Genomic DNA, 215384 nt, shown 5'->3' on the forward strand with positions numbered 1-215384 from the left:
AAAAAGCCACCTTCGGGTGGCTTTTTTGTTCCTGGCTGTCGCCGGGGTTATGCTGATGGCCTGCCAAGGAGACCTGAGATGGCCTACGATTTTGATCTGTTCGTGATTGGTGCCGGTTCCGGCGGTGTGCGTGCGGCGCGCTTTGCCGCGGGCTTCGGTGCAAAGGTGGCGGTTGCCGAAAGCCGTTACCTGGGGGGGACCTGCGTAAACGTTGGCTGCGTGCCGAAAAAACTGCTGGTCTACGGCGCTCATTTCGCCGATGACTTTGAGCAGGCCAGTGGTTTTGGCTGGTCACTGGAAGATGCACAGTTCGATTGGGGGCAATTGATCGCCAACAAGAACCGTGAAATCGAGCGGCTCAATGGTATCTATCGCAACCTGCTGCTGAACAGCGGCGTGACCCTGCTTGAGGGGCATGCGCGGCTGACCGGGGCCCATGAAGTGGAGGTCGACGGGCAGCGTTACAGCGCCGAGCACATTCTGATCGCTACTGGTGGCTGGCCGCAGATTCCGGACATCCCGGGTAAAGAGTTGGCTATCAGCTCCAATGAAGCTTTCTACCTGAAGGACCTGCCCAAGCGCGTGCTGGTGGTAGGTGGCGGTTACATCGCGGTAGAGTTTGCCGGTATTTTCCAAGGGCTCGGTGCCAAAACTTCGCTGCTCTACCGAGGGGACCTGTTCCTGCGCGGCTTCGACGGTGCCGTGCGTGAGCACCTGAAGGAGGAACTGGAAAAGCGCGGCATGGACCTGCAGTTCAATACTGAAATTCGCAGTATCGAGAAACAGGCGGACGGAAGCCTCAAGGCCACCCTCAACGATGGCCGTGAACTGATCGCCGATTGCGTGTTTTACGCCACTGGGCGTCGTCCGATGCTGGATAACCTGGGCCTGGAAAACACCGGTGTCGAACTTGATTCGCGCGGCTTCATCCGCGTCGACGAACTGTTTCAGACCACTGATCCATCGATTCTGGCGATTGGTGATGTGATCGGGCGTGTGCAATTAACCCCGGTGGCGCTGGCCGAGGGTATGGCCGTGGTGCGGCGCCTGTTCAAGCCTGAGCAGTACCGTAAGGTTGACTACCAGAACATACCGACAGCGGTGTTCAGCCAGCCGCCGATTGGCACTGTTGGCCTGAGCGAAGAGCAGGCGCTGGAGCAGGGCTATGAGGTGAGTATTTTTGAAAGCCGATTCCGGCCAATGAAACTGACCCTCACCGAGTGTCAGGAACGTACCTTGATGAAGCTGGTAGTCGATGCCAAGACGGACCGCGTCCTTGGCTGCCATATGGTTGGCCCGGATGCTGGCGAGATCATCCAGGGGCTGGGTATTGCACTGAAGGCGGGTGCGACCAAACAGCAATTCGACGAAACCATCGGTGTGCATCCAACGGCTGCCGAAGAGTTTGTGACCATGCGCACGCCTGTTCGCTAACAGTCGCCCGTTGCAGGCACCTGTGTTGGAACGGCCTTTGTAGCAGGCTTGCCTGCGAGGGCGTCGGTGGGGTGCCTGTGAGTTCGCGGCCGCTGCATCGCGGGCAAGACCCGCTCCTACAGGCTGTTTAGCTTTTGTTGGCGCTGGCTTGCTTGCGATGGCGTCGGCGGGGTGGCAGTGAGTTCGCGGCGTCTGCATCGCGGGCAAGCCCGGCTCCTACAGGCTGTTTAGCTTTTGTTGGAGCTGGCTTGCCTGCGATGGCGTCGGCGGGGTGGCAGTAAGTGCGCGGCGGCTGCATCGCGGGCAAGCCCTGCTCCTACAGGCTGTTTAGCTTTTGTTGGAGCTGGCTTGCCTGCGAGGGCGTCGGCGGGGTGCCTGTGAGTTCGCGGCCGCTGCATCGCGGGCAAGACCCGCTCCTACAGGCTGTTTAGCTTTTGTTGGCGCTGGCTTGCTTGCGATGGCGTCGGCGGGGTGGCAGTGAGTGCGCGGCGTCTGTATCGCGGGCAAGACCCGCTCCTACAGGCTGTTTAGCTTTTGTTGGAGCTGGCTTGCTTGCGATAGCGTCGGTGGGGTGCCTGTGAGTTCGCGGCGGCTGCATCGCGGGCAAGCCCCGCTCCTACAGGCTGTTTAGCCTTTGTTGGAGCTGGCTTGCCTGCGATACAAACAGAAATCTTCTATTAATCACTTCGGCTTATAGCCAAAACCAATCGGCGGCATCAGCTTTGCCAATGAGCGATTTTTTCGATAAGTGACTAGGATTCTCTCCATCAGATTTCTCAACCCCTGAAGGAGCGTCACTCATGCCTATCATCAATAGCCAGGTCAAACCGTTCAACGCTACCGCTTACCACAACGGCAAGTTCGTCGAGGTGTCGGAAGCTGACCTGAAGGGCAAATGGTCTGTAGTATTTTTCTACCCGGCCGACTTCACCTTCGTCTGCCCAACCGAGCTGGGCGACCTGGCCGACAACTACGCCGAATTCCAGAAGCTGGGCGTAGAGATCTATGGCGTGTCCACCGACACCCACTTCACCCACAAAGCGTGGCACGACACCTCGGACACCATCGGCAAGATCCAGTACCCGCTGATCGGTGACCCAACCCACGTCATCTCCCGCAACTTCGACGTGCTGATCGAAGAAGCCGGTCTGGCTGACCGCGGTACTTTCGTGATCAACCCGCAAGGCCAGATCAAAATCGTCGAGCTGAATGACGGCGGTGTCGGTCGTGATGCCAGTGAGCTGCTGCGCAAGGTCAAGGCCGCCCAGTACGTTGCCGCCCACCCAGGTGAAGTCTGCCCGGCCAAGTGGAAAGAAGGCGAAGCCACCCTGGCGCCATCGCTGGACCTGGTCGGCAAGATCTAAGACCTTGAACCAGCCGAGGGCGGTCTACCGCACCTGACGTTGTCACCGCCCCGCAAAACGCCCGGGCGCTTTCGCCCGGGCGTTGTTTTTTCTACTGTTTAAAAAGGAATCGCCCGTATGTTGGACGCCACGCTTAAAACTCAGTTGAAGTCCTACCTGGAGCGGGTCACTCAGCCGATCGAGATCGTTGCTTCCCTCGACGACGGCGCGAAGTCCCGTGAATTGCACGACCTGCTGCGCGAAATCGCCAGCCTGTCGAACCTGATTACCCTGCGTGAGGATGGCAGTGACGCCCGTCGCCCGTCGTTCTCGCTCAATCGCCCTGGCGCCGATATCAGCCTGCGTTTCGCGGGTATCCCCTTGGGGCACGAATTCACCTCGTTGGTGCTGGCGCTGCTGCAGGTCGGCGGTCATCCGTCCAAGGCCGGCGCCGAAGTGATCGAGCAGATTGGTGCGCTCAAGGGTGAGTTCAACTTTGAAACCTACTTCTCGTTGTCCTGCCAGAACTGCCCGGATGTGGTCCAGGCGCTTAACCTGATGGCGGTACTCAATCCGAGCGTGCGCCACGTCGCGATCGACGGCGCGCTGTTCCAGGATGAAGTCGAGTCACGCAAGGTCATGGCCGTGCCAAGTGTGTACCTCAATGGTGAGGTCTTCGGTCAGGGCCGCATGGGGCTGGAGGAGATCCTCGGCAAACTCGACACCAGCGCCGGTGAGCGTCAGGCCGAGAAGATCAATGCCAAGGACGCGTTCGACGTGCTGGTGGTCGGTGGTGGCCCGGCCGGTGCTGCAGCGGCCATTTACGCGGCGCGCAAGGGTATTCGTACCGGTGTTGCTGCTGAGCGTTTTGGCGGTCAGGTACTGGATACCATGGCAATCGAGAACTTTATCTCGGTGCAGGAAACCGAAGGGCCGAAACTGGCTACGGCGCTGGAGGAGCACGTCAAGCAGTACGACGTCGACATCATGAACCTGCAGCGTGCCGACGCGCTGATTCCAGGAACCGATGGTGGCCTGCACGAGGTGCGCCTGGCCAGTGGTGCGTCGCTCAAGGCCAAGACCGTCATTCTTGCTACCGGTGCGCGCTGGCGTGAAATGAACGTCCCGGGGGAGAAGGAGTACCGCAGCCGCGGTGTCGCCTATTGCCCGCACTGCGATGGCCCGCTGTTCAAAGGCAAGCGCGTGGCGGTGATCGGTGGTGGCAACTCCGGTGTGGAAGCGGCTATCGACCTGGCGGGTATCGTTGCTCAGGTCACCCTGATCGAGTTTGACAGCCAACTGCGTGCCGATGCGGTACTGCAACGCAAGCTGCACAGCTTGCCCAACGTCAAGGTCATTACCAGCGCCTTGACGACTGAAGTCCTGGGCGATGGGCAGAAGGTCAGCGGCTTGCGCTATAAGGACCGCACGACTGAAGTGGTGCATGATCTGGCGCTGGAAGGGATCTTTGTACAGATCGGCTTGCTGCCCAATACCGATTGGCTCAAGGGCACCGTTGAACTGTCCGCGCGTGGCGAGATTGTGGTCGATGCCCGCGGTCAGACCAACCTGCCAGGTGTTTTTGCCGCCGGTGACGTGACCACTGTGCCGTACAAGCAGATTGTCATTGCGGTCGGTGAGGGCGCCAAAGCATCACTGGCAGCCTTTGATCACCTGATTCGTACCTCGGCGCCAGCCTGAGGCCTAGCCTGACCATTACCGAAAGCGCTTCTACCCCAGGAGGGTGGAAGCGCTTTCGGCTGTCTGTGCCCCTGTGACGCAAGCGCCCGGGGCATCGCTTAGAATTCAGTAGGCTGAATGATCTCGACCCAGTAATCGTCCGGGTCCTTGATGAAGGCCAGATGCTTCATGCGGCCATCGCTCAGGCGCTTCTGGAAGGTGACACCCAGTGCTTCAAAGCGTTCGCAGGCCGCGCGGATGTCCGGTACCGAAATGCAGATATGGCCAAAGCCGCGCGGATCGGTGTTGCCATTGTGATAGGCGAACGCAGGATCATTCTCGGTGCCGTGGTTGTGCGTCAATTCAAGGATGCCAGGAATCGACTTCATCCACGTGTTACGTGCTGCTGGATCGCTGGGGATCTGCGCCTTGTCGACCAGGGCGAGGAAGTACAGGCTGAATTCAGCTTCCGGGAAATCGCGCTTTTCCACCAGGCTGAAGCCCAGTACACGGGTGTAGAAGTCCAGGGATTTGGCGACATCCTTGACCCGCAACATGGTGTGGTTGAACACGAAGTTTTGGGTCGCAGCGTCCGGTTGTGCAGTGACGCCAGGAAGTGTGTCGAGATGTTGCAAGCTCATGGGCTCTCCGCAGAAAAGGCTGGCACGGTGGTGCCAGCGAAACGGTCAGACGGCCATGATACGGAAGTGAAGCGATTGCGCAAACGGTTTGCGCCCTGCAGACGGGGTCGGCAGGGCGCAATCAAATAAGTAGCCCGCCGGAGCGGGCAAATGGGGCGCTAGTCCTTTAGCAGCTTTCATCCTGGAAGAGATGATGTGAAAAATATGTGAAGTAAAAGGGCGTTTTTCAGTGGCGTACCCAGCTCTCGACCGTCTGCGCGCCGTACTGTTGTTTCCAGGCTTTCAGGCCACGGTGATTGCCCCCTTTGGTTTCGATCAACTCGCCGGTGTGGGGGTTTTCGTAGACTTTTACCACACGCGGACGACGTTGCCGGACAGTGGCGGGCGATGTCTTTTCGGCTGCTTTGGGATCGAGTATTTCGATCACATCGCGCAGGCTCTTGCCATAGCTGTTCATCAGGCCGACAAGTTTCTGCTCGAACTCTATTTCACGTTTTAGGCCGGCATCCTTTTTCAAGGCCTCCAGTTGAGCAAGCTGTTCCTGGAGCGCTCTTTCGGCAGCACGAAACTCAGCAAGTCGGGACACAATCATTACTCCTCTTTATCTGCAATGGCGTTGTATGCACGGCCATCATTAGCGTATTGAAAAGCACAGCGGTCGCAGGGGCATGGCGTCATAGTAATAATCAGTGTAGTCAATAAATAACGCGCCGCGGTTAGGCTTTTATAATGACGGTGTGCAGAACTATTGAACTACAGCGCTTTCCGCTATTTGAGGATTAGTCGAGCGGCCGAGGTGTCTAGACCAAGGTCCAATGGCCCGTTCTAGAGCGGTCTGGCGATAATTTAAGGTCGCCGCAGGTGGTATGTCGGTGCATGTGGCCGGTGCCAGGAAGGGCGCCGGTTGGTTCTTTGCCTTTATTCGGATTGTCGTAACTCATGTTCCCCCCCTCTCCATTTGTCCAAGGGCGCCATCTGGCGGGCCTAGTGGCCCTGTTTGCCGGTTTTTCGGCCCAGGCCGCCGGTTTTCTTGACGACACCAGTGCCAAAGTCGAGGCACGTAATGTCTATTTCAATCGCGACTTTCGCGATGGTCACACCAGCTCGCAACAGGGGGGCTCAAAACGTGAAGAGTGGGCTCAGGGCTTTATCCTGAATGTGCAATCCGGTTATACCGAAGGGCCTGTCGGGTTTGGCGTTGATGCACTGGGCATGTTCGGTTTCAAGCTCGACTCCAGCCCCGGCGACAGTAACAGTGGACTGTTGCCTTCCAGTGGCCACAACCCCCGGCATTCTGCGGACCAGTATGCAAAGTTGGGCGTAGCGGGGAAAGTGCGCTACTCGAACACCGTGCTCAAGTACGGTGCGATGATGCCCGATGTGCCGTTGCTCAAGTACAACGATGGCCGTTTGTTGCCAACCATGTTCCACGGCACCCAGTTGACCTCTGAAGAGGTCAAGGACCTCAAGTTCATGGCGGCGCGCCTGGATCGCTACACCGCACGGGACTCGACCGATGCACAAGAGATTCGCGTGCATTGCAAGAACAAGCGCTACGCTTGCGATACCAAGGCCGATCACTTTGACATGGCTGGGGTCGACTACCGTTTCAATGAGCGGCTCACGGGTCAGTACCAGGTTGCGACCCTGGACGACATCTACCGTCAGCACTTCCTGGGCGTGCTCGCCAGCCAGCCCCTGAGCGTGGGCAGTCTGTCGGCAGACCTGCGGCTTATCAAGAGTGACGACATCGGGGCAGCCAAGGCTGGCAGTATCGATCACCGTGCGTTCAGCGGCATGCTGGGCTACGGCCTCGGTGGGCACAAGTTCAGTGCTGGCTGGCAGCGCATGTATGGCGAAAACGCCATGCCGTACCTCGATGGCAGTAATCCGTACCTGGTCAACTATTCTCAGGTCAACGACTTTGCCGCCGCACAGGAGCGTTCCTGGCAACTGCGCTACGACTATGACTTCAAGGCACTGGGTGTTCCGGGGCTGACCTTCTTCACCCGCTACATCAACGGCGACAGTATCAAGGTGCCGGGCAGCCAGGCCGAAGGCAAGGAATGGGAGCGCGATACCGAGTTCAAGTACCAGGTACAGAGCGGCACGTTCAAGGATGTCAGTGTGCGCCTGCGTAACGCTACCTACCGCAGCAACTACGAAAAATTTGCCCGCGACATGGACGAAACCCGGGTGATTGTCAGCTACAACTTCTCGTTGCTGTAAACGGCTTTGCCAGGAATACGCGGCCGTTCGACAATGGCCGTGTATTCCTGGGAGCCACAGTGATGAAACACCTGCTGTTGATCGGCATCGGCCCGGGCAATCCCCGACAGATCACGCTGGAAGCCATTGATGCACTGAACCGCGCCGACGTCTTTTTCCTGCTGGACAAGGGGACGGGCAAGGATGACTTGCTGCGTTCGCGCATGGAGCTGCTTGAGCAGCATGTGCATCGGCCTTACCGGGTGGTTGTGGTTGATGACCCGCTGCGTGACGCCGGGGCACCGGATTATGTCGAGGCCGTACAGGGCTGGCACCGCCTGCGCGCGTGTTTGTATGCGCGACTGCTGGCAGATGAACTGCAGCAGGGGGAATGCGGCGCTTTCCTGCTATGGGGCGACCCTGGGCTGTATGACAGTACATTGCGCATTCTCGATCTGATCGAAGCGCGGCACTTTTCCCTTGAGGTCATTCCCGGTATCAGCAGTGTCCAGGCGCTGGCCGCGCGTCATTGCATCCCCTTGAACCGCATTGGCGAGCCCTTGCAGATACTGCCCGGTCGGCGTTTGGCTGATGTGTCGCCAATTGAAAACGTGGTGGTGATGCTCGACGCCCAGTCGGTCTTTGCCAGGCTGGACGATCCGCAGTTGCACATCTATTGGGGCGCTTATCTGGGAACGGATGATGAAATCCTGATCCAGGGGCCGTTGCTGGAGGTGAAGGCACAGATCCTTTCCCGGCGCGAGCAGGCCAGGGCCAGCAAAGGCTGGATCATGGACACCTATTTGCTGCGACGGCTGTACTAAAACAGGCCACGCAATTCTGTTTAGCGACGCGTCTGGCGCAGAGTTCAGACGCATCCTACATCCTTCTGAAAACACCCCTGCTAGCGTCAAATCCCTTCGTATGTGGGGTGCTCATGCTTGCACGAGCGCCTCGCCCATCACCGTCGCGATAGGGACAAGGGATGTTCTCAGCCGCCAATCACGCGCACTTCAGCCTGACGATCGATGACCTTCAGCACGACCTTCAGGTGCTGTCATTCACCGGCACGGAAGCCATCAGCACACCCTTTGCCTTTGACGTGGCCTTGGTCAGCGAACGCGCAGACCTTGAGCTTGAAACCTTGCTGCACAAGCAGGCTTTCCTGGCGTTCAACGCGCAGGGCGCCGGCATTCATGGGCAGGTTTACCGCGTTTCGCAGGGCGATACGGGCAAGCGCCTGACCCGCTACAACCTGAGGCTGGTGCCGCAACTAGCCTACCTTGGGTTGCGCCGCAACCACCGGATTTTCCAGCAGCGCACGCTGGCGCAGATCATCGCCCAGGTGCTTGAGGAACACGGCATCCTCAGCGATGCCTACCAACTGCACCTGGAAAAGACCAGCGCCCCACGGGAGTACTGCGTGCAGTACGGCGAGTCCGACCTGCACTTTCTGCAGCGCCTGTGTTTCGAGGAGGGCGTCAGTTATACCTTCCGGCACAGCCGCACCGGGCACACGGTGGTGTTCAGTGACCACCAGACCTTTTTCCCCAAACTCGGCCAGCCCACCCCCTACCAACAGGACAGTGGCCTGGTGGCCGACGAGCCGGTAATCAGCCGTTTCAACCTGCGCGTGGAAGCGCGCACCCGGCGCACGTTCTGGCGCGACTACGACTTCGAGAAATCCAGCTTCGTGCTCGAGGCCGAGCGTCAGGCTGATACGGCCTACCCGGAGCCGAACCTGGAGGACTACACCTACCCCGGTGGTTTTCTGCAGGGCGAGGAGGGCAAGCGACTCAGCCAGCGCGCCCTGGAACGCCACCGGGCCGAGCATCGGGTAGCGGAGGGCCGAAGCGACCAGCCGAGGCTGGTGACGGGCCATCTGCTGGAGCTGTCCGACCACCCGTGCCAGGCCTTGAACGACCTGTGGCTGCTGACCGAGATTCAGCATCAAGGCAAGCAGCCGCAAGTGCTGGAGGAGAGCATGACTGTCGACTGCACAGCGGATGACGGCTTCTCGCAGGGCTATCGCAACCACTTTAGCGCCACCCCCTGGGACGTGTTCTACCGTCCGCAGCAGGCGTACCACAAGCCCCGTGTGCTGGGCAGCCAGACGGCCCGGGTTACCGGCCCGAAAGGCGAAGAGGTCTATTGCGACACCTATGGCCGGGTCAAGGTGCAGTTCCACTGGGACCGCGAGGGGCAGCACAACGACCAGAGCAGTTGCTGGCTGCGGGTCGCCTCGGGCTGGGCCGGCAATGGCCACGGCAGCGTCAGCATTCCGCGGGTGGGCATGGAGGTATTGGTGGTCTTTCTGGAGGGCGATCCGGACCGTCCGCTGGTCAGCGGTTGCCTACCCAATAGCCTCAACCCGGTGCCCCATGCCTTGCCGGCGAACAAGACCCGCAGCGTGTTTCGCAGCCGCAGCACACCGGGTGGTGGTGGCTACAACGAACTGCATGTGGAGGACCGCAAAGGTCACGAACTGATCTACCTGCGCGCCCAGCGAGACCTGGAGCAGAAGGTCGAGCGTGACAGCCGGCTGGAGGTGGGCGGTGAGTACTCGGCCCGGGTCGCGGGCAACAGCACCACGGTACTGGAAGCAGAAGAGCATTTCACGGTACTGGCGGATCGCAAGGTTCAGCTCAAGGCCAGTGAGTACCTGGACGTGGGGGCCAGCAGCCACACCCGGATCGGGCAGACGCTGGTGGTGGAGGCGGGGCAACAGATACACCTGAGCTCCGGGTTGAAGGTAGTGCTTGAGGCCGGGGCCAGCCTCACCTTGAGGGCGGGAGGCCACCACCTCGTCATCAGCGCCGGAGGGATATTCAGCAGTACGGAAATTCAACTGGGCGGTGCACCCATGACCGGCACGGCTGCAGCCTCGGTGCCGGTAAGACTGCCGATTTACCAACCGCATGCAGTGCTGGGAGCCTTGTCACCACCCGAAGTCTGTAGTTGCGGCGGCAAGGGTGAGTGCCCAGTTCATCAATCAGGGAAGCCAGCATGATCACATCCATTACTTCGCCGTTCGAGGCACCTGTTGCGTCGGGAACCCTGTGCGTCATCCTCGACGCCTGTTTCGACATGAACCTGCCGACCACCCTCAAGCATGCCTATGGCTACACCCCCGCCTGCTGCGTGCCATTGTTCGAGGGCACGCCCTACGCCGGGCTGCAAGCCGCTGGCCCCTATGTGCTGCGTTGCCCGGCCCATGGCGAACTCGCCGACTACGCCCGTGGCCTGCTGGAGCGGGCCGATGCCGGTTATGTGGCGTACCTGGCGGACGACGCCACCCTTGCGCAGGCCGTGGAGCATTGGCGCAGCCTGCTGACGATGCGCACCGACACCTCCCTGCGGATGCTGCGTTTTTTCGATCCACGCTGGCTCGAACCGTTGCTAACCAGTTTCGACGAGCGTGAGCGGGCGCATTTCATCGGCCCCTGCACTGACCTGGCCTGGCGCAACGAACTTGGCTGGCGTCACTGCGCCAACCCTTACCCCGAGTGGGACGGCGAACTGCGTGCGCCGGGTTGGCTGTACCTGAGCCAGGCGCATCAGGCAGGTCTGGAACAGCGACAACTTGAGGTACTGGCGCAACGCCTGGCTCAGGATTATCAGCGGGCGTTACCCATGCCTGAACCGGTCGAGTTTGTGCTTCGACAACTGCTGGGCGCCCGGCAGGCGGGGTATTCGCACTGGCTTGATATGGAGCGCTGGTTACGGATAGCGCTGGTCAAGGGCGACCACTTCTGGCGTAACACGCCACACGCTGAATATCTGGTGCGTGATGACCTTGCCAGTGCGGACAAGCTCAGCGCGCTTGAACGCCTCTAACTGTAATAACGTACAAGGACGACAAACAGATGCTGGTTAACACCTACACCGTCAAAGCCGGCGACACGCTAGTGCTCATCGCCCAGCAGAATGGGTCTAGCGTGCCAGAGGTACTGGCGCTCAACCCCATCATCAAGGATCCCGATGTGATCAAGGTGGGCTGGCAACTGAACCTGCCTGCTACGCCGTCACAGATACCGTTGCCGCCCCTCAGCTTTGCCAATGACCAGACCTGCCTTTCCATTGAAGGCAGTATCGAATGCAAGGAAGAGCTGGTTGATGTGGTCCATGTGACAGGCTCGCCGCACCTGTGCGTGTTGACCGCCCCGCAGGCCAAGGCCCTGAAACAGGAAGTCGTCTTCGTTCGCGAACTGATGGACGAACTGCACGAAACGCTGGCAGCCGCCCAGCCTGTCAGCCACTGCGCCCGCATCGAAGTGCCTTATGCCGCGTGCAGTTGCACCCGTTGCGTCAAGGAGGACTGGATGCTCAAGGCCGAAGCCGCAGGCGTGCTCACCCGTGAGGCGCCGGTCGAACCTGCTGAGCCGAGCACACCAACGCCGACGACCGAGGAAGATCTGTCCGGGCAACTCCATACCCTGCAGGAAGCCCGCGACTGGTACCAACGCTATGAGCCCAGCCTGTTCTCGGGCAGCCGCAGCGAAAGCAACTGGGAACAACTGCAGCAGCAGAAAGTGCAGGATATCGACGCGAAAATCACCGAACTGCGCACAAAATTGGCGGCCCAGCGCAAGGGCGAAGCCGAAGCCAGCAGCACCCGCTCCACGGCGGCCATGCCCGACCTCAAACACGGTAAAGGCCGTGAGCGCAGAGCAGAACAAGGGCATCAACAGCGCACCGGCATCCATGTGGTGGAAGTGATCCTGTTCAGCGACCCGAGCCGTCGCTACTACATTCGAACAGTGTTTCATGAGCGCATCGACTGGAAAGTGCGCATCAGCACGCAGACTCTTGCCAGTAAACCCTTCAACAAGCAGTTGGCCGGTGAGCTGATCAAGGACATTCAGTCGGCGATCAGCACCAGCCGTAAATCAGGGCCACTGGGTAGCCTGGAGGCCAAGCTGGCCTCGTGGAGCAGTGACAAGGACAACCTGCTCAATACCCTGCACCAGGAAGTCTCCTGGACCTCCAACGCCACCGACGCGACCCGCTACGCCGTCTCGGCCGACGCCCAGGCCCTGCGCTTCGCCGCCAGCGCCAGTGCCGGTATCAATAGCTGGAACCCGGCGCAGGGGTTGATCGACGTCGGGGTCAAGGGCACGGCCGAATTTTCCCTGGCCGACGCCGCGGTGTCCTTCAACAGCTACTTCCCCAGCCAGGGCGGCTACCTGGCCAGCATCACCTACCGCAACGGCGAGGGTAAGACCGTGCGCCACCCCCTGGGCGTGTTCCGCCTGAGTGGCCGGCTGGAGCTGAGTTGCTTCGTGGGCACCCAATTACAGGGGGAAGCGGCAACAAAGACACAGTACAAACCCCGCGAACAGCCCGCGGGCGCAACGGCCTTGCTCGGCACGCCAACCCTGGACGTCGGTAAAAGTGGCTATATCGGGGTCAAAGGCACCGCGTTCGCCGGCGCCCAAACCGGTGGTGCCCTCACCGGCAACTTTCAATGGATCGAACCCAACCTGCAAGGCACAGGCAACATCGAGCCCGGGCAGGCGAATGCCAACAGCAACTGGGTGGATTTGGCGCAGATCAAGGCGGAGGGGAACGTTGCGTTGGGGGCTGGGGGCAGTGGTGAGTTTGGTATTGAAATTGCGAAGAACCGACTGGCTATACGCTGCAGTGGTTCGCTGGTACTGGGGCCAGGGGCCGGCGGCGGCTTCACTACCGTAGTCGACGTGGAGCTGGTCGGGAAGCTGGCGCTACTGTTTTGCAAGGCATTGGCTGAGGTGGATTACCGGTATCTGTTGGATGTGACGGAAGATGCTTTCGACTACCTGTCCGCTGGACTGTTCAAGGTGGCAACGACTCCAGTATCAAAAGCGGTTGATGCCTTTAGAGTCGAGCGCGATGAAATGCTTTTTTGGTGGAGTGAGAGGCAAGGTATCAAAGCAGAGGCTTACGCTTTGGCAGACCATCTGATGCAGTATCGGGCAGTGTCGTTGAAGGCGCAGCCTATTCCATTGAACTTGTTACCGCCGGAAACTATGGGGCCGATGGTTCACTTGCTGACCGAAAGCTATGTTGAGAGCTTCGAGGACACACAAGAGAAGGCATTGGTCATGCTGCTTTCGGCGCTGAGAAGCTGGCGGCAGTTTATTGAGGTGTTGGAGCACTGCGACCCTCAAGCCCGAAAGGTCAACGCGATGGAAAGTCTGGCGCGAATCAATGCATTACTTGATTGGCGCCAGCAGGATGAATTCAACAATTTCATCGATGCTTTGGCGGTAAATCTGGGGGCTCAGAAAGATGAAAAAACAGTGGCTTGGACTCCCGGACCACACAGCTACAAAATGGAAGTTCTGCTAGCTGCACAGCGTAGTGGCAGGTTTACAGGGTTGGCTTAATCTTCGACCCAACAAGGGCGAGTTGTATCGCCCTTGTTGATCATAAGGCTTGATCGGCGTTGACGGCACAGCGAAAACCAGTTCCTGGAAAGTAGCCTCTTCTGACAGGATCATAAGGGAAGCGTCGTACAGTGCTGGCGGTCAGCAATGGGCTTTCGCCTACATCGCTGCCTCTACGAACTTTTTGGATTCCAACATCAGGTCCTTTGGGGTCTTCCAGGGGCGAGTTTCGGTAATAGTCCTCATCGAACCAGTCATTGACCCAGTCAGTAGCGTTTCCTGACATGTTGTAGAGCCCGAGCGGGTTGGGTACATAACTGTCCACGGCAAACGTATGGCGCTCGCGTGGTTCTGGGAAGTTACGCCCATAGTCCAAGCCGCCATTGTCAGTAGGAAAAAACACGTACTGACCGCGACTGCGTGCAGCGTATTCCCACTGAGCTTCGGTGGGTAAATCTACCGGGTAACCACTCAGCTTGCCCAGCCAATTGCAGTAACTCTTAGCTTCCCCCCAGCTTTTAGGCGGCGCTGGGTTATCGGGTTTGTACAGGAACTGTATATCCTCACGCTTGCGGTTTTCCGCGTCATACAGCGGTTTGCCTTGAGCAATAAAAAACAGATCGAAGTCTTTTATCGTGGTCTGAAATTTTGAAAGGTAGTAGCTGCTTAGCTTTACCAGATGAACAAAATCATCATCCCCATCCATGCTGATGTTGCACAACCGATCGGGCTCAACCCCGCACGGCCACTCACACATGTTACTGGGGTCGTAGTTACACTTCCAGCCGAAATCCCCCATCTGAAACTCACCGCCTTCGACAAACACCATATTGTCCAGCGACTGCACCACGGTGTTGAGCAGTTGGGCGCGTACGTCGGTGGACAGCTTCGGGTAGGTCTGGTCGATGGTCGTCGCGATCTGCGCGACTTTTTCCGCGGAGAGCTTTTCGCTCTTGGGCAATGGCAGGGATTGGGCCTGACAGCCGGTCAGTAGCAGCAGTGCGCAGGCGGGCAGAAGTACGCGAACAGCGGGCAGGTAGAACATGGCAGCATCCCTGTGGGCCAAGCGTCAGAAAAACGTGGACGCTAGCAGATCCTGCTACTGGTTGGATGTAGGACCTTTCCCAAACTGCATTACCAGCGAATGTGCATGCATGGATAGCGAAGGTAACTATAGGCGCATGGTTTTAGAGAGGCTGATGGGACTGTACGGAGCAGCGAAAACCAGTTCCTGGAAAGTAGCCTCTTCTGACAGGATCATAAGGGAAGCGACGCACCGTGCTGGCGTTCAGCAATGGACTTTCCCCTACATCGCTGCCTCTAAGGATTTTTTGGATTCCAACATCAGGTCCTTTGGGGTCTTCCAGGGGCGAATTTCGGTAATAGTCTTCATCGAACCAGTCATTGACCCAGTCAGTAGCGTTTCCTGACATGTTGTAGAGACCGAGCGGGTTGGGTACATAACTGTCCACGGCAAACGTATGACGCTCGCGCGGTTCTGGAAAGTTACGCCCATAGTCCAAGCCGCCATTGTCAGTAGGAAAAAACACGTACTGGCCGCGACTGCGTGCAGCGTATTCCCATTGCGCTTCGGTGGGTAAATCTACCGGATATCCACTGAGCTTTGCGAGCCAACCACAATAGTCTTTGGCCTCCTGCCAGCGTTGAGTGGGTGCAGGCAAGTCGGGCTTGTACAGGAACTGTATGTCCTCACGCTTACGATCTTCCGCGTCATACAGCGGTTTGCCTTGGGCAATAAAAAACAGATCGAAATCGCGTATCGTGGTCTGAAATTTTGAAAGGTAGTAGCTGCTCAGCTTTACCGGATGAACAAAATCATCATCCCCATCCATGCTGATGTTGCACAACCGCTCTGGCTCAACGCCACACGGCCATTCACACATATTGCTCTGGTCGTAGTCACACTTCCAGCCAAAATCCCCCATCTGAAACTCACCGCCTTCAACAAACACCATATTGTCCAGCGACTGCACCACGGTGTTGAGCAGTTGGGTGCGTATGTCGGTAGATAGCTTCGGGTAGGTCTGGTTGATGGTCGTCGCGATCTGCGCGACTTTTTCCGCGGAGAGCTTTTCGCTCTTGGGCAATGGCAGGGATTGGGCCTGGCAACCGGTCAGTAGCAGCAGTGCGCAGGCGGGCAGAAGTACGCGAACAGCGGGCAGGTAGAACATGGCAGCATCCCTGTGGGCCAAGCGTCAGAAAAACGTGGACGCTAGCAGATCCTGCTACTGGTTGGATGTAGGACCTTTCCCAAACTCAATGACCAGCGAATGCGCATACATGAGGTAGGCGCTGTAGGGCTGCTTTGGTGCAGAGTTTTAGAGTGGCTGATCGGACTGTATGGAACAGCGGAAGCCGAACCCTGGAAAGTATCCACTTTTGACTGGCTCATCAGCCCAGCGCCGAACCGTACTTGCAGAAAGTAGCGGCCCTTCGGCATAGGTTGAGCCTCTGTGTACACGCAGTGTTCCCGTTTCTGGGCCGGTTGGGTTTTCTACGGGGGAGTGATGGTAGTAATCCGCACCATACCAGTCATTAACCCAGTCAACGGCGTTACCAGAAAGGTTATGAATTCCCAGGGGGTTGGGTACAAAACGGTCTACAGCAAAGGTGCGCGTTTCATTGGGGTGAGGAAAATTTCGCCCATAGTCCAAACCACCGTTATCGGTAGCAAAAAAAACATACTGACCACGGTTGCGAGCAGCATATTCCCACTGTGCTTCGCTGGGTAAATCGACTGGGTAACCACTCAGCTTGCCCAGCCAATTGCAGTAATCCTTGGCTTCATCCCAGCTTTTGGGCGGTGCAGGATTATTGGGTGTGTACAGGAACTGTATGTCCTCACGCTTACGATCTTCTGCGTCATACAGCGGTTTGCCTTGAGCAATAAAAAACAGATCGAAGTCTTTTATCGTGGTCTGAAATTTTGAAAGGTAGTAGCTGCTCAGCTTTACCGGATGAACAAAATCATCATCCCCATCCATGCTGATGTTGCACAACCGCTCTGGCTCAACCCCACACGGCCATTCACACATATTGCTGGGGTCATAGTCACACTTCCAGCCAAAATCCCCCATCTCAAACTCGCCGCCTTCGACAAACACCATATTGTCCAGTGACTGCACCACGGTGTTGAGCAGTTGGGTACGTACATCGGTGGACAGCTTCGGGTAGGTCTGGTCGATGGTCGTCGCGATCTGCGCGACTTTTTCCGCGGAGAGTTTTTCGCTCTTGGGCAAGGGCAGGGATTGGGCCTGACAGCCGGTCAGTAACAGCAGGACTGCAACTGGAAACAGCATTTGAGTCGTTGGCAGGCAGAACACTGAAGCATCCTCAAGGGCCTCAAGGCCAGAGGTTTGGACGCTAGCAGATTGGACCGACGACTTGTTGTAGGACCTTTCCGAAAAGGCGATCACTGTGAGGGCGCAGTGATCGCCTCGGGGCCTGTCGCTGCGCGACGGTTATGAGGCCTGTGTCGGGAAGCGGTTTTTCGCTTCGATCCACTGGGCCATGTACTGGGTGCTTTTGTGCTGGTGATGACGAAGCATGGCGCCGGTGAAGTTGTTCAGGCGTTGTTGTGGCAGGTCGGCCAGGGTTTGTTCGATCCGTTCGACCAGCGCGGTCGCGTGAATGCGCCGGTTGAAGCGTGTCGCGATGAGCGGCGTGCATGCCTGTTGTGCCGCGTTCCAGCGGGCTTCGTCCTGGTACAGCTGCACGGCCGCTTCGGCCAGCGCTTCGGCGGTGACTTCAACAGCGCCAGGCCAAGGCAGGGCACCGTGCATGGCTTCGGCCCCTATCGGGGTGGTGACGCTTGGGGTGCCGCAGAGCATGGCATCGGTCAGTTTGCCCTTGATCCCGGCGCCGAAGCGCAGAGGCGCCAGGCACAGGCGTGCGGCGCTCATGACCTCCAGGGCATCTTCGGCCCAGTTCAGTACATGAAAGCCTTGCGCCGGGTTGTGCAATGCGGTGGCTTTGGGCGGGGTGTAGGCGCCGTAGACATGCAGTTGGGCCTGCGGCAGTTGCCGACGGATCATCGGCCACAGGCTGTGCTTCATCCAGAGCACGGCGTCCCAGTTTGGGGCGTGGCGGAAGTTGCCGATGCTGAGAAAGTGCGCGCGTTCGGCAAAACCTCGCGCAGAGGTTGCCGGCTGGTCAAGCATCAGCGGGCACCAGTGCAGCAGCGCGGGTGGAACACCGAAATGCGCGGTCAACAGGTCGATTTCTGCATCCGAGATCATCAGGCTCAGGTCGCTGCGGTAGATCGCGGCCACTTCACGTTGGGTCAGGTCGGCGTTGGCCATGTGGCGGTAAAGGGTTGCGCTCGGGGTGGCAAACAGCGCGCTGAAGTCGTTGCTGTCCAGGCCCTCGATCAAGCGGCGGCGCAACAGCTGTTGACGGGCATCGCGCAGGCTTTGAAGGTCAGAGGTTTCCAGCACGCGCAGCGCCGCAGGGCAGTGTTTCTCGACGCGCCAGCCGAACTGCTCCTCCATCATGAAGCGGTCGAACAGCACGACATCGGGTGCCAGTTCCGCAACAAAATGGTCGAAACTGCTGCAATTGAGCACGATGGCCTGCTCGGCAATGCCCAGTGCGGCAAGGTCCGCCTTGTGCTCGCCAACGGTGGCCGGGCTGCTGAAGGTGATCTGCCAGCCGCGTTCAAGAAAACTCTCGAGGATCTGCATCATGTGCCCGCCAGCGGCTGACGAGCGCGGTTCCGGCCAGACATAACCAATAACGAGAACCTTGAGCGGTGATGCGGGCATGAGCGATCGGCCTTCAGCGAAAAGTGCGTATTTAACCACAGTGCAGCCTGCCGACGTGGGCACGCAGCGATTGTCGGTAATCTGTCTGAAAGGCACGCTTTCTATGCTGCTCAAGGGTTCTAGCGGTTAGACTCCAGCCCTGGCGAGTGCGTTGCGTTACAGCACGATTGCAAAAATGGAACTATTACTCGAGAGAACGCCAGACTCTCTTGTCCTGATACACCGTTACGGGGGCTTTTTAAGGATGATTCAGCCAACCGCAATCGACCAACGGAGTTTTCGCAAGCTCCTGGGTCGTAATATCAGCTTGCCGTTGGGTGTTGGATTGCTCAGCGCGGTGGTGTTTGTTGCCGTCATCAGCTACTTGCTGTCAGTGATTCAGTGGGTGGGGCATACCGATCGGGTGATCAACAGTGCCAATGAGTCGATCAAGCTGTCCATCGACATGGAAACCGGGCTGCGGGGGTTCCTGATTGCCGGTGATGAGCATTTTCTCGACCCTTACAGCGTGGCCAGGCCCCGCATAGACGCCGACCTGAGCGCTTTGCAGGTGCTGGTCGCGGACAACCCTCTGCAGTCCGAACGGGTTGGGCGGATGAAGGCCTTGCAGCTCGAGTGGAATCGTTTCGCCGAGAACATGATCAACCTGCGTCGCAGCGGAGGTGCTTATGTCGAGGCGATGCGGGCGGGTCACGGCAAGCGCCTGACCGACCAGATCCGCCAGGAGTATGAGGCCTTCGTGTCCACCGAGCAGCAACTGCGCCAAGCGCGCAGCGATCGCGTGCAGAGCACGACGGTGGCCTCGATTTCGCTGTACCTGGGCTTCGTTGTGTTGCTCAGTGGCATGCTGGCCTATTTTGGTCGGCGCGATCTGTTGGGGTTGTCCAGCAGTTACAACAGTAACCTCGAAGCTCAACAACGCAGTGCTTTGAGCCTGCAGCAAGAGGCCTGGCTGCGCACGGGCCAGACCCGCCTGGCCGAACAACTGCTGGGGCAGTTGAGCTTGCCGTTGCTGGGACGCAACGCCTTGCAGTTTTTTGCCGAGTATCTGGGAACGGTGGTTGCGGCGCTGTATGTTCGTGATGCACAGGGCCACTTGCGTCGCGTGGCGTCCTATGGCCTGCCCCGAGAGCAAGAACAGCAGGAGCAACTGATCGGCAGCAATGAGGGCATGGTGGCCCAGGCGGTGCTGCAGGAGCGCGTGTTGCGTCTGGACAACCTGCCGGGTGACTACCTGCGGGTCAGCTCCGGGCTGGGTGAAGGTTCGCCACACAGCGTTCTGGTAGCCCCGACCCGCAATGATGGGCAGATCAATGGTGTCGTCGAACTGGGCTTCCTGCGTCCGCTGGAGCCGCGTGATGTCGAGTTGCTGGAGCGGGTGGCCAATAACCTGGGCATTTCGATCGAGAGCGCCCGATATCGACAGCGCTTGCAGGAAGTGCTGGCTGAAACCCAGTTGCTCAATGAGGAGCTGCAGGTTCAGCAGGAAGAACTGAAATCCGCCAACGAGGAACTGGAAGAACAGTCACGTGTGCTCAAGGAGTCACAGGCGTATTTGGAGGCCCAGCAGGCAGAGTTGGAGCAAACCAATGAGCAACTGGCGGAGCGCACCGAAGCGCTTGCCCTTCAGCGCGACACGCTGGACCGCAAGAACGCTGAGCTGAACGAGGCTCAGATCGAGCTGGAGCAACGTGCCGAAGCGCTGCAGCGTTCAAGCCAGTACAAATCCGAGTTTCTTGCCAACATGTCCCATGAGCTGCGCACGCCATTGAACAGTTCGCTGATTCTGGCCCGGTTGCTGGCTGAGAACGAACAGGGAAACCTCAGCGAAGAACAGGTGAAGTTTGCCGAGTCGATCTATTCGGCCGGTAATGATCTGCTCAATTTGATCAATGACATCCTCGACATTGCCAAGGTCGAGGCCGGCAAACTTGAGGTGCGCCCGGAGACCACTCAGGTCGAGGGCCTGACCGAGCGCTTGCGCCAGTTGTTCGAACCGCTGGCTGAGCACAAGGGCTTGGGCTTCAGTATCAACGTCGACGCCACGGCCCCAAAAGCCCTTTACACCGACCACCAACGTCTGGAGCAGATCCTCAAGAATTTGCTGTCCAATGCGGTGAAGTTCACCGAACATGGCGAGGTCAACCTGAGCATTGCTCGACAGGCGGGCGAGGGGATTGTTTTTCGTGTCCGCGACAGTGGTATCGGTATTGCGGCCCATCAGCAGCAGACCATCTTTGAGGCCTTTCACCAGGCCGATGGCACCACCAACCGGCGCTACGGCGGTACGGGCCTCGGCTTGTCGATTTCCCGCGACCTGGCCCAGTTGCTGGGTGGCCAGATCAGCGTCGAAAGCCGTTTGGGGGAGGGCAGTGAGTTCGCCCTGATCCTTCCGGAGCGCTACGAGCCGATTGTCGAGCAAACCGTTTCGCCGGTTATCATTCGTTCATCCGTTGTGCCGGTTCAGGCTGATTGTGCGCCGCCAGAGACAGTGCCGCGCGCGCCAGGTTTTGCTGATGACCGCCAGCTAGCGCCGTTCAGCAAACGTTGCATTCTGGTGATTGAAGACGAGCCGGACTTCGCTCGCATCCTCTTCGACCTGGCCCATGAGCTGGGCTACAGCTGCCTGGTGGCGCACGCGGCCGATGAAGGGTTCGACCTGGCCGTCAATTATGTGCCCGATGCCATATTGCTGGACATGCGCCTGCCGGATCACTCTGGGTTGACGGTGTTGCAACGGCTCAAGGAGCAGGCGCTCACCCGGCATATCCCGGTTCATGTGATCTCGGTGGAGGACCGCGTCGAGGCGGCGCTGCACATGGGGGCGATTGGTTATGCGGTAAAACCGGCCAGTCGAGAACAGCTCAAGGCGGTGTTTGGCCGGCTGGAGGCCACGCTGAGCCAGAAGCTCAAGCACATCCTGCTGGTCGAAGATGACGACCTGCAACGTGACAGCATTGCCCGACTGATCGGCGATGAGGATATCGAAATCACGGCGGTCGGCATGGCCCAGGACGCCCTCGAATTGCTGCGCGAGCAGGTCTACGATTGCATGATCATCGACCTCAAGTTGCCTGACATGCAGGGCAATGAGCTGCTGCAGCGCATGGCCGAGGACAGTATCCGGGCCTTCCCGCCGGTGATCGTCTATACCGGGCGCAACCTGAGCCGTGATGAAGAGGCCAACCTGCTCAAGTACTCGCGCTCGATCATCATCAAGGGCGCGCGCTCTCCAGAGCGCCTGCTCGACGAAGTGACGCTGTTTCTGCACAAGGTCGAATCGCAGCTGTCCCACGAGCGCCAGCGCATGCTTAAGACCGCGCGTAGCCGCGACCGGGTGTTCGAGGGGCGCACGGTGCTTCTGGTTGACGACGACGTCCGCAATATCTTCGCCTTGACCAGTGCATTGGAGCAGAAGGGGGCCATTGTCGAGGTCGGCCGTAATGGCCGCGAGGCCATCGACAGGCTAGAGCAGAACGAGGCTATCGATCTGGTCTTGATGGACGTGATGATGCCGGAAATGGATGGCTATGAGGCAACCCGATTGATTCGCAAAGACCCCCGCTGGCGCAAGTTGCCGATCATCGCCGTGACGGCCAAGGCGATGAAGGATGATCAGCAACGCTGCCTGCAGGCCGGTGCCAACGATTACCTGGCCAAGCCGATAGAGCTGGAGCGGCTGTTCTCGCTGATTCGCGTGTGGTTGCCGCATCTGGAGCGCATTTGACCAGTGAGTGCAGTGCCGATATCGAGATTCAACGGCTGATCGAGGCGATTTACCTCACCTACAGCTATGACTTTCGCAACTACTCTGGCGCCTCTATCACGCGTCGGATACAGCACGCGTTGCGTCAGCTCGGCTGTGCGACCGTAGCGGCCTTGCAGGCGCGCGTATTGCAGGACCCCGCGGCCTTCATGGCGTTACTGCAATACTTGACCATTCCGGTCAGCGAGATGTTCCGTGATCCCGAGCACGTCCTTGCATTGCGCCGGGAGGTGGTGCCGTTGTTGCGTACCTGGCCGTCGATCAAGCTCTGGATCGCCGGTTGCAGTACGGGTGAGGAGGTGTATTCCATGGCCATCCTGTTGCGTGAGGAGGGGCTGCTGGAGCGCTCGATCATCTACGCAACCGACATCAACCCGTATTCACTGGAGCGGGCCAGGCAGGGTATCTACTCGATGCAGGCGATGGAGCGTTATGCGCGCAACTATGAAAAGGCAGGAGGCCTGCAGAGGCTCAGTGATTACTACACGGCGGCCTACGGCAGCGCGATACTCGACAGTAGCCTGCGTGAGAAGGTGACCTTCGCCGATCATAGCCTGGCGACTGACAGTGTATTTTCCGAGACCCACTTGATCTCGTGCCGGAATGTGTTGATCTACTTCAACAAGCGGTTGCAGGACCGGGCCCTGGGTTTGTTCCACGAGTCATTGTGCCACCGTGGTTTTCTGGTCTTGGGCAGCAAGGAAACCCTGAGCTTTTCGGGCTATAGCGAGCGCTTCGAGGCGTTGGTCAAAGCCGAGCGAATCTACCGCAAGTCCTGAACCGTGTGGTGGCAAGGGGTATCGACGTACAGGAGTGCAGGCAAGGGGCTGACCTTTGCGGTACGCTTACAGGTGGCACGCCGCGTGCAGGAAATTGACCGGCAGCAGGCAACCTCTGCCTGACGCTGGGGTCGGATAGCGATTGAATTGAAAAACAAGGCGTTGATATGAGTGAAGATGCACAAGATGTCGTGCTGATCGTCGAGGATGAGCCGGCGATCCGCAGGGTGCTGCACGATTATCTGGCCAGGGAAGGTTACCGGGTACTGGTGGCCGAAGATGGTGCGCAGGCGTTTGAAATGCTTGCCAGCAAACCGCACCTGGACCTGATGGTCACGGATTTTCGTCTGCCGGGCGGGATCTCGGGGGTCGATATTGCCGAGCCCGCGGTGAAGTTGCGGCCCGAGCTGAAAGTGATCTTCATCAGTGGCTACCCCGAAGAAATTCTGGAGTCCGGCAGTGCCATTGCGCGCAAGGCGCCGATCCTGACCAAGCCCTTCGACCTCGATACGCTGGGCGAGCGCATTCAACAGTTGCTCGCCTGAGTGCTTCAGGCAGCGCACACCTGAGCGCTATCGTGCAGCGTCCGCTCGATGGCGCCCAACAGCAGGTTCTGCATCAACGTCAGGCGCTGGGCTTCGGGCAATTCACTCGACTGCAGCCAGCCCGGCAAACTGTTGAGCAGTGTCGCGATGGCATGGCCGGCCGCCTGTCGTGCCGCCTTCGACAGCGCCGCCGTCGGTGCGATCAGGCGCAGCAACTGGCATTCGTAGTCATCGCGCAGGTGCTTGATCCGGGCCTGTTGCTCGTCGGTCAGGCAGCACAGGTCACGCTCGGCCAGACGAAACTGCAGCGGACGTTCGCGGTGCAACTGCCAGTGCGCATCGATGACGCTCGTCAGCCAATCCTCGCGGCTGCCACGGCTGCGCCGTGGCGGTTGCAGCGTGGCCAGCAACTCCTCGAAGAGCTCTTCGATCAGGTCGAACAGCAGGTGCTGCTTGCTCGGGAAGTGGTGGTACAGCGAGCCTGCGGTCAGGCCCAGGTGGCTGGCCAGTTCGCGCATGCTGACCTGGCCGAAGCCCTTGACTGCAAGGAGTTCGAGCGCCTTGTCGCGCCGCTCTTCATAGTAGCCACCGCGTTCGGCACAGGTCATTGGCATGGTGATAGCCTCAGTAGGTGTAGAAACCGCGACCGCTCTTACGGCCCAGGTAGCCAGCGGCGACCATTTCCTTGAGCAGTGCGGCCGGGCGGTATTTGCTGTCGTTGAAACCGTCGTAGAAGGCTTCGAGGATCGCCAGCAAGGTGTCCAGGCCAATCAGGTCAGCCAGGGCCAGCGGGCCGATCGGCTGGTTGCAGCCCAGGCGCATGCCGGTGTCGATGTCTTCCGGGCTGGCAAGACCTTCCTGCAGCACCATGATCGCTTCGTTGATCATCGGAACCAGAATCCGGTTGACCACAAAGCCCGGACGGTTGCCGGCGCTGATGGCGGTCTTGCCCAGCGCTTCGGTCAGGGCCAGCGCTGCTGCGTGAGTCGCGTCGCTGGTCTGCAGGCCACGGATCACCTCCACCAGGGCCATCATGGGCACCGGGTTGAAGAAGTGCACCCCAATGAAGCGCTCTGGCAGGCTGATGGTCGCGCCCAGTTGGGTGATCGATAGCGACGAGGTGTTGGTCGCGATGATGCAGGTATCGCTGACACTGGCTGCGACCTGGCCGAGAATGCGCTGCTTGAGCTCAAGGTTCTCGGTAGCCGCTTCGATGACCAGTTGCGCGTTCTTGAGCTGGGCGTAGTCGGTGCTGGTGCTGATTCTTTGCAGCGCCGCCTCGGCCTGTGCGGCATCCAGCGTTTGCTTGTTGACCTGACGCTCGAGGTTCTTGCGCAGGGTGGCTACGCCACGCTCAAGGGCAGCGTCGGAAATGTCGATCAGGGTGACCTGGAAGCCGGCCACGGCACAGACCTGAGCAATACCGTTGCCCATGGTCCCGGCGCCGATCACGGCGATGTTGTTGATTGTCACGGTATAAAACTCCTTTGGGCTCAAGTGCGTTCGAACAGTACGGCGATACCTTGGCCGCCGCCGATGCACATGGTCGCCAGGGCATAACGGCCCTGGATGCGGTGCAATTCATGAATGGCCTTGGTCGCGATGATCGCGCCGGTCGCACCCACTGGATGGCCGAGCGAGATACCGGAGCCGTTGGGGTTGACCTTCTCAGGGTCCAAGCCCAGTTCGCGGGCAACGGCGCAAGCCTGGGCGGCGAAGGCTTCGTTGGACTCGATCACATCCAGGTCAGCGACGGTCAGACCGGCCTTTTCCAGCACCTTGCGGCTGGCCGGAATCGGCCCCAGGCCCATGAGTTCCGGCTCAACCCCGGCATGGGCATAGCCCACCAGGCGGGCGAGCGGCTTGAGCCCTTGGCGGCGTACCGTATCGCCAGTGGCCAGCACCAAGGCCCCGGCACCGTCGTTCAGGCCGCTGGCGTTACCGGCGGTGACCGTACCGTCCTTCTTGAATACGGTTTTCATGCCGGCCAGTTGCTCAAGGCTGACCTCGCCGCGCACGTGTTCATCGATGCTGAACTGCTGTGGCCCTTTGCGCCCAGGGACTTCGACCGTAACGATTTGCCCGGCGAAGCGGCCCTCGGCAATGGCGCGGGCTGCGCGGCGCTGGCTGGTCAGGGCCAGTTCGTCCTGCATCTGGCGGCTGATGCCCAGTTTGGCCGCGACGTTTTCGGCGGTGATGCCCATATGGAAGTGTTCAAAGGGGTCATGCAGGACGCCGACCATATAGTCGATACCCTGCAGGTCGCCCATGCGCGCGCCCCAACGGGCCTGTGGCAGCAGGTAAGGGCCACGGCTCATGGATTCGGCACCGGTGGCCAGTGCGACTTCGGCATCGCCCAGCATCAGGCTCTGGGCGGCGGAGACGATTGCCTGCAGGCCCGAACCGCACAGGCGGTTGACGTTGAAGGCCGGGGTTTCCTTGGGAATGCCGGCATTCATCGCCGCGACGCGGCCCAGGTAGGCGTCGCGCGCTTCGGTTGGAATCACGGTGCCCATGACCACATGGCCGATCTGGGCCGGGTCGATGCCGGCGCGTTCGATGCTGGCGCGGCAGACTTGAGTGGCCAGATCCGCCAGCGGCAGGTCCTTCAGCGAGCCGCCAAATGTACCAATGGCCGAGCGTACGGCGCTGACTACATAGATTTCGTGGTTGTTCATCGTCGACTCCAGAGTGCGAAAGCGTGGCGTGGCAGTGTTCGGCTCTGCGAGAATGCCGGGCACCAGCTTCAGGATGCAGTCGAGTCTAGGCAAAGGGACGCTGTCGTCCTATGCCATAACTGTCCAGACGAGCTGGCATTTTTTGCCATACCAGTGCGTGTTACAGCGGAACCAGCCATGCGGGAAAACGATTCGGTCGCGGTGTATTTTGTTCATGTCATGCTTCATGGCTTGCGTGATCAGCCTGCGCGCGCGGCTGCGCTGCTGGAGCAGGCCGGTATCGCTGTTGAGCTGCTTGACGAGCCGGGCGCCCGGGTGCCGGCGAAGGCCTTCGCCCGGCTCTGGCTTATCCTGATTCACGAACTGGATGACGAGTTCTTCCACCTCGACAGCCACGGCATGCCATTGGGCAGTTTTGCCTTGATCTGCCGTGGCCTGATCCAGGAGCCCAACCTGGAAAAAGCCTTGCGCCAGTGTTTGAGTTACTTTGCGCTGTTCCTGCGTGACCTCAAGGGTGTATTGACCCTCAAGGGGCAGCGCGCGGTGATCCGCCTGGAGTCGACGATGGCCGATGCACAAACCCGGGTCTATGCAGAAGAAACCTTCCTGGTGCTGGTGATCAGCCTGTTGTGCTGGCTGAGTGGACGGCGCATCGGCATCGACCGCACGGAGCTGGCCGACTCCCGGGCACCGCTGGATGATGACGCGCTGCTGTGGGGGCCGAACCTGCAGTTGGGGGCGGGGCATACCGAAATCGAGTTTGCTGCCGATTACCTGCGCCTACCGGTGGTTCAGGACCTGGGGGCACTGAAGACCTTCCTGCACAGTGCGCCGCAGTGGCTGGTGATTCGCTACCGTAATCAGAACGGCCTGGCAGCAAGGGTTTATCGGCACTTGCGTGCACGGCAGTACGGGCAATGGCCGACATTGTTGGCCATGGCCGAGGGGGAAGGCTTGAGCCCCAGCAGTTTTCGTCGGCAGTTGGAGCGTGAGGGCTGTTCGTTCCAGCAGATCAAGGATGAAGTGCGCCGGGCGATGGCGTTCGAGTGCCTGCGTGGCAGTGAACTGAGTATCGCGGAAATTGCCGAGCAGACGGGTTTTCAGGAGCCCAGCGCCTTTCACCGGGCCTTCAAGAAATGGACCGGCGAGAGCCCGGGAAGCTATCGGTTGCGGTTGGCCACGACGCGCTGAGCGCAGCAGGGCCAACCGCAAGCACTCAACGCAGGTCGCCGACCATCGGCGCTAGCGTATCCAGCACCGCACTGGCCAGCGCTTTGGAGCGCTGCCCAGACCAGCCGGTAATGGCATTGGGTGCGTCGTCGTGGTCTTTGAACGGCATTTCGAGGGTCAGTGCCAGGCAGCCATAGGCCTGCGCAACGCTGTTACAGGCCAGGGTCAGGTTCGCCTGCCCAGGTTTGTCGCGCGGGTAGCCATGCACTTGCTGGAAGTCCGCGGTCAGGCGGCACAAGCGCTCACGGAACGCGCTTTCCAGTTGCTCGATACGGGGTGTGTAGCCTGGTGTACCTTCGCTGCCTGCGGTGAAGACGTGGGGGATTTCTTCATCGCCGTGAATGTCGAGGAACAGGTCGACACCCTGCAGTTTCATTTGTTGCTGTGCAAAGAACACTTCCGGACTGTGTTCGACACTGGCGTCCTGCCAGGCGCGGTTGAGGTCCTTGCCCTGAGCATTGGTGCGCAGGTTCCCGTGGAAGGCACCATCGGGGTTCATGTTCGGGATCAGGTACAGGTCGGCCACCTTCAGCAGCGCCTGAACCGTTGGATCGTTGGCCTGCAGGCGATCAATCACGCCCTCCATGAACCACTCTGCCATGTGCTCGCCGGGATGCTGCTGGGCGATGATCCACAGCTTGCGTTTGCCTGCTGCGCCGTTGCCTGCGCGCAGTAGCGGGATGTCGCGCCCTTCGACGCTGCGCCCTGTGGCCAGCAGTTCCACGCCAGGCAGGCTGACCGCCCGTTCAATCAGTTGGTTGTGGCGGGCGCGGGAGTAGGGTTCAAAGTAGGCAAACCAGGCCTGCTGTTCGCCGGCCTCAAGCTGGAAGTGCAGCGCCTGGCCGTCGAACTGGGTCGGTATCCGAAACCAGTGTTGCTGATCATAAGAGGCAACCGCCTGATAGCCGTCCCATGCCTGGTTATAGGAGGATTGCCCAGCGTTCTCCAGGGTGAAGCGGTGTGTGTGCCCTGGGGTCAGCCCGCTGGCCTTGAAGTGAAACCACTGGAAATGATCGCTGCGGGTATCGGGACGGATCGCCAGGCGCACCTGAGAGGGCTCGCTGGCATCGCGAACCACGATGTTACCGGAATCGAAATCGCAAGTGATGTGCAGGGGGGACAGCGTCACGCTCATTACCAGGCTCCTTCAGCGTTGTTGTGCCCTTTACTCTACACCCCTGCGTCAGGCGCAGAAACCGAGTGTCAGCAGCGTACCGAGCAGTACGGCAATGGCGACCGAGCAACCACCCAGGGACAGTGCCGGACGAGCCTGACGGTAGCCGTGGCCATCGCCCAGTACCTGCGCGGGTGCGAGCAGGCTGCGCCAGCGCAGCTCAGTGGCATGGAACGCGGTCAGGTGGGCGGGTGCGCTGTCCAGCCAGCGGCGAAAGTCGATACGTTCGCTGGCGGTAATCTGCGGGTTTTGCAGGCGCACATACCAGTACCCGGCCTCACGGGCTAGCGGGTCAGTGGCGGGTTGCACGCTTTGCAGCACCTGGTTCATGTACCGCTCCACCGTGCTTGGAGGGATGGCCAGGTGTTCGGCGATCATGGCAAACGACCATTGATCGAGGCGACTGAGCAGGAACACCTGTTGAGCGCGGCGCGGGAGTTTTTTCAGGCGCTGCAGCAGTGCCTGATCACCAGGGGCGGCGAGGGCAGGGGATTCAAGGGGCAGCAACAGAGGGGTCATGGTACGGGCTCCTTGCAAGAAAACGGGTGGGGCGTGGTGCTTGAATGCGGCCATTCGGACGGGACAAGCGCAAAAAAAAGACCCGGCAAAAAGCCGGGTCAAAAACCGTGATTAGCCTGATGAGGAGATAACCTGAGAGTCCGACCTATGAGCTTTCAGTTTATCCAACCAGTCTCGCGACCAGTTGCTGACAATAATAATCGTTATCATTTACAGGTCAAGTGAATTTTCTGTTATGGCAGAAAATAGGTTTCTCGGTGTGTCTGTTTTCCCGCGTGATTGTAAGGGCGCGCCGGATTTGGCACTGCTTAGCGCGCTAATTGGCACAACTGGATACCTAAGAGCGGCACTAATCTAGCGCTGTGTTTAGCATTAGCAGCAGACTACTCGGTCAGTCCAACTACCCAAACAGGAGGCTCGGGACGGCGCTCACTATCTGGGAAGCCCAAAGACTGCGGCCAATCGCGAAGGCTCTGGCGATAAACCAGCAGCTCGGAGAATTGCCCTGGCGTGAGCGTGGTAGGCAGTTGCATGTCCTGCTCGTCGCGGTGACGGTCTCGCAGCCACTGGCAAGACGTAATCACACCATCACGCCATACGCGCTCCCGCTCTGCCAGTTGCTCTAAGGTCAGCGGTGGTGGATCAATCAGGATCGGAAGACCTGCTTCGTCGTGCGACCGGACCTTGTTCGGATCTGGATTGCCGATCACGGTGTTAAACCGTTCATCATCAATCGGAACGGCGTCTACAGGCATTTCATCATTCAGACCAGCTACATAACAGCAGCCGGAGGTTTGGCTGTAAAAGCGCATAGTTAGAATCCTATTGAAAACCAAATCTGGGGTGCGGCATCTGTTGTCGAACTCACGCCGTTGGCTCGTAACTGCAGTGCAGTCTTCGAGTAGCTAACGATCTGCGGCACGTTATCGCGGGTAGTTGAGGACGCTGCGTTGATGCCAATTGATTGCACGCAAAGACAGGCGTTCGGAAACTCAAGCGGCCAGTTCACCCAGATAGATGAGTCAGCGTTGATATTGCCGGTGACTCCCCATTGAAGGATGAATCCCCCCCACCACCGCGGAGATGCGATGTATCCGTTTGCAGTCAGGCTGTAGGAGCAGCCCAGCTTCAAGAGCTTGGCCGTAATCATCGATTCGTTATCTACCCCGTCCAGCAGTAACGCTAGCGTGGCGATCTTCGCTATACCCGCGCGGTTTTCGGTCGCCTGTTGCACCGTAATTTCAGCCCAGTCACTCCATGGGCCAGTTCCCGTGAAAGCCCCGGTTAAGGACCGGCAGAATTTGCGGTTAGAGTTGGTCGTATATTCTTGCAAACAGCCCCAGGCCCCGGCACCAACCACCAGATTTCCGGCCTCTTGAGCTGGATAGTTCAAGCTTGCCAGTGCATCCGCACCGGCTTTACAGACATAGCTACCTTGGTGTGTATTGGAATCGCCTAGTGTATTGAGATTCGTACCGCCCAATAGCTTATTGATAGTCAACCCGTTGAGGATGCCATAGCCAGCCAAGGTCGTGGCTTTGCTCGCCTTGCCTGCCAACGCATTCGTCATGGTTGCGGCGAAGTTTGGATCATCTCCCAAGGCCGCCGCCAACTCGTTCAGCGTATCCAGTGCAGCCGGTGAAGAGTCAACCAAGGCTGCAACAGCGGCCTGAACAAAATTTGTTGTCTCAATTTTGGTAAACGCATCAGTGATACCGAAGCCTGCAACTGTTGTTGGCTTGCCATTGAGCTTTAACCAGGTACTGGCACTTGCCTGTATCGCCTGAATGGCCTTCAGTACCTGAGAGTCATCGGCGGCATCCAGGGGCAGGCCCGCCCCTTCAACCAGGTGAACCAACTCCCGTTGCACCGCATTCAACCACGCGGCCTTGAGCAGCGTAGCCGGGACACCCGCGCTGGGATTGCCCTCAGTGAACTCACCAAGGGCGTTTGCCGACGCGGTACTTGCATCGATCTTTTGCATCAGTTGTCTCCATAACCGAACAGCAGAATGGATTCGGCGGGCTTCATTTGACTGAGCCTGCACTCAAGGGACTTGTTGCCCCAGGACGCCAAGGGATCGCCCGCGCCCGTGATACCGGCAACGGCCTGGCTGATCGTCACGGCGGGTGCGTTGACGCGCCATGTGAATGCCCAGTCGCCACCGTTGATTGGGTCGCCAGCCCGCGCAATACCTGCGCAAGCTGGACGAAAAGTGTCGATGGTTATGTCGTAACCAAGGGACTTGGCCAGGGCGATAAAAAAGGACCGGCTTTGACCACCCCGGCCTTGCAGCTTGCTGACAACCGCCTGCACGCGCTGGCGAACAGATTGAGGGACGCCAACAAGGCACGGATCTGGCAAAGCAAGCACGCGCTCCCAGTCCGACAACCCCATGCCAGAGTCGGCGAAGATCGCGCTGTAGCTCGCCTCCGCTTGAGCATCGGTAAGCTTGAGAGCGTTCGCCTCGGCTTCAACGGATGCAGATAAGCGAGGCGCTTTGCCGTCATAGGACACAGGCGGCAGCAGTAGCCGAAGCTGATCGGCGAGCGCGGTCATTCCAGCAGGCCCAAAGTGATGGTGCCTGGGCGAATCCAGCCGACCAGAAGCGGATCGTCAGACGCTTGGACATTGGCGACTGGCGTAGTAACAGAGCGATCAATGACGCCTGCCAAGTTGTTGATCATTGCCTCTATATGCGAGCGCTTGAGTGTTTCGCGAGGCTTCATGGCGCCTAGCAGTGAGTTGTAACCCGTCTGAGCGGCCACCTGCACATCCGCCAGCGTGTAACCCTCGGCCAGTTCAACCAGCGCTGTAGAGTCAACGGTTCGAATGGTCGGGGCATACACCCACACATCGGCTATGACTGAACACAAGCCCAGTACGTGGTCCTTGCAGTTAGCAATGACCTCGACCGAAGGGTTACCGGTGCTGGCTGTGATGATAAGGTCGACGGTGCCTCCACCCCGACGACCAGGTACCACCAGGGCATCGGCCACACCATCCACTTCTTTGGCCCAGCGTTTGAAGTCGTAACTGGTGCCGCCCGCAGGTGGCGACTGGATGATGTCGAGCAATCTGGCGAGCAGCGACTCTGGCGTCTCCTGATCTTCGCCCCCGGTGGTTGTCCCGACGAAGCTCGCGCTGGCGTCCATCCCCAGCGGTGGGCTGGTAAGCATCAGGTCGCCGGTCAATCCGTTGAGTGACGCTCCTAATGTTTGCGCCCTGACTTGAACGGTGACAGTGCCGTCGGTGCCAATTTTCGCGCTAGCCAGGCTGTCGAACTTTTCGCCAGTGGTGACGTGGGTCAGTGTTGAGCCTTGCAATAGCTCAACACCCGCAGCGCCTCTTAAGCCAGCAATACCAGTGGCAGCGACAGACTGCTTTTGCAGAACGCCACGGATCGCGGCGGCATGCACCAGCTCTTCTTCGTCGGCGGTATCCGGGAAGATCTGCCGATAAAGCCAAGCCAGCTTCAGATAGAGGCCCTCGATGGCGGCAGCGACCGCCGCTGACCGGATGTAGTGGTCGCTGTCAGGGCCGATGTCGGCTTCGTCGTTGAGCGCCTTAATGTCCCGCAGAATGCCGGCCAGAATGCTATCGAGGTTCGGGGCGGAAAAAGCCATGTCAGATCACCCTTACAGGTTGGCGAAACACCTGTGGATTGCCGGTGGCATCGATGATGTCGATTTGCAGCTCAAGCCAGCCGTTATGGGGCTGATGTGCGGTGATGGTTATCGTCTTGGCGCGGCGATCTTCAAGCAGAGGCTTGAGGGCCTGTTCGGCGTACTGCTTGGCGAGAATACCCACCCGAGGGCGGTCCTTTTCGCGCCGCAGTTCATGCAGCCGAGAGCCCAGAGCGGGATCTTTCCACCAGGTGCCGAGGGGGGTCATAAGGCGCACGTAGACGGCGTTTGCCAGCGTATTAATACGCTGGCCCGTCAAGTCGCCTGTGGTTGGGTTTATGCCTGCGTCCATGGGGATGCATGGTGCAGGGAGACTCGCAGGGGGGGTATTTCAGGACGGTTTAAGCCGTCGTATTCTCTTCGAGGACGAGAAACTTGTTGAGGTCGGCTTTGGGGCAGTTGAAAGCAATATCCGATAGATCCCCGATGCTTAAGACTTTATGGTCGTCTCCAGAGGTCCCGTTGTAGACGAAAATCCGAAATTCCTTCTGATGACTGAAACATTTCTTTTTCCGGAATATCGCTTCGTCCTCATCGAATGATCCGTTGAAGGTCTCAGGATCAAAATACTCAACCAGGCCACGTCCATAGCTGTTTCCCGCGTGCTCCTCTATCTGGAGTGCTTTATCCAATCGGGCCATGAATGGTCCAGCATCGACGATAGAGCAGTAGTCGCCCAAATCTCCCTTTTCGACGTCCAGCATCATGCTGGACCTAAGCTCGTCGAACGTCTCAAATTTAGCCTCGTCGTCGCCATGAATAGCGGACATGCAGTAGACGTGGTAGTCGTTATGTCTGTCCAGACCTATCAAAATAGGGCCTGCAAAATCCTGAATGATGTGATCTTCGCCGGTTGTTGGATCTTGGATTGTCAGCTTTACCTGATCCGGCTGATACCAACCTGACGTCCCCTCATGCTTGTCCCCAATATTGCACGCCTCATCCTCTTCATACGCCTTAAAAAACTTCAGGCGATTCATGAACAAATCGCCACGCAAAAAAGAGTCACGATGCGCTTCTGTTTTGAAAAAACGGACGAGAGCGAAAATTTTTGTCGCCATGGCTTGCCTATCTGAAGTCGTTTGAGAGGACATCGGTAACCCCAGAGGAATATCAGAAACTCACTGCGATGGCGATGGCTTTGGGCCACCTCCATGGTCGTGCTGGTTATACAGGTTACGGTCTTCTTGCATGGTACGCGCATGGTCGGCGATCTCGCCCTCGGCCTTGATGCTGCCGTCGAGATGCTGGTCGCCGGTCATTTCGACTTTGGGTGTTTCAAAGCGCACCTTGTTTTTGACCTTGAACACCAAGTCATCCGTCACGACCTCGATCATCCGGCCGCGCTTCATGTGCACGTAGTCACCTTCATCGGTGTAGAGCGACACCTCGCCGTCCTGGAGCGTCAGCCGATAGCGCCCATCCTCGCTGGCGACGACGACAGCATGCTTGCTGTTGCCACCCACTGGAATGACCAGGTACTCGGCCCCTGGCTGTGGTGCAGAGCTAAATCCGTAGTGCTGGAACAGCTCGCCCGCTACCGCCTCGCCCGACAAGCCCTGCATCTGGACGCCGATCAGCTTTCCATGGGTATTGCGCGCCGCTACAGCGCGGAACGGCAAGCGAAAGCTGCTCATCACCCGCGCCACCTGATCGCGCACCAATCGCGCCATACTGCTCATCAAAGCCCCTTAATCATTTGGACAAACGCTGCGTCGGGATTGGACTTGCCCTTGTGCTTCTTCAGCTTGTTGCCGTCCAGCACCCACATCTTGTCTTCGCGCAGGCGCAGCTCTGTGATCGCCCCCTCTCCACGTGACAGACGCAACGTGCGCGACATGAGGAAGTAGATGGCGTCTAGGCCATGCGGTTCACTGCGCACGATGACGCGCTGGCCGGGACTCCAGACCTTACCATTGTCAGCCCGGTGGCCTTTGACGACGACGCGTATCTCAAAACCTTCCAGTCGGCTATCCGCCAATAACTTGCGAGCGCGGGTGGTTGCCATGTCCTGGTTCTCGCTCGCGCTGTCGATCACGACCTTCGGCCGGAAGATCCCGCGACGGGCCAGGGTATCGTCCTGGATGACCGAACGCAGGTGCGAGCGCTTGGTGTCGAGGCCATCGTTATCGTACTGGCCGTGTTGACCAAGGACGGTAATCTGGCTGTAGCGGTTGGCAATGGACCGACGCACGCTCAGGCGCTGCACGTTGTTACCCACCCCGTCCTCGCGCAGCACCAGTGCGCCTACTGGCGGAGTGGTGTAGTCCGGCCCACCGATGATCAAGCGGCCGTCCGGCTCTACCCACGGCCACAAGCCGTTCGCCTCGGCTACCTGAAGTAACGCCTCCCAAGCGGTCTGCCCAGGCTCGATCTGGATACGACGCCGGGCTTTCGCCTGGTTGGCGCGAATCTCCACCTTGTACGCACCTAGTGGCTTAACCACCTGCTCAAGGATCTCCGCTAGCGATGCCTCTCGCATGGACACGAAAGGTGCTGAGCAGTCGACCAGAGGCGCGGCCCGATCCCGTCCATTGATGCGCATCGAAATGCCCTGGCGCGAAACATCATGCTCAAACTCGTCGACTTGCCCCGTCAGCACCAGGTCCCCATCCAGCGTCAGTGAACAGGGCGCACCTTCCTTCACCACCTCCGGCAGCCGGATGGAGTTTCTGGCGTGCAACTCCAGCTCGAAAGCGTCGGCGGGAGTCAGCAGGTCGGACTCAACCGACCAGCCGTCCCAAGTATCATGGGCCAACCCGCCGATGGCGAGCCGGATAGTGGGAACAGGGTCATTCAGCATATGCACGCAATACCTTTCCGGCCGGGATGTTGTGGGGCGTTTTCAGGTCTGGATTGAGCCGAATCAATTCGAGGGCACGGCTATGGTCGCCATACCAGCGATGGGCCAACAGACGGAGGCTTGCCGGGGACTCAACCACACGCTCGATCATCGGAGGGCTTTGCAAGATGACTTGACGGGCGCGAGCCTGGATCAGCGCGGCTGTATTGCGCAGGCCTTCGATCACCGGGCGGGACGCCTCTACACCATACAGGCGGCGATGCAAGAGGATCGACCCTTGCACCAACGAGCGCACTAGGTTGACCAGGCCTTCCAGTTCAATTGGGCTCAGGGTCGGATTTTTGCTTTCGTCCTCGATCACGATGGCCACCGCTTGAGCATGGGCAACTGCAAGTTCGGTGATGACCAGGACAACCAAGGCAAACCCGCTGGCCTCGACTGGATCGTCTGGCATGCGGTCGGGCAGTAGGCCGGCATCAGGGGCAACCCCTTGGCGAGCACTGATCAAAAAGGCGTTGGCCGCCCCTGCAGGATCAACGGTCAAACCATCGCCACCTGGCATGGCGGCTGGAATGCCAGAGCGGGACAACAACGCCGTCGACGAGCTGGGCGTGCTGTCCTGAATGGAACTGCGGATCTGCGTCGGCGTGCGGAACAGGTCAACCAAAGGGTCGTAAGCCGCCGATGTGTGTTGAGCCATGGAGACAACGCCGGACACCACACCGAGGATCTGCGAACGCAGCTGCTGCACCCGAAGGAAAATTCCCGGCAGACCCAAGGCCTTTTCGATCAGTCCCACCCAACCGCCACCGATCCACGACTGAATCTCAGCGACCAGAGAGTCGATGCGCCCGAGCAGCTCAAAGATGCCATCCTGCCAGCGGTATTCATCTTCCAGCTCCACTACACCGATGTCGACGAACTCAAACTGCCTGGCAAAGAAAGGCAGATCGGGAGTGTCCTCGACAAATAACAGGCTTACTTGGGCAGCGTCTGGACTGTCGGCGACGTGCTTCACCTCAACATTGTGCGAAACGACGTTCAGGCTGCCGTAGATGGGGTGGATCAGTTCGCCAGGGCCACGCTGACCGAGCGCCGACAGAAGGTTCTGTAGCTCAATCTCGTAGTTAACGCCGTAGATGATGATCTGCATCGGGAAGCGGCGAGCGCCCCGACCCAGATCGACCACACTATCACCGTCCTTGAAAGGCACTCCGTGTTCGGCTAACGCTCGTTGCCATTGCAGACTTTCGTCGGTGACCTGGAACTGAACACCACGGAAGGAGGCGTCCAGCAGGGTTTCTGACCAGCTCATCGGCCGCGCCTCATTTGGATGTCGGTGCGGCGCTCGACCTCAGCCTGAATCATGTTTGAGTCCATGCGTAGTTCGATAACCAACGGCTGATCAAGCAACCGCTGTAGGCGAGCTACTGCCGCCGGGGTATCGGCACCTGCGCTGACTGCTCGATTGGCAATACCGGCTGCCCACTGATTGGCACCGTCGACAGGCAAGCCCGCTGCTGTCAGACCAGTCTGCTGATGCGCCAGACGCTGGGCTTGCGACGACAGCCAGTCCGACGACTGATCGGGGTTCTGTCCAGCCAGCGAAATGCGATTACGGTAGAAAGCAGACTGATAGGTGCGCTCGTCTTCGTTCAATAGCTTGCTCCGCAGAACAGAATCCAGACGACCCTCATCTGTCGACGTCGCACTGGCGCCACCGATCTGCGTGGCTGTAGCTGCCAGAGTAGCTGGAGCTACCCAGGGAGGGATAATGCCACCAGACTTACCCTTAGGCAGATCAGGCATGCCACCGCCGAGGGACACGCCACTAGGCCAGTTCGTGACGAACACGGAAGTTACTCCGGCAGCTTCTTCCAGCACCTTACCGACGGCGATGTTTTTTAATGTATCGGGGCCGCCGATGAACTTATTCAGTAAGGCGCCTGTACCAGCTTTGGCACCGCGCCCGGCGTAATAGCCGCCAACGCCAAGAGCCGCCCCGCCCATCAGCATTTCTTCGCCGGACAGGTTCAGGTCATCGAGCAGGTAACTACCCATGTCAGCAAAGCCCTTGTTCAATGGCTTCGCCATACGGTCGATGGCTTCGCCCAGGGTGGCTTTCATACGAGAGCCGACGGCGGTCGAACTGCTCATGTTGTCAGCCAAATCTTTTTCAATAACACCCTTGGCGTTATTGATATCCCCCGTGCTCTTTGCAAAGTTCTCTAATCGATCACCGGTCAAAAACGCTTTAACACCTTTTTGCGTGTCTTGGTCCATCTTGCCAAATACCACGTCCATGAAACGCGCGCGGTCTTTGTCATTTTTAAGTGACTTGTATTTCCTCTGTAAATCAAGAAATACGTCTTGGGTATTTCTTAAAGACTTATCCTTGTTGAAGAATTCGACACCAGTATTTTTCGTCACACTCTCCCGGTATGTACCATTGTTGAATGCGCGCAACGTCGATTGTGCCAGCGTACCCAAGCGGTCAGGTTCCAACTCAATGAGAGACAAAGTTTCAACAAACGCAAGAGATTGAGCCATGGACATGCCCGCAGACTTCGCGTCTTGGCCAACTTTAGGGAAAATGCTAGACAGGTTCTCAAGTTCGGCATTGCCTAAGCGACCAGCCACGATCATTTTTTGCAGAATATCCACAGCAGCACCGGGCTTGGACAGATCAATATCGAAAGCGCTGGAGCCTGTTACCAAGGCTTTAGCAAGTATTCCAGAATCAGCACCCGTAACAGCGGTCGCTTGGGCAATTGCCTCAGAACTAACTTTGGCCTTGTCGTAAGAGAGGCCGCTAGCAATTAAAGTGTCAAAACCTGTTTGAACTTGTTCCCGCTCAATGCCATAAGTCTTTGCAAGTCGCCATTGCTCGCCACGCCACTCATCTCGTTGCTCGCCAGTCATACCGGCAGTCTGCTGTGTACGGATTAACTGGCGATCTAAGCGGGCGCTAGCGGTCACCCCGGTTACCACGCCAACCCCAACACCCAGCCCGGCTAGTTGCCCTTGCATGCTGCCCCCCAATCCTTTGAGGCGGTCGAACTCCTGACGTACACCGGCAGCAATGGTTTTCAGAGTACGAAGGTTGCGCCCACCGTTCTGTGCCAGGCGCCGGAAGGAAGCTTCCGTGCGATCTACGCTCTGACGGAGCGGCTGCACACCCTGGCGGTCGGTATTCATGAGCTCGGACTTAGCATCCCGCGCAGCCTTACGAGCAGCGGTGGCCATCTCTTTTAGTTCAGCAGAAGTCTTGCTGACCTCGATGCGCGTACCGGAACCAGCCTGGGCCGTTTCACGCATGGCGCTGCGGATCACCTTGTAGCTGTTGGCACCGACCTGGCCGACCTTGGTAATGGCCGATGACGCTTTCCAGCTTTCATCGGCTAGGGACTTGGCACCCTCCTTACCGGCCTTACGTAGGTCGCGGTTGATCTGTTCGATCTCACGTCGACTGTTGCCCGCATGGGCTTGAAAACGAAGCGCAACGCGCAGATCGGACATGGAGCACTCCCGAAGATGGTCTTACAGGGACAGGAAAGGCCCGCTGGCGGGCCTTTCATCTGGGTTTTGGCAGAGGCTTGCGCTGGCGTTTACTGACGTAGCGAACGCCTTTGGTCTTGCCGACAATCAGGTCCACACGCGCATCGATCTCGGCCCTGGTCATTTGTCGAAGCTCTGCTATTCGGTAGCCGTGCCGGATAAAGGCGTGTTCGATCCGACGCCAGTCGGCGTTGCCGCGCTCGGCGGCGTGAGCTTTTTTTCGAGTTCGGCGTCGGCGTCGGCGATGACGGCCAGGTCGATCTCGGTCAGTCCCTCACGCAACAGCTCGGTGGTCAGGTGCTCGACCGGAATGTCGCCCAAGGACAGCAACTGACGGCGATAGACTTCGATGGTGGTCAACTGGAACGGGCCGTTGGGATGCTGTTCCTGGGCGGCGATCAAGTCACCCGCGACAGCAACACGCAGGGTGAAGCGCTTGTGCCGTGTCCCTGAAAAGTACACACCGATGCCCAACTCGCGGCTGATGGTCAGACCATCCCACTGTTTGTTCACTTGCTCGCTCATGGCATTACTCCAAGTAGAAGTTCAGGGCGGCGATGGTCAGGTCGCGGGTGGCTTCACCTTCCACCTGGTACTTGCTGCCCATCTCCATCAGGGAGCAACCGGTCCAGGTCTGTCGCTTGCTGCCCCCGTCCTGTGGGTAGATGGTCAGCTTGGCGTCCATCAAGGTGCGCCAGTCCGGCTCCCCGGTTTTCGGGATGGGTACCGAGATTTTCAGTTCGTGCTCTTCAATGCCCTTTGCCGTGCCCGAGGGGCGGCCAGTGCGGTTCATGGTCTTGACCACTTTGCGACCGGTCTTGAGGCTCGGCTCGACGCTCGTCACCTCATAGTCGGTGCCGTTGATCTCAAGGACGATCTGCCCTACGTAGTTATCAGACATTCAGTTCACCTCTTACAGAAGCAGGTCGATGCGGCCGGCGAACACGTGCAGGCCGTTGACGACATCGGTTGGGATAGCGGCGTTGAGACGGTTCACTTCCTGGAGCGAGCGCTCCACGATTAGGCCATCGGCATTGGCCGCGACCTCTTCGACGATTTCCAGTTCTTCCAGCTTGTTCAGCACATCGAGCAGCTCGCCACGCACCGCTTCCGGAGTTCTTTTAGAAAGCTTGCTGCGCGGAAAGCGCAGGCGGATACGCTCACGGCACGCCTGACGTACGTAATACAGGGTGCGAATGGTGGTCAGGTCGAGCAGTGACACGTCAGTCGCACCAGCCGCCGACTTGGTGTAAGTCGTGACTGCCCGGACGATCTGGATTACATCGCCGGCACCAACCTCAAGAGGGGTAATGCCGTTCGCCAGACAGGTTTCCTGCTCGGTGCGCCCGAGGCGCTGTGCGACAGGCGGAACCTTGATACCGCTCAGTACCAGCGTGTTCAGTGGGCGAGCTGGGTCTTCTTCAGAGGCAATCACGGCAGCGTATGCCGCCGCCACCTGGCGGGCGGTCGACGGGGTGCCCGGCAGCAGAGCGAGGGTAATACCCCCGGCGTTCAGGGATGCCGCTAGGGCGGTGGCCGCCGACAGGGTGCTGGTCACCGCACCCACACCGATGATGGACTGCTGTTCAATTGAACTGGTCCAGGTCGCAATATGAGTGCGGACAGCGGTCAGCGAGTCCTGACTAAACCAGGCGGGCACCAGGATGGTATAGCCGCCCTGAGCGGTCGAGGCGAGAGCGTCAGCGATGTCCGGCTCAGTCTGATCGGTGACAGCGACACCCACACACGAAATAGCCACGTAGCGATAAGCAGCGATGGCAGCCGCGACCATTTCCGCCGCCACATCACCGAATGCCAGCCTGGCTTCGTCAGCACTGAACACCTGTGCGGGGGCGTTCGCCAAGGCGGTTGCTGCTTCACCGAGCGGAACGATCAAGCAGATATGCTGCGCATTGGTCGGCAGTGTCCGCACGGCCAGGCTGGTGTTGAACTCGAAATAGGCGCCAGGCTTGCGAATGCTCGCCGGGATTGTGTCAAAAGGAATGGTCATGCTTTGGCCTCATCATTTTTAGCGGCCTTTTTGGCACCGCTCTTTTCTTCAGCACGGTTCAACTCACCAGCGGCAATCCGGCGTCGGTAGTAAGCGTGCTCTTCCACCTCCACCGGGCTGGCCGGGGCGGGATCAATGAAAGACTTGCCATCCTTGGTTGTAGTGCCCGGTAGCAGTGGCACGGGGTGTTGCGTAGCGATCACGCGCATTACAGGTTCCTCAGTTCGATTGAGTCGGTGGCGGTGGTGCTTGGGTTGCCTGCCGGTACGTGGTAAGCCAAGTCGATGCCTTCCAGCAGTGGCAGCTCACCTTCCGGCACCTCCCAATCCAGCTCGATGGCGAACGATTGCCCCAGCACGCTGAGGTGGCTGTCTTGAAACTTGCCGTTGACCAGGTTGGCAAACTCCGTCGGCTTCACCTGGGCGCCGTCGGGCTTGGGCTGCCAGTTGGTCAGCAACCGCATGCAGCTTTCCCAGATCCAGTAACTGCCGGGATCGCTGGCAACCGAGCCGGAACCGCGCCGCGTTTCACGCTCACCACGCACGGATGTACTGGAGATCACCAGGCGGAACACCACCGAGGCGACATAGCGGCGATGCGACTTGGGCTTGAACACCACCTTGGGAGTGGTGATCAGTACACTGGGGGTGAGCTTCAACAGGTCGACCAGCAGGTCGTCGTCACTGAGCTCACCGCCGTAGCTGTCAATATGCATCCTGCGCAGCTGCCCCTTCAGCTCGCCGAGACGGGCCTGAATGGCGTCCTCCAGTTCGCCCAGCATCAGAGCCCCCGCATGGTGTCGCGACTGAACAGGCGCACCTGGTGACTGATCTGCAAGCCGGATTGACCAGATTCCGCGGCCCCACGTTTCTCATCTTCAGCGGCCAGGCTTTCCAGTCGTTTGAGGATGTCGCGATAGCGCAGGCGTACAGCCGAATCGGCGCTGGCCTTCTCGCCGTACAAGTGGAAGCGGGTCAGCTCCGGCAGGTCGTCAGCCACCCAGTCCGGGGCGTCCTGCCCCACCTGGCGATAGCGAAGGTAGAACTGGATCTCGCTGCGAGCGCGGGTGGCTGCATCGGCGATGCGTGCCAAGCCCGCAACTGCGGACGCCACTTCCTCGGCATCCCAGCTATCCAAAGACTCACCCTTGGCAGCGGCCTCCAGCAGCTCGCCATCGATAGGCCGATTGGTCTTGGGGACCGCAAGGTCCGCCATCTCTTTGGCACCGAAACGGGTGATCAGGGCAATCGCACTCGGCAGCGAGAGGTTCATTCACCACCTTCCTTTTTCTCGCCGCCACGCTTGGCCACCGGCTTGCCTAGCTTCACAGCCCCTGCGTCAGCAGTTGCCGAAGCATCTGCCGGAAGCGGCGCCGGATTCGGCGGCGTTTCAGGACTGCTGGAATTGTCGAGCGTCTGCTTTCCATCGTTGGGCACCTCCGAGGCGACCTGAAGCTGTTGGCGGATGACCTCGACCAGGGCGTCTTCCTTGATGCAGATGACTCCCTCTGCCGCTGGGTCGGCTGGTTCCAGCAAGCGCACGGCGTCGAGCACCAGGACTGGCACACCTTTCTGATGCTCCAGCACCCTTATCACATCCGCCGAAGCGGTATTCAGGCCCGCTCGGGCTTGCTCCAGGGAGTACTCCAGTTGGGCAATGGTGGCGGCCAGCTCCTGGATCACTTCCGCGCTGTCGTCGTCAACCGCGAGTGCATCCTCCTGCGCCCCCTCCACCACCAGCAGTTGCGGATCGGCGCGCAGGACCTCCAGTTGCGCTTCGGTCAGATCGCCATCCGGGTGGTAGGTCCCAGCCACGCGGTGGACCAAGCCGGCGCGACGGAATCCGTCGCGCTTGGCTTTGATGATCGTCCCCATGGCCGTTAACCCAACCAGCTTGGCGACAGCACTTCAGCAGTGCCCGCCCATTCGTTACCACCGTTGGCGTCTTTCACGACCAGTTTGCGCGCAGCACCTTCCAGGCTGGACGGCACGACCAGCAGGCCGGGACTAACACCGAGTGGGCGACCACCATCAGCCTGGAACGCCTTCATGGCGGCACGAGCAGCGGCATAGTTCTCGGCGTTGAGCGGAGCCTTGGAGCAGAAGGCGAACTGCCAGAAACCGAAACCGACGTTGACCCGTGCGTCGACGCCATAGCGGTATTCGTCTTTCATGAACACCGCTTCGTCGTCGACCTTGGTCATGGCCTTCAGGTCGTAGTTGCGGCGGTTCTGGAAGATGATTGGCTTGACTGCCCGGCTCACATCGAGCAGATACCACGCCGGACCAGCGCCCGCCTGGTAGTTGCTGACAGAGACGGCTTCGCCGGTTCCGTCGGTGTTCGGGTAGACTGGGTGGTCGGTGTCGAAGAAGTTCTGGCCGTCGTAACAGGTCGTGGTCAGCCCGGCTTTCAGCAGCCCGAAAACCAACTCGTCAGGGTGCGCTTTGGCAGCACGCCCCATTTCTTCGAACAGTGGCTTGTAGACGCCGACCTCGTCGTCTTCGATGGCATCACGGGGAATGGAGACCGAGGATTCGAATTTCTTGTTGGTGATGGTGTAGGCATGGCTTGCCATGTCCTTCAGTACGCGCTCACCCAGCCACTCGCGGAAGGTGGGGAACTGACCGAGCCAACCATAGGTATTGCTGGAACCGGTCGATGGTACTGGCGTGGCGATGCGCTGCCAGTCGGTCGGGGTGTCAGTGAACGCTCGCTGGTACTCGCTGCGGTAGGCAGTGAACAGCGCGGCGAGCGCTTGCGGGGTGATCATCATAGATGTGTTTCCTTTATGCGCTTACGCGCGGGCCTTGATGAAGTCGGATTCGCTGATACCCATCATCTGGGCAACCTTCTTTTCTTCGGCGTTCAGCGCGGTGGAAGTGCCGTCCGGCTTGTGCGCGCCTAGGCCGGACGGTTCAGCAACAGCCGGCGCGGCCTTCACGAATTCGCGGAAGCGGTCCAGGCCGGCCAGCTCGGAACAGGCGGCGCGGTGATAGTCGGCGGTGGCTGGGGTGATCTTGCCGGCCTTCAGGGCCGCGTCGATTTCGGAATCGACCACGGCCTTGTGCTCGTCGGCCTTGCGGGTAGCCAGCGCCTGCTCAGCGTTGGTCGCACGGGATACGGCCTGATCGTAGTCCTGACGCGGGACGAACTTGTCCAGGGATGGCTGTTCGCTGTTGCGCGCCGTTGCGGCAGCCTTCAGTTGGGTGGCGGCAGCGATGGCCTGGTCATCGGTTGCGGATGCGTCCAGACCGAGCACCACTGCGAGTGCTTGTGGGATAGCCAATTGATGAGTCTCCGGTTGTTCATGGTTGAGGGCGGTAAGAACCAGGTTCGGTTTGTTGGTCAGGCCAACGCTGACCATGCGGAGGATTCGCCGGTCGGTGTCGTCGTAGTCGAAGACAGGGGAAACGAAGCGGTACTCACGGGCGACAACCTGCTCGCCAGCGCGAGGTGTCCACGCGACATGGCCCCACAGGGCCTCAGAGCGAATTTCAAGCCGGTCAATCCAGGCGGCCGCAGGCGCAGGTTTGCCTTTCGGCGCTGCCACCTCGCTGGCGTGCTCCCAGTCGATCACCATGTCGATGGCACGACCGGTGAAAGCGGCCAGCACCAGTTGCTGGGCCAGCTCGTCAAACAACCAGGTGCGGCCGTCGCGACCGGTGATGGTCGGGCCAGCGGGAATCAGTTCGATCCAGTCAGGCGCCTGGCCCTCGGTCGAGGGCAGCGCGGAAAGGTCGGTGTTCAGGGCGAGAAGTGTTTTCATGCCGCCAGTTTGGGCAGCACGTCAGGGGAAGTGTTTTTAAGCTCGACGCAAGGAATCGGTCGATGGCAGGGGGCAAGCCGGGAGGTGGGAATGCTACCCGGAATCGAGAGCGGGCCGGGTGAATTTTCCGTCTTTTCCGCCCAAGCTTAGAAATCTGCGGGCAACCGAACGGCGCTTATGGGGCTGGAACAAAATCTAACGTATGTCTAACGCTATTCTGGCTCGACTTTCGTCCGGATGTACCGGCTACCCACCTTCAACGCGCTTAAAACGGCGCAGAGAAAGCGGCCGGTTTTACCCCTTCAGGTAGGCCGCCACGATCACCAGCACCTCTGTTTCGTCTTCACCGGACAATCCCAGGTAAGGACGAGCTGGCATCTGGACCGAACGGGCACCGTGCGACACCCACTGGGAGAAGTTCGACTGCCTCTTCTTCACGAAGCGGTTGCCGACGACCCCACCTTTTTCTTTGAAGTAGACCTGCTGTGATCGAGCGGCGTGCTCGATCTTGCCGCCGAACTGGTGGATGGCGCCGTACGGTCGGTCGGTGCCGAACTCAAGTTCCTCATTGCTGACCTGGTGGCGCAATGTATCGAGCAGCGCACCGGACTCCCTGAGGGTCTTGTTGCCTTTCTTCCTGGCGAGAGTACGCGGTGACAGCGGTGCCCAAGGCGAGCCATCGGGCCCGATCTGGCGGCGCGCCCGGTTGTCGACCGTCTGATAAAGGTACTCAGCCACATCATTGAGGGGAGTCCGTAGCGACCCCAGCCGCTCGATCAACAGTTCCAGCTCTCGACCGACCACTGACGTGTCGATCACCACATCCAGCATTGCGCCGGCCATGCGTGCCTCCTATTATTAAAGCCTGCCTATTGGTCGAGCCGTCCCCGCCGGGACCTCCAAGCCTACGATCAGGGCGTGAACCCGTGCGGCGGCGCGGGTTTTTTATTGCCCGCTTTCCGGGCGGCGGTACAGGCGCACACCGAGGCGCAGTTGCTCCAGGTACTCCGGATTCTCGGCGTCCGGGGCGAAGGTGGTGATGCCATCCCAGCCATCCGACCCCACTTCGAACACGGCCAACGCCGGCACGGACTCCCCGTCGACCTGGAACCGACTGATATAGCGGCGGCGCACAACAGCCTTGCTCTGGGCGTACTGCCATTCCAGCCTTACCCACACCTCGTCTGGCTCCTTCAGTGCATCGGCCAGCAACAGCAGCTCGCGGGCATGCCCACGTTTGCCCACCTTTAAAGCGCCGGTTTTGGCACTGGTGAACAAATCTCGGCCGATCACCACACCATCACCCACCTTGTCGCGGAAGACGACCGGGCTTGTCTCAGTGGCTCCGAACTCACCCAGGAAACGGCCGATGTACTCTTCATCTGTCAGGCCAGAGGGAAGCAGCCGGCCGGCATCAGCTGGGCGTGGTGCGGGCAGTGGACCAGGCGGGCGGCGGTTCGGCAGCCCAGCGCCCTGGACGGAGTTGATACGTGCGCCCGACTCCGGCAGCGGATCGTGAGCGCGCAGGGGCGGCACTGCCGATGTGAGCCGGGACTGACCAGGTGCGTATTCAAAGCCGGGATCGATCCCCACCGGCACCCGCACGGTACGCGGTCCGTTGGGGCTGTTCACTCCGATGGTCCGGTCTTCGTACTCGACTGCCGGCGCAGGGCCAACCTTCAGGCCCTGCCGTTCGACATCCCGGTCACTGACCATGAACTTCTTGCACTTGCAGCCCCACCCGTTCTGCGGGGTATGCGTCGACCACCAGGGATCGTCCAGCGGCAGTACCGTTCCGTCCCAGGCCAGGTGCTGCGGCCGTGGGTGAGCGCTGTCACCATGGCGATACAGGCCGTAGGGCCGAGCCTTGCGCAGCTCGGGATCGGCCATCTGCGCTTCCCGGCCAGCGTTGTAGGACTGCCGCAGGTTGGTTTCGAAGATGGTCCTGGTTCGCCAACCACGGCTGCCGTTGTACTCCCAACCGTGCTGGCTGACGATCCTGTCGAAGTCGGTCCTGAACTGCTCCAGCGTGCGGCCGGTAGCAATGGCCTTTTCGACTGCGCCGCGCATGTCGGCCAGCAACTCCCGCTTGGTCGTACCGGCGACGACGAAGGCCCAGTCATGTTCGGCCGCGTAGATATCCGTCCAGGCGCGGCTAGGCAGGTTGGTCTTGCCCTTGAAGTAGTCGATCTGTTCCTGAAAAGGAAGTGAGCCGTAGGACACAGCCATTGTTTAATCCGTAAGGTATGTTGCGTTAGAATTGCTGAGTGACAAGGGGGTGGGTGAACATGTGGCGGCCCCAAAATACCTTTCGACCGATCTAGTTTTGACCCAGTCTTGACTGTAGGCCTAGTGGAGCCTGGCTCCCGTTACGGTAAAGAGCCGCTGCGCCGTTAGTTACACTTCGCTAGCGGCACTATCCCATCCCCTGGTCACAAGCCTCTCAGCACGTCGTACCGGCCGGCCATGCTTGCCGCTACCATCCCATCAGCCATGGCATTGGCCAGCTGATCGACACTCATGTCCGGATATGCGTCAAGCAACCGATCTCGGAACTCTTCAAGGCTGGACACTGACTCCAGCAGTTCCTTAATGGCATCAACCATGTCGTCCACAGGCGCAGCGCTGGACGCGGCTAGCGTCTGGACCTGGTTATCCACGATGTCTGCCACCACTATCGGGGCTGCTGCCTGTTCTCGGTTGGCCGCAGTCTTCACGCTTGGGGCCGGCTCTGCAGGCTTGCCGAGGATCTCGGCACCTTCTGCCGGCTCAGGTAGCCCGAACCTGTCGCGGATCACTGACTGCTCTACACGCATTCCTAAGGGCACGAACGCCGTCACCGCCTTGATCAGCAGTTCAAGGTTTTCAGGCTTCGGGACGTCAATGATCAGGCGGGGGCAGCCTCGACCTGGTGCAAAATTCAGGTCGCAGAAAGGCCGCACGAACATGCGATTCAGCGTGTTGGACTCGGCCTTGGCATCCGCCTCCAACAGGTCCAGCCGCACTTCGTTGTGCACCTTGGCCTGGGCCATGCTGGCACCGTCGTCGGCGCTCATGGTTTGCCCGACGATGGCTTTGGACATTTGCTTGTCCCACCACTCGGCTAACCCTTTGAAGAACTCGCCAGCGCCGGCCACATTGGCAGCCTGAGTGAAGTCGATACGCATCGAGTCGGGGATGACCGCTGCGGCATCGCTCCCGAGGTTCGCCACTGCCGACATCAATATGCCGATGTCTTCCTTGCTAGCGTTCGGACCATAGCGACCCACGCGCATCGGTATGCCGTAGATGTCAGCGAAGCCCATCCAGTCTTTCCACGTCCAGGCTTTGCACATGTAGCCGACCGCCGCGAGGCGCGCTAGGCCACCGCGAATCGGCAGCCCGGTGCGCAATCGCGGCCGATGGACAATGAACTTGTAGGGTGCCAATGCCAGGCCATTCACTACGTCTGCCTCATCGAGTAAGCGCAGCTCCTGCCCGGTTTCGCGGTCAAACATGAAGAAGCGCGGGTCGCGCCACTCGAAGCGCAACGGCACCCACTCCTTGCCGCTGCGGTCCCAGATGATCTCTGCGACCGAATAGCCTTTGCCCAGGGCATCCGTGAGGTCCATTTGCATCTCTGCAAACTCGGGCGAATCCACCACCTCGCGCAGAACATCGGCACGACGAACGTCCTCGGCATCATCACTGACCGCTTCCACACGGATGTTCAGGCCGGCCAGGGCGAGTTTGCGAGTACCCAGCACCGAGGCGTAGTGCAGATCCTTCTCTTCCATTTCCTCGGCAAGAGTCAGGTAGTCGCGGGCGTCGCCTTCGGCGGCAGCCTGGAGCAAGGCAGCCAGCCGGCCGGGTGTCAGGCCACCCGCCACCGACGGGTGCCAAACCTGGCGCACGCCGGCCATGCGCGGTGCGGCCACATCCTCGGTGAGCTGGTCGTATTCAATAGGGTTGCCGTACCGGTCAACTATGGGAGAACGAGCCATTACCAGATGCCTTTTCCAGAACGCCAGCCTGCACCAAGCTTGACCTGGCGGTCGTGCTGGGCCGTTGGCTGGACGCGGTGATATTCAAAGATTTCAACGTCTTGGCGACTGGCAAAGTCCGCCAGAGCAAGGGCGACCCCGGCGTCACCGTGGCGCTTGTCGCCACTCTTTTCAGAGGTTCGCTTTTCAGGGATGCGGGCCACGCCTTTCACGACCCGGAAAGCCCGGACATCGCCGGTCACGTCCTTGTCCGCTGGGATGTCATACAGTGTGTCGTCTTCCAACGCAGCCTTGAGGGGGGGCATGTTGTCCCGATACCACCCCTCGGTGAGCATGACTTGCTCAATGCGGTTGTAGCCAAACTCGACGGCAGCGGCTTCGGCGATCTGCTGGCCGTTGCCCCTGGCGTCGTGCGCGCCCTTGAGGAAGTTCGGCAGGCGCCGAACGATGTAGAACAGGATGAACTCCTGTTGCTTGAACGGCACGTTGCGCAGCTCAAGCACGAACGGCGCACGCTTGCGCAGATCCTGCTCCTTCAGCAGGGGCCAGATAACCGAGAGGTCGCCCGAGCGGGCAAAGTCCATCCCATAGAACGACTGAAGGCCCGACGGGATGTCGGCCAGCAAAGGCCGTAACTCGCTGTCGCACCACTCCTGCGTCTCGGCCAGGCGGACATGCTCAGCAGTCGTTTCGTAGCCTTGCGGGCATTTGTACCGAACGACCGGCACGTCCCGGCTGGTGCGGCCTTCGATCAGCGCCAGGGAGAAATAGGCGCCACCGCCCTGGCTCGGGATGCAATCCAACTCTTCGTTGGCAGCATCGCCGTAGAAGTCGTACACGTCCTGGACCCAGGCGTCACGCTCGGACTCGACAAAGGGAATACCCTTACGCATGCACACGCGGTCATAAAGCCCGTCCTCCACAGCCTCACGGAAGGTGCAGCGGAACAGTGTGCCCTTGCGCTTGCCTGCACGGATCTCTTCAATCAGCTCGTTAAAGGGGTTCTCCGTGCCATCGTGCGTGCTGATGACATGCACCTCACCGCCCCAAATCAGCAGCGCGAGTGCGGCTTTCAGCAGCTCGGCCAGATCCTGGTGGAAAGCGGCTTCGTCGATGACCACCACGCCCTGGCGACCACGAAGGTTGCTCGGGCGGCTGGTCAGCGCAACGATCCGGTGCCCACTGGGGAACACGATGGTGAAGGTCTTTATGTGCTTGTCCGGGTCTTCGTCCGGCCAGATCCCTTCCTCAATTTCCCCGGCCGCGTAGTTGAATGCGCGCGCCCACATCGCACAGGCCTGGATGTATTCGACCGTCATGTCCTGGTTGTAGCCCAGGTAATACACCGTCTGACCGCCGGCCTTTTTCTCCGACGCAGCAACCAGCACGTTATCAGCCGCTTCCGCCCAGGTCAGGCCGATACGCCGGGACTTTTCCGCAACCTTCAGCGGTGCGCGGATGCCAATCCACTCTTTCTGATAGTCGAGCAGCACGGAGGGAACATCGACGACCTCGCCAACGCTGATGATGTCCGCGAGCGGAGAACGCTGGTGTGGCGCGGCATTACGTTGCAGCGCGGTCATGAGGCAACCCCCAGAATCTCACGCCGGATCTCGGCCACGGTCTCGGCGTTGAGGCCACCTTTCTTGGCGATCTTCTCGATTTGGTTGGCTGCGGCTTCCGCCTTGGCCCGAACTTCAGCTTTCCATTTCGCCTGCACGACAGACGCCCGACCCAGCTCGGCCACGGCCTTGGCAACCTTCGGCAGATCCATTTTCTTGTCGTCGCCTGTAGCCATCAGCAGTTTGAACAGATGCTCCTGGACTAGCCGCATCAGCGCCTCGTTGACCGCGCCTTCATCATCGGGCGCGGCCTGGACGACAGCCTTGGCCTGTTCGCTGGACATCTTCAACGCGGCCAGCTTGTCCTCGAACTCGCTGCCGTAGCGGTGCAGTGCGCTCTTGCCGATGGAGTAGCCGCGCGACTCCAGCTCTGCGGAAAGCACCTCGTATCCGCTGAAGTTGGATTCGACCAGGTACTGATCCAGCCAGGCTTTGACCTCGGGCGGCAGGGCCGCGACTTTGCTACGTGGCGGCATAGGTCAGGACCAATATTTTTCGGGGCGCGCGATGCCGGGGTTGCACGGAATGGTGTATTCCGCGATGTCCACCCCGTAATGCGTCAGGCCGCAGATCCAGACACCGCTAGGTTGCTTGACGAGCGTCACCAGTGAACGGTCAGCCAGGTAGTCCAGTTCGCGGCGCAGCTCCATCGCGGTCGCGTCCTGATAAATGCCCTGGATCGTCGAAAGCACGACGGCTTCGTGTGGGTCGACGGGGCGGCTGGTGTTGAGGGTCAGCAGGATGTACCAGCGCAGGGATTCGCGCCGGGCTTTGGCTGGGTCGATCATTGACGCGCTCCTTTGAGCTGTACGTTTTCAAGCTTGAGAGCCAGAGCATCAAGCTTGGCCTCAATCACTGTCTGATTGCGCACGAAATCTTCTCGGCGCACGTAGTGGAGCGGCATTTCTCCGCGCAGACGCTCCAGGCCGATTTCGACCTGACGCAGTCGGTCCGAGTCCTTGGCAAGCTCTTCGAAACGGCTGTCCATCACTTCGAAGCGCTGGTCCAAGCGACGCTCAATAGCTGCCACAACCAGTTTGAGCAGGCCTAGGAGGGCGCCCAGCAGGCCTACACCTGCGGTGATCAACTGCCAGAGCGGCAGTTCGATTGTGGTCATCGGCCACCCATTCGTTCGACGTGTTCCTTGCACGGCACGCAGAGCACCACACCAGGCAGTGCCAGTCGGCGTGCTTCAGGAATCGCTTCACCGCAGTGTTCGCAATGGGTTGCCGACATCCCGCCATGGTTTCCCTGGGCGGCCAACTGTGCAGCGAGCGCCTGCTCACGGAAGACCTCTTCCACTTCGGAGGCCATGTCATTTACTTCCATTTTTCGTATTCCATTCGATCAGTTTGTTGAGCTGGGCACGGCATGAAGCGAAACGCTCGGCATTGCGAACGTGATTGCTCAGCAGGTCGGCGCGGGTGATGCCGACGATTAGGTCGTCAGCGGCTCCGGCTCCAGCACCGGACTCATCAGCTCGGCCGGTGGCTGCGCCGGAGGAAGGCACTGCGACTGTGGCGGTAGTGCCAAAGAGGGCGCTGTTCCACACGCGGACAAAACCAGCAGTGAAAGCAGCAGGGGGAAGCGGCTCAAGTTGCGCGTCCAGGGCGCGGCGATAAAGGGTTGTGACACGTTGGACCTCTCCGGATAGTTTGTCAGTGACAGCGCGCAGCTCATCCTTCTTGGCGCCTAGGTCAGCGGCCAGTTGATTGCCGCGCGCTTGTTCAGCGAGCAAATCGTCTGCTGCCTTCTTCAGCCCGATGGCGGCAGATTCTGCGAGGTATCGCAGCTCTGCCTCATGGGCCCGGCCCTGCGTAGCCAACGCCTCATCACCCTTCGCTTTCGCGGCGGCGAAACCCGAGTCGTAGCCGGCGCTGTGATTGATGACGAGAACGGCGATGGCTACACCAACAGCCACCAGCCAGGCGGCGACGGGCTTCAGGGCGCTCATGAGCAGACCCCCAACCCCCAGCCAGCGGCGATGTAATCGGCCTCCCATCGCTTCAGAATCAGGCGGGGATACCCCCTGTTTTCATTGAATGCTGCAGCCGAGCGACCAGCGTTGAACCGCTCGATAGATCCGAACCAGGCCAGCGGATCGGCGCCCTTTGCCGAAGCCAGCTTGCGGTCACGGATCAGCCAACCGAGCCCGCCGTTGTAGGAGGACAGAACCATTGCGGTCTGTTCGCAAATGTTGCGTGCCTTGATGCGGTCAGCCAACCAGCGGTCGTAGCTGACCAAGGCCATGAGCGACCAGGTGGGGTTGTATGGCTCAATCTTCCCCAGCGTTTTTGGGAACGACTGAGCGAGCCAGGTCGCTGTCGAGGGCATCACCTGACCCAAACCTTGCGCTCCCACAGGAGACTTGGCATTGAACTTCCAGCGCGACTCCTGGTGGACCTGCGCGGCGAACGTCGCCACCGGACCATCCAGGCCCCATTCGGCCTGAACGATGCGCGTCAGCTCGCGGCGGTATTGCTCGGCGACAGCCGGGACCGCAGCCTGCGCCCGTTGTGAGCCGGCCAAAATCGCGACCATCGGGATGGCGAAAAGCAGTATCAGTGGGGTGAGATAAGAGTTGTTCTTCATACTCAGAGCCCCAGCGTCAGTCCGAGAACGCAGGCCAGGACAATGATTGCCCGGCGCAACCCTGCCCATGGTTGATGTGCAGCCCGGATCTGATCGGGGCGGGCATAGGGGAACAGCGCCCGGTCGATCCAATAGCCGAGCACGGCACCGCCCGTAACCAGGGCAGCCTTGTACAGCACAACGGCGATCTTAGTCGGGGCGATCAGGTAGAGCCCGACCAACAAGACGACAGTGATCAGCGTCCAGAACGTCAGACGCGGCATCTTGGGCCGATGATTGCGCAGGCGAGTGCGAAAGTTGTTCATTGGCGAACTTCCTTGATTGTATTCAGAGTGGCACGTATGTGGGCAAGAGAGCGGGCAGCAACTACGGGATTGCCCCGCACATTGGCCGTGGCCCGCTCTTTCCGGGAGGGAGTTGATTTAGAGGAGCAATCGCGTGCGACTTGGCGCTGGTGCGCGGCGAGCCGCGAAATGACATGTACACGCCATTCCTTCGGGCATTCATCGATCAGTTTTTTACGTGCCACGGAGCAGCGCTCGTCGATGACGCGCTGAGCGTATTCCACTGATTTAGGCTCGTATTCAAACATGTACGAATTCGCCAGAAGTTTTGGACCTGGCTAGATTCGCGCGCTACTGGGCGGGGGGGTATTTCTTTAATACGCAAGAAATACCCCGCTCAAGGCGGGGCTGTTAGGGGGTGTTTAGTGCAGTCGCGGGGGTAAGTCTTCGTACCCGAACAGGTCGGGTTCTGCTCGTCGGTGCAACTCGCGTTGGCGCGCAATGATGTCATAAACAGTCTGGCTAGCAAGGTCGAACTTGCGAGCAAGTTCGTCAGGCCGCGTGTTGTTTTCCCGCCACTCGCGGAATATCTCCGCATCACGCAACGCCTTGCGCAGTGTATCGCCGCGCGGGATGTAGACAACTGAGCCCCCCATGGTTTCGCAGATCGCGAACACAACGGCACGGGCAAGCTGGGGAACTTGGTCCAGGTGATTTGGCAGCATCTCGCGCAACTTGATTTCGGCGAGTGTGGACATTTCAATAAGTGTCCCCTCCCAGCGCTTGAGCACAATCGGGTCATTCATGTGCGCAAGCACTTTGCCTGGTTCTAACTTATCAATCTCGCCGCTATCAAACAGCTCTCCATTATTCATGTTGCCTCCCGTGTCGTTTCGCATCATATGCAAGAGCAGCGACGACGCCGCGCAACTGCTCGGGATTAAGCCATTCCACTTTCTCCACCTTGTATAACCGCTTGGCGATCCCATCGCCGTATGCCCAGGGCCGACCAGCATCCGCCAACTGAGCTTCGATCTTGCTCACCAGCTTCGCTCGATCCGCAGCCGGCTTTGGCTTAGCTCGCCCGCGCTTTGGCTGCCAGCCCAGGCGCTCAAGTTCGCGCAGCACGTTGGCCGTTTGCAGGGGACTCAGATCCTTGGCAGACGTCTTTCCGGCGATCCGCACCAGCATGGCCCGATAGCTGTCGTCGTCCATGCCGAGATCCTTCTTGGCAATGTGGATCTTGCTCAACTGCTGGTTGCGTCTGTCTTTCATAACGCCCCCAGCGCCAATGGTTGCGACGACGCGCTGGTCATACCGTGATTAAGGCGTACGTCCGATGCTGCAAGCACACCATGCATCGCATCAGTAATCGCTCTAACTCCCGTGCGGGCCGTCGCATTGCGGTCGCGGGGAACTTGCTTCACCAGATCCGGGTAGTGGTGGGCGAGGTACAGCTCGACTGCTGGCGACAGCTTGGCGTTGGCGAACGTCATCACCTGGTCATACACGGCAGAAACCCACGCCTCGCAGAAGATGTCACCGCGCTTGACCTTCGTTGAATGCTTGCACCGCTTCAGCTTGGTCAAAGTGAAATCCCTTCGCGCCTGGCGCACCTGGCGCAGCAACACGGTCATGGTGTAGCTCGCCACCTCGGCAATCTCACCGACGAAGTTCCAACGGCCGATACCCGCTGCAAATAGCACCTTGCATGCGTATGCCTTCGACACCGTGTTTGCCAACTGAGCCTCCCACTTCGCGGGCGTCTGCTTGGAGCCGGCAACGGCGGCGCTTTCCTCGACATCCGACATGTCGACATCGGCCTGGCCGATACCATGCTCTTTCATAAGTGCCTGAGCCTGGCGCATCGCTGCCGCCGCCTCGTGCGGGTTAGCACTCGCCGCCAGACGTAGGCATTTCTTAATCTTGTCCAGGGCCTTGTTACGGTCCATATGCCGTCCTTTGTTGCATGTTGTTCTCGACTGATCTTCAGTTAGGCAGAAACGGTAGTTGGCACTGCTTCGCGAAAGCGCGAAGGACTCCAGTCGCAAGACTCATCAGTTGGGATGTGGCCGAACATCAACGTGCAGCGGCGGCAGTGCACGCAGTCGCCGCAAGTCTTGCCATCGGGTAAGTTCATTTGGTCTTCGTCGTTTACCGACCGCCGTAACGGATCTCGTTGCTCGCTCATGACTCTCTCCATTTATTACTCGGCTGCTCATCAGTACCAGGCAACCACGCCCGGCAGACCGCCCCGGTTGCCCGAGGCGGTTTCGCTTTAGTGGATGGTCGGTTTGGTCTGGTACAGCTCGCGGGTTGCTTTGCAGACCTCGCAGTCACAGCCGGGCATCGGCGAGTTGATGGGCAGTGCAATGCGTCCCAGCAACTTGGCGCCATTCACCATGGCGTCCACAACGCGGCCCGCTGGGCTACTGTGCAGATCGCTATGATTGTCGATGCTGATTGAAACGGTGCCTTCGGTGTCGTCTACGGTGATTTGGAACTTAGCCATTCGGACTACTCTTTCGATTCGGGTAATAGGGTGGTAGAGAGGATCAGTGCAGTGTCGACGGCGCCCTGTCGGCGACGAAGATACTTGCGATGTCCAACGGGATCGGCGCGTACTGATCCGATGTCCCGCTGCGCTCGTAGACCCGGATGTAGCTTTTCGAACCCACGACTTGGACGGCATCACTGATGGCCTGCATTGCGCGTTGCCACCGCTCGTCCTCGATGTCCAGACGGCGCAGGCCGAGGACACGACCGGTACTGATTTCGCCCGCCTTATCGGTGCGAAACGCCTCGTTCACCAACACCCGCACTTCGCTGCGTGCGTCCTGAGTCCACTCAACTGCACATTCATCGATCAGGGCGCGGGCTGCTTGCAGGCGCTCGTCGAACTTGATCGAGTCCTGGACGGCGTGGACGATCTTGTAACGGCCATCGAATGACAGCAGGGTGATGTTCCCTTTCTTGCCACCGATGGTGGCCTTGTACTGCTCAGCCGACATTTCGACGAATGCCTTTATGTCCCCGAAGGCGGCTGTCTTGAACTGCGCCAGCGCTGCCGACACAGATTTGGCGCGGTCGACCAACTCGTTGACCAGCTCGTCGCGGGCCATGTCAATCGGTTTGATCAACTCTTCAGGCACCAAGTGGCCTTTGGCATCTTGGCGAAAACCTGCTGGGATGTTGTTCATCAATTTTTTTCCATGTTTGTTTGTTGAGTGCCCCAGCTCGCCAGTTCTTCCAGCGCTGCAAGGGTCTGCTTTTTTGAGTCTTCAATTTGCTCGTCAGATTTAAGGGCCGCGTCAGGATTCGCCCGACGCTTCAACTTCGCCGTTAGCTGGTCGAGCGCCGCGTTTCCTGTCTGGATCTGCGCATCGGTTCGTTTCTGTTTCGAAATTTGCAACGGCAGCTCGGGCGCTGGCATTTCGCGCAATAGCTGAGCCGGTGCCGGCCAGCGCTCACACGTGGCGAACAGCGTTTCAAACGCCTTGCGGATGCGAGGCGCGTCGACGTGTTCTTCTCGTTTGCTACCTTTGCTGAGCGCGACTAGCCAGACATCCAGGGTCTTGGTGATGGCGTCAGCCGCAGGTGCGCCATCAAGGCGCAACGCGACCAAGGCCATAAGCCCGCTGGCGACTTCGCGCTCAAGCCATTTCTCAACCACGGAGCCTGTCCTCCAGGGCCTTCATCGCTGCCACGGTCTGGCTTTCCTTGCGTGCCTGTGGCGGCACATTGCGTCCTTCTGGTGCCAAAGTCAGCGCATTACCACTCGCACCTGGCTGGTACTGCGACATTACCTGGTACAGCCAGCCATGCCCCTTGAGCGGTGTTGCAAGTCGACCGTTTTCGCGGGCTGTCAGCGTCTGCTCTATGGCCCATAACCAGCACTCGGGAGGTGCTTCGTGGACCTGTCCGCCGCGTTCGATACGCTGGGCCTGAACATCAGGCAGCAGCTCACTGAGCAGCTTCGCTACACGGTCCATTGTCAGTTCGCGGGCCTCAGGTCTGAACAACCCGAGGTAGCGCACCAGGGCGTGACCGAGCGGGCCGGACATTTTGAAGGCGATACCCAGCGCCTCGCGGGCGCCGTCGTGTGCGATCAGCGCGTCCAGCGAAAGAGTGGTCCCGCAGTTCGGGCAACGAGTGCGCATCAGTGCACCCCCGACAGAATCGGAATTTCGCGAGCACGGAAGTAGCTTGCATATACCGCCTTGCCTCCGATTGGATGTTCAGCCCGCCACTTCATGAGAGCATCCACTGTCGTGCGCTCGGGCTGTTTCGCGTGATAGTTTTGAAGCTCTTTCAACAAGGCCTTTGCGCTTTCTTCACCAAACTGCGCAGCGACCGTAACCGGAGCATCTTTGAGGCCATTCCAGCAATACGCCTCGATCACCCAGGCCGTTTCCCGAAGTGTCGGCTCCGCAACTGTGGATTCATCCACTACGGAACAAACCTCCGGTTTGTTAATCTGTTCGAATGCCAATTTTTTACCTGAGCTTTCGTGACGCTTAAAAAAAGCCCTCAGTTGCTCGGCCTTTTGCAAAGCCCGAGCAAAGGTCGCGGCGAAACCTACGCACTTTCCTTCGCGATACAGACGATGCATCCCTTTGGCCGGGGCGCGTATTTCTACTTGGCTATCTTTAATGCACAGAGACATTTTGACCTCCGGAGCAGTTCGGGTTGAATGGGCATTGCTGACACGCACGCCAGTGCTGCATGGCGTGCGGGTTATGAGTGGGAGCTGGGCGCTGATAGAACCCCTGGCACTTCTCAACTGTCAGCATTTCGCCGGTCGCAACGCACTCGATACGGCCAAGAACATCCATCACCCGGCGCTCTACGCCTGCTGTGGTAGGACTTGGATACTTGTTAACGAGCACCAGGCTTACCGCCGTGCGGCTCATGTTGATGCGAATCGCAGCTTGAGCACGGCTTGTGGCCATCACTTCTTTGGCCAAGAGCCGTACGAACAGCGGCGGCTCATCTCCCCAGTTCGATAGATTCACGGCCCTTTTCAATGCAGGCCTCCAGAGTCTCCAGTGGAAGCAAGTTCCAGCTGCGTGCGTTGCATCAGATCAGCCGATGGTTTGACTGCATTGCCGACTTGAGCCAACTCCAGCCATTCGCTAAGCAAATCCCGAGTGCGCAGCAGAGCGACCCCTGGTTCAACCAGGCTTCGATCAGCACCAAACGAACCGGTAGTTTTTGCGTAGACCAGCTTGCCCAGGTTAGGGTCATAAACCTGAAGCGAGTCGAGTTTACGAATCTCTGGTGGGCGAGGGCCCGTGTGTTTGCCCGGAATGAGTTGATATGTCTCTGGAGTGTTCCTCTCGCACTCGGTCTTCGCGAGATAGCCAGCCTCTGTCAAAGCATTGAGGTATTGACGGACTCTGATAGTGGTCATTGGAACGCCACCGGCAGATGCCGTATGCACCACAGTTTCAGCAGTGAAACTTCCTTTCAAAATTCGAATGCTACGCCAGATGTTTTCAGTGATCAGATGGAGATACGTGCGCTCTCCCTTTCTATTGAGCCTGGGATAATCAGCACCTTCGTCCTTTACCAACGAATAAACACGGCTCGCTTTCCCATCTGGCGACTCAATAACTTCAATGATTCCCGCCTTAACCAATGCACTGAAATACTCGTTGATTTTTCTGGGCATCTGGCCACTGCGTCTAGCGATATCATTGATCGAGAATCCAGGGCCGAGTATACGAATGGACTCCCAAATGCGCTGACGAGGCTCCTTCGTGCCCGTTACGACGAGATGCGCTTTACGACCGGTCATTAGATGGACCTCCGAGTAGGAGCTTCGCCAGTGAACCAGCCACGCTTACCCCATGTAGCCAAATCAACTCGGTTCCACATATTTGCAGATGCCTCGCTTTGCACCTTGTGCAGGTTAACTGCGGCACGACGCAGGCACCCGCGAGTTGCCCGGCATAGGTCTTCAAGAAGATCCTCGGCAATTTCAAGATTTGGGTAGTTCGACTGGGACAGCTCAATAAGGTCATCAAGTGATGCGGGTTGTGCCGGCACCCACTCCATGACTCGATTGTGCAGGCGTTCAAGTTTTGACAGCGAAGTCGGCACTCGCTCTTCACCGATCAAAACGATAGTTCCTTGGCTTGCGTTGTAGAGATCTGTGAGGATGTTAGCGATTGCTTTGTCAAGCATGTACTGCACATCGTCCACAATCAGCGGTCGCATGGATCGTGACAATTGTTCTGCGATCTGATCCATCATGTCGCCCATGGTGCGGCCGGGTGCGATCGCCATGTCTTTCAGGACCGCCATCAAGAATGCTTTTTTCGACCAGGTGTCTCGGCATTCCACGTAATAAGCACGGTGCTGATTTGCAGCAAAGGACGCCGCGACTGATTTGCCCAGGCCACTCGGGCCGTACATCACTACCAGCCCAGGCAGGCCCGCTGGGCGATCTTGCGCACGCTTTACCGCTCCTGCGAGCAGTCCAACATTGGTAAGGGCTACGATTTTAGTTACACTCACTTTGCTTCTCCTTTCTCTAGCGTGCGCCAACACGCTGGACTCCAATAAACGCGGGCTCTCAACCCGCGTGTTTTTCAATACCTTCCATCAGCTCGCGCTGATAAATCAGGTCCGGGTGGGTGGAATAGCTCTTCCACCAACGCGCTTCTACTTCATTGAGTTCTTCGCCAGATGCCTGGCGTGTATCCAGTTTTTTCCAAAGTCGGTAACGCGCTACGTCGTTGCCTGGAATCTCAAAGCTTGGCTGCTGAGCAACCACTTTCTTGGCATATTCCAAAGCCGCTGATCGCTCGTCTTGCTGCAATGCCGCTGACGGCGCGGAAGTAGGTGCAATCATTTCAACGCGGTGCCCTGTGAGCACTTCCAATTTGTCTACAGCACGCTTGAACTGGCCTTTTTCACGCTTTTCTCGCGCCTGCTCGACCATGGTCATTGGCATGTAGTCTGTGCTGTTTCCGTCAAGCTGTGCTGCACCGATCAGTTCGCCTGATTCGGTGTATGCCCAGACCTGAGTAGAATCTCTAACGTCATAGGCAATGCGTATTTCTTGTCCATGTAAGACCGTTAGATCTGCCATGAAGTAGGTGTTGCCAGCCCATGCAATTTCACCTCGCCGCGTTGTCCTGGTGACCTGCGGTCGCATAAGCGATTCCACCAGCACGCTCGGCGCGCGCATCGGCTCCCACCCCTCGGAGATTGCTGCTTGCCAGGCTTCATCAGGCGTCATATGTCGCAGCAGTCCGCTTTCATGATCGCGAATCTTTGTCAGCCCCCGGTGAGGGGTGCTGTTGTAAGCCGCGACTTCTTGCTCCATGCCTGCCATGAAGACGCCGAACTCGGGGATGAGTTGGGACTTGCCCGTCAGGCGTAATTGTTTGCGCCCAACTCGGTGCACCTTTGTACTGGCGTGCTTATCCATGTCCGCGCCGATATAGGACGTGAGCTTCTTTGCGGCACGGACCCATATCGTCTGGTGTCCTCGTTCGGATAACCCTCGTGCCTGGCTGTTGTATGGCAAGGAGTGCGTCATTGTTCCGCCGAGACGGTCGACTACTTCACGTACCGTGTCGTTTGCAAAACCTGACCCGTTGTCCACGTAGAAGATCGAGAACATGCACTCCCGAACGGCATCACGAAGTGCATCCAGCACGCCAATCGCCGACTCGGCCTCGCCGACCGAGACACCAACCACGCGACGCGTTGCAACATCGAGCACCGTTGTGATCTCGGGGCGGTATGGCTTGCCGGTGAGCGGGTTAATGACCTCGGCGTCAAATTTGTGACCGTCAGCCGTATAAACGTCTCCAGGGAAAAGATTTTTCGTAGAACGGCGACGAAACGGTTTGAGGGCTTTGAGTTCCTGCGTGCTCATTCGCCCTACGTTCAGCGCGTCCGGCGACAGCTTTTTAAGGAATCGCTTAACTGCGTGAATACTCGGTAGCTCACCTTCCCAAACGGCTGAAAACTCGGCGTAACTGGCCGCGATACTAGGCTTGGTTGGACGCTGATAGCAGCGCAAGAACGCCCCAGCCCAGCCAGGCACGTCAAGGCTTGCCCTCTGACGAAGCGGGGCGAGAGCGATCTCGTCCCGGTCAGCTGCACGCCAACTCGACAGCCAGCGCTTAAGAGTCCTTTCGGAAAGTCCGCGATCCTCTGTCTTGCGATCGTTCGCAATCTCGATTCGATCTTGCAAGTAGGGTGAGAGCTGACCGTCTTCGGCATGTTTCAGCAGCGTACTGATGGCCGTTTTCTGTGAAACGACTGCTGCCAATCGTTCGATTTCTCGGCAGAAGGCCAGACGAGCCAGCATTACGGAGCGCTGTTTCTCGTTCAGGCGTGACGGACCATCCGCTTCACGCTGCTCAAGCTTCTCAGCGCTCACTTCTACCGGCAGGCTGCCATTCGACTCAGCAACTGAGCGCGCCAGAATCTCGGCTTGCGTTTCAGCAGGCAGATCAATAAGGCAATACTCAATGGCCTTGGAGCCGGCCCGCTTGCGCCCCTTCCATTCCGCCTTGCCGCGAATCTGAATTGCCCGCTCAGTACCAGGCATACCTGGCAAGCCCGCGAGTTCGCGGGCGGTAAACCAGCCAAGTTGATTGGTCATTTATCGAAACCTATGTGTTCTTGGTAATAAGCGTTAGACTTCTAGCTGTTTTCTGAAGGTGGATCGCTGCGACCGCCTCGATGTCTTTTAGGGGTGCCATCGCTGTTCCAGCGTTCGGGCCAAACCTGTTCAGGCGTCAGACCGATAGCCTTGGCAATGGCCGTCTCCATCCTTGGGTAGGGGACTCGCTTTACGTTATGAAGGGCGTTGCGCTCGACACCCAGCTGCCGAGCAAGCTCAGACAGAGACGTGTTGTGAGCGCGGAGCTGGAACTTGAGCCATTCCCAGCGCAACACAGGGTCCTTCGGAATTCCGTTAGCTGTTTTCATTTTCTGTATCCATGGCCACTGAAATAGGTGGTTTTTTTGGGGGTTCTAACGTTCCCTTGTGAATAATCTATCTGTTTTCAGAAGGTCTAACAACAGAAATCGGAATGTTCGTTTCTGTTTTCTGTAGAGGCTTGCCTTGAAAACCGTATAAACCCTTGATTTACCTACAGATTTCAGGAAAGCGAAGTTTCGTATTGTCGAAAAACGGAATTTCGCTTTCCCCCTACTGGAAAACGAAATGTCCGACACTGAAAGCCAGGCGTACGCCAAGAGCCTGGGAGACCGAATCAGGACCTGTGCTGGCATGGCGGGAAGCGGAGAAGAGCTATCCCGTAGGACCGGCATTCCCCTTAGCACCATGCACTCATACATCAATGGGAAGAGCGAGCCTCAGGCGTCCCGTCTTGTCGCGATTGCCAGTGCTGTACAGGCAGACATTGAATGGCTCGTAACGGGCAAGGCCCGCACCGTGGACACGCCGGAGGCTGAGGTGGATGAGGAGTATGCGTTTATCCCCCTCTATGACGCCCGCATTAGCCAAGGGCATGGGGCATGGACTGAAGGCGCCCGCGTGCTTACCAGGCTTGCCTTTACACGCTACAGCTTGCGTAAAAAGGGCTTGTCCCCTGACACGCTGGCTGCGGTACGCGTAGATGGCGATTCGAACGAGCCAGTGCTGAGCGACGGAGATACCGTGATGGTTGACCTGAGCCGCAATGCGCTCCAGGGCGAGGCGTTTTATGTGATCCGCTTGGACGACCTTCTTTATGCCAAGCGCCTGCAACGCCTTTATGACGGCGGCGTGAAGATCATCAGCGCCAACTCTGCCTATGAGCCAATGACCGTTCCACAGAACAAGCTCAGCAATCTGGAGATCATCGGGCGAGTCGTATGGGCCGGTGGTTGGATGATCTGATAGCGCAGATGCCAAAAAGCCCGCTTAATGCGGGCTCTTCCACTGCAAAACCACTTTTTCCACTTTGCGCCTCTTTGGCACTCATTACCCACGGCTTATCTCACTCCAGCCCGCGTCTTTCCTGGCTTTTCCACTTTCTTCCCGCTTCTTCCTCCATCATTTCGCTTAGTGCCATAGATACAACCTCCTCACAGTGATGACCCATTCGGGCCATTACTGACCCGCCGGGTCAGGTGCTTTCGATTCCTGGCGGCAAGCCAGTTCGCTCGCCCAGGCTGTGCTCCACCAGAGCCAATGCCATGTTGATGATGTGCACCACTGACAGCGCCATGTCGCGCCGTGTCCCTTTGAGGTCGTCTGCCATTTCATAGGTGGTTGCCGACGCACAGCGCAGCAGGCTGCAGGCGTGTTCGCTGGCTTTCAGGCGGCCAAGATCGGGGCGCGGGACAAAAAACGGTGCCTCCATTTCTGCCGCGCGCTGTGGGGGGTTGAGGTAGTAGTCCAATGCACGTCGGGCGGCGTCGCTGCTGCTCAGCGATTCGCTGTCCAGTTTGGCATCCAGTGCATCCGGTGAATGTGAGCTCATGGGGGCTGCCTGTGGCGATTGTGGGTGGGTGTATTAACGATAAGTACGAGATGTATTTATTTCGACGTTTTAAATACTACAATTTGTGTATTGAGAGCTTCGGGGCAGTCCGTATCGTGCCAGCAATGGATAAATGGATTGCCCTGGTCAGGGCCAGAATGTGTGAGCTGAAGATCACGCAGGAAAAGTTGGGCGAGCGGATTGGGGTGACCCAAGGCGCCGTCGGGCATTGGTTGCGCAACGAGCGCCGGCCAAAACTGGAGACGATGAACCAGATTCTGGTGGTGCTCGGATTGCCGCCGATGGAGTTCGCGCTGGTTACCGAACTCGCCGAATCCTCCGGTTCCTATGGTGACGATCAGAATTCGGCTACAGATGCCGAAGGACGTATCCCACAGCACAATCTGTATTTTCGCTACCCGGTCACGCACTGGGAAAACCTCGGGGCGCAAGACCCTGAGCCACGTTTTGAAGCCACCGATTATTACGCCCAGGGTTCGGCGTTCTGGCTGGAAGTGCAGGGTGATGCGATGACGGCGCCGGTGGGCTTGAGTGTGCCCGCCGGGATGCTGATTCTGGTGGATGCGGGGCTATCGGCACTGCCCGGCAAACTGGTGATTGCCCGCTTGCCCACGAGTGCGACGCCGGTCTTCCGGCAGTTGATCGAGGAAGGCGGGCAGCGTTATCTGCGCCCGCTCAACCCGACCTATCCCAAGGTTGTATGCGATGACGCGTGTGAAATGATCGGTGTGGTGGTGCAGGCCACGATGAAGTTCTGATCGGCACCCTTCGCTCGGCGCCAGCAGCCGGTCTCCCAGGCTACTGGCGTCGCAGGTGGTATTAAACGTCCGTGCCTTCCAGCTCGACCAGTACGCTGCCTTCGCTGACCATGTCGCCTTCCTCACAGAACAAGGCTTTCACTGTACCGTTATGCGGTGCACGGATGCTGTGTTCCATCTTCATGGCTTCCAGCACCACCAGTGGCGTACCGGCTTCGACAACCTGGCCGACTTCCACCATGACCCGCACAATGCTGCCGTTCATGGGCGCGCCCAAGCCGCCTTGATGGCTGTGGCTGGCATCGGCTTCGGCAATCGGGTCGAGCTGAGTGATTGCCTGGAGTTCGCCATTCCACTGCAAATAAAGCGTATTGCCACGGCGGATCGCCAGGTGCTGGCGACGCAAGCCGTTGTGCTCGTGGACCAACTGCTCACCGCGCAGCGTCAGGGTTGAGGGCGCGCTGTGGTCAAGGCTGACGGCCTGTTCTTCGGTATTGCAGCGCAGGTGCAGGCTGATATGCGCTGGCACGCCCAGGCGCAAGCCGCTGTGGGTGGCCCATGGCGAATGCCGGTCGTCATCGCGTTGTACCAGCGGTTCACTCTGGATGAAGGCTTCGGCAGCCGCTTGCCAGAACTCGGCAGGTAGCGTGTCGGCTTCAGGCAACAGTTGCGCCTGATAGCGTGGAATGAACCCGGTATCCAGCTCGGCGTCGGCAAACGCCGGGTGCGCGAGAATGCGCCGCAGGAAGGCAATGTTGGTTTTCAGGCCGCCGATGGCGAACTCATCGAGCATCGCCAGCAGGCGCAGGCGTGCCTGCTCACGGTTTTCGCCCCAGGCAATCAGCTTGCCGAGCATTGGGTCGTAGTAGGGCGAAATGCTGTCGCCTTCGCTGACTCCGCTGTCGACCCGACGCCCAGCACCGGGAGCCGACTCGCGGTACAGCGTCAGATCCCCAGTGGCCGGGAGGAAATCGTTGGCCGGATCCTCTGCGTACAAGCGTACTTCGATGGCGTGACCGTTGAGCGGTACCTGTGCCTGGGTGATCGGCAACGGCTCACCGCAGGCAACACGGATCTGCCAGGCGACCAGGTCGAGGCCGGTAATGGCTTCGGTGACCGGGTGTTCGACCTGCAGGCGGGTGTTCATCTCCATGAAGAAGAATTCGCCCCGGGCGTCGAGCAGGAACTCTACGGTACCGGCCCCCACATAACCGATGGCTTGAGCCGCGCGCACAGCGGCTTCACCCATCGCCTGACGTTGTTGCTCACTCAGACCGGGCGCTGGCGCTTCCTCGACGACCTTCTGGTGGCGCCGCTGAATGGAACAGTCACGCTCGTTCAGGTACAGGCAGTTGCCGTGTTGGTCGGCAAATACCTGGATTTCCACGTGGCGGGGCTTGAGCACGTATTTTTCCACCAGCATGCGGGCATCGCCGAACGACGACAGCGCCTCACGCTGGGCCGACGCCAGGGCTTCGCCCAACTGGCTTTCCTGTTCGACCACTTTCATGCCTTTGCCGCCACCACCGGCCGTCGCCTTGAGCAGTACCGGGTAACCGATCTTTTCGGCGGCCGCGCGGAAGGTTTCCAGGTCCTGGGCTTCACCGTGATAGCCCGGTACCAGTGGCACACCGGCGGTTTCCATCAGGGCTTTGGCCGCCGACTTGCTGCCCATGGCCTCGATGGCCGAAGCCGGTGGGCCGAGGAATATCAGGCCGGCCTCTTCGATGGCGCGGGCAAAGCCGGCGTTCTCCGAGAGGAAACCGTAGCCGGGGTGAATGGCCTGGGCACCGCTGGCCTTGGCCGCAGCAATCAACTTCGCGACATCCAGGTAGCTTTCAGCGGCTTTTGCTCCGCCCAGGTCAACGCGGATATCGGCTTCGCGGCTATGCCGGGCCTCGCGGTCCACAGCACTGTGAACGGCCACGGTGGTCAGGCCAAGGGCTTTGGCGGTGCGCATGACGCGGCAGGCAATTTCGCCACGGTTGGCAACCAGCAGGGTGGTCAGCGTGGGACGGCTCATGGGCGCGGTTCCTTCTTGTTGGGTTCGACGTGCCAGTTCGGCGTGCGTTTTTCCAGAAAGGCGCGCAGGCCTTCCTGGCCTTCGGCGCTGACCCGGATTCGGGCAATGGCGGTTTCGCAATAGCGGCGCAGGGCAGGGGTGAGCTCGCCATGGCCGACTTCACGCAACAGCTCTTTGCTGGTGCGCATCGCCTGCGGGCTGTTCTGCAGCAGATTAGTGACCCATAGCTCGACCTGCTGTTCCAGTTCGGCCAAGGGGTAGGCTTCGGCCAGCAAACCCAGGTCACGGGCACGCAGGCCGCTGAAACGCTCGGCGGTCAGTGCATAGCGGCGTGCGGCACGCTCCCCCATGGCTTGAACCACGAACGGGCTGATCACCGCAGGGGCGAGGCCGATACGTACTTCCGACAGGCACAGTTGGGCATCTTCGCTGCCAATGGCCATGTCGCAGCAACTGATCAACCCCAGCGCGCCCCCGAAGGCGGCGCCTTGCACCACTGCCAGGGTCGGTAGCTTGAGCTTGGCCAGGTTGTACATCAGCTCGGCCAGTTCGCGAGCATCGTCCAGGTTGGTGTTGTAGTCCAGTTGTGCCGATTGCTGCATCCAGGCCAGGTCTGCCCCGGCGCTGAAGTGCCGTCCGCGTCCGCGCAGCAGCAAGAAGCGCAGGCTGGCATCGTTGCCGACGGCGTCGATGGCCAGGATCAACTCGCGGATCATCTGCGCGTTGAAGGCGTTGTTCTTGTCCTCGCGACTCAGCCACAATGTGGCGAAACCGCGTGGGTCCTTGATCAGTTCGAGGGTCGTGAAGTCGCTCATCGGTCACATCCGGAAAATGCCGAAACGGCTTTGCTCGATCGGTGCGTTGAGTGCCGCCGACAAGGCCAGGCCCAGGACATCGCGGGTCTGTGCCGGGTCAATGACGCCGTCGTCCCAGAGCCGGGCACTGGAGTAGTAGGGATGGCCCTGGTGCTCGTACTGGTCAAGGATCGGTTGCTTGAGCCGCGCTTCGTCGTCGGCGCTGAATGGCTGGCCGCTGCGTTCGCTCTGCTCGCGCTTGACCTGGGCCAGTACCCCGGCCGCCTGTTCGGCACCCATCACGCCGATTCGGGCGTTCGGCCACATCCACAGGAAACGTGGGTCGTAGGCCCGGCCGCACATCCCGTAGTTGCCCGCACCGAAGCTGCCGCCGATGATCACGGTGAACTTCGGTACCTGGGCGCAGGCCACGGCGGTGACCAGCTTGGCGCCGTGCTTGGCGATGCCGCCGGCTTCGTACTTCTGGCCGACCATGAAGCCGGTGATGTTCTGCAGGAACAGCAACGGAATGCCACGTTGGCACGCCAGCTCGATGAAGTGCGCACCTTTTTGCGCCGCTTCGGCAAACAGGATGCCGTTGTTGGCCAGGATCGCAATCGGGTAGCCGTGCAGGTGGGCGAAGCCGCACACCAGGGTGGTACCAAACAGTGCCTTGAACTCATCAAACACTGAGCCGTCGACCAGGCGGGCGATCACTTCACGCACATCGAACGGCTGTTTGGCATCGGCCGGAACCACGCCATAGAGTTCCTCAGCGTCATACAGCGGCGCGATCGGCATGCGCTGCTGCAAGGTGCCAAGCTTGTGCCAGTTCAGGTTGGCCACACAGCGCCGGGCAATGGCCAGGGCATGCTCGTCATTGTCTGCGTAGTGGTCGGCGACGCCACTGGTCTTGCAGTGTACGTCGGCACCGCCGAGGTCTTCGGCGCTTACCACTTCGCCGGTGGCCGCTTTCACCAACGGCGGGCCGGCGAGGAAGATGGTCGCTTGCTGGCGAACCATGATGGCTTCATCAGCCATGGCCGGCACATAGGCGCCGCCAGCGGTACAGGAGCCCATCACCACCGCGATCTGTGGAATGCCGATGGCGCTCATGTTGGCCTGGTTGAAGAAGATCCGCCCGAAATGTTCGCGGTCGGGGAATACTTCGTCCTGACGCGGCAGGTTGGCTCCGCCTGAGTCCACCAGGTAAATGCAGGGCAGACGGTTCTGCAGGGCAATCGCCTGGGCGCGCAGATGTTTTTTCACCGTCAATGGGTAGTAGGAGCCGCCTTTGACCGTGGCATCGTTGGCCACGATCATGCATTCGACGCCTTCGATACGGCCGATGCCAGCGATTACCCCGGCCGCCGGAACGTCCTCGCCATACACCGCATGGGCGGCCAGTTGGCCGATTTCGAGAAACGGTGAGCCGGGGTCAAGCAGACGGTCGATGCGCTCGCGCGGCAGCAGTTTGCCACGAGAGGTATGCCGCTCCTGTGCCTTGGCGCCGCCGCCCTGGTGAACCTGGGCGAGCAGGGTGCGCAAGGCCTGAACCTGTTCGAGCATGGCCGCGTTGTTGTGGGCGAACTCCGCCGAGCGCGGGTTGATCTGGGAGTGCAGGATAGCCATGGGCGCCTTTTCCTTATCGCAGCTCAGCGGGATTCGTTGAACAGTTCGCGACCGATCAGCATCCGGCGAATCTCGCTGGTGCCGGCACCGATCTCGTACAGCTTCGCGTCGCGCAACAGGCGGCCGGCAGGGAATTCATTGATGTAGCCATTGCCGCCGAGAATCTGGATGGCGTCCAGGGCCATCTGTGTGGCGCGTTCGGCGCTGTACAGGATCACCCCGGCAGCGTCCTTGCGGGTCGTCTCGCGGCGGTCGCAGGCCTGGGCCACGGCATACAGGTAGGCACGGCTGGCGTTGAGCTGGGTGTACATGTCAGCCACTTTGCCCTGGATCAGCTGGAACTCGCCGATGCTCTGGCCGAACTGCTTTCGGTCATGGATGTACGGCACGACGATGTCCATGCAGGCTTGCATGATCCCGGTCGGGCCGCCGGACAGTACCACGCGCTCGTAGTCCAGGCCGCTCATCAGCACTTTGACGCCACCGTTGAGGCTGCCGAGGATGTTTTCTTCCGGCACCTCGACGTCGTCGAAGAACAGCTCGCAGGTGTTGGAGCCGCGCATGCCCAGCTTGTCGAACTTGTTGCTGCGGGTGAAGCCTTTCCAGTCACGCTCGACAATAAAGGCGGTGATGCCGTGCGCCCCTTTCTCCAGATCGGTCTTCGCGTAGATCACGTAGGTGTTGGCGTCCGGGCCGTTGGTGATCCAGGTCTTGCTGCCATTGAGTACATAGTGGTCGCCGCGCTTGTCAGCGCGCAGCTTCATCGAGACCACGTCGGAACCGGCGTTGGGTTCGCTCATGGCCAGTGCGCCGATGTGTTCGCCGCTGATCAGTTTCGGCAGGTACTTGGTTTTCTGGTCGTGGGTGCCGTTACGGTTGATCTGGTTCACGCACAGGTTGGAGTGCGCACCGTAGGAGAGGGCAACCGAGGCCGAGCCACGGCTGATTTCTTCCATGCTTACCACGTGGGCCAGGTAGCCCAGGCCAGCACCGCCATATTCTTCCGGTACGGTGATGCCGAGCAGGCCCATGTCACCGAACTTGCGCCACATATCGACGGGGAACAGGTTGTCGTGGTCGATTTGCGCGGCGCGTGGCGCCAGTTCCGCCGCAACGAAGGCCTGGACCTGGTCGCGGAGCATGTCGATGGTTTCGCCAAGGGCAAAGTTCAGGGTCGGATAACGCATGCTGGCACCTTTAATGGTTGTTCTTGGGAGGTGTGTTCTGTGAGGTCCGTGTCGCAGGCTTTCAGCGACTGGCCAGTACCGTGGCCGTTCATTTCTAACCTTTACGTTAACGTAAACCTGCCGCTGTTAACTGTCAATCGCACCATGACCTTTACGTTAACGTAAATTTGCGCCAGAGTAAGAGCCGCTTGAATCCGCTCCCAGAACAAACACAAAAAGGGACCGCCATGAATCAACCGAGCTACACCCAGGGCCGCCAGGACAAACCCTTGCTGGCCAAGACCATCGGCCAGGCTTTCGACCACACGGCCTCACGCTTTGCTGATCGTGAGGCCCTGGTGGTGCGTCACCAGCAGATACGTTACACCTGGCAGCAACTGGCTGACAGTGTCGACCAGCATGCCAAAGCGTTTATGGCGCTGGGCATGAAAACCGGTGATCGACTGGGTATCTGGGCGCCGAACTGCGCTCAGTGGTGCATTGCCCAATTCGCCAGTGCCAAGGTCGGTGTGATCCTGGTCAACATCAACCCGGCCTACCGCACCAGTGAGCTGGAGTATGTACTCAGACAGTCAGGCTGCCAGTGGCTGATCTGTGCCGATGCGTTCAAAACCTCGAACTACCATGAGATGCTCGGCGAGCTGTTGCCTGACCTGGCACATCAGGCGCCTGGTCAGTTGAACAGTGAGCGTCTGCCGGATCTGCACGGTGTGATCAGCCTTGCGGCACAACCGCCGGGCGGTTTTCTCGCCTGGGGTAATCTGGCTGCGTTGGCCGAGGGTGTCAGTGAGCAGGAGTACCTGGCCCGTCAGCACAGCCTGCAGTTCGATCAGCCGGTGAACATCCAGTACACCTCCGGCACCACCGGCTTCCCGAAAGGCGCGACGCTGAGCCATTACAACATTCTCAACAATGGCTACATGGTGGGTGAAAGCCTGGGGCTTACCGAGCACGACCGTATGGTGATCCCGGTGCCGCTGTACCATTGCTTCGGCATGGTCATGGGTAACCTGGGCTGCGTCACCCATGGCAGCACCATGATTTACCCCAACGATGCCTTCGACCCATTGCTGACCCTGAGTACGGTCAGTGAAGAGCGGGCCACGGCGTTGTATGGCGTACCGACCATGTTCATTGCCTTGCTCGATCACCCGCAACGTGGTGAGTTCGATCTCTCCAGCCTGCGCACGGGGATCATGGCTGGTGCGACCTGTCCGATTGAAGTGATGCGCCGGGTCATCAATGAGATGCACATGAGTGAAGTGCAGATCGCCTATGGCATGACCGAGACCAGCCCGGTGTCGTTGCAGACCGGGCCGGACGATGAGCTGGAGCTGCGGGTGACCACGGTAGGGCGCACCCAGCCGCAACTGGAAAGCAAGATCATCGATGAGCACGGCTGCGTCGTTCCGCGTGGGCAGATTGGTGAACTCTGTACCCGGGGCTACAGCGTCATGCTCGGTTACTGGGGCAACCCGTCGGCAACCAGTGATGCCATCGACCCGGCAGGCTGGATGCATACCGGTGACCTGGCGACGATGGATGAGCGGGGGTATGTGTGCATAGCCGGGCGCAACAAGGACATGATCATCCGCGGCGGGGAGAACATCTACCCACGCGAACTGGAAGAGTTCTTCTTCACCCATCCCGCGGTGGCCGATGTGCAGGTCATTGGCATTCCGGATGACCGCTATGGCGAGGAAATCGTGGCCTGGATCAAGTTCCACCCGGGCCACAGCGCCAGCGATGTCGAGCTGCAGCAGTGGTGCAAGAGCCGTATTGCGCACTTCAAGACACCGCGTTACTTCCGCTTTGTCGACGAGTTCCCGATGACCGTTACCGGGAAAGTGCAGAAGTTCCGCATGCGCGAAATCAGTATCGAGGAGCTGCGCACGCGTCAGGGCAACAACGGGTAAATCAACGTCGATCAGCAGACGCCACCAAGGAGCGATGCAATGTCGCCTCCCGGTGGCGTTTTGCTTGCCATACACTATATAAAGTAATAGATTGTTATTGTCTTAATTGAATAGCCCGCCTGACATGAATAGCCACGTGCAGCCCCTCGATATCCAGCAACTGCATGCCAATGCCGACCAGGCCAGTCAGTTGCTCAAGGCCCTGGCCAACCCGGATCGTCTGCTGTTGCTGTGCCAACTGACCGAGGGCGAGCGCAATGTCAGTGAATTGGAGGCACTGCTGGGCATTCAACAACCGACGCTGTCGCAACAGCTCGCGGTGTTGCGTCGCGAGGGCTTGGTTGCCACCCGCCGTGAAGGCAAGCAGATCTATTACCGGATCAGCAGCCCGGCGGCGCTGGCGGTGATCAATACGCTGTATCAACTGTTCTGTGCAGGAGAGGCTTCGTGAACATCGACTGGTTACATTTCACACCAGGCTCATCCCTGGCCGGTGGCGCGCTGATTGGCCTGGCGGCCAGCCTGTTCGTGCTTGCCAACGGGCGGATTGCCGGTATCAGCGGCCTGCTGGGTAGCGTGTTGCAGCGCGACGGCGAGGGGCGTGGCGAAAAGGCGCTGTTCTTGTTGGGGCTGCTGGTCGCGCCATTGGTCTGGGGGCTTTTTGCTGCGCTGCCAAGCCTTGAGTTCCAGAACGGGGTGCTTGGTCTGGTCAGCGCCGGTTTGCTGGTTGGTATCGGTACACGTTATGGCGCCGGGTGCACCAGTGGCCATGGGGTGTGTGGCATCTCACGGTTGTCTGGGCGCTCGCTGGTGGCAACCTTGTGTTTCATGGCCAGTGGTTTTGCCACGGTATTTGTCCTGCGTCATCTATGGGGAGGTTGAGCATGAACAAGCTGACAGCGTTTCTTGCAGGGCTGTTGTTCGGTATCGGGCTCCTGCTGGCGGGGATGGCCAACCCAGGCAAAGTACTGGCGTTTCTCGACCTGGGCGGTGCCTGGGACCCCTCGCTGGCACTGGTGATGGTGGGAGCGATAGCTGTGGCCTTTGTGCCTATGAGCGTGGCCCGCAAGCGCTCGACCTCGTTACTGGGCCTGCCCATGCAACTGCCGGTCAAGCGTGAGCTGGATCGTCGCTTGATCGTCGGTGGTCTGGTGTTCGGTATAGGCTGGGGAATTGCCGGTATCTGTCCGGGGCCGGCGGTTGCAGTGTTGTTAACCGGGCATTGGCAAAGCGTTGTCTTCGTGTTGGCCATGCTGGCCGGCATGTTGCTGTTCGCGGCGCTGGAGCGTCGGCGCGCGCATTGATCGGGAGATCACCATGAACGCAAATGTTGGAACCATCGACGGTAGCCTGCGTGTTATCGCTGGCCTGATCCTCATCGGCCTGAGCCTGGCCGGGGTGATCGGCGTTTGGGGCTGGATCGGCGTAGTGCCGGTATTGACCGGTATTTTCCGCTTTTGCCCGGCGTACGCATTGTTGGGTATCAATACCTGCAAGCGCGGTTAACGCCAGTGCGCATATCAAGCGCGCACGCTGCGTTCAGTCGTCTATGCTGCTGCCAGGGTGTTGGCTGGTGCAGGGGCTCATGACGCCGACCGCCCAAGCGGTTGGCCGTGTCCTTGCATGGTCTGCATGGGCTTATCAGTACCTGGGAGAGCAGTAGATGAGCGTGCACAAGCGGGAGCAGGGGCGGCTTGACCAACGGGATATCGAGGCGCTGGTAAAGGCCGAGCATGCCGATCCGTTTGCAGTCCTGGGGCCGCACCTTGATGGTGCCGGCGCTCAGTGGGTCACGGTCTACCTGCCCAAGGCATTGACGGTACAGGTATTGGCCCGTGACCGTGATGAGGTGCTCGCCGACCTGGTGCAGGGTGACGTAGAGGGACTGTTTACCGGGCGTATCGGTACGGCACAGGCTTATCGCTTGAAGATCGGTTGGGAGGGTGACGAGCAAATCACCGAAGACCCCTACAGCTTTGGCCCGCTACTGGGTGATACGGACCTTTACCTGTTCGCCGAAGGCAATCACCGCGACCTGTCCTCGCGTTTCGGTGCGCAGCCGATGCAGGTGGACGGTGTTGATGGCGTGTGTTTCTCAGTGTGGGCGCCCAATGCCCGGCGGGTCTCTGTCGTGGGTGATTTCAACAACTGGGACGGACGTCGGCATCCGATGCGCTTGCGCCATTCCAGCGGGGTCTGGGAAGTGTTCGTGCCTCGGTTGTATCCCGGCGAGGCATACAAGTACGAAATTCTCGGCCATGAAGGGATCCTGCCGCTTAGGGCCGACCCCTTGGCCCGGGCCACGGAGCTGCCACCGAGCACGGCGTCGAAGGTGGCTGGGCACCTGCAGCATGACTGGCAGGATCACTACTGGATGCAGAATCGCAGTGCTCGCCAGGCCACCGATGCGCCATTGTCAATTTATGAACTGCATGCGGGTTCCTGGCAGTGCGAGCTGGACGATGAGGGTGAGGTTGCAAGGTTTTACAACTGGCGAGAGCTGGCCGAGCGCCTGATCCCCTACATCCAGAGCCTGGACTTTACCCATATTGAACTGATGCCGATCATGGAACATCCGTTCGGCGGCTCTTGGGGGTATCAGCCGTTGTCGCTGTTTGCGCCCACGGCACGCTACGGTTCGGCCGAGGATTTCGCTGCCTTTATCGACGCCTGCCATCAGGCCGACATCGGTGTGATTCTCGATTGGGTACCGGCACACTTCCCGACCGACACCCACGGCCTGGCACGTTTTGATGGCACGGCACTGTATGAGTATGACAACCCGCTGGAGGGCTTTCATCAGGACTGGGATACGCTGATCTACAACCTTGGCCGTACCGAAGTTCATGGGTTCATGCTGGCTTCGGCACTGCACTGGCTCAAGCACTTCCACATTGATGGGTTACGGGTCGATGCGGTGGCCTCGATGTTGTATCGCGATTATTCGCGTAACGAAGGTGAGTGGATACCCAACCGTCACGGTGGTCGTGAGAACCTTGAGGCCATCGACTTCCTGAAGCATTTGAACGCGGTGGTTGCCGAGGAAGTGCCGGGTGCGCTGATGATCGCTGAAGAGTCGACGGCCTGGCCCGGTGTCAGCCAGCCGACTCAGCAGGGCGGGCTGGGCTTTTCCTACAAGTGGAACATGGGCTGGATGCACGACACCCTGCACTATATCCAGAACGATCCGGTGCACCGCGTGCACCACCACAACGAGATGAGTTTCGGCCTGATCTATGCCTACTCCGAGCATTTCATCCTGCCGATTTCCCATGACGAAGTGGTGCATGGCAAGCACTCTCTGATTGACAAGATGCCGGGCGACCGTTGGCAGAAATTTGCCAATCTTCGTGCGTACCTGACCTTCATGTGGGCGCATCCTGGCAAGAAGCTGCTGTTCATGGGCTGCGAATTCGGTCAGTGGCGTGAGTGGAACCACGACAGTGAGCTGGACTGGTACCTGCTCAAGTACTCCGAGCATCTGGGCGTTCAGCGTCTGGTGGGGGACCTCAATCGGTTGTACCGCGAGGAGCGCGCGCTACATGAGCAGGACTGCCTGCCAGGCGGCTTTCAATGGCTGATCGGTGACGATGCACACAACAGTGTCTACGCTTGGCTGCGCTGGAGCGCGAAAGGTGAGCCGTTGTTGGTGGTCGCCAATTTCACCCCTGTGCCGCGTGAGGGCTACCGCATCGGTGTACCCTGCGGTGAGCACTGGCGTGAGGTGCTCAACAGCGATGCCGAATGCTATGCCGGGTCCAATTACGGCAATGGTGGCAGCGTGGCCAGTGAGCCGATTGCCAGCCATGGGCAAGCGCGGTCACTGGCACTGAACCTGCCACCGCTGGCGGTGTTGATCCTGCGTCCGGCATAGCCGCCTACCGCCTGCTGGGGCTGGTATGCCGAGCCCCATGCAGGAACCGGCGTTGCCGACGATGGGGCCACGCCACTACCAGCGCACCCGTACACCCAGGTTGCCAATCAAGCCATTCAGGGCGTTATCGTCGACAACGCTGCTGTAGTCGGCGCTGACGAACAGGCTCACCTTGGGTGTCATCCGCGCGACCAGGCCCATCCCCAGTTCAATCGTGGCAGAGCTGCGGCTACTGCTGACTTTGTCTACCTTGTCGAGGCTAAGGGTGTCGGCGTTGGAGAAGTCATACCAGACGTTGGTGCGCACGTAGGGCTCGATCGGCATGCCGCGCACCTCATAGCGTCCAGACAAGCGCGCGCCGACGCGTCCGCTCCAGTTCGGCAGGCTGTCGTGGCTTTGCAGCATTTCGGCCTGGTTAGGGTTTCCGGGGTAGTACTGTTGGTTGATCAATTGTGCCTGTGGTTCGATCACCCAGTTGTCACCCAGGCCAATGGGGTAGCCACCTTCTACCGAGAGGGTTAGCGCATGGCCTGTACCGTCCAGGCGAGTACCGCTTTCGTTGCGGCCGCTGGCATCGAAGCGGGTGCCCATGGCGACAGCATCCACATGCCAGCCTTGGTCATGGGTCATGCTCCAATAGACGCCTAGGCTTTCACCTTCCAGCTTGACCGCATTCTTCGGTTCGCTGCCGCGTGGGCGCATACCATCAAAGCGGCTTTGTAAGTTGCTGTGACCGACGAAGAAACCAGCGCGGTGAGTATTGCCATCACTGGTTTCACGGACGAACAGGTCGGGGCTGATCTGCAGGTTCTGGTTCGGCGCGTCAAGGTTGTACGGTGCAGTGCCTGCAGGCTTGCCAGGGGATGGAAGGAACTGCGCCCATTGGCTGGCAATGCTGTCCTGCGGAACCTGTATTGCTCGCTCAGCCTGGCGTCCAGAGAAGCCGCTCAGGCTACTCAGGCTCAACCCCGCAACGCTGACCGGTTGCAGCGACACAACCGGCAGGTCCGCCGATTGTGCGTAGAACGAATCGTTATCCTCTAGGCTCACTGCATGGGTTTCCACAGGGGTTGCGATTAGCAGCGACGTGGAAACCGCATAGAAAACATACTCAAAGCCCGAAGGACTCGATGTTTTTTTCATGGCGGATCTCCTCTGTTGTAACAGCCAATGGCCTGGCTGAATGTCACGGGCTGTACAACAAAATCAGAGGGCGACACGCGCCAGCAAACCTACCTCTGGCTTGCGCTAAAAACCGCGAGCTAGAGGCTCGGAATGAGAAATTCTGTAAGGTTTCACTCCCTGAAGCTAAGGAGAGGTCAAGGCGGGCGTCAAGAAATTGTGAAAGTGTCGTGAGCGGTGCGTTGGAGCATCTAATGTGCTGAAAATTATGATTTCTTCATTTTTGATAGCCCCGGTGGGTCTTTCAACGGGGCTGGCTATTTCGAATCATTTCTAAGGAGTGCTTCCGGGCAGTGCAATGCAACGGTGTTGCATCTTTCCTGGCGCGCTCGTTCCTTGTTGCGCACTTTTCGTGTCTTTCGGTATGAAAAATGATCAAGGCGTGCGAAAAAGCTTAACTATCTGATTTGTAAAAACTAAAAAAACGAGCCTGCCGCCTCGACGAAGATCAGCACGCCCGAAATCACGCATCCTCGGCAGCGTGCAGTTCCAACAACACCAGAGAGCGGCCGCTGACCTTCAGTTTGCTGCCGAACGCCAGCCGTCTGGTCTTGCCCTCTGCAGGCCGGGCGGTATTGAGCAGGCAGCGCCAGTGGTTGCCATCCGGGACTGCCGGCAAGGTGAAGGTGCGTGGGTCGTGGTAGGCGTTGACGATCAACAGCAGGCTCGCGTCGTTCCCCGGGCGCAGGATGCCGCTGGCCTGTGCCCGTCCGTTCAGCAGCATGCCCAGGCAGCGCCCTTGGCGGTCATGCCAGTGCTCTGTGGTCATTTCGTTGCCGTCGGTTGCCAGCCAGGTGACATCCTTGACACCCAGGGCTTCATTGAATGTGCCCACCAGGAAGCGCGAACGGCGCAGCACCGGGTAATGCTGGCGCAGTGCTGTCAGTCGCTTGACGAAGTCGAGCAGGGCTGTGCCTTCTTCATCCAGGTTCCAGTTGACCCAGCCGATCTCGCTGTCCTGACAATAGGCGTTGTTGTTGCCGTGCTGGGTACGGCTGAACTCGTCGCCCGCGACGATCATGGGGGTGCCTTGGGCCAGCAGCAGGGTTGCGAAGAAATTGCGCATTTGCTGCATGCGCAGGGCACGGATCTCGGGGTTGTCGGTAGGGCCTTCGACGCCATGGTTCCAGGACAGGTTGTGGTCGCTGCCGTCCTGGTTGTTTTCGTCGTTGTCCAGGTTGTGTTTCTGGTTATAGGACACCAGGTCGCGCAGGGTGAAACCGTCGTGGGCGGTGATGAAGTTCACTGAGGCGAAAGGCCGTCGGCCACGTCGGTTGAACAGCTCGCCGGAGGCGGTCATACGCGAGGCGAAGTCCGTCAACTGGCCCTCGTCACCCTTCCAGAAGGCGCGCATGGTGTCGCGGAATCGGTCGTTCCACTCGGCCCAGCCGGGAGCGAAGTTGCCCACCTGATAGCCTCCGGGGCCACAGTCCCAGGGCTCGGCGATCAGTTTGAGCTGACGTAACAGTGGGTCCTGGCGACAGGCAACAAGAAAACTGTGACGTTCGTCATAGCCGCTATGGTAGCGACCAAGGATGGTCGCCAGGTCAAAGCGGAACCCGTCCACGTGCATGTCGCCAGCCCAATAGCGCAAGGAGTCGGTCACCAGTTGCAGCACGCACGGGTGGCTCAGGTCGAGGGTGTTGCCGGTGCCTGAGTCGTTGATATAGAGCCGCTTGTTATCGGGCATCAGGCGGTAGTAGGAGGCATTGTCGATACCGCGCATGGACAGGGTCGGGCCTTGCTCATTGCCTTCGGCGGTATGGTTGTAGACCACATCGAGTATGACCTCCAGCCCTGCATCGTGCAGGTGCGCGACCATCTCCTTGAATTCGGCGATTTTGCCGCTGGCCAGATAGCGCTGATGAGGGGCAAAAAACGCGATGCTGTTGTAGCCCCAGAAATTGTTCATGCCTTTTTTCAGCAAGTGCTGGTCGTTGACAAATGCATGAATGGGCAGCAGTTCAACGGAGGTAACCCCCAGCTGTTTGATATGGCTCAACAACGCCTCGCACATCAAACCGGCAAAGGTGCCGCGGTGGGTCTCCGGTACGGCCGGATGGCACATGCTGATGCCGCGTACATGCGTCTCATACAGCAGGGTTCGATCCCAGGGGACGTTGACGCGCTGATCGCGCCCCCAGGTGTAGGCCGGGTCTATGACCTTGCACTTGGGCACGAAGGGCGCGCTGTCGCGGGTGTCAAAACTCAGGTCGCCGTCGGGGTGGCCGATGGTGTAGCCAAACAGTGCTTCGGACCACCGCACGTCGCCGACCAACTGTTTGGCGTAGGGGTCGATCAGCAGTTTGTTGGGGTTGAAACGGTGGCCGTTTTCCGGCGCGTAGGGACCATGCACACGGTAGCCATAGAGCAACCCTGGGTGCGCGTCGGGCAGGTAGCCGTGGTAGATCTCGTCGGTGTACTCAGGCAGTTCGATTCGCTCAAGTTCCACCTGACCGTCAGCGTCGAACAGGCACAGTTCAACTTTGGTTGCGTTGGCTGAGAACAGTGCAAAATTGACACCCAGGCCATCCCAGGTGGCACCCAGCGGATAGGGCAGGCCCTCACGCAATCGCGAAGGTTCATGGAGTGGCGCAGCGGGCTTGCGTGTCGTCATGGAGGTCCTTGCTTCATGGGGGCCGGTGGGTGGTGGCGGTCGCAGTTCCGGGCCATGTTGTGCCTGCAACGGACGCACTCACCGTTCATCTGTCGCTTGCTCGAACATACGTCGGCCTGTGCAGCGGCAGGCCGACGTTGCAGTGCGCTTACTGTGCAGCAGGCTTTCTGGTGGTGCGTGGTTTTTTCACCGACGCTGGCTTGTCAGCGTTTGGGGGGCTGGCACGCGAGGGGGCGCTGGCGGCAGCTTTGGGTTTGCGCGGTTTTGCCTTGGGTGCCAGTGCTTCGGCTTCAGCCAGTTTGCGTGCCATTTCCCAATGGCGATGCTCCTGGCCGTCGGGTTTACCTTCCGATTCCCAGATCAGGTAGGCGAATTCTTTAATGCGTTTTTCCTCGACACTCATCTTGATGCTCCTGTTTCAGGCGATAGGCTGGATAACGAGATTGACGGGAAATGTGTCAGCACGTCCCGAACAGCTGGCAGAGGACAAGACAAAGGGTAGAAGCACAGGTGTGTTGTCCCGGTTCTGTGCCGGGATCAAGCGGGGTGTTGCAGTGGCAGGCAAACCGCTGGGCAGCAGCGCCGAGATCGCCGGGGTTGAATTCATCTGTCACGCTCGAAGGCTTGTTCACGGGCTTGCGCCAGCAGCTCAAGGCGGCGAGCGGCGTCCGGGTCATCGAGCAAGGCATCGGCGTTCAGGGCGAAGCGTCGACGCCAGTTGGGATGGCCGCTGACCGTACCCGGAAGGTTGGGCTGTTCATCAATACCCAAGGCATCCTCCAGTGGCAGCAGCACCAGCGGCGCGCGGGTATGGCCGATAAAGCGTACGCAGGCATCGATGAGCGAATCACTGTCCGGGAGCGACTGGTGGTAGTTCTGTTCCAGAATGCTGCGCAGGCCTTTGCATTCCGCTACGCGGGTTTCGCGCCAGTGCCGCTCGGTGATGGCGTCGATCAACCCCAGGCGCTGGTTCCAATCGATGTCGCGGGCCTGCAGCCAGCCGGCCAGCGGTGGCAGGTCGTGGGTGCTGCTGGTGGCCAGCGCATCGTCTGGCCAATCAAGGATCGGCTTGAACTGGCCATGTCCATGCTGCTCAAACAACAGCACACGAAGGCCGAGTATGGCCCGTGCGGAGAGCTTGTCGCGCAAGCCTTCCGGTATGGTGCCGAGGTCTTCACCCAGCACAATGCCCTTGTGTCGCACCGATTCCAGGCTCAGCAGGCGCAACAGGTCGTCGAGCGGGTAGTGCAGGTAGGCGCCGTCACCCGCTTCGGCGTCCAGGGGGATCAGCCAGAGCCGCTGCAGGCCCAGTACATGGTCGATGCGCAAGCCCCCGGCATGCTGAAAGCTGGCCCTGAGCATCTCGATAAAGGCGCGAAAGCCATTGCGCCGCAATCCTTCAGGGGAAAACGCACACAGGCCCCACTTCTGCCCGGCACGGTTGAGCAGGTCGGGCGGCGCGCCGATGCTGAAGTCGGCCAACAGTTCGTCCTGGCGACTCCAGGCCTGGCTGCCAACACCGTCAGCACCGATGGCCAGGTCGCTGATCAGGCCAACGCTCATGCCGTTGCTGCGGGCAGCGTCCTGTGCACGTTCAAGGCTGCGGGTAATCAGCCATTGGCAGAACGCGTGATAAGTAACCCGTTCGGCGTGCTGCTCGGCGAAGGCTGCGACCTCCGCGCTGTAGGGGTTGTGCCAGGTTTTCGGCCAATGTCGCCAGTCAGCGTCCATGCCGCGTTCAGCGGCGGCCTCCAGCATGGCTTCAAAGCGGCAGTGATGCTCCAGGGCTTGACCACCGGTGTCGCGAAAGCTCTGGAAGTCGTTGTACAGCGGGTGTTCCTGCTGGATGAAGTCTCGGTACAACGCCTCTAGCAGGCGCTGCTTGGCCTTCGCGGCACTGGGCCATTCGATCAGTGGAAGGTCTTCGAGGCGTTGCAGTTCCTCTTGCCCGATCTGTTCATTTGCCTGGCGTACGGCACGCTCGCCAAAAATGATCGCTGGGCTAGCGTACAGGCTGTTCAGAAACAGTCGGCTGGACGGTGAGTAGGGGCTGTAGCGTTCAGTGTCGCTGGCAAACATCGCATGCACCGGGCTGATAGCCAGGGCATCCGCACCGCGCTCGGCGGCACTGCGTGCCAGCGCCTCCAGTGCCAGGCAGTCACCGAAACCGCCATCACCCGGGCGACGCAGGCTATAGAGTTGAGCGCTCAGCCCCCAGCAGCGTGGATGATCGGTGCCCAAGGCATCCGCCAGGCTGTAGCAACGCAAAGGTGCAACGGCGAGGGTGAAGGTACGTCCGTCGATCGCCACCTGGTGGTAGCCGATTGGCAGCGTGCCGGGCAGCATGGCATTGGCGTCCAGTTGCAGCGACTGTTCATGCGTGTCTTCCAGCGTCACCTGGCAGGTGCTGCCTGCGGCAAAGTAGTGCGACAGGTCCAGTGGCTGCCCCAGATCCACCGTCAACAGGGGAGGGAGATGCTTGGCGTCATGGGCTTTGAGCAGTGCGCTCAGGCTCTTCTCGATGGCTGCTGGGGTGTCGGCCGGGTGGCCCAACCCGGCCAGCATTTTACGCAGGACGGTGTCGGTGACCCGTTGTTGACGGCCGTTGGCGTCGGTCCAGTCCACTTGCAGGCCGGCACGGTGCGCCAGCAAGAGCAAGGCGTGGTCAGTCATGGGAAGGCTCCGGTGCCCGGAGCGCGAAACGGCTAGTTTCGTGCTCCAGCAGGTGATTACCGAGGGTTGGCAACTGGGCCGGGCTTTTGGGCATGCCCGTTACCTCGTGCTCATGAGTGACCTTGAGTGGCGCGTTCTACCAACGCTTCATACAAACGGGCGTAGGGCTCTACCGCCTGGCACCAGTTGAAGGGTTGGGTCATCGACAGGCAGCGCATGGCGTGCAGCAGGTCTTTTTTGGCATAGACATAAAAGGCCCGGCTCAAGGCTTCGCGGTAACTCTCCACCGTAGACTCGTTGAACAGAAACCCGGTGACGCCATTCTCGATGGTGTCGGCTAGGCCGCCGGTATTGCGGGCTACCGGCAGTGAACCGAAGCGCTGCGCATACATCTGGCTGAGGCCACAGGGTTCATAGCGTGACGGCATCAGCAGGAAGTCGCTGCCGGCAAACATGCGCCGGGCGTCAGTTTCATTGAAACCGATGCGTACGCCGATCTGCCCTGGAAAACGTAGCGCCAGGTCACGCATGGCCTGTTCTTCTTCCGGCTCGCCACGACCGATAATCGCGATCTGGCCGCCTTGTTGGACGATGTATTCGGCAACGCCCAGCGTCAGGTCCAGGCCTTTCTGATAGACCAGTCGTGACACGACTGCAAACAGTGGCCCCTCGCTGGGCTGCAAACCGAACAGTGTGCGTACCTGTTGGGTATTGCGCGCCTTGCCCTCCCAGTCGTTGAGGCTGAAGGGGTGGCTCAGGTGGGTGTCGGTAGCCGAATCCCAGCTCTCGTCGATGCCGTTGGGAATGCCACTCAACAGGCCCGACTGCGCCTTGCTCGAGAGAAAACCGTCGAGGCCGCAGCCAAACGCTGGTGTGGTGATTTCCTGCGCGTAGGTGGCGCTGACTGTGGTGATGTGGCTGGAATAGGCAAGGCCGGCCTTGAGGAAGGACAGCTTGCCATAGAACTCCATGCCTTCCTGCTGCAGGGCGTGTTCTGGGATGGCCAGTTCCGGGCAGCACGCCCGGCTGACCACCCCCTGATAGGCGAGGTTGTGAATGGTGAACAGGGTTGGGGTATGCAGGCCGCGCCAGTGCATGTACGCCGGCGCCAGGCCAGCGGGCCAGTCATGGGCATGCACCAGGTCGGGCTTCCAGTGCACCATGCCCTCGCCAGCCGCGATCTCGGCGGCGGCCAGCCCCAGGCGGGCGAAACGGATGTGGTTGTCAGGCCAGTCGCGGCCATTGTTTGCCCCGTAGGGCGTGCCTTCGCGCTGGTACAGTTCTGGGCAGATCAGGACATAGATCACCAGGCCGTCGGCCAGGTCCATGCGGCCGATCTTGCAGGGAGGGAGTGCGGCGTGCCCGCCCAGTTCCCCGACCAGATGAATCGGATTGTCGCTTTCCAGCACCTGCGGATAGCCGGGGATCAGTACCCGCACGTCATGCAGGTGGCTCATGGCGCGCGGCAAGGCAGCCGAGACATCACCCAAGCCACCGGTCTTGACCAGGTCGGCAATCTCGGAAGTGACGAACAGGATCTTTTTCTTGTTCGGGTTTTGCTGTGGTACGGGCCTGGATGGCGTCGCTGCAGGTGCGAAAGGGGGGCTGGCCGGCTCGATGACTTGAGCAGTGAAATGCGTTACATGAGGTTCGACAGCAGCATCAATCATACGTCTCTCCGTCCCTATGCAAACGGGTGTAATGGCACCCGAAATGGTCATTAGCGGTAAAGCGATTTCTCTGTTTTATACGTCGTGTTGAAGTGTTCGTTTTCTTGCATGCAAACGCCGCACCCATTGATGCTTTCCGCCGAAGGCGTGTTTCAGACGGAGGGTGGAAGGGGCGCACCTGTTGTCAGGAACCCTGGCCTTGGTACTACTGGGTGGTGAGCCCGTTTTTCAGGCGTGACCGGTGCGACAGGGCAAATTTTCCAAACGTTATCCGGGCAGCTTTATGAGTGTAGGAGAGCTTGAGTGAAATATGTGACCCGCTGGTCACTTTAGCGAGGGTTTTGCGAAGGTTAAGCTGTTTTGTTGCAGGGCGGTATCAGGATACCGCGTGGCATTGGCAGTACTGCGTTCAAATCGGGCCTTCAGTTCTATACAAGAAGGCTTTTCAGATGACAGACCTACACTATGCCCAATGGCGCGAGCGCCATGTTTCACAGGCAATGACCTTGGCCGGGATCGTTGCCTCCCGACCCACCCTGGGCACGGTGGCCGAGCAACTACTGAGCCGAGAATGGGCAGCGCGTCAATTGCCCGTGACGCTGGACCCCCTGCATGTCACCGTGCGTGGGCCGGTCTCTGACCAGGCGAGTACCGCGCTGAGCCTGGCTCAAGCGGTAGTCCAGCAGTGCGCCAGCAAAATCACCTGCAACCTTACCCCCGGCCATGATTTCCTCACGCAAGAGCAGGGCGCCGAATTTCCTCAGGCCCTGACGCTTGATCTGCATACCGTGGAGTTGCTGATCAATGCCTGCGGCACTGCACTTCTCGATGCGTACAAACAGGCGCTGGTCGAATTCTGGAACCGCGCATTACCCAACGGGCAAACGCCGCTCAGTTGCACTGAGCACTGGCTGCGGCAGCATTTTGCAAGCGCAGTCCAGGTCGCGAAGGCGTCGGGTCGCCTTACCGCTACCCAGCAGTCACTGCTGACTGAACTGGCCCGCTACCCTTTCGAGGCGGATCGTTCACGGGTTACCGAACTGGCCAAGGTCAAGCTGTACGTGCTGGGTGTACCGCCGGGCGAGCAGGGGGGCGCTGGCGAATTGATGAGCAGCCTGATCATCAGTGGGCTGGAGGGTGAGCACAATACCCAGGTGTACCTGTACGACCTGAGCGGCTATCTGCAACCCTTCGACTCACTCCAGGCGTTGCTGCAGTATGTTGAACAATGGCCCGAACACGGTGCGGCCACCTGTACCGTTTCCCGTACCCTTGGCGATATGTTCGAGGCTCAGGCGCGTTTGCTGTTTGAGCAGCAGCTCCATTGGATTGACCTGATGGGCACGCGCGCGGACCTTGATGGCAGTACCTTCGCTGCAACGCTGGATGGCGTGATCTCGATGCAAGCCATCGGGCAGCTGCAGGCCATTGATTATGCACGTGAACTGTCCCGGCATTTCCCGGAGTGGTTGTTGAACGCACGCAAAAGCGACCAGGATCGCTATCTTCAGTGCCTCAAGGCAGTGGCACAGATACCGGAGGTCATGAGTGGCCGTTCTTATCTCGACGGTATTCCGACGATCGAGGTCTTTGCGCAAAAGCGCCTGCAGCAACAAATGCTGCGTGATCACCCTGATGCCCAGGCCGTGGCGATCGAGCAGATCGAAGTCCTCAATCATGAGGTGATCGGTGCAGCGTTGGGTAGCGCTGGCAACCTGACGGTGCAGGGTACGATTAAAACCAGCGTCCGCAGCTTGACACAACTGGCACTCGACAACCTCGAGAGCTTGCGCCCCGGGGCACTTGAAGTTCGCACCCGAGGCGCTGCTGCCTTGCCGGAATGGTTCGACATTGACTATGTCAGGCACCTGGTCCGTAGCGTCGATGCAGGCGCGCAGTATCAGGCCTTGCTGGCAAACCAACTGCGTGATGATGCTGCGCAGGTTGAACTGCGCTATCCGTTGTTCAGGGCCCAATGGTATGGGCAACTGCCGTTGCTGGCACTTGAAAACACCATTCGCGGTGCATGTGGCTTTACCGAGGCGGGGTATGAGTTGGCGGTTGCACTGACGTCATCGCCAGCGGGGCCGTCGCCAACGGTGTCCGCACTGGCCTTTGTCGCTGAACCGGGCGCCTCGGCGGACAAGGTAGAGAACACCTACTTGATTGAGCCTTCCTCGCCGGGGCCTCTGCTGTTGTTTCGACCCCTGCACGCCACGCCGCTGTTGCAGTTTGCCTCGCGCAAGGCTCTGTTGGAGCAGATTGTGGCTGACCCAGGGTTGCAGGCGGACATCCTGTCCCGCTTGGCCGATCTGGTACGGCCGATCTACGACCATGGCGGTTTCAGCGAGCCGCACCTGCGAAGGGTTCTGCTGGAACCCGATTTCCAGGCCATCGAAACGCCGGCACCTGTAGTGTTGAGTAGCCTGGCACTGCCGGGTGAGGCCGCTCGGCATGTCTATGAAGGAACTGTTGCGCAACTGCTGCGCATTGCCGACCTGCAGTCCATCTCCAATGCCGAGGACCGTGCAAAGCATTGGCAAACGCTCAGTTGGCTGCTGTTCAATACGCTGTTGCCATTTGTGCGTGGTCCCTTGGCCGCTGTGGGTTGGGCGCTGGCGTTTGCCCATGGTGTACAGCAGCTCAATGGCCAGACCAGCCCGTCGCAACTTGTACCGGCCTTGCTCGATCTGTTGTTCTGCCTGATGTACGTCCTGGAGTTACTGCCGCTACCGGTACGGCCATCGGCTGCAGGGGCTACGCCGTTACCCCCGGCAACCGAGGCTCCGATATCGCTGCGTGTTGAAGAGGCGCCCGCGGTATTGAGTAACGGTACGGTGCTCAATCAGTTGGACTTTTCCTGGTCATCGGCTCAAGGCCGGTTGTCGAGCGCACAGGTTCGGGCGCTGGCACGTTTTCGCTCAGCTAAATCAATCGACACACTCGGCTCGCCGGATGCGCAGGGCGTGTATTCCTTCCAGCACAAAAACTGGGTTCAGATCGGCCATGACGTTTACCCGGTGCGAGTGGATGAAGAGGGGGTACGCATCGCCGACAGCCGCACACCGGATGAGCCGGGGCCCTGGCTGAAACGTCAGGCCGATGGCACCTGGGCGTTGGACCTGCGTTTACGCCTGCGCGGTGGCATGCACGGCAGTGCGCGTATACGTGCGGCCCAGGTGAGCAAGCAGGCGCGTATTGCAGCGTTACAGGGAGAGCTGACAACCCAGCGTGCGCAACTGGAAGCGCTGCGGGACGCACCCAGGCGCCCAGAGGAAATATCCGGGGCTGAACTGGCCAGCCTGATTGAACGGCTGCGTCAGCACGACGAACTGGTCGGGCAGGTGATCAGCAACATGCAAACGCTGAACGACCTGTCGGCGGTAAGCGGCTATCGGCGCATTATGGCCGAAATGCTCAGGCAGCACATGCTGGTCAAGGGGCAACTGTCTTCAGAGCTGCGTTTGCAGCGCTTTAGCGTCAAGCAGTTGATCGACCGCTTGGTCAACAGTTTTGAGGGGCGAGGCGGGTTGCCTGCGTTGCTCAAGGGGCACGGTACGCCGGAGCGTGCACTGTTGGAGAAGTATTGTGCCAAGCAACAGGCCCAAATCACTGAAATTGCCGAGACGACTTACGCCATGGAGTCGCTGGCGCCAGTATTGGAAAAAGCGCTTCCTGATGGCCCTCGCTACTTGACGGAAATTCAACTGCTTCAAGTCGGGCTGTCATCCTCCCTGGCCTGGCGGGGGACTCAGCTGTACACCATTGCCCTCGGCATCATCCTGAAGATCGAAGACAGCAGCACGGTGTTGCTGGAACAGGTCGTTCCGCAAGCTAAACTAGCCTGCCGATTGAGAATCGATGCGAAGGACCCTGCCTTGTCGGCGCAGGAGCAGGTGGAGGTTTTGGACAATGCGGTACGAAGCTACCAAAAATCACTCGACACGCTCGATAACTACCGTCAAAGCCTTGATGAAGCCGAACATCAGGCGTTGCTGGCGCCGCTGCGCGATCTGATTCAGAAACTCCTGGACCAGGCATTAGAGGCGCTGGCAGAGCAGATCACTCGCCTTCCCAAAGCGCCAAAGCCCAAACCGGGGCCTTCCAGCCGGGGTAAAACGCTGATTCGTACCCGAGGGCAGCGACTGGTCGTCGGGCAGCGTCGTGCTGAGGGGCACGCCGGGCAACCGGCGATTGTCGATGTAATGGACCCGATCGAGAACACGGTCATTACCAGTTATGAGCAGCCCCCCGGCGAGTCGGTGTGGCGCGAGGTGCCAATGGCCCAACGGACGCAGGCCGCCGCGCAACCGGGTGTTGCCCTGCGGACATTGCTGGGGCGTGCCGATGCGCTGTTGCGTCAAGCCGATCAGTCCATTGCGCGTGCTCAGGCCCAGTCACTGACGGCTCAGTTGCCTTCTGACATGGAGGACCTGCTGGTGTTGCAGGCCCGGCCCTTGCTTGACTTGTACACGCAGATCGATGCGCTGCTCATTCGTGACAACGCGACCGATGAGGCGGTGACGGGGCAGTCTGCAGAATTGATAAACAAGGCCTTATGGGACAAGTCCGAGCAGATGCGCGAGGCTGGCAAGCGGATTCGTATCGAGATGATCAAACGCCAACTGCCAACGGCTGCACGGATTGCCTACCTGCACGAGCAGAAGGCGATCACCATCGCTCGTACTGTCAGGCGTAAACCGTTGAAGGACAAGCAGCAACGGCTGGTGGACTACCTGGATGAGTACGAAATACGTGACAAGGATGGCGAAGTGCTCTGGTATGCCCATTTTCATTACGCCAGTGCCGACGCAGCCGAGCGTGACTTCAGCGCTGCCCATGTGAAAACCCGCGAGCAACGACGACAAGGCTTGCAGTGGCAGAAAGCGCAGGCCAGCGACGGTCAGCAGGTGATTGCGATCTATCGCGCCAAACTGGACAAGAAAACCGCAGATGACGTGTTTCTCGGCCAACCCTGAGTGAACGACGGCGCTGCTGCAGGCGTTGGCCGGTCAGTCATCGCGCGTCGGTGCGCTTTATGACGGCCAATGCCTGTGTCTGGACTAATCTTGAGCCCAGCAATGGGCTGAGTTTTCCGACATCCAGTGGAGCCATCGTCATGCAATTGGGAATCGTGGGGCTGGGCCGCATGGGCGGCAACATCGCGAGAAGGTTGATGCGCCATGGCCATCTTCCAGTGGTTCACGACCGTAATGTGGCGGCAATCGATGCCCTGGTCGTTGAAGGCGCGCGCGGCGCGCAGAGCCTCGAGGACATGGTTGCTCTGCTGGACAAGCCGCGGGCCGTGTGGGTAATGCTGCCAGCCGGTGAGGCTACCGAGCAGACCATTGCCCGGCTGGCCGACCTGCTGGAAGCCGATGACGTGATTATTGATGGTGGTAACACCCACTACAAGGATGACATCCGTCGGGCCGACACCTTGGCCACACGTCAACTGCACTATGTCGATGTAGGAACCTCGGGCGGCGTCTGGGGCCTGGAGCGTGGCTATTGCATGATGATTGGTGGCGAGGCAGCCATCGTGGAACGGTTGGAACCGTTGTTCGTCGCGCTGGCGCCGGGGGTTGGCAACGTTCCCCGTACCGAGGGGCGCACGGGCCCGCTCGGGCGCGCTGAGCAGGGCTACATCCATGCCGGGCCTGCAGGTGCCGGTCATTATGTGAAGATGATCCACAATGGCATCGAGTATGGCCTGATGCAGGCTTATGCCGAGGGCTTCGACCTGCTCAAGAGCAAAGCCGGCGCTGCACTGCCCGCCGAGCAGCGTCTTGACCTCGACCTGGCCGAGATTGCCGAGGTCTGGCGCCGTGGCAGCGTCGTCACGTCCTGGCTGCTAGACCTGACCGCCAGCGCGCTGGTCGCCGATCCGCAACTCGACAGTTTCAGCAGCGCTGTTGCCGACAGTGGGGAGGGGCGTTGGACCATTGATGCGGCAGTCGAGCAGGCAGTGCCCGTGCCGGTGTTGTCGAGTGCCCTGTTTGCGCGCTTCCGCTCACGCCAGCAGCAAGGCACCTATGCCGACAAACTGCTTTCAGCGATGCGTTTTGGTTTTGGTGGGCACAGTGAGAAGTTCGAATGACGCTAGCCAAGGCTGAAACCGCTGCACCGTGCACGCTGTTTCTGTTTGGTGCCAATGGTGATCTGGTCAAACGTCTGTTGATGCCTGCCCTGTTCAACCTGCAGCGTGATGGCTTGCTTGACCCGCGCATGCGTATTGTCGGGGTCGATCACAACCCGTCCGCCGACCGTGAGTTTGCCGCGCGCCTGGAAGCCTTCATGCGTGAACGCGACCAGGGTAATGAGGGCACACGCTGTTTTGATGAAAAGCGATGGGGGCGCCTGGCCAGGCATATTCATTATCTGACTGGCGATTTCCTCGCCTCGACCACCTATCAAGCCATCGCACAACGGATCGACAAGAGCGGCACGGGCAATGCCATCTTCTATCTGGCTACCGCGCCGCGTTTTTTCGCCGAGGTGGCCCGGCAACTGGGCGGTGCAGGGTTGCTCGACGAAGCCAACGGCTTTCGTCGGGTTGTGGTGGAAAAACCGTTCGGTTCCGACCTGGCCAGCGCTGAGGCGTTGAATGCGTCGTTGCTCGCGGTGATGAGCGAAAAGCAGATCTACCGCATCGACCACTACCTGGGCAAAGAGACGGTGCAGAACATCCTGGTCAGCCGCTTCTCCAACGGCTTGTTCGAGGCCTTCTGGAATAATCACTACATTGATCATGTGCAGATCACTGCAGCCGAAACCATCGGCGTGGAAAGCCGTGGTGGGTTTTACGACCACACGGGAGCATTGCGGGACATGGTGCCAAATCACTTGTTCCAGTTGCTGGCGATGGTTGCCATGGAGCCGCCAGCGGCGTTTGGCGCCGATGCCGTGCGCAGCGAAAAGGCCAAGGTGATCGGGGCTATCCGGCCTTGGTCGATGGCCATGGCTTTGAAAAATTCGGTGCGTGGGCAGTACACGGCAGGCAAACAAGGGCGCAAGAAACTGCCGGGGTATCGCGAAGAGCCCAGGGTTGGCCCGCATAGCCAGACCGAAACCTATGTTGCGTTGAAAGTCATGATCGACAACTGGCGATGGGTCGGCGTGCCATTTTACCTGCGTACCGGCAAGCGGATGAGCGTGCGTGATACCGAAATCGCCATCTGCTTCAAGCCAGCGCCTTATGCGCAGTTTCGTGACAGCGATGCCGAGCGGCCGAAGCCCAACTACTTGAAAATCCAGATCCAGCCCAATGAAGGGATGTGGTTTGACCTGCAAGCCAAACGCCCGGGGCCAACCCTTGCCATGGAGACGGTGGAGTTCGGCTTTGCCTACAAGGATTTTTTCAAGATGCAGCCATCAACGGGCTACGAAACGCTGATCTATGACTGCCTGACCGGCGATCAGACGTTGTTCCAGCGCGCCGACAACATCGAGAATGGCTGGCGTGCGGTACAGCCTTTTCTCGATGCGTGGCAGCGTGGCGGTGATGTACAGCCGTATGCGGCTGGCGAAGATGGCCCGGCTGCAGCGGATGAACTGCTGGCACGGGATCACCGCGCCTGGCATCCGATTGGCTGAAAATTGGCTGAAAAAAACAGGGCTTCGACCGGCGGTTGCCTGTCGAAGCCCTGTTCGGCGCTCAAGTGTGCTGTTGGCTTACAGCCAATAGGTCACGGCCCACCAGCCCAGCCCGCCCATGACGATGGTGTAGGGCAGGGCCATCCAGACCATCCGCCCGTAGGACAGGCGAATCAACGGCGCGATGGCCGACGTCAGCAGGAACAGGAACGCCGCCTGGCCATTCGGGGTGGCCACACTCGGCAGGTTGGTGCCGGTGTTAATCGCCACCGCCAGGGTTTCGAAATGCTCGCGGCTCATGCTGCCCGCCAGGAACGCCTGCTTGACCTCGGTGATGTAGATCGTGGCGACGAAGACGTTATCGCTGATCGCCGACAATAGGCCGTTGGCAATGAACAGCATGCCGGGCTGCTGCTCGGTCGGCAGGGCCAGTACCGCTGCAATCAGCGGGCTGAACAGTTGTTGTTGGTGGATGACCGCGACCACGGCAAAGAACACCACCAACAACGAGGTGAATGGCATGGCGTCCTGGAAGGCGCGGCCCAGCCGATGCTCATCGGTAATCCCGGTGAAGCTGGTGATCAATACGATGACCAGCAGGCCGATCAGGCCCACTTCGGCGATGTGCAGACCAAGGCTGACAATCAGGATCAAGGCGGCCAGGCCCTGAATCAGCAGTGCGGCGCGTTGCTGGGAGGTCCGGGCAGCATCGTCTTCGGCGGCGTAGGCGGCGAGCACGCGGCGCACGTTGTCCGGCAGCAAGGTGCCATAGCCAAACCAGCGCAGTTTCTCCAGCAGCACGCAGGTCACCAGGCCGGCGGCCAGTACGGGCAAGGACACCGGTGCGACCTTGAGGAAGAAGTCGGCAAAGTGCCAGCCCATTTCATGACCGATCAGCAGGTTCTGCGGCTCACCCACCAGGGTGCAGACACCGCCCAGTGCCGTGCCGACTGCGCCGTGCATCAGCAGGCTACGCAGAAAGGCGCGGAACTGTTGCAGGTCTTCATGGTGCAGGTTGGCCAGGTGCTGATCATCATCGACCAGCGACTCTTCGCGTGGGTTGTTGCCTGATGCCACCCGGTGGTACACCGAGTAGAAGCCCACGGCGGCACTGATGATCACCGCGGTCACGGTGAGGGCATCAAGGAAGGCCGACAGAAACGCCGAGAGGAAACAGAACAGCAGCGACAACAGGGCCTTTGAGCGCACCCCGAGCAGGATGCGCGAGAACACGAACAGCAACAGCTCTTTCATGAAGTAGATGCCGGCCACCATGAACATCAGCAGCAGGATCACCGGGAAGTTGTGTTGCAGCTCTTCGTACAGTGTTTGTGGCGTGGTCATCCCCAGCAACAGGGCTTCGACCATCAGTAACCCGCCTGGCATCAATGGGTAGCACTTGAGCGCCATGCCCAAGGTGAAAATGAATTCGATTACCAGTACCCAGCCAGCCACTACCGGGCCGAGGGTAAACAGCAACAGTGGGTTGAGCAGCAGGAACAGGCAAATGGTGGCTTTATACCAACGTGGCGACTGCCCGAGAAAATTGTGGGCCAGGGCGCCGGCCAGGGAGCGGGACATGAAAAATGTATCCTTATGATTCAACAGCTGCGCAACTTGCCGGATGTGGGCGACAAGATCAAGGCGGATGTAGTCCTTGTTTTGGCAAAACCACGGTCTGGGTGTCTGCCGTGACCTTGATATAGTCCTGCGACTAACCCTGCCTTAGCCCGAGGAGTGCCGTTGTGACCGACTATCAAGCGTTCAAGGTCGAACTGTCGAACAACATTGCCCATGTACAGATCAACCGTCCGGAAAAGGTCAACGCGATGAACGCCGCGTTCTGGGCGGAAATCATCGAAATTTTCAAATGGATCGACGATACCGATGCTGTGCGGGTCGTGGTGATCAGCGGCGCGGGCAAGCATTTCTCGTCCGGCATCGACCTGATGCTGCTGGCCTCGGTGGCCAACCAGCTGGGCAAGGACGTTGGCCGCAATGCGCGCCTGCTGCGGCGCACCATTTTGCAGATGCAGGCGTCCTTCAATGCCGTCGACACCTGCCGCAAACCGGTCCTGGCGGCCATTCAGGGCTACTGCCTGGGGGGGGCCATCGACCTGATCACCGCCTGCGACATGCGCTATGCCGCCAGCGATGCACAGTTCTCGATCAAGGAAATCGACATGGGCATGGCGGCGGACGTCGGCACCTTGCAGCGTTTGCCACGTATCATCGGCGATGGCCTGGTGCGAGAGCTGGCCTATACCGGCCGTACCATCGACGCAGAAGAGGCGCGGCAAATCGGCCTGGTCAACCGTACCTTCACCGATCAGGCCAGCCTGCTCGACGGGGTCTTTGCCATTGCCAAGGAAATTGCGGGAAAATCCCCCATTGCCGTGGCCGGCACCAAGGAGATGCTCAGCTACATGCGCGACCACCGCATCGACGATGGTCTGGAGTACATCGCCACCTGGAATGCTGCCATGCTGCAGTCCACCGATCTGCGGGTAGCCATGGCTGCCCACATGAGTAAACAGAAACCCGAGTTCGCCGACTGAAACCACCCAGCCGCGGGCTCGCACAAGGAACCGGAATATGTCAGTGCGTTGGACAACCGCGGTACTGGATACGAACATCAGTGGCGGCTTGGCGGTCGCCCGCTGTGCCCAGGGTTTTCTGGTTGACGATAACGGTGCCTTGTTTCCCCGCGATTGGCTCAAGCACCAGGGCCTGGAGGTGTTGTGCGAACACGGCATCGGCTATTTTGATGGGCAACCGGTGTTTCTGTTGGAGCTCAAGGCCGAGCAGGACGTACCCGGCTGCAGCTGGCGTGGGCTGCGCCAGTTCATGCTCGAAGGCGACTTCGAGATCTACAAGGTGCTGGGGTACGCCGCGCAGATCGGTACCTGGGCCCGAGAGCACCGCTTCTGCGGCAGTTGTGGTCAGCCGATGCAACAGATCCACTGGGAGCGCGCGATGTACTGCGCGCCGTGCGACCTGCGTTTCTACCCACGCATCTCGCCCAGCATGATTGTGCTGATCACCCGTGGTGATGAAATCCTGCTGGCCCGTTCACCACGCTTTGTCACCGGGGTGTACAGCACCCTTGCAGGCTTTGCCGAACCAGGTGAGTCCGCTGAAGACTGCCTGGTTCGTGAAGTGCGTGAGGAAGTGCAGGTCGAGGTGAAGAACATCCAGTACGTCGGCAGCCAGTGCTGGCCGTTCCCGCACTCCATGATGCTGGGGTTCCATGCTGAGTACGCCGGGGGCGAGATCGTCATGCAGCCTGACGAGATCGAGGATGCCCGGTGGTTCCGGGTCGATGCATTGCCGCCGTTGCCAGCAAGCCGCTCTATCGCCCGGTACCTGATTGACCTTTATGTAGCCCGTCGTTCAGGCCTGGCTGAACCAGTGTTGCCAAGCTAAGCGGACAGTCAGTCCGAGCACGACGGTGATGAACACCGGGCGGATAAACTTGGCGCCGCCGCTGATGGCGGTGCGTGCACCGAAAAACGCACCCACCATCAGCGCTGAACCCATGGACAGCCCGATCAGCCAGTCCACTTGCCCCGAAAAGATGAACACCGACAGTGCAGCTGCGTTGCTGACAAAGTTCATGCTGCGCGCCACACCGCTGGCCCGTACCAGGTCGATGGGGTACAGCAGCAGGCTGCTGACGGTCCAGAAGGCGCCCGTGCCAGGGCCGGCAACGCCGTCATAGAAACCCAGGGAAAAGCCTTGGGGAAACTGCCTGCCTTTCTTGATTGGCGCGTTGGCGTCCAGTGGTGCCTTGGGCGTGCCGCCGAACAACAGGTAGACGCCGCAGGCGAAGACGATCACCGGTAGCATCTTGTTCAACCACTCGGCGGGCAGGTAATGGGCGGTGACCGCGCCAATCAATGCACCAATCGCCGTACCGATCAGGCCTCGACGCCATTGAATGGGGTCGAACAGCTTGCGCCGGTAGAACGTGAAACCGGCGGTAGCCGAGCCAAAGGTCGAGCTGAGTTTGTTGGTACCCAATACCAGGTGCGGTGGCAGGCCGGCAGTCAGCAGGGCGGGTGTGGTAAGCAATCCGCCGCCACCGGCGATGGCATCGATAAAGCCGGCGACAAAAGCAACGGCGGCGAGAATGGCGAGGGTGGTCAGGTCAACGCTGAGTTCAAAAGGCATTTAATCGGCTTAATTCGGCAGGGCGCAGAAGGGCCGACATGGTACCGCCAGGTGCCTGCAGGAGCCAGCCTTGCTGGCGCCTGCAGCCGCAGGCAAGCCAACAAACCGCCTCGCCGCGCGGCTCAGGACAGGAAACCGCCATCGACGTTCAACGCCACCCCTGTGGTGTAGCTCGAGGCATCGCTGGCCAGATACAGCACCGCACCCGCCATTTCCTTGGGATCGGCCACGCGCTTGAGCGGAATTTGCTGCAGGGCCGTATTGAGGATGGCCTCGTTTTTGACCAGCGCGGAGGCGAACTTGGTATCGGTCAGGCCGGGCAGCAGGGCATTGCAGCGGATACCGAACGGGGCGCACTCCTTGGCGAACACCTTGGTCATGTTGATCACGGCGGCTTTCGTTACCGAGTAGATGCCCTGAAACAGCCCCGGCGAAACCCCATTGATCGAGGCGACGTTGATAATACTGCCGCCGCCGTGCTCGCGCATGAGCTTGCCGGCTTCCACCGACATGAAGAAGTAGCCGCGTATATTCACATCAACGGTCTTCTGGAAGGCACTCAGGTCGGTGTCCAGCACGTTGCAGAACTGCGGGTTGGTGGCCGCATTGTTTACCAGAATGTCCAGGCGCCCGAATTGCCCGCGAATAACGGCAAAGGTCTCGCGGATCTGTTCCATTTCGCCGATGTGACATGCCACGGCGGTCGCCTTGCCGCCTGCCGCGATAATGGCATCGGCTACGTGCTGGCAGCCTTCGAGCTTGCGGCTGGAGACGATGACATGAGCGCCCTGCTGGGCCAACAGGTGCGCAATGGCTTCGCCGATGCCACGGCTGGCCCCCGAGACAAAGGCGATCTTGCCGTCGAGGTCGAACAGTTGGGTCTTGGACATGGGCTATTCCTTTCTTCTTGTTGGTGTCAAAGGCTGGATTTTTCGATGACCTGCAGGCTCATATGCTCCAGCAGTCTGTTCATGTGGATGAACGGGGCGAAACGCTTGTCCTGGGTTTGACCGTGATAAAAGCGGTAGTAGATCTGCTGGATGATACCGGCCAGGCGGAACAGGCCGTAGGTGTAGTAGAAATCAATGTTATCGATCGTGATGCCCGCCCGTTCGGCGTAGTAATCAACAAATTGGCGACGGGTCAACATCCCGGGGGCGTTACTCGGCTGGCGGCGCATCAGTTGTACGGGGGCAGGGTCTGTCGCTTCGATCCAATACGCCAGGGTGTTACCCAGGTCCATCAGCGGGTCGCCGAGGGTGGTCATTTCCCAGTCCAGTACGCCAATGATCCGCATTGGGTTGGCGGCATCGAGGATCACGTTATCGAAGCGGTAGTCGTTGTGAATGATGCCGGGGCGCGCGTGGTCTGCCGGCATCTTCTCGCGCAGCCAGGCGACCACGGCCTCCCAGCGCGGCGCGTCAGGGGTCAATGCCTTCTCGTAGCGACTGCTCCAGCCTTCGATCTGGCGCTGCACGTAACCTTCTGGCTTGCCGAGGTCGGTCAGGTTGCAGGCGCTATAGTCGACCTGATGCAGCTCGACCAGGCGATCGATGAAGCTCTTGCACAAGGCTTCGGTGCGCTCGGCGTTCAGGTTCAGCTCTGCCGGCAGGTCGGCGCGCAGGATGATGCCCTTGACCCGTTCCATTACGTAGAATTCGCTGCCGATCAACGAGGCGTCGGTGCAATGCACATAGGCCTTGGGGCAGTACGGGAAACCACGGTTGAGCTGGTTGAGGATACGGAACTCACGGCCCATGTCGTGGGCCGATTTGGCCTTGTGCCCGAAAGGCGGGCGGCGCAGTACCAGTTCCTGTTCCGGGTACTGCAGCAGGTAGGTCAGGTTCGAGGCCCCGCCGGGGAACTGACTGATGCGCGGCGTGCCGCCCAGGCCGGGAATCTGTGCTTTCAGATAAGGGTCGATGAGGGCGACGTCGAGTTCTTCGCCGGGACGGACCTGGGTGGACTGGTCGTTGAGCGTCATGCTTATCCCTTATGATTGAGGCCTGAGATTATTGGCTAATCTAATTCTGGCCCTCGGGCCGAACAAGTGCCGCAGGGCTTTATTGGCGGCCGTGTTGCCGGTCGATCAGCGGTCCTGATGGGCCAGCAAAATGCAGGCGAAAAAAAACCGAAGCAGGCAACACTTCGGTTTCAATTGCATCCGCAGACGGCTTAAACCGGGAACAGCTCGCTGAGCTTCATCGACAGCATCATGTCGCCCTCAACGCGCAGCTTGCCGCCCATGAAGGCCTGCATGCCGTCGGTTTCGCCGCTGACGATACCCTTGAGGGTTTCGCTGTCCATGACCAGGGTGACGTTGGCGTCTGGGTTTTCGCCTTCCTGCAGGTCACAGGTGCCATCCTTGATGATCAGCGCGTAGTGCTTGTCTTCGTCGGTCACGTTGAAACCGAAAACCAGGTCCAGGCCAGCAGCGGCAGCTGGGTTGAACTTGGATTTCATGGCTTGAACGGCATCAGCTACAGAGGTCATGGTGCATTCCTTATTAAGTGATTTCGGCGACCGGCAAAGGTCACCATGGGCCGGTACTCAACGATAGGTCATGAGTTCCGGCGCCTTCAACAGCTGCACATGGGCTTGGCTGTTGAAGGAAGCCAGGGCCACCTCGCTGCCGCGAAACTTCAATTGGCTGAGCGAGGTGTTGATGATCTGCCAGTTCAGTGCGAAGGCCTGGTCTGGTGTCATTCGGGTAATCAGGTGGAGCAGGGCAGTAATGGTGCCGCCCGACGTAAAGATCGCGATATTGTCGCCATGCTCGGCCTGTTGCAGCACGCGTTGCAACCCGGCATCTACCCGGGCGACGAAACCCTGCCAGCTTTCCACCTTGGGGTGCTGGTAGTCACCCGTGTGCCAGCGGCGAACAATCAGGGCGAAAATACGCTGAAACTCACTGCGGTGTTGTGCCGCGTTGCGCAAGACATCCAGTGCGTGGGGCTCGTCTGGCAGCAGGCTCGGCAGCAGGGCGCGAATCAGCGTATCAGCATCGAACTCGTTGAAGGCGCTGTCGGTTTCCAGCCTCGGCACCGTGGCGCCGGCCTCCTGCATGCGCGCCAGTGCCAGGCGCCCGGTATCCTGCTGGCGACGCAGATCGCCGGCCAGGCAACGGTCCAGGCGCAGGCCCAGTTCGGCCAGGTGTTCGCCAAGCACGGTGCTCTGGCGAACACCGACGGGCGAGAGGACGTCGTAGTCGTCTGCACCAAAGGAGGCCTGGCCATGTCGAATCAGGTAAATGCTGCCCACGTTGCGACCGTCTGCCGGAATTAAGGGTTTCGGCGAGGTTAGGTTGCCGCTGTCAGGCTGTCAATGAAAAAACATACAAGCGTTTGAAAAGGTTGTTTGAACTGTGATGCCGGTGTTTTCAGGCGCTGGCAGGGGCGGGGTAGCGTCGGTATGCTTGAGCTCTGGTTCGCGCCGTATGGGCGCAGGCATGTTAAGGAGTTACTGTGGAGTTTCTGGCTGAGTACGCAAGCTTTCTCGCCAAGACCGCGACCCTGGTGATCGCGATACTGGTTGTTCTGTCGGCCCTCGCCGGCCTGCGTGGCAAGGGTCGGCGCAAGGCCGGTGGGCAATTGCAGGTTACCAAGCTCAACGACTTCTATAAGGAACTACGTGAGCGGCTGGAGACCAACCTGCTCGACAAGGCCCAGCTCAAGGCCTTGCGCAAGCAGCAGGGCAAGGCCGAGAAGTTGCAGAAAAAAACACCTGACGAGAAAAGCCGGGTCTTCGTGCTGGACTTCGACGGTGACATCAAGGCGTCTGCCACCGACAGCCTGCGGCATGAAATTACGGCGCTGCTGACGCTCGCGACGCCGCGTGACGAGGTTGTGCTGCGCCTGGAGAGTGGCGGCGGCATCGTCCACAGCTACGGCCTGGCCGCTTCGCAGTTGGCGCGCATTCGCCAGGCGGGTGTACCACTGACCGTGTGCATCGACAAGGTCGCGGCCAGCGGCGGCTACATGATGGCCTGTATCGGCGAGAAAATCGTCAGTGCACCGTTTGCCGTGCTGGGCTCCATCGGCGTGGTGGCGCAGTTGCCCAACGTCAATCGCTTGCTGAAAAAGCATGACATCGACTTTGAAGTGCTGACCGCAGGTGAGTACAAGCGCACCCTGACCGTCTTTGGCGAGAACACCGAGAAGGGGCGGGAGAAGTTTCAGGAAGACCTGGACGTCACTCACCAGCTGTTCAAGGATTTCGTGTCGCGCTATCGCCCTCAGTTGCACATCGATGAGGTCGCCACCGGCGAAGTCTGGTTGGGTGTTGCCGCGCTGAACAAGCATCTGGTTGATGAGCTGAAAACCAGCGATGAGTACCTCAGCGACCGTGCCCGAGAGGCGAACCTCTATCACCTGCATTTTGCCGAGCGCAAAAGCCTGCAGGAGCGGGTTGGCTTGGCCGCCAGCAGTTCGATCGAGAATACGCTGGTGGGCCTGTGGAGCCGTTTGAGCCGCTGGCGCTGAGTCAACGGTGTCCTCGGTGAGGCTGTTGGTCGGGCTTTTTGCATTTCGGACTTTAAGTCTGCAAATGACCAGCTAGTCTAAGTTTCTGTTGATGGCCGGTATTTTCAGGTAATCGATGGGTTACCGGTAGCGGTCTATCGCAGGAGGGGGGGCGCAAGGATGAGTGATCCTTACATTGAAGACGATGGGGACGAGTTTCCAATCAATAGCCGGGTCCGCTGTGGCCAGGCGGCAGTCAGGCTCGGCTTCGCCAACATGACTGCCGACGATGCGTCAGGCCTGAACCCGCCTGTCAGCCAGCAGCGGCGTCGTCTGGCCAAGTTCGTGCCCAGGGTTGTGGTACCGAAGCGTTAACGAACACGTCAAAAATAGCCCCGTCTGCATGAGGGGCTTTTTAATGCCTTTTGTCGGTAACAGCCTGTTGAGCAAGGTATTTTTTCTGATTGATTGATCTCGCTCAAACGCCTGAGCAGTTGGTCTCGCGGCTGTAACACTTGTGTGTCTTACTAGGTGCGATTCAATCGAGGAGGACCTCAATGCGTATCAGGGAAGCGACTTATTGGCGCTGGGCAGACCGGCAATTGAGCTGCCGTAGCCATGATGAAAAACTCAGCGACGGCATCAGTATTGATGTGAAAACCCGCCTTTCACGTACTGGCGCTACACAGTTGTTCGTGGGTATCTATGCCCGCAACGGCAAGGCGTTGGTCGAGGAGTACTACGCGAACCGGCCTTGCGAAAGCATGACCCGGGCGTTGGTGTGGGGGGTCGATCGGGCCCGGGCCTTGGCCACGGGCGCGATAGCGATTGAAACCCAAACCTTACGGCGCCAGGCCTAGGGCGTGCCGTGGCGATTGTGGCTGGCCTGGACAATGCGTTGGGCTGGCACGCGTAACTGCGTTAGCAGGTATTCGGCAAAGTCCGCGTCGTAGGGTTGCAAGGCAATGGCCTGTGCCATGCACTCAAGCCACTGGGCGCTATGGGTTTCATCGATCGGCCACTGGGCATGGAATGCCGGGATCGAGATGGGCCCATAACGCTCGCTGAACAGCCGTGGGCCACCCAGCCAGCCGCTGAGAAAACAGGCCAGTTTGTCCCGGGCCATGCTCAGATCTTGCGGGTGCATGCGTCGAATGAGTGCAGCTTCCGGGCGTTCGTCCATCAATCGATAGAAATCGTCGACCAGTCGGCGCAGGCCATCAATGCCGCCAGCGGCTTGGTAGGACGCATCTCCGGTACCGAATGCAGGTTTGTTCATCCGCAGGACTCATGAGCTCAAAGCGTCATTGTAGCCAGAGCCGGCGCCGCCTTGAACGAAAAAAGCCCGACCTTTTCAGGCCGAGCTTTCTCACGGCAACGGCTTGATCAGCTGTAACGGTCGATCAAGCGTACGCCAGGCTGGTTTTGTACGGCGGCCCATTCATGTTGCAGGGTCTGCAGTACGTTACCGATGAAGTGGGTATCGGCAGCGGCCTTCTTGCCGACGTAGCCATGGCCACGGCGGTACATCTTGAAGCGGGCACGCATGTTCGGGTTGCGTTGCTCGAACTCTTCTTCGTCAGCCAGCGGCGAGACCTTGTCGATGCGAACTTCGCCCGAGTCGCAGACCCAGAGAATGTGGCTGTCGAGACTGTCCTTGCGTGCTGCGAACAGCCGGGCCAATTCGTCAATAGTAGGTTGATTGTTCAAGTTCATCATTAAAGCCCCCTTAACCACCATTAATTGTTGAGTTATTGCTTGGCGCCAATCATGTAGCGTTGACAGAAAGCTGCTACAGCAGCGTCACAACAGGGGGCTTCTACTTTCTGCCTTTTGGGCAGTACCCATCCAGCGACAGCTCTTGGATCCGTTGAGCCGTCTGGAACACCCTTGCCAGCGCTCCCGATCGGGGAGACGTCTGCATCATGCAAGCGGCGATGAACGGCGTCAATAGGGTTTGTAGTGTTTTTTTATCTTCACTACATATTGTCCGACAATACCGGCCCCGGGCTTATTGATCCGCATCAGCGCAGGTGTCATCGGGATGGTGGATCATGACCGGCACATGCCTTTCAGGGAGATCCTCATGCATTCACCGGCCTCCGCGCCTTCTTCAGAAACCGCCAAGGCTTCGCTGCCATTGGGCCTTATGGTCGGTATTGCGGCCTTGATTGCGGTGCTGTTGCTGCCATTGCCGGCTGACTTGCCTGTGGCGGGGCAGCGGGTCTTGGCGATCCTCGCATTTGCCGTGGTCATCTGGATCACTGAAGCGGTGTCGTACGAAGCCAGCGCCATCATGATCACTTCGCTTATGGCGTTCTTGCTTGGCACGGCACCGACCCTGGCCGATCCCTCGGTGACGTACGGTTCGTCCGCCGGGATCACCATGGCCTTGACCGGGTTCTCCAACGCAGCGCTGGCGCTGGTGGTTGGCGCCTTGTTCATTGCAGCGGCCATGACCCACACCGGGCTGGACCGGCGTATCGCACTGGTGACCTTGTCCAGTGTTGGTGTCAGCACCCGGCGCATCCTCTTGGGCGCCGTCGCAGTCACGGTATTGCTTAGCCTGGTAGTGCCCAGCGCGACGGCGCGCAGTGCCTGTGTGGTGCCGATCATGATGGGGGTGATTGCGGCCTTTGGCGTCGACAAGCGCTCAAACATCGCCGCCGGGATCATGATTATCGTTGCGCAGGGCACCAGTATCTGGAACATCGGTATCCAGACCGCAGCGGCACAGAACCTGCTGACAGTGGGCTTCATGGACAAGATGCTCGGCGGGCGAGTGTCTTGGATTGACTGGCTGATCGCCGGTGCGCCCTGGGCGGTGCTCATGTCGTTGGTGCTGATCGTCGTGGTACTGAAAATGCTTCCACCAGAGAGCGACAGCATTCCCGGTGGCAAGGCGGCGGTGGCGGATCAGTTGGCCGCATTGGGGCCGATGACGTCTGCGCAGAAACGCTTGTTAGGCGTTTCGGTCCTGTTGCTGCTGGCCTGGGCCACCGAAGGCAAGTTGCATCGCTTTGACACGACCTCGACCACCTACGCCGGGCTGGTCTTGCTGTTGCTGCCGCGCTTTGGCGTGATGACCTGGAAAGATGTGCAGTCGCGCATTCCGTGGGGCACGGTGATTGTCTTCGGTGTCGGGATCAGCCTGGGCACTACCTTGCTCACGACGCAGGCCGGGCAGTGGCTGGGGCAGCAGGTCGTGGCCCATACCGGCCTGGACCAACTCGGTACATTGGGGGTGTTCTCGATTCTTGCGGCGTTCCTGATCCTTATCCACCTCGGCTTCGCCAGTGCCACCGCACTGACCTCGGCGCTGCTGCCCATTCTGATTGCCGTGCTGCAGACGCTGCCGGGCGACTTCAGTCGCCTGGGGATGACCATGGCGTTGGGGTTTGTCGTCAGTTATGGCTTCATCTTGCCGATCAACGCGCCGCAGAACATGGTCTGCCTGGGTACCGAAACCTTCAATGCCAGGCAGTTTGCGCGGGTCGGTGTGGTGATTACCCTGATCGGCTACCTGCTGATGCTGGTATTCGCGGCGACCTGGTGGCACTGGCTGGGCTGGATGTGAAAACAGGGTGAGACTTCGCGGTGGTGTCGCCACCGTGTGGGAACTGGCGTGCCAGTGATGCACACACCGCGAACTCACTGACACCCAGTCAACACCTTTGCAGGCAGGCTCACGCTCGCAGGCGCTTGCCCGTCAGAAGTTCGCCGGGGTGTTGGCGCTGATGATTTCGGCTTCATCCGGGCCGATGTTCTTGAAGCTGTGGGGCAGGGTGGTGGGGAAGTAGTAACCGTCACCGGAATTGAGCACGCTGACCTGGCCATCGACGCGCAATTCGATGGTGCCACGGGTAACCAGGCCGCATTCCTCGCCCTCGGTATGCACGATCGGCTCTTCACCGGAGTCTGCGCCGGGTGCATACAGTTCGCGCAGCATACGCATTTGCCGACCTTCCACGCTGGCGCCGACCAGCAACAGGCGCAGGCCGCTATTGCCCAGGTCGGGTTGTTCGTTGGAGCGGAACACGAAGCGTTCCTGGCGCGGCGGTTCATCGAAGCTGAAAAACTCTGCCAGCGACATCGGGATGCCTTCGAGCAGTTTCTTCAGGGAACTGACCGACGGGCTGACGCGGTTTTGCTCGATCTGCGAGATCGTCGAGTTGGTCAAGCCGCTGCGTCTGGCCAGTTCCCGTTGCGAGAGCTTGTTGCGTTCACGCACCAGTCTGAGTCGTGTCCCCGTATCCATAGCTGCCTTAGTGTCAAAAATAAATGGCGACGCATTAAAGCACACTCGGGCCCTCAGTAGCGCACGCTCAATTGACACGTCCCGACCACATGCTGCGTAACACGCCGTCACGGCGGATCAAGCCGTGCACCAACGCCGCCGCCAAGTGCAACAACACGGTCGCGAAGAGCAGGTAGGCGAGCCAGCCATGCGCCTGGCGAAGGACGGCGTAGACGCGGATATCCTGAGGCAGCAGTGCGGGTAACTGCAGGGGTAATGGATAACCTCCCGCCGAAAGCATGCCCCAGCCGAGCAGCGGCATGGCCAGCATCATCCCGTAGAGCACCAGGTGCGATGCCTTGGCTGCCCAGCGTTGCGCCGGTGGCAGGTCGCTCGGCAACGCGGGGCTGCCAACGCACACGCGTACGCCGATACGGATCAATACCAAGACCAGAAGGGCCAGCCCCACCAGCTTGTGTACGCTGACCAACAGGGTGTGCCGCGGTGACAGGTCACTGATCATGCCTACACCGATGAACAGCATGCTTAGGATCAGCAGAGCCATCAGCCAGTGCAGCCCGCGCAGCAGGGGATGGAAGGAGGGGTTCATGGTTGTACTCCTGAATGGGCCGCTTCGCGGCTGCGGCGGTTGAAGGATTCCGAGTAGGCGGCCGAGCGGGCGGCAAGAATCGGATCAGCAGACGGTTCAATGCCGGTTGGCAGAATCAGCGGGTCGAAGTTCAGGTCACGGCAGGCGCCTTGCTCGGCCGCATCGACCTGCTCAATGACCACGGTGCCCGCGTTGACTTGCCGCCGTTGCTCAGGCCAGGGTTGAGCGGGATCGTCGACTGCATCGCCCGGCTCGGCCAGGGTCAACAGCAGGTTCCAGCGCAAGGGGCCTTCGGTCAGGCGTTTGCGCAGGTCATTCTGCAGGTAATTCGGGTCTTCCACCTGGGCCGGTAATGCACTGAACGGGGTCAGTGGCTGTAGTTTCCAGCGCACGTAATGCGGGGTGCCCTTGGCGTCGATCAGGCGAAAGGCGTTGATGCTGTGGTAAGCCGAACTGGCAAAGCTGTCGGAGGGCTTATAGTCCTTGACCCACTGGCGAAAGGCCGCGCTTTCCGGGTGTGCGGCAAAGAAGGCCTGCAACCTTGCCGGGTCGGGTTTACCGGTGGCGGGTACCGGCGTCATTGCTAGCACCTGTTCGTAGAAACCCTCGATGGTGTTCACTGCCAGTACCGGCGGGGTATTCATGCCACTGCGCCAGCGTTGTCCATCATCGCTGGTGAATTCCACGGCCAGGCTGCGAGTGGCGACGCTGGCATCGGCGCTATGCGGGTTGGCGCCGCCGATGGCGAAGCGGCCAATAACCGGTACCCTTGGCTGGGCAAACACCCGAGCGCTTGAGAGTTCGGCGGCCTGGCCGCTGCTTTCAAAGTAGCCGCTGACGCACAGGCCTTTGGCGTGGTTTTTCCGGTAGCCAGGGTAGTGCCCGGCCTGAGCTTCGAAGGTGTCGACGATACGTTTCGGTGTCAACCGGTCCGGGCCGATCCAGCCGGCGGTAAAGGCAAAGCCTGCGCCCAGTGCAGCGACGCCTAGGCCGATGGCAGTCAGGCGCAGCGTGCGGGCGCGACCGTTTATCGGAGTGCTCATGATGCTATCCAGGTCAGTAAATGAGCGGGTAGGACGCACCCGCTGAAGTTTTATTCCATTGGCCTGGAATAAAATTCGCGGTCGGCCGTCTGCCTCGTACACTGACTGCACGACGATCACGGATCACTCGATGAACGAACTGGATGACGACCAACTACGCGAGATGCTTCAGCGGCTGCGCCGTTTCGCCTTGTGGTTGACCCGCGAGGGCACCAGCGCCGACGACCTGGTGCAGGCAACGGTGGAGCGAGCATTGAGCCGGGGCGCGCAGCAGCGTGATCCTGCGAGCTTGCGTGCCTGGCTGTTCTCGATCCTTTACCGGCAGTTTCTCGACAGCAAGCGTCGAGAGCGCCGCCATATGCGCTGGCTGAGCTGGTTCGGGCGGGCCGAAGAGGCCGGGAACAATACCGAGGACATTGTCGAGGCTCAGTCTGGCCTGGCTGCCTTTGCCAGGCTTTCGGCGGAGCAGCGCGCCTTGTTGATGATGGTGAGTGTTGAAGGCATGAGCTACAAGGAGGCCGCGCAGGCCCTGGATGTACCGATTGGCACGGTGATGTCGCGTTTGTCGCGGGCCCGTGCAGCACTGCGAGAACTGACCGAGGGCACGCCGTTGCCCCCTGGGTTGCGGAGGTTGAAATGAGTCGGTTGATCCCATCCGAAGAGGAATTACAGGCTTACGTCGATGATCGGTTGCTGCCCGAACGCCGACGTGAGGTAGACAGGTACCTGGCGGCACATCCGCAGCGGGCCGCCGAGCTTGATGCCTGGCGTGCCGATGCCCGGCGTTTGCGTGCTGCCCTGGCGGGGCAAATCGAACAAGCGCCTAACCCGCGTCTCGACCCGGCCTGGGTTCGCCGCGACCTGCGTCAGCGTCGCCAGCGCCGCTGGGCCAGTGCTGCGATGCTGCTGGTCGCGTTGGGTGTAGGGGGGCTGGGTGGCTGGCAGGCGCGGGAGGTCAACCTGATGGCTGGCAACCCGCCGATGGCCGACGCCGTGCAGGCGCACCGGCTGTTCGCCTATGCATCCTCACTGGACTTGTCGGTAAACACCCCAGAGCAACTGCAGGCCTGGTTGGGCCAGCACTTCAGGCATGCCGGCAATCTGCCGGACCTCTCGGCCTATGGGTTTACTCCGGTAGGGGCACGGTTGCTGAGCAATGAGCAGGGCCCGGCCGCGCTGCTGCTGTTCCAGGACCGAAACGGTGAGCGTGTCAGCCTGTTCCTGCGTTCTCCCAGTGAGCGTTATGTGCGGATGCCCAGTGGTGAGCGCACCGAGGGCGAACTGCAGGCGCGCTACTGGTCTCGCGGTGACTATAACTATGCATTGATCAGTGACGTTGCCGATGCGCGTGGCGCGCAGTTGCGCCAGGTACTGGGCACCGCCCTGTAGCACGGGTGCTACCTGCTATTCATTAATCGAATACCGTAAATCACTGCGTTCGATTTATCGAATCCCGAGTCCCGCTCTAAGATCCTCGGCACTGACTCATCACTGGCCCCGCGGCCATAGCAGGAGAACCCGATGAACATTTTGATGGTGCTCACGTCCCACGACACCCTGGGTAATACAGGCCACAAGACCGGCTTCTGGCTGGAAGAGTTCGCAGCCCCTTACTACGCATTTCTCGATGCAGGGGCGCAGGTCACCCTGGCCTCGCCCAAGGGCGGCCAGCCGCCGATCGACCCCAAGAGCGACGATCCCGGCGCGCAGACTGCCGCCACTGAACGCTTCCAGGCCGATGAGGCTGCACGCAAGGCCCTGGCCAGCACCCTGACCTTGGCTCAGGTCAACGCCGATGATTTCGATGCACTGTTTTACCCCGGTGGTCATGGTCCGCTCTGGGACCTTGCTGAAGACCCGCGCTCGATCGCCTTGATTGAACGTTTCCAGGCACTGGGCAAGCCCGTTGGTGCGGTCTGCCACGCACCGGCGGTGCTGCGCCACACTGTGGATGCCAACGGTGCGCCTTTGGTCAAGGGCAAGCAGGTGACGGGTTTCAGTAACACCGAAGAAGCGGCTGTCAACTTGACGGATGTGGTGCCTTTTCTGGTTGAAGACATGCTCAAAGGCCATGGTGGGGTGTACAGCCGTGCCGAGGACTGGCACAGCCATGTGGTCGTCGACGGCCTGCTTGTAACCGGGCAGAACCCAGCGTCCTCCGATGCCACCGCCCACGCCTTGCTCAAGTTGCTCTAAGGCTGGCCACCCGGCTGCCCCTGAGGCAGGCGCTGTTCAGCCTGCCTTCTCTTCGTTTCAGCATCAGACGAGTTGATTACATGTCCGCACTCTTTACCCCGTTCCAGCTCAAGGGCGTGACCTTGCGCAACCGCATTGCCGTCCCGCCGATGTGCCAATACACCGCCACTGACGGCTTGATCAATGACTGGCACCTGGCGCACTACACCAGCCTTGCGCGTGGTGGTGCCGGCCTGGTCATTGTCGAGGCCACCGCTGTTTCACCGGAAGGGCGCATTACCCCGAGTTGTGCCGGCATCTGGAACGATGCCCAGGCCGACGCTTTGGCTGAGGTCGCCTCTGCGATCAAGCGCGCCGGTGCCGTACCGGGTATTCAGATCGCTCATGCCGGTCGCAAGGCCAGTGCCAACCGTCCGTGGGAAGGCGACGATCACATTGGCGCAGAGGATGCCCGTGGTTGGGACACCCTGGCACCCTCGGCGATTCCTTTCGGTGCTCATCTGCCGAAAACCCCAAAGGCCATGACCCTAGAAGACATTGCCCGTGTTCGCGCTGACTTCGTGGCGGCGGCACGCCGTGCCCTGGCGGCCGGTTTTGAGTGGCTGGAGCTGCATTTTGCTCATGGTTACCTGGGCCAGAGCTTCTTTTCCAGCCATAGCAACCAGCGCGATGATGCCTACGGTGGCAGCTTTGAAAACCGTAGCCGCTTCCTGCTTGAAACCCTGGCGCAGGTTCGAGAAGTCTGGCCGGAGCACCTGCCGCTGACCGCGCGTTTCGGTGTCATTGAATATGACGGTCGCGACGAGGCGACGCTGGAAGAGTCCATCGAGCTGGCCAAGGCATTTCGCCGGGGTGGGCTGGACCTGCTCAGTGTCAGCGTGGGTTTCACTGTGCCGGACGTCTCTATTCCATGGGGGCCAGCGTTCCTTGCGCCGATTGCCGAGCGCGTGCGTCGTGAAGCGGAACTGCCGGTGGCTGCTGCGTGGGGCATCGACAATCCGACAATCGCGCAAGCTACCCTGGCCGAGGGGCAGATGGATCTGGTGATGGTGGGTCGCGCTCACCTGGCCAACCCCAATTGGCCTTACCAGGCGGCACTGCAACTGCAGGTAGAACGCCCTTCCTGGGTGCTGCCCACGCCCTACGCCCACTGGCTGGAACGCTATCAGGTCAGCCAGTAGACTGGCCGACCTTCAGCACTGAATATTGCAGAGAGGACTGTATTGATGATTCACGTCATTGCCCGTGTAGTCGCGTTGCCGGAGCACCAGGCACAGGTTGAGGCGGAGCTGCGCACGATGGTCGCCGCTACCCGCCAAGAGCCGGGTAACCTGTGCTATGACCTGTTTGCGGACCTTGACGGTGGCGCCGGGTTCTCGTTGTTCGAGACCTATGCCGACCAGGCAGCACTGGAGGCTCACCGTGACAGCGCGCATTTTCAGGCCTACCGCAGTCGCATCAGCGGCTGGCTGGCGACACCCCCGGAAGTCCAGGTGCTACGCGCTCTGGATCAGGCGCAGAAGCCCCGCGCCTGAAGCCCGTCCTGATGCCCGACACCGCTAGCGGGTGATACGCAGGGCTGTCGTTGTCGTAGAGGTGGATCACGCCGCGCGGGGCTGATTCACCTCTACCGTAATGTGTACCAGTTCTTCGTGAATACTCAACCGCCGGCGCACGGCATCGGCGTTGAATGAGCCGTGGCTGACGAGGGAGAGGATACAGGCGTACTTTCCTTTACCAACACGCCAGACATGCAGGTCGGCGATTTCCGCCTGGATGGGGAACTGCTCGATCACCTCGCGGATTTCTTCGACGACTGGCGCGTCCATCTCGGCATCCAGCAGCACGCGCCCGGTTTCGCGCAGCAAGCCTACGGCCCAGATCGCAACCATTGCAGCGCCGACAATTCCGATCAATGGGTCCAGCCATACCGCGCCCCAGAGTTTGCCGCCGATCAGGGCGATGATTGCCAGCACCGAAGTCGCCGCATCGGCAATGACGTGCAGGTAGGCTGAGCGCAGGTTCAGGTCGTGATGGTGGTGGTCATGCCCATGTCCATGCCCTTCATGAGCGTGCCCGTGGTGGTGATCGTGATGATGCGAGTGATCGTCCTTGAGCAGCCAGGCGCAGGCCAGGTTCACCGCCAACCCAACAATGGCAATCGCGATGGCTTCGTCATAATGGATCGGGCTGGGGCTGAACAGTCGCTCCACGGACTGGAACAGCATCAAGCCCGCGATACCCAGTAGCACGATGGCGCTCGAGTAGCCACCCAGTATCTCGATTTTCCAGGTACCAAAGGCGAAGCGCCCGTCGTTGGCCAACTGCCGGGCCGCGCGATAGGCAAACACCGACAAGCCCAGCGCCAGAGCGTGTGAACTCATGTGCCAGCCGTCGGCAAGCAGCGCCATCGAGTTGGACAACCAGCCGCCGCAGATCTCTGCGACCATCATCACCAGGGTCAAACCCAGGGCCCAGCGGGTCTTTTTTTCCGCCAGCGGATTCCCTTCGTCGAAGACATGGGAATGCCGGTACTCGGAGGCCAGTGAATTCATGGGTATCATGCTCGGGATATCAGGGGGTTCGCATACTATACCCCAGTATACTAATTGGCGAGAATGCAATGGCACACACAACCAAAGGCAAGAAGCAACTGCTGACCCGGGTTCGCCGGATCAAAGGGCAGGCAACGGCACTGGAAACGGCACTGGAGCAGGACACTGACTGCATCGCGATCCTGCAGCAGATCGCGGCCATTCGCGGTGCCGTCAATGGCTTGATGACCGAGGTGATGGAGGGTCACATTCGTGAGCACCTAGGAGCAGAGGATTTGACTGCGCAGCAGCGGCAAGCCGAAGTCGACCAGATTGCCGCTCTGCTCAGGTCTTATCTGAAGTAGTGCAGGGCGATTGATAGCGCTTAGTGGCGTGCCATGCGCTGTTGCAGGTACTCGATGACGGCCTGTTGTTCGCCAACGAATTCAACCCGTTCGCCCTTGCTGGCGCGCTGGAAGGCGTACATCGGGTCGTAATACTCGTTCAGCAGGCCTGCGATCCAGCCGCGGTGCAAGTCAACCTGAGCACTGCGTTGCTGCTCATCGAGCGCGTCCTGCAGCAGGGTCGAGAAACGCTTGTAGCGCTCGCCACCCAGGCGTTTCTGGATGTTCGCCATGCTGTTTTGCAAGCGCTGGGCATACTGTGCGAACCCCGTCTCCTCGCCGTGGACAGCGATGAACTCGGCACACAGGCCCGTGACGTAGTCCTGAAGGATGCGTTCGATACGGTGTTCCAGGCTGTCTTCGAGCCAGACCATAGGGTATTGCTGCATGCCCTGGTAGAGCTCCAGGGGCAGGTTGCAGCTGCCGACCAGACGGCTCTCGTCCTCGAGTACGAACTGTTCGATACCGGCATCACGCTTTTTCAGCAGGTCGATGGCCAGGCGGTTTTCAAAGTCAATCTGTGCCGGCTGGCCGGTAGCGCGCTTGCCGAAGCTGGAACCACGGTGGTTGGCCAGCCCCTCCAGGTCGATGGCGTTGCGCAAGGCATGGATCACCTCGGTCTTGCCGGTGCCGGTGAGGCCGCCGACCAGGACGAAATCGCACTGCGCCACGGCCTGCTGGGTGGTCTCAAGGAGGAAGGTGCGCATTGCCTTGTAGCCACCGACTACACGCGGGTAGTCGATACCGGCCTCGTCCTTGAGCCACTGCTGGGTGATCTGTGAGCGCAGCCCGCCGCGAAAGCAGTACAGGTATCCGTTTGGATTGGCCCGGGCAAAGGCAGCCCAGGCGGCAATGCGCTCGTCCTTGGTAGCACCGCAGACGAGTTGGTGACCCAGTTCAATGGCCGCCTGCTGGCCGCGTTGCTTGTAGCAGGTGCCGACTCGCTGACGTTCCTGATCATTCATCAACGGCAGGTTGACTACACCGGGAAAGGCACCTTTGTTGAATTCAACGGGGGCGCGAACGTCCATCAGCGGCACATTATCGATAAACAGTGTGCGGTAGTCGTGGGTGTTATCAGCCATTACAACACCTCTACCGCGTGTCGCTGTCGCTCGACCAGCTCACCGATCGGGGCCAGTGTCAGGCCCAGTTCGGCGGCTACAGACAGGAATTCGGCTTCACCCTCGGGGCTTACCGCAACTAAGAGGCCGCCGCTGGTCTGCGGATCGCAGAGCAGGTTTTTCTGTTCATCACTCAGGGCTGCGATCTTCTCGCCGTAACTGTCGAAGTTGCGTTGAGTGCCGCCAGGCACACAGCCTTCGGCCAGGTAGTAATCGACCCCGGGCAGGCGCGGTACGGCGCTGTAGGTGATGCGTGCGGTCAGGTTGCTGCCGTCGGCCATTTCCACAAGGTGGCCGAGCAGGCCGAAACCGGTAACGTCGGTCATTGCCTGAACACCTGGCAACTTGCCGAAACGGCTGCCGGGTGTGTTCAGTGTGCACATCCAGTCTCGGGCCAGGTGTTTGTCTTCCTCGCGCAACCGGGCTTTCTTTTCTGCCGTGGTGAGGATGCCAATCCCCAGCGGCTTGCTCAGGTAGAGGCGGCAGCCCTGTGTGGCGGTGTCGTTGCGTTTCATGTGGCGTTTTTCGACCACGCCGGTGACGGCCAGGCCGAAAATCGGCTCGGGTGCATCAATGGAGTGGCCACCGGCCAAGGGAATGCCTGCGGCATCGCATACGGCGCGGCCACCACGGATCACTTCGCGGGCCACTTCTGCGGGCAGCAGGTTCACTGGCCAGCCGAGAATCGCGATGGCCATCAGTGGGTCGCCACCCATCGCGTAGATATCGCTGATGGCGTTGGTGGCGGCAATACGGCCGAAATCATAGGGGTCATCGACAATCGGCATAAAGAAATCGGTGGTCGAGACCACGCCGCGCTCGTCATCGAGTGCGTAGACGGCGGCGTCATCGCGTGAGGCATTGCCGACCCAGAGTTTCGGGTCCAGATGCTGGGCGCCGCTACCGGCCAGGATCACGTCCAGCACCTTGGGGGAAATCTTGCAACCGCAGCCGGCACCGTGGCTGTACTGGGTCAGGCGAATGGGTTCGCTCATGTCACACCTCAAGGAGTTATAGCGCCGGATTCTAGCAAAGCTGGTCTTTGTGCTGCTAACTCCTATAATTCGGCACCTGTAAGCCCTACCTATTGCGCTGTCGAACCGGAGAACTCCCATGCTCAAAAACACCTTGGCACTGCTTGCCGGCCTGGTACTGAGTGGTTCCGCTTTTCTGGCTCAGGCCACTGAAACCTTGCGCGTCAGCGCGATTCCCGATGAAGCCCCAACCGAGCTGCTGCGCAAGTTCAAGCCGCTGGGCGCTTATCTTGAGCAGCAATTGGGCATGAAGGTGGAGTTTGTGCCGGTGGCCGACTACCCGGCGGTCGTCGAGGCTTTGGCCAGTGACCGTCTGGACCTCGCCTGGCTTGGCGGTTTCACCTTCGTTCAGGTTCACCTGAAAAGCCCTGGCGCCACGCCGCTGGTACAGCGCGAGCAGGATGCCCGGTTCACCAGCAAATTCATCACGGCCGACCCGCAGGTCAAACAGTTGTCTGATCTCAAGGGCAAGACCTTTGCCTTTGGCTCGGTATCGTCCACCTCCGGTAGCCTGATGCCGCGTTACTTCATGCTCAAGGACGGTATCAAGCCAGAAACCTTCTTCAGTCGCGTAGCGTATTCCGGTGCCCATGACGCCACGGCTGCCTGGGTGCAGGCGGGCAAGGTCGACGGCGGTGTGCTCAACGCCAGTGTGTGGGACAAACTGGTGGCCGCTGGCAAGGTCGATACCAGCAAGGTACACGTGTTCGCCACGACGCCTACGTACTTCGACTACAACTGGACCGTGCGTGGCAGCCTTGACCCGGCGCTGGCGCAGAAGATCAAGGCGGCGTTCCTGGCCCTTGATCCGGCCAACCCCGAGCACAAGGCCATTCTTGATCTGCAGGCGGCTACCCGTTTCATCGAAACGCGCCCGGAGAACTATGCGGGTATTGAAGAGGCCGCTCGGGCTGCTGAACTGCTGAAATGACGATCCGACTGACCGGGGCCTGCCTCAACCATGGTGCGCTGCAAGCGCTGCGTGACCTGAACCTGACCATCGAGGCCGGCGAGCAGGTGGCGATTATTGGCCCCTCGGGTGCTGGCAAGTCGAGCTTGCTGCACCTGATCGCCACCGCCATCAAACCAGGCAGCGGCGAGCTGGAGGTGCTCGGCCAGCGGCCCTGGCACCTTTCGGCGCGGCTGAGGCAAAAGCTGCGTACACGCCTGGGGCTGATTCATCAGGTGCCACCCTTGCCGCCGCGTCAGCGGGTGGTCACCACCGTACTGGCCGGCCGGCTGGGGCAGTGGGGGACCCTGCGTGGGCTGCTCAGCCTGTTGCGGCCCGTCGATGTGGCCGGCGCGCGCGCCGTGCTGTCGAGCCTGGACCTGGCGGACAAACTGTTCGTGCAGTGCCAACAACTCTCCGGCGGGCAATTGCAGCGAGTTGGCATCGCCCGGGTGCTGTACCAGCAGCCGGACCTGCTGCTGGCCGATGAGCCGGTCTCGGCGATGGACCCGGTGCTCGCTGCGCATAGCCTGGCGACCCTGTGCAGCTACGCCAGCGTACGGGGTATTACCCTGGTCGCCAGCCTGCATGCGGTAGACCTGGCATTGGCCCACTTCGCGCGAGTGATCGGCATTCGTGAAGGCCGTCTGGTGTTTGACAAGCCGGCGACTGAAGTGACCGAGGACTTGCTTGATGCCTTGTACGCCAATGAGCAACTGACGTCGCCGGTTCAGCCCGTTGCGCCGCTGACCCTGCAGATTCCCCGATGCTGAGTCGTGACCTGCGCGACCCGGCAACCGCGCCACGGCTGTTGCTGACCCTGCTGGCGCTGGCACTGCTCTGGCCGGGGCTGCACCTGAGCGAACTCGACCTCGGGGTGTTGTTTCAGGCCGACAGCCGTCGTCAGATCGGCAGCTTCGTCAGCGCTTTCTGGCCGCCGGCTCATGACCAGGCGTTCCTTGAGTTGCTATGGGGCGCCACGCTGCAAACCCTCGCCGTTGCCACGGCGGGCATGACCCTGGCCTTGCTCCTGGCGGTCCCGGCCAGCCTGCTGGCCAGCCGCGCGTTGTCGTTGTCCGCAGCCTCGCGGGGCGGGCGCCCCAGTGCCTTGGCTGTGGCACTGCGCTGGCCGGTACGTGCGCTCATGGTGTTCCTGCGCAGTGTGCCGGAAATCGTCTGGGCGTTGCTCTTCGTAAGGGCCGTGGGCCTGGGGCCGACCGCGGGCGTGCTGGCCATCGCCATTACCTACAGCGGCATGTTGGGCAAAGTCTATGCGGAGATTTTCGAGTCGGTCGATCAGCGACCTGCCCATGCGTTGCTGCAAGCTGGCAGCACGCGTCTTGGGGCCTTTTTCTACGGTATTTTGCCCTGTGCGGGTACAGAGCTGGTGTCGTACACCATCTACCGCTGGGAATGCGCGATTCGGGCTTCGGTGGTGATGGGGTTTGTTGGTGCCGGCGGGCTGGGCCAGCAGATCGATTTGTCGATGCGCATGTTTGCTGGCGCGGAAGTGGCCAGCATGTTGCTGACGTTCCTGGTGCTGGTCTGGCTGGCCGATCAACTCAGTGGCTTGCTGCGCAGGAGGCTGGCATGAGGCGCCTGATCAACCTGCTGGTGCTGTTTGCGGTATTGGCCGCGATCGTGTCGTCGTTTGCTTACTTGAGCCTGGATCTGTGGGCGCTGGTGGGTGAGGGTGGTTTGGGCAAGATGGGGGAGTACGCGGCGCGTTTCCTCAGCCCTGATACCAGCCGTGAGCACCTGCAGGCCGTGGCGCGGGGGGCGCTGGAAACACTGGCCATTTCGGGTGTAGGTACATTGTTGGCGGGTGTGCTGGGCCTGCTTCTGGCATTGCCTGCGGCCGGATTGTTTGGCGGGGCCCTGCGTGGGCTCGCCCGGCTGCTGCTCAATGCCTTGCGGGCGATACCCGAACTGGTCTGGGCAGTGTTGATGGTATTGGCCGCAGGGCTTGGGCCAAATGCCGGTACCCTGGCGCTGGCCTTGCACACGGCGGGTGTGCTGGGCCGGCTGTATGCTGAAGCCTTCGAGAACACACCCACTGCAGCGGCCCAGGCCATTCGCTTGCAGGGCGGCAGCCAGGTTTCGGCGTTCTGCTACGGCATGCTGCCCAACCTTTGGCCGCAACTGTTGGCCTACACCCTGTACCGCTGGGAAAACAACATCCGCATGGCTGCGGTACTGGGTTTCGTCGGTGCCGGAGGGCTGGGCCAGATGCTGTACATGACGCTCAGCCTGTTCCAGGAGTCGCGGGCCAGCACCGTGATCATCGCCATGCTGGCGCTGGTGTTGATCGTCGACGCGGTGAGTGACCGCATTCGCCAGCGTTGGGTGCTCAACTGATGTAGGGTGTTCTCCGTCGCCTTGGCCGTGTCGCGGCTAAATGTTTTCGCGTAGGCGCTTCAGCTAATGCCGTCACTGGCTTACCCTAGTGTCTTTTTGGCGCGGCACTGTGCCGAATGCCCTGCCGATGGAGTTCAAGCATGTACCAAGACACAGCCACCGTGACCGTCAGCGCTGAGCAAAGCGCGGGAGAGGTCGAGGCGGTCGACAATGAAAACGTAGCCATTGGCCTGGAAGCAGTGACGGACAACCTGAAGAAGGTGCATTTCACCGGCCAGTTGGCGGCGCCGGATGCACCGACGCATGTGTGCATTACCCTTAAGAACGGGCTGTCCTACTACGGCCCGATTGTTAACGGCCATGCCGAACCGAATGGCGGCTGGCTGGCCTTTGAGTGCGACATGATCGATCCGCAATTGCTGGTTTAATACCGCCTCGGCATCGCCGTGGGCCGACCATGGCGATGCTGTGCAATGGCCGCTAGAAATACTTGAGCCAGGCAATATCGCGGCGTTGAGCCTTCAAGGTCGCAAACCAGCGTACGGCAGGGTATAGCACCACCGCCAGCACCCCGGCGGTCAACCAGATGGCCCAGATGCCATCGAACCCGAAATAGTCCCCCTGGTTCAGCCCAAACAGCGCCACGGCGAGCACATACAGCCCTTTCAGCGCGTACAGATGCAGCAGGTAGAAGAACATTGGCGCCGACCCGAGCACGCTCAAAGGGCCGATGGCCTTGTGTTTCTGGAGGCGCTCGAACGTTAGCAGCAGCAACAGGCCAAGGCTCAGGGTCAGGGCAAGGAAGAGCAGGGATGGCGGGTACTTGGTGATGTTGAAGAAGCTCATCAACGTATGCAACGGAGCCTCGCCGGCCGTCCAGGGGCGTTCGCCGTAGCCATTGAGCAGGCGCAAGACAACAAAGCCAATTAAACCGAGGCTTGCCCAGCCTAGCAGTTTGCGTTGGCGTGCAGCCGGCGTTGCACTGCGTGCGAACCAGGGGCCGATGGCATAGCCCAGGCCGATGACGCCAATCCACGGCAGCACGGGATAAGAGGTGCGCAGCCGCAGGGTATCCGACAGCTCGATCCAGCCGCGATCATGCAAAATCGCCCACGGCACGTGCAGCGCCGTCCCATCCGGGAAGTGCAGCGGGTCGAGCAGGTTGTGGCCGACAATGATCAGCAGGCTCAAACCCAGCAGTATCTGCCGCGGCAGCCAGACCAGGGCTGACAAGGCGATCATGCTCAGGCCAATCGCCCAGATGACCTGCAGGTAGATAACCGTGGGTGGCAACTGGAACGTCCAGGCGAAGTTGACCAGGGTGAACTCCAGTACCAGCAGAAACAGCCCACGCTTGAACAGAAAACCGCTCACATCGCCTTTACCGGCGTACTTTTCACCGAACAGGTAAGCCGACAGCCCGGTCAGCAAGACAAACACAGGCGCACACAGGTGGGCCAGGGTCCGGCTGACGAACAGCGCAGGCTCTGTCACCGTTATGTCCATCGGGTCGGACACTTGTCGATGGAGCAGGAAGGTCTCCCGGACGTGGTCCAGCAACATGAAGAGCATGACCAGCCCCCTCAAGGCATCAATCGAGAGCAACCGGTTGGCAGTGGCAGTGGTCGTGGTGTGAGCAGGAGCAGGAGCAGGGGTCATGGGTCGTTCGCAATGCGGGGTTGTTAGGCATTTATCTGGTTACTCTATAACATTGCCTATGAGAATAAAAATCTTTACCTCGCCGGGTTTTCGCACTATTGGGACGTACGTGCCTTGATTTACGCGGCTTCATGGCCTTGAAGGGCGCCAGTAAACCCATTTTAAATATGGTTTTAGCTCAGGCCGCCTTATACAATGGCGACCGCCCGCAGCTGACGGTATCCATGCTGCTATCGGAAACACAGCCTGATTGTGCCTATGACCTATCCGAGCAGTTCTTCTCCGACACTCCCTGCTACAGACCGTCAGCCTCGTGACAGCAACCACCTGACCATGGTCGTTGTCCTCGGCGTTGCGCTGCTCGCCATATGGTTTGCGCCGCCGGCCGTGCATGGCAGTGCCGACTGGTTCCCGGTGGCGGTGCACGCGATTTGTGAGATCTTTGCGATCACGGTCGCGGTACTGGTGTTTGCGGTTACCTGGCATAGCTACCGGGCAGGGCAGCCCAGTAACCTGTTGCTGCTCGGTTGTGCGTTTCTCTCTATTGCGCTGCTTGATCTCGCCCATGTGCTGTCCTACAAGGGCATGCCCATGTTCGTTACCCCGGCGTCCCCTGAAAAAGCGATTGATTTCTGGTTGGTGTCGCGTCTACTGATCGCAGCGACATTATTGCTGATCTCGATTCGCCCATGGCGTCCGTTGACCAGCCGTACTCCGCGCTTGCCAATGCTGCTTGCGGCATTGACGATGGTGGCGATGGTTTATGTCCTCGGTCTGTTTTTTCCCGAAGTCTGGCCGAGTACCTTCATTGAGGGCAGCGGTCTCACACCGTTCAAGATCGCCATGGAGTGGGCCATCATCGGCTTGCTGGCCATTGCAGCAGCGCGCTTTTGGCAGGCGCGGTATAACCATTCCTTCGACGCTAATGGCCTGCTGGCCGCCGCGCTGATCTCCATTCTTGCGGAGCTGTGCTTCACCGCCTATCACAACGTCAACGGGCTCTACAGCCTGACCGGGCACCTGTACAAGGTCCTCTCGTACTGCCTGATCTACCGCATTGTTTTTGTTTCAAGCGTGCGCGAACCCTACGAGCGTCTTGCTGTAGAAATCGCCGACCGCCAGGCTGCCGAGAAGCGCATCGAGGTCATGTCGTTCTACGATACGCTGACCGGCCTGCCTAATCTGGCATTGCTGCAAGACCGGACGCTGCAGGCGCTGGTCAGTATGCGGGGTGACGACCACCCGGTCGTCTTGCTCTTTCTGGATGTCGATGCGTTCAAGCTGGTCAACGATTCCCTGGGCCACGCCCACGGCGATGATTTGCTGCGGGCAATAGGTGAGCGCTTGCGTGAAGGGTTGCCAGCGACGGCTACCGTGTGTCGCTATGGTGGTGATGAGTTTGCTGTACTGCTGACTGGCCCGGTGAATGCCGATGACATTGCCAAGGTACCGCAAACCATTCTCGACCTGCTGGCTGCGCCCTTCCGGATTGCCGGGCAGGCAATCTCAACCTCAGTGTCTATCGGCGTCGCCCTGGCCCCTCACGATGGCGAAGCACCGGCTGAATTGCTGCGTAATGCTGAAACAGCCATGTACAAGGCCAAGCAGGCCGGCCGCAAGACCTGGCGCTTCTACAGCGCTGCCATGAACCTGGAGGTCAGTGAGCGCCTGCAACTGCTCAACAGCCTGCGCCAGGCCATCGACCAGCATGAGTTGACGCTGCATTACCAGTTGCAGTTCGAACTCGGCAGCGGTCGTATTGTCGGTGCCGAAGCGCTGGTACGCTGGGAGCATCCAACCCAAGGGCTGATCTCGCCAGACCGTTTCATTACTGCGGCTGAAGAAAGCGGGTTGATCGTGCCAATGGGCGACTGGATTATCCAGCAGGCCTGTCGGCAGGCCGCACAATGGCGGGCCAGTGGGCTGGATATTCCAAGGGTCGCGGTCAACCTGTCGCCCGTGCAACTGCACCACCATTCGCTGGAAGCGGTAATCAAGCAGGCGCTGAGCGATGCCGGCTTGCCAGCGTCGGCACTGGAACTGGAGCTGACGGAGTCGAGCCTGATCGAAGACACTGAGCAGGTACTGGCGACGCTGATCAGCCTTAAATCCTATGGCATCAAGCTGTCTATCGACGATTTCGGCACCGGCTATTCCTCGCTGGCGTACTTGCGTCGGCTGCCGGTAGACACGCTCAAGATCGACCAGTCCTTTGTGCGCGGTATGACCAGCGCCGCCGATGGCCACGCCATCGTCGAAGCGATCATCCAGATGGCGCGCTCGCTGGGGCTGGAAACCCTGGCCGAAGGTATCGAAGATCAATGCACCGCCGACGAACTGCTACGGCTGGGCTGCGAGCTGGGCCAGGGGTACCTGTTGGCACGCCCGGTGCCAGCGATAGTGATACCGGCACTGGCAGGGCGCCTGCGCGGTTGAGCGTGGGTTTGCTCTGGTTCCCCTCATCATCGGTGAGCCGTGCAGCAGGTCAGCGGCGTAAAGACGGGTTATCATGTCGGCGCCCAGCGCCAACGTCTCAGGCCATGGGCATGCCTTAGTCCCGGAGTTCGAAACGCAATGTTCACTGTCACCCGCCTTGAAAGCCCACCCCCCGAGGCGATCAGAAGCCAGATCATGCAGATGGTCGTCGATTACGTCACGGACATCAGCGCGGTGGCCATTGCGCCGAGCAACCCGCTCTACCGGCTTTACCAATACGGCGTTGGCTACGAGGTTCATCTTTATCTAGAGGCGATGGACGGTTCCAGGGGAATGCCTGTCGAGCTGATCGTGGCCCTGGATGCCGACGACCCGGCAACGGTTGTCGGCTTTCTGCTGTACCTGCCCGCGACGGGTGATCCCGAGGCGTGCTCGGTCGCCTATATGGCCGTGCCGCTCAGCCACCGGCGTCAGGGGATTGCCCGGGCGATGGTGCAGGTCATGCTGAGTCGCTACCCACATGCCGAGTTGGCGTGCTTTACCGCTAAAGTGCCGTGCTTTGAGTCGATGGGGTTTCAGGTCATCGGCGTGCGTGGCCCGCAAGTACTGATGAACACCCGTGACCACAGCACCCACGGGCATGTGGCGGTGCTGGATGTAGCGCCGATTTACCGTTCCGTGGAGGTACGCCAGATACACACCTATCTGCTTCAGCAACAGGGCAAGAAAGCGATGGTGGAAGCGGAAAAGCAGCGTGACCGGCACCTCGATCAACTGACCCGCCAGGCGCGTGCCTTTGTGCAGCAGGCCGGGATATCCGTATAAACGCAAGCGGCTACAGGTAGGCGGCAATATCCACCTCGTCGATCAGCGCCGGGGGCATGTAGCGTTCGGCGTATTGACGATAGATACCCGAGCGCAGGAACAGCGCGAACAGCTCCGCGTCGATGTGCTGATCCTTGCGCATGAAGCCCATGATCCTGATCGCCTCGGACAGGGTCTTGCCCTGTTTGTAGGGGCGGTCGACGGCGGTGAGCGCCTCAAAGATATCGGCAATCGCCATCATCCTGGCAGGCACACTCATCTGCTCGCGTGTCAGGCCCTTGGGGTAGCCGGTACCGTCCATTTTCTCGTGATGGCCACCGGCGATCTCCGGCACGCGCCGCAGGTGCCGTGGGAACGGCAGCTTCTCCAGCATGATCAGGGTCTGGATGATGTGTTCGTTGATCTTGTAGCGTTCTTCCTCGACAAGGGTGCCTCGGCCAATGCTGAGGTTGTAGAGCTCGCCGCGGTTGTACAGATGTTCGGGCACCTTGACCTTGAAGCCCCAAGGGTTGTCGGCAGGCATCTGTTCGCGCGGCCCGCGAGGGAAAATGTGTTCGGGTTTGTCGGCCAGTAGCGGCTCGTCGACGGGCAGTGCCGGCTCCGGGTTGAGGTTCTTGCGCGCTTTCTCCTCATGGGAAATCCCAAGGCGATCGGACAGGGTACGCCGCCAGGTGCGCGCGGCGATGCGCTGTAGCCGCTCGACGCGCTCCGGGGCCATGAACTCGCCGCCTTCATTGCACTGGGCAACGAAGGCGAATTCCTCGTCCAGCTCATGCAACTGCTCAGCCAGTGCGGCCTGCAGCAAATCGCTATCGCCACCCGCCGCGATTGCCTGCCAGCAGGCCAGTTCTGCGTCGCGCTTGAGCACTTCAAAGCGCATGCGTATTTCATGGATACGATCGTGCAGGGTTTCCAGTTTGGTTGCCTTGTCCACCACGTACTCCGGCGTCGTGACTTTGCCGCAGTCGTGCAGCCAGGCGGCAATGTGCAGTTCCTCCCACTGTTCTTCAGTCAGGTTGAAGGTAGCGAAAGGCCCGCTGCGTTCGGCACAGGCGGCGCGTGCGAGCATCTTGGTCAGCTCAGGCACACGTTGGCAGTGCCCGCCGGTGTAGGGGCTCTTGGCATCAATGGCCCCGGCGATCAACTGAATGAAGGCTTCCAGCAGAACCTTCTGCTCATCGATCAGGCGCTGGGTGTTCAGCGCCACCGCCGAGGTTGTGGACAGTGCCTCGACAAAGGCCATCAATTCCGGGCTCAGCGGGTGATGCTGCTCGTTGACCAGCAGCGCCAGTGCGCCAAGCAGATCGCCTGCCCGGCTCTTCAGCGGTAGTACCCACAATGACAAGGGCTGATCGATGTTGCTGAACGGCGGAAAGTTGCGCTGCAACTCATCAGCCGACACTGCGCAGGGTGTGGCCGTGCGCATGGCCCGTACCACGGGATGATCATGGGCCACGGCAAGCTCGATATCACTGCCAGGCGCTGCGTCGAACGGGCCGTTTCGGCAGTGAACACGGGCCAGTTGCAGACGAGTGGCATCAGCATCTGCCAGGTAGATCAGGCTGACCTCGGCGCTGGTGATCTCCTGCATTTCACGTACCAGATGGGCCAGCAGCCGCTGGAAGTTGGTCTCGCTGGAGAGGGCAATCGATAACTCAAGGAAGCGGTGAATGGTGTTTTTCATGCTGCCCATGGCGCGAGACAGGTCGACCACCTCGGCAATCTGCGACTCTACCTCGATGGGCTCGTCGAAGTTGAAGTGCTCGATTTTTTCTGCTTCGGCGGTCAAGGCTTGCAGGGGTTTGGACGCCAGGCGCGCCATGGCCAGGGCCATCAGTACACCAAGGACCAGCAAGGCCAAGGCAATCAGCATGCCGCGGTTGCGCAGTGCGATGGCGTCTGCCAGCAGCTCACGGTAGGGCGCCGCCATCAACAGTGTCAGGGTCTGTCCGCCGACCGTGGGCAGGGCAATGCGGATACCTTGCCAGTCGTCGCCAGCAGCCTGAAAGCTCAGGCCGTCTTCTGTGCGCTCGTTCAGTGTGCTGACCAGGCGTTGCAGTATCGGCGCCTGCAACTCATCCAGGCGGGGTAAACGCAGTTTGCCAGCGCCGTCATCAAGCATCTGCGGTGCACCTTTTTGCCAGCTGAGCACTTCGCCCATGGCGTTGAGCAGGGCGATGCGGCTGTCCGGGGTGGCTTTAAGCTCCAGCATCAGTGCGTTCAGCGAGCTTAGGGTGATGTCTGCCCCCGCAACGCCGCTGCCATTCTCGGTGGGATGGGCAAAGGACACGCCGGGCTGTCCAGTGGAGAAAAACACGTACGGATCGGTGACGTAGAGATCACCGTGCTGTTTAGCGGCGATAAACCACTGACGGCCGCGCGGGTCGTAGCGGTAGTCCGGCCGTGCTCGTCGCTCTATCACCTGAAAGTCCTGACCGATGAACAGATGCTCACCCAATGGCTGACCGTCGATCACCTGAATACTCTGCACGATCCAGCGTGTCCCGGCGGGAGGGTTGAACAGCGGAACCAATGCGGCTTCATTGCGCCACGGACGAATCATGAAAAAATCACCGGTGTCGTAGCCCATGTACAAGGAAGTCAATGCGGGCTGACTATCCAGGGCGGCGGCCAGAAACTGCAGGCTATCCAAGCGTGCCTCGAGCGTCTGCGCACGCATCAGGCGCTGATGGGCCAGTAATGACACCGTACTCACCGTGGGCCGGTAGAGGGCGTCCAGTTCGGAAATGGCGAGCTGACGGACCAGTTCAAAGTGTTTTTTCGCGCCACTGACCATCTGTTCGCGGTTCTGCAGAAACTGATAGCCGTTGCTGAGAATGGCGAAGGTCAGCAGCAGGCCAACGAACAGGTAGGCAATGTGGACATAAAGTGGAATTCGACGCGATGGCATCGCACGCTTCCCTGTCAGCGATAGGAGATTGGACTATAGGCGCTGATGATCAAGGTTGCCGCCATGTCGCATAGAACAAGGTGAGCAGGTGGCGAAATCTGTGGCCCAATGCTTGATGTCTGTCATGGCGACATGGGCATAGAGCTGCGAGACTGAGGTGGATGAACGGCCTGCCTCCCGGAGAAACCATGCAGATTCTCGATAAACGCCAGGCCATGAGCACGTGGCCATTATTGCGCCTGGGTTTTCGGCCCTTTTTTCTGCTTGGCAGTACCTTGGCCGCCCTGGCCGTGCCCCTCTGGGTTTTCGCCTTGCTGGGGGATGGCATTACAGCGCAGCCCCTGGGCGGTTGGCTGGCCTGGCATCGACATGAACTGGTCTTCGGTTTTGCCGGAGCGATCATTGCCGGTTTTCTGCTGACTGCGGTACAGACCTGGACGGGGCGCCCCGGCCTGTCTGGCAAGTCCTTGGGCGTGCTGGTGGTGATCTGGTTGGCGGCTCGGCTGGCATGGTGGACGGGGTCGCCACCGTTGCTGATGACGGCCAACCTGATGTTCTTTGCCTGTGTGGCCCTGGTCATGGCGTATCAGTTGTGGGCGGTACGGCAAACCCGTAACTATCCGATTGTTGCGGTCCTGGTGTTGCTGTTGGGGGCCGACCTGTTGACGCAGCTCGGGCTGCAGCAGGCAAACGACGGTTGGCAGCGCCAAGGCGTCTGGGCGGCAGTGTGGCTGGTCGCCGCCATGATGGGGTTGATCGGCGGGCGGGTGATTCCATTCTTCACCCAACGGGGGCTCGGGCGTGCGGCTGCCGTTCAGCCTTGGGCCTGGCTGGACTGGGCGTTGCTGATTGTCACGGTTTCGCTGGCGATCCTGTATGCGTCGGGGCTTGCGCTGCAGGTGCACGCCTGGCTGGGGTTGGTCTTTATTGCCTTGGCCGCGGGGCATGGTATTCGTCTGTTGCGCTGGTTTGATCGTGGCCTGCTGAAGGAGCCGTTGTTGTGGTCACTGCATGTGGCGTATGCCTGGTTGGCAATGGCCTGCTTTGGCATGGCGCTCTGGCATTTCGGCCTGCTCGGCAGTGTAAGCCTGGCGTTGCATGCGTTCACGGTCGGCGCCTTGGGCGGGTTGATCCTGGCCATGTTGGCGCGTGTCTCGCTGGGGCATACCGGGCGTCCTCTGGTGCTGCCACAGGGGTTTGCCTGGGCATTCGTATTGCTCAACCTGGGCAGCCTGTTTCGCGTATTGGCGGTCAGTTTCTGGCACCAGCCGGCACTTTGGCTGGCGGCTGCCTGCTGGGCGGGGGCGTTTGCCCAGTACCTTTTCTGCTATGCGCCCATGCTCTGGCGCACGCGTGCTGATGGTCACCCAGGCTGATGGAGACGCTATGAGTTACCTGTTGTTGAAGTTTATCCACCTGACGGCGGCAGCCTTTTTCATTGGCGGTGTTTTTTTTGAGGTGATGATCCTCAGTCGGGTGACCCGACAACTGGAGCAGGCCCCGCGCGAGCAGTTGTCCAAAGCCTTGGGCCTGCGTGCGCGCAGTGTCATGCGCTGGGTGATACCGGTGCTTTACGGTGCAGGCCTGGGGTTGGCCTGGCAGTATCGCGCGGTGCTGCACAATCCCTTGGGCAGCAGCCTCGGGACCATGATGGCGCTGAAAATCGGCCTGGCCCTGAGTATCCTCGTGCAGTTCATCGGCGTGGTGTACCTGATGCGCACCGGCCGCATGACCGCATCACGATCACGGCGGCTCCATCTTAGTGTGCTGTTGCACATGCTCGGCATCCTGTTTCTGGCCAAGGCCATGTTCCTGCTGAACGTGTGATGCCTGGCCTCAGATCTGCTCAAACGCTGGTTTTACAGCGTTTCGAGAAAACGTATCAGTGCCCGGCGTTCATCCATGTCCAGCCCCAGCGGCTTCAGGCGATCACTGGTCTTGGGAAACAGCGGATCGTTTTTCTGTTGCTCGGCCGGTCGTGGTCGAGGCATGCCGCTGTTGTACAGGGCGATGGTGCCCTCCAGGTTGACGAACAGACCATTGTGCATCCACGGTGCGGTCTTGCTGAGCAGGCGCAGTGACGGTGTGCGGAAGGCACCGACATCGTCCACGTTGCCAGTCACTTCGTAGCGTCCGAGGTCTTGATACTTGCGGCCGTAATAGGTCAGCCCCAGGTTGTGGAACTGATCGTCGCTCAGGCTCGGGCCGAAGTGGCAGTTCATGCAGCGAGCCTGGGTACGGAACAGGTGCAGGCCATGCAGTTGCTCGTCGCTCATGCGTTGTGGTCGACCGCGCAGGAGTTGCTCGAACGCGGTGTTGCGGGTAGCGGTCACCAGTGTGCGCTGGTAGGTGGCGAGTGCCTGCGCAATGCGTTCAGCCGTGACCGTGCCTTTACTGGCGAAGGCCTGATCAAAGAGGCCGGGGTACTCGGCGTCAGCGTTCAGGCGTGAGAGCAGTTCGTCGGTGGTGAACGCCATCTCGACGTGGTCGTTGATGGGGCGTAGTGCCTGGGCCTCAAGGCTGCTGCTGCGACCGTCCCAGAACAAGTGCCGGGTAAAGCCGCTCATCACCACGCTGGGGGCGTTGCGCCGACCGCTTTGACGGTCGTGGCCGAAGGAAACCCGGCGTCCGTCTGCAAACGCCTCGTCGGGTTCGTGGCAGGAGGCGCAGGCGATCTGGCCGGAGCGGGACAGTTTCGGGTCGTTGAACAGACGCTCACCCAAGGCCGCATTGGCTTGCGTGTAGGGGTTCTCGGGCGGAGAGGGGGCCAGCTCAGGCAAGGGGCCCATTTCTTCCCAGGACACGTCCGGGTCAATCTGCGGCGCGGGCCATTGCGCGACAGGTTGACGGTACAGCTGGCCGATACAGGCTTGATAGGCGCGCAGTGTTCCTGCTACGGCTTCGCAGGGTTCGGCGGCATCGGCTGGGTCGGCAGCCAGCGGCAAGGCCATGAGCCAGGCCGCAGTCAGGAAGGTGCGCCTGAGCGGTCGCTTCATGTCAAACGGGCGTCCATCTGCAGGTGCGTTCAAAACCGGTACCCCACTTCAACCATGAACTGGCGGCCCACCTCGTAAGTGGCAATGTCGTCACTGTCTGTGTTGCTGACAATGGCTTTATCCAGCAGGTTGCTCACGTCCAGATTGACGAACAGAGCCTGATCCTTGGCAGTAGGCAGTTCCCAGGCCAGTCGGGTGTCCCAGGTCAGTGCGGCGGCATAATCGGTTTCTTCCCAGACGCGTACCTGCTGGCCGTTGTAAGCGACCGTTTCACCGGTGCCGGCAATGCGCCGGTAGCCATCGCGGTAACGCAGGAAGTTGCCCCATTTCAGGTTAAGTTGGGGGATCTCAGTGAGGGTAGTCAGGCGTACGGTCCAGGGCCGGTTGTAGTTCTCGGCAGGGCGGTCCGAATAGTTCATGAAGGTGCCCTGGTACTGAATGATGGGATCGTCGACATACAGCAGGCCAATGCTGGTGGTGTAATCGGACAACCCTGAGCTTTGCACTTCGGTCCAGTCGAGCGCCAGCTGGCCACTGCTGCGTGTGCCCCACAAGGCGAAGTCGCGCAGCGGGGTGATGGTCAGGGTGTAGATATCGGACTCGCTCTCACCGCCGTTGTAATAGGTGAAGTAGTTGCTGGCCAGTACCTGGGTATCGGTACTGGGTTGACCAATCTGGGCGCCCCAGGCCCGTGAAATCTGATCATGGCCTTTGCGGTTGACGTACTTCAGCGCGAACTCGGTGTTCCACTGGATGTGTGTCAGGCCCAGGGTCAGCTCATCGTCGTAGGGTACATCCAGTTCGTTGAATTTGGCGCCGTTGGCCACGCGGGACGTGTAGACCCAGTCCGACGTCTGGCTGGCACGTGTGTAGTTGCTCTGCAGGGCCGCAACGCCGTCGCGCAGTCTATAGGCGGAGAGGTTGCGCCCGTAATAACGGTTGGCACCACCGGTGAGTCGGGTCTGGCCGTCGCCAAATACGTCCAGCTCCACCGCCAGGCGAGGGGCAACCGTGGTCGCATTCATGTAGTCATCGGCGTCGACACGTACGCCAGGCCTGACTTTCAAGCGCCCCCAGCGCATGTCGTCCTGAAGGAAGACTGCCCAGGCGCGGGTATCGAAGTCAATTTTGCCTTGGGTGACGGTTTTGGTTTTTGCGTACTGCCCATCCCAGCCGTTGACGGTCTTGCCGATCGAGCACAGCGGGTCGTCGCCAACACAGGTCGAGGTCTTGGTCATCCCTGAAACGGCGTAGCTGGTATAGGGCGAAGAGCGGTCATAGGCTGTTGAACTGTGTGACAGCTCCAGGCCGGTTTGCAGCGTGTGCTCAAGGCTAAAGGTGCGGAAGCTGTTCCAGTCGGCCTTGAGCTTGTAGCTCAGGTTTTTCTGTTCCTGCTCGATGTCACCCAGGCCACCTTCACTGGCTGTGGTCGAGTTGCTCCAGTTCTTGGTGGTCGAAGAGCGCCAGGCGATGAGGTAGTCAGACTCGGACGAGCGGGAGTTTTCCAGTTGGCTCCAGCTCAGGTTCTGCTCGACCCTGGCCAGAGGGGCGTTCCATACCAAGCGTGCTGCGATGCTTTCGCCGCCTGCCGTGGTGTCCCTGGCCGAATACAAGGCATTGTTGCCATAGGTATGCGCTGTTTCCGGCGCGTGGGTCAGGCTGACGTCCAGGCCCCAGTCATCGTTGATCTGCCAGACCGACTTCAAGAAGTAGTTGTCGATGCGGCGCGTCTGCTCTTGCTCCTCACTGGCTTGAGCCGAGTTGTGGCTCAAGGCAAAGGTGCGGGTCGGGATGGTGGAGTCCTTGCGCGAAAAACTGCCCATCAAGCCAAACGTGTCGGTCAGGTGACCTTCCAGCGTGGCGCGGGTGATGACTTTGTCGAACTCCGGCTGATTGCCTGTGCCATATCCTGCCTCGAACTCATCCAGGTCCGGGTCGTCCTTGTCCAGGTGATAACGGGTCCAGGACGAGCGGGTCATTTGAGTCGACACTTTGCCGTGCAGTTCCTTGCTGGGGTTACGGGTATTGGCCTCAATCACCCCGCCATTGAAACCGCCATAGGCGGCCGGCACGTTGCTGTCATAAACCTTGATCTCATCCAGCAGATCAGTGTCCAGTGCCAGCCCCTGGCTGCGGCCTTCAACCTGGTCATAACTGTTGGTTGTCGAACCAGGGTCGATATCGTTGTTTATGCTCATGCCATCGACCACAAACAGGTTCTGCCAGTAACGGGCGCCGTTGATACTGACGTTGGCCGGGCTGATCTCTCCGGGGCTTTTGCCCGAGAGCTGGCCGTCGTCGAACTGCACGCTGGGATTGGTTCGTAGCAGGCTGGTGATGTCGCCGTTACCGCTGGGCAGTGATTCGATGGTTCGTCGGTCGATGGTCCTGTCCGCCTGATACTCAGCGGCCTGGCCATTGACGCGGGTGCTGTCCAACTGCAGCACATCGACCGCCTCGCGCCTATGGATCGAGACGGCGTTGTCTGCGCTGTGTTGCCAGGCAAGGTTACTGTCGGTGAGCAGTTGCGCCAGTGCCTGTTCGAGGCTGATTTGGCCCTTGACTCTCCCTGAGGATAGCCCTTGCAGCAATGCGCTTTCGACGCTGACCTGCACGCCCGATTGTTGGGCAAACAGCATCAGCGCGTTGCCCAGTGAGCCGGCAGGTATGTCGAACGAATAGGTGCGGTATGCCGAGGGTGCCAGCAGCTCCGTGGTGGCCGCTGTGGGCGCGCTGTGCGCCAGGTATGGCAGCGCCATCAGCAGGGCGAGCACACTGGATTTGGGCAAGAAAGACTGCGGCGTAGAGGAGACAGAGCGCTTCGAGCGGGACATTCGTGTACCTGTGACGTGAAATTCAGGTTCGCTAATGCGAATAGTTTTCAGTAGCCTTCAGGTTAATGACGCTCGACCTCTCGTAATTTCCAGAAATAAATAAAAAAATCGCCGATTCGATGAAACGGCGATTGTCAGGCTCAGGCTCAGGCTCAGGCTCAGGCTCAGGCTTGGCGCAGCGAGGGGAGTGCACCGACTCAGTCGGCGCCGGACACCATCAGTACGTAGGGGCTCAACGTTGTCACATGGCCGCCCAAGGGGGCGATGGCTGCCTGCAACGCTTGCCGTGGCGAGCGCAGGTCGAGCGCGGCGGTGATCCGGCGTTTGCCCAGCGCCTCGTCGTTGAGGACGATCAGCCCAGGTTGGTAAGGACGCAAGCGTGCAACGACGTCGCTCACTGGCTGATCGATCACCAACATCTGCCAGTGGCGCCAGGCCGCAATCTGCTCCACGGGGATGGAGGCGCGTTGAATACTCTGGTCCTGACGCAAGAAGCTGATGCGCTGGCCTGGCTTGAGCGGTTCCAGTGTGGCGCCATGACCACGTTGGTCTTCGACATTGACCGAGCCGTTTGCCACGCTCACATCAATGGTGTCGGGCGACACCTCGACGGCAAAGGCGGTGCCGGTGACGGTGACGGTTATCGCCTCGGCGGATACCTGGAACACGCGCTGAGGCTGGGACTTGACGGAAAAGAACGCTTGCCCGCGCAGTAAGGTTACCTGGCGTTTATCGGCGCTGAACTGGACATCGATAGCGCTGCCGCTGTCCAGTTCCACCACGCTGCCATCGCTCAGGATGACCTGGCGGTGCTCGCCGACAGGACTGCTGTAGTCGGCAGTGTTGCCTTGCCAGTCGGGGAGCACCAACAGCATCGCACAGGCGGCCACGGCGCCACTGACGACCATGCGGCGCAGCCAGCGACGTCGTGCGCCTGGTGGGGTGATCGGCGCAGGCAAAGGGCAATCGAGCAGGGGGCTGCTCATCAATTGCCCGCTTATCCGCCAGACTTTCTCGGCCTTGCGATAGGCTCGCAAATGCGCAGGGGACGCCTCAAGCCAGGCCTGCAGCTCATCGTGCAAGGCTTGGTCGGCAGGGTTTTCCTGCACGCGCAGGAACCAGTCCAGCGCCGTTTCCCAGACTGGATCCCCAGGACGACTGTTCACCGCCGCGGGTGTTTCGGCGCGAGGCTCAAGCACGGGCGTTGCAGGTCGTGTGGGCAACACCTGCTGCAATGGCATGCAGGCGTACCGCTGGCGTGTTGTCAGTCATCGCTCAATTGCTCCGCGCAGTAGGTGAGGGCGTCCCGAACGAGTTGATGGGCCAGGCTCAAGGAAATGCCCAGGCGTTGTGCGATGTCCTTGAAGGTCATGCCGTGCAAGCGGTGCATGACAAACGCTTGGCGAGATCGCTCGGGTAATTGGGCCAAGGCATTTTGAAGCTGCTGCAACTCATCGCTGTAGAGGGCTTCGCATTCTGGCGAAGGATTTTCAGAAGGCAACCCTTCGAGCTCGTCCTCACTGGCCGGGTGACGGTTTTCCCGGGAGAGGCGCCGATTCAGGTCAAGGGCGAGGTTACGCACAATACGGTAGAGGTAACCCACGGGCTGAGCCAAGGGTGTTCGATCGGCGTTGATGTCATTGAAACGCAGCCAGGCCTCTTGAACCACGTCTTCAGCCTTGGACCGACAGCCCACGATTGGCGACGCATACTCCACCAGCGCCTTGCGGTGTGAGAGGTAAAGTTCAAGTTTTTGACGGTGTTCTGACACAACGACCACGCTTGTTAAACACAATGACTGCCCGATCAGGCGTGGCGATAGTAGTCGTGTTGATAATCATTATCAAATATGATTTTGACGGATGATGTCTACAGGCTTCGCGGTCGAGCGTACGGGGCAGCGAGTGCCTGAGCCTTGCTGCCACCGTTGTTGCAGGAACGTCACAGTCTGGCTCGACACCCGTGTGAGCCGGATACCCTGACGAAACGAGGCATCCGGCCAACGGTTGCCACCTGCATTGCTAGGCGAATGATTGACCGTGGAAGCCCCTTGGAAGTCGCTGACGACCGGGCATCGCCGCGAGTTTTGCCCGCCAATCCGCGCGCCAGTCATTGATGGCGTGAGCCCCCTTTGCGTGTCGTGTGGAACGGCGCGTGGCGTTACGCAGGTCTCTGCGGGCTGCCTTGAAGGCATCGGTGTTACGGCAACTGCGGCATTTCACCTTTGAAAGCTCAAGTGTGGCGCTGAGGTTGTCGCCGTGATGGCCGCAGGCGAGATGCCCGGCGACCTTGAAATGAATGACCATGGTGTACGTCCTTTGTCGTGAGTGCAGGGCAGCGCAGGGCGTTTGCTCGCGCTACGCCTCGGAGCCAATCGGAACGCGGTGTCGAACCGGCACCGTGTCGTTCCGTTTCCTGAGTCTGAGGGATTGGCGACACAGGGTCTGTTCGCTGAAACACATAGGCCTACGTGTACTAGCGCACAGACGCTGGCGGACGGGCACGCGCATGCTGGGTCATAGGTAGATCCCTGCCAGTACTCCTCGGAGAACAGTATGAGCACCTTGCACAGATTCACGTATAGCGCCTTGATGGTGGCTTTGCTCGCCAGCCTGAGTGGCTGTCCGAGCATGTCGACACAGGGGCGTAACACGGCCATTGGCGCGGGCGTTGGCGCTGTCGGTGGTGCCGTTTTGACCGGGGGCAGCACCATGGGCACTGTCGGCGGCGCCGCGATTGGCGGAATCATCGGCCACGAAGCCAAGTAGTTGTCACCCCTATGCGCGCTAGCGCATCAAGGAGCACGTCATCATGATATTCACTCATAAACTGACACGTTCAAGGCTTGCCTTGGCGCTGCTGCTCGGGCTGTCTTCAGCGATGCTGTACGCGACGACTGAAGAAACAGTCGATAGCTCGGCGGTACAACTGGAACCTCAGGAGCAGAACGGAATCCGCTACCTCAGCGGAGGCATTGGCCTGGACGAGTCGACGGCCCTTCAGCAGACGAAGGGCTATAACCTGCACCTGACCTTTTCAACGGGGCCCGCTAACCAGTACGTCAGCAATGTCGATCTGGTGATTCAGACTGAAAGTGGCAAGCCTGTACTGTCGCTGAGTCAGGTAGGGCCGCTGGTGTATGTACAGTTGCCGGCAGACAAATACCTTGTGATTGCCCGCACCGATGGCCGTGAACAGCGGCGCAGCATTGCGCTCGCCGGCACGTCAACCGGCACGGTTAACTTCCACTGGAGTGAGTAGCGCAGGGGCAGCTATCGCGAAGCGTCCGCGCGGTGCCCTTGAGACCGTAGGTCCAGCCGTAGGGGTATGGTCGAGCTGTCGCGCTAGACTTCAATCCTCAGACCACGCTAAATGACAGTGGAGCCCTTATGAGAACCGCCCTTGTTCCCTGCGTAGCAACGCTCCTCTCGCTATTTTGCCTTGGCGCCACGGCCGAGACCGTTACACCGCTCAAGGGCCAGTCCCCGGAGACTGTCCAGCAGGACATCAGCGCCTGCCAGGCACAGGCTGGCAGCGTCAGCAGCACCAACACTACGCAATCGGGTGGTCGTGCCCGTGGTGCCGCTACCGGCGCGGTCGCGGGGGCGGCGGTTGCCGGGGCGCGTATGCGTCAGCATGACGAGGTGTATGACCGGGTCGACGATGATGTAAAGCAAGACTACCGGCAGAACCAGGCCAAGAATGCCGCGGTGGCCGGGATGGCGGTCGGTGGATCGCGGCAGCGCCAGGACCGGCGCCAAGACCGGCGCAATGCGGACCAGAACAGCGCCAGTACATCCTCTGCCTACAGCACGTGCATGCAGCAGCGCGGCTATCAAGTGACACCGTAAGCCTGAAGCGTCAGTGCCCCGCCAAATCAAACCAAAGTGGACACATGCAATGCCCATATCGGCACGGTCGCATTAGTTTTGGCCAAGATCAGTTATCCCGCCATGCGTCGCGAGGCGTGTTTGCCTGCGATAAAAGGCGTGAATAGCCCACACCACCCCTACGAATAACAATCCTGTCCCAACTGCTTCCATAGGAGAGGGCCATCGTTGGTCAATGAGAAGGCCCATCGTAGTTGCATAAATGGTTCCGCTGGCGATCAATTGCCCGCTTAGAGCTAGAGGTAGGCGCCGCGTTGCGATTGACCACGCCCAGGCACCTGCAAGGGTGGCACCTACTCCCTGAATTAACCCACATACGATTAGCGCCTGAGTACCTGCTAACCCGTTCGGATGGCTAGCGAAGTGGGAGAGTTTCAAGTACAGCCCAACTGGGATGAAGGCCAGCATTTCGACGCTGCACATGAAGATCAGCATGGCTGACCACAACATGGGCGACATGCGTGGGCGTTGAGCCAAAGCACTTTCATTCAGCAGGCCAAAACCTGTCCAAAATCCAATGGCCATTAACGATGCGAGCAGCCCGAGCAGTATCGAATTGGTCGGGAGCGCCACCTTTGCGGCGCTGAAATCAAACACGCTCAAGTTGACCAAACTGATGCCCAAAGCCGCGACCAGCAGCGGCCCGGCAATGGCGCGCCAGGGCACGCTGGAACTTCGCATGTTGCCGGCAATCGCGAGCACGATCGGTACTGACCCCATCATTACCGGAGGGATCACCGGCCCAGCTGCCAAGACCGCAGTGGTGATCAGAAAGAAGTAGCCGATGTAGCCCAAGAAGCCCAGCAATGCGGCAATGGCCCAGTCGCTCAGTTGCAATTGCCGCACTTCGCTACGGTAAACAAACAGCACGAGCAGGCTACCTAAACCGGCAAAGGCATAGCTCACCACGGCCAGATCAAAAAGGCTGTAATCGCCGACCAAACTCGGAAAGATATAGAGCAGCGACCATGAAAAAGTAGCGGCAATGGCTGCTAACAAGCCTAGGATCATACGCTCTGCTCCTGCTGGCCCTGCTGCTTCCGGATCCAGCAATGAGCTACGTGCCGGGCAGTGTCGAATACCCGCACGTCCTGGCCCATGGCGCCGCTGACAAAACTGCCCTCCAGCAAGACAAACAGCCCCTCAGCAACTACGTCAGGGTCGCTTATACCGGCGCTCATGGCCAAGGCAGTAAGATTTTCGCGTATCCCTTGCTTGTGTCTACTCACTGCCAAATGCACAGGGTGGCTAAACTGCGGGAATTCAGCCGCACTGTTGACGAACAGGCACCCACGCTCGCTATCTTGCAAAAGAAAGCGTTGATACAAATCGAAAAACGCGAGCATGCCACTGACCGGCTCAGGATGCCCTGCCAAGGTGCGCGCTACCTCTTCGCGCCAGCGTCGGTCACGTTCTTCAAGGCAAGCCACTATCAGCGCATCCTTGGAAGGGAAATGGCTGTAGAGCGTCATCTTGGTAACACCCGCCATCGCGGCAATGGCCATCACCCCCGTCATGTATATACCTTGTGACAGAAACAGCTTCATCGCCGCGTCAATCAAGCGCTCACGGGTATTGTCCAATTTAAGGTGCTCCGGCATAGGGATGGCGTTGACTATACTGACCGGTAAGATCGAGGCGCATCCAAATACGACCTGAATCACGGCCGTTACGACACTGGCCGCAGCATGCCTGCGCAGCGGTAAATCGCAGGATTGGCCAATCAGAAAATTCGCTACGCGAGTTCCTTGCTTTGCAACCAGCAAAATCGTCGCACTCTAGCTTGGCGCTCCACTGACCAAGGAAGTTGCGGGAATGTTCGTCCGCGCTTCTCGGACTGAAGTCGTAAACCACTGCCGTGATCGTTGAATATGGCGTAGTGCATCGACTGAGGGTTGGACTTGCACGCCGGTTTGGCCGACCCAATGCCCTGGGCTGACCGCTTGGTACTTTGCTGTCCCGCCGTATTTATCAGCGTATGAGCTGCAGGACTGCCTATGCGTCAACCCGCTGTTTGTGGGCCTGGATACACAGGAGCAAATCCGCCGCCCAATGTACGGAAGTTGGTTGTCTGGCCTTGGTATAGCCGTGCGGCCACTGACAGTACCTCGCCAGCATAGGCGTAGTTACGAACGTCGAACTTCAGCACTGAGACTGTCGTTTCGGCTGATAGGGTTCTTTGGCCTGGCAGGATCAAGGCTTGGGCTACATAACTACCTGCAATAATCTCCTGCCAGACCCGCTGGGTGAGCTTGTCACCACGGTAGGCTGCCCGGCTGCCAAATCCGGTGCAAGGTTTGAAGAACAGCCCCCGGCGCTCCTGCCAAAGGCGCTCAGCATTTTCTGCCGTGATGACTTCGGTATGCGGAATGCTGGTCAGTAATAGATCTTGGGTCGCTTGTGGAACCTTCCATGCGTTCAATCGTTGGGCATCACAGAGTAAGGCCAAATTGCGTTTGTCTGCGTATAAGGCATGGGCTTGCGGGTGTGGTGTGAGTAGCGTGGCTCGTTCAAGGTAGGCTTGGCGCAGTGTGGCATTGCCAACGGCCTCGAGGGAAAAGTCGGTTAAACGGTTGTAGACCATGTCGATGGCCAACTGTTCATGCCAAAGCTGTCCATCCCTCAGGCTCAGTTCGGAGGGGTCGACGATCACTGCTTCTATACCGTTGCGTTGGAACAACTGCTGGAACAGCAGGAACTCTGGGTACAGGTATTGTTGCTTGGGCGTCTCATCGACAATGGCAATACTGCGCAACGGTTTGTCCCGCCCATACTGTGACCACTCCTGACGAAACATTGCACTAATGCTGCTCTCAATTACCTCAGCTCTTCTTGATGGTGGCAGCAACTGCTCTATAGCCGGGCAGCAGGCGTGCTGCGCTCTTGATAACACTGCATTGAGCATCGCCCCACCCGCATTGGTGTTGATCTCGATCAGGCCGAAATTGTTCTGGGTGACATGGAAGTCATACCCAAAGAACACTCCCTTGGCCCCACCTGGGTCATGTCGTGCGATAGCAGGAGAGTGAGCCAGCACTTCCTCTCGGTAAGCCGGGAGTGCAACGACTGATTCGACCGCGCGCACGACCTGCGCCATTCGATCCAAGTGGGCCGGTGCGATAAAGACCGGATGGGCGGCAAATAGGTGGGGGCAGCGTTGCTGCACAAGCTCAAACAAGCCAGGCTGACCGAGAGTCGACTCCAGGGTCTCGCGCAGGGCGTCTTTATCCAGGCTGATGCAAAAACACTGACTGTTTAGGGTTTCGATAGGCACTCCTGCAAGAGCCGCCGCAGCGGCGGCCGTCGAAAGAAACGCTGCGTCATTGTCGGGCAAGGGTATAACCAACTTAGGCATCGCTGTTTCCCCCAAGGCTGGTCAATGACACGCCCCACCTGTCGCGCTGATTGCAACCTTGGTATCCCAATACTTGTCGTCAGAGTGTACTCGCAAGCCATGCGCTGTACGCTCCACAAGCATTCAGCGCTCGGGTGGCAGAAGTAAAGCACACTGGAGCTGCCAGCGCTGCGGCGTGGAAAGAGGATCAGTGGTCGTACGGTCAATGCTCGCGGCTGCTATGCCTTCACAAGGGAGCAGTGTTTCAGTTCACTCAGGAGCAATGTACAAACGGTACAAACGGTACAAACGGTACAAACGGTACAAACCGCAGCGTATCTGGGTTGTTAGGCGGGCTCGGTGCGCGAACCGAAAAACAGGTGCCAATCCCTGGCAGGAGGTGGCCGATGTTGTTCATTGTCAGTTGGTCAATTTCGTCGGAACGTCGTAACGCGGCAATCGAGCGGTTTCTCAAGACGGGAGGCGCTCCACCCGCAGGTGTGACCCTGCTGGGGCGCTGGCATGCCATCGGCCGCATGACCGGTGTCGGTATCGCAGAAGCCAGCGATGCCGCGCTGATGCAAAAGTGGGCACTTGAATGGACGGATCTCATGAGCATGGAGATTCACCCTGCACTGACCGATGAGCAGGCGGCGCCGTTACTCGCCGCAGTGATCGCCAACAAATAGCCCGTGACGGGCACAATGCCGCTGGCAAAGGTACCGTCGGGTCGCTGAAGCCCAGCGCTCCCTTTGCTGGCTGGCATGCAACCACAGTGCGACCCCATCGTTCCTGCTCACTGCTGCGACAGCGATTCCGGTACACAGACCCTTCCTTCGAACAACAGCCTGGCGGTACGGATCAGGCCGCAGCCGGCGATCTGGCCGTTGTGCAGGCGGATCTCGACGCTGAACTCGCCGGTTGGATGCTCCACCGATATTCGCTTTACCTCACCGCCCGGTAGGTGCGCGATGGAGTGTGCGACAGAACCTTCGATCAGGCAGGCGGTGGCCGCACTCACGGCCCCGAACACGCCGATAGCGGTATGGCAGCGGTGGGGGATGAACGAGCGGGTGCTGATGCTGCCACCCGACTGCGCCGGTGCGACCAGGCACATTTTCGGTACATTGCGCGCGCTCACGTCACCCAGGTTCATACGTGGCCCTGCCTGCAGCCGGATCGACTCAAGGCGGGCCTTCAGCAGCGTGTTTGCCTCCAGTTGCTCGGGGCTTTCCTCACCACTGCAGCCCAGGTCTGCGGCGCGCACCAGCACGACCGGCATGCCGTTGTCGATGCAGGTCACTTCGACGCCGTCGAAGACATCCCGCGCATTGCCGGTTGGCAGCAGCGCGCCGCAACTGGAACCGGCGACATCCGCGAACTCGATGAGTATGGGCGCGGCCTGACCAGGTACGCCATCGATCCGGGTTTCGCCGGCGTAGCAGATGGCGCCGTTCGGTGTCGGTACCTGCGCGACCGCGACTTGCCCGGTGTTTTCCATGAAGATCCGTACCGGGGTGATGGCTGCGTGAATCGCGACCAGCCCCTTTTCGATGGCGAACGGGCCGACACCCGCAAGAATGTTGCCGCAGTTCTGGCCGTAATCCACCCGTGGTTCATCCACCAGTACCTGAGCGAACAGGTAGTCAACGTCGGCATCGGGTCGGTCAGACGGCTTGATGATCGCGACCTTGCTGGTGAGCGGGTCGCTGCCGCCAATACCGTCGATCTGGCGTTTGTCCGGTGAGCCCATGACCGCGAGCAACAGGCGGTCGCGCTGTGTCGGTTGGCTGGGCAGGTCGCTGGCCAGGAAGTAGGCACCCTTGGAGGTGCCACCGCGCATCAGCAGGCAAGGTATACGTACCTGGCTCATGCTCAGCCCTCCAGTTCATCCAGGCTATCGACGTAGCGCAGGCCCTTTTCGGCCAGGCGCTGGCGCATGTTGTAGAGGTCCAGGCCGAGTTCGCCATTGGCCAGGCGTACACGCTTTTGCTCCTCCAGGTCGGCGCGTTTGCGCGTGGCCTCTACGACCTGATGCACCTCGTTGTGGCGTACGACCACGACGCCATCGTCGTCGCCCACCAGAACATCCCCGGGGTTGATCAACTGGCCGGCGCAGACCAGCGGCAGGTTGACCGAGCCCAGCACTTCTTTCACCGTGCCCTGGGCGTTGATGGCGCTGGACCAGACCGGGAAGCCCATCTGACGCAGTGTGTGGCTATCACGGATGCCGGCGTCGATCACCAGTGCGCGTACACCGCGTGCCTTGAGCGAGGTGGCGAGCAAGTCGCCGAAATAGCCGTCGGTGCAGGGTGAACTGGGTGCCACGACCAGGACATCGCCTGGCCGGCACTGTTCGACGGCGACATGAAACATCCAGTTGTCGCCCGGCGCCACCAGTACCGTGACGGCTGAGCCGCTGATCGACACCCCTTGCTGGATGGGCCGCAGCGACGCGCCGAGCAGCCCCTTGCGCCCTTGTGCTTCATGCACCGTGGCTACGCCGAAGCGCCCCAGTTCGTCGATCAGCGCGGCGTCGGCACGGGGGGCGTTGCGTACGACAATCCCGGTTTTTCCGATCAGTGCGCTCATGCCAGGTGCTCCGTAACCCGTGGAAAGAGGCTCTGGTAACCCTCGGCGTAGACAATGTTGCGACTAGAGGTGATGCCGACATTGCGTTTGGCCTGTACGCCCCGCTGCAGTGCCACGCGGGTGTAGTACTCCCAGAGGTGTTCCTGACCGGCCATGCACTGGATCGCAGCGTACTTCTTGTCCCAGACCTCCGTGATGTCGAGGAACACATCCGGGCGCCACTCGCACTGCTCTGGTTGGTGCGGCTCGAAGCTGTAGACCGGCGGTGCCCCGAGGATTTTCTCGCCGGGGTTGTAGCCTTCGGCCTGGGCGATGATGCGCGCCTCCTGGGTCAGGTTCATGGCCAAGGGGTGGTCATAGTTGTAGGGGTCCTTCAGCGAGTGGCTGAGGACAAAGGCCGGTTGCACGCGACGGAACACATCGGCCAGGCGAAACAGGGTGTCTGTATCGGCACGCATCGGGTAATCGCCGATGTCGAAAAACTCGACGCTGGCTCCCAACACCTCTGCTGCTGCCAGGGCTTCGTCACGGCGCACGGCCTTGACCCGCTCCTCGCTCATGTCGCCCTTGCGCCACAGCTTGGCGGACTCACCGCGTTCACCCATCGACAGGCAGACGATATGTACGGCATAGCCTTGTGCGGCATGCAGGGCGATGGCGCCGCCTGCGCGCCAGACGAAATCGGCGGAATGTGCGCTGACGACCAGTGCGGTTTTCTGTACATCGATCATGGCGAGGTGTCCTCCTGCTTTTTGAAAAGCATGTCACTCAGCGCCACTGGCGAATAATGCGTTCAGTTGTTCGAGGTATGCGTTTTTCTTATTGATGTCCTCAAGACGCAGGGGCATAGTTCCGCCAGTATGAGACTTCCAGAAGGTATGAGCACGAATGTTGGCTGATGAGCTTCCAAACCTGATGCAGGTGCGAGCGTTCGTTCGTGTGGCTGAACTGGGCAGCGTGTCGAAGGCCTCCGAGGCTGTTTACCGGGCGCAGTCCGTGGTCACGCGGGCAATCGCCGAGCTGGAGGCGCGCCTGGAGGTGCCGCTGTTTGAGCGGCATGTCAACGGCATGCGCCTGACCGACTATGGCGCCCGGGTGCTGCCCCGAGCACGGCGTGTCCTGGCGGAGCTGGAGACGGTGCCACGCCTGCTGGAGGGGGCAGCGGGCAAAGCGGTCGAGCCGCTCTACCTGTTCCAGGCCCGGCGCTTGCAGGTGTTCGTCAAACTCTGCGAGACCTGCCACATGCAGACGGTGGCGCGCCATTTTGGCTTGAGCCAACCTGCCGTCAGTGCGGCGCTGAAGGTGCTGGAGGGTGGTTGTGGGCAATCGCTGTTCGAGCGAACACCACGGGGCTTGCAACCGACGCGGGCCAGCCACGAGATTGTCTTTCCGATCCGTCGTGCGCTGAACGAACTGCGGCATATTCAGGCCGATATCACCGCAATGCGCGGCACATTGCAGGGTGTGGTGCATGTCGGCGCGCTGCCGTTGGGGCGTACCCGCATACTGCCGGACGCCATCGTTCGGCTCACGGCCGCGCACCCCGGCATTCGCGTGATCACCAACGAGAGCCCGTTCGACCTGCTGGCCACCGAACTGCGGGCCGGCGATGTCGATTTCATTCTGGGGGCCTTGCGTTCGGCCGACTATGCCTCGGACCTGGTCGGCGAGGCCTTGCTGACGGAGGAAATGGTCATACTGGCGCGCCGTGACCACCCGCTGTGCAGCGTGCCGGTTGGACGCGAAGCGCTCAGTGAGGCGCACTGGGTGTTGCCACGGGCCGGCTCGCCGGCGCGGCAATTGTTGGACGCGTGGTTCACCGACTCGGGCCTGGCCGTGCCCTGGCCGGTGGTGGAAAGTGGCGACTTGGCGATCATTCGCGGGCTGTTGCTGCGCTCGGACATGCTGGCCATTGTGTCCGCCCACCAACTGGAGCAGGACATTGCCTCGGGGGCGCTGTGCATCCTGCCGGTGCAGTTGAAGCAGACTACCCGTGCCATTGGCCTGACTTACCGCAGTGGTTGCCTGCATTCGCCCGCCGCGCAGGTCATGATGACGATCATTCGCCAGGCGATTCGCGAGCAGGTGGATGGCTAACAGGCCGGCCGAACGTTCGGCCAGCCTGTTGCGGGTGGATCAGAGCAGGCTGAGCGGATAACTGATGATCAGACGGTTCTCGTCGAAGCTGTTGGTGCTGCCCCAGTCACGGCGGATGCTGGAGTTGCGCCATTTGACGTTGAGGGCCTTGAAGCTGCCACTTTGCACGGTGTAGGTCAGTTCGCTCTCGCGGCCCCATTCGGTGCCATCCGTGGTGCTGCTGTTATGCACGTCGGTGCCGTGAATGTAGCGGGTCATGAAGGTCAGGCCCGGTACGCCGAAACCGGCGAAATCGTGGTCGTAGCGCAGTTGCCAGGAGCGCTCCCTGGCGTTTTCGTAGCTGGAGTTGAAGCTGTCGTTGGCCAGCACGCCGCCACTGGTGCCGTTGACGCGGAACCACTCGTCTTTACCCATGACTTTCTGCAGCCCGACATAGAAGGTGCTGGCGCCGTACTTGGCGGAGAACAACCCGGAAGCGGTGCGGTTGTCCAGTTCGCCAGCCCGCGCGCTGCCGTCTTCCTTGCCCCAGAAATAGCCGAGGTTGGCGCCCAATACCCAGCGCCCCAGCAGTTGTGAGTGCTGCAGTTGCAAGTATTGTTGCTGGTAGATGTCCTTGAGTTCGGCGTTCCACAGGCCAATCAACGTGCGGTCCTGATTCAGCCGGTATTCGCCGCCTGCAAAGTTGAACCGGTCAGTGGTGTACGCGGTACGGGTGAACAGCGACAGGTCTTCCATGCTGGCGTCGTTGCGCGGGCTGTTGCCGCGGATTTGCCCGCCGTAGAGGGTCAGGTGGTCGATTTCCCGCGAGCTGATCTGGGCGCCCTGGAAGGTCTGCGGCAGTGACCGTGCATCATCGGCGCGCAGGATCGGCAGCACAGGCATCCACTCGCCGACTTTCAGTTCGGTTTTCGATACGCGGGCCTTCGCCGCAAGGGCCAGGCGTCCATAGTCGTCTGCAGGCCGACCGTCGTCATGTACCGGCAGTAGCTGGGTGTTGGTGGTGCCTTTGCCGCCATCGAGCTTGAGGCTGTAAAGGCCGAGTACATCCAGGCCAAAGCCGACGGTGCCTTGGGTGAAGCCAGACTTGGCGTCGAGAATGAAGCTCTGCGTCCATTCTTCGGCCTTGCCCTGTCTGGTCTGATCGACGAAGTTTCGATTCAGATAGAAATTTCGAAGGGTCAGTGTCGCACTGGCGTCATCGCTGAAACCCTCTGCGAACCCCTCCAGTGGCAGTGCAGATGCAATCGCCAGGGTGCAGAGCAAGCGAGGGGTGACGGTTGTTTTCATTGTTGTTGTTCTCCGTTTTTTGAGCAAAGCGTGGCCCGCCGCCCCGTTGCAGGGCAGGTCGAATGGGGCTGTTGCAGGGTGGCCTGGGCGGGCGCTGGTGCAGCGGGTGGGGGTAGGGGCCTTCGCCTTTTCGCGCGGGCCCCGCCCATGGATCAGCGTGCGGTTTTACCTGCGACCGAGTACAGCACTTGCTGGTTGCGGGTTTTCATGAAGTCTTCCAGGCTTTGCCCGCGCATGGCTGCATAGACGTGCAGGTTGGGGATGCCGAGGACGGCGGCGAGCTTCTCCAGGACGAAGAAGATCGCGCCGTAGTGAATCAATCCCCGCCAATCACGTCGGCGCAGCAGGTCGCGTTCTTCTTCGCTCAGCCCGGCTTCCTCGAACAGGGTTTCGGGTGCGTCCAGAAAGCGCTGGCGCCAGTTCGGTTCGATCATGCGGTGCAGGAACTTGTTCAGGCGATAACCCTTGGCACTGCGTTCCAGTGTGAACGGGTAGGTGCCTTCCAGCTTCTCGATACCGGCCAGTTGACGGCCCATGTGTTGCAGATGACGTGCGTTCAGTTCGGCCGGCACTGGGCGCGCCTGGTTTTCCAGCAGCAGCGTGGCGATGCCGGTCATGGAGGGCAGGTAGTAGTCGTAGTGCAGTTGCTTCACCGTCGATGACAGCGCGCCGCGCATGATCAGCCAGGTGATCACTTCTGCACCCTCCATGCCGCCGAGTGTGGCGTATTCGGCCAGGGTCATTTCACTCAGGCGCACCGGGTCGTTGACGAACAGGTCAATGAACTGGGCATCCCACTGCGGGTTATTGAAGCCGCAGCGCTCACCATGCACCTGATGCGACACACCGCCGGTTGCCACGATCGCAACCTTGAGGTCTTGCGGGTAGCTCTCGATGGCGCGGCGCAGGGCCTGGCCCAGTTTGTAGCAACGCGCTGCGCTGGGAACCGGGAACTGCAGGACGCCGACCTGAAGGGGGACGATTTCCACTGGCCAGTCGGGTTCACAGGGTAGCAGGGCCGACATGGGCGAGAAGAAACCGTGATCCAGCGGTTTGTCGCGGAAAAAGCCCATGTCGAACTCATCGCTCATCAGGCTTTCGCCGATGTGCCGTGACAGTGCCGCATGGCCCCTGATGGGCGGCAGCGCACGTGGGTTGCCACCTTCATCAGCCACGTCGTAGCGCTCGTCGACACCCAGGGTGAAGGCGCCGTAATGGTCAAAGAAGAATGATGTGACATGGTCATTGAAGATGTAGAACAGCACATCGGGTTGCTGTTCCTTCAGCCAGGCCTTGATTGGCTCGAAGCCTTGGAAAATCGGCGCCCAGGCTGCCTCGTCCTGTTTATCGTGATCGACTGCGAAGCCGATGGTTGGGGTGTGCGAGACCGCAAGACCACCAATAATACGTGCCATGTGAGTTTCCTTTAAACGAAGCGGATCATTGCGCGATCAACGTCTGGTTGGCGCGGCGCCTTGCCTGACCGTTGGCCAGAATCGCCAGGGCCGCGATGAAGGCCGGCAAGCCAAGGAGGGTGAACAGGGTGGGCAGGCCCAGCCCCAAGCTTAGAATCACGCCACCGATCAGCGAGCCGAAAATCGCCCCGAAGCGACCGATGCCGAGCATCCAGCTGACGCCAGTGGCGCGAAAATCCGTTGGGTAGTAGTTGGGCGCAAAGGCATTCAGGCCGGTTTGCGCACCGCTCATGAAGAAGCCTGCGGCAATCACGCCTACGGCCAGCAAGTTCGACTCCAGGCTCAAGGCCCCAAGCAAGAGGATGAAGGTGCCTCCCAGGGCATAGGATGTGGCGATGACGCCGTTCGGGTTGCGGCGGTCCATGATCCAGCCGACGACGATGGCGCCGACGGTGCCGCCGATCTGGAACAGGCCGGTCAGGGTGGCTGCCCGCTCGATACTCAGGCCGCTGTCACGCAGCAGTGTTGGCAGCCAGCCCATAGTCAGGTAGATCACCAGCAGGCCCATGAAGTAGGTCATCCAGAGTGCCAGGGTACCGAGGCGATAGCGCTCACTGAACAGCATGCGTACAGGTGCTTTATGCTGGGCCTTGGGTTCGGCAACGGTAAAGCAGGTGTTCGCATCGAAGGTGCCGCCCAGCCGGTTCAAGACCTTGGCGATCTGGCTCGCGGGTGCATTGCGCGCCGCCAGGAAACGCGCCGACTCAGGCAGCAGGAACCAAAGAGCGGGCAGGAGCAGCAAGGGCAGAATACCGCCGGCCATCAGTACCGATTGCCAGCCATGCAGAGGGATCAGCCAGGCGGCCAGCAGCCCACCGGCACCCGAGCCCAGGTTGAACCCGGTGAACATGAGGGTGATCAGCAGTGAACGATTGCGCTCGGGGAGGTATTCCGAGAGCAGGGTCGTGGTGTTTGGCAATGCCGCGCCCAGCGCGATACCGATCAGCAGGCGCAAGGCCGCCAGCTCATAAGGGTTGCGGGCAAATGCACAGCCCAGGCTGAGGAGGCTGAAGCCGGTCACGGCGAAAACCAGTACCCGCTTGCGCCCGAAGCGGTCGGCGTAGGGGCCGGCGGTCAGGGCACCTATTGCCAGGCCCACCATGCCGGCACTCATCACTGGGCCGAAGGCCGCACGGGACAACCCCCATTCCTGCATCAGCGAAGGGGCGATGAAGCCCATGACCGCGACGTCGAAGCCGTCGAACAGGACAATGAGGAAGCACAAACCGAGAATAAGCCACTGGTAGCCTGTCATGGGCCGGTTGTCGATCCACGCTTTCACATCGACAGTTTGATTGAGCATGCGCATTCACCTTTTGTTTTTGTAGTGGTGAAAATTCCGCCGGGCATTCGAAAACACTGATGACCGGCAGGAATCACCTGACCGCATCGCGGAGTGGGGTGAGTCTACGGCTGCAGGCCGTGGGACGGCCTCTTGGAAATCTTTAAGCGGGTATCGCTTTTGTTTATCGCGGGGGTTTTCTGCGTAGCAGGACGCTGATTCCTGGCGAACTGTTCGCCAGGCAACAGGCACCCAACACTTTGTTGCTTTTTACACTGCTTGGATTTCAAAAATAATCATAAGCTACTGAAATATAAGGATAAAAATACTGGCATGGCTCCTGCACTGCCTCATCAAAAGGCCGCCGAAGGTGGTGGCCGACGATGAGTAAGCCGTGAGGAACCTATGCCGAACACCCTGACCAGCGCGCACTACCCACTTTCCGAGCCGGATGCGCATGTGATCCGCAGCGATGCCGAAGCCATTGCCGTTGCGCACAAGGTTGCAGCTTTCCTGCTGGAGGGCGACGCCGAGCGTGATCGCCAGCGCCAGGTGCCCGCCGAGGTGGTGGATGTGTTCTCCAACAGCGGCCTGTGGGGTATTACCGTGCCCAAGGCCTTCGGTGGCGCTGAGGTGTCCTACGCCACCCTGGCCGAAGTGATTGCGATTATTTCCGCGGCCGATGCGTCGCTGGGGCAGATTCCACAAAACCACTATTGCTTGCTCGAAGACATCCGCCTGCAGGGCAGTGAGGCGCAAAAGCGCTTTTTCTTCGGCCTGGCGCTCAAGGGCAATCGTTTCGCCAACGCACTGTCCGAGACGGGCGGCAAGACGGTACAGGACATCCAGACGCGCTTTACCCACGATGGCGAGTCCATCGTCATCAATGGGCGCAAGGGTTACTGCACCGGTTCGCTCTACGCTCACTGGCTGGGCGTCTTGGCGCTGGATGCCGAGGGCAGGGCGCACCTGGCCTTTGTGCCACGCCACACCGATGGGCTGACCGTGGTCGATGATTGGGCCAGTATCGGGCAGCGTAATACCGCCAGCGGTACGGTACTGGCGCAGAACCTGCGGGTACCGGCGTTCAATGTGTTCCAGACTTACCGCTCTTACGAGAACCCGACCCTGGCCGGGCCGTTTGCGCAGATCACCACCGCCGCCATCGATGCCGGTATTGCCCAGGCTGCGCTGCGCGACACCGTGCGCTTTGTGCGTGAGCATGCGCGGCCATGGATCGACGCCGGGCTGGCCAAGGCCAGTGAAGACCCGCTGACTATCGTCCAGGTCGGCAACCTGAGCATCCGCCTGGAGGCTGCAGAAGCATTGCTGGAGCGCGCCGGCAAGGTCATGGACAGCGTGCGGGCGGCGCCGGACGAAGACGGGGTGGCACGGGCTTCGGTGGCCGTCGCCAAGGCCAAGGTACTGACAACGGAAATCGCCCTGGAAGCCAGTAACCGTCTGTTCGAACTGGGCGGCACGCGTTCCTCACTGGCCCTGCACAACCATGACCGGCATTGGCGCAACGCCCGCGTGCATACCCTGCACGACCCGGTGCGCTGGAAGTACCACGTGGTGGGCAACTGGTTGCTCAATGGGGTTAAACCGCCACGCCATGACTGGTCGTAGGGCGGACTGCACTGGGGAGTGAAGGGATGAACGAACTGTTCGCCAATCTCAATGGTGGGGAAATCGCTCAGGCCTGCCTCGATACCCTGACCATGCTCGGCGCTGCGCTGAGCTTTACCGTGCTGTTGGGCTTGCCGTTGGGGGTGTGGCTGTACCTCACCGGCAAACAGCAGCTGCACGAAACCCCGGGTGTGTACCGCGGCCTGTCGGTGCTGGTGAACACCCTGCGTTCGTTGCCGTTCATTATTCTTCTGATTGTTCTGGTACCGGTAACCACGCTGTTGACCGGTACTTCGCTGGGCGTGGCAGGCGCCATTCCGCCGCTGGTGGTGGGCTGCACGCCGTTCTTCGCCCGGCTGGTGGAAACCGCCCTGCGCGAGGTCGACCGAGGCCTGGTTGAGGCAACCCAATCCATGGGCGGCAGCACCTGGCAGATCATCTGGCACACCTTGCTGCCTGAAGCACGCACCGGGCTGATCGCTGCCGTGACCGTCACCGCCATTGTCCTGGTGGATTACACCGCGATGGCCGGGGTGATCGGTGGCGGTGGCCTGGGCGATCTGGCCATTCGTTTTGGTTATCAGCGTTTCCAGACCGATGTGATGGTGGTCACCGTGCTCTTGCTGATTGTCCTGGTGCAGGTCCTGCAGGTCAGCGGTGACCGGTTGGTGGTGCGTTACAGCCGACGCTGAAAAATGCCCTCCCGAGTGGCAGCCGGGTAGTGCTGCCAACTGTGGCCCCACGTCCACCCCACGACGGCCAATCTTCTATTGTTCAAGGAGTCACTGTAATGAAAAAGGCTATTGTCATGCTGGCTGCCGTGGTCGCATTCAGCGTACAGGCGGGTGAAAAACTGATCGTGGGTGCTACCCCGGTTCCCCATGCGGAAATTCTCGAATTCGTGAAACCGGCACTGGCCAAGGAAGGCGTCGATCTGGACATCAAGGTGTTCTCCGACTTCATCCAGCCCAACCTGCAACTGGCAGAAAAGAACCTCGACGCCAACTACTACCAGTACCGGCCGTTCCTCGACGAGTTCAACAAGACCCGCCACACCAACCTGGTGCCGGTGGTCGGCGTGCATATCGAGCCCTTTGGCGCCTATTCAACCAAGATCAAGGACTTGTCGGAACTCAAGGACGGCGCCTCGGTGGCAATTCCCAACGACCCGGTCAACACAGGCCGGGCATTGGTACTGCTGCATGAAGCTGGCCTGATCAAACTGAAAGACCCAAGCAACACCCTGGCGACCCAGCGCGATATCGCCGAGAACCCGAAGAAACTGAAGATTCGTGAGCTGGAAGGCGCACTGTTGGCGCGCTCGGTAAGCCAGGTCGACCTGGCTTTCGTGTTTGCCAACTACGCCCTTGAAGCCGGTATCGACACCCGCAGTGCGCTGATTGTCGAGAAGGGCAAGGACCTCTACGTCGAGTACCTGGTCGCCCGTCCGGACAACCTGCAGAGCCCGGCCGTGCAGAAACTGGCCAAAGCGCTGAACTCGCCACAGGTGCGTGAATTCATCCTTGCCCGTTACAAAGGCCAGATTGCCCCGGGGTTCTAAGCCCTGTCGGCATCGTGGCTGTCAGGAAGCCCATTCAGATGACCCAGCACACTGCACTCCAGGTTGTACCTGATGATCTGGCGCCGGCGCCCTCCGCCCGTCGCGAGGCACAGGTGAGCACCCTGCATGAACCGGCGCATATCCGCCTGCAAGGGGTAGGCAAGCACTACCCGGGCAATCCCCAGCCAGCGTTGAGCAACCTGAACCTGGCAATTCGTCACGGTGAGGTATTTGGCATCATTGGCCGTAGCGGTGCTGGCAAGTCATCGCTGATTCGCACCCTCAATCGCCTCGAGCAGCCGAGCAGCGGTCGGGTGCTGATCGACGATCAGGATATCGGCCTGTACAACGCCGCGCAGCTGGTGCAGTTGCGGCGGCGAGTGGGCATGATTTTTCAGCACTTCAACCTGATGTCGGCGAAAACCGTCTGGGACAACGTGGCACTGCCCTTGCGCATGGCCGGGGTGGACAAGACGCAGATTGCCAGCAAGGTCAGCGAACTGCTGGCTCTGGTGGGGTTGCAGGACAAGCATCAGGCCTACCCGGCGCAACTGTCCGGAGGGCAGAAGCAGCGCGTCGGCATTGCCCGTGCCCTGGTGCACCAGCCGCAGATCCTGCTTTGTGACGAGGCTACCTCAGCCCTTGACCCGGAAAGTACTCAGGCAATCCTGGCCCTGCTGCGCGATATCAACCGCCGTCTGGGCCTGACCATTGTATTGATCACTCACGAAATGGAAGTCATCCGGGCGATCTGCGACCGGGTGATGGTGCTGGAGCGCGGTGAGGTAGTGGAGCAGGGCGAGGTCTGGCAACTGTTCGGTGACCCACAGCATGAGGTCACCCGCACCCTGCTGGGCCATCAGCTCAGTGACGTACCTGCCGATCTGCAACAGCGATTGCACGCCGGGCCGGGGGCCGTGACGGATGAACGGTTGTTGAGCCTGCAGTTCAGCGGCCACCGGCATGAGGTGGACCTGCTGGCGATTGCCCGGGCTCTGGGGCCCCAGAGCCGTTTGCTGCACGGTGGTGTCGAGCGTATTCAGGGGCGCGCCCAAGGGCGCTTGCTGGTCGGCGTGCCGGTTCAGGGCGATGCCGAGGCGCTGATCGCAAAAGCGGCGACGCTGGCCGACCGGGTGCAGTTGCTGGGGTACCTCGCGCCACGCTGAAGGGGCTTGCGCTGTTGAAGCTGAAAAGCCCGGGGCTATCGATGGGATAGCCCCGGGCTTCTTTGTACTGATCACGGGTGTTCAGATTGAAAGGTTGAATGCCCTGGCACCGGTCTCGCGTGGTGCGGGTTGGCGTTTATTGACCACCAGCTCGCCGCTTTTGATCAGCATTGCCCGGGTGATGTTGCGGCTCAGGCCGAGCAGGTTGGCGGTGTGCACCTGGTTGTAGTGGGAGAAACGGTAGGCGGCGCGCAGCAGCAGTGCCTCGACCCGTTCATGCAAGGCACCGCTTTCCTCTTCGAACAATTTCTGGAAGGCCTGTTCCAGCAAGGCTTCGGCGCTGTCGTTGTGGTTGCTGCTCTCCTGGCGCTCTATGCGCAAATTGGACAGGTGCAGGTCATGTGCGCGTATCAGGTTGTCACGGCAGATCAACAACGTGTGGTGAATGACGTTTTCCAGCTCGCGAATGTTACCCGGCCAGGAATAGTTCACCAGTTTCTGCTGGGCCTCGGCATCCATCACAATCTCGCCGTAGCCCAGGCGTCGGCTGTACTCGGCAATGAAGTGGCGAATCAGCGGCAGGATATCGCCTGGTCGTTCACGCAGAGGGTTGAGTTCCAGGCTGACGACGTTCAGGCGGTAGTAGAGGTCCTCGCGGAAATGTCCGGCATTGATCGCCTTTTCCAGTTGTACGTTGGTGGCGGCCAGTACCCGCACATTGATCGGGATGCTCTTGCGTGAGCCCAGGCGCACCACTTCCCGCTCCTGCAGCACGCGCAACAGTTTGACCTGGATGGGCATTGGCAAATCGCCGATCTCGTCAAGGAACAGCGTGCCGCCGTTGGCCTCTTCAAACCAGCCGGCCTTGGCGCTCAGGGCGCCGGTGAAGGCGCCTTTCTCGTGACCGAACAACTCGGCTTCCACCAGCGTTTCAGAGAAGGCGCCGCAGTTCACCGCGATAAACGGCTTGTTGCGCCGGGCACTGAGGTTGTGCAGGTGACGCGCCACCAACTCCTTGCCGGTACCGGTTTCACCAATGATCAACACGCTGGCGTCACTGGGCGCGATCTGTTGCAGGTGCGCCAGCAGCGCTTGCGATTTAGGGTCTTCGAAAACCTGCGCAGTGGCGCGGATCGACGTGGCCAGTGCGGGTGAGGGCGGCAGCGTGAGTAGTTGCATGATCGGGCCTATGAGTAAAAAGACGGTGTTTGTAGCGCCCCGTTTGGCGCCCAGCCGTTCAGTCGTAGACGGGCTGTTGGGCTGGCAACACTGCTGAGCTGCGTAAGGCACAACAGTATCGGTGTGTGCGGTGTTGAATGTAATTGATCTAACAAAAATTAAATAAAGACATTTTAGTTATTAGCTTAAGGCGTTGCCGTGACGTGCCGGGCGGCTCTGGATCGCGACCTGTGGAATTTTCTGTGGGTTCCCGGTGCAGGTGTTTTCCTGGCAACAGCCAATCAACAGTGTTGTTGGCTGGGCAATAGTTGCCACGCCGTCAGCGGGCTATGAGCGCTGGTCGCCCTGCTGGTTTTCTCCGGCCCGAGAGGCTTTGAGCCAGGCCTGGCAGCAACTGGTACAGCTCTTGCTCACCGCTGTCCCATACAGCCACGTTGCTGCTCAGCGCGCCGCAGAGCGCGCGCAACATACCGACGGCACGGATGCCGCGCGCCTTGCGCCAGAACGGGTTGCCCTGTCAGCCGCGCATTTATTATTGAGGCCTGTACCTATGAGCTTGGAGATTTTCTGGTTTCTACCCACCTCTGGTGACACCCGCTACCTGGGCAAGTCGTCGTCCGGTCGCCCGGCGACCAACGCCTACATGCGCCAGATTGCAGTGACCGCTGAAAGCCTGGGCTACGACGGTTTGTTGATTCCAACCGGCAGCAGTTGCCTGGACCCGTGGGTCACCGCTGCGAGCCTGGTGCCGGTGACCCAGCGGATCAAACTGCTGGTCGCATTGCGCACCTCGGTGAGCGGCCCGACGGTGGCGGCGCGGCAAGCCGCCACCCTCGACCAGGCGCTGAACGGCCGCCTGCTGCTCAATGTCGTACCCGGTGGCGATGCCACTGAGCTGGCGGCAGAGGGCGTCTACCTCGATCACGACCAGCGCTACGAAGCAGCAGACGAATTCCTCACCGTGTGGCGCCAACTGCTGGCCGGCAAGACCCTGGATTTCCAAGGCAAACACGTCAACGTCAAACAGGCTTCGAACGTCTTCCCTCCAGTGCAGACACCCTATCCACCGCTGTACTTCGGTGGCTCCTCGGCAGCCGCCCATGAGCTGGCGGCCAAGCACGTGGATGCTTACCTGACCTGGGGCGAACCGCCGGCCGCGGTGGCCGAAAAAATTGCCGATGTGCGTGAACGTGCGGCGAAATACGGGCGTACAGTGCGTTTTGGCGTGCGTCTGCATGTGATCGTGCGCGAGACCACCGAGCAAGCCTGGGCTGCCGCCGAACGGCTGATCAGCCACCTCGATGACGACACCATTGCCAGCGCCCAAGCCAACTACGCCCGCATGGACTCCGAAGGCCAACGACGCATGGCCGCCTTGCACGGCGGGCGGCGCGACCAACTGGAAGTCAGTCCGAACCTCTGGGCCGGGGTCGGTCTGGTGCGTGGCGGCGCGGGCACGGCATTGGTCGGCGACCCACAAACGGTTGCGGCGCGCTTGCAGGAGTACGCCGAACTGGGTGTCGACAGTTTCGTACTGTCGGGTTACCCGCATTTGGAGGAGTCGATTCGCTTTGCCGAACTGGTATTCCCGCTGTTGCCCGGGAAAAAACCGGTGACGCTAGCAGACCAAGTACTGACGGGTGGCGCTTTCGACGCCCGTGCGACGGTAAAACCTGCGGTGAACGAGCCAGAGGTCCTGGCGTAATCCCAAACATGACGATGGCCAAGGCGCAGGAGGCGGGCAGGGCGATCGACTATGCTCTGGTTGCATCAGCGGCGGGTGTGTAGTTCCCGCCGGCCAAGGTCATCGTCAGGGGGCTACTCGATGAACAGGGGGGCCGATCGTTCGCTTCCACGTATCCCGCGAACGGTCTGGACGCTGGGTTTTGTCAGCCTGTTCATGGACCTGTCGTCCGAGCTGGTGCATAGCCTGTTACCACTGTATCTGGTGGGTGAGCTCGGCATCAGCATCCTGGCGGTAGGTATCATCGAAGGGGTGGCAGAAGCCACCGCCCTGATCGTGAAAGTGTTTTCCGGGGCGTTCAGCGACTTCATCGGGCGGCGCAAGGAATTGTTGTTGCTTGGCTATGGCCTCGCGGCCCTGACCAAGCCACTGTTCCCGCTGGCCAGTTCGGCAGGCGTGGTATTTACCGCACGTATTCTGGACCGGATCGGCAAAGGTATACGCGGCGCACCACGCGACGCACTGGTCGCCGATGTGGCGCCCGCCGCCATTCGCGGTGCCTGCTTTGGCTTGCGCCAGGCGATGGACACCGTGGGCGCCGTTCTCGGGCCGCTGCTGGCCATTCTACTGATGAGCGTGTTTGCCGGGGCGATTTCGTCGGTTCTGTGGTTTGCCGTGATTCCAGCAGCGCTGGCCGTTGGGTTGTTACTGGTGGGGATCCGCGAGCCTGTCCATGAGGCTGGCGAGCGGCACTTCCGTGCGCCGTTGCGAGTGGCCTCGTTGAAGCAGTTTTCCGCCGAGTACTGGTGGGTCGTGGCCATTGGTGCGGCATTTTCACTGGCACGTTTCAGTGAGGCGTTTTTGATCCTGCGTGCGCAGCAGGCAGGTTTCGCGGCCACCTGGGTGCCTGTGGTCATGGTGGTGATGGCGGGTTTCTACATGGTGTCGGCATACCCGGTCGGTAAGTGGTCTGACCGCGTGAGCCGCACGTCGCTGTTGTCCATGAGCCTGGTGTTGCTGATACTGACGGACGTTGTTCTGGCGCATGCCCAAAGCGCCTGGGCGATGATGGTCGGCGTTGCGCTGTGGGGGCTGCACATGGGCTTTAGCCAGGGCACGCTGGCCACACTGGTCGCCGATACCACGCCCGCCGCTCTGAAAGGCACGGCATTCGGGGTGTTCAACCTGGTCAGTGGGCTGGCCTTGCTGCTGGCGAGTGTGATTGCCGGCTGGCTTTGGCAAGCCTATGGTGCGGCGATGGCGTTCTACGCCGGTGCCGTGTTTTCGGCGCTGTCATTGCTCCTGCTGTTGGGCAAAACGCGCGCTGACTGACCTGGCCCGTACCCGCGCTGTTGGTGCACAAGCACCTTAAGGAACCCTTAAGCACCGCTGAAAGCCTGTTCAGCTTCCATTAAGTAATGGCCGTTATCGTGAAGCCATCTTTTCCTCTGCCTGAGGGCTTCTCGATGAAAAAGGCTGTCTTTTCCCTTGCACTCGCGGGTGTCGCCGCTGCCCCAGCATTTGCTCACGCTCGGGAAGTCACCCTCACCAGCACCCTGCAATCCTATCGGGGCAACGGTGCCTATGTTGCCATTTACCTGACCGATGCCCAGGGCAAGTACGAACGGACCCTGTGGGTGGCCGGCAAGAAGGCCAAGTACTACAAGCACCTGCGTGACTGGGCCCGTGGTAGCGGCCTGAATGCTGCCGAATTCGACGGCGTCAGTGGCGCCAGCGTCGGCAGTGGTGAAACGCTGAAAGTGTCGGTGGACATTGCTGATGCATTGATCGACGCCGGCTATCAAATCCGCATCGATACCGCGGTGGAAGACAAGCGCGAAAACAGCGCCGAAGTTCAGGTGCCGCTGACCCGCGAAGGTTCAGGCAAGGCCATGTCGGGCAACGGTTACGTCGATAGCTTCCGTTACGATCTCTGATACCGGTGAGGTACAGGCTAATGCTGCGCAAACTTCATTCATGGCCAGGTGTGGCGCTGAGTGTGCTGGTCATGGTCGTCGCCCTGAGTGGTGTGACCCTGGCACTGCAACCGACACTCACGCGTCTGGATGTCGGCAGCCCGCTGCAGGGGGTCAGCGCCGCCGTCGTCGCCTCGCGGATCACCCAGCAGGTTGCCGGTGTCGAACTGATCGAGCGCGCGCCGTCAGGCGAAGTTCGGGTGACCGTCGATTCGAAGCACGGCGGCGACACCTTGCGTGTCGATCCGCGCACAGGGGCAGCGCTTGGGTCCTATGAGCCGGGTGCCTTCATGGCCTGGATGCGGGACTTGCACCGTTCGTTTTTCTCGGGCGATGTGGGGCGCGGCGTCAGTGGTGTCGTCGCCCTGGCGATGGCGCTGCTGTCACTGTCTGGTGTGGTGCTGTTGGCCCGAAAAATGGGCGGGTGGCGCATGCTGCTGTCCCGGTCAACGGGCGAACGTTCTCAGCGCTGGCACTCGGCCGCTGGCCGCCTGAGCCTGCCGGGGCTGATACTGCTGTCGGTGACAGGCCTGTACATGTCCGGTGTCACCTTTGGCCTGATCGACGATGGCATGGCGCTTGAGCCGGCCTATCCCAGCCAGGTTGCACAAGGCCCGCATGCGGCCGTTGCTGACCTCAAGGCACTCAAGGCGGTTGATATCGCTGACCTGCGTGAGCTGGAGTTTCCCAAGCCCAATGACAGCAACGGAGTCATCACCCTTAGAACTGCGTCTGGCGATGGCTACGTCGACCCGGCAACAGGCGAACTGCTGAATTATCGGGCCCACACGCTGACGCGTCAGGTGTATGAGACGGTCTATCAATTGCACACCGGCGAAGGCTACTGGTGGTTGAGCCTGCTGTGTGGTCTGTGTGTGTCGGCAGTGCCGTTGTTGGCCATTACCGGCACACTGATCTGGTGGCAACGGCGCAGGCTGATGCCGACACTGCGTGCCAACGTCGGCGCGCAACAGGCGGATACCGTGGTGTTGGTCGGCAGTCAGTCGGCGACCACCTGGGCATTCGCCAGTGCCGTGCATGATGCGCTGACGAACGCTGGCCATGCCGTGCATACCGCCACCATGAACAGCTTGCAACCGCGCTATCGCCAGGCCAAGCGCCTGCTGGTACTGACCTCGACCTACGGCGACGGCCACGCCCCGGACTCCGCCAGTGCGTTCATGGCGCGTCTGCAACAGGCACAGTTGGGCCCGGACCTGAGCGTTGCGGTGCTGGGCTTTGGTGACTCGCGTTTCAAACAGTTCTGCGCCTATGCCCACCGGGTACAGGATGCCTTGCAGGGCGCGGGTTGCTCGATGTTGCTGCCCTTGGCAACGGTTGACCGTGGCGATGCCGAGGCCTTCAGCCAGTGGGGCAGTGCCCTTGCCGAACAATTGGGGGTCGAATTGCTGCTGAAACCGGCACGCGTCTCGGTGCCGACACGCAGCCTCGAATTGATCGAGCGGGTGGTCTATGGCGAAACCGAGGCAACCAGTACCGCCGTCTTGCGTTTTGCACCGGTACCCGGCAGCGGTCGTAACCTGCTGTCCCGATTACTGGGCAAAGACCGCTTGCCAGCGTTCGAGCCCGGTGACTTGTTGGGTGTGGTACCGAGCCGCGGGGAAGAGGCGAGGTTCTACTCGATTGCCACCAGCCGTAGCGATGGGGTGGTGGAGATCTGTGTGCGCCGGCATGCGCAGGGGCTGTGCTCGGGATACCTGCATACGCTGCCGCTTGGCGGTCGCATCGAAGCGTTTGTTCAGCAACACCCGCATTTCCGCCCCAGTGCCGGGCAGGCACCGGTCATTCTGGTGGGTGCGGGTACCGGGATCGGACCTTTGGTAGGTTTTATCCGCAAGAACCACCGGGCGCGCCCGATCAACCTGTACTGGGGTGGGCGTTCGGCCACAACGGAGTTCCTCTATGAGGACGAACTGGGTACCTACCTGGAGGACGGACGGCTCCACCACTTGAGCACGGCGTTTTCTCGCGGTGCGGAGCGTGCTTATGTTCAAGACCGTATTCGCGCCGATGCGCTGAAGTTGCAGGCGCTCATCCAGAGCGGTGCGCAGGTGCTGGTCTGCGGTGGGCGTGAAATGGCAGAAAGCGTCAGGCAGGTGTTTGATGGGCTGTTGGCACCCATTTGCCTGAACGTCGAAACCCTTAACGTACAGGGGCGATACCGTGAAGATGTGTTCTGAAGCGGCGGCGCTTGAGCGCTACAGCCTGAATGGCGAAACCATGGGAACCCGCTACAGCGCCGTCTTCTATGCGCCAGAGGGCCAGGACTTGGCGGTGTTGGGTGCGCAGTTGTTTCAGGCGGTCGATGTCGTGGACCAGCAGATGTCCACCTGGAAGCCCGAGTCCGTGTTGATGCAGTTCAACGCCTTGCCGGTGGGGGCGTGGAGGGTGATTCCCGACACCTTGCTGTGGGTCTTGTCGACTGCGCTGCGTATTGAGCATGAGTCACAGGGGGCCTTCGATATCGGCGTGGGCGACCTGGTCAACGCCTGGGGGTTTGGTGCGGGCGGCCAATCCGCCGAACTGCCGCTGGTGAAGGGTAGCCAGAAGCGAAACCGCGCCTCTGCGGCCCTTGAACTCGACTTCAGCGCTCAGCGTGTACGTAAACGCTTGCCCATTACCCTGGACTTGAACGGCATCGCCAAAGGCTTTGCTGTCGACCAACTGGCTCACTGCCTGGAACAGGCGGGCATCAGGCATTACCTGGTCGGCATCGATGGCGAGATGCGTGCCGCCGGGCACAAGCCCTCGGGCGAACCCTGGAACATCGCGATTGAAAAGCCGCTGCGTGGCCGGCGAGAGGTGATGGGGGTCATGGAACTCAGCGATGCCTCCATCGCCACCTCCGGTGACTACCGGCATTGGGTCGAGCGCGACGGCGTAGTGTATTCACACACCATGGACCCGGCCCGTGGCCGCGCACTCAGCTCGCCGCTGGCGGCGGTTTCGGTGGTTGCCACCAGCTGCATGTACGCGGATGCCTGGGCCACCGCGTTGATGGTGCTGGGCCCGGATAAAGGCGTTGCCTTGGCGCAGCAGCGGGGTATGGATGCGGTGTTTTTGCTGCGTGACGGCTATGGATTCAAGCAGATCGCTGTATTGGATGGCCAACTGCAATAGTTGGCACCTTGGTATTTACCCCCGCCAATACCGTCGTAGGCAAGTCACTTCACAGGGGGCTTGCCTGCGATATCCCGCGCCAAGACGCCCGCGCTTGGCGCTCTGAGTGAGCTTCAGAAATTTCCTACTCGGTTTGCTGAAACGGATGAGCGCGTATTGGCTTACTGTTGAATGAATAGGAAAAAGTACTGCGGCCTGTCCGACACGTTAACTGGATACCCCACTCACTGTCCTCTCACGGAGCGAGAAATGATTGTTCGACTGATTACAGGCGACCTCTGCGGATTCACGACAAAGCCTGGGACAGGCGTTGCGCCTGCGCGTTTGTCCTCTAAACGTCCTATGGCTCTGTAGGAAACATCTATGGCCACCTTCATTCTTCTTCCCGACCTGCTCTCGCGGTCGAACACGGTCGTCAGCTTTTCCGGTACAGCAGGTAAGCACTATGAGTAGCGTTCATGACCAGGCCATGCAGTATGTCTATCGACAAGTTCTTCAGCGGCTGATGGAGCGCTTTTCCCCGGCTCAGCGCGCTTCATTGCAACTGTTGATCCAGCGCGTGATCGTCGCCGCGGGCGGCTATGAGCGGGTCGGTAGCTTCAAAGTGATGTATGCCCATGGGGGTGGCAAAGACAGTGTTCATGCCCTGGCATTTCTGCGGGCTGCGCAATTGAGCATTGCGGCTCGCGCTCAGGCGACCTTCAACCTGCGAATTGCCACTGCCCGGCATGCCGGCATGACCGCTGACGTCATTGCGAACATCGAGCGTGGTTACTCGGCACTGTTTGTCCAGGATGATCCGCGTGTTGAAGTGCTGGTGCTCGATGATGGTGTCATGCAGCCGTTCGACAGTGCTCAGCTCTCGTCGCCGAACCAGCGTCAGGCAGACCGCAACGATCTGTTGTTGGCCGGGCATCTGGCGGGCGGGGTGGCTTGCCCCCCATTCTGTGGGTGCTGTTACGCGGGCCTGGCCGACCTGTACCGGCATGCAATGGCATGGGACGGCGGTGTGGATGCGGTCATCAGCGCCGACCCCTTGCCTGAGCGCAAGCGCTACCTGGCCTGGGGGCGGCGCAAGCTGAGGCGAGCGGGTGTTGGCCTCAGTGCCCAGGTTGCGACATTTCCCCGGGCGATGATCGACGCGCTGAGCGCGGTGCGGCGTCAACACCTGCAACGGTTGCTGGGCCTGCCGCTGCAAACCCAGTACTTCTCCGGCAATCAACGTCCTTTGCGGTTCATTGCGATCGATGATCTGGTTCACCAGCCGTTTGACGCGGAGTGTGAGGTGTTAAGCGCGTTTCTTGGTTTCCAGTGCAGTGAGCATTCGTGCGTGCTCAGCGAATCGGATTGCGTCACGCCACTGCTGAGCGCGCACCTGTGGGGCCTTCGGCGCGAGCATGTGCACGGGCAGTGCTACGCGGACGGCGTGAGCGATTACCTCAAGCGAGCCGGTATTCGGATGCAGCGCAAGCAGATGTCGCCGCTACTGCAGCGCGAGGTCCTGGTAGCGTGGCAGGGCGCCGATCAGTTGGCACAGCGTCGCCAGCAGGCCGCTGATCTTGCCTCTCAGGCCTATGGCTTGAGTGAGGCTCAGTTGATCTGTCTGCTGTTTGCGCCCTTTATCGAAGGCGGCAAGCGGCTGGAGCCGTTTTTGCGCCAGTGTCACCCCGGTATGCTGGTTGCATTGCCCTACATGCACAAGGCGCTGCGTGAGCAGCGGGCACCTGAGCCGGTTGTTCAGTGGCTGGTGAATATCAGTGGCTTGCCGCTGTCGACCTTGCAGACGTTGTACTGGCTTGAAGCCGAGACGTTGAGTAAAACGCTCTGTCACCCGGTAAGCGATCTGTCGCCTGGCAGGGCCATGGCAAGCCGCTGATCACGGGAAGTTGCCAAGAGAGCTGATCTGTATGTATAACCAGTGCCTGGACATTCTGGTTGCCTGCCTGCTGTGATCGCTCACCCTGTTTCTGATCCGTTTTACTACCTCCACAACTTCCAGCAGGTACTGGACTGGTTGCTGCTGCGTTATGCCGATCTGCTCTCGGAGCAGGAGCATGATTTCATTCACCAGTTCGGCCAACAACCGCAGGCCGCCCGGGCGATGCTGGTGCGCATGGTGATGCGCAAGGGGCAGTTGTTCCGCGAAAGCAAGTTGGAATACGCCGAAATTGGCCCGTCAGCCGAGGCCCTGGCGCCGTTGGTGGCCCTGGCGTGGGTCGACGATGATGCCGTGCTGAGCCTGGAACAGCTGTTTCAGATGCTGCGCAAGGATGAAATCGTTGACTGTTTCGCCACGGCATTGACGCGCCCGCGTGCGGCCAAACCCGAGCTTTTTGAACAACTGGCACCTCTGTACCCAGAGCCACGTCGTTTGTCCGAGTGGTATCCGGGGTTTGCCGAGGTTGTCTACGCGTGGCGCTTGCAAGCCCTGTGCGACCGCTTGCGCCTGCTGTTCTTTGGCAATCTGCACCAGGACTGGTCCGAATTCGTGTTGGCTGACCTTGGCGTACTGCGCTACGAGCAAGTGGCGTTCAGTGCCGATTCCCGGGCGATGCGTGAGCGCAACGATGTCGAGGTCGCCTTGGCCCTGCATGAGTGTGCCGAGCAGTTGGCTGCAGGGGTTACCGTCGAGCAGGTGCTGGCGCGCGCCGAGTGTCTGCACAGCCTTAACCCCTGGCTGGAACGCCGTCGCGCTCGTTTGCTGTTCCACCTGGGCCAGCAGTGTGAGCGCGAGGGTAACTGGGCGCTGGCCCAGCAGATCTATCCGCTCAGTGCGCACCCGCAGGCGCCATTACGCCACATACGGGTGTTGGAGCGCGACGAACAGTGGGCGGCTGCGCTGAATCTGGCCGAGGCGGTCAGTGAACAGCCGCTCAATGCACTGCAAGCGCAGGCGTTGGACCGCGTACTGCCGCGCCTGCGGCGCAAGTTGGGTGGGCCCGCGCAGCCGAGGCGCAGCGCACCTGACGTACACCGGGTCGACCTCTGCCTGCCTCGCGAGCATTCGACGCTGGGTGTCGAGCGGGCAGTCCAGCAGCACCTGGAGGAAGAGGGCGGTCAGGTGTTCTACGTCGAGAACTGCCTGTTCAATGGCCTGTTCGGCCTGCTTTGCTGGGACGCGATTTTCGCGCCGCTGCCGGGTGCGTTCTTCCACCCTTTCCAACGTGGCCCTCAGGACCTTCATGATCCCGGTTTCCACGCACGTCGTGAGGCGCTGTTTGGCGATTGCCTGGCGCAGTTGGAAGACGGTCGCTATCACCAGACGATTCGCGCCAACCATGCGGCGAAGCGCGGCTTGCAGTCGCCTTTCGTGGTGTGGGAGGTGCTTGACGAAACGCTGTTGGAGCAGGCCTTGGCGTGCCTTCCCGCTGAGCATCTGTCCGCGTGTTTCCGGCGCTTGCTGGAAGATATCAAACATAACCGCGCCGGCATGCCAGACCTGATTCAACTGTGGCCCGAGGCGCGGCGTTACCGAATGATCGAGGTCAAGGGGCCTGGCGACCGTCTGCAGGACAACCAGCTGCGCTGGATAGCGTTCTGCAGTGAGCATGGCCTGCCGGTCGAGGTCTGCCATGTGCAATGGGCGCCGCAGGCGTCATGAGCTACGTAGTCGCGGTGCGTGCCCTCTGCGAATTCACCGCAAAACAGGGCGATCTTGACCTGCGCTTCACCCCGTCGCCCACGGCGCAGGAAGGAATGGCCGGGCATCGCCGGGTGGTTGCTCGGCGCGGGCCCGACTATGAAGCAGAAGTCACCCTGGAGGGCTGTTACGAGCAACTGCGCGTGCGCGGCCGCGCCGACGGTTACGCGCCATCAGCCAACCGCCTGGAGGAAATCAAGACCTACCGAGGCGACCTTGCCAGCCAACCGCATAACCACCGCGAGCTGCATTGGGCGCAGGCGCGTATTTATGGCTGGCTGCTGTGCAGCGCGCGGCAACTGACCGACATTCACCTGGCGCTGGTCTACCTTGATGTCGACAGTGACCGCGAGACGCGTATCGAGCAGCACTACCAGGCCGAGGCATTGGAGCAGTACTTCAAGCAGCAATGTGCGGTGTTTCTGGGTTGGGCGATCCCGCAGATGCAGCGCCTGAGCGAGCGTAACAGCGGGTTGCAGGCATTGAGCTTTCCCTATGCGCAGATGCGCAGCGGCCAGCGCGATCTGGCCGAAACGGTGTACAAGGCGGTCAGCACCGGCCGTTGTCTGATGGCCCAGGCCACAACGGGTATCGGCAAGACCCTGGGCACGTTGTTCCCGATGCTCAAGGCTGTCGTGCCGCAACAGCTGGACAAAGTGCTGTTCCTGACCGCCAAGACGCCGGGCCGGGCTTTGGCGCTGGAGGCGGTGCGCCAGGTCATGACCAGTGCCCCGACGTTGGCGCTGCGCAGCCTTGAGCTGGTGGCCAGGGACAAGGCCTGCGAGTATCCGCAGAGCGCCTGCCATGGCGAATCCTGCCCGTTGGCGAAGGGCTTTTATGACCGATTGCCGGCGGCTCGCCAGGCGGCCCGGGAAGTCGCCTTGCTGGATAAAGCCGCGTTGCGCGAGGTGGCGCTGACGCATCAGGTCTGTCCCTACTACTTGAGCCAGGAGATGGCGCGCTGGGTCGATGTGGTGGTCGCCGACTACAACTATTACTTTGATCAAAGCGCCTTGTTGTACGGCCTGGCCCAGGTCAACCAATGGCGGCTGGCGGTGTTGGTGGACGAGGCACACAACCTGGTCGAGCGCGCCCGTCAGATGTACAGCGCGAGCCTCGATCAGTGGTTATTGCAGAGCCTGCGTCGCAGCAAGCCTGTCGGCATGAGCAGTGCCCTGCAGCAACTCAATCGTCAATGGAATGCCCTGCACAATCACCAGGTTGCGCCCTACAGGGCCAGTGCCGAGTTGCCGACGGCCTTTCTCAAGGCCTTGCAGCGCTGCCTGACGCTGATTCAGGAACAGATGAATCAGGCCCCGTCGGGGCTGGACCCTGCACTGATGGACTTCTATTTCCGTGCGCTGCAGTTCATCCGCTTGAGCGAGGTCTTTGATGAGAACTTCCTGTTCGACATCAGTAAGCGCGAGGGGCAGGGGCGGCGCAGCCTGTCCACCCTGTGCCTGCGCAACGTGCTGCCCGCGGCATTGATCGCGCCGAAAATGGCGGCGGCGCGCAGCGTTGTGCTGTTTTCCGCCACCCTCGGCCCCCGGCAGTTCTATGCCGACCTGCTGGGGATGCCAGGCGACACTGCCTGGCTGGAAGTGGCATCGCCCTTTGTCGCAGAGCAGCTGCAGGTGCGCGTGGTGAGCAATGTGTCGACGCGCTACCAGCACCGTCAGGCATCTATTGCGCCTATCAGCGAGCTGATTGCCGAGCAGTACGTCCGGCAACCAGGCAACTACCTGGCGTTTTTCAGCAGCTTCGAGTACCTGCAGCAGGTGGCTGAAATGCTGGCAACGCGGTACCCGGCCATTCCCCAATGGCGTCAGTCGCAAGGGATGGCGGAGGAGGCACGCCAGGCGTTTCTCGAACGCTTTGTCGAAGGTGGGCAAGGGGTTGGTTTCGCGGTGTTGGGCGGGGCGTTCGCCGAAGGGGTCGATCTACCGGGAACCCGCCTGATCGGCGCATTCGTCGCCACCTTGGGCCTGCCACAAGTCAACCCGGTCAACGAGCAGATCAAGCAGCGCATGGTCGAGCGGTTTGGCGCGGGCTTCGATTACACCTACCTGTACCCGGGCGTGCGCAAGGTTATCCAGGCCGCAGGGCGCGTCATTCGTGGCCCGCAGGACCGTGGGGTGGTCATGCTGATTGATGATCGATTCGCCGAGCAGAAGGTACAGCAGATGTTTCCAGGCTGGTGGGCACCGCAAAAAAAATAGTCGTCAGGGCAGGGAGCTTCCTCGTCGCCTTAAGGTCAAACTGCCAGTAAACTGTGTCCTTTCATTACCCTGAACACCCATTCTTGAGGTTTTGCATGAAGCTCAGTCCCCTGGCGGGCAAACCGGCACCTGCGTCGATCCTGGTCGATATCCCTCGACTGCTGACCGCCTATTACTCTGGCCGGCCGGACGCCGGCATCGCCACCCAACGCGTGGCGTTTGGTACCTCCGGGCATCGCGGCAGTTCGCTGGAGTTGAGTTTCAACGAAGACCACGTACTGGCTATCAGCCAGGCCATCTGCCTGTATCGCAAGGTCAAAGGCATCGATGGTCCGCTGTTCGTCGGCATCGATACCCATGCACTGTCCACCCCGGCAGCGGCTACCGCACTGCAGGTGCTGGCGGCCAATGGCGTCGAAGTGATGCTGGCCAAGGACGATGAGTACACGCCAACGCCAGCAGTGTCCCACGCGATTCTCTGTTACAACCGTGGTCGCAGCCGCGGGCTGGCCGATGGTGTGGTCATCACGCCGTCGCACAACCCACCACAGAGTGGCGGTTTCAAGTACAACCCGCCCAATGGCGGCCCGGCTGACAGCGACGTCACCAAGTGGATCGAGGCCAAGGCCAACGAACTGCTGGCCGATGGCCTGAAAGACGTGAAACGCATGGACTACGAGCAGGCGCTCAAGGCCAGCACGACCCATCGTCATGACTACCTGGGCAACTACGTCAGCGATCTGATCAATGTGATTGATTTCGATGCTATTCGTGGTGCCAACCTGCGTCTGGGCGTTGACCCGCTGGGCGGTGCCGGTGTGCGCTACTGGTCGGCCATTGCCGATCACTATCGCCTGAACCTGGAGGTGGTCAACACTGAGGTCGACCCGACCTTCCGCTTCATGAGCGTGGACTGGGACGGCCAGATCCGCATGGACCCGTCCTCGCCTTATGCCATGCAGGGCCTGATCGGCCTGCGTGAGCGTTTTGACGTTGCCTTTGCCTGCGACCCCGACCATGACCGCCACGGCATCGTCACGCCGAACGGCCTGCTGGCACCGAACAACTACCTGGCGGTTGCCATTGACTACCTGTTCCAGAACCGTCCGCAGTGGCGCGCCGATGCAGCCGTCGGCAAGACGGTGGTCAGCAGCGGCCTGATCGACCGGGTGACGGCACGCTTGGGGCGTCGCCTCTACGAAGTACCGGTGGGTTTCAAGTTCTTCGCCGAAGGGTTGTTCGACGGTTCACTCGGTTTTGGTGGCGAAGAGAGTGCAGGCGCTTCGTTCCTGCGCAAGGATGGCAGTGTCTGGGCCACCGACAAGGACGGCCTGATCCCGGCGTTGCTGGCGGCGGAAATCACTGCACGTACCGGGCGTAACCCGAGCCAGGCCTATGCGGCACTGACTGCCGAGCTGGGTGAGCCATTCGCAACGCGTGTCGAGGCCAAGGCCAACCCGCAACAGAAAGCCTTGTTGAGCAAACTGGCGCCGGAGCAGGTGAAGTCCACTGAGCTGGCCGGTGAGCCGATTCAGCAGATCCTCAGCCATGCCCCAGGCAATGGCCAGGCCATTGGTGGTTTGAAAGTGATGACTGCCAACGGCTGGTTTGCGGCGCGTCCGTCGGGTACCGAGGACATCTACAAGATCTACGCCGAAAGCTTTATCGATGATGCGCATTTGCAGCGCCTGGTAAGCGAAGCCCAGGAATTGGTCGACAACGCCATTTCTTGATCATCGGTCGCGCACAAGCCCCGCGCCTACAGCTTGCGCGGGCCCTGTTGGAGCAGGCTTGCCTGCGATAGCGTCGGTGGGGTGTCCGTGAGTTCGCGGCGTCTGCATCGCGGGCAAGCCCGGCTCCTACAGGCTGCGCGGGCTTTGTTGGAGCTGGCTTGCCTGCGATGGCGTCGGTGGGGTGTCAGTGAGTGCGCGGTGCCTGCATCGCGGGCAAGACCCGCTCCTACAGCTGGCGCGGGCTTTGTTGGAGCTGGCTTGCCTGCGATAGCGTCGGTGGGGTATCCGTGAGTTCGCGGCGTGTGCATCGCGGGCAAGCCCGGCTCCTACAGGCTGGCGCGGGCTCTGTTGGAGCTGGCTTGCCTGCGATGACGTCGGTGGGGTATCCGTGAGTTCGCGGCGTTTGCATCGCGGGCAAGCCCAGCTCCTACAGGCTGGCGCGGGCCCTGTTGGAGCTGGCTTGCCTGCGATGGCGTCGGTGGGGTATCCGTGAGTTCGCGGCGTCTGCATCGCGGGCAAGCCCGGCTCCTACAGGTTCTATGGGAGCAGGCTTGGCGGGGGCGGTCAGGCGACATCCACCAGAACGATTTCGCTGTCCTCCAGCGCAGTCACCCGCAACAACGATTCATCTTCAATCGCCAGGCCGTCACGGGCAGCGGCGCGCACACCGTTGACCTCGACCAGCCCTTTGGCCGGCACCAGATAGCCGCGACGTCCGCTGTCCAGCACGTACTCGGCGCTTTCTCCGGCTTTCAGGGTAGCCGCGACCAGCCGTGCGTCAGCCCGAATGCGCAAGCTCTGCTCATCACCGTCACGGCCACTGGCCAAGGTCACGAAGCCTTCACCGCGCTCACCCTTGGGAAACGGACGGGTGCCCCACGAGGGTGCTTCGCCGCTGCGCTCTGGAATGATCCAGATCTGGAAGATGCGTGTATCAACCTTCTCCAGGTTGTACTCACTGTGGACGATCCCGGTCCCAGCGCTCATCACTTGCACATCGCCCGCTTCCGTACGGCCTTTGTTGCCCAGGTTGTCCTGGTGGCTGATAGCGCCTTCGCGGACATAGGTGATGATTTCCATGTCGCGGTGTGGGTGCGGTGGGAAACCGCTACCTGCGGCGATCAGGTCATCGTTCCAGACCCGCAGGGTGCCCCAGTGCATGCGCTCGGGGTCGTAGTATTCGGCGAATGAAAAGTGATGATGGGCATCCAGCCAGCCGTGGTTGGCATGGCCCAGTGTGGCGAACGGGCGAAGTTGCAGCATGATTCATCTCCTCGGCAAGGTTTATGTGAACGATGATCGCCCAATTAATGATCGAAATTAAGCGTAAATAATGGCTGATTCTAATCGGTTTATTAGATGCTTAAGGTGCAGTGATTGATTCACTTCATCGCCTAATTGACTGATCTGTAAGCATTCGGCTGGTGCTTTGCGGTCAATGGAGCGAACATGGCGGCAGAGCCCTTTTCAGTTGGAGTCGGTGTGTCACACGAGCGCCCCAAGCACCCCCCGGAATTAACCCCGCCGGCCCAGTTACCCTGGGTCAGACGGCTGCTGGCCCGTGTACTGGGTCGAGGCCTGAGCCGGCTGCAGGCTCAGCACCGCGACTCGTGGTTTCAGGGGCATGCCAGCGGTCAACGTACCGGCCATGCCGAGGGCCTGCGCGAGGGTTATGAGGAGGGCCGTGTCGACGGCTTCGAGGCTGGCCGCCAGGTTCTGGTGATTCGTGATACCCGCCCCGATGCCCACGTAGTGCCGGGGCAGGACGACAGCCTGTTCGACGATTGGCGCCTGCCGCTCACCACGGAACTTAAAAAACGCTTCAAGGCCGACGTTGCGCAGCGCTTGCCAGCCCAGGCGCAGCCAAGCACCGCGCAATGGAAAATGATCTTCAGTGAGACGCCTTCGACCTGCGTGATTGCCGGTGCCGGTGCCGGCAAGTCGACGTCCCTGGTGCTGCGTATTCTGCTGTTGCGTCACTACCTGGGCTATGAACTGGACGCCATGACCGTGGTCACGTTCACGCGCGAGTCGCGCAAGGACTTCATCGCACGACTGACCCAGGTGTTTGCCCTGTGGGGCATCAACCTGAGCCCGGTAGAGGCCCGCGAGTTGGTGCGCACCTTCCATTCGCGGATTCTGCCACTGGTGCGCAGCCTGCCGGGCTTCAGCCAGCTGCGGGCCTTTGAGACGCTGGGCAGTGAGGTACCGGGTGGCAGCGAGTCGAATGCCGAGACCAACCCGTTCGACCTGCGTATCAATGATGCCCAGCGTCAGCAACTGAACCTGTGCTACCGCGACCTGATGCAGGGCAGCCCACGCTTTGCCGAGTTGATCACGTCCCTGCGGCGCCAGGCCTTGCAGCTCAAGGCACTGGACCGTGATCATCCCGACGTGCAGAAGCGTGTGGCCGTGACGCAACTGTCCGCCGAACGCGACGAGGAGTTGTGCGACACGATTGAAGACCTCTGGTTCAGGGCGGGCGCGTGGCCGATCAAGGGCATTGAGCCACGCCGGGAAACCCTGGAGATCAATGGCAGCCGTTTTCACGTCCATGGCTATATTGCCGAACTCGATGCCTGGGTGGTACTGGGCTTCGATCCCGGGGAAAACAAGGACTACAAGCGTCCGAACGCCAAGTTACCGGTGTGGGCCGAATGGGTTATCAAGCGCACACTGTTTCAAGCTTTCTGCGATAAACCATTGATATGGCTAGAAAACTATTCGGCAGCCAAGCGCTTGACCGCCTCCCTTGCGACGGATGCCGTGGCCGGGCCGGGCTTTGACTACAAGGTCAAGGGCGAGCTCTCGTCGGTGCCGCTCCTGGATGCTTTCGTCAGTGCTGCCGGGTTCATCGAGAACCTCGGGCTGGACGTGGGCGCGGCAGTTGCAAGCATGAGTTTTCCGGCAGGTGACAGCGATGCACTGTTCTTCGAGGCGTTGAGCCTGTACTGGCGGGCGCTGGAGAACCACCTGTTGGCGCAGTCGCCGCCGATCATGAGCTATAACCGGATGTTCGCCCTGTTCTCGGAGAACAACCCCGAGAACCTGCGCTTGTTGCCCGATACCTTGCTCAGGCCTTTGGCGCACTTGATGATCGACGAGTTTCAGGATGTCTCGCCGCAGATCGTTTCCTGGCTAAGGGCCAGCCTGCGTGAAATCCGTCGGCGCGGGCCGGCATTGCATGTGGGGCGCACCGCCCAGCATTCGTCGCTGCTGTGTGTGGGCGATGACTGGCAATCGATCTATGGCTGGCGGGGTAGCTCACCCAAGTACTTCATGGAGTTCGCCAAGGAATTCGTCTCGCCGGCCAATACGCGGGTGATGCTCAGCGACAATTACCGCAGCCACCAGCACATCATCGATGCGGCCGAGCACATCGTTAAGCCGGCGCCGGCGATCAATGGCAAGAAAGCCAAGGCCTGCGGCCTGGCGGCCGAGGATGCGGTGCCTGTCACGGTACAGCCGCGTGACGAGGCTGCGCTTGCCCAGCAGTTGATGGCGCATTACCGGCAGGGCGATTCGGTGATGATGTTGTATCGAAAAAGCAGTGATAAGTCATTGATTTCAGAGCATTTGCGGCCACTGATCAATCATGAGAAAAGCCTTGCGCCGGGGCAGCGCCGGTTCCGTCAATTGACCTACCACAGCGCCAAGGGGCTGCAGGCGGATGCGGTGTTCATGCTTGGCGATTGCCAGCACGTGACCCGTTCTCCGTATAAGAACCAGGTCTATCGCCAGGCGGGGCTTGGCCGTAGCGGTGACCCTGAAGCCTACGACAACGCGCAGAAGGACGAAGTCCTGCGCCTGGCCTATGTCGCGGTTACCCGCGCCGTCAGGCATTGTTACTGGCATGTCGAGACGCCGACCGGGGAGGCGCAGAACCTGCCCCGGGCATCGTCTCAGGTTGATGGCAGTAAAGTGTTCTTCGATGACCTCAGGCCTTGAGCGCGGTTGCTATATCGCGTTTCCGTGTCCGGTTCGCGCTTGCTGACAGTCATGGCACCAGGTGCTCTGGCGAGTTGAAGTTGCTGAGGCGTGGATCGTCCAGCGGATAGTCCAGCGCCTGCAGTGGCTGCGCCAGCAGGGCTCGCAGCAGGCTGCGCTCACCCTGGCTCCAGCGCTGGCGAAGGTCGTCGAGCAGACTGCTCGGCAGCAGGCAGAACATCGGTTGCCAGTGGCCATCCTGTCGAATCATCGCCGGTCGCCCCTGATCGTTCGCCTGGCTCAGCAGGTCAAGAACCAGTGTGCGGTCGATCAGCGGTGCATCGCAGGCGAGCACCAGTAGCCACGGGTGACGCGCCTGGGCCAACCCGCTGAGCACACCGGCCAACGGGCCTGGATAGTCGCCTGATTCGTCACTGACCAGATGATCGGCATAGGGCCGGTACTGCTCGGCGTGGCGGTTACAGGAAATGATCAGGTCGTCGGTCAGTGGACGCACCACGGCCTGGGCGTGGGCAATCAGGGGCTGCCCGCGCCAGGGAATCAGGCCCTTGTCGCGTCCGCCCATACGCTGGCCACGACCGCCCGCCAAGAGGAGGATGGAGCAGGGCGACGGAAGCTGGATCATGATGTTTACCTGTAGCGCCAAAGCCGCTCACGATCCCATGACCGGCTTTGGCTGTCCATCAGCTTTCCAGGCTGACCGTGCCCTCAGGCTGGCGTCGTCGCGTGCCCGCCAGGCGCATGACCACCACGAAAAACACCGGTACGAATACCACGGCCAGCGTTGCGCTGAGCATGCCGCCAATTACCCCGGTGCCGATCGCCTGCTGGCTGGCCGAACTGGCGCCAGTGGCGATGGCCAGCGGCACGACGCCAAGGATGAACGCCAGTGAGGTCATGACGATGGGCCGCAGGCGCAGGCGCGCGGCCTGTACCGTCGCGTCTATCAGGTCGTGGCCTTCGTCCACCAGATGCTTGGCGAATTCGATGATCAGGATCGCGTTCTTCGCCGACAGGCCGATCAAGGTGATCAGGCCGACCTTGAAGAACACGTCGTTGGGCATGCCTCGCAGGGTCACTGCCAGTACCGCGCCCAGCACGCCCAGGGGCACCACCAACAGCACGGCGGTCGGGATCGACCAGCTTTCATAGAGCGCCGCCAGGCACAAGAACACCACCAGCAGCGAGAGCGCCATCAGCATGGGCGCCTGGCTGCCGGACAGCCGTTCCTGCAGCGACAGGCCGGTCCACTCCAGGCCCATGCCCAGTGGTAACTGGCTGACCAGGCGCTCGATCTCTGCCATGGCCTCGCCCGAACTGTAGCCGGGCGCTGGTTCACCGGACACCGCGATCGCCGGATAGCCGTTGTAGCGCGTCAACTGCACCGGCCCGGAAAGCCAATGGGCGCGGGTAAACGCCGACAGTGGCACCATCTTGCCGCTGCTGTTGCGGACATGGATTTTCATCAGGTCTTCGACTTGGCTGCGGCTGTCGCCCTCGGCTTGTACCACCACCCGCTGCATCCGGCCCTGGTTGGGGAAGTCGTTGACGTAGGTCGAACCGATGGCGGTGTTGAGCACGGTGCCGATGTCGGCAAAGGAAACGCCCAGGGCGTTGGCCTGCTTGCGGTCTACCTCCAGTTGCACCTGGGGGCTTTCGGCCAGGGCGCTTTCACGTACGTTGATCAGCACCGGGCTTTTCTCGGCAGCGGCCAGTAGCTGATCGCGTGCGGCCATCAGGTTGGTGTGGCCGAGACCGCCACGGTCTTGCAGGCGAAACTCAAAGCCGCTGGACGTGCCAAGCCCGTCGACCGGCGGTGGCAGCACCGAGTAGGCAATTGCGTTCTTGAACCGGCTGAAAGCGGCGGTGGCGCGCTCGGCGATGGCCGCTGCACTGTCCTCGGTGCTTCGCTCGGACCAGTCCTTGAGTGTGGTGAAGACCAGCGCCGCGTTCTGCCCGGTGCCGGAAAAGCTGAAGCCCATGATCACCGTGGTGTTGCCGACACCGGCTTCTTCAGCGTTGTGCGCTTCGATCTGCGCCGCAACCTGCTCGGTACGTGGCTTGCTGGCACCAGGCGGGAGCTGGACGTCAGTGATGGTGTAGCCCTGGTCCTCGGTCGGCAGGAACGAGGAGGGCAGTTGGCTGAACAGGTAGCCCAGGCCGGCCAGCAGCAGGCCGTACACCAGCAGGTAGCGTCCGCTGCGCTTGAGGGCATGGGTCACCCAGGATTGATAGCCGTCGGTGAGGCGCTCGAAGCGCCGGTTGAACGCGCCAAAGAAACCGCGCTTTTGCGCATGACCGCTTTCGATGGGCTTGAGCAAGGTGGCGCACAGGGCGGGTGTCAGGCTCAAGGCGAGGAAGGCCGAGAACAGGATCGACACCGCCATCGCCAACGAGAACTGCTGATAGATCACTCCCACGGAGCCTGGCATGAAGGCCATCGGCAGGAACACCGCGACCAGCACCAGGGTTATCCCGACGATGGCCCCACTGATCTGGCCCATGGCCTTGCGGGTAGCCTCACGGGGTGGCAGGCCTTCCTCGGCCATGATCCGTTCGACGTTTTCCACCACCACGATGGCGTCATCGACCAGGATGCCGATGGCCAGCACCATCCCGAACAGGGTCAGTACGTTGATCGAGAACCCCATGCCGAGCATTACTGCAAAGGTCCCCATCAGCGCCACAGGCACCACCAGGGTCGGGATCAGGGTGTAGCGGATATTCTGCAGGAACAGAAACATCACCGCGAACACCAGCAGCATCGCTTCGAGCAGGGTGTTGATGACCTGTTCGATGGAGACTTTCACGAACGGCGAGGTGTCATAGGGGATGTCGTAGCGGGCGCCTGCCGGAAAGTAGCGCGACAACTCGTCCATCTTGGCGCGGACCAGGGTCGCGGTTTGCATGGCGTTGGCACCCGGTGACAGTTGCACGCTGAAGGCGGTCGACGGCTTGCCGTTCAGGCGTGTGCCGAACTGGTACTCCTGGCTGCCAATCTCTACCCGTGCGACGTCGCCGAGGGTTACCCGCGAGCCATCCGGGTTGGCCCGCAAGACGATGTCGGCGAACGCCTCCGGTGTCGACAGTTGGCCTTCGACTACCACGTTGGCGGTTATTTCCTGGGTCGCCCGGCCTGGCAGGTCACCGATACTGCCGGGGGCTACCTGGGTGTTTTGTGCGGCAATGGCCAGGTTGACGTCTTCGGGGGTCAGGTTGAAGCCGATCAGTTTCTGCGGGTCGATCCAGATGCGCATGGCACGCTCAGCGCCGTACAGCTGCGCCTTGCCGACACCGTTGAGGCGGCGGATCTCGTTCATGACGTTGCGCGCCAGGAAGTCGCTGAGGGCGACCTCGTCCAGAGACTCGTTTTCAGCCGTCAGGGTCACCAGCATCAGGAACCCGGTGGAAACTTTCTCCACTTGCAGGCCTTGCTGAGTGACCGCGCGCGGCAAACGCGACTCGACGATCTTCAGGCGGTTCTGCACATCCACCTGAGCCAGTTCAGGGTTGGTGCCCGGCTCGAAGGTGGCGGTGATGGTAGCGCTGCCCAGGCTGCTTTGCGACTGGAAGTACAGCAGGTGGTCGGCACCGTTGAGCTCCTGCTCGATCAGGCTGACGACGCTCTCATCGATTGTCTGTGCCGATGCACCCGGGTAGACGGCATAGATCTCCACCTGTGGCGGCGCTACGTTAGGGTATTGAGCCACCGGTAGTTGCGAGATGGCCAGCGCGCCGGCCAGCAGAATGAACAGCGCGACCACCCAGGCGAACACCGGGCGGTCAATGAAAAATTGCGGCATTGATCAGGCCCTCATTGGCCAGTGGTCTGTACGACAGAAGTGGCTTCCTTGGCGGCGGGGGTGACGTGTACCTGATCACCTACCCGCACATGTTGCAGGCCTTCGATGACTACGCGCTCGCCCGGAGCCAGGCCTTCGCTGACGATCCAGCGGTCCTGTTGCGCGCTGCCCAGCACGATCGGGCGCTCGCTGATGCGTTGCTCGGCATCCACCAGCAGCACACGCGGTTGGCCCGCGCTGTCACGCAGGATGGCGCGCTGCGGCACGCTGATTGCCTGTTGCTTGATGGCCTGTTCCAGGCGAACGCGGATAAAACTGCCCGGCAGCAGGTCAAGATCAGGGTTGGGGAACTCGCTGCGCAGGGTAATCTGCCCGGTGCTCGGGTCGACACTGATGTCCGAAAACAGCAACTTGCCGGGCAACGGGTAAGCCGTGCCGTCGTCCTGGATCAACGTGGCACGTGCCTGGTCCTGGCCGACCTGTTGCAACTCGCCGGCGCGCAGTGCCCGGCGCAGGGCGTTCAGCTCCCGGGTGGACTGGGTCAGGTCGGCGTGGATCGGGTCCAGTTGCTGGATCGTCGCCAGAGGGGTCGACTCGTTCTGCCCGACCAGTGCGCCCTCGGTGACCAAGGCGCGGCCAATGCGCCCGGAAATCGGCGCGGTGACGGTGGCATACCCCAGGTTCAAGCGCGCACGCTCAAGTGCCGCCTTGGCAGCGGCGACGTCCGCATTGGCCTGGAGGGCGGCGGCGCGGGCGTTGTCGTAGTCCTGGCGGCTGATCGCATTGATGGCGATCAACTCGCTGTAGCGCTGGTCCTGCAGGCGCGCCTGGAACTGGTTGGCCTCGGCTTTGGCCAGGGCGGCACGGGCGCTGTCGTAGTCGGCTTGAAACGGTGCCGGGTCGATGCGGAACAAGACCTCCCCCTGTTTGACGTCGCTGCCTTCGCGGTACACCCGCTTGAGCACCACGCCGGCGACTCGCGCGCGTACCTCTGCGGTGCGCGGGGCCAGAATGCGCCCGGACAACTCGCTGCTGATGGCCAAGGGTTCGACACGCACGGTTTCCACCGAAACAGGACGTGGCGGTGCTTTTTCTTCGACCGGGGCTTGCTTGTCGCAGGCCGCCAGCGTGAGGCCGAGCAGGACAAGGGCGGGCAGGGTGCGTAGACGGGAGGGGCTTGGGCTGGACATGCGGATCTTCCGAAAATGACCCGGCCATGCTAAGGCAGGCACCCCCGGCGCAACTGTTAAGCTCTGTAGGCGGTCTGTGAAAAAGTGTGAAGATTACCGCCTCGCGTGTGCGAGGTTCGATATCCTGCCGAACTCATTTGCGCTTACGCACTTTCCATGACAAATATTCTTTTGGTCGAAGACGACAGCGCGCTGTCCGAATTGATCGCCAGCTACCTGCAACGCAACGGTTTTTTCGTCCGGGTGATCGCTCGCGGCGACCACGTGCTTGAGGAAGCGCGCCGTAACAAGCCCGACCTGGTCATCCTCGACCTGATGCTGCCGGGCCTGGACGGTTTGCAGGTGTGTCGCCTGCTGCGTGCCGAGTCGGCCTTGTTGCCCATCCTGATGCTCACCGCGCGTGATGACAGTCATGACCAGGTGCTGGGCCTGGAAATGGGGGCCGACGATTATGTCAGCAAACCCTGTGAACCTCGGGTGCTGCTGGCGCGGGTGCGCACGTTGCTACGGCGCAGTAGTGTCAATGAACCTCAAGTGGCTTCGGACCTGATCCAGATCGGGGGCCTGCAGATCGACCTTACCGAGCGCACTGTGCACTGGGACGCGCAACCAGTGGAGTTGTCCAGCGGCGAGTTCAACCTGTTGGTGGTGCTGGCGCGTAATGCCGGCACGGTACTCAGCCGGGATTGCATCCTGCAGCACCTGCGCGGTATCGAGTTCAACGGCACTGACCGCTCGGTGGATGTCGCTATCTCCAAGTTGCGCCGCAAGTTTGACGACAATGCGGGCGAAGCACGCAAGATCAAGACGGTGTGGGGCAAGGGTTACTTGTTCAGCCGAGTCGAATGGGAATGCTGAAGGCGCTGCCCGAACCATGCTGAAAATCCTTGTCCGCCTGTACCTGATCACCATCGTCAGCTACGCCGGGGCCATCTTCCTGATTCCCGAGCTGATCCTGAGCGTGTTCCACGAGCGCTACGAAGCCTACAACCTGCAGCAGGCCCAAGGTGTGCAGCGCTTGATGCTCAAGCAGTTCCAGCACGTGCCCTCGACCCAGTGGCCTGAAGTGGCGCAAGCGTTGGCAGCTGACTTTGCACCGCTGGAAGTCGAATTGCGCCGCCAGGACGAGACTGAACTGAGCCCTGTCGAGCGTGCGCGCCTGGGCGCCGGGCAGTTTGTCGTTCGGGTGGGCGAATGGGGCTACTACAGCACCGCCATTGCCCCCTTGGACGACCAGTGGTTGGTTGAGTTGCGCAACCCGCCGGACCCCCTGGAGATCAACCTGTTGTCCTGGGGGATTACCGTATTGATCGGCGCGGCCTTGCTCAGTTGCCTGTTGCTTTGGGTCTGGCCGCACTGGCGAGACCTGAAACGGCTGCAGGCGACGGCCCAGCGCCTGGGCCAAGGGCAGTTGTCGGAGCGTACGCACATTTCGCCGCGCTCGGATATCGGCGACCTGGCGACGGTCTTCGACACCATGGCCCAGGATATTGAGCACTTGTTGACCCAACAGCGTGAATTGCTTAATGCCGTCTCCCATGAACTGCGCACTCCACTGACCCGGCTCGACTTCGGGCTGGTGTTGCTGTTCGACGAAGTGCCGCCGGCCAGTCGCAAGCGCCTGCTGGAGCTGGTTGGCCATGTGCGGGAACTGGATGAGCTGGTCCTGGAACTGCTGTCCTACAGCCGCTTGCAGACACCAGGGCAGTTGGCTGAACGCGTCGAGGTGTCGTTGACCGAGTATGTCGACAGTATCCTCGGCAGTTTCGCCGAGGAACTGGATGGCCGTGGCATTGAGTGGGAGGTGCGAGCCGAAGCCGGCTTGCCGCGTTTCGTGCTCGACCCGAGGCTCACGGCGCGGGCGGTTCAGAATCTGATACGAAACGCCATGCGCTACTGTCACCGCAGTTTGCTGTTGCGCGTGGACATGGACGAGCAGGGTGCCTGCCTGTTGACGGTGGAAGACGACGGCATTGGCATTCCACCTGAGGAGCGTCAGCGGATTTTCCAGCCGTTCTACCGCCTGGACCGTAGCCGCGATCGCACCACCGGTGGTTTTGGGCTTGGCCTGGCGATCAGCCGACGGGCGATCGAGAGCCAGGGTGGAAGCCTGACGGCGGAGCAGTCGGCGCTGGGCGGTGCGCAGTTCAGGATTCGCTTGCCCCGTGGCTAGTCGGCGGGCGCCATCACGCAGGTTCGGTACAGCGCAGGTGTAGTGCACTATTTTCCGGTAACTGTATGGCTGTTGCCGCTGCGGGCTCCGTTAGTGTCGTGACACAACGACTCCAAGGATGCCGCCGCCATGTTTGCCTCCCTCGATCTGCTTCTAGCCTTTGTGCTCTTTGCCTTTGTGTCCTCGATTACGCCGGGGCCGAACAACACCATGCTGCTGGCCTCCGGGGTGAATTTTGGCGTGCGTCGTTCGATTCCTCACGCCGTCGGCATCAGTGTCGGATTCATGGTCATGGTGCTGGCGGTAGGCTTTGGACTGGGTGAAGTATTCAAGACGTTTCCTCCCCTCTACACCCTGTTGCGTTACGTGGGTGCCGCGTACCTGTTGTACCTGGCCTGGAAGATCGCAACGTCCGGCCCGCTGTCGGCGACCCGCTCGGAAACGCCCAGACCACTGGGGTTCTGGGGCGCGGCGGCGTTTCAATGGGTTAATCCGAAGGCCTGGGTGATGGCGGTTGGTGCGATTACCACCTACACCCCGGCGCAGGGTTATCTGACCAATGTCATGGTCATTGCCACTCTGTTTGCGTTGGTCAACCTGCCCAGCGTCTGTGTCTGGGTCATGTTTGGCAGTGCGTTGCGCCAGGTGTTGCAGAACCCGCGCTGGTTGATGGCATTCAATTGGCTGATGGCGGCATTGCTGGTGATTTCGCTGTACCCGTTGTTGTTTGCCTCGCACAGTTTTCAGTAAGCGTGCCAGGTGTGGAACCGGCGATTTCAGACAAACACGCCGACTAAATCGCAAGGTGCTTGAACTTGCCAGGGGGCGACGTTGTAATCAGCCTCCCTGGCTATTGTGCCGCCCTGTATTCAGTGACCTGCATGCACCTCGTTCCGTGGTCTTTTCCGTCTTCAGCCGGTTTCACCGTGCGTGGCTGGCGTTCGCCGCCCAGTGGCAAGCCGTTGTTGCATTTTCTGCACGGCACCGGTTTCTGCTGCCTGGCCTACCGGCCCATGCTGGAGGTGCTCAGTGAGTCCTTCGATCTGTGGCTGAGCGATGTCCAGGGCCATGGCGACAGCGACCACGGCGGGGCGTTTCTTGGTTGGAACCGTACCGCCGAGTTGGCTGTTGAGGCCTTTGAGGCCGGGCGTGGCGCCTATGCCGACGTGCCCTGTTTTGCGCTGGGGCACAGCTTCGGTGGGGTATTGACCAGTTTGATCCTGGCCCATGAACCGACGCTGTTTCAACGGGCGGTGCTGCTTGATCCGGTGCTGTTCAGCCGCTCGATGATCGCCGTGTTGGGCGTGGCGTCGATGGTGGGCATGCACCGTCGGCATACCTTGGCGCGCAAGGCGGCCACGCGCCGCAGCCACTGGCCGGACCGTGCCGCTGCCCATGCAGGGCTTCAGGGGCGGGGAACCTTCAAGGGCTGGAGCGATGCGGCGCTGCAGGCTTATGTGGAGCATGCCTTGACGGATTGTGGCGAAGGGGTGGCGTTGAAGTGTCGGCCCAGCCGCGAGATGGAATTGTTCAGTTCCTTTCCACGGCGGTTGTGGGCATCACTGGCCAAGGTCAGGACGCCAACGCTGGTTTTGCACGGCGAGCAGACCTACCCCTTCGTACCGCCCTCGGTCGCGCGCTGGGTAAGCATCAACCGTTGCGTCACCTCGGCAGTGGTGCCCGGTGGGCATTGCTTCATGCAGGAGCATCCTGCTGACAGCGCCAAGCGCGTCGAGGCTTTTCTCTTGCACGGTCCTGCTCGGACTGTTCTGTAGATGGAACGCTGAGGGCGTTTTTGCGGGTCTACCGCCACTGTCGTTGCATACGTATTGTTATAGCCATGCACGAGAGGAGGTATCCCATGAAAACGATCCAAGGCATCTACCGCAGCCCCCAGCCCCATTGGGTGGGTGACGGCTTTCCGGTTCGCAGCCTGTTCACCTACGACAACCTGGCGCGGCACATCAGCCCGTTTTTGTTGCTGGACTACGCCGGCCCATACACCTTTACCCCGACCGCTGCCCGGCGTGGGGTCGGGCAGCACCCCCACCGGGGGTTCGAAACGGTGACCATTGTGTATCAGGGCGAGTTGGAGCACCGCGATTCAACGGGTGCAGGCGGCATGATCGGCCCGGGCGATGTGCAGTGGATGACCGCGGCCAAAGGCATTCTCCACGAAGAATTTCACGCTGCGACGTTTGCGGCCACCGGCGGTACCCTGGAAATGGTGCAGTTGTGGGTCAACCTTCCGGCACGCGACAAGCTCGCAGCGCCGGGCTACCAGACCCTGCTCAATGGCGATATCCCGCGTGTGCCATTGGCCAACGATGGGGGAAGCCTGCGGGTGATCGCCGGTGAGTACCTTAGCCATAAAGGCCCGGCCCGGACCTTCACGCCCATGAACGTCTGGGACATCCACCTGAACGCCGGGGCGTCATTGTCGCTGCCGCTCGAGGTGGGCCATAGCGCGGCGTTGGTAGTGTTGCGCGGCGAGGTGAGGGTCAACGGCGAGCAGGGCGCTGGTGCGGCACAACTGGTGCTGTTTGAGCGTGACGGCGATGAGGTGCTGCTGGAGGCAACTCAGGATGCCAGCGTGCTGCTGCTCAGTGGCGAGCCGATTGACGAGCCGATCGTCGGTTACGGCCCGTTCGTGATGAACAGCGAGGCCGAGATTGCCGAGGCGTTTGACGACTTTCATGCCGGTCGCTTCGGCCAGATGACCAAAGGCAAGGCCGGCGACCACAACGCCGACTAGTCTGGTGTATCCGTATTGCGATCCGCACGCCGTACCTCAACGACAAGGAGCAAGACCATGAGCGTCCCTTACACCCGTCTGGACAAGCACAATGCAGCGGTTTTGTTGGTTGACCATCAGGCTGGGCTGCTGTCGTTGGTACGTGACATCGAACCGGACAAGTTCAAGAACAATGTGCTGGCGCTGGGTGATCTGGCAAAGTATTTCAACCTCCCGACCATCCTCACCACCAGTTTTGAAAGCGGCCCCAACGGCCCTTTGGTGCCGGAACTCAAGGCTCAGTTTCCCGAGGCGCCGTACATCGCCCGGCCAGGACAGATCAATGCCTGGGACAACGAAGACTTCGTCAAGGCTGTCAAGGCTACCGGCAAGAAGCAACTGATCATTGCCGGTGTCGTGACCGAGGTGTGTGTGGCATTCCCGGCCCTGTCGGCGATTGCCGAAGGCTTCGAGGTGTTCGTGGTGACCGATGCGTCCGGCACCTTCAATGAGATCACCCGGCAGTCGGCCTGGGACCGTATGTCGGCTGCCGGTGCGCAGTTGATGACCTGGTTCGGTGTCGCCTGTGAACTGCACCGAGACTGGCGCAACGACATCGAAGGGCTGGGTACCCTGTTCTCCAACCATATTCCGGATTACCGCAACCTGATCACCAGTTACACCACCTTGACCGCAGGCAAGTGAGTTTTACGCTGGGCGACCCTTTGGGGGCGCCCGGCCATTGGCCTTTTCGCGGCGCTGTGTCGGCGCTGTACAGGGTTGTACAAAACAGTGAGTCAATGCTGTTGTTGTACAAGAATAATGGCGGTGCATGACGCTCCTGCCAGGCATCGTATTTATCAATTTGAAATGCGCGGAAAACAGGGGGATTACTGCGTTTTCAACCACCTTGTACGCAGGAGTTGATCATGTCATTACACGGCATTTGCAGCCTGGAATTACGTCAGGTCATCGAACAGGCTTTTTTGCCTTCTCACTGCGTGGTGTCCTGCCTTGATGACGGCTCGCTGACCATCCAGTTGGAGCAGGATGCGCACGGTCGTGCATTGACCGTCGCCGGTATTCGCGCCGATGAATTGTCCAGCAGTCGGGCCTTGGCGGAGCTGGTCGCTCATGTACAGGCAGAGCGGCAGCATTCGGCTCAACCGGTTGAAGCCGTACCGAAGATACACCCGTAGCGCACATCTGGGTGCGGTTGCTCCCGGGAAGGCACCACAGTGCCCGAACAAGTGTCCGCTGCGCGTGTTGCTGCGGGTAGCTGAGGGCTCATAAGGTCAGGAAGCTGTCAGGAACTGAGGCTCACATGCAGCAATGGGCTATCCCTTGTGCACACCTGATGAGGAGTGCCGGGTTATCGATAGGGGTTGGCCAGTGCCTTGGACAGGCTTTTTTCAGCTGTTGACAGTTTCATCTCGTTTTCTGTCCGGCGTAACAGCTGGGTGGCCTTGTTCAGGTCGCTGGTCAGGCAGGCTAATACTGTTTGCAAACCATTGATTTTCGCCTCACGCGATTTTATCGGCAGCATGTGATCATTCATCACGGCTTTGAGCTCATCCATCGTCTTGTTGATCCGCTCCTGGATTTCCCGAACCGACTTCAACACCTTCTTCACGTTATCGGGCAGGTTGCTGGCGTCGATATCAGCGTTCTTGCCATTCGCTTGTGCCGACTTGTTCGTGCCCGCTTCTGACAGGTTGACCTGCACACTTTCCAGCGTTGCGGGCGTTGCCGGGCTGGCAGCCAATCCGGCACGTACCGGTTGTGGAGTGATTTTCCCGTGGGCGATGGGGGGCAAGACGGCGGCGTTGATGGAAGCCATGTTCTCTCCTGTGATCAGTTGGCAGCATGAGTGCTGGTCGGTGCAGGAGGAAAGCATACCCTCGTGATTGGGCACATTCGGTCACGTCAGGCGGATTGGGAAAAATCCTACGCAGATTCAGGAATGCGTTACCGTTCGCTTGTGGCGGGGCTGTGTGAGTGTCCCGTGTATGTTGCAGCAGCACCCAAGGCTGCTGGGCGTCGTAAAAAGATGGCGATCAGCCAATCACCGGTTCATGGCTACGCCTTAATCGCGTTCGCGCATGAAAAAGCCCGCCACGTACTTGCGGAAGGTGTCCAGGCTCTTGAAGTCGGCGTAACGCTTGAAGTGTTCGACATCCGGTTCCGGGCCCAGGGGTTGTTCGGTCAGTGATACGGACAACACGCGGTCCTGGTCGGAGCTGAGCACCAGCTCATCCATGACCTCGGCGCCGATGACCGGTCGGCGCATGATGACCTTGACCCCCTTGCTGGCCATCCAGTCGATCAGCGACTGCAGCATCTTCAATGGCTCGCGCTCTTCGTCGCGGTAGATCGGAAACAACTGCCCGCGCGAGAGTACGGGTACGCTGGCGACATGGATCAGTTCGTAAAAGTGGCTGCCTGCCCGGATCGGGGAATAGATCGCCAGCGCCAACAACGGCCCCGGGGTCTTGCTGCCACCCCAGAGCAGGTGATGCCCCTGGAAGTCGAAGCCGTCTTCGCTACGGTCGTTGAATACCTTGCGTGCCTTGATCTGGTTGACGCAATCGAGGATCAAACCATAGCGCCGGTGGTTGCCAAAGGCCGATGATTCTCGCAGACGCGCCTTGAGCATCATCATGTGTTTCATGTCCAGGCGGGTTTCCAGGTAGTTGCTCGCCGGTACCCGCTCGACCAACGGGTAGCGGCTGGCGACTCCGCGCAGCTCGGCGAACTGTCCGCTCAGGTCTTTCTTCAGGTGTGTGGCATAGACGTTCAGGCCGCTGGCTTCGATCAGGGTCAGCAGCAGGGACAGCAGCTTTTGCTGTTCGCGTTTTTCGCCCGTGCCGCTTGCAGTGCTGGTGTCCTCGTCGCGAGGAAAGTCCCCGATCAAGCGCAGTGGCGTATCAGGGGGCAGCCATGCTGCTGGAAACTGAGTATGTCCGCTACGTGTGCTTTCACCCTCGCGTGCTGCCTTGCCGAATGGACAGTCGACAGCATGTTCGGGGGTGCCTGGGTTGTTCTTCAGAAACAGCGTGCCAGTGTTGCTATTGAGGGTGACATTGAGTATCGGCATCACCTGTTGCTGGCATTCGCATGCCAACCAATGGCCAGCGGCGCGCACCTTCATCAGGAACTGGTTGGCCTGTAACAGGCGATGACCTTCCAGGCTGCCTTCGACAAAGCGACAAACCAGGTCGTGCTCGGCGGCGGTAAGGGTGCGCACCAGCGTAGTGTTTTTATCGATGATTCTCATGCACGGTCCTGGCCAGAAATCCTTTGTCGGCAAGGTAAGCGAAATGCACCGCAACGTCACCTGTCACCCACGCAAGGCAGTGATTCTCACGATGGGCAACGGGATTGTCAGCGGTGCTGCTGTCGTTCAGAAAATATAGTCGGTAGTGAGGAAGCTCGACTCGCGGTTACGGATAATGTCGCTGATCAGTTGCTTGTTGCTTTCCTGGAATCGGGTTGCAACCAGTGTACGGATCGAGAACACGCGTAGCGCGTCATGGACCGACAAGGTGCCCTCGGCAGAATTTTTTCGGCCATTGAACGGGTAGGTGTCCGGGCCGCGCTGGCACTGGGCATTGAGATTGATACGGCCCACCTGGTTGGCAAAGGTATCGACCAGGCTGCCAATCTGCGCAGAATTATTGCCGAACAGGCTCAGTTGTTGGCCGAAGTCCGAGTCCAGTACATAGTCGATCACGGTCTGTAGATCACGGTAGGGCACAACCGGTACTACCGGGCCGAATTGCTCCTCGTGGTACACGCGCATGTTGGCGTTTACCGGGTAGAGCAGGGCCGGGTAGAAGAACGAACCGCGGCTGTCGCCACCATTGGGGTTGATCACCTCGGCGCCTTTGGCGAGGGCATCGGCAACCAGGCCATCGAGGTACTCGATTTTTCCCGGCTCAGGCAGCGGCGTCAGGCTGACACCGGCTTCCCAGGGCATGCCGGGCTTGAGCGCAGCCAGCTTCTGCTGGAATTTATCAAGGAACTGCTCGACCACCTGTTCGTGCACAAAGAGGATCTTCAGTGCGGTGCACCGCTGGCCGTTGAATGACAGCGCACCAGTCACTGCCTCGCTGACGGCGTTGTCCAGATCGACGTCCGGCAGCACGATCCCCGGGTTTTTCGCATCCAGACCCAGGGCTGCGCGCAGACGGTGCGGGCGCGGGTGGAGCTTTTTCAGGTCGCTGGCGGCCTTGTTGGTGCCGATGAACGCGAAGACATCAATCTTGCCGCTGGCCATCAGGGCGCTGACGGTATCGCGGCCACGGCCATAGATCACGTTGATGACCCCGGCAGGGAAGCTGTCGCGGAACGCCTCAAGTAATGGACGGATCAACAGCACACCGAACTTGGCCGGTTTGAACACCACGGTGTTGCCCATGATCAGCGCTGGAATCAGGGTCGTGAAGGTTTCGTTCAAGGGGTAGTTGTAAGGCCCCATGCACAGCGCAACGCCCAAGGGCGCACGGCGTATCTGCCCGAGGGTGTCCTGCTCCAGTTCAAAGCGGCTGGAGCGGCGGTCCAGTTCCTTGAGCGCGTTGATGGTGTCGACGATGTAGTCGCAGGTGCGATCGAACTCTTTCTCCGAGTCCTTCAGGTTCTTGCCGATTTCCCACATCAGCAGTTTGACCACGGCTGAACGCTGTTCGCGCATGCGTGCCAGGAACGCCTCGACGTGCTGGATACGTTCAGCTACACGCAGCGTGGGCCAGGCGCCGCGACCCTTGTCGTAGGCACGTACGGCGGCATCCAGCGCAGTCAGCGCGGTCTCGGCATCCAGTAGTGGCGCGCTGCCCAGAATCACCTGCTGTTCGCCGTCAGGGCCTTTCAGCCAGATCGGGCTGCGCACGGTCGCCAGCGGGCCATGCCATTGTTGCAGTTGGCCGTCGACCAGGTAATCGCGCTGCTCCAGCGGTTCACTCAAACGCCAGGCTTCAGGCACTTTGGTGGCGTTGGGGAACAGTGAATCAAGCAGATGGTTCATGCGTAGCACCTCTTGTTGGAATATGGGTGAAACGATTCAGTTGCAGCATAGCGCCAGCCTGTAAAAAAAAGCCAGCACCGCTCAATGTTGTTCGAAAAAGGTCGATAAACTGTCGCCCCGTCAGTGAAAAGCAGGCGTATGACAACCAGAACCGTAACGTTTGCTCGTATCTGGAATTGGCCCCGCAGCATGCGCACGCCTTTGTTCAGGCTATTACCGATCGGTTTCGCGGTGGTGGGCATCGGTTTGTCGGTGACATTGGGCCATCTGGATGTGCAGCGCCAGGAAAGCGAGTTGATGGGCAATGCCAGTGCGCGGCTTTCAGGCTTGCGTGCCGGCCTTGAGGCTCAACTACGTTCTGCGTTCGGCGAAACCGAAGGAATTGCTCAGCTCATCAGCGCTGATGGCACCATCACGCCTCAGCATTTCCGCGACATGGCCCGTCAGGCCATTGCTTCAGTGCCCTATATACGGCACATCGCTGTGGCACCTGCGGACGTTGTCGCTGATGTCTTCCCGCTAGAGGGCAATCAACGTGTGCTCGGGCTGGACTATCGGACATTGCCGACGCAATACCCGATGCTACAGCGTGCGCGGGACAGTCATCATGCGGTGCTGGCCGGGCCCGTTGACCTTTATCAAGGCGGGCGAGGGCTGATCTACCGGCGTCCCGTGTTTGTCGGTGGTCCGTCGGGCAATACCTATTGGGGCAACCTTTCGATCGTTGCCGATACCGACCGCCTGCTCAAGGCTGCTGGCCTGGATCAAGACGGCGCGTTTGAACTGGCTTTGCGGGGCGCCGACGGTCGCGGGGATCAAGGCGCGGTCATTTGGGGGCAGGCTACGTTGTTCAACGAGCCTGGCGTGACGCTCAACGTTGATGTGCCGGGTGGGCATTGGCAGTTGGCTGCAACCCCTCATGGCGGTTGGCCGACGATGAGCCTGTTCGCTTCGCCGCTGTTTATGTTCTCTCTGGCCTGCACAGGCGTGTTCTGCTTGTTCGTAGCGCAGTTGATCCGTAGCAACCAGGTGATTCATCAGCGTAACGATGAGCTGAAACGCTCGCAGGCTCGGCTGGAACAGTCGGCGCATTATGATGCCGTGACGGGGCTGCCCAATCGGCTGTTGTTCCAGCGGCGTCTTGAACTCGCCATGGCCAACGGCGAGCGCTTGGGCGTGTTGATACTGGATATCGACGGTTTCAAACTGGTCAACGACAGCCTCGGTCACCCGTTGGGCGATCTCCTTCTTCAGCAGACCACCCAGCGTTTCGTCGAGCTGCTCACGGCCCAGGACACGGCGTGCCGTTTGGGCGGCGATGAGTTTGCATTTGTATTGTGTTGCCCGCAGGACGATCAGGTCATCGCGCAGGTACAAGGGTTGCTGCTGGCCATGCAGCAGCCCTTCGATCTCAAGGGCACGGCCGCGCTGGTCACCGGTAGTATAGGTGTCGCCTTCTACCCCGAGCACGGGCATACCTGTGACAGCTTGCTGCGCCATGCCGATACGGCGATGTATGCAGCAAAGGAAGGCGGCCGTAATACCTATCGCACCTACCATCCCGACATGACCCAGCAGTTGCAGCAGCGGATCTTTCTTGAAGGCGCGTTGCGCCGGGCGTTGCAGCAGAATGAATTCGAACTGTGGTACCAACCCAAGATCGACCTGTTCAGTGGCCGTGTCGAAGGCGCGGAAGCGTTGTTGCGTTGGCGTGATCCAGAGCACGGCCTGGTGTCTCCGGCAGATTTCATTCCGCTGGCCGAACGTACTGGTCTGATCATTCCGCTCGGCGAGAAAGTGCTCGATCTTGCGTGCGCTCAGCTTGCCTGCTGGCGTGCGCGTGAACGCTTGCCCGGGCCGTTGGCAATCAACGTGGCGGCGTTGCAGATTGAGCGCAGCGACTTTGTCGAGAGCCTGTCTCGTGCGTTGCAACGTTACGATCTTCCCGCAACATTGCTGGAGGTGGAAATTACCGAGAGCTTGCTCATGGAGAGCCCGCAGCACGCCTGTGAGATTCTTGCGCAGTTGCAGCAGATGGGCGTGGCAACGGCCGTCGACGACTTCGGTACAGGCTACTCTTCGCTGGCCTACCTGAAAGTGCTGCCGATTGATCACCTGAAAATCGACCGCACGTTCATCAAGGATCTGCCTGATGACGACGACGGGGTTGCGATTACCCAGTCGATCATTGATCTGGGGCACGCGTTGGGCTTTCGCATTACGGCAGAAGGTATCGAGACACATGCCCAGCATGCATTTTTACGCAATGCCGGGTGTGACCAGGGGCAAGGGTACCTGATTGGTCGACCCATGCCGGCCGACACCTTTGAGCGCTGGTTGGCCGAGCAGCCGCACAGTCAGCAACCGATGCTTCATTTTTGACTGCCGGGTGTAGGTTGGCCTTGTGGACGCTACCTGCAGGCGGCCACAAGGCGTGCTTGATGCTTAGAAGTAGTACGGGAATTTCAGGCTGAAGGTAAAGTCCGGGGCGTCGTCGGTCAGGCCGATCGACAGGTTGGGGACGATGGTCAGCTTATCGGTGGCAGCCAGGGTCATGCCAACGTTGAAGTAGGCGGCGTTGGCATCGCTGCTGGGCACAGTGACCCAGCCATCATTGGTATCCGTTTGGTTGATTTTTGATTTTTTGACAATCAGGTCGGACACCGAGAACGACATACTCATCTTTTCGTTAAGCGCAAACGCGATCCCCGCACCCAGCTGGAAACTGTCCCCCAGCCTGACCTTGCCCGGATGGCTCTGGCCGACGGTAGAGCTGATATCGCTGAACGACTCTTCCAGGTTGTGGGTGTAACTCAGGCTGCCGAACAGCACCGCCGGGTCGAACGTCTTGACCAGCGAGATGCCCGGTGTGATCGACCAGACGCCGTTGCCGGTCGGCAGGTCCTCGGGGTAGAACAGGCTGTCGTTGTTGGGGTCCTGGAGCAGCTTGATACCGAAGGGTTCCTGGCCGGTCGGCGCTTTGACCCGAAGGGTAAAGACCGTATCTGGCAGGCTTTCCGATTCGTCGAGGAACTTGTACGCCACGCCAAAGTTGACATCACCGATAGTGGGGTCACGGGTAACGGTTTGTTCAGTAATACCTTGAGCGTTGTTTTGAGCACCACCGGATTGGTAGGTGGACTCGCGGTAGATCACGGGTACGTTTATGTCGAATTGCCAACGCTGATTGAGGTTGTAGCGCCCGGTAACGTCGAGGGTCCAGTTGTCGGCCTTGATCCGGTCGAGGTTGATATTACCGAGGAAGATCGAGTCCAGTGCCAGGAAACCGTTGAGAATCAACTGCCGGGTATCGTAGCGTGCGTAGGTAATACCGGTTTCAACGCTGAACTTGCCGCCACCAAAAAAGCCGCTGGCTTCGTCATAGAGGTTGGAGACACTTTGCGCCGGTTGCGAGTCGTCTTTCAGCGACTCACCGTAGGAGCTGCCAGTACCTGATGCGGCAACGGTTTGGCCCGTGCGCGGTTGCGAGGCAGGTGAGCGTGTCAAGCGCTTGGGCGGCGGCGCCGCAGGTTGCTCTTCGACTTGGCGAACGCGTTGCTCCAGAACCATCAGCGCCTGCTGCTGTGCGTCATAGCGCTGGCGCAGTGCCTGCAGTTCCTGTTTCAACGCTTCCACCTGAGGGTCCGGCGCCGCTTGGAGGAACGTCGCCGGGATTAATGTGCTTAAACATACGGCAGCTTTCAGTGAAAACGAACGATGCATGGGTTAGCCGTCCCTTTCAACTACGAATGTTGAGACAGAGCGTAGTTCAATATCCTGAGATGCGAAGGCCCTTGAGTTGATCAAGGTTGCAGTTCAGCGCGCCAGCGGTGGGCATGTTGTCACGCAGCACCACATTGAGCTGGGTCATGTTGCTGACAACGTTGTTCCCGCCCAGCAGCACTGCTGCCTGTGACAGGCCGCCTTGGGCCAGGCTCTGCACGGTATAGCCCTGATTGTTGCTGGCGTTGATGCCCATCTTGATGCCATTGGCGCCTGCCGAGATGTTCAGGGTGCCAGCGCCGTTGCTGCCGCTGATACTTGAGCCGCCTGCCAGCACCTGCCCTGAAGGGGTTCCATTGGCTGTTGCGGTCTTGCCCTCTTTCACGTTGATGGATACGTTGTTGTACGCGGTGTTGTAGTCACCGGCAGCCTGCAATGTCTGGGTAACGCCCTGGGTGTTGTTTAGCCCTGAACCGCCCGACACGCTACCGGTGCCTGGTGGCGTGGCGTTGCCATTACCTTTGTCGTTGATCAGCGAGACATAGAACTGCGGCTTGAAGGTGTTTTGCTGAACATGCATTGTGGCCGTTGCACCGATGCGGTCGCCATTGGCATTCTGCCAGGTGCTGTTCATCACAACACCAAAGCTGATGATTCGCCCCGGCATCACATAGCGCCCGCGCAGATCGGCCAATTCGCTGTCTTTTACCTCGATCGGTTTAAATACCTGCGCCTGGGCAGGCAAACTGGCTGCCAGGCAGGCGGCAACCAGCAAGGTTGAAGTCTTCATCGGGTATCTCCCCAGAGCTTCATGCCCCTTGTCATTAGAAAAAGTCACTCTGAATGAAGCCGAACTCCATCAATTCCGCATCCTGGACGGGATGGAAATTGTTGATTTTGTTCTTGGCGCTCAGAGGTACGGGCGGGTCGAGCAGGGCATTGGCCTTGTCGTACCCAGGGCCGATCACGGCGAAAATGATCCCGTTCCAGCCTTTGATGAAGTCGTCGAATGCATAACGTTTGTGGCCAAGTACCGGGTCACCAACGTATACCCAGTCTTTTTCGGTGCGCTGTAGCACCACAAAATGCTTGTAGCCACGAATGTCCATCAGCACCACAACCGGAATGCTGACGCTTGAAAGGTTCTCTGGTGCGATGCGGTAACCACGGGCGCGCATGCCAATGCTCTCGACGTAGCGTTTCATGTCGAGCATCGAGAAACCTTGGGTTTTCACCAGTTCCTGATCGGAGTTGGCCAGCATGCCCTCAATGATGTGGGCCTCGTCCACGTCCAGCCAGTAGGCTTGCTTGAGTACGGTTGCCAGCGCTGCAGCGCCGCAGCTGAAATCGGTTTTCTGTTGCACCAGGTCCGCGAAGCGTCGCTCGCGCAGGCTTTGAACTGGCTTGTAAATGACCGTACCGCCAGGCAGGGCGGCGATGGGCATCTGTGCAGCTTCGGCCACGCTGGCCAAACCTATCAGCGCCGCTAGCAGGGCTATTCGCATGGTATTCACACCCTGTGAAAGCAAGGAAAGGGGCCCCGAAGGGCCCCGTTCACTGTTGCGTCTACAGGCAAGCCTTGCAGCCTGCGGCGATGGACAGCGAGTTGCTTTGTTGGTTGCCCGAGCCAGCCGAGACGTTGGCACCGACGTTGCCCGACACGCCGTTCAGCGAGTTGGTCAGCGAGGCGCTGTTGGTCACAGGGTTGATCCAGCCACTTGGGGTCAGCACTTGATAGGTGGCTACGCCGCTCAGCACAAAGGTGCCTTCTTCGTGGAATTTGAGCGGTTGTTTGTCGTCGTCATGACCACCGCCACCACCACGACGGTCGTCGTTGTTGTGGCCGCCACCACCATGGTGATCGTCGCCGCCGACCCAGCCTTTGCCGTCGCCTTGGTAGGAACCCGAAGCGTAGAAGGAGGAGCGGAGTGTTTTGGTGTCGTAGGTGCGGTCAGCTTTGTTGGTGACGTCCAGGCCAGAGGTGGTCTGAGTGGCATTCGCTGTGGCTGAGGCCACACGGCCACCGGATACGGCGATCGCCATGTTGTTTTTCTGTTGGTTGAAGTCGCCAGCGGTAACGTTAATACCAATGTTACCCGAGCTGCCGTTGGCCGAGTTGTTGAGGGTGGCAGCGTTTTGGGTCGAGTAGTTTTTAACGGTGTTGCCGGTGTTATTTTGAGTTGCGGTGGAGTCGGCGATAGCGCTACCGAAGATGAAACGCTCATCGGCTGTGGCGATAGCGGCAACGTTGTCTTGTTGGTTACCGTCACCAGCGGCCACGTTAACGCCCAGGTTGCCCTGAGAGTTGTTGGCCGAGTTGTCCATCGTGGCGGTATTTTCAGTGGCTTGGTTGGTGACACTGTTCCCATAGTTGTTTTGGGTGTCGCCAACTTTGGCCAGGGAGCCTGCATTGATCAGCAGGCCCAGCAGAACGCTATCATGACCACCGTGGCCGCCATTGTGGCCGCCATTGTGACCACCGTTATGGCCGCCGTGGTTGTCATTACGTCCGCCAGCGTGTGCAGCAACAGCCATGACCGCTGCGAGTGCGAAAACCAGAGGCTTAAGTGCCATTTGAGGTTTCATGGTGTTTCTCCGCATTTTTTTAGGTAGTTAAGTGTTGTTGTTACTCGGTTACCTGTCGGGTCAGTCCGCAACCCGTACGCTCAGGGTGTTTGCCATTCGGTTGCCCACCCCGGCACTCTGATTCAACTGGATCACTCCACGGCTGCCGGTGAAGGCCCTATCGCTGTTCGCGATCTGGCGGCTGCCGGGTGCTTGATCAGTTGGGTCGGAGCCTTTTGCCAGCGCCACGTTCTGTTGATCGAGGACGCTGTCGTCGATGCGCTGCGGGACGGCACTGATGCTGACCCGAACGGCATTGACTTGTTGTGTATTGGCACCGGCTGACTGGTTGATACCCAGCGCGCCGCTGCCATTGCTGAATGAGTTGCCGCCAATACCGGCCCGAGCATCACGTGCCTGGCTGGTGGCAGTGTCGATGTGCTGACGAATCTGGGTTGAGGCATTGGCGTTGGTGCCGATGGCAATAGCCCGGCTATTGTTCTGTTGCTGCTGATCGCCCGCTGCCTGGTTGATCGCGATATTGCCCCGGTAGCCTTGGCCGCTGGTGTTGATACTGGCATTGTCCTTGACTGGGGATCCGGCCAGCGCGAGGCCGCTGCTGCACAGGGCCAGAAACAGGAGTGAGTACCTCATTTCAGCGGCCTCCAGTCAGGATCTGCAGCGGCGCCATGCCACGCTGAACGTTTTGATTGACCTGATTGGAGATGCTGTTACCGCCACCGCTGCCCGCCCCGGAGCCGCCGGCCATGCCAGGCAGACGCACCTGTTGCGCTGCGCCCAGGCCGCGAACAGTGCCGGAGTTGTCTGGGGTCAGTACGCGCGTCATCAGCGATGAACCGCTGGCAACACTGGCGAAGTCGCCGTCACTGAGTTCATTATTGGTTTGGGCGATTACGCGTTTGGACGGATTGGCGCTGACGGTGGTCGGGTGCGGGTCTGGTGTACCGGTGGGGCGCACCGCGGGGCGAGGTTGTACATCGCGTTGCAGAACGATTACCCCATTCCCGGCAGCCTGGACGGGCAGGCAGAAGGTGGCGCTCAATGCGCATCCCATCAGCAGAAGATGAAGCAGCTTGCTGTTCTGATTCCCCACGGCGGCGGTTCCTTCTTCAAGTTCGCTGGCCCTATCAGCGTTGCGAGAAGGAGAGCAGAAGGCGTGCCGCTTTTGGTTTATCCAGAAATATCAACGGCTTGCGGATAAGCGCGGACGGCGAGGGCAGAGCGTTGTAACGTTGGCGAGACAGATCTTGCCCTGCTGGGCACCCTATACCCTGTTACGCCAGGTTTACACTGTTAGGCAATCATGGAGGCAACCCATCAAGAACGGGGTTTAGCGCAGGTGGGACTGTATCGCTGATGTAACAACCCAAGGGCTTAGCGGGACAACAAACCTGCAACCGCATCAAAAACCGCGTTTTTTCGTCGGTTCCAGTCACCGTCGATGGCGATGAACGGTTGTTGATGTTGCTCCAGCCAGGCGCGGCTTTCCTCGAAAAATGCCAGGCGCTGGGCCAGTTCCGGTTGGCAGCGCTGTCCGTCATCTACCCATTCAACTGACGTTGGGCTGAGCAGCAGGTGCAGATCGTAGCGGCGCTCAAGCAACGCTGATTCGACCCAGTGTGGGCAGTCACCGAACAGCGTGCGGCTCCAGAGCAGATTGCTCAGCAGGTGGGTGTCGAGGATCAACAGCTCAGGCGCTCTACCGCGCGCTGCATCCTCCCAGGCCAACTGGCCACGGGCGATGGTCGGGATGTCGGCGTAGCAGGTGTCACGTTGCTCGCGGTCAATGAAGTGGCGTACGTATTCGCCAACCAGTTCGCCACCGAAACAAGCCTGGATTTCGCTGCCAAGCCAGCTCTTGCCGCTGGACTCGGGGCCGCTCAGCACCAACACTTTCACGCGTTCACCAAGGCAGGGTCGCGTTGCCACTCACGCCAGCCCTGGACAGCTATCAGGGTGAACAGGGCGTAGAGTGCTGCCGTCAGGTAAAGCGCCTTGTACACAAACAAACCGACGAAGACGACGTCAAGGACAATCCATAGCGCCCAACATTGCAGGCGCTTTTGCGCCATCCATAATTGCGCCACCAGGCTGAAGGCCGTCAGCGTGGCATCCAGCCAGGGTTGCGCCGCATCTGTCCAGGTGGCCATGGCCGCACCCAACCCCAGGCTTGCCAGTGCGCCCAGGCCCAGGCCAAACAGCAGTGGTGCAGGTTGCAGGGAGCTGACCTGGCGTGCCTCGGCGAGGCGCTCGGGGCGTGTCCATTGCCACCAGCCGTAGACCTGCAACAGTGCATACACCAGTTGCAGCAGCATGTCGGAGTACAGTTTCACCTCGTAAAAGACCACGCTGTACAGCAGCACCATCACCAGGCCAATCGGCCAGCACCAGGGGTTCTGTTTGACGGTGAGCCAAACGGCAATGACGCCGAGCACGGCGGCGAACAGTTCGAGGCCGGACATCGGCATTCCTTGAGGCAGGTTCGAAAGAGGCGGGGATTGTAACCTGTGGCGCAGAACACGCCACAGGTGCGCGGGGTTTTAGACGTGGAACTGGCGCAACAATTGTTCAAGGCGCTCGCTGAGCTGGCGCAATGCCAGGCCGGCACTGCTGGACTGTTGTGCTGCACTGGCGGTTTGCCGAGACAGGTCGGCAGTTTCGGTCACGTTGCGATTGATCTCTTCAACCACATGGGATTGTTGCAAGGTGGCGCTGGCAATCGAGGCGTTCAGGGCATTGAGGTTGAGTAGCACCTGGCTGATTGCATCGAGGCTGGCACCAGCTTCACTGGCCTGCTCAACCGTTTGGCGCGAAGCGGTGCTGCTGGCACCGATGGCCTTGACTGCCGCTTCGGACTGCCCCTGCAGGTGTTCGATCATGGTCTGGATTTCGGCGGTGGACTGCTGAGTGCGCTGCGCCAGCAGGCGTACCTCATCGGCAACCACCGCGAACCCGCGGCCTTGCTCACCTGCGCGGGCCGCCTCGATGGCCGCGTTGAGCGCCAACAGGTTGGTCTGCTCGGCAATGGCCCGGATCACTTCCAGAACGCTGCCAATCTTCGTGCTCTGGTTGGCCAAGGCCTGAATGACTTCAACGGCTTCATCAATGGTGCCGGAGAGTTCACCGATACGTTGCAGGCTGCCCTGGATGCTCTGCTGCCCCTGTTCTGCACGGTGCTGGGCGTCTTGCATCTCGGTGGACGCTTGTTCGGCGTTCTTCGCCACATCCTGTACCGCGTAGGTGACCTCGTTGATGGCGGTGGCGACCAGTTCCATCTGCTGCGACTGTTGTTCACTGCGCAGCTCGGCCTGGTTGGCGTTGTCGCCCATCTCGACTGCCGAGTGGCCCAGCGCACGTGCAGCGTCATGCAATTGGCCGACCACCTGCTGCAACTGTGCCGTGAAGCTGTTGAAGTGTGTCCCCAATTGCGTAATCTCGTCGCGGCCATGGGTGTCCAGGCGGCGGGTCAGGTCGCTTTCGCCGCTGGCGATGGTGGCCATGGCATCGACCGCCTCCTGCAAGGGGCGGGAAATGCTGCGCGCGATCACTACGACCAGCAGTCCCATGATCAGCGCAATAGCCAACCCCAGCAGCGAGGCATCACGCAGTTGCCGGTTGAACTCGGCTTTCATGTCATCGATATAGATGCCTGAACCAATGATCCAGCCCCAAGGCTTGAACAGTTGGATATACGACGTTTTCTGTACCGGATCGCTCGCCCCGGGTTTAGGCCAGCGGTAATCGATGCTGCCAGCCCCCTTGTCCTTGGCCAGCGCAACCATGGCATTGAACAAGGTGAAGCCGTCTGGGTCCTTGATGCCTGAGAGTACCTGGCCGTCGAGCTTGGGGTTGGCCGGGTGCATGATCATCTTCGGCTCGAGGTCGTTGATCCAGAAGTACTCGTTCTGGTTGTAGCGCAAGCCGCGTACAGCGTTCAGCGCCTGTTGCTGAGCCGCATCGCGGGTCAGGCTACCGCTTGCCTCAAGCCCTTGGTAGTAGGTCAGGATGCCCGCAGCAGTTTCGACCACATGGCGGGTTTTTTCGGCCTTGGCCTGGTAAAGGTCACCGTGAATCTGGCGCAGCATCAACAGCCCCAGGGCAAACAACATCACCACTGCCACCACCAGGATGAGCCAAAGCCTGCGGCTGATCGACATATTCCGTAGAGTCTTCATGTAGGTCACTCAGGTATTTTTATTGTCTTGTGCATCCAAGCACGTTTTTACTGCCCTTACCTAGTCGACCAAGGGCTAAGTGCTTGATCCAGAGGCATCTGTTGCGTAGATCAGCAGCGTTTATCCGGCAGGTCTGCTAGCATTTCGGCGCCAAAGCGATAAACCTTGAGGGGCGTGAACCTTTTCCGTGGTTTCACAATCCACTGTCGCTGTGATTTACCGTGCATACACCACTTTAGAAAACATGAAGGGGCCTGCCTTGAGCAGCGCTTCACGGGGGAATGATGGATTTTTGGACCGCCATGCAGGCTGTAATACTTGGGATTGTCGAGGGCTTGACGGAATTTCTGCCCATCTCCAGTACCGGCCACCAGATCGTTGTTGCCGATCTGATCAATTTCGGCGGTGAACGGGCCATGGCCTTCAACATCATCATCCAGTTGGGGGCGATCCTGGCAGTGGTCTGGGAATTTCGGCGCAAGATCTTTGACGTGGTCGTTGGGCTGCCGCGCCAACGCCAGGCGCAACGCTTCACTGCCAACCTGCTGATCGCATTCACGCCGGCAGTGGTCCTGGGGGTGCTGTTTGCCGACCTGATTCATCACTACCTGTTCAACCCGATTACCGTTGCGACGGCGTTGGTGGTGGGCGGCGTGATCATGCTGTGGGCCGAGCGTCGGGAGCATGTGGTGTCTGTCGAGCATGTAGACGACATGCGCTGGAGCGATGCCTTGAAGATCGGTGTAGCCCAATGTCTGGCGATGATTCCAGGCACTTCGCGTTCAGGCTCCACCATCATTGGTGGTTTGCTGTTCGGGCTGTCACGCAAGGCTGCGACCGAGTTCTCGTTCTTCCTGGCCATGCCGACCATGGTGGGTGCAGCGGTGTATTCGGGCTACAAGTACCGTGCACTGTTCCAGGCCGGTGACTTCCCGGTGTTCGCGATTGGCTTTGTGGTCTCGTTCATTTTTGCCATGATCTCGGTGCGTGCGCTGCTGCGGTTCATTGCCAGCCACAGCTATGCCGTTTTTGCCTGGTACCGGATTGCCTTCGGCCTGATCATTCTGGCCACCTGGCAATTCGGGCTGGTCGACTGGGCAACGGCGCAGAGCTGACCGGGTGCGTCAGGCTGCTGTCAAGCCGCGCCCGGCCCCAGTCCGAGGCGCGGTTCAACACCTCAAGCTCAAACTGTCGCTGTTTGCCGGTATCTGCCTGTTTCCGTCCTGGGGTGTGCTGCAGATGCTGCAGGGCGGGCATTCCTGGTTGCCAGCAGTGCTCTACCCGATAGCCAGCCTGCTCAGCGTCTTCCTTTATTGGAACGACAAACGCAAGGCGCGCAACAATACCTGGCGGACTCCGGAAAAATGGCTTCACGTCGTTGAGCTGTGTGGCGGTTGGCCAGGCGCCCTGGTGGCTCAGCAGGCCTTTCGGCACAAGACCCGCAAACTGTCGTTTCAGTTGATCTTCTGGGCAATCGTCGCCGCGCATCAGGTGTTCTGGCTCGACTATCTGGTGCTGGCGGGGCGTGGGCTGGGCAGGCTGTTTCAGTAAGCGCTGAGCCTGCCTGCGCCAATCAGAGCAACAAGCCCGCTTGCAAACGCCTCGGTAAGCGTCGTACCACCAGTTGGTGCGACCGTTGCAACAGATCGCACAGTTCTTCACGACCCATGGGGTAGGGCTGCTCCATGCTGACCCAGTGCGCGCGAGCCAGATACGGTGCCGGGCGAATACCGGGCCTGTCCACATAGCCAAGGAACAGCTCGTTGTCGACCTTGAAGGCCAGGTCGGCTCGGCCCAGGTTGATCAGGGCGAACATCTTGTTGCCGGCCACAGAGAACACCCGGACGCCCCCCCATTTGTAATCGTCCTGTACGCCCGGCAGGCTCAGGCAAAACTGCACCACGTCGTCTTCAGACATAACGCTCTCCACAGGCTTCAAATGAAATGACCAGGTGATCAATCCAGGCGCGTACGGCAGGTAGTACACCTCGCCTGTGCGGGTAGACCGCCTGCAGATAGCCGCTGGGTAGCGACCACTCGGGCAATAGACGGATCAGTTCGCCGCGGGCGAGTTCTTCCTCGCAATGCATGATCGGCAGGGCCGTGAACCCCAGGCCGGCAACGGCGGCGGATTTTCGTACGACAAAGTCATCAATTCCAAGCCTCGCCTCCAGCGCCAGGTCTTCGCGATTGCCCTTGGCATCCAGCAGGCGCAGGTGAACCAGGCGGTCAGCCTCCAGCGCGCCCAGCACGGGGAGATTGATCAAGTCCTGTGGTTGCTCGATGACATGCTCGGCGGCGAAGTTCGGTGCTGCGACCAACAGCATTTGTGCCTGGCGCAAGCGCCGCGTGACCAGGGTAGGGTCTTCGTCGCCTTGGTCGCGTACGCGCAACGCAACGTCAATACCCTCGGTTATCACATCAACCCGACGATTGAGTAGCACCATGTCCAGCTGTACCTGTGGGTAGCGTGCCAGGAAGCTGCTGATGACGTCCGGCAAGAATGCATGGGCCAACGCAACTGGTGAGGACACGCGCAAGCGCCCGCGTGGTTCGCTGACCATGCTTGCAACCGCTTCGTCGGCCATCTCCGCCTCCAGCAGCATGGCCTGGCAATGACGCAGGTAGCGCTCACCAACTCCGGTCAGCTTCAGTTGTCGGGTCGTGCGTTGCAGCAGGCGAGTCCCCAGGCGTTCTTCTAGTTCGGCAATGCGTCGGGATAACCGGGACTTGGGTATACCAAGCAGGCGCCCGGCCGCAGAGAAGCCTCCGGCCTCAACCACCCGGGCAAAGTAATAGAGATCATTGAGGTCTTGCATAGCTTGCCCTGCACTGTTCTGTATGTAGGACAAACTAACGCATTTTTGCCGACTAATCCTCTATTCGCTGTTTGGGTAGGATTCTCTCCATCGTGATCGCCGCCTCGCGGTCTTCAAAATCCAGGAGAACACCCATGAAACTGTTGCACATCGATTCCAGTATCCTCGGCGACAATTCGGCTTCCCGTCAGTTGAGCCGTGAAGTCGTGCAGGCCTGGCAGGCTGCTGATGCCAGTGTTGAAGTGACTTACCGCGACCTGGCCAGTGACGCCATCAGCCATTTTTCCGCGGCCACCCTGGTCAGTGCTGGTACGCCAGAAGAACTGCGCGATGCCGCCCAGAAGCACGAAGCTCAACTGAGCAGCGAAACACTGCAAGAGTTTCTGGATGCCGATGCCGTGGTGATTGCCGCACCGATGTACAACTTCAGCGTTCCCAGCCAACTGAAAGCCTGGATCGACCGTATCGCTGTTGCCGGTAAAACCTTCCGCTACACCGAGGCTGGCCCTGAAGGCCTGTGTGGTGGCAAGAAAGTCATTGTCGTATCCACCTCGGGTGGCCTGCATGTTGGCCAGCCAACCGGTGTCGGTCATGAAGATTTTCTCAAGGTGTTCCTGGGCTTTATTGGTATCACCGATGTCGAGTTCGTCCGCGCCCATGGCTTGGCATATGGCGATGAACACCGCAACAATGCCATGAGTGCAGCGCGCGCTCAGATCGATAACGAGCTGTTTGCAGCTGCCTGATTTCGAGTAACCACCGCATAAGCCGACTGCCGGGGTAACCGGCAGTCGGTTTTTTCATTCAGTTTTCATCTGGCGCGCAGTGCGCCAGCCTATGCTGATCGCTGGCTATAAAGGGACAAGGTGTCAGCCATGCAGCGTCTGTCTGGTTTGTTCATCCTCGCGGTGATCGGGATCGTGTTGTCGCTGCCGGGCGAGGCGGGCGAGCGCTGGCATGTGGGGTTGCACCGGATGATCCTCGCCGACCCGCTGGACGAACAGCCGATGCAGGCCTTGGCCTTTTACCCGGCCACTGGGCCAGCACATTGGAGCCGGGTTGAAGGCTATCGGGTGGAAGCCGGTTTTGAGGCACCCATTGCGATGGGGCGTTTCCCGCTCTTGATGCTTTCCCATGGCAATACCGGTACGCCATTGGCATTGCATGACCTGGCAACGGCACTGGCACGCAAGGGCTTTGTGGTGGTGGCGGTGGTGCACCCGGGGGACAATGCCCAGGATCACAGCCGACTGGGCACCCTGAGCAACCTCTATGGGCGTCCGCTGCAGATCAGCGCGGCCATCAGCGCAACCCTGAACGACAAGCTGCTGGCGCCCTATGTCAACGCCGAGCAGGTCGGGGTGATTGGTTATTCGGCGGGTGGTGAAACCGCGTTGATCCTTTCCGGCGCACGCCCGGAACTGGACCGTCTGCGCCGTTATTGTGAAGAACGCCCTCTGGATGCTGACGCCTGCAAGATGCGCGGGCAACTGATCGCCGACCGTGACGACCTGCTGCCCGCCGCAGACTCAAGGATCAAGGCATTGTTGCTGATGGCACCTTTGAGCCTGATGTTCGGTCGTCATGCCCTGGCCGGGGTAAAAGTACCGGCGCTGATCTACAGTGGTGATCGCGATCAGTTGCTGGCAATCGACAAGAACGCCGCTGCGCTGGCACGTAAACTGCCCCGCACTCCTGATTACCGGCTACTGGCCGGTGCAGGGCATTTCATTTTCATGGCGCCTTGCGATGAAGCCCAGCGTGTGCACATGGCCGCGCTATGCACCGACGCCGAGGGCGTCGACCGTGCCAGCATTCATCATTCGCTGCAGTCGGAGGCGGCGTTGTTTTTCAGTCAGACGCTTGGGCGAGCGGACCGTACGGGATGGCGTACGGCTGATCAGTGAGTATGTGCGCTGCGCCGCGACAGCAGCAGTACCAGCCCGACTCCAAGTAATGCCAGCAATGACGCGATACCGAAGATCGATTCGTAGCCCAGATGTGCAGCTACCGCGCCCATCAGCGGCCCGGCGATGGCCAGGGCCAGGTCGAAGAACACCGCGTAAGCGCCCAAACCCGCGCCACGGCTGCTACTGGGTACTTGTTTGATGGCTTCAAGGCCCAGTGCCGGGTAGACCAGCGACAGCCCGGCACCGCTGAGGCCCGCGCCGAGCAATGCCAGTAGCGGGGAGGGCGCCAGCCAGAGCAACGCCAGGCCAACGGCTTCAGTCGCCATGCAGACAACCGCAACCGGATAGCCGCCCCATCGATTCACCGCATTGACGAACAGCAAGCGGGACAGAATGAAGCAGACCCCGAACGCACTCAGGCACCAGGCTGCGCCGGTCCAGCCACGCTCACTGTAGAAAAGGGTCACGAAGGTGGTCAGGGTGCCATAGCCGATGGATGCCAACGTCAGGCCAACACCACAGGGCGCTACCCGCCCGAAGGCCGCCCAGAACGGCAGGCGCTCGCCGGCAACGACCGGGAGCGAAGGCTTGTTGCGGATCACCAGCAGGGCCAATGTCGCCAGGACAAACAGGACCAGGCCGATGCTTGCGAAGTTCAGCAACTGGTTCAGTTTCACCCCAAGCGGCGCACCAATGGCGATGGCACCATAAGAGGCGATGCCATTCCAGGAGATTACCCGCGCTGTATGCGCTATTCCCACTTGGCTGATGCCCCAGCTCAAGCTGGCAACACCAATCAACCCTTGGGCAAGGCCCAGCAGCACGCGCCCGGTCAGCAATACCGCCAGGCTGAGCAAGGGCATACTGACCAGCAGTGTCGAGGCCGCTGTCACCAGGCCGCTCAGGGCAATGGCGAGCAGGCCGTAGATGATTGCACGCTTGCCGCCCAGGCTATCAGCGACGCGCCCGGCCATCGGCCTGCTGACCAGCGTGGCGAAGTACTGCAAGCCTATGGTTATCCCGGCCACAACCGGACTGAAGCCCAACTGCTCATGCACGTAACCCGGCAGCACGGCAATTGGCAGCCCTACGCAGAGGAAGGCGATAAAGGTATAGAAGATGATCGAGACGATTTTTCGGGTAATCGTCGTTGCCGGCAGTGCGGCGGGTTCTAGCGCAGACATGGCTACACAGGATGGGCGTTTGGAAACGCCATCATCGCTGTATGCGAGGGAAAAAGAAAGCAGGCTAACGAATCTTGGCGGTCCGTTAGCCTGCTTTTATAGGCGTCCCGCTTGTGGCGACGGGCCGGGTAGCACGCCATCGCCTTCAAGCAGGCTTTTTACGAGTGTTAAACGATTACACCCTGGCTACGCAGGTAGTCATCGTAGGTGCCGCTGAAGTCCACGACACCGTTGGCGCTCAATTCGATGATGCGGGTGGCCAGCGAGGACACGAACTCACGGTCGTGGCTGACGAACACCAGCGTACCCGGGTAGTTCTCCAGCGCCATGTTGAGGGCCTCGATCGACTCCATGTCCAAGTGGTTGGTCGGTTCGTCCATCAGCAGTACGTTGGGCTTTTGCAGGATCAGCTTGCCGAACAGCATACGGCCTTGCTCACCACCGGAAATCACCTTGACCGACTTGAGGATTTCATCGTTGGAGAACAGCATGCGACCCAGCGTGCCGCGAACCAGTTGCTCGCCGCCCTGGGTCCACTGGCCCATCCAGTCGAACAGGCTGACATCGTCTTCGAAGTCCGAGGCGTGGTCCTGAGCGTAGTAACCGATCTCGGCGCTTTCGGTCCACTTCACTTCACCGCTGTCTACCGGCAGTTCGCCGACCAACGTACGCAGCAAGGTGGTTTTACCGATACCGTTCGGGCCAATGATCGCCACGCGCTCGCCGGCTTCGACCTGGAAGCTGAAGTTCTTGAACAGGGTATTGCCATCGAAGCCCTTGGAGACGTTCTCGACGGTAACTGCCTGACGGTGCAGCTTTTTCGTCTGCTCGAAGCGGATGAACGGGCTGACACGGCTCGAAGGCTTGACTTCAGCCAGCTGGATCTTGTCGATCTGCTTGGCCCGCGACGTGGCCTGCTTGGCTTTCGAGGCGTTGGCCGAGAACCGGCTGACGAAGGTCTGCAGCTCGGCGATCTGGGCTTTCTTCTTGGCGTTGTCCGACAGCAACTGCTCGCGCGACTGGGTCGCGGCGATCATGTACTCGTCGTAGTTGCCCGGGAACAGGCGCAGCTCACCGTAGTCCAGGTCGGCCATATGGGTGCAGACACTGTTCAGGAAGTGCCGGTCGTGGGAAATGATGATCATGGTGCTGTTACGCGCCGTGAGGATGTTTTCCAGCCAGCGGATGGTGTTGATGTCCAGGTGGTTGGTCGGTTCGTCGAGCAGCAGCACTTCCGGGTCCGAGAACAGCGCCTGTGCCAGCAGCACGCGCAGTTTCCAGCCTGGGGCAACTTCACTCATCGGGCCGAAATGCTGCTCGAGCGGAATGCCCAGGCCCAGCAGCAACTCACCGGCACGGGACTCGGCGGTGTAGCCGTCCATTTCGGCGAACTCGGTTTCCAGCTCAGCGACGGCCATGCCGTCCTCTTCGGTCATTTCCGGCAGCGAGTAGATGCGGTCGCGCTCGGCCTTGACCCGCCAGAGCTCTTCGTGGCCCATGATCACGGTATCGATCACGGTGAATTCTTCATAGGCGAACTGGTCTTGACGCAGCTTACCCAGGCGTACGTTCGGCTCTAGCATGACCTGACCTGCGGATGGCTCCAGGTCGCTGCCGAGGATTTTCATGAAGGTCGACTTGCCACAGCCGTTGGCGCCGATCAGGCCGTAACGGTTGCCGTTGCCGAATTTGACCGAGACGTTCTCGAACAGCGGCTTGGCGCCGAACTGCATGGTGATGTTAGCGGTGGAGATCAAAGGGCTTACCTATCAATAGCTTATGTCGCTGGCAATGCGGCTGATACCGATTTGATACCAATTTGCAGCTTTTCCAGCTCGCTCCAGTCGGAGCTTGAGTTAATCCAACGCGCATAGGTTGACAGCAGCATCTGTACGCTGTGGCCAAGCTGTTGGGAGATAAATGCGGGGTTGAGGCCGGACATTAAGCATATTGTCGCATAGGTATGACGGCAGTTGTACGGCGGCCGATAACGAATCCCCAGTTCCTTCAGCACCGGGCGCCACTGGTGATGGAGGTCTGAGGTCTGCTGAACGAACTCTGCGTTCTTTGACGGGGGAAACACGAATGGTGTTTCGGTGACCCGTCCCTTTCCATTCCTGCGGCGCTCAGCGTAGTTTTTTGCGAACTCGAGAGCACGCAAGGCCCTCTCGTTAAGCAGCACGAACCGGTCTTTGCCGGTCTTTGTGCGCTCTACGACCTCGCCCAGAGCGACAGTGCGTCGCACATGTACAACCTTCCTCTCCAAATCGATTGCATCCCACTTCAGCGCCAGGCCCTCCGACAGGCGCAACCCAGTGAAAAAAACGAATTCGAAAAACGCCGCGTAGATCTGGCTGGGCCAGTGCTTGTGCTGGTATAGCCTCTCAACTATCGCGTTGGCCTCTTCCAGCGTGAATGGGTCAATTTCTTTTCGTGACCGCTTCGGCAGCTCGACCGCGACTGCCGGGTTCTTGGTGATCAGACCTTCTTTCAAGGCTGCGCCGAGGATTGTAGAGAGCCTGACCAGGGCGTTTCGCTTCACGCCCGGTGAGTGCCATTCCGTGCTGGTGATGATTCGACGAATGGTGGTCGTTGAGATCAAGTCAATCTGTGTGAGGGCCAGCACCGGCATCCAGTAGAGGTTGAGCGCGCTTTTGTAGTTCTGGCGCGTACCTGGGGTGATCTCGCGGCTATCAAGCCAGAGCTGGGCGTACTCGCCAAACGATGGCTTGCTGCCGGCGACGGTTTGCGATCCCGGGAACAGCTCGGCGTACTTGTCCTGGTCAAGCAAACCGAGCTTATTGAAGCTGACTACCTGATCGCGAAGCTGGGATGCAGCCTGGATGCCTTTTTGTGTCGGGGGATAGGGGAGCGTTTCGCATCGACGGACACCGTCCCATGTGAAACGAATCCGGAGGGAGTTGCGGAAGATTTCGACCCCACGGGGCAAATCCATTGGCTTTCGAGCCATGCGTCATACCTTTTTTTGCTGTACATGATGCGGCCGTGGATTTTCATCCAGACGCCTTCGGGGAACACTTCGCGCAGGCGACGGCCTTCAAGAGATCGCTTGGTGCAGCCAAGTAGCTCGGCCATGCGCTGCTCTGTGACTTTGTCGACGTCACCATCTGTTTCAACGGTCATGCATTGCTCCGTGCCGCGCATGGCGGCAGAGGTGGGGGGAGACTTAATCGACCTGGTAGTAGACGTAGCAGTCGACGCCTTGGTCCTTGAGTGATTTGTGCATTGCCCGCACGCCGGCGCTGTGCTGGTTTCCCTGACCAGGCCACGGCGTGTCGAGGTGGACGCCCTGCTGGTGGTAATGGCTCTTCTTCTGCAAGTAGCCCGGCAGGCTGGGCAGCTGGCTGGCGCGCAGCCCTGGAACAGGTATGACGACGCGGTCGAGGTTGGCGCTGCCGCCGTCATTGGTGCACGCCGCAGCAGCGGCTTTGCCGGCCTCGGCGGCGATGCGCACCTTTTCGGGTAGGCCGGCCAGTTCTTCTTTTGTCACGGCAATAGCTCTCCATGCCCGCCTACCGGCAGGCTTGAGTTGTTGTAGGGGGAGGGGTTATTGAATCTTGCCGGTTAGGCGTTCGCGCCATGTTAGGCGCCGGGGTAAGTGCTCACGGTCATCCACCTCGACCACTACATAGGCTGTGCGGTCGAAGGCGGCATCACGTCGCGCTGCAAGAAGGCACGCTTCGTCATCAGCAGCTTCATGACTGGTTGCGTTCAGCTCGTGCACGTTGAAGCCGTTGCTATGGACGTGCCATCCGTGGATCACAGCGATGAACCTGCTCATAGCCTCGTCCCCTTCCAGATCGGGAGGCAGAGGGCGAGGCGGGTCATTGCTCGACCTCAGCAGATTCTGGAATTTCCTCGAACTTATAGGTCTTGATGACCCTTTCCTCGACGCCGGCGACCTTGATGAACTTGGCCTCATCCACCCACGGGTAGGCATTCGGTTCGCCGTGCTTGCCTCCGCCGCTCATTTCGCAGAAGGCTAGGGCGCGGCCGTCAGGCAGGATGAAGGCCTTCACATCGATTTCGTAGTTACGATTCCAGCTGTAGTGGCACCAGTACGGGATTCCGTGAACATCTTCGGCCTCGTAGCGCACCTCGTTGATAGCGTCGTCATGCTCGTTTTCATCGAACAGAGCCTCCAGCAAATCGCCCGGTGCTGAAGCCAGAAAAGCCAGGTCGATGTCAATATCCTGCCCATCATCGTCGGTGAACGTGTAGGTGTAGCCGAACTCAAGCCCTTTGCGCATGACAAGCAGCTTGGCCAGTTGACTTGCAGTGAGCATGCTCAGGGTTTCGTGGATGTTTGCATCGAGCATAGGGATTCCTTGGCCGCCATATCGCGGCTGTTCAATAGAGGGGAGAGGGGTATTTCGGGGTTGAGTACAAATGTACTCTTTACGTTATGCAGCCTTCAGTAAGGCCTCAATCACGCGCTGCCCGGCCAGCGGCGGCACTGCGTTCCCGGCCATGTGCATGGTCAGCCGGTGGTTGTCCGGACGCAGGGTGTCTGCTGGAAACGACATCGCGGCCAGGGCCTCGTCAGCGCTGAGCATCCGCATCCGATCGCCGTCGACCAGTGCCCAGCGGTCCAGGGTAGTGATGGTGCCGATTGGACGGTTGATGTCGCGCCCAGTGGTGCCAGAGCCTTTGCCGTAGTAGGGCATGATGAACCGGTCGCCGAAGCGCTGGCGACCGTTGCGCACCCGGTCAAGAGTGGCTTGGGCCCGGCCCGGCTTGTCGATCGGTGACCAGCGCCCGGCATCAAAGTCGAGGAAGCTGGCGGCCGGCACATGCTGATGTCGGTGAAGCTCTAGCATCAGTGGCGCCTTGCTGCGGGTTAGCACCAAGAACAACCGCACGCGGTGTTGCGGTACGCCCAGGTCGGCACAGTCAACGACATGCGGTGCGACCTGGTACCCCAGCGCCTGAACTGCCGCAACCCAAGCTGGGTACAGCGCCCAGTCGGTGAACTCTTCTACGTTCTCCACCAGCGCCGCTTCTGGCCGGTGAAACTCCAAGGCGGATACCACCGCCCAGGCTGTCGAGCGCGACGAATCGTGCTGCGGGTTTCCCGACTTCTTGCCTCTGGCCTTTGAGTGACCTTGGCAGCAAGGTGAGGCCAGCAGCAGGTCGTGCGCGGGCACCTGCTCCCATCGAGCCTGATGCAGATCTTGGCAGACGTGCTCGGCATGCGGGTGGTTGGCTGAATGCCACTTTACGGCCTCAGGCCAATGGTTTGCCGCCCAGAGAACCTGGACGCCTGCGGCGCGCGCGCCTGTGCTCCATCCGCCGAGGCCGGCGAACAGGTCGATTGCTGTGGTCATGCTCGATTCTCACGCGCTTGCCAGCTGAAGTTGCTCATTGCCGCCTGTTGCAAGGCCGGGGTTTAGCTCAACGCGCTGCCCGGCGAGCAGGCCAGCGATGTGGGCATTCAGATCCAGTTCAAGTTCTCGCACCTTCCGGGCCTTGCTGATCTCCCTGCCTGCCAGGTACTGCTCGATCAAAGCCTTGTCCTGTGCTTCTACCGCTACCAAATCACGGCCATTTGACTGGTGACCAAGGGCTGGATCCTCTTCGCCGCGCGGCACCAGTTCGTGGATCTTGCCGTGCACAGCGGAAACCCAGGCGAGCGCGAAGTGATCGCCCGCAGTCTCCGGCGAGTAGGAGCTTCGCTGCTTTCCTGCCCGAACCTGCGAAACATACTCACGCCTGGCGAGGGTGAGCTTGGTCAGCAGAGCTTCGTAGGCATACAGCGCGATCTGTGGCGCTGGGGTCACGCCGACAAACATTGCTCTTTCCACCACGCGAGCAGTCGAATCGCACCAGTGCTTGCGGGAGAGCGACTTCACGCCGAGGGCCTGGGCGACAATTGAGCTGAGGTGGCGATCCCAGGTGGGGCGTCGGTTTGCGCGAGCCTTGTCCGACTCAACCTCGCCTACATCGCTCAAGCGCACATCCATTTCGGTGAGGCGATACTCGCGCATCAGCGCCTGGGCCTGACGCATGGCCGTGGCCGCTTCGTTCTCGTTCGAACTCTTGGAGAGGGCCAGGCAACGCTTGATCTTGCGGATGACTCGCTCGAGCTTGTTTTCGTCGTGCTGTTGGTCGGTCATGTTGTGGTCCTTGCGTGCAGGCGCCGCCCTCGCCGGGGTGGCGTGATTCGTTGAAGTGGTCTATTTGTTTCTGACCCGGCAACGGGCCGGGCCAAGGAGGGGTAAATGGACAAAGCGAAACGCAACAGGATCGTCGCCAAAGCTTCTGGACTTACTGAAGGCGAGGTTGACTCATACCTTGCTGAGGTGATTGAGCGGCCGGACGGCTCATGGATCGCGTATTTCGGCCAAGAGGTCGAGCGCGACCGCGAGGCAGCCTCCAAGCTTCCGGCATCGAAGACCATTGAGGTATCGAAGGAGGAGGTCTGCGGCGGGGGCGGGTACGATCACGATAACGGCTGAAGCGCTTGTCGCAGCGCCGCAGTGTCAGGCCGCGCGGACCTTGAAGCTGAGCATGGCCGTAGCGTCGTCGTTGAAGCACTCGGCCAGCTCTTGATAGGCCCGGTACTTGGCCTGGCTACGAGTGGCTGCCCATATGCGCCGCACGTAGTGGTGCGCATCGCCAAGCATGTACCTCACGTCATCCCAGTCATACAGCCCGTTGGTGAGCACTTCCCACTGCTTGAGCGGCAGCGTCTCAGCCATCTCGCCGTACTGCATCTCCCAGGTGGGGTGGTAGTTGCGGATGCGCTTCTTCGGGTCGCTGTCGAGGATGACACCGATGTAATGCCCGCGGTCGGCGATGATCACGCCAGGCTCGCCATTGGCGATTACGCGGCGCCCGATCTCGGCTGGCACGTCGTAATGGCGGCGAACGTAGTCGCAGTTGTAGTTGCTCATGGCTCTCTCCTTGATCAGGCCGCAGCCGCTACGGGCTGTGCCAAGGCTTGCTGCACCGCCTCAACGATCCGCTTGAGGTAGGTGTAATCAGGGTTCGGCTCTACGGCGCCCTCGCTGACCTGATGACCCCAGTCGCCGCCGAAGATCGATGACAGCAGTTCGTCGTGGGCCATGCAGCCGGCAGGGTGGTCGATATAGCCCAGCTCCTCGATTTGGTCGTACAGCTCGCGGGCGTCGCGCTTGTTGAGCTCGTAGCAGTCTTCCCATTCCTTGACGTTCCGGCCACGGCGTCGGTCGAGCACTCTACGGCTTGCCAGTTCGACAAGGGCGGCGCTGCTGAACTGCGTCCCGCTCAGGCCCCGACTCAGGCAATTCAACACATAACCCGCATCACAGCTGGTTACGAACTCAGCCACCGTGATCGGCCCCATGCTGCCCCAGTAGCAGGTCCAGCTCTGGCCGTAGCAGCTGATTGTCAGGTTGCCCGCGCACGTTTCGTGGTCGCCAGATTTGGCGCGGACGCCGTGGTCTTCGATGAATACGGTCACCGGATCCAGGCCCTGGACATCGCTGATTCTGATCTTGGTGATGGTGGAAGTGTCGACCTTCATGTCTTTCTCCATGCATGCGCCGCCCTCCGTGGACGGATGCGGCATGATGAGTTAGGGGCGGCTATCAGGCCGCGCTGCGCTTGAGCTGATCAATCAACTGCGTCGGCAGGTTCTTGATCGTTAGGCTGCTGTTGTCCTGGTCGAACTCGACGCGCGAGCCAAGCAGGTGTGCCTCGAAGCTGATCGACATGCCCTCGGCCCGGCCGGTGTAGCGCCTGAACTGGTTGAGGGTGCGCTTGTCAGCCGGGATCTCAGGCGAGAGGCCATAGTCCTTGTCGCGGATGAACTCAGCGAAGTTCTGCGGGCGGTCCTCATCGAGGAGTTGGGACAGATCCTGCAGGGTTACCGGCTCGCCCAGCTTGGTTTGGGTGGCGGCGTACTCGACCAGGGTGGCTGTCTTCTCGCGCGCTGCCTCCTCGGGTAGGTCTTCCTTCTCCACGTAGTCGCTGAAAGCCTTGAGCAGGGTGCGGGTTTCGCCCGGGCCATCGACGCCTTCCTGACAGCCGATGAAGTCACGGAAGTAGTCGCTCGACTTGCGCCCATTCTTGCCCTTGATGAACGAGATGTACTGCCTTGACGCCGGGTTGTTGCGCCACTCGCTCAGGTTGATGCGGGCTGCGAGGTGTAGGGCGCCGGTATCCAAATGACGGGAGGTTGCCACGCCGAGGTCGGCGGTGACCGCTATCGTCTCGACTTGCTGCAGGATGGCGACCGTCAGGTAATCCGTCAGGCCTTGGGTATAGAAGGCGAAAAGGACATGCCCACCAACGGACAGATTGGATTCCTCCATCAGCTTGGTCAGGTGCTCGGCGGCGGTGCGGGTGAAGTCGATGAACTCCATGTTGCCGTTGACGAACTTGGCCAGCCAGCCGCTCAGCGGGTAGGCGCCGGATTCTCCATGGAAGAAGCCCCAGGCCTTGCCCGTCTTGGCGTTGTAGCTGTCATTCACGTCATGCATCAGGCTCTCGATGGCCTGCGTCTCCGGCAGGTTATCGGTGGCCAGGTGCAGGACCGCAGGGCTTCCGTCAGGCTTCTTGTCGATCTGGTGAATAACTGCGTTGCGAATGGGCATGGGTGTTCCTCCGTGGCCGGCGGACGGCATGGTGGTAATTTGGATTGGGATGGGGTATTAGGACTGGTCAAACTAATTAGCACTAAGGGCGGCAACAAATGATCGATCCAAGAATCATTGAGCAGAGTGACGCACTTCTGACTCTTTTAAATGAGGCGTCAGCGAAGCTCAGAGAGTTCTGCGTGAAACACGACACTGCTAAAGACGAAAATCGAGAGAAGGCTGTCGAGCTCCAGCGTGCCGTACACAAAGCTCATGCCACATGGCTGAAATTTGTCGAACAAAACCACCCTAACTGGGGCGTATGATTTCCTCGCCAGGATCTCGCTTGAGTTCCGTCATACTGGCTTCTTCGAACTGACACGCTAGTTTCGGTGAGATATAAAAAGCTGGCGCGTCAGGTCGCTCAAGGCGACGCGCCCGCTCTACAGGATCCTGGGCAATCCACGACAGAGCCAGGTCCTGCCAGAGCTCCTGCACCTGTTCGTACCCATGGGCCTCAATCTCGGCGGCGATGGCCTTTTTGATCCCGGCAGGCATGTTGAAGAACACCTTCTCAATGCCCAGCTTTTCGGCCTTCTTCTTCTCGCGCTCGCGGTAGTCCGCCGAGTGCTTGGCTGCCCCCGTCTTCTTCTCGGCCATCGCCTGTACCTCGCAAGCCGCTTGGCGGCAACGTAATCTGATGCTGGCGCCGGCCATGCCGGGCGCGGTTTGAAATTCGGCGGATCATGGGTGGCACACCTCCAGTGCAGGCTGGCGTCTTCCGCTGGCGGGCATGACGAAAAGCCGCCGATTGCTGGTGCGATAGACGCCCCAGGCTGTGCTGGTTGCTCTGGCCATGCAGGCCGCGTACTTGATCGCCTCCAGGTGATTGGTGGTGGCGATGATCATTGGTCGTGCTTCGCTCTACTGCTGATCGGTCTCGCAGGGAAGTCGATCTCGTAGTCGCTGATCAGCCGGTCCAGCAGCTTGTCGCTGATGCCCATCTGCTTGGATGCCTTGTAGCGCGACAAGCCGCCATCACGTAGCGCCTTCAGTTGCTCCAGCTTGGCCGCATCCGCCACCCGGTCGATGGCTCGACCCTTGCCACGTCGTGCGGTGCTGACCTTGAACAGGAAGCCGCCTTGCTTGGCGATACGATGCAGCGTGGCCGTGGAGTAACCGGTTGCCCTGGCTGCTTCGTTGTAGGTCATGGTCTTGGCCATCTCGCGGATCCGCTCAAGACGCTTTGCATCTTCGGCGCGCCGGCGCTGGGCTGCAGCTTTCTTCTCGTCTGCCGGTACCTGGTTGTTGAACTTGGCAGCCGGTCGTGGCTCGTACTTGGGCGGTGTCAATTCATTGACCTCACCGCCTGCCGCAAAGAACTGCTCAATCCTCGCGTTAAGGTCAGCCACGATCTTATGGCGCGGATCTGGGATAGGTTCGCCGATCATTGCCGCGGTACCAGCTTGCGCTGCTCAGCTGCCTCCATTGCGTCGGCTACGCGCAGCGCCTTCGGATAGTTACCGCAAAAGCTGCAGGTCTTGCCAGTGGCTCTGTCGATGATGTGCCACATCTTGCCCTTGTTGGTCGTCTGGAATCGTGGCTCCAGTGCCGGAGCGTGGCGCCCGATCTTGGCGTAAAAGTCTGTTGGAGTGAGGTGGGCGCGCAAGTCAAGGGCAGCCAAGCCCTCCGCGCGCTCCTGCATGGCTGGGTGCATGTTGATTTCCTTAGGGTGGAAGGCCCGGCGACCGGGCGGGGAAGGGCTAGCCGTTGGTGGCTGCATTGGTCGTAACGCTCGCCGTGCCGTGAATCTCCCTGACCTAGGGAGGGCAAGCGTCACGACCGATGCAGCCTGGTGATGGGGAGCCAGGTGATCGGGCAGTTAACGTCAGGCTGACGTGGCGCTGGTTGTTTGGTGGCCAGCGGCCAGCTCACCACTGCCCAGGTGACGGGCTTTGCGCTACGCTGATCGCTCTCACACAACACAGCCAGCAAAGGAGGGCGCAACCTTGGCAGTCTCGGTGGTTGCAAAATTCGTCGCAGATGAGTGGTTCAAGATCATGGCGATTCTTTGTTTTTTGATATTCGTGGTGTCGCTCACGGTAGAGCTGAGGGCCGATAACGTCCTCGTGGGTTTTTTCTCACTGTCAGGATTGCTTTGGGGCATTGGTGAAATGGCATGTCGGCCATACCGAGAAATTCTGGTAGAGGACTTTGCTGGCCCTGGATGGGGGAAGCTGTCGGGTAGGCCTCGGCGCCTCAATGCTCCAGGGTTGATCCTGTTCTTCCTATCTGTCGCGTTTGCTGCGCTCGGATGTTTGCGAGGCTGGCCGATGGTGTCGGCAATGATCTCGGCCATTTGATTGGTGATTTCCCGTCTGGTCCTGTCGCCAAGGCCAGCCAGTGAAATCCACGGAAGCCATCCCGTATGAAGTAATTAGGTGATGGAATCTTTAGAACCCCGGCCTCGCTACTGGCGACAGGCCGGGCGTATTGCATCAACGGTGATCAGTTCGCTTCCCCGCTGCTGATTGCAGGTACGCGATTCGCTGGGGTGGGCCACGAGCTTCCTCCAGCGCCGCCAATCAGCGGTGACGGCGCCTTCAAAGGTCCATACGAGATGCAGCGCTAAAGCTCTGTTTGGCCCCGGTTGAGTGGGTCAGGGCTGCATCAAGTCCGGCGCCCCTCATAGCCGAAGCTCAGGGCGCTAATTCTGAAACTGGTATTCCTGGCCTCCGTTACTCGCCACGGTGGGCTGGGCGTATTTCTTTCCATACGTTTACGGTTTGGGCTGACATGACTACTCGGATACGGCGCAGCAGGGTGGGAGTCGCCCACGCCCGGTGCGTCAGTCTTTTCGCTGGCTGGCAGCCTTTCTGCGGTTGGGTTGTTAAAGAGCGGTCGGCCCTCTTGAGGTCCTGTGCAGTCCCTGTTGGGTGACTGCGATGGATTTAAAGTAGCACTGCTGTTATTGATCGGTCAACAGCAGTGCTGTTATTTGTATCGCGCCCACAAAAAAGCCCGCACTAGGCGGGCAAAGAGGGATTCGATAAATCAGTCTTCCTTGGGCACGGTCCAGAAGATCTGCACATTGCCATCGTCACGATGGGCCAAGGTGACGTTGTCGTTTTCGGAGATCTCGTCGATCAGCCGATCCCAGTCCTCAGGCAGGTCGCCAGGCCGTCGTTCCAGCAATGCTGATTTCGATGTCTGGGCGCCGGTGCTGTTGATGATCTTCTGGATTCTCATGCCGAGCATCTCGTAAGAGCTGGGCAGGGCGGGTGTCTGAGGTTTCGACGCGGGCTTGGGTTTGGCCATGAAGAGCGCTCCATTTACTGTATGAATGAACAGTATTTTATCTGGAGATGAATGGCAATACGTAAAGAGTACATTTGTACTCTTTGTGCCGGCCTATCAGCCATGAACTCAGATAGGGCATGATCGCTTGTTCGTCTGTAGCTCAAGGGCTACACTCTCGACATGACCGAGATCATCCGAAGCGAAACGTTCTCTACTTGGCTCTCCGGCCTTTCGGATAGTCGCGCCAAGATGCGCATCATCACCCGAATAGATCGCTTGGCCGATGGCAACCTCGGAGACGCCAAGCCCATTGGTGACGGCCTGAGTGAGGCGCGCATCGACTACGGCCCAGGCTACCGGGTGTATTTCATGCAGCAAGGTCGGCAGCTGATCATCCTGCTATGTGGCGGCGACAAAAGCAGCCAGCCCCGTGACATCAAACAGGCTAAGCAGGTCGCAAAGGCCTGGAAGGAGCAAAATCTATGAGCGAACAATTCTCCCGCTGGGATTCTGCCGAATACCTCAAGACAGAAGAGGATATCGCCAACTACCTGGATGCTTGCCTGGAAGAGGCGGGCGACGATCCAGCATTCATTGCCAAGGCGCTCGGCACTATTGCTCGCGCTCGAGGCATGACTCAGGTTGCGCGTGACGCGGGATTGTCTCGGGAAAGTCTATACCGCGCCCTTTCTGGCGAGGGAAACCCAGAGTTCGGCACAATCCTCAAGGTGGTCAAGGCGCTTGGTCTGAAGCTGCACGCGCAGCCGGCGCACCCCTAGCGGCAAGCAAGTCAGGAGAGCTAGAGCATCACGCCTGAGATTGGGCGAAACGATATCGCCTTAATCGTTCATCAGCTCGGCAACCCCTCGAGTGATGAACTCCAAATTGTCGTCCAGCTTCGCCAGTGATTGACGAATCTTGATCGACCCGTCGGCGGGCCCATGAATCTGCTCGATCCATTTTGAAAGCTCTTCGACGGCTTCGGCGATGGCGAGCTGGTTCTCGTTGAGCTTGAAGATGAGAGAGGGAATGAGGTCATTGGTTGGCATGGCTTGATCCTCCTTTGCCTGAGGAAAGCTTAGCAGGGGCAACAAAAAACCCGCACGGTGGCGGGCTCTCTGCGATGGGCGCTGATCCTTCAGCTGGTCGGAGTGTAGTCGGATTACTGAGGATCGCGAGGCCGTTTCAGTCTTCTGGTTCAGCCGGTTCTTCAGGCTTCCACCTGGCAGTCAGGTCAGCCATCAGCTCGGTAATGGTGTCAGCATTGTCTGCCAGCACTTCAAGATGCTCACTGACTCGTTCATACGTGTCCGTAGAGCCGCGCTGATCGATCCAGGTGCTGATTTCTTCTATAGCGCAGCCGAGCGCCATGATGTTCTGGTTGAGGCGGTAGAGCAGGGCGGGGGTTGGATCGTCTGGCATGGCAGTTCCTCCGGTGTGAAGGAAAGCGTAGCAAAACACAGAAAACGCAACGCTGAGCATTGAGGCGGTAGAGTAGGGCGGCGGTGGAGGTGGCAGGGGCGGTCACCAACCGGGCAGAAAAATGCCCGCACTGGGCGGGCTGCTTTCTCACCACGAGGCGCTGTTCCTTCAGCTAGTTGGAGTGTAGTTGGGTGGTGGCGAATTGCCAGAATCGAGTAGGAGGCGAGTTCACACCCGCCGTCCTCTCACACCACCGTGCGTACGGTTCCGTACACGGCGGTTCAGGT

At 60.1% G+C, this 215384-nt stretch carries 212 protein-coding genes, 1 other RNA gene and 1 pseudogene; 79 read left to right on the top strand and 135 right to left on the bottom strand.

Annotated elements, in window-relative coordinates; all coding sequences use genetic code 11:
- Positions 1 to 78 precede the first annotated feature (78 nt).
- From gorA to ahpF, 3 genes are all read left to right on the top strand, one after another.
- Positions 79 to 1434 (top strand): glutathione-disulfide reductase, encoded by a 1356-nt coding sequence (gene gorA, locus CYD26_RS00270; RefSeq protein ID WP_102051496.1) that lies wholly within the window; start codon positions 79 to 81, stop codon positions 1432 to 1434.
- A gap of 800 nt (positions 1435 to 2234) precedes the next feature.
- Complete coding sequence (ahpC, locus tag CYD26_RS00275; protein WP_099775108.1) at positions 2235 to 2798, top strand: alkyl hydroperoxide reductase subunit C; 564 nt, start codon at positions 2235 to 2237, stop codon at positions 2796 to 2798.
- A 117-nt stretch (positions 2799 to 2915) separates the two neighbouring features.
- The gene (gene ahpF / locus CYD26_RS00280) at positions 2916 to 4478 is read left to right on the top strand and encodes an alkyl hydroperoxide reductase subunit F (RefSeq protein WP_102051497.1); all 1563 of its coding nucleotides are present in this window, start codon (positions 2916 to 2918) and stop codon (positions 4476 to 4478) included.
- Between the two features lie 98 nt (positions 4479 to 4576).
- Here ahpF and gloA read toward each other — a convergent pair whose 3' ends face one another.
- Together gloA and CYD26_RS00290 are read right to left on the bottom strand one after the other, a co-directional pair.
- Entirely contained in the window at positions 4577 to 5098 is a 522-nt protein-coding gene (gene gloA, locus CYD26_RS00285) for a lactoylglutathione lyase (RefSeq protein ID WP_065762010.1), read from the bottom strand.
- Positions 5099 to 5324: 226 nt separating this feature from the next.
- Positions 5325 to 5684 carry a histone-like nucleoid-structuring protein, MvaT/MvaU family gene (locus CYD26_RS00290; protein ID WP_099776696.1) on the bottom strand — a complete coding sequence of 120 codons (360 nt, stop codon included), beginning with the start codon at positions 5682 to 5684 and terminating at the stop codon, positions 5325 to 5327.
- A gap of 353 nt (positions 5685 to 6037) precedes the next feature.
- On the opposite strand from CYD26_RS00290, the gene CYD26_RS00295 reads away from it, so the two are divergent.
- The 5 genes from CYD26_RS00295 to CYD26_RS00315 all read left to right on the top strand — a co-directional run bounded on the left by CYD26_RS00295 (position 6038) and on the right by CYD26_RS00315 (position 13674).
- Complete coding sequence (locus tag CYD26_RS00295; RefSeq protein ID WP_099775105.1) at positions 6038 to 7327, top strand: OprD family porin; 1290 nt, start codon at positions 6038 to 6040, stop codon at positions 7325 to 7327.
- A gap of 62 nt (positions 7328 to 7389) precedes the next feature.
- Positions 7390 to 8130: a precorrin-6A synthase (deacetylating) gene (gene cobF / locus CYD26_RS00300; RefSeq protein WP_102051498.1), complete on the top strand. Its 741-nt coding sequence runs from the start codon at positions 7390 to 7392 to the stop codon at positions 8128 to 8130.
- Positions 8131 to 8291: 161 nt separating this feature from the next.
- A complete protein-coding gene (locus CYD26_RS00305; protein ID WP_102051499.1) occupies positions 8292 to 10316 on the top strand; it encodes a type VI secretion system tip protein VgrG in 2025 nt (674 codons plus the stop codon).
- The gene (locus CYD26_RS00310) at positions 10313 to 11143 is read left to right on the top strand and encodes a DUF4123 domain-containing protein (RefSeq protein ID WP_102051500.1); all 831 of its coding nucleotides are present in this window, start codon (positions 10313 to 10315) and stop codon (positions 11141 to 11143) included. The genes CYD26_RS00305 and CYD26_RS00310 overlap by 4 nt, the downstream gene beginning before the upstream one ends.
- Positions 11144 to 11172: 29 nt before the next feature.
- A complete protein-coding gene (locus CYD26_RS00315; RefSeq protein ID WP_102051501.1) occupies positions 11173 to 13674 on the top strand; it encodes a LysM domain-containing protein in 2502 nt (833 codons plus the stop codon).
- Positions 13675 to 13714: 40 nt separating this feature from the next.
- Here CYD26_RS00315 and CYD26_RS00320 read toward each other — a convergent pair whose 3' ends face one another.
- From CYD26_RS00320 to CYD26_RS00335, 4 genes are all read right to left on the bottom strand, one after another.
- Positions 13715 to 14719 carry an SUMF1/EgtB/PvdO family nonheme iron enzyme gene (locus CYD26_RS00320; protein WP_102051502.1) on the bottom strand — a complete coding sequence of 335 codons (1005 nt, stop codon included), beginning with the start codon at positions 14717 to 14719 and terminating at the stop codon, positions 13715 to 13717.
- A gap of 142 nt (positions 14720 to 14861) precedes the next feature.
- A complete protein-coding gene (locus CYD26_RS00325) occupies positions 14862 to 15866 on the bottom strand; it encodes an SUMF1/EgtB/PvdO family nonheme iron enzyme (RefSeq protein ID WP_102051503.1) in 1005 nt (334 codons plus the stop codon).
- A gap of 147 nt (positions 15867 to 16013) precedes the next feature.
- The gene (locus CYD26_RS00330) at positions 16014 to 17018 is read right to left on the bottom strand and encodes an SUMF1/EgtB/PvdO family nonheme iron enzyme (RefSeq protein WP_256587913.1); all 1005 of its coding nucleotides are present in this window, start codon (positions 17016 to 17018) and stop codon (positions 16014 to 16016) included.
- Between the two features lie 138 nt (positions 17019 to 17156).
- Positions 17157 to 18458 (bottom strand): glycosyltransferase, encoded by a 1302-nt coding sequence (locus tag CYD26_RS00335; protein ID WP_102051505.1) that lies wholly within the window; start codon positions 18456 to 18458, stop codon positions 17157 to 17159.
- Positions 18459 to 18702: 244 nt separating this feature from the next.
- Here CYD26_RS00335 and CYD26_RS00340 point away from each other — a divergent pair, with 244 nt between their 5' ends.
- The 3 genes from CYD26_RS00340 (at position 18703) to CYD26_RS00350 (ending at position 23548) form a co-directional block, all read left to right on the top strand.
- Positions 18703 to 22185: a response regulator gene (locus CYD26_RS00340; protein ID WP_102051506.1), complete on the top strand. Its 3483-nt coding sequence runs from the start codon at positions 18703 to 18705 to the stop codon at positions 22183 to 22185.
- Positions 22182 to 23003: a protein-glutamate O-methyltransferase CheR gene (locus CYD26_RS00345; RefSeq protein WP_102051507.1), complete on the top strand. Its 822-nt coding sequence runs from the start codon at positions 22182 to 22184 to the stop codon at positions 23001 to 23003. The genes CYD26_RS00340 and CYD26_RS00345 overlap by 4 nt, the downstream gene beginning before the upstream one ends.
- Before the next feature lie 167 nt (positions 23004 to 23170).
- Complete coding sequence (locus CYD26_RS00350; RefSeq protein ID WP_099775095.1) at positions 23171 to 23548, top strand: response regulator; 378 nt, start codon at positions 23171 to 23173, stop codon at positions 23546 to 23548.
- 5 nt (positions 23549 to 23553) lie between these two features.
- Here the strand turns inward: CYD26_RS00350 and CYD26_RS00355 are convergent, their stop codons facing one another.
- The 3 genes from CYD26_RS00355 to CYD26_RS00365 are packed head-to-tail and all read right to left on the bottom strand — an operon-like array spanning position 23554 to position 26226.
- Entirely contained in the window at positions 23554 to 24162 is a 609-nt protein-coding gene (locus CYD26_RS00355; protein WP_102051508.1) for a TetR/AcrR family transcriptional regulator, read from the bottom strand.
- 10 nt (positions 24163 to 24172) lie between these two features.
- Entirely contained in the window at positions 24173 to 25021 is an 849-nt protein-coding gene (locus CYD26_RS00360) for a 3-hydroxybutyryl-CoA dehydrogenase (protein WP_102051509.1), read from the bottom strand.
- Positions 25022 to 25041: 20 nt separating this feature from the next.
- A complete protein-coding gene (locus CYD26_RS00365; RefSeq protein WP_102051510.1) occupies positions 25042 to 26226 on the bottom strand; it encodes an acetyl-CoA C-acyltransferase family protein in 1185 nt (394 codons plus the stop codon).
- A gap of 177 nt (positions 26227 to 26403) precedes the next feature.
- Here CYD26_RS00365 and CYD26_RS00370 point away from each other — a divergent pair, with 177 nt between their 5' ends.
- The gene (locus CYD26_RS00370; RefSeq protein ID WP_102051511.1) at positions 26404 to 27417 is read left to right on the top strand and encodes an AraC family transcriptional regulator; all 1014 of its coding nucleotides are present in this window, start codon (positions 26404 to 26406) and stop codon (positions 27415 to 27417) included.
- 25 nt (positions 27418 to 27442) lie between these two features.
- Here CYD26_RS00370 and CYD26_RS00375 read toward each other — a convergent pair whose 3' ends face one another.
- The 47 genes from CYD26_RS00375 to CYD26_RS25750 all read right to left on the bottom strand — a co-directional run bounded on the left by CYD26_RS00375 (position 27443) and on the right by CYD26_RS25750 (position 62412).
- A complete protein-coding gene (locus CYD26_RS00375; protein ID WP_102051512.1) occupies positions 27443 to 28591 on the bottom strand; it encodes a M14-type cytosolic carboxypeptidase in 1149 nt (382 codons plus the stop codon).
- A 48-nt stretch (positions 28592 to 28639) separates the two neighbouring features.
- Positions 28640 to 29149, bottom strand: coding sequence for a sigma factor-like helix-turn-helix DNA-binding protein (locus tag CYD26_RS00380; protein ID WP_102051513.1), 510 nt, complete (start codon positions 29147 to 29149; stop codon positions 28640 to 28642).
- A gap of 383 nt (positions 29150 to 29532) precedes the next feature.
- Positions 29533 to 29961, bottom strand: coding sequence for a phage tail assembly chaperone (locus CYD26_RS00385; RefSeq protein WP_102051514.1), 429 nt, complete (start codon positions 29959 to 29961; stop codon positions 29533 to 29535).
- A 2-nt stretch (positions 29962 to 29963) separates the two neighbouring features.
- Complete coding sequence (locus CYD26_RS25360) at positions 29964 to 31133, bottom strand: pyocin knob domain-containing protein (protein ID WP_256587916.1); 1170 nt, start codon at positions 31131 to 31133, stop codon at positions 29964 to 29966.
- Positions 31133 to 31708 (bottom strand): YmfQ family protein, encoded by a 576-nt coding sequence (locus CYD26_RS00395; RefSeq protein ID WP_102051515.1) that lies wholly within the window; start codon positions 31706 to 31708, stop codon positions 31133 to 31135. Before CYD26_RS00395 ends, CYD26_RS25360 begins: the two co-directional genes overlap by 1 nt.
- A complete protein-coding gene (locus CYD26_RS00400; protein ID WP_102051516.1) occupies positions 31705 to 32775 on the bottom strand; it encodes a baseplate J/gp47 family protein in 1071 nt (356 codons plus the stop codon). The genes CYD26_RS00395 and CYD26_RS00400 overlap by 4 nt, the downstream gene beginning before the upstream one ends.
- A gap of 1 nt (position 32776) precedes the next feature.
- On the bottom strand, positions 32777 to 33043 hold the full coding sequence (locus tag CYD26_RS00405) for a phage GP46 family protein (RefSeq protein WP_256587917.1): 267 nt from the start codon (positions 33041 to 33043) through the stop codon (positions 32777 to 32779).
- Positions 33044 to 33176: 133 nt separating this feature from the next.
- Entirely contained in the window at positions 33177 to 33929 is a 753-nt protein-coding gene (locus CYD26_RS00410; RefSeq protein ID WP_102051518.1) for a hypothetical protein, read from the bottom strand.
- 27 nt (positions 33930 to 33956) lie between these two features.
- Positions 33957 to 34517, bottom strand: a complete 561-nt coding sequence (locus CYD26_RS00415) for a phage baseplate assembly protein (protein ID WP_102051519.1) — start codon at positions 34515 to 34517, stop codon at positions 33957 to 33959.
- Positions 34517 to 35638, bottom strand: coding sequence for a phage baseplate assembly protein (locus tag CYD26_RS00420; RefSeq protein ID WP_102051520.1), 1122 nt, complete (start codon positions 35636 to 35638; stop codon positions 34517 to 34519). Before CYD26_RS00420 ends, CYD26_RS00415 begins: the two co-directional genes overlap by 1 nt.
- A complete protein-coding gene (locus tag CYD26_RS00425) occupies positions 35628 to 36953 on the bottom strand; it encodes a DNA circularization protein (RefSeq protein ID WP_102051521.1) in 1326 nt (441 codons plus the stop codon). Before CYD26_RS00425 ends, CYD26_RS00420 begins: the two co-directional genes overlap by 11 nt.
- On the bottom strand, positions 36950 to 39157 hold the full coding sequence (locus CYD26_RS00430; protein WP_102051522.1) for a phage tail tape measure protein: 2208 nt from the start codon (positions 39155 to 39157) through the stop codon (positions 36950 to 36952). Before CYD26_RS00430 ends, CYD26_RS00425 begins: the two co-directional genes overlap by 4 nt.
- A 177-nt stretch (positions 39158 to 39334) precedes the next feature.
- Complete coding sequence (locus CYD26_RS00435; RefSeq protein ID WP_102051523.1) at positions 39335 to 39721, bottom strand: hypothetical protein; 387 nt, start codon at positions 39719 to 39721, stop codon at positions 39335 to 39337.
- 4 nt (positions 39722 to 39725) lie between these two features.
- On the bottom strand, positions 39726 to 40097 hold the full coding sequence (locus CYD26_RS00440) for a phage tail protein (RefSeq protein ID WP_102051524.1): 372 nt from the start codon (positions 40095 to 40097) through the stop codon (positions 39726 to 39728).
- Positions 40098 to 40109: 12 nt separating this feature from the next.
- On the bottom strand, positions 40110 to 41207 hold the full coding sequence (locus tag CYD26_RS00445) for a phage tail sheath subtilisin-like domain-containing protein (protein ID WP_102051525.1): 1098 nt from the start codon (positions 41205 to 41207) through the stop codon (positions 40110 to 40112).
- Positions 41204 to 41416: a hypothetical protein gene (locus CYD26_RS00450; RefSeq protein ID WP_102051526.1), complete on the bottom strand. Its 213-nt coding sequence runs from the start codon at positions 41414 to 41416 to the stop codon at positions 41204 to 41206. Before CYD26_RS00450 ends, CYD26_RS00445 begins: the two co-directional genes overlap by 4 nt.
- Positions 41416 to 41988: a phage protein Gp37 gene (locus CYD26_RS00455; RefSeq protein WP_102051527.1), complete on the bottom strand. Its 573-nt coding sequence runs from the start codon at positions 41986 to 41988 to the stop codon at positions 41416 to 41418. Before CYD26_RS00455 ends, CYD26_RS00450 begins: the two co-directional genes overlap by 1 nt.
- Positions 41988 to 42479 carry a phage protein Gp36 family protein gene (locus CYD26_RS00460; protein WP_102051528.1) on the bottom strand — a complete coding sequence of 164 codons (492 nt, stop codon included), beginning with the start codon at positions 42477 to 42479 and terminating at the stop codon, positions 41988 to 41990. Before CYD26_RS00460 ends, CYD26_RS00455 begins: the two co-directional genes overlap by 1 nt.
- Entirely contained in the window at positions 42476 to 43081 is a 606-nt protein-coding gene (locus CYD26_RS00465) for an HI1506-related protein (RefSeq protein WP_102051529.1), read from the bottom strand. The genes CYD26_RS00460 and CYD26_RS00465 overlap by 4 nt, the downstream gene beginning before the upstream one ends.
- Positions 43082 to 43086: 5 nt before the next feature.
- Entirely contained in the window at positions 43087 to 43980 is an 894-nt protein-coding gene (locus CYD26_RS00470) for a Mu-like prophage major head subunit gpT family protein (protein WP_102051530.1), read from the bottom strand.
- Between the two features lie 21 nt (positions 43981 to 44001).
- Positions 44002 to 44973: a phage protease gene (locus CYD26_RS00475; protein ID WP_102051531.1), complete on the bottom strand. Its 972-nt coding sequence runs from the start codon at positions 44971 to 44973 to the stop codon at positions 44002 to 44004.
- 294 nt (positions 44974 to 45267) lie between these two features.
- Positions 45268 to 45816, bottom strand: coding sequence for a phage virion morphogenesis protein (locus CYD26_RS00480; protein ID WP_102051532.1), 549 nt, complete (start codon positions 45814 to 45816; stop codon positions 45268 to 45270).
- Positions 45817 to 45918: 102 nt separating this feature from the next.
- The gene (locus tag CYD26_RS00485; RefSeq protein ID WP_102051533.1) at positions 45919 to 47202 is read right to left on the bottom strand and encodes a PBECR2 nuclease fold domain-containing protein; all 1284 of its coding nucleotides are present in this window, start codon (positions 47200 to 47202) and stop codon (positions 45919 to 45921) included.
- A 203-nt stretch (positions 47203 to 47405) separates the two neighbouring features.
- Positions 47406 to 48956 (bottom strand): DUF935 domain-containing protein, encoded by a 1551-nt coding sequence (locus CYD26_RS00490; RefSeq protein ID WP_102051534.1) that lies wholly within the window; start codon positions 48954 to 48956, stop codon positions 47406 to 47408.
- Positions 48956 to 50539, bottom strand: coding sequence for a hypothetical protein (locus CYD26_RS00495; RefSeq protein ID WP_256587919.1), 1584 nt, complete (start codon positions 50537 to 50539; stop codon positions 48956 to 48958). The genes CYD26_RS00490 and CYD26_RS00495 overlap by 1 nt, the downstream gene beginning before the upstream one ends.
- Positions 50536 to 51054 carry a DUF3486 family protein gene (locus tag CYD26_RS00500; RefSeq protein WP_102051535.1) on the bottom strand — a complete coding sequence of 173 codons (519 nt, stop codon included), beginning with the start codon at positions 51052 to 51054 and terminating at the stop codon, positions 50536 to 50538. Before CYD26_RS00500 ends, CYD26_RS00495 begins: the two co-directional genes overlap by 4 nt.
- Positions 51055 to 51057: 3 nt before the next feature.
- Positions 51058 to 51366, bottom strand: coding sequence for a hypothetical protein (locus CYD26_RS00505; protein ID WP_102051536.1), 309 nt, complete (start codon positions 51364 to 51366; stop codon positions 51058 to 51060).
- Positions 51363 to 51695 carry a hypothetical protein gene (locus tag CYD26_RS00510; protein ID WP_102051537.1) on the bottom strand — a complete coding sequence of 111 codons (333 nt, stop codon included), beginning with the start codon at positions 51693 to 51695 and terminating at the stop codon, positions 51363 to 51365. The genes CYD26_RS00505 and CYD26_RS00510 overlap by 4 nt, the downstream gene beginning before the upstream one ends.
- On the bottom strand, positions 51692 to 51907 hold the full coding sequence (locus CYD26_RS00515) for a TraR/DksA C4-type zinc finger protein (RefSeq protein ID WP_102051538.1): 216 nt from the start codon (positions 51905 to 51907) through the stop codon (positions 51692 to 51694). The genes CYD26_RS00510 and CYD26_RS00515 overlap by 4 nt, the downstream gene beginning before the upstream one ends.
- Entirely contained in the window at positions 51894 to 52532 is a 639-nt protein-coding gene (locus CYD26_RS00520; protein WP_102051539.1) for a DNA-packaging protein, read from the bottom strand. The genes CYD26_RS00515 and CYD26_RS00520 overlap by 14 nt, the downstream gene beginning before the upstream one ends.
- A complete protein-coding gene (locus CYD26_RS00525) occupies positions 52529 to 53119 on the bottom strand; it encodes a transglycosylase SLT domain-containing protein (protein WP_102051647.1) in 591 nt (196 codons plus the stop codon). Before CYD26_RS00525 ends, CYD26_RS00520 begins: the two co-directional genes overlap by 4 nt.
- Positions 53120 to 53172: 53 nt before the next feature.
- Complete coding sequence (locus tag CYD26_RS00530) at positions 53173 to 53475, bottom strand: putative holin (protein WP_102051540.1); 303 nt, start codon at positions 53473 to 53475, stop codon at positions 53173 to 53175.
- Entirely contained in the window at positions 53472 to 53762 is a 291-nt protein-coding gene (locus CYD26_RS24935; RefSeq protein ID WP_145991774.1) for a hypothetical protein, read from the bottom strand. The genes CYD26_RS00530 and CYD26_RS24935 overlap by 4 nt, the downstream gene beginning before the upstream one ends.
- Before the next feature lie 114 nt (positions 53763 to 53876).
- Positions 53877 to 54329, bottom strand: a complete 453-nt coding sequence (locus tag CYD26_RS00535; RefSeq protein ID WP_102051541.1) for a Mor transcription activator family protein — start codon at positions 54327 to 54329, stop codon at positions 53877 to 53879.
- Positions 54322 to 54729 carry a gp16 family protein gene (locus CYD26_RS00540; protein ID WP_102051542.1) on the bottom strand — a complete coding sequence of 136 codons (408 nt, stop codon included), beginning with the start codon at positions 54727 to 54729 and terminating at the stop codon, positions 54322 to 54324. The genes CYD26_RS00535 and CYD26_RS00540 overlap by 8 nt, the downstream gene beginning before the upstream one ends.
- The gene (locus tag CYD26_RS00545) at positions 54726 to 55406 is read right to left on the bottom strand and encodes a DUF2786 domain-containing protein (RefSeq protein WP_102051543.1); all 681 of its coding nucleotides are present in this window, start codon (positions 55404 to 55406) and stop codon (positions 54726 to 54728) included. The genes CYD26_RS00540 and CYD26_RS00545 overlap by 4 nt, the downstream gene beginning before the upstream one ends.
- Before the next feature lie 256 nt (positions 55407 to 55662).
- Positions 55663 to 55733, bottom strand: an RNA gene (locus tag CYD26_RS00555) — hammerhead ribozyme type II.
- Entirely contained in the window at positions 55733 to 55966 is a 234-nt protein-coding gene (locus CYD26_RS00560) for a hypothetical protein (protein ID WP_102051545.1), read from the bottom strand. Before CYD26_RS00560 ends, CYD26_RS00555 begins: the two co-directional genes overlap by 1 nt.
- A 43-nt stretch (positions 55967 to 56009) precedes the next feature.
- Complete coding sequence (locus tag CYD26_RS00565) at positions 56010 to 56654, bottom strand: DUF3164 family protein (RefSeq protein WP_102051546.1); 645 nt, start codon at positions 56652 to 56654, stop codon at positions 56010 to 56012.
- Positions 56654 to 57127, bottom strand: a complete 474-nt coding sequence (locus CYD26_RS00570) for a hypothetical protein (RefSeq protein ID WP_102051547.1) — start codon at positions 57125 to 57127, stop codon at positions 56654 to 56656. The genes CYD26_RS00565 and CYD26_RS00570 overlap by 1 nt, the downstream gene beginning before the upstream one ends.
- Positions 57120 to 57614, bottom strand: coding sequence for a hypothetical protein (locus CYD26_RS00575; RefSeq protein WP_102051548.1), 495 nt, complete (start codon positions 57612 to 57614; stop codon positions 57120 to 57122). The genes CYD26_RS00570 and CYD26_RS00575 overlap by 8 nt, the downstream gene beginning before the upstream one ends.
- The gene (locus CYD26_RS00580; RefSeq protein ID WP_102051549.1) at positions 57614 to 58120 is read right to left on the bottom strand and encodes a hypothetical protein; all 507 of its coding nucleotides are present in this window, start codon (positions 58118 to 58120) and stop codon (positions 57614 to 57616) included. The genes CYD26_RS00575 and CYD26_RS00580 overlap by 1 nt, the downstream gene beginning before the upstream one ends.
- Complete coding sequence (locus tag CYD26_RS00585; RefSeq protein ID WP_256587920.1) at positions 58104 to 58469, bottom strand: hypothetical protein; 366 nt, start codon at positions 58467 to 58469, stop codon at positions 58104 to 58106. The genes CYD26_RS00580 and CYD26_RS00585 overlap by 17 nt, the downstream gene beginning before the upstream one ends.
- 8 nt (positions 58470 to 58477) lie before the next feature.
- Positions 58478 to 59254: a hypothetical protein gene (locus CYD26_RS24940; RefSeq protein WP_145991775.1), complete on the bottom strand. Its 777-nt coding sequence runs from the start codon at positions 59252 to 59254 to the stop codon at positions 58478 to 58480.
- A complete protein-coding gene (locus CYD26_RS00595; protein ID WP_102051552.1) occupies positions 59254 to 59976 on the bottom strand; it encodes an AAA family ATPase in 723 nt (240 codons plus the stop codon). The genes CYD26_RS24940 and CYD26_RS00595 overlap by 1 nt, the downstream gene beginning before the upstream one ends.
- Positions 59977 to 60034: 58 nt before the next feature.
- Positions 60035 to 62083, bottom strand: coding sequence for a Mu transposase C-terminal domain-containing protein (locus tag CYD26_RS00600; protein WP_102051553.1), 2049 nt, complete (start codon positions 62081 to 62083; stop codon positions 60035 to 60037).
- Positions 62084 to 62124: 41 nt separating this feature from the next.
- Positions 62125 to 62412 carry a helix-turn-helix domain-containing protein gene (locus CYD26_RS25750; RefSeq protein WP_102051554.1) on the bottom strand — a complete coding sequence of 96 codons (288 nt, stop codon included), beginning with the start codon at positions 62410 to 62412 and terminating at the stop codon, positions 62125 to 62127.
- Between the two features lie 238 nt (positions 62413 to 62650).
- Here CYD26_RS25750 and CYD26_RS00610 point away from each other — a divergent pair, with 238 nt between their 5' ends.
- Positions 62651 to 63328, top strand: a complete 678-nt coding sequence (locus tag CYD26_RS00610) for a LexA family transcriptional regulator (RefSeq protein ID WP_102051555.1) — start codon at positions 62651 to 62653, stop codon at positions 63326 to 63328.
- A 229-nt stretch (positions 63329 to 63557) separates the two neighbouring features.
- On the opposite strand, the gene CYD26_RS00615 is transcribed toward CYD26_RS00610, so the two are convergent.
- Positions 63558 to 63914, bottom strand: a complete 357-nt coding sequence (locus tag CYD26_RS00615; RefSeq protein WP_065757681.1) for a DUF6124 family protein — start codon at positions 63912 to 63914, stop codon at positions 63558 to 63560.
- Positions 63915 to 64039: 125 nt separating this feature from the next.
- On the opposite strand from CYD26_RS00615, the gene CYD26_RS00620 reads away from it, so the two are divergent.
- Positions 64040 to 64693 carry a LexA family transcriptional regulator gene (locus CYD26_RS00620; RefSeq protein ID WP_065757680.1) on the top strand — a complete coding sequence of 218 codons (654 nt, stop codon included), beginning with the start codon at positions 64040 to 64042 and terminating at the stop codon, positions 64691 to 64693.
- A 61-nt stretch (positions 64694 to 64754) separates the two neighbouring features.
- On the opposite strand, the gene CYD26_RS00625 is transcribed toward CYD26_RS00620, so the two are convergent.
- From CYD26_RS00625 to CYD26_RS00640, 4 genes are read right to left on the bottom strand one after another with little or no spacing between them, the layout of a single operon-like run.
- Positions 64755 to 66716 (bottom strand): acetyl/propionyl/methylcrotonyl-CoA carboxylase subunit alpha, encoded by a 1962-nt coding sequence (locus CYD26_RS00625; RefSeq protein ID WP_065757679.1) that lies wholly within the window; start codon positions 66714 to 66716, stop codon positions 64755 to 64757.
- Positions 66713 to 67531, bottom strand: coding sequence for a gamma-carboxygeranoyl-CoA hydratase (locus tag CYD26_RS00630; protein ID WP_065757678.1), 819 nt, complete (start codon positions 67529 to 67531; stop codon positions 66713 to 66715). Before CYD26_RS00630 ends, CYD26_RS00625 begins: the two co-directional genes overlap by 4 nt.
- 3 nt (positions 67532 to 67534) lie before the next feature.
- Positions 67535 to 69142 carry a carboxyl transferase domain-containing protein gene (locus tag CYD26_RS00635; protein ID WP_102051556.1) on the bottom strand — a complete coding sequence of 536 codons (1608 nt, stop codon included), beginning with the start codon at positions 69140 to 69142 and terminating at the stop codon, positions 67535 to 67537.
- Between the two features lie 23 nt (positions 69143 to 69165).
- Positions 69166 to 70329 carry an isovaleryl-CoA dehydrogenase gene (locus CYD26_RS00640; protein ID WP_065757676.1) on the bottom strand — a complete coding sequence of 388 codons (1164 nt, stop codon included), beginning with the start codon at positions 70327 to 70329 and terminating at the stop codon, positions 69166 to 69168.
- 227 nt (positions 70330 to 70556) lie between these two features.
- Here CYD26_RS00640 and CYD26_RS00645 point away from each other — a divergent pair, with 227 nt between their 5' ends.
- The 6 genes from CYD26_RS00645 (at position 70557) to glgB (ending at position 76119) form a co-directional block, all read left to right on the top strand.
- On the top strand, positions 70557 to 72245 hold the full coding sequence (locus CYD26_RS00645) for an AMP-binding protein (protein WP_065757675.1): 1689 nt from the start codon (positions 70557 to 70559) through the stop codon (positions 72243 to 72245).
- A gap of 124 nt (positions 72246 to 72369) precedes the next feature.
- On the top strand, positions 72370 to 72696 hold the full coding sequence (locus CYD26_RS00650; protein WP_065757674.1) for a helix-turn-helix transcriptional regulator: 327 nt from the start codon (positions 72370 to 72372) through the stop codon (positions 72694 to 72696).
- Positions 72693 to 73127, top strand: a complete 435-nt coding sequence (locus CYD26_RS00655) for a YeeE/YedE family protein (RefSeq protein WP_065757673.1) — start codon at positions 72693 to 72695, stop codon at positions 73125 to 73127. The genes CYD26_RS00650 and CYD26_RS00655 overlap by 4 nt, the downstream gene beginning before the upstream one ends.
- 2 nt (positions 73128 to 73129) lie before the next feature.
- Entirely contained in the window at positions 73130 to 73549 is a 420-nt protein-coding gene (locus CYD26_RS00660; protein ID WP_099775086.1) for a DUF6691 family protein, read from the top strand.
- A gap of 13 nt (positions 73550 to 73562) precedes the next feature.
- On the top strand, positions 73563 to 73751 hold the full coding sequence (locus tag CYD26_RS00665) for a DUF2892 domain-containing protein (protein ID WP_065757671.1): 189 nt from the start codon (positions 73563 to 73565) through the stop codon (positions 73749 to 73751).
- Between the two features lie 157 nt (positions 73752 to 73908).
- Complete coding sequence (gene glgB, locus CYD26_RS00670) at positions 73909 to 76119, top strand: 1,4-alpha-glucan branching protein GlgB (protein ID WP_102051557.1); 2211 nt, start codon at positions 73909 to 73911, stop codon at positions 76117 to 76119.
- A gap of 75 nt (positions 76120 to 76194) precedes the next feature.
- Here the strand turns inward: glgB and CYD26_RS00675 are convergent, their stop codons facing one another.
- The 5 genes from CYD26_RS00675 to glgA all read right to left on the bottom strand — a co-directional run bounded on the left by CYD26_RS00675 (position 76195) and on the right by glgA (position 84261).
- Entirely contained in the window at positions 76195 to 77262 is a 1068-nt protein-coding gene (locus CYD26_RS00675; protein WP_102051558.1) for an autotransporter outer membrane beta-barrel domain-containing protein, read from the bottom strand.
- A 502-nt stretch (positions 77263 to 77764) separates the two neighbouring features.
- A complete protein-coding gene (gene glgX / locus CYD26_RS00680) occupies positions 77765 to 79918 on the bottom strand; it encodes a glycogen debranching protein GlgX (RefSeq protein WP_102051559.1) in 2154 nt (717 codons plus the stop codon).
- Between the two features lie 148 nt (positions 79919 to 80066).
- A complete protein-coding gene (locus CYD26_RS00685; RefSeq protein ID WP_099775082.1) occupies positions 80067 to 80321 on the bottom strand; it encodes a DUF2934 domain-containing protein in 255 nt (84 codons plus the stop codon).
- Positions 80322 to 80521: 200 nt separating this feature from the next.
- A complete protein-coding gene (gene malQ, locus CYD26_RS00690) occupies positions 80522 to 82591 on the bottom strand; it encodes a 4-alpha-glucanotransferase (protein WP_102051560.1) in 2070 nt (689 codons plus the stop codon).
- 110 nt (positions 82592 to 82701) lie between these two features.
- Positions 82702 to 84261 (bottom strand): glycogen synthase GlgA, encoded by a 1560-nt coding sequence (glgA, locus tag CYD26_RS00695; RefSeq protein ID WP_102051561.1) that lies wholly within the window; start codon positions 84259 to 84261, stop codon positions 82702 to 82704.
- Positions 84262 to 84710: 449 nt separating this feature from the next.
- Here glgA and CYD26_RS00700 point away from each other — a divergent pair, with 449 nt between their 5' ends.
- The 3 genes from CYD26_RS00700 to zwf all read left to right on the top strand — a co-directional run bounded on the left by CYD26_RS00700 (position 84711) and on the right by zwf (position 91857).
- Positions 84711 to 89240: a dermonecrotic toxin domain-containing protein gene (locus CYD26_RS00700; RefSeq protein ID WP_102051562.1), complete on the top strand. Its 4530-nt coding sequence runs from the start codon at positions 84711 to 84713 to the stop codon at positions 89238 to 89240.
- A gap of 140 nt (positions 89241 to 89380) precedes the next feature.
- The gene (gene gnd, locus CYD26_RS00705) at positions 89381 to 90361 is read left to right on the top strand and encodes a phosphogluconate dehydrogenase (NAD(+)-dependent, decarboxylating) (protein ID WP_102051563.1); all 981 of its coding nucleotides are present in this window, start codon (positions 89381 to 89383) and stop codon (positions 90359 to 90361) included.
- Positions 90358 to 91857, top strand: coding sequence for a glucose-6-phosphate dehydrogenase (gene zwf, locus CYD26_RS00710; protein ID WP_102051564.1), 1500 nt, complete (start codon positions 90358 to 90360; stop codon positions 91855 to 91857). The genes gnd and zwf overlap by 4 nt, the downstream gene beginning before the upstream one ends.
- Before the next feature lie 78 nt (positions 91858 to 91935).
- Here zwf and nhaB read toward each other — a convergent pair whose 3' ends face one another.
- Positions 91936 to 93438: a sodium/proton antiporter NhaB gene (nhaB, locus tag CYD26_RS00715; protein ID WP_102051565.1), complete on the bottom strand. Its 1503-nt coding sequence runs from the start codon at positions 93436 to 93438 to the stop codon at positions 91936 to 91938.
- Positions 93439 to 93602: 164 nt separating this feature from the next.
- Between nhaB and CYD26_RS00720 the strand changes: the two genes are divergently transcribed.
- Together CYD26_RS00720 and nudC are read left to right on the top strand one after the other, a co-directional pair.
- Complete coding sequence (locus CYD26_RS00720) at positions 93603 to 94415, top strand: crotonase/enoyl-CoA hydratase family protein (RefSeq protein WP_102051566.1); 813 nt, start codon at positions 93603 to 93605, stop codon at positions 94413 to 94415.
- Between the two features lie 37 nt (positions 94416 to 94452).
- On the top strand, positions 94453 to 95283 hold the full coding sequence (gene nudC / locus CYD26_RS00725) for an NAD(+) diphosphatase (RefSeq protein ID WP_099775074.1): 831 nt from the start codon (positions 94453 to 94455) through the stop codon (positions 95281 to 95283).
- On the opposite strand, the gene CYD26_RS00730 is transcribed toward nudC, so the two are convergent.
- From CYD26_RS00730 to CYD26_RS00750, 5 genes are all read right to left on the bottom strand, one after another.
- Complete coding sequence (locus tag CYD26_RS00730; protein ID WP_065757657.1) at positions 95251 to 96030, bottom strand: TSUP family transporter; 780 nt, start codon at positions 96028 to 96030, stop codon at positions 95251 to 95253. The two genes, nudC and CYD26_RS00730, sit on opposite strands and share 33 nt — an antisense overlap.
- A gap of 122 nt (positions 96031 to 96152) precedes the next feature.
- A complete protein-coding gene (locus CYD26_RS00735; RefSeq protein ID WP_065757656.1) occupies positions 96153 to 96920 on the bottom strand; it encodes an SDR family oxidoreductase in 768 nt (255 codons plus the stop codon).
- 26 nt (positions 96921 to 96946) lie between these two features.
- Positions 96947 to 98014 (bottom strand): phosphotransferase family protein, encoded by a 1068-nt coding sequence (locus CYD26_RS00740; protein ID WP_099775072.1) that lies wholly within the window; start codon positions 98012 to 98014, stop codon positions 96947 to 96949.
- Positions 98015 to 98205: 191 nt separating this feature from the next.
- Positions 98206 to 98523, bottom strand: coding sequence for an SCP2 sterol-binding domain-containing protein (locus CYD26_RS00745; RefSeq protein ID WP_065757654.1), 318 nt, complete (start codon positions 98521 to 98523; stop codon positions 98206 to 98208).
- Positions 98524 to 98580: 57 nt separating this feature from the next.
- On the bottom strand, positions 98581 to 99291 hold the full coding sequence (locus tag CYD26_RS00750; protein WP_102051567.1) for a histidine phosphatase family protein: 711 nt from the start codon (positions 99289 to 99291) through the stop codon (positions 98581 to 98583).
- Positions 99292 to 99494: 203 nt separating this feature from the next.
- On the opposite strand from CYD26_RS00750, the gene sohB reads away from it, so the two are divergent.
- The 3 genes from sohB to CYD26_RS00765 all read left to right on the top strand — a co-directional run bounded on the left by sohB (position 99495) and on the right by CYD26_RS00765 (position 101350).
- On the top strand, positions 99495 to 100511 hold the full coding sequence (gene sohB, locus CYD26_RS00755; protein ID WP_102051568.1) for a protease SohB: 1017 nt from the start codon (positions 99495 to 99497) through the stop codon (positions 100509 to 100511).
- Between the two features lie 159 nt (positions 100512 to 100670).
- Positions 100671 to 100865, top strand: a complete 195-nt coding sequence (locus tag CYD26_RS00760; RefSeq protein WP_065757651.1) for a hypothetical protein — start codon at positions 100671 to 100673, stop codon at positions 100863 to 100865.
- Between the two features lie 182 nt (positions 100866 to 101047).
- The gene (locus CYD26_RS00765; RefSeq protein ID WP_065757650.1) at positions 101048 to 101350 is read left to right on the top strand and encodes a hypothetical protein; all 303 of its coding nucleotides are present in this window, start codon (positions 101048 to 101050) and stop codon (positions 101348 to 101350) included.
- Here the strand turns inward: CYD26_RS00765 and CYD26_RS00770 are convergent.
- Both CYD26_RS00770 and CYD26_RS00775 read right to left on the bottom strand, forming a co-directional pair.
- Positions 101347 to 101769, bottom strand: coding sequence for a group II truncated hemoglobin (locus CYD26_RS00770; RefSeq protein ID WP_065757649.1), 423 nt, complete (start codon positions 101767 to 101769; stop codon positions 101347 to 101349). The two genes, CYD26_RS00765 and CYD26_RS00770, sit on opposite strands and share 4 nt — an antisense overlap.
- A 107-nt stretch (positions 101770 to 101876) precedes the next feature.
- The gene (locus CYD26_RS00775) at positions 101877 to 102206 is read right to left on the bottom strand and encodes a hypothetical protein (RefSeq protein WP_102051648.1); all 330 of its coding nucleotides are present in this window, start codon (positions 102204 to 102206) and stop codon (positions 101877 to 101879) included.
- Between the two features lie 370 nt (positions 102207 to 102576).
- Between CYD26_RS00775 and CYD26_RS00780 the strand changes: the two genes are divergently transcribed.
- Positions 102577 to 104067: a DASS family sodium-coupled anion symporter gene (locus tag CYD26_RS00780; RefSeq protein ID WP_102051649.1), complete on the top strand. Its 1491-nt coding sequence runs from the start codon at positions 102577 to 102579 to the stop codon at positions 104065 to 104067.
- Positions 104068 to 104199: 132 nt separating this feature from the next.
- On the opposite strand, the gene CYD26_RS00785 is transcribed toward CYD26_RS00780, so the two are convergent.
- The 3 genes from CYD26_RS00785 to CYD26_RS00795 form a co-directional block, all read right to left on the bottom strand.
- Entirely contained in the window at positions 104200 to 104748 is a 549-nt protein-coding gene (locus tag CYD26_RS00785) for a cupin domain-containing protein (protein WP_065757648.1), read from the bottom strand.
- Between the two features lie 67 nt (positions 104749 to 104815).
- Positions 104816 to 105337, bottom strand: coding sequence for a cytochrome b (locus CYD26_RS00790; protein WP_099775062.1), 522 nt, complete (start codon positions 105335 to 105337; stop codon positions 104816 to 104818).
- Positions 105334 to 106380 (bottom strand): catalase family peroxidase, encoded by a 1047-nt coding sequence (locus CYD26_RS00795; RefSeq protein ID WP_102051569.1) that lies wholly within the window; start codon positions 106378 to 106380, stop codon positions 105334 to 105336. The genes CYD26_RS00790 and CYD26_RS00795 overlap by 4 nt, the downstream gene beginning before the upstream one ends.
- Positions 106381 to 106510: 130 nt before the next feature.
- On the opposite strand from CYD26_RS00795, the gene CYD26_RS00800 reads away from it, so the two are divergent.
- The 5 genes from CYD26_RS00800 (at position 106511) to CYD26_RS00820 (ending at position 110111) form a co-directional block, all read left to right on the top strand.
- A complete protein-coding gene (locus CYD26_RS00800) occupies positions 106511 to 107020 on the top strand; it encodes a sigma-70 family RNA polymerase sigma factor (protein ID WP_102051570.1) in 510 nt (169 codons plus the stop codon).
- Positions 107017 to 107769, top strand: a complete 753-nt coding sequence (locus tag CYD26_RS00805) for an anti-sigma factor (RefSeq protein ID WP_065757644.1) — start codon at positions 107017 to 107019, stop codon at positions 107767 to 107769. The genes CYD26_RS00800 and CYD26_RS00805 overlap by 4 nt, the downstream gene beginning before the upstream one ends.
- A 132-nt stretch (positions 107770 to 107901) precedes the next feature.
- Positions 107902 to 108576, top strand: coding sequence for a type 1 glutamine amidotransferase domain-containing protein (locus CYD26_RS00810; protein ID WP_065757643.1), 675 nt, complete (start codon positions 107902 to 107904; stop codon positions 108574 to 108576).
- Between the two features lie 80 nt (positions 108577 to 108656).
- Positions 108657 to 109757 carry an NADH:flavin oxidoreductase/NADH oxidase gene (locus CYD26_RS00815; protein WP_102051571.1) on the top strand — a complete coding sequence of 367 codons (1101 nt, stop codon included), beginning with the start codon at positions 108657 to 108659 and terminating at the stop codon, positions 109755 to 109757.
- 45 nt (positions 109758 to 109802) lie between these two features.
- Positions 109803 to 110111 carry a putative quinol monooxygenase gene (locus tag CYD26_RS00820; RefSeq protein WP_102051572.1) on the top strand — a complete coding sequence of 103 codons (309 nt, stop codon included), beginning with the start codon at positions 109803 to 109805 and terminating at the stop codon, positions 110109 to 110111.
- Between the two features lie 66 nt (positions 110112 to 110177).
- Here CYD26_RS00820 and dmeF read toward each other — a convergent pair whose 3' ends face one another.
- The gene (gene dmeF, locus CYD26_RS00825) at positions 110178 to 111131 is read right to left on the bottom strand and encodes a CDF family Co(II)/Ni(II) efflux transporter DmeF (RefSeq protein ID WP_099775058.1); all 954 of its coding nucleotides are present in this window, start codon (positions 111129 to 111131) and stop codon (positions 110178 to 110180) included.
- 68 nt (positions 111132 to 111199) lie between these two features.
- Between dmeF and CYD26_RS00830 the strand changes: the two genes are divergently transcribed.
- Entirely contained in the window at positions 111200 to 111475 is a 276-nt protein-coding gene (locus CYD26_RS00830) for a metal/formaldehyde-sensitive transcriptional repressor (RefSeq protein ID WP_065757639.1), read from the top strand.
- 20 nt (positions 111476 to 111495) lie between these two features.
- On the opposite strand, the gene mnmH is transcribed toward CYD26_RS00830, so the two are convergent.
- Both mnmH and selD read right to left on the bottom strand, forming a co-directional pair.
- Positions 111496 to 112599 carry a tRNA 2-selenouridine(34) synthase MnmH gene (mnmH, locus tag CYD26_RS00835; protein WP_102051573.1) on the bottom strand — a complete coding sequence of 368 codons (1104 nt, stop codon included), beginning with the start codon at positions 112597 to 112599 and terminating at the stop codon, positions 111496 to 111498.
- A complete protein-coding gene (gene selD / locus CYD26_RS00840) occupies positions 112599 to 113633 on the bottom strand; it encodes a selenide, water dikinase SelD (RefSeq protein ID WP_102051574.1) in 1035 nt (344 codons plus the stop codon). The genes mnmH and selD overlap by 1 nt, the downstream gene beginning before the upstream one ends.
- 118 nt (positions 113634 to 113751) lie before the next feature.
- Here selD and CYD26_RS00845 point away from each other — a divergent pair, with 118 nt between their 5' ends.
- The 5 genes from CYD26_RS00845 (at position 113752) to CYD26_RS00865 (ending at position 117407) form a co-directional block, all read left to right on the top strand.
- Positions 113752 to 114603: a putative selenate ABC transporter substrate-binding protein gene (locus CYD26_RS00845; RefSeq protein ID WP_065757636.1), complete on the top strand. Its 852-nt coding sequence runs from the start codon at positions 113752 to 113754 to the stop codon at positions 114601 to 114603.
- On the top strand, positions 114600 to 115394 hold the full coding sequence (locus tag CYD26_RS00850) for a phosphonate ABC transporter ATP-binding protein (RefSeq protein WP_102051575.1): 795 nt from the start codon (positions 114600 to 114602) through the stop codon (positions 115392 to 115394). Before CYD26_RS00845 ends, CYD26_RS00850 begins: the two co-directional genes overlap by 4 nt.
- Positions 115388 to 116215 (top strand): ABC transporter permease, encoded by an 828-nt coding sequence (locus CYD26_RS00855; protein ID WP_099775053.1) that lies wholly within the window; start codon positions 115388 to 115390, stop codon positions 116213 to 116215. The genes CYD26_RS00850 and CYD26_RS00855 overlap by 7 nt, the downstream gene beginning before the upstream one ends.
- Complete coding sequence (gene phnE / locus CYD26_RS00860) at positions 116212 to 116979, top strand: phosphonate ABC transporter, permease protein PhnE (RefSeq protein WP_102051576.1); 768 nt, start codon at positions 116212 to 116214, stop codon at positions 116977 to 116979. Before CYD26_RS00855 ends, phnE begins: the two co-directional genes overlap by 4 nt.
- 140 nt (positions 116980 to 117119) lie before the next feature.
- The gene (locus CYD26_RS00865) at positions 117120 to 117407 is read left to right on the top strand and encodes a hypothetical protein (protein ID WP_065757632.1); all 288 of its coding nucleotides are present in this window, start codon (positions 117120 to 117122) and stop codon (positions 117405 to 117407) included.
- Positions 117408 to 117459: 52 nt separating this feature from the next.
- Here CYD26_RS00865 and CYD26_RS00870 read toward each other — a convergent pair whose 3' ends face one another.
- Positions 117460 to 118638: a DUF1624 domain-containing protein gene (locus CYD26_RS00870; RefSeq protein WP_102051577.1), complete on the bottom strand. Its 1179-nt coding sequence runs from the start codon at positions 118636 to 118638 to the stop codon at positions 117460 to 117462.
- A 258-nt stretch (positions 118639 to 118896) separates the two neighbouring features.
- Between CYD26_RS00870 and CYD26_RS00875 the strand changes: the two genes are divergently transcribed.
- Both CYD26_RS00875 and CYD26_RS00880 read left to right on the top strand, forming a co-directional pair.
- Complete coding sequence (locus CYD26_RS00875) at positions 118897 to 121074, top strand: bifunctional diguanylate cyclase/phosphodiesterase (protein ID WP_102051578.1); 2178 nt, start codon at positions 118897 to 118899, stop codon at positions 121072 to 121074.
- Between the two features lie 138 nt (positions 121075 to 121212).
- Positions 121213 to 121899 (top strand): GNAT family N-acetyltransferase, encoded by a 687-nt coding sequence (locus CYD26_RS00880; protein ID WP_102051579.1) that lies wholly within the window; start codon positions 121213 to 121215, stop codon positions 121897 to 121899.
- A gap of 10 nt (positions 121900 to 121909) precedes the next feature.
- Here CYD26_RS00880 and CYD26_RS00885 read toward each other — a convergent pair whose 3' ends face one another.
- Positions 121910 to 124810 (bottom strand): HD domain-containing phosphohydrolase, encoded by a 2901-nt coding sequence (locus CYD26_RS00885; RefSeq protein WP_102051580.1) that lies wholly within the window; start codon positions 124808 to 124810, stop codon positions 121910 to 121912.
- 188 nt (positions 124811 to 124998) lie between these two features.
- On the opposite strand from CYD26_RS00885, the gene CYD26_RS00890 reads away from it, so the two are divergent.
- The gene (locus CYD26_RS00890) at positions 124999 to 126186 is read left to right on the top strand and encodes an NnrS family protein (protein ID WP_102051581.1); all 1188 of its coding nucleotides are present in this window, start codon (positions 124999 to 125001) and stop codon (positions 126184 to 126186) included.
- A gap of 10 nt (positions 126187 to 126196) precedes the next feature.
- Complete coding sequence (locus tag CYD26_RS00895) at positions 126197 to 126637, top strand: CopD family copper resistance protein (RefSeq protein WP_102051582.1); 441 nt, start codon at positions 126197 to 126199, stop codon at positions 126635 to 126637.
- 32 nt (positions 126638 to 126669) lie between these two features.
- On the opposite strand, the gene CYD26_RS00900 is transcribed toward CYD26_RS00895, so the two are convergent.
- The 5 genes from CYD26_RS00900 to CYD26_RS00920 all read right to left on the bottom strand — a co-directional run bounded on the left by CYD26_RS00900 (position 126670) and on the right by CYD26_RS00920 (position 132946).
- Positions 126670 to 127806, bottom strand: a complete 1137-nt coding sequence (locus CYD26_RS00900) for a cytochrome-c peroxidase (protein ID WP_256587921.1) — start codon at positions 127804 to 127806, stop codon at positions 126670 to 126672.
- Positions 127807 to 127835: 29 nt separating this feature from the next.
- On the bottom strand, positions 127836 to 130595 hold the full coding sequence (locus CYD26_RS00905; protein ID WP_256587922.1) for a TonB-dependent receptor plug domain-containing protein: 2760 nt from the start codon (positions 130593 to 130595) through the stop codon (positions 127836 to 127838).
- A gap of 242 nt (positions 130596 to 130837) precedes the next feature.
- On the bottom strand, positions 130838 to 131881 hold the full coding sequence (locus tag CYD26_RS00910; protein ID WP_256587485.1) for a FecR family protein: 1044 nt from the start codon (positions 131879 to 131881) through the stop codon (positions 130838 to 130840).
- Between the two features lie 23 nt (positions 131882 to 131904).
- A complete protein-coding gene (locus CYD26_RS00915; RefSeq protein WP_176717381.1) occupies positions 131905 to 132411 on the bottom strand; it encodes a sigma-70 family RNA polymerase sigma factor in 507 nt (168 codons plus the stop codon).
- A 250-nt stretch (positions 132412 to 132661) separates the two neighbouring features.
- Entirely contained in the window at positions 132662 to 132946 is a 285-nt protein-coding gene (locus CYD26_RS00920) for a hypothetical protein (RefSeq protein ID WP_102051583.1), read from the bottom strand.
- Between the two features lie 249 nt (positions 132947 to 133195).
- On the opposite strand from CYD26_RS00920, the gene CYD26_RS00925 reads away from it, so the two are divergent.
- The 3 genes from CYD26_RS00925 (at position 133196) to CYD26_RS00935 (ending at position 134491) form a co-directional block, all read left to right on the top strand.
- Positions 133196 to 133408, top strand: a complete 213-nt coding sequence (locus CYD26_RS00925) for a glycine zipper 2TM domain-containing protein (protein WP_102051584.1) — start codon at positions 133196 to 133198, stop codon at positions 133406 to 133408.
- A 43-nt stretch (positions 133409 to 133451) separates the two neighbouring features.
- Entirely contained in the window at positions 133452 to 133901 is a 450-nt protein-coding gene (locus tag CYD26_RS00930; protein ID WP_099775038.1) for a hypothetical protein, read from the top strand.
- Between the two features lie 128 nt (positions 133902 to 134029).
- Entirely contained in the window at positions 134030 to 134491 is a 462-nt protein-coding gene (locus CYD26_RS00935) for a hypothetical protein (RefSeq protein ID WP_102051585.1), read from the top strand.
- 72 nt (positions 134492 to 134563) lie between these two features.
- On the opposite strand, the gene CYD26_RS00940 is transcribed toward CYD26_RS00935, so the two are convergent.
- From CYD26_RS00940 to CYD26_RS00955, 3 genes are all read right to left on the bottom strand, one after another.
- Positions 134564 to 135541, bottom strand: coding sequence for a DMT family transporter (locus CYD26_RS00940; protein ID WP_065757619.1), 978 nt, complete (start codon positions 135539 to 135541; stop codon positions 134564 to 134566).
- Complete coding sequence (locus CYD26_RS00945) at positions 135538 to 136113, bottom strand: TetR/AcrR family transcriptional regulator (RefSeq protein ID WP_083199713.1); 576 nt, start codon at positions 136111 to 136113, stop codon at positions 135538 to 135540. Before CYD26_RS00945 ends, CYD26_RS00940 begins: the two co-directional genes overlap by 4 nt.
- A 419-nt stretch (positions 136114 to 136532) precedes the next feature.
- The gene (locus CYD26_RS00955; RefSeq protein ID WP_099775032.1) at positions 136533 to 137885 is read right to left on the bottom strand and encodes a hypothetical protein; all 1353 of its coding nucleotides are present in this window, start codon (positions 137883 to 137885) and stop codon (positions 136533 to 136535) included.
- A 386-nt stretch (positions 137886 to 138271) separates the two neighbouring features.
- On the opposite strand from CYD26_RS00955, the gene CYD26_RS00960 reads away from it, so the two are divergent.
- Entirely contained in the window at positions 138272 to 138553 is a 282-nt protein-coding gene (locus tag CYD26_RS00960; protein WP_065757618.1) for a DUF3303 domain-containing protein, read from the top strand.
- Positions 138554 to 138660: 107 nt separating this feature from the next.
- Here the strand turns inward: CYD26_RS00960 and CYD26_RS00965 are convergent, their stop codons facing one another.
- The 3 genes from CYD26_RS00965 to galB are packed head-to-tail and all read right to left on the bottom strand — an operon-like array spanning position 138661 to position 141187.
- Entirely contained in the window at positions 138661 to 139737 is a 1077-nt protein-coding gene (locus tag CYD26_RS00965) for a 4-oxalomesaconate tautomerase (protein WP_102051586.1), read from the bottom strand.
- Between the two features lie 2 nt (positions 139738 to 139739).
- Entirely contained in the window at positions 139740 to 140456 is a 717-nt protein-coding gene (locus tag CYD26_RS00970) for a 4-carboxy-4-hydroxy-2-oxoadipate aldolase/oxaloacetate decarboxylase (protein WP_102051587.1), read from the bottom strand.
- Positions 140453 to 141187, bottom strand: a complete 735-nt coding sequence (galB, locus tag CYD26_RS00975) for a 4-oxalmesaconate hydratase (protein ID WP_102051588.1) — start codon at positions 141185 to 141187, stop codon at positions 140453 to 140455. Before galB ends, CYD26_RS00970 begins: the two co-directional genes overlap by 4 nt.
- Before the next feature lie 157 nt (positions 141188 to 141344).
- Between galB and CYD26_RS00980 the strand changes: the two genes are divergently transcribed.
- Positions 141345 to 142553 carry a LysR family transcriptional regulator gene (locus CYD26_RS00980; protein ID WP_099775025.1) on the top strand — a complete coding sequence of 403 codons (1209 nt, stop codon included), beginning with the start codon at positions 141345 to 141347 and terminating at the stop codon, positions 142551 to 142553.
- A gap of 39 nt (positions 142554 to 142592) precedes the next feature.
- Here CYD26_RS00980 and CYD26_RS00985 read toward each other — a convergent pair whose 3' ends face one another.
- From CYD26_RS00985 to CYD26_RS00995, 3 genes are all read right to left on the bottom strand, one after another.
- The gene (locus tag CYD26_RS00985) at positions 142593 to 143840 is read right to left on the bottom strand and encodes an OprD family porin (protein ID WP_102051589.1); all 1248 of its coding nucleotides are present in this window, start codon (positions 143838 to 143840) and stop codon (positions 142593 to 142595) included.
- 152 nt (positions 143841 to 143992) lie between these two features.
- Entirely contained in the window at positions 143993 to 145255 is a 1263-nt protein-coding gene (locus CYD26_RS00990; protein ID WP_099775021.1) for a gallate dioxygenase, read from the bottom strand.
- 25 nt (positions 145256 to 145280) lie between these two features.
- A complete protein-coding gene (locus CYD26_RS00995) occupies positions 145281 to 146618 on the bottom strand; it encodes an aromatic acid/H+ symport family MFS transporter (protein ID WP_099776685.1) in 1338 nt (445 codons plus the stop codon).
- A gap of 384 nt (positions 146619 to 147002) precedes the next feature.
- On the opposite strand from CYD26_RS00995, the gene CYD26_RS01000 reads away from it, so the two are divergent.
- From CYD26_RS01000 to CYD26_RS01015, 4 genes are all read left to right on the top strand, one after another.
- Entirely contained in the window at positions 147003 to 148226 is a 1224-nt protein-coding gene (locus CYD26_RS01000) for an SfnB family sulfur acquisition oxidoreductase (protein WP_102051590.1), read from the top strand.
- A 26-nt stretch (positions 148227 to 148252) separates the two neighbouring features.
- Entirely contained in the window at positions 148253 to 148918 is a 666-nt protein-coding gene (locus tag CYD26_RS01005; RefSeq protein ID WP_102051591.1) for a methionine ABC transporter permease, read from the top strand.
- A gap of 98 nt (positions 148919 to 149016) precedes the next feature.
- Positions 149017 to 149787 carry a MetQ/NlpA family ABC transporter substrate-binding protein gene (locus tag CYD26_RS01010; protein ID WP_102051592.1) on the top strand — a complete coding sequence of 257 codons (771 nt, stop codon included), beginning with the start codon at positions 149017 to 149019 and terminating at the stop codon, positions 149785 to 149787.
- A 38-nt stretch (positions 149788 to 149825) separates the two neighbouring features.
- Positions 149826 to 150953, top strand: a complete 1128-nt coding sequence (locus CYD26_RS01015) for a methionine ABC transporter ATP-binding protein (RefSeq protein ID WP_102051593.1) — start codon at positions 149826 to 149828, stop codon at positions 150951 to 150953.
- An 81-nt stretch (positions 150954 to 151034) separates the two neighbouring features.
- Here the strand turns inward: CYD26_RS01015 and CYD26_RS01020 are convergent, their stop codons facing one another.
- On the bottom strand, positions 151035 to 152132 hold the full coding sequence (locus tag CYD26_RS01020; RefSeq protein WP_099775011.1) for a sigma-54-dependent Fis family transcriptional regulator: 1098 nt from the start codon (positions 152130 to 152132) through the stop codon (positions 151035 to 151037).
- Positions 152133 to 152682: 550 nt separating this feature from the next.
- Between CYD26_RS01020 and ssuD the strand changes: the two genes are divergently transcribed.
- From ssuD to pgm, 9 genes are all read left to right on the top strand, one after another.
- Positions 152683 to 153837 (top strand): FMNH2-dependent alkanesulfonate monooxygenase, encoded by a 1155-nt coding sequence (gene ssuD, locus CYD26_RS01025; RefSeq protein ID WP_102051594.1) that lies wholly within the window; start codon positions 152683 to 152685, stop codon positions 153835 to 153837.
- A 120-nt stretch (positions 153838 to 153957) separates the two neighbouring features.
- Complete coding sequence (locus CYD26_RS01030) at positions 153958 to 155148, top strand: MFS transporter (RefSeq protein ID WP_102051595.1); 1191 nt, start codon at positions 153958 to 153960, stop codon at positions 155146 to 155148.
- Between the two features lie 134 nt (positions 155149 to 155282).
- Positions 155283 to 155753 carry a DUF2271 domain-containing protein gene (locus tag CYD26_RS01035; protein WP_102051596.1) on the top strand — a complete coding sequence of 157 codons (471 nt, stop codon included), beginning with the start codon at positions 155283 to 155285 and terminating at the stop codon, positions 155751 to 155753.
- 20 nt (positions 155754 to 155773) lie between these two features.
- Positions 155774 to 157993, top strand: coding sequence for a PepSY-associated TM helix domain-containing protein (locus CYD26_RS01040; protein ID WP_102051597.1), 2220 nt, complete (start codon positions 155774 to 155776; stop codon positions 157991 to 157993).
- Entirely contained in the window at positions 157983 to 158933 is a 951-nt protein-coding gene (locus CYD26_RS01045; protein WP_256587927.1) for an FAD:protein FMN transferase, read from the top strand. Before CYD26_RS01040 ends, CYD26_RS01045 begins: the two co-directional genes overlap by 11 nt.
- Positions 158934 to 159378: 445 nt before the next feature.
- Entirely contained in the window at positions 159379 to 160809 is a 1431-nt protein-coding gene (locus CYD26_RS01050; protein ID WP_102051598.1) for a hypothetical protein, read from the top strand.
- A 72-nt stretch (positions 160810 to 160881) separates the two neighbouring features.
- Complete coding sequence (locus CYD26_RS01055) at positions 160882 to 162534, top strand: VRR-NUC domain-containing protein (protein ID WP_102051599.1); 1653 nt, start codon at positions 160882 to 160884, stop codon at positions 162532 to 162534.
- Entirely contained in the window at positions 162531 to 164792 is a 2262-nt protein-coding gene (locus CYD26_RS01060; RefSeq protein WP_102051653.1) for an ATP-dependent DNA helicase, read from the top strand. Before CYD26_RS01055 ends, CYD26_RS01060 begins: the two co-directional genes overlap by 4 nt.
- Before the next feature lie 95 nt (positions 164793 to 164887).
- The gene (pgm, locus tag CYD26_RS01065; RefSeq protein ID WP_065757608.1) at positions 164888 to 166525 is read left to right on the top strand and encodes a phosphoglucomutase (alpha-D-glucose-1,6-bisphosphate-dependent); all 1638 of its coding nucleotides are present in this window, start codon (positions 164888 to 164890) and stop codon (positions 166523 to 166525) included.
- 564 nt (positions 166526 to 167089) lie between these two features.
- On the opposite strand, the gene CYD26_RS01070 is transcribed toward pgm, so the two are convergent.
- Complete coding sequence (locus CYD26_RS01070) at positions 167090 to 167788, bottom strand: pirin family protein (protein ID WP_102051600.1); 699 nt, start codon at positions 167786 to 167788, stop codon at positions 167090 to 167092.
- Positions 167789 to 167974: 186 nt separating this feature from the next.
- Between CYD26_RS01070 and CYD26_RS01075 the strand changes: the two genes are divergently transcribed.
- Complete coding sequence (locus tag CYD26_RS01075) at positions 167975 to 170473, top strand: UvrD-helicase domain-containing protein (protein ID WP_102051601.1); 2499 nt, start codon at positions 167975 to 167977, stop codon at positions 170471 to 170473.
- A gap of 49 nt (positions 170474 to 170522) precedes the next feature.
- On the opposite strand, the gene mobA is transcribed toward CYD26_RS01075, so the two are convergent.
- The 3 genes from mobA to CYD26_RS01090 are packed head-to-tail and all read right to left on the bottom strand — an operon-like array spanning position 170523 to position 175466.
- A complete protein-coding gene (mobA, locus tag CYD26_RS01080) occupies positions 170523 to 171098 on the bottom strand; it encodes a molybdenum cofactor guanylyltransferase MobA (RefSeq protein WP_102051602.1) in 576 nt (191 codons plus the stop codon).
- 58 nt (positions 171099 to 171156) lie between these two features.
- A complete protein-coding gene (locus tag CYD26_RS01085) occupies positions 171157 to 174276 on the bottom strand; it encodes an efflux RND transporter permease subunit (protein WP_102051603.1) in 3120 nt (1039 codons plus the stop codon).
- Positions 174277 to 174287: 11 nt separating this feature from the next.
- A complete protein-coding gene (locus CYD26_RS01090; protein WP_102051604.1) occupies positions 174288 to 175466 on the bottom strand; it encodes an efflux RND transporter periplasmic adaptor subunit in 1179 nt (392 codons plus the stop codon).
- A 156-nt stretch (positions 175467 to 175622) separates the two neighbouring features.
- Between CYD26_RS01090 and CYD26_RS01095 the strand changes: the two genes are divergently transcribed.
- The 7 genes from CYD26_RS01095 to CYD26_RS01125 all read left to right on the top strand — a co-directional run bounded on the left by CYD26_RS01095 (position 175623) and on the right by CYD26_RS01125 (position 181572).
- Positions 175623 to 176324, top strand: a complete 702-nt coding sequence (locus tag CYD26_RS01095; protein ID WP_102051605.1) for a response regulator transcription factor — start codon at positions 175623 to 175625, stop codon at positions 176322 to 176324.
- Positions 176325 to 176340: 16 nt separating this feature from the next.
- Positions 176341 to 177639 carry an ATP-binding protein gene (locus CYD26_RS01100; protein ID WP_102051606.1) on the top strand — a complete coding sequence of 433 codons (1299 nt, stop codon included), beginning with the start codon at positions 176341 to 176343 and terminating at the stop codon, positions 177637 to 177639.
- 129 nt (positions 177640 to 177768) lie between these two features.
- The gene (locus CYD26_RS01105) at positions 177769 to 178389 is read left to right on the top strand and encodes a LysE family translocator (protein WP_102051607.1); all 621 of its coding nucleotides are present in this window, start codon (positions 177769 to 177771) and stop codon (positions 178387 to 178389) included.
- A gap of 131 nt (positions 178390 to 178520) precedes the next feature.
- A complete protein-coding gene (locus CYD26_RS01110) occupies positions 178521 to 179414 on the top strand; it encodes an alpha/beta fold hydrolase (protein ID WP_102051608.1) in 894 nt (297 codons plus the stop codon).
- 86 nt (positions 179415 to 179500) lie between these two features.
- On the top strand, positions 179501 to 180394 hold the full coding sequence (locus tag CYD26_RS01115; protein WP_099774978.1) for a pirin family protein: 894 nt from the start codon (positions 179501 to 179503) through the stop codon (positions 180392 to 180394).
- 57 nt (positions 180395 to 180451) lie between these two features.
- On the top strand, positions 180452 to 181078 hold the full coding sequence (gene ycaC, locus CYD26_RS01120) for an isochorismate family cysteine hydrolase YcaC (protein WP_102051609.1): 627 nt from the start codon (positions 180452 to 180454) through the stop codon (positions 181076 to 181078).
- A 224-nt stretch (positions 181079 to 181302) separates the two neighbouring features.
- Positions 181303 to 181572: a DUF1652 domain-containing protein gene (locus CYD26_RS01125; protein WP_102051610.1), complete on the top strand. Its 270-nt coding sequence runs from the start codon at positions 181303 to 181305 to the stop codon at positions 181570 to 181572.
- Between the two features lie 173 nt (positions 181573 to 181745).
- On the opposite strand, the gene CYD26_RS01130 is transcribed toward CYD26_RS01125, so the two are convergent.
- The 3 genes from CYD26_RS01130 to CYD26_RS01140 all read right to left on the bottom strand — a co-directional run bounded on the left by CYD26_RS01130 (position 181746) and on the right by CYD26_RS01140 (position 185396).
- Positions 181746 to 182213, bottom strand: coding sequence for a hypothetical protein (locus tag CYD26_RS01130; RefSeq protein WP_102051611.1), 468 nt, complete (start codon positions 182211 to 182213; stop codon positions 181746 to 181748).
- 246 nt (positions 182214 to 182459) lie between these two features.
- Entirely contained in the window at positions 182460 to 183650 is a 1191-nt protein-coding gene (locus CYD26_RS01135; RefSeq protein WP_102051612.1) for a hypothetical protein, read from the bottom strand.
- A 126-nt stretch (positions 183651 to 183776) separates the two neighbouring features.
- Positions 183777 to 185396, bottom strand: coding sequence for an NADP-dependent glyceraldehyde-3-phosphate dehydrogenase (locus CYD26_RS01140; RefSeq protein WP_102051613.1), 1620 nt, complete (start codon positions 185394 to 185396; stop codon positions 183777 to 183779).
- 189 nt (positions 185397 to 185585) lie between these two features.
- Here CYD26_RS01140 and CYD26_RS01145 point away from each other — a divergent pair, with 189 nt between their 5' ends.
- Positions 185586 to 187778 (top strand): bifunctional diguanylate cyclase/phosphodiesterase, encoded by a 2193-nt coding sequence (locus tag CYD26_RS01145; RefSeq protein WP_256587924.1) that lies wholly within the window; start codon positions 185586 to 185588, stop codon positions 187776 to 187778.
- 63 nt (positions 187779 to 187841) lie between these two features.
- Here CYD26_RS01145 and CYD26_RS01150 read toward each other — a convergent pair whose 3' ends face one another.
- The 10 genes and pseudogenes from CYD26_RS01150 to CYD26_RS25760 all read right to left on the bottom strand — a co-directional run.
- Positions 187842 to 189119 (bottom strand): transporter, encoded by a 1278-nt coding sequence (locus CYD26_RS01150; protein ID WP_102051615.1) that lies wholly within the window; start codon positions 189117 to 189119, stop codon positions 187842 to 187844.
- A 46-nt stretch (positions 189120 to 189165) separates the two neighbouring features.
- On the bottom strand, positions 189166 to 189909 hold the full coding sequence (locus tag CYD26_RS01155) for a hypothetical protein (protein ID WP_102051616.1): 744 nt from the start codon (positions 189907 to 189909) through the stop codon (positions 189166 to 189168).
- Between the two features lie 34 nt (positions 189910 to 189943).
- A complete protein-coding gene (locus CYD26_RS01160; RefSeq protein ID WP_099774965.1) occupies positions 189944 to 190624 on the bottom strand; it encodes a C39 family peptidase in 681 nt (226 codons plus the stop codon).
- Positions 190625 to 190685: 61 nt separating this feature from the next.
- The gene (locus tag CYD26_RS01165) at positions 190686 to 191705 is read right to left on the bottom strand and encodes a heme utilization protein (RefSeq protein WP_102051617.1); all 1020 of its coding nucleotides are present in this window, start codon (positions 191703 to 191705) and stop codon (positions 190686 to 190688) included.
- Between the two features lie 60 nt (positions 191706 to 191765).
- Positions 191766 to 192338 (bottom strand): adhesin, encoded by a 573-nt coding sequence (locus tag CYD26_RS01170; protein ID WP_102051618.1) that lies wholly within the window; start codon positions 192336 to 192338, stop codon positions 191766 to 191768.
- A 1-nt stretch (position 192339) separates the two neighbouring features.
- Positions 192340 to 192798: a hypothetical protein gene (locus CYD26_RS01175; RefSeq protein ID WP_102051619.1), complete on the bottom strand. Its 459-nt coding sequence runs from the start codon at positions 192796 to 192798 to the stop codon at positions 192340 to 192342.
- Between the two features lie 281 nt (positions 192799 to 193079).
- A complete protein-coding gene (locus CYD26_RS01180) occupies positions 193080 to 193604 on the bottom strand; it encodes an AAA family ATPase (RefSeq protein WP_102051620.1) in 525 nt (174 codons plus the stop codon).
- Complete coding sequence (pnuC, locus tag CYD26_RS01185; protein WP_099774957.1) at positions 193601 to 194167, bottom strand: nicotinamide riboside transporter PnuC; 567 nt, start codon at positions 194165 to 194167, stop codon at positions 193601 to 193603. Before pnuC ends, CYD26_RS01180 begins: the two co-directional genes overlap by 4 nt.
- Before the next feature lie 78 nt (positions 194168 to 194245).
- A complete protein-coding gene (locus tag CYD26_RS25755) occupies positions 194246 to 195034 on the bottom strand; it encodes a methyl-accepting chemotaxis protein (RefSeq protein ID WP_371917174.1) in 789 nt (262 codons plus the stop codon).
- A gap of 66 nt (positions 195035 to 195100) precedes the next feature.
- Positions 195101 to 195880 (bottom strand): annotated as a pseudogene (locus CYD26_RS25760) (cache domain-containing protein); the annotation flags it as partial.
- Positions 195881 to 196164: 284 nt separating this feature from the next.
- On the opposite strand from CYD26_RS25760, the gene CYD26_RS01195 reads away from it, so the two are divergent.
- Both CYD26_RS01195 and CYD26_RS01200 read left to right on the top strand, forming a co-directional pair.
- Complete coding sequence (locus CYD26_RS01195; RefSeq protein ID WP_102051654.1) at positions 196165 to 196995, top strand: undecaprenyl-diphosphate phosphatase; 831 nt, start codon at positions 196165 to 196167, stop codon at positions 196993 to 196995.
- A gap of 4 nt (positions 196996 to 196999) precedes the next feature.
- Complete coding sequence (locus tag CYD26_RS01200; RefSeq protein WP_256587925.1) at positions 197000 to 197431, top strand: DUF1294 domain-containing protein; 432 nt, start codon at positions 197000 to 197002, stop codon at positions 197429 to 197431.
- Between the two features lie 22 nt (positions 197432 to 197453).
- On the opposite strand, the gene CYD26_RS01205 is transcribed toward CYD26_RS01200, so the two are convergent.
- A complete protein-coding gene (locus CYD26_RS01205) occupies positions 197454 to 197798 on the bottom strand; it encodes an MmcQ/YjbR family DNA-binding protein (protein WP_065758316.1) in 345 nt (114 codons plus the stop codon).
- A complete protein-coding gene (locus CYD26_RS01210) occupies positions 197791 to 198699 on the bottom strand; it encodes a LysR substrate-binding domain-containing protein (protein ID WP_099774951.1) in 909 nt (302 codons plus the stop codon). Before CYD26_RS01210 ends, CYD26_RS01205 begins: the two co-directional genes overlap by 8 nt.
- 134 nt (positions 198700 to 198833) lie before the next feature.
- Between CYD26_RS01210 and CYD26_RS01215 the strand changes: the two genes are divergently transcribed.
- Both CYD26_RS01215 and CYD26_RS01220 read left to right on the top strand, forming a co-directional pair.
- Positions 198834 to 199445 carry an FMN-dependent NADH-azoreductase gene (locus tag CYD26_RS01215; protein ID WP_102051622.1) on the top strand — a complete coding sequence of 204 codons (612 nt, stop codon included), beginning with the start codon at positions 198834 to 198836 and terminating at the stop codon, positions 199443 to 199445.
- 129 nt (positions 199446 to 199574) lie between these two features.
- The gene (locus CYD26_RS01220; RefSeq protein WP_065758319.1) at positions 199575 to 200606 is read left to right on the top strand and encodes a dienelactone hydrolase; all 1032 of its coding nucleotides are present in this window, start codon (positions 199575 to 199577) and stop codon (positions 200604 to 200606) included.
- Here the strand turns inward: CYD26_RS01220 and CYD26_RS01225 are convergent.
- The 9 genes from CYD26_RS01225 to CYD26_RS01260 all read right to left on the bottom strand — a co-directional run bounded on the left by CYD26_RS01225 (position 200600) and on the right by CYD26_RS01260 (position 207930).
- Positions 200600 to 201793 (bottom strand): MFS transporter, encoded by a 1194-nt coding sequence (locus CYD26_RS01225; protein ID WP_102051623.1) that lies wholly within the window; start codon positions 201791 to 201793, stop codon positions 200600 to 200602. The genes CYD26_RS01220 and CYD26_RS01225 overlap by 7 nt on opposite strands.
- Positions 201794 to 201960: 167 nt before the next feature.
- Positions 201961 to 203550, bottom strand: a complete 1590-nt coding sequence (locus CYD26_RS01230) for an ABC-F family ATPase (protein WP_065758321.1) — start codon at positions 203548 to 203550, stop codon at positions 201961 to 201963.
- A gap of 20 nt (positions 203551 to 203570) precedes the next feature.
- On the bottom strand, positions 203571 to 204704 hold the full coding sequence (locus CYD26_RS01235; protein WP_256587928.1) for a site-specific integrase: 1134 nt from the start codon (positions 204702 to 204704) through the stop codon (positions 203571 to 203573).
- The gene (locus CYD26_RS25365) at positions 204605 to 204937 is read right to left on the bottom strand and encodes a hypothetical protein (RefSeq protein WP_256587926.1); all 333 of its coding nucleotides are present in this window, start codon (positions 204935 to 204937) and stop codon (positions 204605 to 204607) included. Before CYD26_RS25365 ends, CYD26_RS01235 begins: the two co-directional genes overlap by 100 nt.
- Before the next feature lie 43 nt (positions 204938 to 204980).
- Positions 204981 to 205304, bottom strand: coding sequence for a hypothetical protein (locus CYD26_RS01240; protein WP_102051625.1), 324 nt, complete (start codon positions 205302 to 205304; stop codon positions 204981 to 204983).
- 57 nt (positions 205305 to 205361) lie between these two features.
- Positions 205362 to 205595 carry a hypothetical protein gene (locus CYD26_RS01245; RefSeq protein ID WP_102051626.1) on the bottom strand — a complete coding sequence of 78 codons (234 nt, stop codon included), beginning with the start codon at positions 205593 to 205595 and terminating at the stop codon, positions 205362 to 205364.
- A gap of 43 nt (positions 205596 to 205638) precedes the next feature.
- Entirely contained in the window at positions 205639 to 206133 is a 495-nt protein-coding gene (locus CYD26_RS01250) for a hypothetical protein (protein WP_102051627.1), read from the bottom strand.
- An 84-nt stretch (positions 206134 to 206217) separates the two neighbouring features.
- Positions 206218 to 207141, bottom strand: a complete 924-nt coding sequence (locus CYD26_RS01255) for a DNA cytosine methyltransferase (protein WP_102051628.1) — start codon at positions 207139 to 207141, stop codon at positions 206218 to 206220.
- Positions 207142 to 207150: 9 nt separating this feature from the next.
- Complete coding sequence (locus tag CYD26_RS01260; RefSeq protein WP_102051629.1) at positions 207151 to 207930, bottom strand: DUF2786 domain-containing protein; 780 nt, start codon at positions 207928 to 207930, stop codon at positions 207151 to 207153.
- A gap of 105 nt (positions 207931 to 208035) precedes the next feature.
- Between CYD26_RS01260 and CYD26_RS01265 the strand changes: the two genes are divergently transcribed.
- On the top strand, positions 208036 to 208272 hold the full coding sequence (locus tag CYD26_RS01265; RefSeq protein ID WP_102051630.1) for a hypothetical protein: 237 nt from the start codon (positions 208036 to 208038) through the stop codon (positions 208270 to 208272).
- A 24-nt stretch (positions 208273 to 208296) separates the two neighbouring features.
- On the opposite strand, the gene CYD26_RS01270 is transcribed toward CYD26_RS01265, so the two are convergent.
- The 7 genes from CYD26_RS01270 to CYD26_RS01300 all read right to left on the bottom strand — a co-directional run bounded on the left by CYD26_RS01270 (position 208297) and on the right by CYD26_RS01300 (position 212092).
- Positions 208297 to 208710 carry a hypothetical protein gene (locus CYD26_RS01270; protein WP_102051631.1) on the bottom strand — a complete coding sequence of 138 codons (414 nt, stop codon included), beginning with the start codon at positions 208708 to 208710 and terminating at the stop codon, positions 208297 to 208299.
- Between the two features lie 14 nt (positions 208711 to 208724).
- Positions 208725 to 209321: a hypothetical protein gene (locus CYD26_RS01275; protein WP_102051632.1), complete on the bottom strand. Its 597-nt coding sequence runs from the start codon at positions 209319 to 209321 to the stop codon at positions 208725 to 208727.
- Between the two features lie 64 nt (positions 209322 to 209385).
- Positions 209386 to 210393: a nucleoid-associated protein YejK gene (yejK, locus tag CYD26_RS01280; RefSeq protein WP_102051633.1), complete on the bottom strand. Its 1008-nt coding sequence runs from the start codon at positions 210391 to 210393 to the stop codon at positions 209386 to 209388.
- A 291-nt stretch (positions 210394 to 210684) separates the two neighbouring features.
- Positions 210685 to 211035 carry a hypothetical protein gene (locus CYD26_RS01290; protein WP_102051656.1) on the bottom strand — a complete coding sequence of 117 codons (351 nt, stop codon included), beginning with the start codon at positions 211033 to 211035 and terminating at the stop codon, positions 210685 to 210687.
- Positions 211036 to 211119: 84 nt separating this feature from the next.
- Positions 211120 to 211284, bottom strand: coding sequence for a hypothetical protein (locus CYD26_RS25090; protein ID WP_158240120.1), 165 nt, complete (start codon positions 211282 to 211284; stop codon positions 211120 to 211122).
- The gene (locus tag CYD26_RS01295; RefSeq protein ID WP_102051635.1) at positions 211281 to 211826 is read right to left on the bottom strand and encodes a helix-turn-helix domain-containing protein; all 546 of its coding nucleotides are present in this window, start codon (positions 211824 to 211826) and stop codon (positions 211281 to 211283) included. The genes CYD26_RS25090 and CYD26_RS01295 overlap by 4 nt, the downstream gene beginning before the upstream one ends.
- Positions 211823 to 212092, bottom strand: a complete 270-nt coding sequence (locus tag CYD26_RS01300) for a hypothetical protein (RefSeq protein ID WP_102051636.1) — start codon at positions 212090 to 212092, stop codon at positions 211823 to 211825. The genes CYD26_RS01295 and CYD26_RS01300 overlap by 4 nt, the downstream gene beginning before the upstream one ends.
- A 292-nt stretch (positions 212093 to 212384) precedes the next feature.
- Between CYD26_RS01300 and CYD26_RS01305 the strand changes: the two genes are divergently transcribed.
- Positions 212385 to 212738, top strand: coding sequence for a hypothetical protein (locus CYD26_RS01305; protein ID WP_102051637.1), 354 nt, complete (start codon positions 212385 to 212387; stop codon positions 212736 to 212738).
- Between the two features lie 691 nt (positions 212739 to 213429).
- Here CYD26_RS01305 and CYD26_RS01310 read toward each other — a convergent pair.
- Positions 213430 to 213693, bottom strand: a complete 264-nt coding sequence (locus tag CYD26_RS01310; protein WP_102051638.1) for a DUF1654 domain-containing protein — start codon at positions 213691 to 213693, stop codon at positions 213430 to 213432.
- A gap of 162 nt (positions 213694 to 213855) precedes the next feature.
- Between CYD26_RS01310 and CYD26_RS01315 the strand changes: the two genes are divergently transcribed.
- Positions 213856 to 214161 (top strand): type II toxin-antitoxin system RelE/ParE family toxin, encoded by a 306-nt coding sequence (locus tag CYD26_RS01315; protein WP_102051639.1) that lies wholly within the window; start codon positions 213856 to 213858, stop codon positions 214159 to 214161.
- Complete coding sequence (locus tag CYD26_RS01320) at positions 214158 to 214454, top strand: addiction module antidote protein (RefSeq protein WP_102051640.1); 297 nt, start codon at positions 214158 to 214160, stop codon at positions 214452 to 214454. The genes CYD26_RS01315 and CYD26_RS01320 overlap by 4 nt, the downstream gene beginning before the upstream one ends.
- A gap of 60 nt (positions 214455 to 214514) precedes the next feature.
- Here CYD26_RS01320 and CYD26_RS01325 read toward each other — a convergent pair whose 3' ends face one another.
- Together CYD26_RS01325 and CYD26_RS01330 are read right to left on the bottom strand one after the other, a co-directional pair.
- The gene (locus CYD26_RS01325) at positions 214515 to 214724 is read right to left on the bottom strand and encodes a hypothetical protein (RefSeq protein WP_102051641.1); all 210 of its coding nucleotides are present in this window, start codon (positions 214722 to 214724) and stop codon (positions 214515 to 214517) included.
- A gap of 136 nt (positions 214725 to 214860) precedes the next feature.
- The gene (locus tag CYD26_RS01330; protein ID WP_102051642.1) at positions 214861 to 215097 is read right to left on the bottom strand and encodes a hypothetical protein; all 237 of its coding nucleotides are present in this window, start codon (positions 215095 to 215097) and stop codon (positions 214861 to 214863) included.
- Positions 215098 to 215384 lie beyond the last annotated feature (287 nt).

Origin of the sequence: Pseudomonas sp. FFUP_PS_473, from assembly GCF_002858665.1 — a bacterium.
In the GTDB taxonomy this organism is placed as follows: Bacteria; Pseudomonadota; Gammaproteobacteria; order Pseudomonadales; family Pseudomonadaceae; genus Aquipseudomonas; species Aquipseudomonas defluvii.

Excerpts from the sequence above, each read along its gene's own strand:
- gorA (WP_102051496.1), top strand. The coding sequence starts at position 79 with ATGGCCTACGATTTTGATCTGTTCGTGATTGGTGCCGGTTCCGGCGGT.
- ahpC (WP_099775108.1), top strand. The coding sequence starts at position 2,235 with ATGCCTATCATCAATAGCCAGGTCAAACCGTTCAACGCTACCGCTTAC.
- ahpF (WP_102051497.1), top strand. The coding sequence starts at position 2,916 with ATGTTGGACGCCACGCTTAAAACTCAGTTGAAGTCCTACCTGGAGCGG.
- gloA (WP_065762010.1), bottom strand. The coding sequence starts at position 5,098 with ATGAGCTTGCAACATCTCGACACACTTCCTGGCGTCACTGCACAACCG.
- CYD26_RS00295 (WP_099775105.1), top strand. The coding sequence starts at position 6,038 with ATGTTCCCCCCCTCTCCATTTGTCCAAGGGCGCCATCTGGCGGGCCTA.
- cobF (WP_102051498.1), top strand. The coding sequence starts at position 7,390 with ATGAAACACCTGCTGTTGATCGGCATCGGCCCGGGCAATCCCCGACAG.
- CYD26_RS00305 (WP_102051499.1), top strand. The coding sequence starts at position 8,292 with ATGTTCTCAGCCGCCAATCACGCGCACTTCAGCCTGACGATCGATGAC.
- CYD26_RS00310 (WP_102051500.1), top strand. The coding sequence starts at position 10,313 with ATGATCACATCCATTACTTCGCCGTTCGAGGCACCTGTTGCGTCGGGA.
- CYD26_RS00315 (WP_102051501.1), top strand. The coding sequence starts at position 11,173 with ATGCTGGTTAACACCTACACCGTCAAAGCCGGCGACACGCTAGTGCTC.
- CYD26_RS00320 (WP_102051502.1), bottom strand. The coding sequence starts at position 14,719 with ATGTTCTACCTGCCCGCTGTTCGCGTACTTCTGCCCGCCTGCGCACTG.
- CYD26_RS00325 (WP_102051503.1), bottom strand. The coding sequence starts at position 15,866 with ATGTTCTACCTGCCCGCTGTTCGCGTACTTCTGCCCGCCTGCGCACTG.
- CYD26_RS00335 (WP_102051505.1), bottom strand. The coding sequence starts at position 18,458 with ATGCCCGCATCACCGCTCAAGGTTCTCGTTATTGGTTATGTCTGGCCG.
- CYD26_RS00340 (WP_102051506.1), top strand. The coding sequence starts at position 18,703 with ATGATTCAGCCAACCGCAATCGACCAACGGAGTTTTCGCAAGCTCCTG.
- CYD26_RS00350 (WP_099775095.1), top strand. The coding sequence starts at position 23,171 with ATGAGTGAAGATGCACAAGATGTCGTGCTGATCGTCGAGGATGAGCCG.
- CYD26_RS00355 (WP_102051508.1), bottom strand. The coding sequence starts at position 24,162 with ATGCCAATGACCTGTGCCGAACGCGGTGGCTACTATGAAGAGCGGCGC.
- CYD26_RS00365 (WP_102051510.1), bottom strand. The coding sequence starts at position 26,226 with ATGAACAACCACGAAATCTATGTAGTCAGCGCCGTACGCTCGGCCATT.
- CYD26_RS00370 (WP_102051511.1), top strand. The coding sequence starts at position 26,404 with ATGCGGGAAAACGATTCGGTCGCGGTGTATTTTGTTCATGTCATGCTT.
- CYD26_RS00375 (WP_102051512.1), bottom strand. The coding sequence starts at position 28,591 with ATGAGCGTGACGCTGTCCCCCCTGCACATCACTTGCGATTTCGATTCC.
- CYD26_RS00380 (WP_102051513.1), bottom strand. The coding sequence starts at position 29,149 with ATGACCCCTCTGTTGCTGCCCCTTGAATCCCCTGCCCTCGCCGCCCCT.
- CYD26_RS00385 (WP_102051514.1), bottom strand. The coding sequence starts at position 29,961 with ATGCGCTTTTACAGCCAAACCTCCGGCTGCTGTTATGTAGCTGGTCTG.
- CYD26_RS25360 (WP_256587916.1), bottom strand. The coding sequence starts at position 31,133 with ATGCAAAAGATCGATGCAAGTACCGCGTCGGCAAACGCCCTTGGTGAG.
- CYD26_RS00395 (WP_102051515.1), bottom strand. The coding sequence starts at position 31,708 with ATGACCGCGCTCGCCGATCAGCTTCGGCTACTGCTGCCGCCTGTGTCC.
- CYD26_RS00400 (WP_102051516.1), bottom strand. The coding sequence starts at position 32,775 with ATGGCTTTTTCCGCCCCGAACCTCGATAGCATTCTGGCCGGCATTCTG.
- CYD26_RS00405 (WP_256587917.1), bottom strand. The coding sequence starts at position 33,043 with ATGACCCCCCTCGGCACCTGGTGGAAAGATCCCGCTCTGGGCTCTCGG.
- CYD26_RS00410 (WP_102051518.1), bottom strand. The coding sequence starts at position 33,929 with ATGTCCTCTCAAACGACTTCAGATAGGCAAGCCATGGCGACAAAAATT.
- CYD26_RS00415 (WP_102051519.1), bottom strand. The coding sequence starts at position 34,517 with ATGAGCAGTATGGCGCGATTGGTGCGCGATCAGGTGGCGCGGGTGATG.
- CYD26_RS00420 (WP_102051520.1), bottom strand. The coding sequence starts at position 35,638 with ATGCTGAATGACCCTGTTCCCACTATCCGGCTCGCCATCGGCGGGTTG.
- CYD26_RS00425 (WP_102051521.1), bottom strand. The coding sequence starts at position 36,953 with ATGAGCTGGTCAGAAACCCTGCTGGACGCCTCCTTCCGTGGTGTTCAG.
- CYD26_RS00430 (WP_102051522.1), bottom strand. The coding sequence starts at position 39,157 with ATGTCCGATCTGCGCGTTGCGCTTCGTTTTCAAGCCCATGCGGGCAAC.
- CYD26_RS00435 (WP_102051523.1), bottom strand. The coding sequence starts at position 39,721 with ATGAGCGAGCAAGTGAACAAACAGTGGGATGGTCTGACCATCAGCCGC.
- CYD26_RS00440 (WP_102051524.1), bottom strand. The coding sequence starts at position 40,097 with ATGTCTGATAACTACGTAGGGCAGATCGTCCTTGAGATCAACGGCACC.
- CYD26_RS00445 (WP_102051525.1), bottom strand. The coding sequence starts at position 41,207 with ATGACCATTCCTTTTGACACAATCCCGGCGAGCATTCGCAAGCCTGGC.
- CYD26_RS00450 (WP_102051526.1), bottom strand. The coding sequence starts at position 41,416 with ATGCGCGTGATCGCTACGCAACACCCCGTGCCACTGCTACCGGGCACT.
- CYD26_RS00455 (WP_102051527.1), bottom strand. The coding sequence starts at position 41,988 with ATGCTGGGCGAACTGGAGGACGCCATTCAGGCCCGTCTCGGCGAGCTG.
- CYD26_RS00460 (WP_102051528.1), bottom strand. The coding sequence starts at position 42,479 with ATGAACCTCTCGCTGCCGAGTGCGATTGCCCTGATCACCCGTTTCGGT.
- CYD26_RS00465 (WP_102051529.1), bottom strand. The coding sequence starts at position 43,081 with ATGGGGACGATCATCAAAGCCAAGCGCGACGGATTCCGTCGCGCCGGC.
- CYD26_RS00470 (WP_102051530.1), bottom strand. The coding sequence starts at position 43,980 with ATGATGATCACCCCGCAAGCGCTCGCCGCGCTGTTCACTGCCTACCGC.
- CYD26_RS00475 (WP_102051531.1), bottom strand. The coding sequence starts at position 44,973 with ATGAAAACACTTCTCGCCCTGAACACCGACCTTTCCGCGCTGCCCTCG.
- CYD26_RS00480 (WP_102051532.1), bottom strand. The coding sequence starts at position 45,816 with ATGGCCGGCGCAATGCTGGATGTGGTGATCGACACGTCAGTGGTCGGT.
- CYD26_RS00485 (WP_102051533.1), bottom strand. The coding sequence starts at position 47,202 with ATGGCTGTGTCCTACGGCTCACTTCCTTTTCAGGAACAGATCGACTAC.
- CYD26_RS00490 (WP_102051534.1), bottom strand. The coding sequence starts at position 48,956 with ATGGCTCGTTCTCCCATAGTTGACCGGTACGGCAACCCTATTGAATAC.
- CYD26_RS00495 (WP_256587919.1), bottom strand. The coding sequence starts at position 50,539 with ATGACCGCGCTGCAACGTAATGCCGCGCCACACCAGCGTTCTCCGCTC.
- CYD26_RS00500 (WP_102051535.1), bottom strand. The coding sequence starts at position 51,054 with ATGCCGCCACGTAGCAAAGTCGCGGCCCTGCCGCCCGAGGTCAAAGCC.
- CYD26_RS00505 (WP_102051536.1), bottom strand. The coding sequence starts at position 51,366 with ATGATCGACCCAGCCAAAGCCCGGCGCGAATCCCTGCGCTGGTACATC.
- CYD26_RS00510 (WP_102051537.1), bottom strand. The coding sequence starts at position 51,695 with ATGACCACAATCGAACTGCCGCTCTGGCAGTTGATCACCGCAGGTGTA.
- CYD26_RS00515 (WP_102051538.1), bottom strand. The coding sequence starts at position 51,907 with ATGGAAGTAAATGACATGGCCTCCGAAGTGGAAGAGGTCTTCCGTGAG.
- CYD26_RS00520 (WP_102051539.1), bottom strand. The coding sequence starts at position 52,532 with ATGAGCGCCCTGAAGCCCGTCGCCGCCTGGCTGGTGGCTGTTGGTGTA.
- CYD26_RS00525 (WP_102051647.1), bottom strand. The coding sequence starts at position 53,119 with ATGGTCGCGATTTTGGCCGGCTCACAACGGGCGCAGGCTGCGGTCCCG.
- CYD26_RS00530 (WP_102051540.1), bottom strand. The coding sequence starts at position 53,475 with ATGAACAACTTTCGCACTCGCCTGCGCAATCATCGGCCCAAGATGCCG.
- CYD26_RS24935 (WP_145991774.1), bottom strand. The coding sequence starts at position 53,762 with ATGTTTGAATACGAGCCTAAATCAGTGGAATACGCTCAGCGCGTCATC.
- CYD26_RS00535 (WP_102051541.1), bottom strand. The coding sequence starts at position 54,329 with ATGAATAATGGAGAGCTGTTTGATAGCGGCGAGATTGATAAGTTAGAA.
- CYD26_RS00540 (WP_102051542.1), bottom strand. The coding sequence starts at position 54,729 with ATGAAAGACAGACGCAACCAGCAGTTGAGCAAGATCCACATTGCCAAG.
- CYD26_RS00545 (WP_102051543.1), bottom strand. The coding sequence starts at position 55,406 with ATGGACCGTAACAAGGCCCTGGACAAGATTAAGAAATGCCTACGTCTG.
- CYD26_RS00560 (WP_102051545.1), bottom strand. The coding sequence starts at position 55,966 with ATGGCTAAGTTCCAAATCACCGTAGACGACACCGAAGGCACCGTTTCA.
- CYD26_RS00565 (WP_102051546.1), bottom strand. The coding sequence starts at position 56,654 with ATGAACAACATCCCAGCAGGTTTTCGCCAAGATGCCAAAGGCCACTTG.
- CYD26_RS00575 (WP_102051548.1), bottom strand. The coding sequence starts at position 57,614 with ATGCGCACTCGTTGCCCGAACTGCGGGACCACTCTTTCGCTGGACGCG.
- CYD26_RS00580 (WP_102051549.1), bottom strand. The coding sequence starts at position 58,120 with ATGTCTCTGTGCATTAAAGATAGCCAAGTAGAAATACGCGCCCCGGCC.
- CYD26_RS24940 (WP_145991775.1), bottom strand. The coding sequence starts at position 59,254 with ATGACCGGTCGTAAAGCGCATCTCGTCGTAACGGGCACGAAGGAGCCT.
- CYD26_RS00600 (WP_102051553.1), bottom strand. The coding sequence starts at position 62,083 with ATGACCAATCAACTTGGCTGGTTTACCGCCCGCGAACTCGCGGGCTTG.
- CYD26_RS25750 (WP_102051554.1), bottom strand. The coding sequence starts at position 62,412 with ATGAAAACAGCTAACGGAATTCCGAAGGACCCTGTGTTGCGCTGGGAA.
- CYD26_RS00610 (WP_102051555.1), top strand. The coding sequence starts at position 62,651 with ATGTCCGACACTGAAAGCCAGGCGTACGCCAAGAGCCTGGGAGACCGA.
- CYD26_RS00615 (WP_065757681.1), bottom strand. The coding sequence starts at position 63,914 with ATGAGCTCACATTCACCGGATGCACTGGATGCCAAACTGGACAGCGAA.
- CYD26_RS00620 (WP_065757680.1), top strand. The coding sequence starts at position 64,040 with ATGGATAAATGGATTGCCCTGGTCAGGGCCAGAATGTGTGAGCTGAAG.
- CYD26_RS00625 (WP_065757679.1), bottom strand. The coding sequence starts at position 66,716 with ATGAGCCGTCCCACGCTGACCACCCTGCTGGTTGCCAACCGTGGCGAA.
- CYD26_RS00630 (WP_065757678.1), bottom strand. The coding sequence starts at position 67,531 with ATGAGCGACTTCACGACCCTCGAACTGATCAAGGACCCACGCGGTTTC.
- CYD26_RS00635 (WP_102051556.1), bottom strand. The coding sequence starts at position 69,142 with ATGGCTATCCTGCACTCCCAGATCAACCCGCGCTCGGCGGAGTTCGCC.
- CYD26_RS00640 (WP_065757676.1), bottom strand. The coding sequence starts at position 70,329 with ATGCGTTATCCGACCCTGAACTTTGCCCTTGGCGAAACCATCGACATG.
- CYD26_RS00645 (WP_065757675.1), top strand. The coding sequence starts at position 70,557 with ATGAATCAACCGAGCTACACCCAGGGCCGCCAGGACAAACCCTTGCTG.
- CYD26_RS00650 (WP_065757674.1), top strand. The coding sequence starts at position 72,370 with ATGAATAGCCACGTGCAGCCCCTCGATATCCAGCAACTGCATGCCAAT.
- CYD26_RS00660 (WP_099775086.1), top strand. The coding sequence starts at position 73,130 with ATGAACAAGCTGACAGCGTTTCTTGCAGGGCTGTTGTTCGGTATCGGG.
- CYD26_RS00665 (WP_065757671.1), top strand. The coding sequence starts at position 73,563 with ATGAACGCAAATGTTGGAACCATCGACGGTAGCCTGCGTGTTATCGCT.
- glgB (WP_102051557.1), top strand. The coding sequence starts at position 73,909 with ATGAGCGTGCACAAGCGGGAGCAGGGGCGGCTTGACCAACGGGATATC.
- CYD26_RS00675 (WP_102051558.1), bottom strand. The coding sequence starts at position 77,262 with ATGAAAAAAACATCGAGTCCTTCGGGCTTTGAGTATGTTTTCTATGCG.
- glgX (WP_102051559.1), bottom strand. The coding sequence starts at position 79,918 with ATGACGACACGCAAGCCCGCTGCGCCACTCCATGAACCTTCGCGATTG.
- CYD26_RS00685 (WP_099775082.1), bottom strand. The coding sequence starts at position 80,321 with ATGAGTGTCGAGGAAAAACGCATTAAAGAATTCGCCTACCTGATCTGG.
- malQ (WP_102051560.1), bottom strand. The coding sequence starts at position 82,591 with ATGACTGACCACGCCTTGCTCTTGCTGGCGCACCGTGCCGGCCTGCAA.
- glgA (WP_102051561.1), bottom strand. The coding sequence starts at position 84,261 with ATGATTGATGCTGCTGTCGAACCTCATGTAACGCATTTCACTGCTCAA.
- CYD26_RS00700 (WP_102051562.1), top strand. The coding sequence starts at position 84,711 with ATGACAGACCTACACTATGCCCAATGGCGCGAGCGCCATGTTTCACAG.
- gnd (WP_102051563.1), top strand. The coding sequence starts at position 89,381 with ATGCAATTGGGAATCGTGGGGCTGGGCCGCATGGGCGGCAACATCGCG.
- zwf (WP_102051564.1), top strand. The coding sequence starts at position 90,358 with ATGACGCTAGCCAAGGCTGAAACCGCTGCACCGTGCACGCTGTTTCTG.
- nhaB (WP_102051565.1), bottom strand. The coding sequence starts at position 93,438 with ATGTCCCGCTCCCTGGCCGGCGCCCTGGCCCACAATTTTCTCGGGCAG.
- nudC (WP_099775074.1), top strand. The coding sequence starts at position 94,453 with ATGTCAGTGCGTTGGACAACCGCGGTACTGGATACGAACATCAGTGGC.
- CYD26_RS00730 (WP_065757657.1), bottom strand. The coding sequence starts at position 96,030 with ATGCCTTTTGAACTCAGCGTTGACCTGACCACCCTCGCCATTCTCGCC.
- CYD26_RS00735 (WP_065757656.1), bottom strand. The coding sequence starts at position 96,920 with ATGTCCAAGACCCAACTGTTCGACCTCGACGGCAAGATCGCCTTTGTC.
- CYD26_RS00740 (WP_099775072.1), bottom strand. The coding sequence starts at position 98,014 with ATGACGCTCAACGACCAGTCCACCCAGGTCCGTCCCGGCGAAGAACTC.
- CYD26_RS00745 (WP_065757654.1), bottom strand. The coding sequence starts at position 98,523 with ATGACCTCTGTAGCTGATGCCGTTCAAGCCATGAAATCCAAGTTCAAC.
- CYD26_RS00760 (WP_065757651.1), top strand. The coding sequence starts at position 100,671 with ATGAGTGATCCTTACATTGAAGACGATGGGGACGAGTTTCCAATCAAT.
- CYD26_RS00765 (WP_065757650.1), top strand. The coding sequence starts at position 101,048 with ATGCGTATCAGGGAAGCGACTTATTGGCGCTGGGCAGACCGGCAATTG.
- CYD26_RS00770 (WP_065757649.1), bottom strand. The coding sequence starts at position 101,769 with ATGAACAAACCTGCATTCGGTACCGGAGATGCGTCCTACCAAGCCGCT.
- CYD26_RS00775 (WP_102051648.1), bottom strand. The coding sequence starts at position 102,206 with ATGAACTTGAACAATCAACCTACTATTGACGAATTGGCCCGGCTGTTC.
- CYD26_RS00780 (WP_102051649.1), top strand. The coding sequence starts at position 102,577 with ATGCATTCACCGGCCTCCGCGCCTTCTTCAGAAACCGCCAAGGCTTCG.
- CYD26_RS00785 (WP_065757648.1), bottom strand. The coding sequence starts at position 104,748 with ATGGATACGGGGACACGACTCAGACTGGTGCGTGAACGCAACAAGCTC.
- CYD26_RS00790 (WP_099775062.1), bottom strand. The coding sequence starts at position 105,337 with ATGAACCCCTCCTTCCATCCCCTGCTGCGCGGGCTGCACTGGCTGATG.
- CYD26_RS00795 (WP_102051569.1), bottom strand. The coding sequence starts at position 106,380 with ATGAGCACTCCGATAAACGGTCGCGCCCGCACGCTGCGCCTGACTGCC.
- CYD26_RS00800 (WP_102051570.1), top strand. The coding sequence starts at position 106,511 with ATGAACGAACTGGATGACGACCAACTACGCGAGATGCTTCAGCGGCTG.
- CYD26_RS00805 (WP_065757644.1), top strand. The coding sequence starts at position 107,017 with ATGAGTCGGTTGATCCCATCCGAAGAGGAATTACAGGCTTACGTCGAT.
- CYD26_RS00810 (WP_065757643.1), top strand. The coding sequence starts at position 107,902 with ATGAACATTTTGATGGTGCTCACGTCCCACGACACCCTGGGTAATACA.
- CYD26_RS00815 (WP_102051571.1), top strand. The coding sequence starts at position 108,657 with ATGTCCGCACTCTTTACCCCGTTCCAGCTCAAGGGCGTGACCTTGCGC.
- CYD26_RS00820 (WP_102051572.1), top strand. The coding sequence starts at position 109,803 with ATGATTCACGTCATTGCCCGTGTAGTCGCGTTGCCGGAGCACCAGGCA.
- dmeF (WP_099775058.1), bottom strand. The coding sequence starts at position 111,131 with ATGAATTCACTGGCCTCCGAGTACCGGCATTCCCATGTCTTCGACGAA.
- CYD26_RS00830 (WP_065757639.1), top strand. The coding sequence starts at position 111,200 with ATGGCACACACAACCAAAGGCAAGAAGCAACTGCTGACCCGGGTTCGC.
- mnmH (WP_102051573.1), bottom strand. The coding sequence starts at position 112,599 with ATGGCTGATAACACCCACGACTACCGCACACTGTTTATCGATAATGTG.
- selD (WP_102051574.1), bottom strand. The coding sequence starts at position 113,633 with ATGAGCGAACCCATTCGCCTGACCCAGTACAGCCACGGTGCCGGCTGC.
- CYD26_RS00845 (WP_065757636.1), top strand. The coding sequence starts at position 113,752 with ATGCTCAAAAACACCTTGGCACTGCTTGCCGGCCTGGTACTGAGTGGT.
- CYD26_RS00850 (WP_102051575.1), top strand. The coding sequence starts at position 114,600 with ATGACGATCCGACTGACCGGGGCCTGCCTCAACCATGGTGCGCTGCAA.
- CYD26_RS00855 (WP_099775053.1), top strand. The coding sequence starts at position 115,388 with ATGCTGAGTCGTGACCTGCGCGACCCGGCAACCGCGCCACGGCTGTTG.
- phnE (WP_102051576.1), top strand. The coding sequence starts at position 116,212 with ATGAGGCGCCTGATCAACCTGCTGGTGCTGTTTGCGGTATTGGCCGCG.
- CYD26_RS00865 (WP_065757632.1), top strand. The coding sequence starts at position 117,120 with ATGTACCAAGACACAGCCACCGTGACCGTCAGCGCTGAGCAAAGCGCG.
- CYD26_RS00870 (WP_102051577.1), bottom strand. The coding sequence starts at position 118,638 with ATGACCCCTGCTCCTGCTCCTGCTCACACCACGACCACTGCCACTGCC.
- CYD26_RS00875 (WP_102051578.1), top strand. The coding sequence starts at position 118,897 with ATGACCTATCCGAGCAGTTCTTCTCCGACACTCCCTGCTACAGACCGT.
- CYD26_RS00880 (WP_102051579.1), top strand. The coding sequence starts at position 121,213 with ATGTTCACTGTCACCCGCCTTGAAAGCCCACCCCCCGAGGCGATCAGA.
- CYD26_RS00885 (WP_102051580.1), bottom strand. The coding sequence starts at position 124,810 with ATGCCATCGCGTCGAATTCCACTTTATGTCCACATTGCCTACCTGTTC.
- CYD26_RS00890 (WP_102051581.1), top strand. The coding sequence starts at position 124,999 with ATGCAGATTCTCGATAAACGCCAGGCCATGAGCACGTGGCCATTATTG.
- CYD26_RS00895 (WP_102051582.1), top strand. The coding sequence starts at position 126,197 with ATGAGTTACCTGTTGTTGAAGTTTATCCACCTGACGGCGGCAGCCTTT.
- CYD26_RS00900 (WP_256587921.1), bottom strand. The coding sequence starts at position 127,806 with ATGAAGCGACCGCTCAGGCGCACCTTCCTGACTGCGGCCTGGCTCATG.
- CYD26_RS00910 (WP_256587485.1), bottom strand. The coding sequence starts at position 131,881 with ATGCCATTGCAGCAGGTGTTGCCCACACGACCTGCAACGCCCGTGCTT.
- CYD26_RS00920 (WP_102051583.1), bottom strand. The coding sequence starts at position 132,946 with ATGGTCATTCATTTCAAGGTCGCCGGGCATCTCGCCTGCGGCCATCAC.
- CYD26_RS00925 (WP_102051584.1), top strand. The coding sequence starts at position 133,196 with ATGAGCACCTTGCACAGATTCACGTATAGCGCCTTGATGGTGGCTTTG.
- CYD26_RS00930 (WP_099775038.1), top strand. The coding sequence starts at position 133,452 with ATGATATTCACTCATAAACTGACACGTTCAAGGCTTGCCTTGGCGCTG.
- CYD26_RS00935 (WP_102051585.1), top strand. The coding sequence starts at position 134,030 with ATGAGAACCGCCCTTGTTCCCTGCGTAGCAACGCTCCTCTCGCTATTT.
- CYD26_RS00940 (WP_065757619.1), bottom strand. The coding sequence starts at position 135,541 with ATGATCCTAGGCTTGTTAGCAGCCATTGCCGCTACTTTTTCATGGTCG.
- CYD26_RS00955 (WP_099775032.1), bottom strand. The coding sequence starts at position 137,885 with ATGCCTAAGTTGGTTATACCCTTGCCCGACAATGACGCAGCGTTTCTT.
- CYD26_RS00960 (WP_065757618.1), top strand. The coding sequence starts at position 138,272 with ATGTTGTTCATTGTCAGTTGGTCAATTTCGTCGGAACGTCGTAACGCG.
- CYD26_RS00965 (WP_102051586.1), bottom strand. The coding sequence starts at position 139,737 with ATGAGCCAGGTACGTATACCTTGCCTGCTGATGCGCGGTGGCACCTCC.
- CYD26_RS00970 (WP_102051587.1), bottom strand. The coding sequence starts at position 140,456 with ATGAGCGCACTGATCGGAAAAACCGGGATTGTCGTACGCAACGCCCCC.
- galB (WP_102051588.1), bottom strand. The coding sequence starts at position 141,187 with ATGATCGATGTACAGAAAACCGCACTGGTCGTCAGCGCACATTCCGCC.
- CYD26_RS00980 (WP_099775025.1), top strand. The coding sequence starts at position 141,345 with ATGTTGGCTGATGAGCTTCCAAACCTGATGCAGGTGCGAGCGTTCGTT.
- CYD26_RS00985 (WP_102051589.1), bottom strand. The coding sequence starts at position 143,840 with ATGAAAACAACCGTCACCCCTCGCTTGCTCTGCACCCTGGCGATTGCA.
- CYD26_RS00990 (WP_099775021.1), bottom strand. The coding sequence starts at position 145,255 with ATGGCACGTATTATTGGTGGTCTTGCGGTCTCGCACACCCCAACCATC.
- CYD26_RS00995 (WP_099776685.1), bottom strand. The coding sequence starts at position 146,618 with ATGCTCAATCAAACTGTCGATGTGAAAGCGTGGATCGACAACCGGCCC.
- CYD26_RS01000 (WP_102051590.1), top strand. The coding sequence starts at position 147,003 with ATGCCGAACACCCTGACCAGCGCGCACTACCCACTTTCCGAGCCGGAT.
- CYD26_RS01005 (WP_102051591.1), top strand. The coding sequence starts at position 148,253 with ATGAACGAACTGTTCGCCAATCTCAATGGTGGGGAAATCGCTCAGGCC.
- CYD26_RS01010 (WP_102051592.1), top strand. The coding sequence starts at position 149,017 with ATGAAAAAGGCTATTGTCATGCTGGCTGCCGTGGTCGCATTCAGCGTA.
- CYD26_RS01015 (WP_102051593.1), top strand. The coding sequence starts at position 149,826 with ATGACCCAGCACACTGCACTCCAGGTTGTACCTGATGATCTGGCGCCG.
- CYD26_RS01020 (WP_099775011.1), bottom strand. The coding sequence starts at position 152,132 with ATGCAACTACTCACGCTGCCGCCCTCACCCGCACTGGCCACGTCGATC.
- ssuD (WP_102051594.1), top strand. The coding sequence starts at position 152,683 with ATGAGCTTGGAGATTTTCTGGTTTCTACCCACCTCTGGTGACACCCGC.
- CYD26_RS01030 (WP_102051595.1), top strand. The coding sequence starts at position 153,958 with ATGAACAGGGGGGCCGATCGTTCGCTTCCACGTATCCCGCGAACGGTC.
- CYD26_RS01035 (WP_102051596.1), top strand. The coding sequence starts at position 155,283 with ATGAAAAAGGCTGTCTTTTCCCTTGCACTCGCGGGTGTCGCCGCTGCC.
- CYD26_RS01040 (WP_102051597.1), top strand. The coding sequence starts at position 155,774 with ATGCTGCGCAAACTTCATTCATGGCCAGGTGTGGCGCTGAGTGTGCTG.
- CYD26_RS01045 (WP_256587927.1), top strand. The coding sequence starts at position 157,983 with ATGTGTTCTGAAGCGGCGGCGCTTGAGCGCTACAGCCTGAATGGCGAA.
- CYD26_RS01050 (WP_102051598.1), top strand. The coding sequence starts at position 159,379 with ATGAGTAGCGTTCATGACCAGGCCATGCAGTATGTCTATCGACAAGTT.
- CYD26_RS01060 (WP_102051653.1), top strand. The coding sequence starts at position 162,531 with ATGAGCTACGTAGTCGCGGTGCGTGCCCTCTGCGAATTCACCGCAAAA.
- pgm (WP_065757608.1), top strand. The coding sequence starts at position 164,888 with ATGAAGCTCAGTCCCCTGGCGGGCAAACCGGCACCTGCGTCGATCCTG.
- CYD26_RS01070 (WP_102051600.1), bottom strand. The coding sequence starts at position 167,788 with ATGCTGCAACTTCGCCCGTTCGCCACACTGGGCCATGCCAACCACGGC.
- CYD26_RS01075 (WP_102051601.1), top strand. The coding sequence starts at position 167,975 with ATGGCGGCAGAGCCCTTTTCAGTTGGAGTCGGTGTGTCACACGAGCGC.
- mobA (WP_102051602.1), bottom strand. The coding sequence starts at position 171,098 with ATGATCCAGCTTCCGTCGCCCTGCTCCATCCTCCTCTTGGCGGGCGGT.
- CYD26_RS01085 (WP_102051603.1), bottom strand. The coding sequence starts at position 174,276 with ATGCCGCAATTTTTCATTGACCGCCCGGTGTTCGCCTGGGTGGTCGCG.
- CYD26_RS01090 (WP_102051604.1), bottom strand. The coding sequence starts at position 175,466 with ATGTCCAGCCCAAGCCCCTCCCGTCTACGCACCCTGCCCGCCCTTGTC.
- CYD26_RS01095 (WP_102051605.1), top strand. The coding sequence starts at position 175,623 with ATGACAAATATTCTTTTGGTCGAAGACGACAGCGCGCTGTCCGAATTG.
- CYD26_RS01100 (WP_102051606.1), top strand. The coding sequence starts at position 176,341 with ATGCTGAAAATCCTTGTCCGCCTGTACCTGATCACCATCGTCAGCTAC.
- CYD26_RS01105 (WP_102051607.1), top strand. The coding sequence starts at position 177,769 with ATGTTTGCCTCCCTCGATCTGCTTCTAGCCTTTGTGCTCTTTGCCTTT.
- CYD26_RS01110 (WP_102051608.1), top strand. The coding sequence starts at position 178,521 with ATGCACCTCGTTCCGTGGTCTTTTCCGTCTTCAGCCGGTTTCACCGTG.
- CYD26_RS01115 (WP_099774978.1), top strand. The coding sequence starts at position 179,501 with ATGAAAACGATCCAAGGCATCTACCGCAGCCCCCAGCCCCATTGGGTG.
- ycaC (WP_102051609.1), top strand. The coding sequence starts at position 180,452 with ATGAGCGTCCCTTACACCCGTCTGGACAAGCACAATGCAGCGGTTTTG.
- CYD26_RS01125 (WP_102051610.1), top strand. The coding sequence starts at position 181,303 with ATGTCATTACACGGCATTTGCAGCCTGGAATTACGTCAGGTCATCGAA.
- CYD26_RS01130 (WP_102051611.1), bottom strand. The coding sequence starts at position 182,213 with ATGGCTTCCATCAACGCCGCCGTCTTGCCCCCCATCGCCCACGGGAAA.
- CYD26_RS01135 (WP_102051612.1), bottom strand. The coding sequence starts at position 183,650 with ATGAGAATCATCGATAAAAACACTACGCTGGTGCGCACCCTTACCGCC.
- CYD26_RS01140 (WP_102051613.1), bottom strand. The coding sequence starts at position 185,396 with ATGAACCATCTGCTTGATTCACTGTTCCCCAACGCCACCAAAGTGCCT.
- CYD26_RS01145 (WP_256587924.1), top strand. The coding sequence starts at position 185,586 with ATGCGCACGCCTTTGTTCAGGCTATTACCGATCGGTTTCGCGGTGGTG.
- CYD26_RS01150 (WP_102051615.1), bottom strand. The coding sequence starts at position 189,119 with ATGCATCGTTCGTTTTCACTGAAAGCTGCCGTATGTTTAAGCACATTA.
- CYD26_RS01155 (WP_102051616.1), bottom strand. The coding sequence starts at position 189,909 with ATGAAGACTTCAACCTTGCTGGTTGCCGCCTGCCTGGCAGCCAGTTTG.
- CYD26_RS01160 (WP_099774965.1), bottom strand. The coding sequence starts at position 190,624 with ATGCGAATAGCCCTGCTAGCGGCGCTGATAGGTTTGGCCAGCGTGGCC.
- CYD26_RS01165 (WP_102051617.1), bottom strand. The coding sequence starts at position 191,705 with ATGAAACCTCAAATGGCACTTAAGCCTCTGGTTTTCGCACTCGCAGCG.
- CYD26_RS01170 (WP_102051618.1), bottom strand. The coding sequence starts at position 192,338 with ATGAGGTACTCACTCCTGTTTCTGGCCCTGTGCAGCAGCGGCCTCGCG.
- pnuC (WP_099774957.1), bottom strand. The coding sequence starts at position 194,167 with ATGTCCGGCCTCGAACTGTTCGCCGCCGTGCTCGGCGTCATTGCCGTT.
- CYD26_RS25755 (WP_371917174.1), bottom strand. The coding sequence starts at position 195,034 with ATGGGCGACAACGCCAACCAGGCCGAGCTGCGCAGTGAACAACAGTCG.
- CYD26_RS01195 (WP_102051654.1), top strand. The coding sequence starts at position 196,165 with ATGGATTTTTGGACCGCCATGCAGGCTGTAATACTTGGGATTGTCGAG.
- CYD26_RS01205 (WP_065758316.1), bottom strand. The coding sequence starts at position 197,798 with ATGTCTGAAGACGACGTGGTGCAGTTTTGCCTGAGCCTGCCGGGCGTA.
- CYD26_RS01210 (WP_099774951.1), bottom strand. The coding sequence starts at position 198,699 with ATGCAAGACCTCAATGATCTCTATTACTTTGCCCGGGTGGTTGAGGCC.
- CYD26_RS01215 (WP_102051622.1), top strand. The coding sequence starts at position 198,834 with ATGAAACTGTTGCACATCGATTCCAGTATCCTCGGCGACAATTCGGCT.
- CYD26_RS01220 (WP_065758319.1), top strand. The coding sequence starts at position 199,575 with ATGCAGCGTCTGTCTGGTTTGTTCATCCTCGCGGTGATCGGGATCGTG.
- CYD26_RS01225 (WP_102051623.1), bottom strand. The coding sequence starts at position 201,793 with ATGTCTGCGCTAGAACCCGCCGCACTGCCGGCAACGACGATTACCCGA.
- CYD26_RS25365 (WP_256587926.1), bottom strand. The coding sequence starts at position 204,937 with ATGACCGTTGAAACAGATGGTGACGTCGACAAAGTCACAGAGCAGCGC.
- CYD26_RS01245 (WP_102051626.1), bottom strand. The coding sequence starts at position 205,595 with ATGAGCAGGTTCATCGCTGTGATCCACGGATGGCACGTCCATAGCAAC.
- CYD26_RS01250 (WP_102051627.1), bottom strand. The coding sequence starts at position 206,133 with ATGCTCGATGCAAACATCCACGAAACCCTGAGCATGCTCACTGCAAGT.
- CYD26_RS01255 (WP_102051628.1), bottom strand. The coding sequence starts at position 207,141 with ATGACCACAGCAATCGACCTGTTCGCCGGCCTCGGCGGATGGAGCACA.
- CYD26_RS01260 (WP_102051629.1), bottom strand. The coding sequence starts at position 207,930 with ATGACCGACCAACAGCACGACGAAAACAAGCTCGAGCGAGTCATCCGC.
- CYD26_RS01265 (WP_102051630.1), top strand. The coding sequence starts at position 208,036 with ATGGACAAAGCGAAACGCAACAGGATCGTCGCCAAAGCTTCTGGACTT.
- CYD26_RS01270 (WP_102051631.1), bottom strand. The coding sequence starts at position 208,710 with ATGAGCAACTACAACTGCGACTACGTTCGCCGCCATTACGACGTGCCA.
- CYD26_RS01275 (WP_102051632.1), bottom strand. The coding sequence starts at position 209,321 with ATGAAGGTCGACACTTCCACCATCACCAAGATCAGAATCAGCGATGTC.
- yejK (WP_102051633.1), bottom strand. The coding sequence starts at position 210,393 with ATGCCCATTCGCAACGCAGTTATTCACCAGATCGACAAGAAGCCTGAC.
- CYD26_RS01290 (WP_102051656.1), bottom strand. The coding sequence starts at position 211,035 with ATGGCCGAGAAGAAGACGGGGGCAGCCAAGCACTCGGCGGACTACCGC.
- CYD26_RS25090 (WP_158240120.1), bottom strand. The coding sequence starts at position 211,284 with ATGATCATCGCCACCACCAATCACCTGGAGGCGATCAAGTACGCGGCC.
- CYD26_RS01295 (WP_102051635.1), bottom strand. The coding sequence starts at position 211,826 with ATGATCGGCGAACCTATCCCAGATCCGCGCCATAAGATCGTGGCTGAC.
- CYD26_RS01300 (WP_102051636.1), bottom strand. The coding sequence starts at position 212,092 with ATGCACCCAGCCATGCAGGAGCGCGCGGAGGGCTTGGCTGCCCTTGAC.
- CYD26_RS01310 (WP_102051638.1), bottom strand. The coding sequence starts at position 213,693 with ATGGCCAAACCCAAGCCCGCGTCGAAACCTCAGACACCCGCCCTGCCC.
- CYD26_RS01315 (WP_102051639.1), top strand. The coding sequence starts at position 213,856 with ATGACCGAGATCATCCGAAGCGAAACGTTCTCTACTTGGCTCTCCGGC.
- CYD26_RS01320 (WP_102051640.1), top strand. The coding sequence starts at position 214,158 with ATGAGCGAACAATTCTCCCGCTGGGATTCTGCCGAATACCTCAAGACA.
- CYD26_RS01325 (WP_102051641.1), bottom strand. The coding sequence starts at position 214,724 with ATGCCAACCAATGACCTCATTCCCTCTCTCATCTTCAAGCTCAACGAG.
- CYD26_RS01330 (WP_102051642.1), bottom strand. The coding sequence starts at position 215,097 with ATGCCAGACGATCCAACCCCCGCCCTGCTCTACCGCCTCAACCAGAAC.